This window comes from Niabella hirudinis (assembly GCF_051201075.1).
Taxonomy (GTDB): Bacteria; Bacteroidota; Bacteroidia; order Chitinophagales; family Chitinophagaceae; genus Niabella; species Niabella hirudinis.
On the sequence record NZ_JBPEHJ010000001.1, the window covers coordinates 271,094 to 501,779 of the forward strand.

Genomic DNA, 230,686 nt, shown 5'->3' on the forward strand with positions numbered 1-230,686 from the left:
TTTCAACCCAAACGGAGTTAAAGGAGCAACAGTATGTATGCCCCAAATGCGGGTACCATCATCGTATCAGCAGTCTCCAATACTATAATATCCTGTTTGACGATGCCGAATATACCGAGCTGTTCAATAATATCCGCGGCAGGGACTTTCTTGGCTTTACCGATCTGAAGCCTTATAAAAAACGACTGGAAGATTTTTGGAGCAATACCAATATGGATGACTCTATGCGCGTAGCGGTAGGAAAAGTTGGCGGCGAGGGCATCGTGATTGCCGCCATGGACTTTGCATTCATTGGCGGATCCCTGGGCAGCGTGGCAGGAGAAAAATTTGCAAGAGCCGTAGACCATTGCATCCGGCATCGCCTGGCCTTTATGTGTATTTGCAAAAGCGGGGGCGCCCGTATGATGGAGAGCGCTTTTTCACTGATGCAGCTGGCTAAAACCAGTGGCAAGCTTTCACAGCTCACCGATGCGCAGCTGCCTTATATCTCGTTCTTAACCGATCCCTCTTTTGGAGGCATTACCGCATCCTTTGGTATGCTGGGCGATCTGAACATTGCAGAACCCGGCGCGCTCATTGGTTTTGCCGGCCCGCGGGTTATCAAGGAAACTATAAAAAAAGATCTTCCGGAAGGTTTTCAGCGCAGTGAGTTTTTGCTGGAACATGGCTTCCTCGATTTTATCGTAAACCGTAAAGATTTAAAGCAGAAGCTGGCAACCGTTCTCCGGCATTTTAAAAATTAATTTTTGGCCGGGCTTTAGTGCAAAGGGCAACCCCGTTGCGTCGCACTCTTGTACACCGGTGCACAAGGCAGCCGGAAACCTGAAACCTGAAACCTTAAACTTTAAACCTTAAACCTAAAACATAAAACTCCCGTTGGCCAACCAACTCTCCATCAAGAACCGCTCCGCATACTATGAGTATTTTATAGATGCAACCTACCAGGCCGGTGTTGCCTTACTGGGCACCGAGGTAAAATCCCTGCGGGAAGGCAAGGCCAGTTTTAACGACAGCTACTGCATCATTCACCAGGGGGAGATCTGGCTCAAAAGCCTGCACATTTCGCCCTACTCCCATGGTACCGTCAACAATCACAACCCGGACCGTGACCGGAAGCTGCTGCTGCAGAAACGGGAGATCAAAAAGATAGAAGCCAAACTAAAAGAAAAGGGATATACGCTTATTCCCCTACGTATTTTTCTCAACGAAAACCGGCTGATCAAAATTGAGATCGGCCTGGGCAAAGGAAAAAAACTCTACGACAAACGCGAAAGCATCAAAAAGCGGGACGTAGAGCGGGATCTGAAGAAGTATATAAAGTAGGCAGGGACGAGATTTGAGCCATAAGCTTTGAGCTTTCAGCGGGTCCGGGAACATAAAGTATAACAACGAAACTAACCGGGTATAATGTGGAGATTTGAAAATGGATCCAACGTGAAACGGGCGCATAACATTTTTTGATTTTTATTGCTTTTATCACACAGACGCAAGGTTTTAGCGCAATGAGCGCAGCGTTGTAGAAAAAATGTTATGCACCCCGTGAAACATGAAACCTCAAACCTCCGGTGTTCCTCACATTTTACGAGAAATAGTTGAATGCATAGCCGGGCAATCCTTTCACGCCCGTATCAGCAATAAACAGGCTGCCACTTTGGGGATATTGCTGCAATTGTTCCGCATCCAGGTCTTTACGCGCTGTTGTAATAAAGAGCTGCTGCATATCCTTGCCGCCAAATGCGCAGTTGCTTACATGAGGCGCATTTACCAAAACACGGCCAATCAATTCACCTGTACCCGGGTCATACCGGTGTACGGCAGCCCCTCCCCAAATGGCCACCCATAACATACCTTCAGCGTCTATGCACATTCCATCCGGCAAACACCCGGGCACCGTAATAGTCACCGCAATGCGCCCATTCGTTATGGTTCCCTGCGCCGCGTCAAAATCAAAAGCCTTTATATCGCAATCGGACGAATCCACATAATACATAATCCTATTGTCCGGCGACCAGCAAAGCCCGTTTGAGATCGATCTTTTATCAAGAACCTTAACAAGTATATTGCCATCAAACCGGTAAAGGGCGCCCTCCTCCCGGCAGGCATCCAGGTGCATGGTACCAATCCAGAGGCGGCCGGCCACATCGCATTTTCCGTCATTGCAACGGTTACCCGGTTTGTCCGGCTCCAATACCACCAATTCATGAAGGCTGCCCTTATCCATATCCAGGATCCCCAAAGCACCCTGCAAAGCCAACAACAGCTGGTTATCTGCCGCGGGCACAGCCATACTTACACGCCTGCCCACATTAAAAACAGTTGTAGTACCTGTCTGAGGATCAATGGCGCCTACCAGTCCGCCCTCAATATCTACATAGAGGAATCTTTTCCATCCCGCATGCCATGCGGCTCCCTCACCCAGCTGCAGGTGGGCCTGTTGTAATATAGTAGCTTTTAATTCCGTCATAGTGTATCCATTTTAAATCCCGTTCGTTTGCGTTCCGGTTAGCCCCGAAACTTTGGGGGAGAATTGAGAGCTGAGATCTGAACTTGAACATCAGGCTTGAAAACCTGAAACGTTGAACCTGAAACCTTAAACCTCAAACGCCTCTTAGCTTTCAGATCCTCTAAAACAATACCGGATACGTTTTACCGGCAGTTGTCTGAAGCTTTTTTTCTACGGTACCGTACCGGATAATACAGGGGCCGCCATTTTTTGAAAAGACCTGGGCGCTGACCAGCTTTTTACTTTTCCATTTTATGTTTACCACAAACCCGCCTCTTGCCACCAGGCCCCTTACTTCCCCATCAGACCATTCGTCCGGCAGGGCCGGCAACAGCTCCACATATCCCTGGTGGCTTTGCAGCAACATTTCAGCAATAGCGGCCCCGCCACCAAAATTACCATCGATCTGGAACGGCGGATGAGCCCCAAACAGGTTGCTGTAAACACCGCCACCGCCCATTTTTACAGACGCATCCTTACCCACATAATGCATTAATTTTTTTACAGCATCATAAGCACGTTCTGCATTCTGCAAACGGGCCCACAATGCAATACGCCAGGTGATAGCCCAGCCGGTGCCATCGTTGGTGCGTATGCGGAGCGATTGCCGGACAGCGGCAGCCAGTTCCGGAGTTTGGGAAGTAGTGATCGTGCTTCCGGGGTACGCGCCAAACAAATGCGAAAGATGCCGGTGCCTGGGATCCACATCTTTCCAATCATGATACCATTCCTGCAGGTTGCCCTCCTTACCTACCTGGTAGGGATACAATTTTGAAAGCGCTCCCCTTACCCGGTTTTGCAGGCCGGCATCTGTTTTTAAGAGCTGTGCCGCCAGCAGGTAGCCGTTAAACAATTCCCGGATCATGGCCAGGTCGGCCGTGCTGCCGTATAGAGTTTGTCCCCGGTAACCCTGGTCCGTAATGTAAACGTTCTCGGGGGAAGTGGACGGTGCGGTAACCAGGTATCCTTTTTTATCGGTCGTTAAAAAATCCAGACAAAATTGCACGGAGCCTTTCATGAGCGGATAGGCCTGCTGTTGCAGGAACTCTTTATTTTTTGTAAACGCATAATGCTCCCACAAATGGGTGCTCAGCCAAACACCGCCCATGGGCCAGTTGGCCCAGCAGGGATCTCCCTGGCCATAATCGCCTACGGGGTTGGTAAGTCCCCATATATCCGTATTGTGATGGCATACCCAGCCCCCGGCATTATAAAAATTGCGGGCAGTGGCAGCACCGGTCTTTGCCAGCCGTTTCATAAAATCAAACAAGGGCTGATGCAGTTCACTCAGGTTTCCTGTTTCGGCCCCCCAATAGTTCATTTCCGCATTGATATTGGTGGTATAATTGCTGCTCCAGGGTGGCCGGGTAAGCTCATTCCAGATCCCCTGCAGGTTGGCTGGCTGGCCTCCGGGCCGGGAAGAGCTGATCAGCAAATACCGGCTAAACTGGTAAAACAATGCGATAAGACTGTTGTCTGTTTTACCAGCAGCAAAACGGTTCAGCCGCTCAATAGTTGAAAGTTTTTCATTCTGCGCATCGCCCAGGTACAGCGAAACGCGATCAAAATACTTACGAAAATCGCTGGTATGCGCTGTCAGTAAGGATGCATAATTTTTAGCAGCTGCTTTTGCGATATAAGCTGCGGCCAGTGCTTTTTCATTGCGCCCTTCCGTACCGGGATTTTTATCAAACCCGTTGTAGCTGGTGGCCATCGACAGCAGCAGTACTACTTCCGTGGCATTACGCACCTGCAACACCGTATCGGACAATTGCTGCGCACCATCATTCTTCAGCAGTTTTAAGGCAGCATTAAAACGCATGGCATTGATCGTATCATAAACAATAGCGTTCTTCATAGCGCCCCGGTAATTGGGTTCCGCGTGTATGGGTGCCCAGCCGCTCAGTTGCAGCATTCCGTTTTGGACCGTGCTGCCGGCTTTTATTTTACTATCGAAGCGGCAGGAAAAACTGAGTTTGTTTTTTCCACGGGCGGTCAGCCGCATTACGATCACCTGGTCGGGATAAGAGGCAAAGACCTCGCGGGTATAAACCGTTCCGTTGATGGTATATGTGGTTTTTGCTACGGCCCGCTGAAGGTCCAGCTCCCGGCGGTAGCCGGTAACCGGCCCTTCCTCATTAAATTTAAAATAAAGGTTGCCCAATGGTGCATAGGATTCTGTAAACGGTCCCTGCATCTGCCGTACCAGGGCATCTGCGCTTTTATAATCTTCATTAAACAGGGCATCGCGTACCGGCTGCAGGTATTTGTTTGCCGTAGGATTGATCGTATCTGCCCGCAATGGACGCCCGGCCCAAAGCGTGGCTTCGTTGAGCGAAAGCTTTTCTTCCGCCGCGCCACCATATACCATTGCACCCAGCCGCCCGTTGCCAACAGGTAACGCCTCCTCAAAGGCTTCCGCGGGTTTTGTATACCAAAGTTTCAATGCATTTGAGGTTTGAGCCAGCGCCGGCTGCAAAAACATAAGCGTCAATAGTGTAAAACAAATGCGTTTTGTCCGTATCATATTTGAGCAATTTAAACTATAATATTTATATCATCCCTACTGTACTTTCTATGTTTGCCACAAAGAACTGTTTTAACCGCAAGGGATGCCAGGATTACGCTAAGTTTGCCAAGCTATTTCCTTATTTCTTTTTGCGAGCGTTGCGAATTCTTTGCGCACATTGCGATTAAGCGTGAGGTACTGAAACACTGAATACTTTATTTTGCCACGAAGATCTGTTTTAACCGCAAGGGACGCCAGGGTTACGCTAAGTTCGCTAAGCTATTTCCTTATTTCTTTTTGCGAGCGTTGCGAATTCCTTGCGCACATTGCGGTTAAGCGTGGGGTACTGAAACACTGAATACTTTATTTTGCCACGAAGATCTGTTTTAACCGCAAGGGACGCCAGGGTTACGCCAAGTTCGCTAAGCTATTTCCTTATTTCTTTTGCGAGCGTTGCGAATTCCTTGCGCACATTGCGGTTAAGCGTGGGGTACTGAAACACTGAGGGCCTGGGATGTTCTAAATAAAAACGGGGCCGTTGCTGTAGCATTAAAAAAATCTGTGTTTCTGCGTTTCAGTGGCAGCAACACAGAATGTTCTGTGGCCTCCCGAAGAGCGCGAACCACTACAAAGATCCGGTGGCAATTTTTCCCGCAGATGGCGCAAAATCTTGCCGCAGATCATCGCTGTTTTTTCTGTGTTTCTGCGCCTCTGTGGCATCCCGGTTAAAAGCGGAGTACTGTCTTATACTGTGGAATGACCGTTATCTTTTTGATACCCGCTCCTTTTGTCTTTATCTCTTCCACCGTTTGGGCATTTACTCCCGTAATACGATCATCCCATTTCTGAGCCTCAAACAGCAGAGCACCTTTTCCCAAATAGTTCTTTGTACTAAACAACCAGGGAGTTCCGTTAAACAAATGATCTGTAAGTAAACGCCCCTCCTGATGCGCTGTAGCCCCGCTCCCCAGGTAGTCTATCTTAAGCAGTACATCATTAACCTGGCCGGGCAACAACGCCGGCAGTTGGAGGGTTGCGGCATCGTTCTTTATTTCCTGCACTATCTCCGGCGTATAGGACGGCACCGAAACACTGAAGTCTGCAAATATTCCCAATTTTCCAAAAGAGATATTATCCCGGGCCGTTAGAGAAGCTGCATTGCCCGGATAAATTTTGAAATGAAAGCGGTTATTGCCCATTTGTTGCAACTGCAAATTCTTACCGTCATTCATCAAATCTGCTTCTGTGATCACCAATGCCTCCTTGCCCTTAATAGTGGTACGCCAGCTATTTTCCGCTTCTTTGCGCGTAAGCGTAATAACTACTAACCGCTTACCCGTTTTACCCGTTAGCAGCAACCTCACACCCGGCTCCAGTTTCAGGATCCGGGGCTTTGCCCCTTCTTTTGATTCAAGCGTGGTTTCGTCTATCGCTATTACGGAACTCCCTTCCCCGGGCTTCACAAAAAACAAAGTGGTAATTTTGCCATCGGTTATTTTTGCCAGGGGTTGTGCAGTTGCATACTTTATCAATATCCCGTTAACGTTCAAATTGAATGGCAACAGCAGGTTGGTCTGATCCTTTAAAAAAACAGACGGAAAATGAATGGTTTCATTCTTTAATTTTACGGCAACAGTCACCTCCTTATCCGGCATGGGAATACGCACCTGCGTATTGTTTAGAAACAGGAAGCCGCTATTATCTTTTACACGAACAATATACCGCAGGTTGCCGGTATTATGAACATCCCGCACCGGATTTGCGGGCTCCACCTGCGGCATGGCGGCCAGCATGCTGCCAAAATCATTGATGAAACAATGGAGTATTTTCAGGTATTTGTAGGAGGGCCGAATAATCCCAAACTCGCCGATGGGCGCCTGAAAATCGTAGCTCTCGGGGTATCCCGGTTCCTTCAAACCCGGCGTTTGTGTACCGCCATGAAACATATAATAGCCCACCAGGTTCATACCACGCCCCAGCTGGTTTTGAAGATGCGCTTCCTCCACCTGCGGCGCTACCACGAAGCGGTTGGCATTGGTCATCTGGCTGCCGGCGCCCTGCTCGCAAAGGCCACGCGGAAAACGGGCTGCATCATAATACAATTTCCCTAACGCATCGGTCATGATCCATTGATCATCTCCATATAAAAAATCGGCTGTTGGGCCGCCGCCGCCCCGCTCCCAGCCCCGGTAACAATAAGAGCCCTGTAGGGGGATCACTTCCATTTTATCCTGGTCAAAAACCGTGTTGGCGGTTACCGACCAAAATACCGGATGCATACCGGAGGCCAGTGCCATCTCCTTTAGTTTGGAAATATGTGCTGCCTGGCCACTGGCATATTCATTTTCCAGCTGTATACCAATAACAGGGCCGCCCTCTTTAAAAAACAATCCCTGCACCTGTTGGCCTACCTGGTTAAACAGTTTTGTAGCAGCGGTTATATATGCAGGATCATTGCTTCTTCTCCCGGGCATTTTTGCGATCCACTCCGGGTGGCCTCCATGGAGCTGCTCACCATGAGCCCAGGGGCCAATACGCAGCCATACATACATCTGATGTTTATTGCAGAGCGCCACAAACTTTCGCAGGTTCCGGTTGTCCTGCCAGTCCCAAACACCGGGAGCCGTTTCATGTTCGTTCCAGAAAACATAGGTAGCCACAATAGAAAGGCCAGCACTCTTCATTTTTAAGATCCCGCTTTCCCAATCCTGTGGCGGTACACGATTGTAATGCATCTCGCCCATTAAAGGAAACCAGGGCCGACCATTTTTTAAGAAATACCGGTTGTTGGCAGCAAGCTTATTCCCTTTTGGATCGGTACCCGAGAAGGGGATCGGCTGCGGCTCTTCAGCTATTACCCGCGATGCATCTATTTCATAAGCCTGCCCCTGAACATGCACAACCCCTGCAAGCAGCAAAAGGAAAAACTGTGCAAACAAAAGATATTTTTTCATCCGGATCTTTTTTATTTGTTATTCGAATCATACTTTTTGGCAAACATTTCAGGCCCATTCAACGCCCCCTTGCTTCTCAATAATTTTGTGACCATCTGACCCTTACGGTTTGGGTCGCAACACAACCGCCTCACCCTTTGAAAGCGACAAACGAATGCGCCGGTGCACAACCGGCAGGCGCTTCAGGAACCGGGTTCCCGATGTGTCGATCCGGAACAGATCCGCCTTTTTTACACCCGACCAGCCGGGTGGCAGTGTCCATGTTTCTGCGGCATACCCATCCCGGCTATAGGCGATCACTTCACGCTCCTTACGCCAAACCGCGGGTACAAACAGGTCATTACCCTTGCGGAGTATTATATCACGGTGTGTGATCAGCGAATCTTTCAGGCTTACCGTAAGTCCGTCATTATAATGAACCACCCGCTGCAATCCCGTGCCCTGTAGCCGCTCCCGGTGATACCGGTTCAGGTAAATATAAGGCAACGTACCGGTATAGAACTGGTATTGAAACGCTTCCTGCCAGTGTGCAATGGTACGAAAATCATCTTCCAGGTTGTTAAAACAATCCTCTCCGCGCGTGCTCATACCAAACAGAAAACCCAGCTGCATTTCTTCGGCCGCCTGTTTGGGAATTTGCCGGATGAACAGGAACGGACCACCCCCTGTGGCTATGGAGGCCGGCGTATGCATATAACCCTGCTCCGTTTGATCGAACCAGACAAACCAGGGTGATAATCCTGTAAAATGATCATAACCCTCCCTAAGACGCAGATAACTTTCCTGGGCTACATCAAGCCCAAGGGTTTTAAAGTAGCGGATCACACGACGCTGGTAGCTTTCCTCATCTTCCCGCGTAATGTTCAGATACGGATTACCGCGTGAGAAGTAGGCATCTAATAACACCGTCCCCGCCTCCTTCAGAAACGGCAATAATGTGAGGAGTTCATCGATCCGCTTAGTAGCAAAGCCTTTCTCCCACTCCTGCCGGGCACAGACCTGGTAGGCATCAAACCCATTGTAAGCCCCGATCTTCATGGGCCGGCCGTCCTTCATTCTTGCGATCAGGCCCTCCTTCCAGTAGGTATCCCATAAAGGACTGTTCTGATAGGCATCCGCCATATTTACATGCACACTTATGACCGTATTGTATTTTTTGCATGCATTGAACAGCCAGATCAGGGATTGCCGCCCGGTACTGTCGCCGGGTCTTTTCAATGCATCATTTACCTGGTGCCATGCCGGATACCGATCATCGTGCCCATTGTACTGCCAGCCAACCAGGTAAATGATCTTGGGCAGATGACAGGTGATGGCATCTACCTGCTTAACAAGCGCATATACTTCCTCAAAAGTACGTCGCACATAGGAGCCCCCTTTACCATCGGGTGTGGCCAACATCAGGTGCATAACCAGCGTTTGGCCATAATCATAAGCATAGGGCGTTTCCGGTTTGCCGGTTTTTGTCCAGTCATAATAATCGCCGGAAATATTGCGCCAGCGCTGATCCTGGGCCTGCATAAAACCCGGAAGCATAAAAAGAAATAATAACAATAAAAAAACCGATCTCTTCATTTAAACAATATTTACCGTGCGTTCTATATAATTCATGGCACCATCAAAAAGAGGCGTCCGTTCTATTTTTCCCACTGTTACTTATCAATGATGAACAACCATCCCTTTTGGGGCGCCAGCAGGATATGCTGCTCTCCGTTGAAGCGCTGTTCCGGTTGAAAGTTCCGGATCGCCGGCGCTTTTATAAAACGGTTCTTCGAAGTCCAGCCTATTCGCTGCCAGTTGATATTCAATTTTACGGCAACCGTATCCGCTGCCCAGCTGGCAACCGCTACCAACAACCGGTTATCCCGGATATACGCGGTGGCCAGCACCGCCGGGTTATCCGTGGTTACCACCGGATCCTTTTCCCAATAGCCCACCATTTTTGCACCGGCAATACCAAAATCATCCCATACTTTCCAGATGTCTTTCGGATCACAGCTCACCCCTTCGGTATACCAGGGATAACGCACCGTCATCCCGTACACCATTCCCCGCCATGGATTGCCACCGCCGTGCAACATATCGCCCATCAGTCCAAACGGCAACCCCGACACTTCTACCAGCCAGTTGGCAGCAGACATATTATTGTACTGGAAGCTTTCACCAAACCATAGCTTATTGATATATGGAAAAAACTCCGTGTATTGCGTGGCCGGCCCTTTTGAAAACCCGGTATTGGAATGCAGATCGATGATACAGCCGGGCTTTACCCCGTCCATTACTTTACGCATGCGTTTAAGCAGGTCTCTATCGTAGGATACATCATCCAGGTACAACCCATCAATACCGGTATACCTTACCAGCCAGCGCAGCCCCTCAATATAATAGTTGTACCAGCGGCTATCACCACTGGTAAGCAGGGCCGCATCAGAACGCTCATAGCCACCGATGGTCGTAAACCATTGCGGATTGTAGTGATCAACCAGGTGTTCGCGCAGCCACACATAACCGCCCCCCTTGCCATCCGCCAGCACTTCACTACCCAGGCTTCTTAGTGCCCAAAGTTCCGGCACCTGGTTCGTTAACTCCCGGGTGGTATAATACAATTTCATTTTCATTCCCTTTTTATGCCAGGTATCGGCTACCGCACGGATGGTATCGGTGGTTATGAACGGGTAGTTGATATAGGGGTTGATGGCATTGGCATGATGCACATTGAATATTTTGATCCCCGTTTTGAGATCGGCCTCCTTTGGCAGGGGATCACTGCCGTTATGGTAATACCGGTTTGTAAACTGCGACCAGGTATCCGTTTGCTTCACGGGGGTAGATAACAGTGCAAACTCAAACCGGAGGGTATCCGTGGTATCCAGCATCCGTTCACCGCTGTAAACGGTTGCATACTGCACCGTGCCTTGCCGGTACAACCTGAAGCCGCCCTTATCCTGGTTATACCAGGCAGGTGGCGGGGGCGGATGATACAGATTCAGCAAGGGGCCGCTGTAGCTGGCACCCCGCAGTTCGCAAAAAATACCGGCATGCACATCACCCATCCAGAACGCATCCTGCGGGCCCTTCCATTTCCAGTCGTATACCACAGGAGTTTCGCAACCGGGCAGCCCCATTCCCATAAAGTATTTGCTGCTGCTCTTTCGCAGGGGCAACTGCAGCCGGATGTCTTTTATAGGAACCCGCACCTGGCCGGATACCGCTATATGAAACCGCATATAACCATCGGCCTCCATGGTTCCGGTACAATCCAGGGTAAGGCGCTGATTGGATGCCCGGACTTTCCAGCGGATAAGACCACCCGTCTCATTGATAAATTCCGGTTTTCCGGCGTTCCATTTTTCAACGCCCGTATCCGTTTCTACAATAAAGGCAATGGGAGCCGCCAGCACCGCGGTTCCAAAAGGACGGATCGATTCCGGCAAACCCAGCGTACCAAGGGTAGCGGCGGTTGTGCTTCCGCTGATGGTATTCCCGTTCCGCTTCAATGCCGTATAAGGGGCCACCACTGCATCATCAATTCCCAGGGTGGAGTTTAGCCAGCGCAGCCGGCTATGCCGCCACAGCTCATGATCGCCCCGCTCTGCAATGATCTTATCCCCCACCTGCAGCGCCACCGGCACCTGCTGCTCCGGAATACCCTCCGCCGCAATAAAAACGGTAAAAGTATACCGTCCGGGTTTTGTATTTTCGGGAACATCTACACCTATCCACAGGGGCTGCACTGTTCCCTCTGCCACATCCGGGGCCCTGGTAAAAGCAACACCCCTGGAATCCCTGCCCCCGGTGTTAAAACAGGTAAGCGCAAAAGGAGCGCTGCCAAAGCGGACCTTTAACCCCTTTAGCGGGGTGCCTGCCGCAAATACACCAACCTGGAACGTATAATATTCATTACGCTGCGCTGCGCCGGAAAACGAAGCAGCGGGACCAGACCGGATCCATTTATACGGCAGGTGATCCCGCATCCTTATCGGAAACTTCCGGTCTTCCGGGAACAGGATCATTTTTTGAGGATGCCGCGCCATAAGTGTGCGCAGCTCAGCAGCCGTTGCAGTCACTTCCATCGGGTAAAAACTATCAAACTCCGTACGGGCCTCCAGCCTGTTCACTTTCGACAGTGGCAACTGTGCCGCTGATGCCGGAAGCCCCTGCCGCTGCATCCATGCAGCGTCCGGCGTAGCTTCGGGTTTCAGATAATCCCCCGCAAACCAGCCATTTTCTTTACGTCCCTGCCAGGGCAGGTAATACACATAATAGGTGCCCTTACCGCTTACCGGTTCAAACACAAATTCGGCCCGCTCATTATCTACGGCTATGCGGTAAATATGCCGCACGGTATCACCGCCGGCAGACAGTATCAGCAATCTTTTTTGTTCCGGCAGCCGGTCGTGCCGCCTCCAGAAAAGGATTACATGTGCCAGTTTCCCCTCCTGGCATTCAATGACTGCCCGGTGATTGCCAAGGGTTTCCGGCCAGGGAGTTTCTGCCACACTATAGGCATGTACCTGACTGTACGCCACCAATGCAAACGGCAACAAGACAATAAGAAGCAGGAGTTTTTTTATCATGGCGTTGCCCAATTAAGATCGGTGCGTACTGTTTTAAGGTCGGTATCGGTTACATGAAGGCGAACCGGCCAGGATACATCGGTTGTATTATTTTTTATAAGCAGGTTCTTACAATCGCGCAGTTCAAAGGCCGGCTGTTTCACCAGGCTACCGGCACCATCACCTTTTTTTATCTGGTTGGAAGTAAAGGTCAGCCCCGCAACACTTCTGGCAATAAGCACCGGAGCGCCGATAACATTAAACGTATTACCCGTGATGCTGATATTGCGGTGTACATAATAACCGGGAGCTTTCTGATGGTTTTCCGGCACTATGGCAATCACATAGGAACCCGGGGCCTGGTTATACCCGCAGGATTCAAAGGTATTGTTCCGGATGGTTACATCCCTTACCGGGCCCGATTCAAACCAGCTGGCGGCATCATCGGCTATCAGGATCGCATGCATACCGGTGCGTCTGAAAATATTGTGCTCAATCACTACTTTTCTGCGGGTGGTGATCAGCACCCCCCGGGTATTGGTGCGCTCAAACAGGGAGTTGCGGATCTCCACCGAAGGGGTCCAGGTAAGGTTTTCAACGCAAAGCCCCGGCAGGATGCTCCCGGGCATGGGGCGATCCAGCTCTACCAGCATCTCCTTCCTGTTTACCAGCACTGCGTTCCTGATCCGCGCATACCCCGTTTCCTGTAAGGTTCCGGGATCGATGAATGCGATGCTGTCGCCCTTAAAAAAAGCGGCAAACCCATAGGTCTGGTGATGCATAAACTGCAGCTTTATATGGGTATCATCCGGCTTTCCGGTTATCTTCAGATGTGTGCCATGCACATTTACCGGGTCATCGTGCAAACCGGAAGCTATACAACTATCGATCAGGATGGCGCCTTTACACCCGGAAAAATGAAAGGCATCGGCAAAAGCCGCAACGATCCTCCCTGAGGCCTCGCGGGGTTTTACACTTACCCTCCGGAAGCTGATATTCTCCGAAAACTGCGATACAATACCCAGCCCATGCATATAATGCATTTGAACGCCCTCCAGCCGGATGTTTTTGCTCAGCCAGATAAAACCACCACAGTTATCGCGGTATGGATCGCGAAAGGTGAGCACATCACCCTTAGTGAAATCCCGTTTACTGAAATCACCAGTGAAAGCCAGTTGAAAAGGCGCGGTTTCTTTTACCGCTGCTTTCAAAAATGGCTGGAAAGAACTGTAACGCATAGTGGACGTGGCCGGGCTGAACCGGATCGTATGAAAACGGCTGGTCTTCCATCCCTCCCCATAAAAGGTGAGCTGGCCATCGCGGACCCGGTACCGGCTGTCCGGGTGAACCGCCAGTACCGCAGCACTGTCATTGACCGATTGCACCGTTACTTCACTCATTGTTGGGCGCTCATAATCGAAGGCTATATTACGCAGTGTGATATCCCGGCTGTTGATGAATGCAAAGGAAACCATTTTACCATGCAGCACCACCAGGGTATTATTACCTTCGATGGTAAGCCCATCCAGGCTATCCAGCAGGAAGCCGATATTTTTTACTTTTGAGAGGCTGTCAGACTCCGTATCGTTGGAGATATAAAGCTCCCGTTTAAAAGCCCCATCGGGCCACAGGTCGATGCGGCCACCGGGAAGCTGCAGGATAGCCGCCTGTTTACCGGCACACGCCGCCAGCGCTTTTACAACAGCAGGGGATGCGTTCTCAAAACTGTTGGACCGGGCTCCATAGTCGGCCAGGTGAATAACCGTTTCACCCGGTACCGCAGTGCTCGCATTGCTGCATATATTTATAACCAGGGAACATAGGTATAGTGCAATAACATGGCGCCTGTTTCTTTTAATCATGTTTATAAATTCATTTATTTTTTCTTTATAATGGCATCCCTACAATGAAGGCGTAAGCACCAGCATCTGGTCTTTTTCCAGCGAAAGTACCCCTTTGCCGGACTGCACCGCCACCGGTTCTGCCTTTTGTTTACCCTCCACCGAAATAGTGTATGCCTTTAACTTCCCGGCCTTCCTCAAACCCGGTGGCAGCGCCCATTCCCGTTGCTGATACCCATCCCGGCTATAAGCGATCCAGGTGTTTTCACCAATCCATAACGCCGGTAAAAATACATCGCCGTTCTCTACCAGTACCACACCATTCTTCACCAGCTTAAACTGATCTTTGTCTAATATAGTACGTACTCCTTCAGAAAACATCACCTCCTTTTTTACCCCGTTCCGGATCAGTTTTTGCCGTTGCAGGCGGTTTAAATAATACCATACCAGGGTATGCGTACAAAAATCTTCCTTAAACCCTGCCAGTTGGTCTTTATCTTTTTTAACAATATCTTCTCCATGCATGCTGGTGCCAAATAACCGGCCCCACTCACTCCGGTCTACCCCACCGGTATACAGGGACGATGGCCAGTCGGTATAAAACGACAATCCCCGGCCTACCCACCAGGCCATGGGTTGGTATCCTTCAAAGGAAACAGGGCGCAGAAAGTCGACGCCTTCGCTGGTTACATCGATCCCTTTACCGGCCCAGTAGCGGAGTAGTTTTTTTTGTGTTTCTGCCTCATCCGCAACTGTAAAGGGCAGATAGGGGCTAATAGGTTTCAGGTCCAGGTTGACCCGGGTATTGCCATTAGCATCGGTTTCGGGTATCGGCGGACTTGTATGAAAGGCGTCTATATGAATGGTGCCTGCTTTTTGTAAAGGCAGCATGCGGCAAAGACGATCGATCCGTTTTTGTGCCAGGCCCAGCTTCCACTCCTGTGCATAACTAATGGGACTCCCCCATTCGCCCCGGAGAATCGTTCCATCTTTATGCTTTGCTATGATGTCCTTTGCTACATATTCGTTCCAGAGCGGACTGTCTTCATAAGCATCAAACATATTAATATGAACACTTACAGCGGTGTGATACTTCCGTGCTTCGCGCATCAGCCATTTCAGGCTGGTTAACGCATCGGGATCCTCCGGCCGTTTCAGCCGCGGGTTTACCTCAAACCAGGCGGGGTACTTACTGTCGTGCCCGTTGTATTGCCAGCCCGTAAGATAAATAATCTTGGGAATGCCCAACGTTAGCCGGTCCATGCGCCGGATCACTTCCAGCGCGCCGGCAAAATCCAGGAATACATCGCTTTTCCCATTGTCTCTTCTTTTGTATTTCCCATCGAAAGAAGCCTGCGCCAGCATCAGCTTCATCACCAGTGTCTGATCATACCGGTAATGCCACCGGATCTGCTGCTGCACGGGCTTGTGAACGATCTGCATGGTATCCTGTCCCCGGGCTGCCAGAAAGAAGCCGGCAAAAAACAACAGGGCTGATATTTTACGGGAGCACTTTGCTTTTATCATTTTTTCTTTTCAATTTTTTTATTACAGAAGTTGTTTAAACTTTCCCGCTGATTTTGAGCAGACTCAATACACCGCTGATGCACGCAGATTGATTTCCTGCGGAAATACCATCGTTTCCTAAAATTTAAACAACTTCACAATTTACCGGGCACCAGCAATACCGGTATCCCTGGTTTTAATTCCAACGAGAATTGTTGCCCCGTTACAGCAATGGTCTTCCACTTTTTTAGCCCTGTTTGCTCCACGATAAAAACCGTTGCGGTACGTACCGCCTTCCAGCTAACGGGAACCTGGTAATTGAACCATGTTTCCCGGAGGCTAAATGCCACCAGGCTGTTGTCCTTGCGCCAATCCACCGGAAAACAAACCGTGCTTCCGGTACGCAGGTTCCGGGTGCCTTCATATACAGTGCTATCCCCCAGCGACACTTTTACCCCGTTTGAGAAGTATGCTATCCGATTGCTTCCGGTGCCCTCCACCCTCAACCGCTTTAACCGGTTGAGGTAATCATACTGTACCGTGTATAGGTAAAAATCCCTGCAGAACGCTTCCTGCCAGTTATCTTTGCCCCGATTATTAAGTGCACCGGGAAATAAATTCTCGCCATACATGCTGGTACCGAATAAAAACTCCAGCCCAAAATCACTCTGCTTCAGGTCCGGGTTAAAATGCCCGCCGGTTACCACCTCTGCGGGTACCTTTAAAAAATCCTGCTGCGTGCGGTGGTTAAAATGCCAGTAGTAGGGAACCAACCCCGTCATATAATCCATAGCCCACTCACTGGTGGGGTCGATGCCTTTGCTGATCCAATAAGCGGCTATCTTTTTTTGATAAGCTGCTTCCATCACCAGGCTTTCATAAGCTCCTTTGTTCTCCCGGGCAATCCAGGCATCTATATGAATGGTGCCTGCTTCTTTCAGCTGCGGCAATACCTTTAGCAGGGAGTCGATCCTTTTTTGCGCATATCCTTTCTCCCATTCATTCCGGTAATTGATCTGGTATGCCTTATGATCATTATAGTTCCCCGTTACCATCATACTGCCATCCGCATTCCGGGAAATGAGATCCTCCTTCACATAGGTGTTCCATAAAGGACTGTTGTCGTAGGCCTCCGTCATATTAATATGCAGGCTTACTGTGGTATGGTATTTACGGGCTTCCTGCATCAGCCATACCAGGCTCTGCACCGCACTTGTGTCCTGTGGCCGCTTTAGCTTTCCGTTTATTTCAAAGAAGGCGGGATACCGGTCATCGTGTCCGTTATAAGTGGCGCCAACAAGGTAGATGATCTTGGGCATCTGAAGCGTTAAAGCATCTACCTGTTTCACCAGGGCCAATGCCTGTTCAAAATTCATATTAACCATGCTGCCTCCTTTGCCATCCGGTTTGGCCAGGAACATCTTCATAACCAGTGTATGCGCGTAATCATGCCGGAAATGCGGCGGGTTATCCTGCGCCATCACAGCGGCCGGGCAGGCCGGCCCTGCAACATAAACCAGTAAGACGATCAGTATCTTTCTCATCAGGGGTTCTATTTTGATATATAGCCTGTTTAAATTTTAATAACCAGAAGAGGTATGATGAACTATAAAACCATTAAGAAGTTAAGATTCATTAAGCAATATATCAACTTAGCCATTCTTAATGCCCGGCCAACCATGATTCGGACAGGGTTTAAGAAAAATAAATCTTCAACCAAGCTCTTATAAAGGTGACACCCGCGCCACCCAGCCGCCGCCGGGCGCCAGGATCAATGGCAGGGTATTACCTGCTTCTATGATGGTTTCTGTATACACATAATCTTCCGCTCTCTTATCCGCATTGATGCCGTCTTTGATCATCGTGATCTTATACTTACCCGGCGGCAAAAAATCTGTCTTAAGATCCAGTGTACGCGCCAGCGTGTCTGTTATAGCGCCTATGAACCAGTTGTTGCCGTTACGTCTTGCCAAAACCGTATACTTCCCCAGCTTGCCGGCCAGCAACCTTGTTTCATCCCAGGTAACCGGTATGCCGGAAAGAAAAGCGGTACATTCCTTTTCCCGCTCATAGTCAGAGGGCGAATCCGGCAGCATGGTCATGGGGCTGTTAAGGATCACAAATAGAGCCAGTGAGTGCGCCCGGGTTCCTTCCATCATCGGATAATCACCCATAGCCCGGAAGTTTTCATGCGTAGCATTCCGCAAAGTACCGGGGATATAGTCCATGGGCCCGGTGAACATGCGGATATAGGGCAACAGGTTATGATGCACGGGGTTGTCCTGTCGGGTCCAGCCATTGTATTCAAACTCAATCAATGCCTCACGGGTAAGCACATTAGGATATTTCCTCCGGAGGCCACAGGGTTTATATGCCCCGTGAAAGTTGACCAGCATCTTTTTTTCAGCGGCCTTGCGGGCTACTTTTTCATAGAAGGCAACCATTTGCTGATCATCCCGGTTCATAAAGTCCATTTTGATACCCTGGATCCCCCATTGCGCATAAAGATCAAATGCGGCATCCATTTGTTTTTCCATCGAGCTCCAGATCACCCAAAGCAGGATTCCCACACCCTTTGTTTTGGCATAAGCCGTTACCTCGGTCATATTGAGCTCCGGCACTTCCTTTAGAATGTTCTCTTTAGGGCACCAGCCATCATCAAATAGAAAATAGCGAAACCCATGCGCGGCACAAAAATCAATGAAGTATTTGGCCGTAGCCGTATTGATGCCTGATTTAAAATTGACCCCGTAAATATTATTCTTTGCCCACCAGTCGAACAGTACCACACCCGGCTTCACCCAGGAGAAGTCCGCCGCAGGGGCTTGTGGTGATGCCAGCAGGTACACCATATTGTTTTGGATCAGGTCCTCCTCACGATCGGCCACCGCAACGATCCTCCAGGGAAAGCTCCGGCTGCCGCTCACCCGGGCAATAAAGCCGGCCCTTGTTTTAACCTGCCCGTGATTGTAAATACTGCCGCTGTAATCCAGGATTTGCGGATAGGCCGGGTTGGTAACCTCAAGGCTGTTGGTGCCCGTACCAGTTAACCACAGGCCCGGGTAATCATAAAGGTCGCTCTCCGTTAGCATTAAAAAACGCCCGTTGCTTTTTTGCACCAGGAAAGGGAAATTGCAGAGCCTGCCCGGTACGATACCCGATACTGCTTTTGTTTCATAAGGCGTTTCATAGGCAGAACTGATAGATTCCGATGCCTGAAAACGGGCGGTGTCTCCTTCTGCAAAATGCAGGGAAAGCCGCTCTCCAAGTACTACCATACTGTCTTTGGCTGCAGTCAGAAAACGATAGGCCAGGCCTTCATTGAACAAGCGCAATGCCAGCGTATAACCACCCCTAAAATCAATGATCAGCTCATTGTAATGGTTGGCGTATGCGGCACTCTTCTCCCGGATCAACGGCCGCACCGTTTCATTCACCGACCGGCGGTGTGTGCGCCTCACCTGCCGGTTGCTAAAATCCACCTGGTCGTCCCGGATCTTCATACCCGGGTTATCCAGCAACACCAGTTCCTCTCCGTTCTTTGTAAGCCCGATACGGATCTTGCTTTGATCAATATTCACCGCGACTTTTAGCTGCAATCCGGGCGATTGCAGTTGATACTGCTGCGCACCGGCATGGAATTGCAGGATCAACGCAATGACCCCAGCCAAATATTTTTTCATCAATATTAATTTTAAACAGATCGCAATTAAGGGGACAAAGTTATCAATATATACTTCGCCTTTACTCAGTATGAGGTGGAATCATTTATACGGAGTAAAGACGAAGTATAACGTTGCCGGATTGACCGTTACTTTATAAACCCTGCGATACGGACCACCCACTCCCTGCTGCTGCCATCGGCTGCTGTGATCCGGTATTTCCGGGCCTGGCCAAAGTCCCCGGGTACACCCGGCTTAGGCGCCCCGTCAACCGGCTCCATCGTAGCAGCCGTGGAAATATTGCACATAAAGGAAAGATTGGCCATGGTCACTTTGGCCCTTTCCTCAGTTGTAAAGGTACCGGAAGCAGCAGGCACCGTAACCGTAAAGATTGCTGAATCGGCCGGGGCACCGGAATCTTCTTTCTTTTTAAACTGTTTTCCCGAAAGGCTCATGGATACGGCTTTTACCACCGGGCTGCTGCCGGAGCCGGGCGTTTCATACAGGTATTCCATAAATACATCGGTCATCAGGGCATCTTTAAATTTAGGCAGGTCCTTGTCCAGTCCGGCTTTCAGGCAGGAGGACGCACTCACCAACATGCAGCCCATTCCTATTAAACAAACTAATTTTTTCATTTCAATATTTTAAATCGATAAATCAAATCGGTTACCAGTTGGGGTTTTGTTCCAGGCTTCCATGCCGTATAATCTGCGAATTTTGAATCGGGAGGAGGTACCTTCGTGATTCATCGAATACCCGTACCTGGTTCTGCGTCCAGTTCAGCACTTCAATCCGGTAGCCGTTCCTGTCACGGTTGATCTCCATATATGTGGGCGGCTCTTCCAGCTCAGGAATCGTTCCGCCGGCAGCGATGCCGCTGTTGGCCGCACCACCATATTTACCCCAGCGGAGCAGGCTCCAGTAATAATCCTGCTCTTCAAACAGGTCTACCCGCCGCTCGCGCTTATAGTCTGTCCATGCAGCAGCTGCGGTACTGGCAGTGGAAGGCGGCAGCCCTCCATGGGTAACACGGGTCATATTAAGCGCAGCTACAGCTTCGGCAACCCGGTTCAGGCGCAGCAATGCTTCCGCCTTATTCAGATAGACACGACCCAGTCTGAAAACAACCCAGTGATAGTCTGTAGGGATGCCCACAAACGGACGCGGTGTAACGCTGTAGGTACCTTTACGCACAAAGCAATTGGTTACCGGCATACAGCAGCCCGAGCTCAGGCTTCCGTTGATGAGGCGGTTCAGGTTCCCATTGCGGTTGGTGGTTACCGTTTCTCCATACCATTGTACGGAATCATACACAATCGATGCCGCCAGCCTTTTATCGCGGTTGTTATAGATAATGCTGTTGATACTGCCGGCACCGGTTACTACAGCGCTATCGGCAAATGCGGAACTGCGTCTGGTAATATTAGCCAGGTACTGGGAGCTCTGATCCCATCTTACTGCTTTGGAGGGATCGGCTGCATCAATAGCCAGATATGCATCCATAATGCTCTGTGTGGGCGAATACTGCGCCCAGGCCTCAAACATTTTATCTACCTTAAACTCGGGAGTGGCCCCTCTTAACCGTACATTATCATTATTGGTATTGGGAATGATCTGCTGCATGTCGGTATTATCACAGTTGGTATTACTCCTATCGCGGTAGAAGGCCAGGATGATCTCCGCAGAAGTCCGCTTCTTTTCATTAAACAGTCCTTCATAATCCGTTTCCAGGGCGTATCCACCTTTCAGGATCACCGAGTCTGCAGCATCCAGGCACTTTTGATAATAGCTGGCATCACCGGTATAAGCGGCAGCCTGTAAAGCCACTTCAGACTTAAGTGCATACGCCGTCCATTTGGAGGCAAGCCCGGAGGGTGCCGTAGCTGGCAAACCGGCTATAGCGGCATCAATATCTTTCATGATGAGGCTATAGGTTTCTGCAATACTGGCGGTTTGCGGCAGTTTATAATCCGTTTCATTTTCACTGAGCACTTTGTCTACATAGATCACCCTTCCAAACCGGCGCGCCAGCCAGTAGTAGGTCATGGCCCTTAAAAACCGGCCATGCGCCTGCAGTTCGGCCTTGTCAGCATCGGGGATGGTAGCGGAGGCCGCCGATTTTTCGATGATCATATTGCACCGGCGGATGGATCCGAACTGGTTAAAACCATAGTCGTCATCCCGGGTGATTTCCTCCCTCGTAAAAGCAGTACCGGCTGTGGCTACCAGGTTATTGGTCCATCGTTCTGTACCGATCTGGCTGGTGTAAAGCCCCTGGAGGATCTGGCCGTAGGTGCCGTAAACAAAGGTCATCGCGTTGCTTTTGGATGCCCAAACGGATGGTTCGTCAAACCGGTCGTAGGGCTGTGTATCTCCCAGCTTTTTGCAGGACCACAGGATGCCCGTTAAACCAGCCAGGATGAATATAAAAATGCGTATATTTTTTTTCATTGTTTTCATTTTTCAGTAATTGTTCCCATAAAATGTTTACCGGCTAAAAGCCCAGGTTAATAGACAGGGCATAGGTCCGCTGTACCGGGTAGTCGTAGTTATTATTGCTTCCGGTTTCGGGATCCAGGCCATAATCCAGTAATTTGGAGAACGTAACAATATTGGTGCCGCTGAGCGTAATGCGCAGGTCGGAAACAAAGCGCAGGCGTTTGGCCAGGATGTCTTTGAAATTATATCCCAGCTGAACGGCTTTTAAACGCAGGTACCCGGCATTGATGACCCAAAAATCGGAGCTGCCATCGTTATTGCTTCCGTTTACCCCACCGCTCGACAACAAGCGCGGATATTTTGCATTGGGGTTAGAAGTACTCCAGCGGTCTTCCGTCTGAAATACATAACGGATGCTGCTTGCACTGTTACCCTGGAACACATCTCCCAGGTATATACTTCTTTTGCCACTCCCCTGCCACAGCATATTCAAAAACCAGCCCTCATAACCCAGGTCGGCGTTAAAGCCATAATTCACCCGCGGAAAGCCGTTCTTCCCGATCCTTCTGAAATCATCATTATCAATCTTTCCATCGCCGTTCACATCCTGGTACATAATGTCCCCGGGCGCCAGTGTGGTATTTCTTTTACGGGGATTGTTAATGATGTCTGCCGCGGTTTGGTACAGCCCCAGGGTATGTAAGCCTGTAGTTAAAAAACCGGTTTGATGATAAGAGGTCATATACGGGTTCTTAAGCGTTGCACTGTCTTCGCCGGCGTTCACCTCCCACAGCTGATCAAACCGGGTAAAATTAGCCCCGATAGTGTATTTGAATTTTCCGGTTTGATCCGAATATTTAAGCCCGAAGTCGAAGCCGGCCCTCCGGAACGCGCCATTTGAGATCCGGAACGGAAGCGCCGTACCCAGCGGGTCTGTATACAAAGAAGCGGAGAGCGAAGCCAGGTAACCGGTATTGCGGAGGTAGAAATAATCAAGGGAGCCACTTAACCGGTTGTTCAGCGAAGCAAAATCCACTCCTGTGTTGAACGATTGCTGGGTGTACCAGGTAATATCCGGACTGGGAATTGCAGGCGGGTTCAAACTGGGTTGCAGTGCGCCTCCTACCACATAACCACTGCCGGATCCATAACCGGGTACATAGCTGAAATAGCCGATTACGGGGTCTCCGGAACTGGTGCGTTCTATCTGCCCAACCGAGCCATAGGAAATCCTTGCCTTCAGATAGTTAATAATATTGCGGTTATCCAGCGCTTTCATAAAAGACTCTTTCGAAATCACCCAGCCAAGCGCTCCACCGGGAAAAAATCCCCTCCGTTTTCCTTCGGGGAAAAGATCACTGCCATCATACCGGAACGCGCCTTCAAAAAAATACTTCCCTCTAAAATCATAGTTCAGTCTCCCCAGCCAGGCATTCCGCACATTTTCAGAAGAAGACCCGCTGTTGCGCGAGGTACCCACCGGCCCGGCAAATAGCTGGTCCAGCAGGAACACATAAGAGTTACGGGAAGCATTTACGCTTTCGCCAAATCCATAGGCTTCTTCATAGCCTCCCATTACCGACAGGCTATGATCGCCGAAAGTGCGGGTATAATCTCCAAAGCCCTGCAATACGTAATTATACCCGGTAGTTGCCGTAACGGATAAACTGGGAGCAGACGCCGGCTGGGATGGCACATCGCTTCCGATAGCATACTGGGGCGCTGTAACATTCCATCCCCGTATAAAAGACTGGCTCTGGCGCAGGTTCCCATTCCCTTTAAAGGAAAGCCCCTTTACACCCGGAACGGTCCATTGCACTTCTACCAATCCATTAATATCCCTGCCTTCATTTTTTAAATACCCGCTCCGGGGGTCAATTTCCACAATCGGATGGTCGCCCGTGTTCGCATATTTTGTGTGTGCCAGGTCTGCATACGCCTTGCCGATAGGAGATTGATTCTGAATATGGCCCCACACATTATAGTTCTGGCTGGGAGCATAGGCGCTCAACACATCCCGGTTGATCTCATTTACTCCGTACAGTCCGATGGTCGTTTTTAAACCGATCTTTTCAAAATTACCGGTCACATGAAGGCGGTAGTTATAGCGTTTCAGCCACTTGGTATCAAACTTATACAGCGATCCCTGGTCCAGGTATCCCAGCGATGCATAATACTGCATTTGCTGGTTGCCGCCGTTCATGGATAGATTGTGCTGCGATTGCGGCGCAAAACGTTTCAGTGTAAGCGCCTGCCAGTCGGTATTGGGAAAGTTTAGCGGATCGCTCTGATCTTTATATTTCTGTACATCTGCATCCTGGTATATGGGAGCCGCTCCTTCAGCTGCCGCCACCTGGTTTTGCAAGGTTACATAGTCATAGGCATTCAGCTTTTCCGGCAAATAGGTGTTCTGCGAAACAGAACGGGTAAAATTGTAGTTCACATTCATTTTCCCTTTTGTTCCTCTCTTTGTGGTAACCAGCACCAGCCCGTTACCGGCCGCCACCCCATAGATCGCTGTTGCCGGTCCATCCTTTAAAAAAGAAATGTTTTCAATATCATTAATGTTTAAGGTTTGGAACTGCGCCTCACTGGATATAATGTTGTCGATTACATACACGGGCGTACCACCGCCGCGAATAGATATGGTCGGCTTTTTTCCGGGTCCGCCGCCGCTCGCCGAAACGATAAGGCCGGGCACGCGGCCCGCCAGTCCATCTCCTACGGAAGCCGCACCCAGGTTGGTGATCGCATCCGGCTTCAGGGTGGATACCGAGGTTACATTTTTGCCTCTTGTTGTACGGCCGTAACCAATAGCGATGACCTCCTCCAGGCTTCCCTGGTTTGCCTTTAACACGATGGTGATCAGTTCCCGCTTGTCTACATTCACCTGCTGAGGCTCATACCCCACGGACGACACTTCCAGTATGCCATCGGGTGCAACATCAATCGTAAACTCGCCATTGGTATTGGTGCTGGTACCCCGCGTTTGTCCTTTGATCAGGATGCTGGCTCCGGCAAGAGGCTTGCCCAGCTCATCCAGTACCGTACCGGTAACAACGATGGGTAAACCCAGTAGCAACTTCTTTTGCGGGTCTTCCTTAACAATAATTGTTTTATCAACAATATTATAGGTCAGGGGCTGATCTTTAAATGCAAGATCCAGCGCCTTTCCTACCGGCATGTTACTAACCGCAATATTTACCGGCTGGCTATACCGGAGCAAGGCATCTTTATATAGAAAATTGTAGCCGGTTTGCTTTTTTATTTCAATAAAGATATCCGAAATGCTGGCATTCTTTTTTGAAAAAGAAACCGTTTGGCCCTTAACCGCTGCCGAAGCATACATTGTGGCCACCAGTAAACAAATCATTAAAAGCTTCATGCGCAAGAAAAATGTGGCTGCCGTCCTCCGCCGCCGGCGAAAAACGCAATCGTTCTCTGTAAATTTCATACTTTTGTTTGTCCCGATTTCCTATCGGGATAGGTTTGGTGAGTAGAGATTGGTTTAAAAATTTATTTACTGAACCTTTACGGCGGGAAGTGGCTTCAACACTTTCCGCTTTTTTATTGACTTTGCTTTACGAGAATACGCCGGTCCCTGATCTCAAATTCGAGGCCGCTGCTGAGGTGCAGCATTTCCAGCACCCTGGAGGCGTTGATATTCCTGTCGATACTGCCCGACAAGGTAATATCCGGAACCCTTTCTTCATAAACCACCTCCACATCATACCAGCGCCCGATTTCCTGTAAGATCTCATTCAGGGGCGTTTCCTTAAAATTAAAGAGATGACTCTTCCATGCTACGGCACTTACCGTATCTGTAGCGGCAATGTTAAGCCCCCCGGCAATAATGGCCGACTGCCCCGGAGTGATCAGGCCCGAATCGCGCTGGTTACTGACCTGTACCATTCCCTGCAACAGCGTTACTTTGGTTTTATTATCAAATGTATTGATGTTGAAATGGGTTCCCAATACCTTTACAAGGGCGCTGCCACTTTCTACAATAAAGGGTTTATCATCCTGGTGCGTCACCTCAAAATAGGCTTCACCGCTTACCTGCACCCTTCTTTCCCCGGCAGCAAACTGCAGCGGATATTTTACAGAACTTTCGGCATTCAGCCATAACCGCGTACTGTCTGCCAAAACAACTATTACCGGCCGGCTGCCCCGGGGATTAAAGATTGTATTGTATTCACCAGACTGCCGGGCCATATAGGAGGCATCCAGCGTATCCTTATGCTTCAGCAACTGTTTATCACCATTATCTGAAAAAAGCACCGCATTAGCGGCAGCCGGGGGAGCCACATCGGTAACGGCCGGCAAGGCTGCTTCCTGTTTTTTTTCCGGACCGCGCTGCAGCCACAACCATCCCAGCGCCAATGCCAGCAAAACGGATGCGGCGGCGGCCCATCGTTCTGCCCGCCAACGTTGCCGGCGGGATAACCGCCTGCTGATATTCTGGTATAAAGCCTCGGACTCCTGGTCGGCCAGCAATGTTTCAAAAGACGATTGATCCCAGCAGGTATCAATCAGTTCTTCAACAATACCGGCATACTCCCTGCTCAGGTAAAACCCATACAACTCCTCCGTATCAGCGGGGGTTGCGTTCCCTTCTGCATGCAATTGAAGCAATTGCTCTATCCTGTTTTTGGGCATTAAAGGCAATACTGACTTGTTTAAACACCTTACGGTATACTATAAAGACAGCCGGCAGCGAAAAAGGGGCTATCTGAAGTGAAATTATTTTTTTGAGATGAGTACGATCGTAATAATCAGTTCAATATTCCGTTTGCAAAATGCAATGATGGATGCCGTTGCGGCCTTCAGATGGTTTTTTACGGTATGGATGCTGAGATCCATTATTTGAGCAATCTCTGCTGCTTTAAAGCCCTCCTGTTTACTAAGCAGGTAGGCCTTTTTCTGCTGTGCGGGCAAGCGGTCGATCGCTTTTTGTATTAAATGATTGATCTCTTTTTGCTCCAGCTTGGGGGCCACCAGGGTTTCTGCAAGCGTCGCTTCCTCCCGCTCCTGCTGCACTTTACGGGTAAGCCGTTCCTTTGCTGCTTTTTCAAGTACATTGAGCGTATGGTTCTTTACAATAATTTTAAGCCAGCCTTCAAACTGCCGTACCTCCCGCAGTTCGGTCCGCTTATCCCATATTTTTAAGAACACATCCTGTACGATATCTTCAGCTATCGTTTGGGAACGGGTCAGGTAATAGCCGATGGCATATATTTTCTGATGATAACGGTTATACAGCTGCCGGAAGGCGCGTTCATCGCCTAAAACAATCTTCTCTAACAGAACCCCGGTTGCTACTTCCATAAATAAACCCTGCTGTGGCGGATAAAAGTAGGGATTAAATTCCAAACAAAAAGCCAGGGTAAAAACCCCGGCCGGCTCTAAGTTTTAATCTTGTCCAATTATACGGTGCAAATTATTTAATATTTCAATAAGTGTTCGTCACCATTTTTAGTGACACGTCTGGCACTGCCCCCCGCATCTGTTTTGCGGGCCGGCCTGTAATACCGGGTGTTCTTTCGTTTTGGGACAAAACACCCGCATCAGTCCCCCATTGTATGTTTCCAGCCTGCAAGATTCTTTGGTGTATTCCTCCTTTCAAATATGATCAACCCGTAAAGCTGGTTATTTTATCAACTGAAGCAATCCGTTTAATTTAATTTTCTGCCCCTTCATGGTATTGAAAGAGGCATTCTTATCTTTTGTACGCAGATTTAATTTACCGCCGTATGTGGATAGGATCTCTGCCTGTTTTAGCAGACCGCCTTCCCATACCAGGTCAATAACAAAACCACCACGGGCCCGGATCCCTTTTACCGAGCCGGCGTTTAGGGCTGTTGGTAAAGCGGGCAGTAAATAGGTTTCAAAGGATCCGTCTGCTTTCTGCAGTTGGCTTTGGACCAACATTTCTGCAATGGCGGCTGTAGCCCCAAAATTGCCATCTATCTGGAACGGCGGGTGGTCGTCAAACAGGTTTGGCAGGGTTTTTTGAGCCAGCAATACGGATAAAAGCCGGAAAGCATGATCCCCGTCATGCAAACGGTTCCACATATTGATCTTCCAGGCCAGTCCCCAGCCGGTTCCGCCATCGCCGCGGGCTTCGAGGGTTTTGCGGGCGGCCTCCGCCAATGCAGGCGTTCGCACTACCGTAATCTGGTTTCCCGGATGCAGTCCAAACAAATGTGAGGTATGCCGGTGATGGGGCTCGGCTTCCTTGTAGTCCTCGGCCCATTCCAGGATCCGCCCTGTCTTTTCGCTGATCCGGATGTCCGGAAGATTTTTCAAAGTGGCTTCGCATTCCTTTCTGAAATCGGGGTCTGTTTTTAAAATGTTGCTGGCACTAATACAATTGGTAAGTAAATCGTGGATGATCTCCAGGTCCATGGTAGCCCCATAGGTAAATACAGACCGCTCTCCATTTGGCATTATAAAAGTATTCTCCGGCGAATACGAGGGATTGGTAACCAGTTTGCCTGCGTAAGCAGTTCCCGGAGGTGCTTTTACCAGGAAATCCATAATAAACCGCGCTGCCCCCTTCATAACAGGCCATGCACGCCGGGCCAGGAATTTTTTATCCCCCGTAAAACAGTAATGTTCCCAGGGATGTTGCGCCAGCCAGGCTGCCCCCATGGGCCATATCCCCTGCGGCCCATCTGCAGGAGCCGTAAAGCCCCATGCGTCTGTAAGGTGATGCACTACCCAGCCGCGCGCGCCATAGATCGTTTGTGCGGTTTTCTCCCCGGGTTTTACCAGGGACTCTGTCAGATCAAATAAGGGCAGATGCATTTCCGACAAATTGGTAAGCTCGGCAGGCCAGTAATTCATCTGTAAATTGATGTTGGTATGATAATCCGCATTCCAGGGCGCATTCATTTGCCATGCCCAGAGTCCCTGCAGGTTGGCAGGCATCCCACCCGGGCGGGAAGAGCTGATCAACAGGTAGCGTCCAAACTGGAAATAGGTGCTCACCAAACCAGGGTCGGGTTGCCCGGTTTTGCGGGCCAGCGCCAGCCGTTCGTTAGTAGGGAGCTCCTCAGTGGTATCGGGTACCTTACCAAGATCCAGGTTAACCCGGTCAAAATAGTGCCGGTGGTCTGCGATATGAGCCGCTTTTATTTGCTCATAGGATCGTCCTGTGGCATGGGCTATTGTTGCGGCACATGTCTTTGCAGGGTCTTCAGCAACAGTGGTACCACCCAGCCCCGGATAGTCAGTAGCCCCGGTAATGTACAGGGTGAGCATATCTGCATTTTTTACCTTCAGCAGCGGCTCATGCCCGATGTGCTCTGCAATCTCCACTTCACCTCCGTTGGCAACGGCTTTTACCCGGGCTGCAAAACGAACGCCTTTAGGATTTCCTTCTTTATCTTTGGTTGCTATCCGCCCGCTTAGTAATAACCCGTCCTTCCCTATCCCTTCCGATGTTGCATCCTGTGCCCTTTTTAATGCCAGGGAAAGATTGATCTTTTTTTTCTGGTCTGCTTTTATACGCACCACTATGACATTGTCCGGAGCCGATGCAAAGTACTCGCGGGAAAAATGGACGCCGTTTGCTGTATAGTTCACCGATGAAACAGCCGTTGACAGATCAAGGTTCCTGGTGTAATTGCCTGCAGCAAGTTCCGGCGTATCAAACCATAGTTCACCCAGGGACTGGTAAGATTTTACGCGGCTGGGGCTCCCCATCATGGTTGCTTCTGCTAATTTAACGGCATCGTTATTCTTACCTTCAAATAATAAACGCTGTATCTCAGGCAATGCTTTTTTTCCTTCGGGATTATTCGGATCTACCCGGTAGCCATCCCACAGTGTATGCTCGTTGAGCTGGATGCGTTCATCTGCCACTCCACCAAAAACCATGGCCCCCAAACGGCCGTTCCCCAGGGGCAGCGCCTCTTCCCATACCCGGGCCGACTGGCGGAACCACAACCTGTTTTTTGTTTGGGCCGGTTTGGTCCCCCGGCCTGAAAAAACAGCCCGGTCTGTCCAGCTTGCATCAATACGTCCTTTGCGCTCGCTGGCCCTCACGGCAGAATCCGGTATCCACATAAACCCACCATCCTGCCAGGCCCGGGCGGAGGGGTCTGCTGTAAAAACAGCGCTTACAAACGGGTTGCCCTGAACCCTTGCAAGTGGTGCAAAGAATAATTGCGTTATCAATAACAGGCAAGGGAGCAGCATTTTATCTCTTTTCATTTTTTATCGTTTTATACGTACGGTTGCGCAATGGTTGCTTATTGGTAAAAGAGATCTCTTTTCACAGCATTTTACCCTGTTAAACAACATCACGGCTCCTTCCATAATTCCTTTATTGTTTCTTCCACATTTAAACCATCGGGATTCGTTGCCGACCGGGTGTTGCCCCTGTATTTCCCTCCGCCTTTTCCCTCACATAAACTTACCACCCGGCTTACCGGCATTTGCAGAAACCCGTTCGGATCCTGGCTGCGCACCCAGTGGTATGCATATTGCAGCCATTGTTTGCGATACGCTTCCGGTTGCAGATAAAACCAGGTAATTTCATCATAGCCCCATATAAAATGATTGGTAATGGTTGACCGGCCCGGAGTACTGCTACAACCGAAATTATCAAACTCCACCAGGTAGGGCAATGAGGTGCACCGCCAGCCACTCGGTGTTATCCCTCCCCTGCTACGGCCATAAAGTGCATCCAGGTACCCCTTTTCCAATAGTGCCTGTTGGGGTTTGTCCGGCATCTCTTTAATGCGCAGCGGGAAGCTGTTAAAGTCCAGCAGGCTGGTATCGTTTACGACCATGCCCCCTGCAGGAACATGTGCATCCAGCAATACCCAGCCGCGGCGCGTGGCAGTACGGGCATAGTTTCTTAATTTATCAATGAAAAACTTCCAGTGATGCAGATCCGGGTCGGCCATTCCTATCAAGGCTGTTTGCCCCAGATGCAATGCTTCGCACCCGGTATTGAAATAGGTGCCGGCAAGAAACAGGAACCACAATTTCGTTTCCTGTTGTGTAATGTCCGGTACACTGGAACCCTTCTGCCAGTGATCTACCATTTTTCCACGGGGATTCAGCATTTGTTCATAACGAAAATGACGCGTTTCAGGAGCAAGATCCATTGCTTTAAAAACCCAGCCGGGTATCGGGATCTTATTTACTTCCCGTGTAACAATTTCAAAAATTGCCGCCTGAAAAATAACATCTTTATCAAAGGCATGTACCCGCCCAATCAGTTTTTTTGCCTGCTCCAGGAAGTCGGGGGTCATTAATGCGCCTTCCCTTCCCCAACGATAAATAGCCCGGCCAATAAATTTAGCACCCGTATTTTTTATCAATCTTATATCATCCTCTTTATACGGATAAGGGCCGTCAATTTCATAAGGATCCACTGTCAAAAATTCCGTCATCGTAACCGACCGTCCCAGATAATTGTTCAACACCGGCAATGAAATACCCGACCTGTTAAAATAAAAGGATTTGGATGGCGCTGCCGACTTCCGGGCCACGCTGCAGGACAGCAGCAATAAGCCAATTGTCATCAGGTATGCAGGTAACTTCATTGATATACTTTTTATTCCAGGGCGTTTTTAAATCATTACTCCGTTCCGATATTACCGTTAACAAAAGCATTCCGGATCTTATTGACGATATTTACTTCTCCTTTTACCGTATTTTCACTTACAATGGCCCGTGTCACTTTTTCGCCGATTGCCACCTGCGGTGCGTTGGTTCCAAAATCGCATCCCCTTACCAATACGGTACCGCTGTTAGCCTGTATAGCAGGAAGTCCTTCTTTATTCCGGTCCCACTGTACAAAATTACAATCAGAAAAACCCACCGTTCCCGTTCCATCGATCATCGCGTTCCGGTTGCAGGGCCCCCAGAATGCACAATTTACAAAACGCACATTTCCTTTATTTGCGGCCGTTACCACCACCATGGTAGGATTGGCTCCGCCCATAGCAACAAACTCTCCATTGGTGATCAGCAAACCATAAGGAGCGCTTTGTTCTACCAAAACGGCTGTTTGGCAATCATCCGCGCCAATACCCAGAAAATTTCCGTTACAGGCTCCGGTGCTTCCGCTGCTGGCTCCAAACCGGTATCCCGTTTTATATCCAAAGCAAAAAGTGTTGAGCACATAATGCCAATCGGTACGTTCAAAAATAAAGGCCTCACCGTTCTCCTTCTGCCAGTTAAAGAGCCGGGGTTTCATGCTCCACCAGGGATTCCAATGAACGTTTTCGATACGCCCGATATCGTAAATCCCATCCACGTAGATCCCCCTTCGCAAGGGCTGACCACTGATATTGCGGATCAGCGCCCGTTCATTTTTTGATGCATCGATGGCATTATAAGGGTTCAGCATTTCCACATCCAGCACAGCCGGATTTTTTCCGCGCATTGCAATGCCCCAGGGATAAGGCTCGGGAACATTTTCAGGATCCTGTAACGGCCAGTACAAAACAATGCCCCGCAGCGTACTGTTGGTGTTTAAGGTAATAAAGGGAGCGGCATCTTCCACGCCCCTGTTCCCCGTAACTAAAAAAGTGGTGCCATCATCCCCTGGCTTTGGCAGCCCCTGGTTACGGATCCCATTATGAGAAGGTACCGATTCAAAAGCACCTTTCAGCGTTACGGCCTGCGGAATATTCAAACTCCCCTTAAAAAGATAGGTACCGCGGGGAACATATACGGTACCGCCTCCAGCACCAAACGAGGTCAGCGCTTTTTGAAAGGCCGCCGTTGCATCTGATTTTCCATCGGCCCGGGCGCCAAAATCAAGTACCGATACCATATCTGCAGATTCGGGATGCGGTCTAATGGCCGCAGTTTTATCGCTCTGGCCCCTACTCCAGAGCGTTGCCAATAACAGAAATACAACGAAGAAAATTCTTTTGTTTGTTGCCAGGGTCTTCAGGTACATAAATATGTCAATTATCAACCGTTAAATATTATACTCCGGAGCTCCACCTTTAAAGAGTATTCCGCGCTGTAAAAGTAAATTTAGTGCGGCAGAGATCAAAAAATAAAAAGGGCTCCCAAATGGGAACCCCGTAATCGAAAACTGCACAAAAGATTTAATCATGCATCTGCTGTCTTTTTTTGCCCGGTTGTAGCCATCTTCTATTTAACAATGGAAATAATGCCATTGCTAACAAGACCGGATACAAAATCATCAACCGTTTCCGTATTTAATTTTATATTTTCGAAAAGTAATTTTCGCATGCTGTACCCCTCCATAAAATCAAACATGTCTTTAGATCGTTCGATGTCGTTTTTACGCATCCATTCAATTAATTTTACTTCAGACCGGAATCGCGCTTTAACTCCTCGATTATTAAAAAAGACTTTCATTGCTGAATATTGATTTATGATCGGTTCATTTATTTATTGACGTACGGCCACAGCGATTTTGGAATATGCCTGTACTCCATCTTTGTCTACCTGTACCACCCGAACCATTTGTTTGCCTACCGGATTGGCTTCCCGGTCCTGTGTGTTCTTGCGGCAGGATACGGTCGACATGCTCAGGCCACTTACCAACAGAAAAGTGTACAACAATTTGTTTCTCCGGTTAAACAGCAGCAGGATAAAACCAGCCGCAAAAAGGGCCAGGCCCATAAACGATATGCTGCCCCCCGCTCCCAGTTCTTTTTCAAAACTGTATTCAAGCGAAGTGCTGGAGGTTCCGTTTTCTGCCTTGCTGCTTATCCGGCCAACGGTCTTAAAGCTGGAATCGGAGCCCATTACCTGGATATTGAAAAAATCATTATTGGTTTCCGAAGCGGTGGTCCAGTTTACCACCAGTTTGTTGCCTACAATCTTTGCATCGTAGGACTGGAAGGTTACGGGCATAACGATATCAGTATAACCATATACCGAAACAAAGTCATTATTAGGGTCACTATCCTTATCAATAGATTCGGTAATCTGTACCGTAGCTCCATGGCCATTCTTATTATTAGCATCGGCCTGGGTGCTCGATTGTGTAATAACAACCGGAATTACTACATCCTTGCCCAAAAAATCCGCAGGGATCGTTTTATTCTGGATACCCAGCATGGTCCATTTTGACGTGCCGCTTGAAAGATCCTCGGTGGCTGTCCAGTCAAAATAAGGCGCAAATTCGCCCGTAATGCCGGTTGGATTTCCGGTGCCGTCCAATACCGGCCTGGTCTTGATCAACGTAATGGAGATAATGGCCTCTCCCCCGCTCTTATAAGTAATTTTAGTGCCCGTACTTGCATTCCCCCCTATAAAACTAAGATTCACCTGCTGACCAACCAGTACTCCGGGACCACTTGGAATGGTTACCGAACCCAGGTACGGATCCGGCATCGGTCCTGCCCCCCAGGAAAAAAGCTGGCTCATCAATAATACCGCCAAAAGGCAAAGTTTTGTTTTCATCGTTTTCATTTTAATGATCATTTTTAAATTTGTGCTTATTTGTTTTCTATTTTAAGGTTTAATACCATGCTCCACTTTACCGGAGCCCCCGTTATTATTGGGATAGCTGTCGCCACCATCGCCATCATACAGCCTTACCGTTATGTTCTCAATACCCACCGTGGATTGTCCAAGGAAGTTAATCGTGATACCGAAAGACAGGATCTCTCCGGCATCGAAGATCTTTTTAGCTGCTGTGCCGCCCAACTTAAACAGGTAACGGCCATTTACTTCGCCTACATAGGTCCAGTTGCTGTTATTGAAGGGAGGTAAACCCGGTAAACTTCTTAAAGTTGGGTTAAAGGCTGCTAATGTAAACTTGGGAGACTTCGGTATAAATACACGGATATCGCTGCCGTCAGTGGCTACACCCACTAGTTCTGCTACCCGCACACGGGCGTTTAATCGCGCCTCACCTACCGCATTGGCCGGTAAAATGGTGATCGATGGGGTAAGATCCGGAACAAGGGGCGCGCTCACGGTTATGTACAACGTAGCCATTACACAATTACCATCCTTACAGCTGGTATATTCAAAAGCTGCCGTACCGGTAAACGTAGGCTCTGGCGTAAAGTCATAGTTACCGCTGCCATCGGCATTGAACACGATCTTATTGCCTTTGCCATCGGTTATGGTGCCGCCCACTGCGGTACCCGTAGTACCACCCAGGGGTTTAGCCGTGGTTACCGACTGACCTGCACCATCATTGCTGCTTACCGTACCGCTTACGGGTACATTAATGGTGGTCTTATTATAATCATCCGCTGCATTTATCACAGGGGTATTGGCCGGCAGCACATCTACTTTTACCTGCGCTGTTACGCATTTATCTACACCATTTACGGTCTCGCATACATTATACGTAAACGCATCTACACCTGTATAACCATTATTAGGCGTATAAAGGATCTTGCCGCTTAGGGGATCTACACTTACCGTACCATGCTGCGGCGCAGTGGTGCCGGTTAAGTTGGGCGTGCCTAATACACCACCCGTATTGCCGGGAAGGTCGTTGGCTTTTACATCAATAGTTACCGGTGTGTTTAACGGCGTTTGTGCCGCATCATTCATCGCCACCGGACTATTGGTGGTCGTAGCTGGATCCAGCACGGTAATGGTCAGCAGCTCGCTGCCACATATCGACTGATCGGCCAGGCATACCGGCACATTAAACTTGTACACACCGGGTATAGCGCTTTGGAAAGTATACGTTCCGGATGTGCCGTTCAATACAGGCATCTCCGAACCGGGGTTATTGTAACCGGGTACCGTGGTAATGCCGCCACCGCCATAAATATTGCCCGTGGGCTGGTCGTTGGTCGATACATTGCCAGGGATCGGCTTATTAACAAAACCGGTATTGTTATCGGGATTGGTATCCAATTCCTGCTTCACAAAGATATACACCGTTGCTTCCGAAGTAGCCTTGGGATTACCATCATCGGTAACGGTATACGGGAACCAGGCCGTACCGGCAAACCCGGCTGCAGGCTTATAGGTATAATTTCCGTTTGCGTCTACAATAAAGGTTCCAAAGCTATTGGTGATGTTTTGTGGAACAATGCTCTGTGCATTTCCTTCGGGATCCTTATCATTTATTTTTACATCACCTCCCACTGTAATACCCACTTTGGTTTGATTATAATCATCCGCCGCACTGGTGATATTGGCCTCGCCTGCTGGTTTTACATCAATAATTGCATAAGCCTTGGTACAAAGACCACTGGAGCTTTCACATACCTGGTAAACAACGGTATCTCTGCCCGAGAAGCCTGCCGTGGGGGTGTACTGCAACTGGCCGTTAACGATTCCTGCGGTACCATGCAGCGGGTTGGTTGCTATAGTGGGCGTATTCAAGGTACTGCCGTTGCCGGGATAATCGTTGGCCACCAATGGCACATTAACGGTTGTACCGGGTGTAGTAGACGCCAGATCTGTATTGGCAATAGGAGGATTCTTCGCCGCCGCTTCATCCGTTACCGTAATGGTAAGGTTTTGCGGCTCGCAGGTACCTGTATTCGTGCATACCTGCACGTTGTAGCTATACACACCCGGTACCGCTGCAGTAAAGGTATAGCTGCCATCGGGTTGTATCACGGGCACCGCATCGGATGGATTGGGCTGGCCGTCTGCACCAATTACGGGTGTTGGGTTGGAATAGCTCAAGGTAGTGCCTACGGGTATTTTATCATTGGTAGACACATCTCCGGTTACCGGCTTATTTACCGTTGTGCGGTTGATATCAGGAAAACCAAACCCGGAAAGAACACCTTCTACTGATATATATATGGTAGCTTCTGCAGCAGCTTTCGGGCTGCCATTATCCGTAACGGTATATGGGAACCAGGCCGTACCGGTAAATCCGGGGGCTGGCTTGTAGGTGTACTTACCGTTAGCATCGATGGTAAACTCGCCAAAGCTGTTGGTGATATGCTGCGGGGTAATGCTTTGCGTATTGCCCTCAGCATCTTTGTCATTTGCTTTTGCATCGCCGCTTACTGAAATACCTGGTTTGGTTTGCGCATAATCATCTGCAGCGCTGGTGGTATTCAATGCTCCGTCCGGTATTACATCAATGATGGCATAGGCCCTGGTGCAAAGCCCACCGGGATTTTCACAAACCTGGTATATAACCGTATCCCTGCCAGAAAAGCCTGCTGCGGGCGTATACAGCAATTCTCCACCTACAATGGAGGCTGTACCATGCAGCGGGCTGGCGGCAATGCCGGGAGTAAGCAGGTTACCACCAATGTTGCCCGGATAATCATTCACCAGCAATGGCACGCTCACAGGAGTATTCACCTTTGTAGAGGCGATATCCGTATTGGCCGTTGGCGGGTTCTTAATGGCCTCATCCGTTACCGTAATGGTAAGGTTCTGCAACTCGCAAAGCCCTGTACCCGTACACACTTTTACATTGTAACTATACACCCCGGGTACCGTGGTGGTAAAGGTATAAGAACCATCCGGATTCAGCTGGGGCACCGATCCTGAAGGATTGGGCTGGCCATCTGCACCAATTACCGGCACCGGATCAGAGTAGGTAAAGGTCATACCCGCCGGTGTCTTGTCGTTGGTAGACACATCGCCGGTTACCGGCTTGTTTACCGTTGTATGGTTGATATCCGGATAGCTAAAACCGGGTGCTATATTTACATATATGTACAAGGTAGCGCTGGCAACTGCATTGGGCGTACCGTTATCCGTTGTGGTATAAGGGAACCAGGCCGTACCGGTAAACCCGGCCGCCGGCTTATAGATATAGTTACCATTCGCATCAAGGGTCAGCTCGCCAAAGCTATTGGTTATTGTTTGCGGGGTAATGCTTTGGGTATTGCCCTCTGCATCCTTATCATTGTTTTTTACACTACCGTTTACAGGCACCCCAACCACTGTTTGGTTATAATCATCTGCTGCACTGGTTGTATTTGCCCCGCCAGCAGGTTTTACATCAATGATGGCATAGGCTTTTGTACAAAAACCACTGGGCGTTTCACATACCTGGTATATAACCGTGTCCCTTCCGGAGAAGCCTGCTGCCGGCGTATACCGCAGCTCACCGTTTACAATCGTAGCCGTTCCGTGCAGCGGATTTGTTGCAATACTGGGTGCACCCAAGCTGCCTCCCATATTGCCGGCATAATCATTCAGGAGGATAGGCATATTAACCGGCGTAGCCATGGGTGTGGATGCAAGGTCGGTATTGGCTACCGGTGGATTTTGATTGCTGGCCTCATCCGTTACCGTAATAGTAAGTATCTGCGGCTGGCAGGCACCCTCATCGGAACATACATCTACATTAAAACTGTAGACCCCGGGAACCGCTGTAGTAAACGTGTAGGTTCCATCAGGATTCAACACGGGTACGGCATTAGAAGGATTGGGCAAACCATTGGCACCATTTATGGGTGCAGGATTGGAATAGCTCAGCATAACGCCGGCAGGCGCTTTATCATTAGTAGCTACCGAACCGGTAACCGGTTTATTTACTACGGTACGGTTAATATCGGGATTGGCGATGATATTAAAAACAGTTCCGGTCCATGATTCAATATTAAAACGTCCGCAATTATCATAAACCGTTACGGTAAACACCACCTGCCTGCTGCTTTCTACAGAAAAAGGCACGAAGCTGGTAGTGGTAGCTGTATTGGATACACCGCCATTGGGTGTAAAGACGCCCGCTGGCACGCCATCATCTGTATATACCGCGCTCCAGACCACGTTGGCAAGCGATGCTCCTACCGGTGAGCTATAATTGAGTGACAATTGATACGTCCGTGCTCCCAGGTACATAGCAGGGGTAACGCCGGTATTCAGGTTTGAAATAACCGGTGTTTTATCCAATGCCGCTAAAAAGCTCCAGTTAAAGAAGGCTCTTTCTGCAGCAATATTGTCGGGATCCGTACCACCGATATCATGGCCGGCTTCCATCATTACCCAGCCCCTGCTATTGTCACCAAAACCGCGCCCATAGGCCATCACCACCGCGGGGCCATCGGATTTTGCCGGCACATCCTCCTGTGTGGGATCATAGGTAATCACATGGGTAGAGGACAACCATTGTGCGCCTTTAACGGGCAGGTAAATATTTTCGCTGCCGCCGGTGGTAGCGCGGTCGGGCACATCCATAAACTGGGATACCCAGTCGTCCGGAGCCGCTAAGGTACCCCCGGTAATAGTACCGCTGTTGGTATTGTAGGGCGTTGATCCGCCCTTATGCTGTCCCCATAGGATGAGTGAGTTTTGGGAATAGTTGGTGCTATTGTTTACAGGAAGAATAATCCCTGTTCCCGCCGTGGTTACCTTTGAGGTAAGAAAATTCATCTGCTGGGAGGTATTGGCAGGATTATAGGTATTGTGTAAGGCACTTCCGGCATGGCAGCCCAGCCAGATGGCGCCCTTGTATGCAAGGTTCCAGTTATAGAGGTTGCCATGATCGGCCCAGGTAGGGTCCGCATGGGGCATTACAAACACATCATTACAAGCGCCCAATGCCGATGGCGCCAGCCAGTTATACTGTGTGGACGGTATACCCGCCTGATCCTTGTCTTTAATCCACTTTTCAGCAATACTACCATTTTTATCATCCAGCGTCCACAAAGGCGCGGAAGTTAGGCGCATAAACTTTGCCCCGGTAAAACTATAGGGGGCAGCTATCCGGCGGGCCGTTACAAAACCACGGATATAACCATTGGGTCCGGTCACACTCGTAGCCGCCGTCCATTGAGTAATAGCCGCTTGTACGTTAGGCGTTACAAACTCGCCAGGTATTACAAAGAGCCCGCTCTTATAGTCTCTTCCTTCGATGGTATAATCCACCGCATCTTTTGCTTTTCCCGTTCTTACAATCCAGTAAATAGGTACTTTGTAAAATTTGATCAACTCGTGTACCATTCCATAGGGTTTTACACCCGCTGGATTTTTTACGGCCGTACCCAGATCTACAATGTAGGATCCTGCTGTAGCAGTTACCTGGGCTTTTGAAGATACAGGCGCCAGCAGCAATTGAATGAGCAAGCCCAATACCAGTGCCCTACCGGGCAGAAAGGCCTGAGTGCGTTTCCATTTTCCATCTCTTTTTTTCTTTGCCTTCATTCTTTTAGGTTTTAGTGTTTACAAATCCGCATACACCCGGCAGCATGGTAAACCTGATAGGGCACAATGCACCAGTGTAAGGATTTAGAAGGCGGAATAATGAGGGGATCAGGAATTGATAAACGGAGAGATAATCAGTGTGATCAGCGTACACAAAATGAACAAATCATTTTTGCTACTTCTGAGTTTGCAGTTTTACTTTTTTCTCGGAATGAACCTCTTCAAAAGAGATTTAACCATTTCGTTCCTTTCTGGCACAAAAGTATTCTCCCCCATAGCGGGCGCCAAGCAATACGATACAAGAATTCCCGAATCCTGGCATAAAAAAATTATAGCAACTTAATAATCAACGTATTAATAAAAAACTCCCCCTCTTTTCAGTTATCATTATTCGGAAAAACAGAAGTATTGCTACCTGAAAAATGCTTTGCCCGCCATAGGGATACCGTTATATATATTGAAAATGGACTTCCACATAATAAAACAACAAAGCAGCAGATTGCCCTGCTGCATGTAGACCATTACCGGTGCCGTTTGAATTTTAAATCTAAAAGAACACCCCTGGGTTAAGAATAACGGGGGATGTTCTTATTAGCCCTCTAAACTTACTTAAAATATTTAATGGTATTTACACTTATATAATGATACCCCTTTTCATTTTTATCAATCACGGGCTTGCGGCTATACCCCTTCTCCTGGTCTGCCTCATTATTATTTATATGATCAAGATAACATAGCAGCGTACCCGCGGCCAGAGACACCATAATAAACAAAGCAACCAGCATGCGTTTACAGCTCAATCTGAAAAACGGGTACAGCTCCTGAAATTCCGTACTCCTGTTATTGGAAAAATATTGCATTATACCTTACCTGAAAATGAAGATGCAACAACAGGATTTTGCATTTGGCTGATGGTGTGTAACAGGTTCCTGTTTTCGGTTTTCGAAAAAATCGTAATTACGCTATTCCGTAGCATTTCTTTTTTCATACGCTCGTCTTCACAGGAAGTACAACCATAGAGCTTTATACTGGGGAACCGCTGCGACAGGTGTTTGGCCGTACAAACGCCATTCATAACCGGCATTTCCAGATCCAGTATACAAATATCCGGAATTAAGGCGGCGGCCTCAATCTGGTGCATCAGGTCTTGCCCGTTATAGGCCAGGCATACCAGCTCAAAGGAGCTGTTTTGATGGATGAGCAGCCCCCATAACTTATGCTGAACATCGCAATCATCCGCAATAGCAATAGTAATTTTCCTTGGTGAAGTCCCGGGAGTATCCATTTCCGCTTCTTTAAAGCTGTGTGTATAATCGCCGATGCGTTCATCAAAAACACCGCTCGTATTACCGGCCGGGCATGACAAAACTGGTTCCTCCTTTTGTTTTCTTATATCCATTAAAAAAAACTTTTAGGGTTAATACTTAATAATAACCGCCTGCATGCAATGCCTTGCAGCACGCATATAAAGCCTATGGATTTAGGGGGAGTACAGGAAACTGAATGTGGGGTTTCCTGTTAAGTGGTGAACAATAGTGAATACAGATCACCGGCAGGCACTGTTCAAAAAGATAGACCCGGCATACCGGGATTCTCTTTTACTGCCGGGCCAAAGCTATCAAGCATTCCATTGCCTGCCAAACGGAGCGATACAAGAATTCCGGAAATCTGTTATGTTATTTAACCATTTTAAGGGAACAGGAGAAGGAATTATTCGCGAACCACCGCAATCACTTTGGAAAAAGTTTTTGCACCATCCTTATCTACCTGGGCGATCCGTATATACAACCGGGCGTCATCAGCCACTGTTTGACCAGTTTTTGTACATCCGGGGAAGGAAACTGCCAGCCCCAACCCCATGATCGCCGTAAACAACAGCCGGCTTCTGCGGCGGGCACAAAATCCCAGTCCACCCAACACCAGTACGCCCAGTCCCAGTGCTGTTATGTTTGAAGCAACCTCCCTTTGAAACTGGTATTGCAGTGGTTCTTTTGAGTTTCCGTCATGCGTCCGGGACTGCACTTCACCGATTGTTGTAAAATTTACGCCATCGGCGGACGCTTCAATTTCAAAATGATCGTTATTGGTTTCCGTTTCGGTAGTCCAGTCTACAACAAGGGCCCCATTGCTAATGCTGGCCGTAACCGGACCAAAACTCACCGGCAGGGCGATGGAATAGTTGACCGTATAAGTGGCATCCTTACTGCGGACACTAGTACCATTTACAGCATAATTAAAGGCGGTGGTTTTGATACCACCCGGTGTGGTTGGGCCTGGTGCTATCGATAGCAGATCCGGGTTATAATTGTCAATTACATAGCCGCCCGCGTCTATATCTGGCCCGCTAATGGCATGGCCATCATAGGTAAGGATAAATTCATTGGTAGGCAAACTGGTAACGGTAACAGGCCGTCCCTTCCAGCTGATCTTATTGCCACCGGTTTCGGCGGTGCTGCTGCCCATCAATGGCTGGTCTGCCAGGCTGGTTGCTGCGGGCGGGCCGGTAACCTCTTTTATAAGCGGGTAGGCAATGGGATCGCAGCCGCTAACCGTTTCAATATAGGCAACACCTGGCAACTGACCTGCCACACCTGCTTTGAGGGGTACCCCGTTGGCATCCACAGAACCAGTAAGCCGCAGATTGCCATCCAGGTCGGCCGCGGCAAAACCGCCAGTGCCTTCAATAGCATCGGGACAGCCGTCGCTATCACTATCTGTATCAAATTTATTGAGAATACCATCATTATCGGTATCCCCGCAATCCTGAAAATCGGCACCAAACATAAATGTAGCATAGGTTTCGGCCCTCAGATAATCAAACTTCACGCTGCTGAAGGTGCCCTTAATACGTATTATGGCGTTCCCTTCTGCTCCACTGATTTGTTTATTGACATGGTCCGCTATAACGGCGGCGTTTGCCCACACCACCTCAAAGTCATTATAAAACTGGATCGGAACTCTTAAAGATGAATTTCCTATTGAAGCAAATACCAATACCGGGTTGATCATGGGGCTTGCAAAGCTGAGGGTATTGGAGGTTACATAATCGTTGCGGACCCCTATCGAACCCGAAGGTATGTCATAAGAAGCAGGAAAGTTCTGAGGTCCGTACATCGCGAACACCGAAACCGGAGCGGAGGATTGGTAAGTGTAGTTGATCCCGTTAATTGTTCCACTGGTCGTATAGGGACCTCCGCTGGGATTGCTGGCAGGATCTGGTGTACCCGACCAAAAAAAATGCGACTCGTTGCATTCGTTCACATCCAGGATGCCATCATTATCATCATCCAGGTCATCCTTGTTTAAAATTTTATCACCATCAAAATCATCGTCCGGCCCATATTGGCTATACACAGGCATGGTAACAAACAGTACTAACAATACAATAAAAAAACGGTTCATAAGCTCAAATGTTCTACAGAAATGTTCATTTCTGTTGGGTTACAAATACAATTTTTAAAAGCAATACTTCGTTCTACTCCGTATGCTTTGCTCCGGATAAAATCCGGTGCCTGGTTTGTTTGACATAGAGGCCAGCAAAGATAAGATCGCCTACATTATATAAAATAGCACTTTGGTACGATTTTATTTAAGGCTGAACGCTAAACGCGCAATGCCGTTCGGATGGGTTCAACATTTAAGGTTCAATGTTAAATCCAAAAACATCAAACATCAGAAACCCGCTTTGGTATTTGGTATTCAGATTTCCGGGTATTTAGACTTTAGCGGTCTCCAGAACCTTTAAACCCGGAACTTTGGAGAGATTTGAAACAGCTGAGTTTAAAAACTGCCCCAACCTGAAACTTTTCCTCATTCCCACAACCTGCCCCGCTCCGCGGAATTTCCAAATTCTCACATTTTCAAATCTTCAAATTTTCAAATCACCTATTCCCCACTCACTTTTATCACTTTGGAATAATGTGTAGTTTCATCCTTATCTACCTGGGCAATGCGCAAGAAAAGCGCACGCATTTTATCCTGCGCCAGTGCTTCCTGCTTACGGCTGCAGGAGTTAGAAATGCCCAATAAAGCCAGGATCATCATGCCTAACACAAACCCGCTTAATCGTTTTCTTCGTTTAACACCCCCAAGGGAACCCAATGCCAACAACATCAGACCAGCTGCAGCACCGGTGATGCCCGATTTATCAATTGAAAAATGGTAATCAACGGGCGTGTTGGAGTTGCCACCCACAGCCAGGGTTTTAACGGTGCCTATAGTATAAAACGCCGTTCCGTCCTGCGAAAGCTGTACCAGATAGCGATCGTTATTGGTTTCGGTTTCTGAAGTCCATTTAACATTAAGCTGACCATCTTTGATAAAGGCGTCAATAGCGCCAAAATTAACGGGCAGCACGGCATCGCTGATGGTAACGGCAAAGTCTTCCATTTGTCCGTATTGCAGTTTGGTATTATAACCATAGTTTGGATTGCCTGCCCAATCAGCCCCAACCCGCATACGCAAGGGTTTATTGTATACCGTGCCTGCCTGGCTGAGCTTTGCGGTTGTGAGTGATATTTTATGAAGGTAGTTGCCCGGAGCGCCGGTACTGGTACCAATCAGTTCACCGGCGCTATAGATACCATCATTATTTAAATCGATCCAAACCTTTACAAGTTGCTGGTTAAACTCCGTATTTACCGCAATTTCATAAGCCGTAGCATGGTTGATTGTTGTACCGGCGGTACAGGTTTTGTCCTCATAGGTAATTCTTGAGCTGCTTCTGTATGCCTCGGAGGAATAATAAAGTGTATTTAATCTCACTAGTACGGGTCCCATATAAGCCTCATTCGGGTCCACGGACACCGTCTCAAGTTGGTCATGGGCAACTGCGGTAACCGGTGTTGGGGATGGCGCCGTGCCCCCGAGTGAGGACACCAGCCCATAGCGCTCCGTAAGCATGGTAGCTTGCATGCGGCTGCCCTGGCCAGGCGAAAACCGGTCGCGGCAGTCAAAATAACTCATGATGTTTTTGGGCAATAATCCCCAGGGAACCCCAATAGGTGGGTCAACGCACTTATTCCGGTCTAACGGATCATCTGCGGCGGGGCAGTCATAACGCTTCAAATGCGGGTCCGTATCACAAACCTTATCACCATCTACCGAACAATCGCCGGTATTTGCGGGGCAGTTTACCCCGTCATCGCCCCCTTCAAACGTATGATAGAGCGCCAGGGCATGCCCCATTTCGTGGGGCAGGGTTTGTGCCGTACCATTGGCCACGCCACCCCGCAATACGGTACCGTCCAGGTCACCGGCTCCGGGAAAATAGGCATAACCATTGGTTATTGTTGTTGGATCAGTACTGTAAATTTTATGTACAATCCAGATATTATAATACTCAGCCACCGGCCAGCGGCTCAGGGCCTTTAAAGCGGCTTCCGGCATGCCGGGGCCGCCAGGTTCATCCTGGAGTCCATCGGTCTGATAGCGGTTATCCGTAACCACCACCCTGTTGATGCCGTTGGTAGCCTGACAATCAGGCGTGCGTTTTGCCAGCACAAAACGCAACGGAGTGCTTACGCCCCCAGAACTAATATTTGTACCCGCATAAACCTGATTGAGAAAATCGATCATCTGCTGGATGATAGCATCCGTAGGATTGGCCTCGCTGCCCAAACCATCGGAGCTGCGATGCATGATGTGTACAACCACGGGTATCTGGTACAAGTTGCCGCCACCGGGGCCGGGCATCACATCCCGGGTCTTTCGGTTGAGCCTGGCGGCATCCAGCGAACGCTGAATATTCCCGATCTTGAGATTGGCCGATTGAATTTTTGCCGCTGCCCGGGGATCCTGAAGTTGCCGCTTATAAAAATGGTCAAAACCGCAGACTTCCCTTTGGGCATGGGACTTTTGGACAAACAAGGATACAAGTAGCAGGGCAGTTAAAAGCAGGTTATTCCTAAAAAAAGTGCTCATAAGCAAAAAACAGGTTTATTGGGTTACGAATGCGTCTACGAAGCTATTGGCCCGCAACGCTTTCCGCAAAAAAAGGGCTATCGAAATTCCGGAAAATCATCAATGACCGGACTCATAAAATTACAGCGAAATAATAATTAATATATATTATTTTAAAAATAAACCCTCATTTAAACAGATAAGCCGCAGGCCCTGGAGAATCATATTAAGTAAACCGGTAAAAAATGGATTTAAAACCAGCAAAAAGCAAGGATTATTCATGCTTTTTTTCGAGGTATTTAATAAAAACAGAGGGCGATAATCCAGTAAATGTTTTAAATACCGCTGCAAACTGGCTATGGGAGGAAAAGCCGGCCGTGGTGGCAAGGGCGCTGATCTTATATTGCCGCCAGCCGGGTTGATTCTTTAGCTTCTCAACAATATGGTTCACCCGGAGTTCGTTGATATAGCTGTTAAAATCTGCTTTTTTGTGTGTCTTTATTAGATAAGAAAGATACTTAGTATTGGTGTTCAGCCGGGTAGCCAATGACGACAGGGAAAGCTCGCCATTGAGAAAATGGTCCGAGCGCTCAAAGTTTTCCAGTCCTTTTAGCAGTTTTAGTTCGGTTTCCCCGGTCATTAATCTTTTTTCCCTGGCCCCAGTGTCGTGTTTGAGGTCCTCCCCGGAAACAACAGTTTCGTCCTGGTTGATTTCAATATCCGGTTCTGCCACCGGTAAAATATCTTCTTTTACCAGTTTTTGTTCTTTTTCCTTTGCATGCAGCTGCTCCAGGATGCGTTCGAACTGCGCCAGCTGCCGATGCTTTTTTCTCCGGTATACTACAAAAAAAACAGCACCCAAAACTAATAGCAGTACCACGCACAGGATCACTATCGTTTTTATGTTGCTTGTCAGCTCGGCCCTTATCCCCCGCTGCTCCAGCTGATTATATGTTTTATCTAAAAGTTCGGTTCTTTTATCAAGCAATGCACCGGTTACGGAATCCTTTTTTTCGCGGGCTATAGCCAGGTGTTCCTGATCTCTTGCCCGCTCATAATACTTTTTAGAAACAGCATAAACCCCTTCCTTAAGCTGCAGGTATTGTGATGCACTGGCAATTTTTTCGGCTTTGTCCAGGTATATTTTAGCGGTTTTCAGATCTTCTTCTTCAATAAATATTTCTGCCATTCCCTTACAGATCATCCCAACAACATAATGGTTGGGGGTTGGGGTGCTAAGGGCCAGTGCCTTTTGATAGCAGGCCAGTGCGGTATCATAACTCTTCAGCATCCGGTAATTGTCACCCAGCAGGCGTTCATTGTTCATTACAATAAAATCCCTGTTGTTCTGCAGCTTGCCGAGGCTTTTCCCCGCATCTTCCAGGTACTTTATAGCCAGCCGGTTGTGCTCCCCATCCATGTTACTGAAAGCAAGTTCCTGCAGCATGAGCCCCCGGGTGCTGTTGGCCTGCTCGGGATCACTGATCCGGGGAATAATTTTCAGTGCCTTGTCGGTATAGTTTTGTGCCTTGTCGTAAAGTCCTATTATACGGTATAGCCCTCCTAGGTACCCGTTTCCTCTTGCCTGCCAGGCATAGTCGCCCGTTTCGCCGGCCAGCTTTTCCAGCTTTTGTGCATATTCAATAGCGCTGTCAATATCTTCCTTTTGCTGATAGATCTTTGCAATCAGCATCATACTCCTGATGCGAAACCGGGCTGTATGAGATGTTTTGAGCAACGAATCTGCCGCAAATAACGCGGCAGACAGGTTTTCCTGGGATAGTTTCGTGGAAATTTTATTGTAGATTTTATCAAAAGCAACCGAGTCCTGGGCCTTTGCACCGATGGCCGGCATCAACAATAGCATTATACAAAAAAAAGAAAGAGAAACACCCCGGCACCCCCCATTAAAAAGCCTTTTTATCATATTCTCACGTTGCACATCGATAACCATCAACAGTAGTAATTTTCAAACACAAATAAAATAGCAACCCATCCCACTACAAAAATCAACATCGCTCCCATACGGAAAATTTCTATCAAAATTCCAGAACTTTTGTAAAAACCCTGTTCAGAGGCGCTATATTACCAAACAAACGTACAATAAAAAGCCCTCTGGTTGCACGTTTACCGGACAATTATATGCCAAAATTCCGGAAATATGACAGTCATTTAATGACTGCGCAGCCTGTTGCCTTACTTTCTTGTCCAATTCTCCCTATTTTTACACAAAGTACCCTTGTTTATAAATTTTGTCCTTTATACCCCCGTGTATAAAATGTTTTGAGCAACCAAAAATCAAAAATTGCCCCTCTTTTTAGTAAACAGCATTTAATGTTAAACCGGATGGTCAGAAGGTTGAGAAAGTTCTCAATGCTGGTATTTTTATATACTGTACTCCTTGCGTCTGCGTCTGCACAGGATTCAGCCGCATATAGCAAAATTTTTGATGAAGTTTATTACAAAATCGCTCCTAAAAATACCGACAGGGCATTGGATATTGCAGACTCGCTGTACCGTAACTCGCTCCGTCCACTGTACAAAGCCAAAAGCCTGATGCTGAGCGCTTCCATTTACGAAGTGAAAGAGGATCCTCAGCAAGCCGTGGCCTATGCAGAAAGGGCTTACAAGCTGATCAGATCTACTGATGACAATATTTACCAGGTTACAATTTGCGGATTCCTCGCGGGTCAATACCGGAACCTGAAGCTGTATGACCGGTCCAGACACTATTGCCAGAAAGCCACAGAGCTGGCGCCGGTAATTAAAAATCCCGAACAGCGAAACACCATGCTGGGATTTATACAACAGGAGCTCGCTTATTGCCAAATGGCCCAGGGACATTACCCGGCGGCCCTGCAGTACCTCTATAATGCAAGGAGGTTTTTAAGCCTTAGCGGCAAAAACAGGAGTTTTGTGATGGGCCATAACGAGCAGCAACTGGGGCAATGCTTTTACAATATGAAAATTTACGACAGTGCCATTGCCCATTTTAAGGAGACGCTGGATCTTTTGCCCGGACAGTTCAATTATATAACCAGCCTGGCTTATAATTACCTGGCGGCCTCCTATATCGAAAAAAATGAATTCAAAAAAGCCCGGCCTTTTATCGACAGCGCCACAAAATTTGTCCAATCCCTGCAGGACCTCAATATAAAAAATAAAATATACAAAACGCTGCAAACCTATTATGCCAAAACGGGCGATCCTATCCGTATGGAGCAGGCCCGGCAAATGCAGGATTCCTTATCGGAACTGATGTCTAAAAACAAAGCTGTTTTTTTTGAAAGTTCCTACAATGCTTTAGAAAAGAAACAAAAAGATGCAGAAGCAAAAAACAGCCGGAAAACGATTTATGTCATCACCTGCCTGATAGTATTATTTGCAGGAAGTTTTTCCTTTGTCTTTTACCGGAAAAAGCAGAAAAAGAAGCTCGGCCGGTTAAAAAAGATGCTGGAGCAGGTACGCACCCGGACACATCCGCCTGCCTTGACGGAGCAGCCTGTATTAGACGACACCGCGCCGCAGCGGGCTACTTTTATAAATAATCCGGAGCATACTGATAGCAAAAAGGAAGATAAAAAGGCGGGACCATCCATACACACCGGTACGGAGCAAAAATTATTAGCCAGCCTCCAGGCATTTGAAAATTCCGGTCATTTTAATGATAATAATATGTCCTTATCTTATCTTGCTGCACACCTGGGCACCAATACCAAGTATCTTTCCTTTGTTATAAGGAAATACAAAGAAAAAGATTTTAATGCCTATATTAATGAATTGCGCATCAATCACATCGTTGATAACCTCAAAAACAATAAGGCCTGGCGGCAATATAAGATCAGTACCCTGGCCGCCACAGCCGGCTTTTCTTCCCATAGCCAATTTGCCGCCATATTTAAGTCCATCACCGGGGTATCTCCTTCGGTATTTATCCGGTACCTGGATCATGAAGAGCATTAACCTTTGCCGATCGCGGCCATTAGCACACCCCATACAGCCGCTGCGGCAACACTTACCGGGTAACCTCAGCCTATCGGTTTTTCATTTTTATCATCTTTATACAGCCCGGCCGGGTTCACCGCTTCCGCCGGTAATCAGCAATAAATGATCATTTATAAAAACATTGGAAGTAAGCGCAATGCCCGTATCGTATTTACCAATGCATCGGTCCCTGTCATTTAGAATCCATAAACAGGACATTCCGTAATGAGCCACCCAGGCCATTATGCCGGACTGAATCTGTAAAAAGGGAAAGCGCAGGAAACTCTCTATTCCCTACAGTTTATATACATCAGTTAATGCGATGCGGGAAATATCGGTAACCGACAGGTGGGTTTTGGCTTGCTGGCTACCCGCACAATAAGCCAGCAAAATATCTTTTTTATAAAAGTGAATGGCGATATAACAATACCAGCCATCCGGGTCGGTTTCCAGATTTCTAATATGGATCCAGGACCGGCCCTCATCTTTTGAAATAGCCACCGTCAGTGGCGTCCGTTTTCCTTTTATTGCGATGTTGGATCCATCATTATTGTTCCAAACGGCCAGCAGATCCCCGGTAGACGGAATGCGTTCGATGGTTGCGGGCGACAGCGGCGATTGAAGGTTAAAAGGCAGGGCCGCACTCCAGGTGGCGCCCCGGTTTGCTGAATAGGATACATATTGTGCGCCGCCGCTGGCCCTGATATACATCATAACACGGCCATCTTTTAGCGCTGTAAGACCCGGCTCCTGGGTAATAACACCGGCCGGTGTGGGCACTTCTTTTCCCGCCTTCCAGGTTTTTCCGTTATCATCAGAATAATAGGCAAACAATGCGCCTTTGTTCTGCCATTTGGGATCAGCCAAGCTGGAATGTCGCGCCACCGCCAGCATCAGCCGGCCATCGGGCAATTGAATTACCCGGTCATTATTGAGCACAAAATAGCCCTTCTGATCGGTGATACAATCCACCGGCGCCGTCCAGGTTTTGGCCTCATCATTTGAAAAACGCACCACCGGAATACAGTCAACGGTGGAATTCTTTCTCAAATAGAACAGCGCAATCGTACCATTTTTTAACCGGAGCAAGGATACCGACATTACATTCAGGCCTCCTTCCTGGTCAATAATTTTCGCATCCTGTGCGGTCCAGGTTTTACCCCCATCAGCCGAATACCTGCCCGCCAGGTAGGCCGGGGAATGGTCTCCGGAATTGTTGCCCGTGTACCGGGAGTAGATAAATAAAATGCGGCCATCCTTCAGGGTAACAAAGGAGCCTTCGCTATTGCGCGGGTTATCCGGCCCCGGAGAAAGCTTCAGTACAATATGATGAACAGGCCCCGTGGCAACAGATACCGCCTTTTTACCGGGAGCACATCCTGGCAGACATAGCATTACAATAACCGTTGCAGTAAAAATATACCGGCTGGCCAAATAGGTCTGCCTGTACCTGTTGAAAGAGCAATTACGCATAGCATATCAATTTGAATAAACAATCATTTTAAGATAATACCAATCCGGAAAACAAATAGGAGCGCCTGTTAACTCCTCTAATAGTTCCATCTCCGGCTTACCGGTTTCACCTGTGGGTGGGCAAACCAGGGACTGCTGAATTAACACAGCCTCTTAATCCAAAAGCCTGTTAAAATGATTCTCCAGATGACTGCGCATTCCGTTCCGGAAAGCTTCCGGGGTACCTTTTTCCAGAATCGCGATCAGCTGTTTATGCGAAACAAATTTCCTGGGGCTCAGGTTCTGGTTAACCAGTGAGCTTTTTTGCACATAGTCAAAAACCGGGAGCAGCAGGTTCTGGAACCGTTTTAATGTTTCATTTTGGGAAATATCGTACAGCTTTCCATGAAAGGCTATTTCATAAGAAGCATTAAACATAAAATTCTTCGTAGAGGATGGTTCATTTTTAACGATCTGCTTCAGATCCTTAATATCATCGGCTGTTACCCTCCGGAACAACAAATCGGCCATACCAATCTCCAGTACCAGCCGGATCTCAAAAATCTCCTTTAACGTATCATCGCTCAGAACATGCGGATTCAGGCTCTTGGCAAGGTTACTAAAAATATCGGGGCTGGTGATAACCGCGCCTTTTTTCTTCCGGGTATCAATCAGCCCCATAATCCTTAAACGCATCAGCGCCTCCCGGATCACTGTACGGCTCACACCCAGGTTGGTTGCTAAATCCAATTCCCTGGGAATACGATCCCCTACTTTTAATTTACGGTGATGCAGCAAATCAATAATATTAGCTTCTACCCGGTCTACCAGACTGTAATTTTCAATTGATTTAAAAACGTTATTCACTGATGCTTCTTTGAATGAACAAAATTATAACCTAAACGCTAAAAAGATTTGGCAATTTAAAAATAAGCATTAATTTTATTATGTATTACATAATACGTAATTAAAAATTTCAACCGTCTATGCGTAGCGTTTGCCAAAAAACAATACGGCCGTTTTTTGCCACATCTGCCGTACTGAGCTTTTTTGTACAATCCCGATCCGTAAAAGGTCTGGTTTCAGACAAAACCAATAATGCCCCTCCGGAAAGAGGTATCTGATCCAAACCGCCGGTTACAGCCAAATATTAAATCCTATTTTTACAAACAAATGAATCACGCAAACGAAAAGCTTACAGGGCTGATAGCAGCCCCCTTTACCCCGATGAATGCGGCGGGTAAACTAAACCTGGACCTGATACCCGCATACTACCGGTTCTTAAAAAACAACGGCGTTTCCGGAGCATTTATCAACGGTTCTACCGGCGAGGGCGTTTCCCAAACAACAGAAGAAAAAAAACAGGTAATGCAGGCCTGGGCAGCGGCCACCGGTGGCGATGATGGATTCAAGGTCATTAACCTGGTAGGCGGCACTTCACTTGCAGATTGTGAGGAAATGGCCGCATACACCGGGCAGCTCGGCCTCTATGGGGTTTCATTTACCGCTCCCTTCTATTTTAAACCCGCCGACGCAGATGCCCTGGCAGCCTGCTGCAAACGGGTGGCCGCAGCGGCGCCCCAAACCGCCTTTTATTACTATCATATTCCCGTACTAACAGGTTGCCCTATTCCCATGTATGATTTATTGCTTGCGGTAAAGGGCTCCATCCCCAATTTCGCCGGTATCAAATATACCCACGAGGATTTTATGGATTTTCTTTCCTGCATGTATGTAGACAACGGGCGCTATGATATGCTTTGGGGAAGAGATGAAAACATGCTCTCCGCACTGGTTTTGGGTAGCACCGGGGCCGTGGGTAGCACCTACAACTATGCGGCCCCCCTCTATCACAACCTGATAGCCGCCTTTGAAAACGGGGCACTGGATAAAGCCAGGGATCTGCAGCAGAAGGCCATTGATATGATCCGGTTGCTGGGCAAATACGGGGGCATTGCCACCGGCAAGGCTTATATGAAGCTCGTAGGTCTTGACTGCGGCGCATTTCGATTGCCGGTAAAGAACATGAGCGCCGTTTCATTTGAAGCCTTTCGCAAGGATGTGGCAGCATTAGGCTTTGATGGTTTTTGTTCCAAAATAATATAAGAGCAATGCCTGAAAACATAACGGATACCCACCAAAAACAAACGCCCGGCAAAAAAGACTACTACCCCTGGGTTGTGGTAGGGCTTTTGTGGTTTGTAGCGCTATTAAACTACCTCGATCGCCAGATGCTGTCTACCATGCGCGATGCGATGCAATACGATATAAAAGAATTGCAGCGCGCAGAAAACTTTGGGATACTGATGGCCGTGTTTCTCTGGATTTACGGCTGTATGAGCCCGGTATCCGGCATCATTGCAGACAAGCTCAACAAAAAATGGCTGATTGCCGGCAGCCTGTTTGTATGGTCGGCCGTAACCTACCTGATGGGGCATGCCACAACCTTTGATCAGCTATATATTTTAAGAGCTGCAATGGGTGTAAGCGAAGCACTCTACATTCCAGCCGGCCTGGCCTTAATAACAGAATACCACGAGTCTAAAACAAGATCCCTCGCCATAGGCATTCACATGACAGGCCTGTACGCCGGCCAGGCGCTGGGCGGGTTTGGAGCCACCGTTGCCAGTAATTTTTCCTGGCAGTTAACCTTTCACTGGTTTGGCATTGTTGGAATTATTTATGCCGTAGTGCTATTGCTTTTTTTAAAATCCAAAAAAGGAGCAGCAAAGGAAGCTGCGGCTCCGTTATTAAGTAATGGCAAGCGGCCCTCTGTTTTCAAAGGATTGAGCATCTTACTATCCAATATCGCATTTTGGGTAATCCTGTTTTATTTTGCTATACCCAGTTTGCCGGGGTGGGCCGCTAAAAACTGGTTACCCACCCTGTTTGCTCAAACCCTTAACCTGGATATGGGCCGGGCCGGGCCGCTGGCCACCATCACCATTGCCGTTTCTTCTTTTATTGGTGTCATTATAGGCGGTACACTTTCCGACAGGTGGGTTCAAAAAAATTTAAAAGGCCGGATTTATACCAGCGCCACGGGGCTGAGCCTTACCATTCCGGCGCTCCTGTTACTGGGTTTTGGCCATTCGCTGTTTAGCATTGTTGCTGCCACTTTTCTTTTTGGAGTAGGCTTTGGTATGTTCGATGCTAATAATATGCCCATACTTTGCCAGTTTGTTGCCGCCCGGTACCGGGCTACGGCTTATGGGCTCATGAATATGACCGGGGTATTTGCCGGCGCCCTGGTCACCAACCTGCTTGGAAAAGCAACAGATGCCGGCCACCTGGGCAAGGATTTTGCGCTGATGTCCATTGTGGTGCTCGTTGCAGTTATTTTACAACTGGCCATCTTAAAACCGGCGACAAACAATTTTTCCGATTAGTTTTTACAACAGACGATCATGATAAAAAAAACAAAGGCTCGCTGCATTCTATTTTTCACCCTGCTTTTAGGTCTTCCTTTTTGTGGCATTTCACAGAAGGCTAAAACAAACGCCGGGCTGCTCAGTTATACGATCCCGGTTTTAAAAAGGGCAAAAAACAATCCCATACAACGGATCCGGATCTATACGGAACGCGGACAAACAAGTACCCGGCAGCTGTTTATTACTACAGACCCCGCAAGCGCCGCCGGCATTATGCAAATCGACATTTTCGCCACTGGCGCCGAACCAAAATTTTCAGACGCGAAGCGGGCTGCCACCATTAATACCATACAAACAAAAAATACAATCCCTCTAAACATCGCATTACAGCCCGGTATTAATTACCTGTGGGTTAGCATATTGCTAAACGACAACGCGCCAACCGGCAAAAAAATCAACCTGCAAACCAGGGCCCTGTCGCTTTCGGACGGCAGTACATTGGCATTGCAGCCCATCAAAAATCCACAAAAGGGATGGTATACCGGCACGGCCATTCGCCAGCCGGGCGATGATGGTGTACATACCTACCGTATACCGGGCATTACGGCAACAGATAAAAATACACTAATAGCCGTTTATGATATCCGTTATAAAAACAGCAGCGATCTTCCATCCGATATCGATGTGGGTATGAGCAGGAGTACCGACAATGGCAAAACCTGGGAACCGATGAAGGTGATTATGACGATGGGCAAGCCCGGAGACAACAGCGGCATTGGCGATCCTTCCATCCTTTTTGACCCGGTTACAAAAAAAATATGGGTAGCGGCCCTGTGGAGCAAGGGCAACCACTCTATTGCCGGTTCAGGACCCGGCATTTCTCCTGAGGTTTCGGGGCAATTTGTTTTGGCCAGCAGCGATGATGATGGCAAAACCTGGTCGGCGCCCATCAACATCACTTCCCAGGTAAAAAATCCCATCTGGCATCTTTATTTCCAGGGGCCCGGCAATGGAATAGCTATGAAAAACGGAACACTGGTATTTCCTTCGCAATATTGGGATGAAGGTAAAAAACCCGGCATCCCCCATTCCTCTATCATCTATAGTACCGATCACGGTAATACCTGGAAATCCGGAACCGGGGCAAAATCCAATACCACAGAGGCCCAGGTAGTAGAAACAACCCCGGGAACCCTAATGCTGAACATGCGCGATAACCGGGGCAGTTTCCGCAGCATCGCCACCACCCGCAATTTTGGCGGCAGCTGGCTGGAGCACCCCAGCTCCTACAAGGCCCTGCCGGATCCCGTTTGTATGGCCTCCCTTATAAAGGCCCGGGTCAACATCAGCGGCCGGCCCAAAGAAGTATTATTCTTCAGCAATATGAACAGCAGTGATGCAAGAAATCATTTAACCATTAAAGCAAGCTTAGACTTGGGCGAAACCTGGCTTCCTGCACATCAATTACTTTTAGATGAGCGAAAAGCTTATGGTTATTCTTCACTGGTAAAAGTAGACGACCGCACTATTGGCATTTTATATGAAGGCACTGGAGCGCTCAATTTTGTAGCCGTCCCCGTTAACGACATTATCAGGCCCTAATACCCACGCAGGATGAAAACCAGCTACTCATTATTATTCTTCCTGATGCTATGTTATGGGGCACTGCAGGCACAGCCCAAAAAACTGGCCTGTGTGGGCAACTCGGTCACCTTTGGCTGGGGGCTGCAGGATCGAAACAAAGAGGCTTACTCCGCGCAGCTGCAGCAGTTACTGGGCAATAGCTACCATGTAAAAAATTTTGGACATAGCGGCGCCACCCTGCTAAGAAAAGGACACAATCCCTATTACAAAACTTCCGCATTCCGGCAATTATGCTCCTTTAAGCCGGATATCGCCGTCATTCACCTGGGATTGAATGACACCGATCCCAGAAATTACCCCGGCTACCGCGATGACTTTATACCGGATTACAATTGGCTTATTGATACGCTAAAGCAACAAAACCCTCATATAAAGATTTTCATTTGCCGGCTTACGCCCATTTTTACCGGGCATTCGCGGTTTCTTTCCAGTACCAACAGCTGGCATGCAAGTCTGCAAAAAAAAATAGAACAAATAGCCGCTGTCAACCGGCTGCCCCTCATCGATCTGAATGAACCGCTGCACAACCGGCCGGACCTGTTTCCGGACGCCGCCACCCTGCATCCCAATGCAGCCGGCGCCGGCATCATTGCCAACACCGTTTACCAACATATAAGCGGAAACTTTGGGGGATTGCAAATACCCGGCTGCTTCACCAGCAATATGGTGCTGCAACGGGAGCAGCCGATAAAGTTTTGGGGCAGGGCCAATGCGTTTCAAACCGTAAGCGTCCGCATTGGCAATGCACAGCAAAGCATCAAAGCCGGTTTTAATGGTAAATGGCAAATCAGCTTCCCCGCCCGGAAAGCCAGTACCCGGCCGCAAACCGTCGTCATTAAAAGCGAAGGACAATCCATGGTATTAAACAATGTGCTTATCGGGGATGTATGGCTTTGTTCCGGTCAGTCGAATATGTATTTTTCCTTGCAGGAATCATTGGGCGGCGATAGCCTGGTGCGCTTGGCAAACAGCAGCCAACCCCTGCGTTTATTAAAGCTGAAGCCTTTTGCAGAAACCGGTAACCGCGCCTGGACAGCAGAAGAACTAAACAGGGCCAACCAGCTTGACTTTTTTTTGGGCAGCTGGCAACCAAACGGCGCAGGAGCAGCCGCCGCATTTTCGGCTATCGGATATGTATTTGCACAGAAAATACAGCAGGAGCAAAAGGTTCCCATTGGCATCATTGAGATAGCCGTTGGCGGATCACCGCTCATTTCATGGGTAAGCCGCAATTCCCTTCAGCAGAATCCCCTGTTTGAACCGGCATTGAATAACTGGCGGCAGTCGGACTATATCATGCAATGGTGCCGCGAGCGGGCAGCCGTCAATCTGGGCAATGCCCAAAGCCCGCTGCAACGCCATCCCTACGAGCCGGCCTATAATTTTGAGGCGGCCATTGAAAAGCTGGCGCCCTTTCCGCTAAAAGGAATCCTTTGGTACCAGGGCGAAAGCGATACCGAAAATGCAGCGCTTTACAAAAAGCTTTTTCCACTGTTTGTATCCGATTGGCGGTCATACTGGAACCAGGATCTGCCCTTTTATTATGTACAGCTTTCGGGCATCAGCCGGCCCTCCTGGAATCATTTCCGGAATACCCAGCGAAAATTACTGAACACCATACCCAACAGTGGCATGGCCATTTCCAGCGACCTGGGCGACTCTACTGATGTACATTACAAAAACAAAATACCGGTTGGCCTTCGTTTGGCCAGGCTGGCGCTTACCCAAACCTATCACCATAGTGGATTACCCACGGGTCCGCTCTTTCAATCCATGAAAAGAATTCGCAATAAGGTGCAGATCCGTTTTAAATATGGTACGGGCTTACACGCTTCAAATAATAAAGCCATTACCGGCTTCCGCATATTAACCGATAGAGGCCTTTTTTTACCGGCAGCAGCTATTGCACAGCAGGATCAAATCAGCATCACCCTGCCCGCACACCAGAACGTGGTGGCCATCGCCTACGGGTGGGAACCCTTTACCCGGGCCAACCTGGTCAACAACGATCAATTGCCGGCCAGTACTTTCTTAGAATATTTTAAATAGAGCATGCAATGAACCTCCCCTACTTAACAACATTAGCTTCATTTTACAAAGACCAGCTGTTGAACAATACTCTCCCCTTCTGGTTTCCCCGGTCCATTGATACGGATCATGGCGGTTACCTGCTGATGCGGGATGCCGATGGCACCCTGATAGACGATGATAAAGCCGTTTGGATACAGGGCCGGGCCGCCTGGCTGCTCAGCACCCTGTACAATACGGTAGAAAAAAAAGAGGAATGGCTGCAAGGTGCCAAAGCGGGCATCGATTTCCTGTTGGAGCACTGCTTTGATACAGACGGACAGATGTTTTTTCATGTAACCCGGGATGGGAAGCCCATTCGCAAGCGCCGCTATTTCTTTTCGGAAACCTTTGCCGTTATTGCCTTTGCCGCGTATGCGAAAGCCACGGGCGATGCTGCTATTGCGGCCAGGGCCCGCGAGCTTTTTGGTATTTGTATTCAATACGCATCCGGTGAAATACAACGGGCGGCCAAATTTGAAAAAACCCGGCCCGCCAAAGGCATCGGCATTCCCATGATCCTGATGAACACGGCACAGCAACTGCGGGAAACCATCGGAGATGATCGCTGTGATCCATATATCGATCATTGCATTCACGAAATTGAAACCTGTTTTGTAAAGGATGATCTCCGTTGTGTAATGGAGCAGGTAGCCCCGGACGGATCGGTTATTGACCATATAGATGGCAGGACCCTCAATCCCGGGCATGCTATTGAGGGCGCCTGGTTCATCCTGCATGAAGCCGTACGCCGGAACAACAACCCCGCACTGATACAGCTTGGCTGCCGTATGCTCGATTATATGTGGGAACGGGGCTGGGACAAGGAATATGGCGGCATTTTTTATTTTAGGGATGTATATCATAAACCCGTGCAGGAATACTGGCAGGACATGAAATTTTGGTGGCCCCACAACGAAGCCATCATTGCCACACTGCTGGCTTATACAGTTACCGGCAATGAAAAATACCGGCAATGGCACGAGCAGGTGCACAACTACGCTTATGACCATTTCTTAGACCGCGAGCAGGGTGAGTGGTTTGGCTACCTGCACCGCAACGGAACTATTGCACAAACCGCCAAGGGCAATCTTTTCAAAGGCCCCTTTCACCTTCCAAGGCAGGAGTGGTATTGTTATTTACTGTTGCATCGCTATGCAGGAGTAGCGGTGTGACAGCTCCTAAGATCTGGAGCTTCTTTTTCTTAGTCTGTTCCTTTTCCGCCAAACGGCAAACCCGGTAACGCTCAATAGTCCGGGAGTTAAGCCCAGTATGCTGTATACAATTTTAACAGGAAGCCCTCCATAGTTTCCAAAGTGCAACGGCGTTACGATGCTCCACCATTTCTTCATAGAAGGCTGATTGCGCAAGGGCTCCGTTTTTGTAATGCGGCCGGTTTCCCCGTTATAGAAGATCACGCTGTAAAAAGCCCCGTAATAAAAGGGATCTCCTTTAAAACGTCCCCTGAATTCAACGGCGTCATCACCGCCACGCAGCCGGATCATGCCTGTTGAAAAATCGGGCTGGATCATTTTTATCGATGCCACGGCGCGATCTAAAGAAAACGGGCTTACAGTTTTTTCCGCTGCAGTTCCTCCTTTTGAAGGCGCGGAGATAATCCGGATGCTGATAGAAACGCCCGTAGTTACAATAAGCAGCATAAACAATAATGCATATACACCCGTCAGCCGGTGTAGCGAGGAATAAAATGCATGGCGACTTTTACGGTTCAACCGCACCTTAAAGAGCAAAACTTTAACAAACGCTTTCCGGTAAATATAAATGCCTGTGACAATGCAGATAAAGAAAAGGATACCTATTACCAGGACTACTACCGTACCCGTTTTGCCCGTAAAGAGTGTGTAATGCAGGGTGAGCAACGTTCTTTGCAACTGGTTTTGGACATTATCATCAGTATATAATAGTTTTCCTGATACAGGGTGCATATAAATATGCTTTATAACTCCTTTTTTTCTCAGTTCATAAATAATCGGGCGGGTGGCAGCGGGTTGGTCATAAATGCGTATTTCCCAGCCCGGGTATTGCTGCCATAGCTGTACAAACGAGGTATCATAGCCGGGGGGTATATTTGCAGTACCGGCTATTGCAATCTGCGGCCGGTAGCCCTTTCCTATTTCATCTGCAAATACCAGTATGGAGCCGGTGATGCTCATTTCCAGCAAAATAATTCCGGCTATCAGTCCGCACCAGTGATGCCATGCAAATATGCGTTTCCCTGCTTTCAATTAATTACCATTTATAACTTACACCCAGCTGGTACCGCATGCCATTGGCCTTAATGTAATAGTTGTTCAAACCGTACCACTGCGATGTAGTGGGATAATAATCTTTATTAAGAAGATTTTCCACTCCGGCAAAAAAGTTTACGCCGTTATTCAGCTTGTAAGCAAGGTTCAGATTTACAATTCCATAAGATGACACGGGACCTTCGCCAAACCGGTAACTTCCATTTCCCTGGGGTGCAAAGCGTTTCCTGTTACCACTGTACAGCCATTCCAGGTTGGCTACCCAGTGCGTACCCGGGGCATAACGGATGTGGGAAACAATTTTAAGGGGTATAATCCGCCGTCCGTTAAGGTATATATCTGATGAATCGCGGTAACTCCCGTTTTTATTGATATCGGCTTTCCCTTCCATATAGGAGACCCCTGTTCCAAAACTCAGATTTTTTATTACAGCTATATCCAGTGCGGCTTCAATACCCCATATTTTTTCCGGCGCACGTTGCTGTACAAAATATCCGTTTTCCTCCACAATAGTACTGCCTATTTTAGAAGTGCTGGTATAAAAGGAAGTATTGAACGAAATACCTTTGTAAGTAGACGCAAAACCGGCCTCATAATTGTTTACAACCACTGGCTGCAACTGCATTTTGGCAATATCGTTTTCCCTGGCACTGCGCACATACTGCCCTATATCAATCATCGAAAATCCCTGGGTGAAACTTACAAATGGTTTAAATGCTTCCCATTTCGCATAGCGCAAACCGGTACTGAATGTGGATGCGGAAAAATTGAGCTTGCCTCCATTAATAGTTTGGCCGCCTGCCGCCTGTGTTGTTTTGATTTGTGTAAAGGAAGGAATTGTAAGGTCTACCTGGTCCAGCCGGTACCCCGCTTTAAAAATCCAGTCCTTATGGATAACAGCATGGAGCTGCGCAAACGGAGCGGGGTTCGTCATTTCCATTTTAGGCACCCAGAGCCGGCCATCAGTGAGGCTTTGCCAGGTAATATCCTTTAAATAATCGATCCCATATAAAAATTCTGTTTCCACATTATTGCTGATCTGCCAGGGAGTATTCAGTGTAAGACGGAACCCTTTCTTATCTGAATGAATGGTTGACTGTCCTGCAGGCACAAAGCTGGCCGACCAGCCATATACCGTATAAAATTTTTGGAGATAGGCATTTGCTTCCAGCGAAGTGTTCAGGAACAATTTCTTTGCCTGGTATTTTATATAGGCATTATGGTTATACCGGGTGCCCTCGTCATCGCCCTGTACGGGCCCTTTAACTCCAATAGTAGGGGTTACGCCATGTTTGCCGATCTGTTCAATATATTCGCTGTTCTGCTTCGAGCTGAAATAATTGTACATTACTTCAACACGATGATTGGGGTTGATATTATACCCCAACTTACTAAAGGTATTGATAATCGAGGACTCGCCGTAACCATATACAGGGTCGGTTGGTACTCCTTTTGCATCCTTATACACTCCTGTTTTTTCATAGCTGCCGGATACAACATAGTCGAAGGCTTTGATACCGCCATTCACCTGTTGAACCAGGCGAAATCCTCCTGTTTCGCTGCCATGAACGCCCATGCCTGTTTTGGCCAGGGAGGTAAATGTACTAACCGGTTTGGATACATTGGGCTTTAAGGTAATGTAGTTGATAACACCGCCATCTGCTCCGTTGCCGTAGGTTGCCGTTGCTCCTTTGATCACCTCTACGCGTTCAATAACCGAGGGGTCCATCGTTCGCATATCCCGTGCTCCGTTTCTTAAAGGAGTGGATTGAGGGATGCCATCTACCAGGACCAGCGGGGTTCTCCCTCTCAACGTTTGCCCCGTATTGGAAGTACTGTTGGAACTATATCCCAGAGAAGGCACCGTCAGTCCCAGGATATTTGACAAATTGGGCGAAACAGCGGCATGAAGCCGGATATCGTTTGCGTTGACAATCTGCACCGAAGCGGCTGTCCGGTCTACCACCTCCGGTCGCCGGCTGGCGGTAATGGTTATCTCCTTCAAATCTGAAACCGACCGGTTCAGCTGGATCGAAACGACTGAACGTAGTGCATCTCCGGAAACTGCTACCGACTGTTCTACAGGATCGTATCCAACAGCGCTTATTACCAGGTTATAGTTACCCTGTTTGGGAACGCTGAGCAGGAAGTTGCCCGACTTTCCGGAACTGGTGGCCAAAAAACTGCCTTTAACACTAATTGTTGCTCCTTGCAAACTATTGCCGTTTTGATCGGATACCCGCCCGGTAATCGTTTGCCCACAGACTACAATACTGAAAACTATTGAGAGTGTAAATAATATTGCCCTTATCATTGGTTTTGATTTATGGGCGCGAAAGTAAAAGAATGAACTTACAATGATTTTCGAAAAAGGGAATTTCTGAAATTGGTGGAAGAAGACGGGCTTCTATCTGGCCTTCTACTATGAGCTTAATAAGCTGTTCTCTTAATGTTGTGTCATCTAAGATTCAATTATAGAACGATCAGCAGATCCTTCTTAGATATCACCGCGCCTTCCTTCCAAACATGTTTACCCGGTATTGCATTCAGTACCAGCATATCCGTAAAACGAGAACGGGACAGCTTATCTGCCGTTTTGTATGTAATGAGGCTGGATTGGCCAAGTACAAAACGAAGCCGGTCTATGCCAGCCATATTTGCCTCTGCACGATACGTTCTTCCTGTTCCTGCTTTTACCTGAAATTGCTGTAACCCGATCTGTAACAACCGGGAGGCCTTTTCATAAACCCAATCAGGATTATTTAAAATGCCGAATGAAAGCGTTTCAATAAAATCCGTTGTACAAGCTTTCACTGCCTTAAGGGTTTCCTTTATACTCAGGCGGCCATCAGGCATAGATTCGCATTCAATCATCGCTTCTATATTCTTCCCATGGGCTATCAGCATCTTTATAACAAAAGCACTATCGGATCTCTTGATGTCGATTGATTTTAACGAAACAGTTTGTACAACGTCATTCACTGAAATCTTTCCTATCCCGTTTCTATCATCAGGCGATACAATGTGGTCTTTTGCCACAGGCATCAGTTGCAGCATTATTTTTGCACCCCAGGATACACTGTGAATAGCAGTACCCGTTCTATGAATCATGAACTTACCGTCCTCAAAACAGGTTACCCCTGTCTGTTGCGGCTTTTCCGGAGCAAGCTCGGTCTTAGCAAAATGTAACACCAGCCAGGCCTGTATCAGCCAATACCCCAGGTGGCTTTGGGCCGATGCAAAATAGTTTTCGCCGGGAGCGTAAATTGCGCCGTCTTTATTCCGGGCCTGCATTTTTTCCGCGGTTTCAATAGCTTCCTGTAAATAATATACCGCTTCAGGATCATTGAAACGGGCTACCGCAGTTGCGTGCACCGGCATCCAGTCAGCATTCCTAAACAGCGCCCAGTCCTGCCCATTGGGATAACAATAACCACCGTCTGGCAAGAGAAGCCTTTTTTGAACATTGTAAATACCCGGCAGGTTGTACAAAAAAGCATCAAAGGGTTTTCTATCCGTCATCAAATAATCAAGATCATTTCCCGCATTCAATATCCACGCGCCCATATAATCAGGATGAACGATGTCATGATTTTCTAACGTAAAATCATCATAGATATTGGCGCCCGTGAACTGCTGATACACGGGTACCTGATCTACAACCGTTTTTGAAGTGCTGTCGGCCGGCCGTAAATAGGAAGACATTGCCCATTTTTGTAAAGCCTGCTCCCATCCTGCACCACGGCGATCATTTGGCATAAGTATCAACGCAGCTGACAAAACCTGGCTATTCCAGCCGTTTTCTTCCGATTTACTATCCGACCTGAGCTGGTGGGGAGGCAACATACCTTTAATCCGGTCTGCTTCATGAGCAACTGTTTTTCTAACGCCGCTTCTGACATCGTCGGGCAAACCATCCCAGCTCCACCAGGCAGCATTCCCCAATGCAGCGGTCCAGTGAGCCGACTGCCACGCATCACCCCAAGCTTTGCCGTCATCCGTTTTTAAATCGCCCGTCTTGTGAGTGCGGACCAGGTACCGTAGAAGCGGGATCAATTCATTTCGTAACAGATCTTTACGCGAGACACCGACTATCTTATGATCATAATTTCCAAAGCGGTATAAAAAAGAAAGATCCGCAGCAAAAGTGGCATTGGGACGGATCCCCTTCTCTATGGATTCGCTTTGGGTAATCAGTTTCATCGAGGGATCATTGTGCCAGTTTTGCAATTCTCCCCGGAGATGATGTACCTGTTTTTCAACAAGCATGTAAATCCTGTTTTTCTCATGCAGATACTTTCCATTCTCTTTTAACCGGCAGGGCAGCACCTCCCGTTGGCTTTCTACCGGGGCCACAGGAACACTATCGCTTGCCACCGCCTTACAAAGTAGCACCGTAAGTAGTAAAAGCATCCTTATTTTTCTTGTCGTTTTGAATCCATATACCAAGTTTTTTACGTTCGCGTGCCGGGGCGTAGTTATTTGCAGACATTACAGGTTGGTTTGAACAAAGTTTTTAGCATAGTCTCTTATTATATCTCTTACTCTTGTAAATTCCTTCTCCGTTTCTTCTTCCATTCCCCGGAATTTTGCAGGATCAGGAAAATTATAATGGAATTTTACCGCGTTAGTAGGTAAGGAAGGGCATCTTTCTTTTGCATGATCACATACCGTAATTACATAGTCAAAGTCGATATTGCTGTACTCTGTAACATTATTAGAGGTGTGGCCCGAAATATCGATACCATCGGCTTTCATAGTAGCTATTGCTTTTGGGTTTACACCATGCGTTTCCACACCGGCGCTATAGATCTCCGCCTTATCTCCGGCAAAATGTCTTAAATAACCCTCGGCAATCTGGCTACGGCAACTATTTCCGGTACAAAGCACCAAAACTTTTTTCATGTTTTTTTATTTTGATTCAATGATTTTTTATGAGGTTAACCGACATTGTTGTTTTTAGCAACAGCCTCCTCCTGGAGTGCAGCAGCTTTCAGCATTAACAGATAATTCTTTTAATGATGCTTTTTGCTTTTCGGCAGGCAAGCCACAATTATCTTTTGCCAGGCAATCGGTAACAGTGGGAACCAGCATAAAAGATTCTCCGTCAAAATCCAGGGCATACTTACCAATGGTGTCATCCTGGTATTCAACTTCCACTTCCAGGTTGTCGTTAATCGAAAGCTTTTGTTCGCAGAGGTTAATAATATTTAGCAATTTGCCGGGCTTTAAACGATGCTCATAGTCATTGGCATTCCATAACTGAAAGTTAACTTTGGCTTCGTAGCGGGTTGTTCCGCCACAATCAATGAAGTGTTTATTTACAATCCCTACCTCCGTTACATGAAAATGTTCCGGCACTTTGGCGCCATCTGGTAAAAGAAATGCTACACTATTCAAGCCCGGCAGTATGCTTTTAATTTCAGACAGTTTCATAATTTCTTGTTTTATTGTTTACAATATTGCATTATTACGATAAAGTTACTGGGCCAGGAGAAATTCAGAAATATTTTTGGTGTATTTTAGGTGAAAAATCACCATGCGTTGCAGGTAGCCGGTCACCAATGCAGCGGCTTCCGTTATCCCAATAGATGGGTGGAATTTTGACATCCGTTCCAAATAAAGGTTTCTGATTTTCATTGCAACAGTACTGAACAAAAATGGAACAGGTGCCGTCAGCATGAACCTGGTTTTTGCGACAAATTAGCTTAATTGGGAGTGCCATAGCTTGAACAATTTTAATCGACTCTGGTAGCCTAAATTTTAGTCTACTTTTAGTCTACTTTTTTAAATTGTTAAGCTGTTTTAAAGGTAGTAAGGATTCTCAGAGGATTCTGTTATGAGAATTTGAAAATCAGTCCCTTAAAAGTAAAGTGGGGTAAAAAGCAAAAAGGATCATCATTGCTGATGATCCTTTTATGCGGACCGGACGGGACTCGAACCCGCGACCTCCGCCGTGACAGGGCGGCATTCTAACCAACTGAACTACCGATCCAACTATTTTGTAAAAAGAGCTTTCTTCTAACCAACTGAATCACCGTTTCTTATGTCATTTTCTGTTGGGAGTGCAAATATAGCGGTAGATTTTTTGCTGTCAAAATATTTTGGGCTTTTTTTATACAAATTTCTGAAATATTTTACCTCGTTATTTTAGTTCCCGGATCCGGATATTCCGCAATCTTATTTCAGAATCATGCCCCAGGAAGGCAATATGCCCCTTTTCATACAATAACCTCGGGTCTTTTGCCAATGCAGCAGCCGGAAGGTTTTTAACATCCGTATCCAGGATAATTTCTCCATTCAAAGTGATCCGGATCTTATAACCATCCACTGCAACCTCCTGGTAATTCCATTGTCCCACCGGTTTTAATCCTCTCCGTTTTGCAGGAACATAGCTATACAGGGAGCCGTGGTACTGATAGGGCTTCAGATCTTTATAGATAGGCGCGCTATTGTCCAGGATCTGCAGTTCTACCCCATCGTACCCTTTCGCACCATTTACCAGCTTATGGCGAACCCCCAGGCCGTTATTCGCGCCCGGCGTCAGCAAAAATTCAAACCGGAGCACAAAATTGCGGTATTCCGCTTCCGTATATAGATTCCCGTACCCCTTTGTTTTTTTTACAATGGCGCCATCTGCCACCTCGTATTGATGATTGTTATCGATCCAGCCAGACAAAGAACGGCCATCAAATAAAGTGGTATACCCCGCTTTCCTTTCCTGTTTCGCCAGGACAGCCGAATCATTTGTACGGCCGGAGGGGCTCATTTTGGGTGAACAGCCGGATAAAAAGATCCCGGCCGCTAATGGCAAAAAAAATCGTTTCATAAAATTCATCATTTAAACGCTGCAGTTTACGGCATCCGTTGTTTCATCGCTTCATAAAGAATGATCCCCGTAGCCACCGACACGTTCAGGCTTTCAAAATTGTTCTGCATGGGGATGGAGATCCGTGCGTCACATATTTTCAGTAGTGCGGGATAAATCCCCTTTTCTTCACTTCCCATTATGATCGCCGCCGGAACACTGAGATCGGCCTTGGCAACCGGCTGCGATGCCTCCATGGCGCTGGCAAAAACCGTAATCCCGTTTAAATGGAGCTCATCAACAGCCTTCATTAAACTGCTGACTCTGCAAACAGGAATTTTTTCCAACGCACCCGCAGAAGTAAGAATCGCATCTTCGTTCAGCGCTCCCACTCCCTTATCCGGTATGATTATCGCCTGTACCCCACAGCACCAGGCCGTACGGGCGATGCCGCCAATATTCCGCACATCGGTGATGCCGTCTAATATCAGAAACAAGGGTACTTCACCGTTTTCGATCGTAAAAGAAATCAGGTCCTGAAGATCCTGATAAACGATCCGCGACTTTTGTGCAATAACGCCCTCATGGGTACCCACATTAAAATGCGCCAGTTTTACCGCCGGCACATAGTTAACAGGAACCGCTTTGGCGGCAGCCAGGCGCCGTATTTCACCCACTACAGCATCGTTTAATTGCTGATCAAGATAAATACGGTCGAGCCCCTCACCCTGTTCAAGGGCCTGCAATACTGCGGCGCGCCCATAAACCAGGCTGGACTTTTTGGGTCGTTGTTGTTTTTTTCTAAAATCTTTCACCCTGCAAAGAAAAGAAAATCGGGCATTAGAAGCCGTTTAAAATTTTAATCCCCCTTACTGCCCATCCAACCCGATGATCCACTGCAACAACTTTACCGCCAGGACAATAAGGAGCACCAGGATACCTGCCGCCACCATCAGCACCTTAAAAATAACGCCTTTGGCACTTCCCTCATGTTTGCCTTCTGTATAATGCTCCGTCAGCAATTGAACGTTCCGCGTATTGGCTTTATATACAAAATCGAAGATCCACCCCAAAACAGGGATCGCACCAATCAAGGCATCCAGCGTGGCATTGACAACCATTTTAGCTACCAGCCTGCCCGAAGCTCCATGTTGGGCCATTGTAATGATCAGCCCGATGGACATCAGGTAACCGCTCACATCGCCCAACACTGGTATAAAATTAAGAAGAGGATCCAGTCCAAACCTAAAACCTCCAACGGAAAATTGCTCATCCATCAGCCGGGTAATTGTCCGCACCGTTTTCAGGCGTGGATCATCAATGGGTACGGTGGGCTTTTTCATCTGTATTTTTTTATTGATTTTTGCCGTTCGGAAAAAACAGAGGAAGCCCTCTTTCCAACATTAAGGCCGCTTTCTGAAATGCGGCAACGGAGATCGCATCCGTAATACCTCCGTTTTCGACCATCGCAAATGCTTCCTGTAAGGGTAATCGTTTTATGGCGAGCTGTTCTGTATCCTCCGGCTGTGGCGTCTTTTGTACCAGGTCCGCAGCCAGGTACACAATCGCCAGTTCATCCGAAACAGAATTGGACAAATGCATTCTTAACAGTTCCCTCCACTGAGACGCTTCCAGCCCTGCTTCTTCTAACAGCTCTCTTTTCGCACTTTCCAACGGGTCGCTCCCTGCCGGACAGCCGCCCTCCGGAATTTCCCAGGAGTAAGCATCAATCACAAAACGGTACTGCCCGATGAGGTAGGTGTGCTGCTCCGCATCGATCACCAGCACCCCTATTGCGATATTTTTAAAATGTACTTTTCCATAGATTCCCTTTCCTCCCGAAGGATTGATGACGTTATATTCCGTTACCCCTATCCAGGGATTATCATATACGCTCCGCTGGCTCAATATATGCCATGGGTTTTCCTGTTCTTCTGTCATAAATTAATGGGTATTGCTTTTGTGATCCTACGAAATTACAACAGCACCCGGTTTATAACAATAATTCATTTAGTTTTGCGTATTATACTAATAATGAATCTCTCAACACTTTAAAAAATAATGATTATGAAAAAAATGTTCTTCTCCGCAGGTGTTGCCGCCATGCTGATTCTTGGATCCTGCGGAAACAGTGCTTCAGAAAAAACCGGGGGCGATTCTACCGCAACCGCACCGGCGGACACTTTGCCCACCACAACATCAGGAACAGCTACCCCGGAAGGAACACAGGTCGCCGTAGCCAACCTGCAGTTAACCAGCGACAGTACTCAGAACATTGGTACTGCTAAATTTTATCAATTAACCGATGGCAAGATCCGGCTGGACCTGGAGATCAACATGAAAGAACGGGCCGACAGTAATGTGGCCGTCCATTTCCACGAGCATGGCGATTGCGGTATGAAAGGTGAAAACTCGCACGGTCACTGGAATCCCACCAAGGCCAACCACGGCGAATGGGGATCCGCGTCCTTCCACGCCGGTGATATTGGCAATATTAAATTAGATGCGGCCGGCCATGGCACTAAAAGTGTAACCACCGACCTGTGGAGCGTAGCGCCGGGTGATAAAGAAATTATTGGCCGCGCAGTAATCGTACACGGTGGCACGGATGATTACAAAAGCCAACCCTCCGGCAACAGCGGGCCCCGCGTCGGCTGTGGCGTTATTACCAAGCTATAACGCGCCCTTTCTTACCTGCTTTTGAAAAGGTATTCAAGGATCAGGAATACATCGTTATAAACTGTGACATTTTTTTTGTGACAAAAAAAAATGGTCACAGTTTTTTTTGTCACAGATTTCATTCTTTAACTTGTATCCGGTGAAATGAGCCAGAAAAAATAAACAGATGAAAAAGATCCTCCTCTTTGGCGCCGGAAAATCTGCAACGGTATTGATCCGTTACCTGCTCGACTACGCTGCAACAGAAAACTGGAGGCTGACTATAGCCGACCGGACAGCAGAACCTGCCCGTCAAAAACTGAACAATCATAAAAGCGGTACCGCAATCATTGTAGATTTAAAGGACCTCGCTGCCCGCAAAGAGCTAATCCGCGATACAGACCTGGTCATTTCTATGCTCCCTCCATCGCTTCATATAGAAATTGCAAAGGATTGCCTGGAGTTTAAAAAACACTTCTTAACGGCTTCTTATATCGATGCAGACCTGTTGCTATTAAAAGAAGCGATTGAAAAAAGCAACTGCCTCTTTCTCTGCGAAAACGGGTTAGACCCGGGTATTGATCACATGAGCGCCATGCAGCTCTTTGACAGGCTCCGCCAGGCCGGTGGCCGGATAACGGATTTTAAATCTTATTGCGGGGGGTTGATAGCGCCGGAATCGGACACCAACCCCTGGCATTATAAGATTAGCTGGAACCCGGGAAATATTGCAAGGGCGGGAGCTTCCGGTGCGGCTTTTAAGGAAAACGGAGAACGTAAAGAAATCTCATATACTCAGGTATTTGAGCAGTGCCCTTTAATTGATATACCTCCGCTAGGGCAATGGGCCGGCTACCCCAACCGGAATGCGCTTAGCTATATTCCCACCTATCAGCTGGAGGAAGCCGCAACGGTTATCCGCGGCACGCTGCGCCATCCGGATTTCTGCACAGCCTGGAACTATATTGTAAAGGCCGGGCTGTCTTCCACTGCCGATATGGAACTGATCAACAACTACCGGGGAAACTCTGTTGCCGCATGGTTTACGGCCTGCTTAAACTTTTATACCCGAACCAGCACATTTGAAGATTTTCTAAACCGCTATGTTCCTTTGGGAGAACGGCAGCTTGTAGATCAGTTGTTCCGCTACCTGGGCCTGCTCAGCACGGATTCCATTCCCCGGCAAGCTACCGTTTCGGCAGATGTGCTTCAATACCTGCTCGAAACAAGGCTGGCACTGGAAGCCAATGACCGGGACATGATCATCATGCACCATGAAATAACCTACACCATGCAGGAAAAGGAAAGAAAAATAATCAGTTCACTCATAGTAAAAGGCGATGATGCCTTATATACAGCCATGGCCAAAACAGTGGGGCTTCCACTTGGCATTGCTGCGCGGCTGATCTTAAATGGCAGCATCGTGGCAACGGGCTTACAAATTCCGGTCACCAAAACATTTTATAAACCGATACTGGAGGAGCTGGCACAAAACGGGATCCGGTTTTACGAAACCGAACATATTTTATAAAACCCGCCACTACTTGGCTACAAAGGGGGTGTCCCGATGGGACAGGGATATTTTTTGACGGCCATTCTCCCGGTTTGTCAGCAGCGGCCTGAAAGCTACTTTGTGTTGCTTCTTCAATAACACCTATACCGCACCGCAACTACCTAAAAGGAAGGCTATATCAAAAGTCGCTTACAGCAGGATGTCGTTCTGAAGATGTCATCCCGGGCCTGACCCGGGATCTATTCTTGTTTCAGCATCTATTGACGAACAACCATCTTTAGATGCCGAAACAATCCCCATCGCCATCGCATGTGCGTCAAGTTAATTTTTGCCCCGGGAGCTGCAGCGCAGCGCTGATCCTGTTAGTAAACGACAATACGGGTAATAAAGGTGCAGCGCACCGGTAATCATTGCGGTTCGTACAAGCCGTGCACAGGAAATTACCGCCGCGCTGCGGCTACGGGAGGTTTTGGAGGTTCATCGTTATAAGGGTCAACGGCGCGCTGCGCCTGTTTGCCATTAAAAGATGCGATCTTTTTGGCGCGAAAGGCTTACCCGTACTACATTTCATGGCAACATGATCTGTTCTTAACCTAACGCACATGCGATCGCCATCGGGACGGCATGACAAAATAGCAACTTTTGATACAGCCCCGATGTTTCTTTCACGGCCATTATCTGTAAGCCATCAGCAGTTATTTAAAAAACAAAAAAACCTCCCCTTTTACGGCTTCCTCAATGAGCCTCTACCCCGACAGCTATCCCGCTGGGAGCCCCCCAACAATCGAATGCCGGCGGCACCCCCTTTGTAACCCCGTAATACGCTTACGATACCGGAGCCGCGTAGCGGCTACCCAATAACAGCGTGAGCCGGCGCTGTTACAACCCCGCCATCAGCTGGTCAATATGGGCTTCATGCTGCTTGCTTATGGGTACCACCGGAAGCCGCATACTATTTTTGCAATAGCCCATTTTATGTAAAACATATTTTACACCAGAGGGGCTTCCTTCTTTAAACAAGGCATCTACCACATCCAGATACTTCAGATGCAGGGGAAGCGCCTGTTCAAATTTTCCGGCCAGACACAAACGCACCATATCGGAATATTCCCTGGGATATGCGTTGGCCACTACGGAAATAAGCCCCCTGGCACCACAGGCAATCATCGGCAGGGTGATGGAATCATCGCCGCTGATCACCATAAAATCATCCGGTTTTCCCCTCATAATCTGGTTTACCTGTTCAAAACTTCCGGAAGCCTCTTTTGTGGCAAAAATATTCGCACAATCATGTGCAATACGCAGCGTAGTTTCTACAGAAACACTCATGCCCGTGCGGCCCGGCACATTGTACATAATGATCGGCAATGGAGCCGCATCGTTCAGGGCTTTATAATGCTGGTAAATACCTTCCTGCCGGGGTTTGTTATAGTAAGGCGATACAGAAAGGATGGCGTCATACCCTTCCAGCTTCATATTGCCAAACGCATCAATCACCTCGCGTGTATCATTACCGCCCACACCCGCCACAAGCGGCACCCGTCCTGCAGTGATCTTTTTTACAAAATCAAACACTTCCTGTTCTTCCTCGCGTGTTTGGGTGGCACTTTCACCGGTAGTACCTATAGCAACCAGGTACTCTATCTTATTTTCAATCCAAAAATGGATCAGGTTTTCAAAATTGACCCAGTCGATCGAACGATCTTCATTAAACGGAGTAATAATTGCGATACCTGTTCCTGTAAATTTTTGCTGTAATGACATATTGGATGCTGGATATTAGATGTTTGATATTTGATATTTGAGGTTTGAGGTTCGGTACTCGATACTTGATACTCGATACTTGATACTCGATACTTGAGCCCCGATAGCTACCCGGGTAAGACTTGGGATGCCTGGGCCAGGCTTCATCAGCTATCCCCACCCCATTACCTATTCACTATTGACTATTGACTATTAACCATTCCCTATTTGTATTCCTCCCAAAAGCCCATCTTCGAAAATTTCTCGATGCGTTCATTAATACGCTGCTGTGGATCTTTTGGAGTCAGTTCTTTCAGCGAAGCCACCAATTGCTGTTTCAGATTGCGGGCGGCAACGGCGTAATCCCAGTGGGCGCCGCCATCCGGCTCGGGAACGATGCCATCAATGAGGCCAAACGCCTTCATTTTGGAAGAAGTCAGTTTCAGTTGTTCTGCGGCTTTAACTTTATAATCCCAGCTCCGCCAGAGTATCGTGGAGCAATTTTCGGGAGAGATAACGGTATACCAGGTATTTTCCATCATAAAAACGCGATCGCCCACGCCAATACCAAGGGCCCCGCCACTGGCGCCCTCACCGATGATCACGCAGATCACGGGCACTTTCAGGCGCATCATTTCATAAATATTCCGGGCAATCGCTTCGCCCTGACCGCGTTCTTCGGCTTCCAGTCCCGGAAAAGCGCCCGGCGTATCAATAAGCGTGATTACCGGTTTGTTAAATTTTTCTGCCAGCTTCATCAGGCGCAGGGCCTTGCGGTATCCCTCCGGATTGGCCATCCCGAAATTACGCAACTGACGTTTCTTCGTATTGGACCCTTTTTGCTGTCCGATGATCATAACCGTTTGACCTTCAAGCGTAGCAAATCCGCCTACCATTGCTTTATCGTCCTTAATATTACGGTCGCCATAAAGCTCCACGTAGTTTTCGGTCATCAGTTCAATATACTTATGGGTATAGGGGCGGTCCGGGTGCCGGCTCAACTGAACCCGTTGCCAATCAGTAAGATTACGGGTGATACTTTTACGCGTCTCGGCCACTTTTTGTTCCAGTTGAAGCACCTGGTCGGAGAGATCGATCTTTGTCTTTTCGGTACGGTCTTTTGTTAATTCAATCTCATCCAAAAGGTCTTTTATCGGCTTTTCAAAATCTAAAAATTGTCTAACCTGGTCTTGTGGCATAATTTTTTCTTCTTGATACGCATCGAAATTAAGAATTTCTCAAGGATAACCGGAGATTTTAGCCAAAAACATTCCCGGCGATTTTTGACATCTTGTTAATACGTATGTGTAAAAGGATATAAATAAAACATTTCGTTTCTTAAACTTGCTATGTTATCTTTGCAAACTATCAACGCTCGAAACCTCAAATCATTTATGAAAATACTTGGAGAAGCCCTCTCTAAAACACGGGGAAGCCTGTGTGTAGTCCTCTCGTTATCAGTTGTATTAGCAGCAACATCCTGCCGTACAAGCCGGAATCTTGTGTATTTTAATAATTTACCGCCGGGAGGCGATACGGCTCAGATTGTAAACAAGATGAGTGCAAAAATCGAAAAAGGAGATATCCTTGGCATCAACATTACCACCTTAAGTCCCGAATATAACCAGCTCTTTAGTACAGGAGCCGTTCCCCAACCGCAGGTTGCCATTCAGCCCTCTTCTACCGTTACAGGTACCACCATTAATGCCGCCGGCGCAACCGATCTTACGCGCAACGGCTTCCTGGTTGATGAAAATGGCCTGGTGAACCTGCCGGTTCTTGGGAAAACCGCCGTTGCCGGCCTTACGCGCAGGGAAGCGCAGGATCAGATAACCGCCGCCGTTGCAAAAACAGCTAAGGATCCCATTGTAAACATCCGGTTCCTGAATTACAAGGTCACCGTAATTGGCGAAGTAACCCGTCCCGGCTCCTTTAACGTTCCGGATGAACGGGTGAATGTGCTGGAAGCCCTGGGCATGGCGGGTGATCTTACCCCCTATGCCATCCGGGAAAACATTTTGGTGATCCGTGAAAAAGAAGGTACAAGAACGATGCAGCGCATCAACCTTGCCGATAAAAATGTTTTTAACTCGCCCTATTTTTATTTGCAGCAAAATGATGTCGTATATGTGCAACCGGAAAACGACCTAAAAGCCCGGCAGGCCGATGCCAGCAACTACCGGTGGGTACCCATTGCTACTGCCGGAATTTCGGCCATTGCTGTAATCCTGGCCTCCCTGCTCCGTTAATAGCAGGGCGCGCACCCAGGGGTACCGGCATTTGTTTTTTTATGATTAACCATTTATCCTTCTAAATGAACGAAGAATCTTTAGTATCTGTTGAGCAACCCAAAGAAATTAATTTAAAAGCAGAGATTACCCGGTATACCCGCAACTGGTATTGGTTTGTATTGGGGGTACTGATCTGCCTGCTGGCCGCATTCCTGTACCTGCGTTATACCATCCCCGTTTACAAAACCGGTGCAGAGCTATTAGTAAGAGATGACAAAAAAGGCGGCAGCGGTACGGGAGACGCGATGCGGATGTTCCAGGATTTAGATATTTTCAACAATACCAAAAGTGTAGACAATGAAGTTCGGGTTTTGAGAAGCAAGAGCCTGCTGCAGCGGGCCTTTCGGCAGTTGCCTGGTTTGCAGCCGGCTCAGTTCGTTAAAGGAAATATCCTCACCTCTGAATCCTATGGAGACGAAGCGCCTTTGATCATCAAAGTGGATACTCTTTATGAGGACAGCCTGCTAAAAAATAAAACTGGCAGTTTTAATTTTTCTGTAAATAAGGATCGCAACTCGTTTACATTGGAAGATTCCAAAGATAAGGTCCTGCAGTTCTCCTTTGGCGAGCGGGTTCAGCAAAGTTTTGGCAGCTTCCGGGTCTATCCCAACCCCAGATATAAAAATCTTGCAAACGCCGATCTCATCCTCCGGTTCCGTAACCTGGCGCAATTTGCAGATGAGTACGCCAAAAATATGAGCATTGAGGTAAGCGATAAACAAACCAGTACGATCCTGATTTCCGCAACCGATGCTGTACCAAAACGTGCCGAAGATATTATTAACAAACTTATTGAAGTCTACAACCAGGATGCCGTAAATGATAAAAATGTAACCTCTAAGAATACCATCCAATTTATCGATGACCGCCTGCGCACCCTGGTGGGTGAACTTTCGGGCGTAGAAAAGCGGGTTTCCGACTTCAAGGAAAAAAATGCCATTACCGATGTCACCTCTGATATCAGTCAGTATATGACCCAGACCCAGGGACTCTATCAAAAACTGGAAGAAGCAAAATTGCAATCCAATATGCTGGGTTCTATCCAGTCCTATATTAGCAAGCCTGGTAATGAGCACAGCATGGTCCCCTCCACTCTCGGTATCGAAGATCCTACGCTCAATGGGCTGATCAAGACCTTTAATGAGTTGCAATTAAAGCGCCAGCAAAGCCTGGCCACCGTGGAGCCGGAAAACCTGATCGTAAAGAATCTTGAAAAAAGTATTAATGATGTACGAAAAAGCATTTCCGAAAATATACGCAACCTGCAAAAGGGTGTGTCCCTGACCAAGGGTCAGGTAAGCCAGGACTACGGCCAGTTCCAGTCCCGGATTAAGACGGTGCCGGCCGTGGAACGCCAGTTGCTTGAGATCCAGCGGGAGCAGGGCATTAAGCAAAGCATCTACCAGTACCTGCTTCAGAAACGTGAAGAGTCGCTGATTTCATTGGCGGCCACCGTATCGAATTCCCGGGTCATTGATGATACGGCGTCCGGCAGGATCCCGGTGTCTCCCAAAAAAAGCATCATTTACTTCGGAGCATTATTGTTGGGATTACTGATCCCCTTTGTGACCATGTACCTGGCAGACTTGCTGAATGATAAAGTACTTCTTCAAAAAGATATTCTTTCACGAACCAATATCCCCATCCTGGGCGAAATCATGCATGCTCAGTCTGAAGAGGAGTTGGTCGTAAAAGAGAATACCCGCTCCCCCATCTCCGAAATGTTCCGACTCATCCGCAGCAATCTGAAATTTGCGGTATCCGGAAAGGAGGACAAGGTGATCATAACCACCTCCAGCATGAGCGGCGAGGGAAAAACCTTTTTTTGTACCAACCTGGGTGCCAGCTTGGTACTCAGCGGCAAAAAAGTGGTGCTGCTCGAATTTGACCTACGCAAACCCAAGCTGCTGAGGGGGCTGGGCCTTAGAGCCTCCAAAGGAATCTCCAATTTTGTGATTGACAAATCCCTTTTAATACAGGACATCGTGATCCCGGTTACCGGCCTGAAAGGGCTGGATGTAATCGGTTCGGGCCCCATCCCTCCCAACCCTTCGGAACTACTGCTCAGCGAGCGGATCAGTGAACTGATCGAAGGGTTGAAAAAGAATTATGACCATATAGTGATCGACTGTCCGCCCGTAGGTCAGGTATCCGATGCCTTTACTCTCGGCGCCTTTGCCAATATCAGCGCCTATGTGGTGCGTTACAATTATACCTTTAAGGAGCAGCTTAACATTGTGCAGGATATATACTCTCACAAAAAACTAAATAACCTGATGATCATATTAAACGATGCCAAACCGAAAAACTCATACGGATATGGGTATGGATATGGGTATGGGTACGGATATGAAAGTGACAACAACGGGGAAAACGGATATTTACCAAATAAGAAAAGAAAACTATTTAAGCGTTAATTTTTATAGCATGGAAACAGATGGGCGTGAGATACTGATAACCGGTGGAGCAGGGTTTATTGGCTCCAACCTAGCAGAATATTTTTTGGGCAAGGACTATAAAGTCCGGGTTCTTGATAATTTTTCCACAGGACACCGGCACAATATCGAACCGTTTTTAAAAAACACAGGATTTCAATTGATCGAAGGCGATATCCGGGATCTCAAAACCTGCCAGGAGGCGGTAACCGGGGTTCAATACGTACTCCACCAGGCGGCATTAGGCTCCGTGCCGCGATCAATAAAAGACCCGATTACCACCAACGATGTAAACGTATCGGGCTTTTTGAATATGCTGGTAGCGGCAAGGGATGCAGGTGTTAAACGTTTTGTATATGCAGCAAGCTCTTCAACCTATGGCGACAGCAAGGAGCTTCCGAAGGTTGAGGAAAAAATCGGTAAGCCGTTATCTCCTTACGCCGTCACCAAGTACGTAAACGAATTGTATGCGGACATTTTCAGCAAAACATATGGACTCCACTCAATTGGCCTGCGGTATTTTAATGTATTCGGACGCCGGCAGGATCCAAATGGCGCCTATGCTGCAGTAATCCCATTGTTTGTAAAACAGCTCATCAACCACCAAAGCCCCACAATCAATGGCACAGGAGACTATTCCCGGGACTTTACATATATCGACAATGTAATTCAAATGAATGAAAAAGCCCTGTTTACACAGAACACAGAGGCACTCAACACGATCTATAATACCGCAGTGGGAGATCGTACTACGCTCAATGAGCTCGTTGCCCATTTAAAGGAATTATTGTCCGTCTACGATCCCAAAATTGCCGATATCAAGATTCAGCATGGCCCTGCCCGGAACGGAGACATACCACATTCACTGGCCTCAATTGACAAGGCTAAAAAACTATTAGGCTACCTGCCTTCCCATACGATCCGGCAGGGTCTTCAGTCAGCCATTCAGTGGTATTGGAAAAACTCAAATCAGCATTATCAGAACACAACCTATTTATCTAAATGAATGTCACTTTAAATCACAAAATAGCAGTAATTGGATTGGGATATGTAGGCTTGCCGCTGGCCCGTTTATTTGCCACAAAATATCCTGTAATCGGTTTTGACATCAACCCGCAACGGGTGCAGGAGCTGAATTCAGGCCACGATCATACCCTTGAAGTGGAAGACAGCATATTAAAAGCCGTATTAAAGAATCAGCCGGGAGTGAACGAGCCAGGCCTCTATTGTTCAAACGACTTAGATGCCATCAAAGGTGCCACGATTTATATTGTAACAGTCCCCACCCCGGTGGATAAGAACAACCGGCCGGATCTGACCCCCCTGTATAAAGCCAGCGAAACAGTAGGGAAAGTTTTAAAAAAACAAGATATCGTTATTTATGAATCAACCGTATACCCGGGCGTAACAGAGGAAGAATGCGTACCGGTACTCGAAAAAACGTCCGGCCTGAAATTCAATGAAGATTTTTTTGCTGGCTACTCTCCGGAACGGATCAATCCCGGAGATAAGGAGCATACCGTGGAAAAGATCCTGAAAGTCACTTCCGGTTCCACACCTGAAATTGGCAAAATTGTAGACGCCCTGTATCAATCAGTGATCACCGCCGGCACCCACCTTGCCCCCACAATAAAAGTAGCAGAGGCCGCCAAAGTGATTGAGAATTCTCAACGTGATATTAATATTGCATTTGTAAACGAACTGGCAAAGATCTTTAACCGCATAGGCATCAATACCCGGGACGTGCTGGCCGCCGCAGGTACCAAGTGGAATTTCCTGCCGTTTAAGCCCGGATTAGTTGGCGGTCATTGTATTGGGGTAGACCCTTATTACCTGGCTCAGCGCGCACAGGAGTTTGGCTACCACCCGGAAATCATCCTGGCAGGTCGCCGTTTAAATGATAGCATGGGTGAATATGTTGCTACCCAGCTTGTAACCGCGATGGTTAAAAAGAATATTCCGGTAAATGGGGCAAAAGTCTTAAACCTGGGCTTTACTTTTAAAGAAAATTGCCCAGACGTCAGAAATACAAAAGTTATAGATATAATCCGCAAGTTGGAAGACTTTGGTATCGAAGTAGTCACCTATGACCCCTGGGCCGATCCATCAGAAGTAAACCATGAATACGACGTGGTTTGTCACAGGCAACTAGAAGATATTTTTGAAAAATTCAACAACAATTCAAACATATTTGACGCAATTATTCTTACAGTAGCACACACAGCGTTTACAAAGCTGGAAATTCAGACACTCGCAAAAGAGAATAATGTGATCTATGACGTAAAAGGCGTTATCGACGCTCAGGCAGACTGCGTCCTGTGATCAGCTCTACAAGGATTTACATTCTTTGTTTCGTTTTGAAAAGAAATTCGACATGACCCCAGCCAACAGAACTTTAATAATATATAACTCAATAAATTATTTTGTTCCATATTTTGAAGCTAAGGGGTTTACCGTTTCTAAAGTTTTTAAGGACATCCCCTTTCTTTTGAAATTTTTTCGAAAAGGGATGTTCCTGTTTAAACTTCCCTTTCGAAAAATATGGCTAAGGAAATGGCAAGCACAATTAAAATCCGACAAATTCGACCAGGTTATTTTTTTTTCAACAAACCCGATAGATGGACTCATATACCTGTTACCCTATTTTTCACCCAACAAGATTATTTATTGGTATTGGGATCCGCTTAAAATCGGTATCAAGCCATCCGCTCTGGAAAAGTACAAATGTAAACTCTGGACATTTGATAAACAGGATGCGGATCAGTACAAAATAAACTATAATACGACTTTCTATTTTGATAATATTGTGCTCCCCGAAAACACAGTAGCGTTTGACGTTCTATTTATTGGATTGGAAAAAGGGCGAAGGGGCTTAATTAATCAGGTAGGCAACATCTTAGAACGAAACGGCCTGCGCCCATACTTCTATATTGTTGACAATGATGCCTGGAAGCCCAACTACAAAGGAGCATTTCCGAAAGTGGACTATTCCCAATACCTCGAAAAAGTATCTCAATCAAAAGCGATCTTAGATATCGTACAGGAAAACCAATGGGGGCTTACGCTACGGCCGATGGAATCAATTTTTTTTGAAAAAAAACTGATAACCAACAATCGTCAGATTTCCGAGCACGACTTCTATGATCCGCAAAACATCTTTATCATAGGAAAAGACAACTGGGATGACCTGACAAATTTCGTCAATAGCCCGTACAGGAAAACAGATCCGGCTGTAAAAAAAAAATACGACATAACAGAATGGGCCAACCGGTTTTCATGAATTAAATACACATGCGCGATTTTTTAAAATCTTTTTTTTCATTTGGCGTAGCAACATCAATCGAAAAATTGTTGGGATTTATACTTCTCCCGGTATATACAAGGCTATTTACTGTGGAGCATTTCGGCATTATAGACCTGACTCAGGTACTAATCAGCACTGTTTCCATATTGGGAATCCTGCAGCTCGAGACCTCGCTACAGCGATATTATTATGAAATGGAGGGAGAAGCAAAGAAAAAATTTATTGGGTCTATTTTCCTAAAAGTAACAGCGATATCGTTGCTATTAGGTATAATCCTTTGCATTGCCTCTTATCAAATTTCACAGTCGTTATTTCATTCACCTGCTTACTCCACCCTGATTCAAATAGCCGCTATTCAGGTACCCCTTTCAAATTTCTCTATTTTAAGTTTAATAATTTTAAGATATGAAGGGAAAAACAGACTTTTTCTTTTCTCTATACTTTTGAAGGTCGCAACCACTTTTATAGGAGTATACGTATTCCTGTTTGTATTTAAATTGGGTTTACCGGGAGTATTTTACGCCGGCACATCGGCAATGCTCCTAAGCGCTGCATTTTTATACTATATCATCCGTCATCATTTATCCTTTACAAAAAAATTATCTTTTTACAAAAAATCACTTAAATATGCGTTGCCTCAGGTACCGGCCCGGATTGGAAGCGCCACACTATCCTATGCGAACCGCTTCTTTATTGTAAATTACCTTACAATTGCATCTGTTGGTATTTATTCTCTTTCATTAAAACTGGCAAGCATAATACAATTGATCTACACTGCATTTATAATGGCATGGTCACCATTTATGTTTAAGCAATTTCAAAACCCAAATCATAAGCAGGTATTTGGACGCGCCTTAAATTTCGCCGCAGCCATTCTCTTCCCGGTCATCTGCCTGGTATGCATCTTTTCTTTTGAAATTGTAAAACTTGTTTCATCAAAACCTTTTTATGAGGCGAGGTTTTACTTAGGCGGACTATGCTTGTATTTCGCTTTCCTTATTTTCAAAGAAATCGTGGATATTGGTCCTAAGATTACAGAAAAAACAAAATATTTAACATTGACATTTTTCATATCAATAATCGTCAATTTATCATCTCTTTTTCTCCTAATAAAACCCTTGCAAATCAAAGGCGTGGTATATTCAATGGTTATAACAAACCTGATATTATTTTTTGTCAGTTGGATCGTTTCTAATAAATTGTATTATATAAATTTTAAAATGGGAGCCTTTATTTTAAAGCTCGTACCAACATTGGCTGTTACGATCTTTATGATGTATTACGATCTCCCCCTATTATCTAAACTTATTTTCAGTGTAGTAATAGTAATTTTGTACGGATTAACGGCCCTTCAGGTATACCAATCTTTAAAATTTGATTTAAAGAAAAAATGATCTATTTAACAATTTTAATTTTATTACTTATACTAGGTAGCCGGTTTGACTTTAAAACAAACTTCAATCCAAGAATTCGCAACTTTTGGGTAAAGTTGGTTTTCATAATTTTAGTGTTACTTGCCGGGTTGCGCTATAAGGTGGGAGGAGATACATTCGCCTATATGAAATATTTTGATGAAGATATTCGCCCCCTTAATAAACTCACCGTAGAAACATTTCGTAACGTTGTCTGGAACCCTTTTTGGATAATTTTATCGTCACTATCCAAATTCATTTCCAATGATTTTTTTGTGTTTCAACTGATTCATGCGCTCATTGTAAATTCCGTTATATTCTGGTTCATAAAAAAATACTCCAGACACACTTTTACATCAATAACCATATATTTTTTCTTCTTTTACTTATATTTTAATACTGAAGTTTTAAGGGAATCATTGGCAGTTTGCGTTTTCCTGCTGGGTTACCCGGCCTTAAGTTCCAAATCCTACCTTAAATATTCCGCTTATTGTTTTGTAGCGTTAATGTTTCATTCATCCGCGTTTATATTATTCTTTTTCCCATTCTTTTCCATTATAAAATTCAATAAACCAGGCGTTATTTTTATATTAGTCCTACTGGCTTTTATATTTTATTTTCAGAATGAGATCTCCCTCTTCTTTCTATCAGACTTTGAATTTCAAAAGTTTTCATTGTATTCAGAAATAACCTCTAATATAAACGGGGTGATAGTCAATTCAATGATTTTTGTTATAGGCCCGTATCTATTATTGAGACGATACTTAAAATATACAGGCCCAAACCCTATATTTTCAAATTTATATGTGGCGTATTTCTTCTTTGCAGTCATCATCATTTTCATTCCCGGCTTTAATCGGTTTTTAAATTATTTCGTTCCATTTATGTCCGTATTATTTGCCGAGGTTATATTCGCTATCTGGAAACGGCAAAAGCACAGAAATATGCGCTTGATAGTGCTTGCCCCTCTCATTCTAATTATATGCACCCCAAAATTATATTTTTATATTCAGGACACTTCTGATTATTCTCCGGATACACGCAGATACAATCTTTGGTATCCCTATTATTCCGTATTCACTAAGGAAGAGTATTATCCCAGGGAAACGTTATACCTGGAATCGGTAAATGCCGCCAATTCAAATCACTAATTTTATGTTGTCAAAATTAATCCTCTTGTATAAAAAGTATTTATGGCCCGCCGCTAAATACGCCACGTATTTAGGTGTAAAAACAGGCGACAACTGTTCAATAGCCACCAGGGAGTTCGGCTCCGAGCCCTATCTTATCGAGATAGGAAATCATGTTCAAATCACAGCAGGTGTAAAATTTTTCACACATGGCGGCGCGTGGGTATTTAGAAACAAGTACCCGAATTTTGATTTTTTCGGCAAAACGGTAGTTGGCAATAACGTTTATATTGGAAATAATGCTTTAATACTTCCTGGGGTCACCATTGGAAATAATGTAATTATCGGAGCGGGGGCCGTGGTTACCAAAAGCATCCAGGATGGAATGATTGTGGGAGGGAATCCGGCCAAAGTAATTGGCAATCTTGAGGATTATTACCAAAAAATTGCTGCCTACAATCTGGACACGAAGGGGATGGATTTCGTCAGCAAAAAGAAATTTTTATTGAGTCAACCAAATTCAAAATTCATAAAAAAATAGCTAATGAAACATTACCATAAATTATTTTATATCCTGTTTTTTATTACGGCCTTTAATGGGGCTTGTGCGCAGTCGGGTTTTGTATACAAAGCGGTAAAAAAACACCCGCTACAGGCAAAAAATCAACTGCGTAATACCGTTTTAAGTCAAAATCCGGATATTATCGATATAACTTCGCTGCTCCCAAAGGGATATGTTACGGATGGCACCGTGGATTATACCAGGTTTATTCAAACGGGGATCAACAATTATGAAAAAGTACTAATGCCCAATTTCTCCATTCTGGTCAATGACGGAGGGCTTAGCATACCCAGCAATCGGTTAATAGTCTTTAACACAAATTCCAAGCTAATCTTAAAGTCGAGTCAACTGCAAAGCTACCAGATAATCAGAATATGGGAAGCTTCAAATATCAAACTTTATTTTCCTTGCATTGAGGGAGACCGGGACCGTCATACAGGAACAGGAGGCGAATGGGGAATGGGCCTGGGAATATCAAGTTCAACTAATATTGAAGTATATTATCCCGAAGTATATAATTGCTGGGGAGATGGCCTCTACCTGGGTGTACGCGGAGATAGCGGAACAAACAATTCCATACTAATATACTATGGCTTTTTTGACAATAACAGGAGAAATGGAATTTCTATCATCAGCGGGACGAATATAAAAATCAAAAATCCAATTATAGCCAACACAAACGGTACAAATCCGCAATGTGGAATTGATATTGAGCCCAATACCAATAAAGAGGTTATCAATAACATCAGAATAGAAAATGCCCTTACCTATAATAATTATCAAAAGGGGATCTTAGTATCACTTGTCAATCATTTTGGCCCGGAGGTCAAAAATGTTGGCATCGACATCATCAACCACACCGACTATTCCATGCGGGGCGGATTCAGTGTTGTTGGAGCAGATAGCCGGAAATTCAGTACGGCTACCAAGGCCATGCAGGGCCAGATTAAGATCATTGGTCCAAAATGGTACAACGGGAAAGGGGCAACATACAAAAAAAACGATCTTGACCCGCTGGTAAAGATCCTGCCCTAAATCTTTCTATTGTTACCGGTTAAAGATACTTTTTAAATTAAGCGCCCAATAAACCACATGTGCGGAATATATATCACAAATAAGCAGTTAGAAAAAGAAGACGCAAGAAGGAAAATGGAATTGATGAAATTCAGAGGCCCCGACCATACCGGCATCCATGAATTTGATAATATAATTTTGGGACATCTTCGACTATCCATCATTGATTTAGATGCACGCGCCAACCAACCTATGAAGTTCGGGCACTTATTGATTGTATTTAATGGGGAGATCTATAACTTCCTTTCTATCAAAAAAGAGCTGGAAGATTTGGGGCATATCTTCGCAACTACCAGCGATACAGAAATACTATTACACGGATATAAAGAATGGGGAGAAGATATTGTGCCCCGGCTAAACGGCATGTTTTCCTTTACCATTTATGATTCTGAAAAACAAACACTTTTCAGCTCGAGAGACCGTTTAGGGGTAAAACCTTTTTTTTACTATTGGAAAAACGGAGTATTGGAAATCTGCAGTCAGCTACGACCGATTGCAGATGGAAAGAAAATCAACCCCGCCGCAATATCAATGTATTTAGACTGTACTTACATCCCCAGCCCGTTTACCATTTATGAAGATGTACATAAATTGCCGCCGGGGAATAATCTATATATTGACTTAAAATCCGGCCTTCTGCAGGTTAAAGAATATTGGAATCTATGTGCAGTAAACACCAGCAGCATTCCGTATGAGGAAGCAAAAGAACAAGTTCACAACCTACTGAAGGATGCCGTTAAAATCAGGCTGAACGCAGACGTTCCTTTCGGCTCTTTCCTATCAGGAGGCATCGATTCAGCCTTAATTTCCGCCGTTGCATCTAAAATATCGCCAACAAAGGTAAAGACCTTTTCAATTGGGTTTGAAGACCCTAAGTATGACGAAAGTAAAATAGCGGCCCGGTATGCCAAAATTTTGGAAACAGAACATACAGAAACAATCTGCAAGCCGGAGCATATATTAGAAATGATACCCAAACTCATTGAGGTATATGACGAACCCTTTGGAGACAGTTCCGCGCTTCCCTCCCTATTACTAAATAAGGTTACAAAACAGTATGTCACAATGGCGCTTTCGGGCGATGGTGGAGATGAAAGTTTTATGGGATATCTTTATTTTGATTGGGTCAGGAATTTTAAAAAGTTATTAAAAATTCCATACTGGGTTCGAAAAATTGGTTCATACGCCTTAATTGGCAATATACTGGGGGGGAGAACCCCCTCTTTGAGAAGCATTCTGCAAACACAATCTGAAAATGATTTTATTGCGGGAATTTTTATTGGACACAATTCATTGCTCAACAAAAGGAATTTATCGTGGCTATCACACTACCAAAAGGCATTTAAGCTGACCAAAAATATATTTCAAAAAGCAGCGGATATCAATATCAAACTGTGGCTGGAAAATGACAGTAATGTAAAAGTAGACCGGGCAAGTATGGCATTTTCTGTAGAGGTAAGAAGCCCTTTTTTGGATTATCGCATCATCGAATATGCCCGGAAGTTGCCAATATCCTATCGCTATGGTAATGGAATCAAGAAAAAAATTCTGAAAGATATTTTAAAGGAATATATCCCCGAAGAAGTTTTCAACCAACCCAAAAGAGGTTTTGCTGTACCCATTGGCAGTTGGATTCGCAACGAATTAAAGGAGGAATTTATGGCGAACCTATCAGATGATTTTCTTAATCAGGTTCCAAATTTAAATGTAAAGAAATTTAAAAAAATGTATCGGGCCCATCTTGAGGGCAAACACGATTACACTTCATATATCTGGAGAGTTTATGTACTATCAAAATGGTACCAGGAATTTGGTTTTTATCAAAAAACCGTATAATTTTTATGATAAAAATCCTTTTTATTTTACCATCCCTGAAAGCGGGCGGAGCAGAAAGAGTTATTTCATTTATCGCCCAGCGTTTGGACAAAAAGGTTTTTGATGTAACCTTACTCATTCAGGGACACAGAAAAGATCAGGTGTTTGACGTCAAAAATATAAATGTAACATTCCTTGAAAAACCAAGGCTTATTAATGCCATCCCAGACATATTTCAGTTCATTCGGAACTGGAGGCCCAACATTGTCGTAGGCTCTATCATTCATGTAAATTTACTACTCGGTTTCTTTTCCTTTTTCTTTCCCAAAATTCTATTTATAGGACGGGAAGCCAGTGTTGGAAGTGTAATGGGAAATTTTTCAGACAGGAAGCAATTACCTTCATTTATAAAAAAAATATTATATCGTCAGTTAGATGCGATCATTTGTCAGTCGCAAGACATGAAAAAAGACTTCGATAACAGGTACCGGCCAGGCATCAACAAAAGTCTGGTAATTAGTAACCCGGTTACTATTGAATCATTTTCATCCTCTCGGCGGGAAAGAACCGTCAACGCCATTAAATTTATTACCGTTGGAAGGCTATCCAAAGAAAAAGGACATGAAAGGCTTCTTCATATTATGAAAAATATTAAAATAAGTTTTGAATATCTATTGATTGGAGATGGTCCGGAAATATTGAAAATCGAGGCGCTCATTGATGAATTAAATCTAAAAAAGTGTGTTAAAATCGTACATCATACAACCGCGGTACAGCAATATCTTTCAGAATCAGATTTCTTTTTACAAGGCTCTTATGTAGAAGGCTTCCCCAATGCATTGCTGGAAGCCGTTTCAATGGGGGTTCCTGTTATTGCGTTCAACGCTCCCGGTGGCACCCGGGAAATCATCATAGATGGAACAAATGGGCTCTTAGCAAATGACGCATCAGAATTTGAAACAGCGATTCAAAAGGCTTTGAAAACTGAATGGAACGCTGCTCAAATAAGCGAAGACGCGAGGCTGCGGTTTGGGCCAGCATCTATAGTAAAAAAATATGAAACCTTATTTATAACATTACTACGGAAAAACATTCATGAAAAGTAACAACATTGCGATATTTTCCACAACGGACTCTTTAGGCGGAGCGGAGCAGGTTTTGTATAAAATAGCTAAATTCTATTCAGAGCAGGAGGCAAATGCAATTAAGATTATATTTTTCAAACCGAAAACCACCCAATACTGGCAGGAAAACTTAAATAGGGATGTAGAGATCATTTATATAAACAATAAATTCGGGAAACTTATTTCGTACCTGAAAAAAAATAAATTTGAAATTGTATTTTCTTCTCACCTGATGCTAAATGCATTGCTTGGAATCCTCAGGAACCTTAAAATTTTAAAAACAAAGCGATTAGTTGGAAGGGAATCAACAACCATATTTGGCAGATACTCGGGTGTTAAACTTTTGCAATACAGATTAGCATATTGGCTGGGCTACAGAAAATTAGACTTAGTAATAACCCAAACAGACACCATGAGAGCGCAGCTTCTCAAAGCCCTGCCCTACCTTAAGAAAAGAACAAAAGTTGAAACAATCAAAAACCCATTTACTTACCCGGAAAAAAAGGAGACTCAGGAAACAATTGACATAACCGGTGAATTTATAGTTTCCGCAGGTCGTTTGATTCCAGAAAAAGGATTTACGATATTAATATCCGCTTTTAAGAAATTATCAGACGACTACCCCACTTTAAAATTAGTAATACTGGGAGAGGGAATATTAAGGCAAAAATTAGAAACACAAATAAAAGCATTAAAACTCGAAGAAACTGTTATCCTTAAAGGGCACGCAAATAATGTGTACCCATATTTTCGCCGGGCTAAACTATGTGTGGTTTCTTCAATCAGAGAGGGATTTCCGAATGTTTTGTTACAAATGATGTCCCAGAATCAAAAAGTAGCTTCCACAAAGTGCGCGGGAGATATTGACCAAATAAGTGGACTATATCTGGCTGAAATAAATAATGTGGAAAGTTTATACTCGGCCATTAAAGGTGGATTAACTTCTAATGATAGCCATAAAAAGCAGCTATTTGATACTGAATTAGATTCTCATTCTATTAAAGCCTTTATTAAAAAAATAACTAATTTTATAGAATGAATTTCAGATCTTGGGAAAACTAAACCTTTAACAGCCCTTTAACTCCATCCCAAAAATAAATTTCGACTTGAATGATGCCCAAATTATTACGAATAAGTACTGTTCCGCATTCGCTGGATCTATTATTAAAAGGGCAATTAAAGTATGTCTCCCAGCATGGGTTTGAAGTAATTAGCGCTTCCAACGGCGAAGGAGGGGTTAAAAATATAGAAACAAGAGAAGAAGTAAAACACTATAGGCTTCCATATACAAGAAAGCTTAGCCCATTAAGAGATCTTATCAGTTTAATTTACACCATTTCTTTAATTCTGAAAACCAAACCAACAATTGTGCATACGCACTCCCCAAAAGCCGGAATAATTGGCATGTTATCTGCATACATTTGTCGCGTTCCTTTAAAAATCCACACAGTGGCTGGTCTTCCCCTGATGGAAACAAGTGGTTTAAAAAAAAGAATACTGATACTGGTTGAAAAGATAGCCTATTTCTGCGCAGATTTTGTTTTACCCAATTCGCACAATCAAAAAGGATATATTTTAAAAAACATTTGCAATAAGAACAAAATTCAGGTTATAGGAATGGGCAGCTCAAATGGAATAGATTTGAGTTACTATAATCCCGATTCAGTAAATGACCATTTTATAGCAGATTTTAAACAAAAAAAGAATATACAACCTGATACAACTGTTTTTTGTTTCGTTGGCCGTCTGGTTTATTATAAAGGAGTGAATGAAATCATTCAGATGTTTAAAATACTCGACAAGAAATATACCAACATAAAATTAATTTTAGTAGGGCCGTTTGAAAATCTTTATCCCTTAGAACAGGAAACACTAAAAGAAATAGACAAAAATGAAAACATAATAAATGTCGGGCATCAAGACGATATAAGACCTTACCTAAAAATGGCAGATATTTTTTTATTCCCAAGCTATCGTGAGGGCTTTCCCCAGTCTTTAATGCAGGCAGCTGCCATGAATCTGGCGTGTATTGCAAGTGACATCAATGGATGCAATGAAATATTAGACAATAACATAAGTGGAATATTAATTGAGCCCAAAAATGCAGACGCATTATATCATGCAGCAGAAACGCTTCTCAATGATAAAAAACTACAGTATTCATTAGCAAAAAAAGCCCGGTTAAAGATGGAAGCGTTCTATGAACAAAACAAGTTCTGGGATGAAATTATTTCATTTTACAACAATAACCTGCCCGCCTCAAAAAAAAGTAAGGGTGATGGAATCCCTCGTACAAAAATATAAAGAACATTCATCTACTAATATTATTAACCTCCAATCATTATGTCAGAGAGTCTTCTTTTTACGGGTGCAACTGGCTTTTTAGGCAATAATATAAAAGCGTTGCTTGAAAAAAGCTATACGATTACAACCATGGGGTCTTCTGCTATGAATCACTACCAGGTGGATATTGCAAAGCAAATACCCAACCTTGATAAACCCTATGATATTATTCTTCACGCTGCCGGAAAGGCACATTCGATACCAAAGACGGATGCTGAAAGGAATGCTTTTTTTGATGTGAACTTGCAGGGTACAAAAAACCTTTGCGCAGCATTTGAAAAATCGGGCTATCCACATGCCTTCATATTCATAAGCACAGTTGCCGTTTATGGCTGCGAAAAGGGGGAGAATATTTCAGAGGATCATCCATTAAATGGAGCCGAACCGTATGCTTTAAGTAAGAAAAAAACAGAAGCCTTTTTATTAGATTGGTGCAACAGGCACAACATTGTACTTAGTATACTACGCCCGGCTTTAATAGCGGGTTCAAACGCTCCAGGAAATTTGGGAGCCATGGTGAATGGCATAAAAACCGGAAAATATGTAAGTATCGCAGGAAGTAAGGCGCGCAAAAGTGTTTTAATGGGCCGGGATATTGCAGATCTGGTTCCGTTGTTAACAAAAAAAGGAGGAATATATAATGTTTGCGATAATTCACACCCAACTGTTAAAGAACTTGAAATACTCATTGCCCGCCAATTGAATAGACCCCCTCCTAAAAACGTTCCTTATTGGGTAGCAAAGGCTATAGCGTTAGCAGGAGATATACTAAATAATAAAATCCCGATCAATACCAAAAAGTTAAAAAAAATAACAGAGACTTTAACTTTTAGTAACCAAAAAGCAAAAAAAGAATTGCACTGGCAGCCTTCAGATGTCATGCAGAACTACCGCATCTGACAGCAGTATTTCAAAATTGAATTTAGAAACAACGAAGTATAAAACTATTAACAATGCCCCTAAACTTCAACATCGAAAAATTCACAGGCACCCATATAACGCGCCGCCCTCAAAGCCTGTTCTTACCTGACATGGAGACCCATGCCGAGAAATTGCATACGGAAATAAAAGATAAAAACGTATTGGTCATCGGCGGTGCCGGCACGATCGGTTCCTCATTCATCCGAACACTTGTACGGTATCATCCCGGTAAATTAATAGTAGTCGACATCAATGAAAACGGGCTTACCGAGCTTGTCCGGGACTGCCGGAGCCGGCCTGAACTTCAAATGCCAGATAATTTTAAAACCTACCCCGTCAACTTCAGCGACAAAGCGTTCCGGAAAATTTTTGAGCACGAAGGTCCTTTTGATATTGTTGCCAATTTTGCAGCGCACAAACATGTGCGCTCGGAAAAAGACATCTTTTCCATAGAGGCCATGGTAGAAAATAACGTTACAAGAGCAAAAGACCTGCTGGAGCTGCTGACCCAATATCCCCCCAGGCATTTCTTTTGCGTATCAACCGATAAAGCCGCCAACCCTGTAAACGTAATGGGCGCCAGCAAGAAGCTGATGGAAGAAGTGATCCTCGCCTACTCCGGGAAAATGAAAATTACTACCGCACGGTTTGCCAACGTAGCTTTCTCAAACGGGAGTCTGCTGGCGGGTTTTATAGAACGCTTGCTAAAACAACAGCCGCTCGCGTGCCCTTCCGATGTAAAGCGCTTTTTTGTTTCCCCCGAAGAATCGGGGCAGATCTGCCTCTGCGCCTGCATTCTTGGGCAATCGGGCGAGATCTTTTTCCCAAAACTGGAACCATCCAGCATGGTCAACTTCGCCGATATTGTTCCGCCATTTTTGAATGAAATGGGATTTGAAATGGAGGCCTGCTCATCAGAAGATGCGGCAAAACAGGCGACAGCCGATATTCAAAATGGCCGCTACCCTGTTTACTTTTTCCCCAGTAGCACCAATGGCGAAAAATTGTATGAAGAGTTTTATACGGAAGAAGAAGAACTGGATACCCGCTCTTTTCAATCCTTCGGTACTGTAAAAAATGCCAAACGAAGATCCATTGAAGATCTGGACAAAATCGTACACACTTTAAGACTGGTTTTTGAAGATGCAAGGGCCGAGAAGAAGGATATCGTTTCTGCATTGAATGCGATGATCCCCGGATTTGAGCATATCGAAACAGGTGTAAACCTTGATCAAAAAATGTAATTCTTAATCATGTATCTTTTTCTTAAACGCCTTATTGACCTTACGGTTTCACTGATCCTGTTCCTGGTCATGCTCCCCTTTATGCTCCCGATAGCGGTCATCCTTCTTTTAACGGGTGAGCACTACGTATTTTACCGGCAAAAAAGGATCGGGTATAAAAACAATTACTTTCATATTATTAAGTTTGCTACGATGCTCAAGGACAGCCCCAATATGGGCACCGGGCTGATCACCGTAAGAAAAGATCCCCGGCTGCTTCCGATTGGTGGTTTTCTGCGAATGACAAAGATTAATGAACTGCCACAGATCATTAATGTGATCAGGGGTGATATGAGCCTTGTAGGCCCCCGCCCCCTTGTTGACCAAACATTTAACGCCTATACGGAGGAAGTGCGCAACCAGGTGTACGACTCCCCTCCGGGAGTCACCGGCATCGGGTCGATCATTTTTCGCGATGAAGAACAGCTGCTTACCAACACTAAAATGGATCGTGTAGAATATTATAAAAAAGTAATCGCTCCATATAAGGGTGAACTGGAAATGTGGTACAACCGGCATAAAAATCTCCGGGTCGATTTCTGGATCCTCTTCCTCACGGCATGGTCCATCATCAGCCCGGACACAAAACTTCCGCACAAAGTTTTCAAAAACCTGCCCCAACGTACTTTTGCAGATATTGCCCAAACAAGGCCTGTGTTTAATGCAGCAGATCTCAAAAAAAGGAGTGTACACCCCTAACCCCTATCTTTGCCCGGTCTTGATCAGCCAATATTTAATGAAACAACTCTTCGTTTTTTTGGGAGCGCTGCTCCTGGGCGTTTGGGTACCACAGCATCTTTTTGCGCAGAGTGCCCGTTACAAAGCGCACCTGGATGTGGCGCGCCGGCACGGTGTTCCCCTGTTAAAAAGCAGCGCACAGGTCAAAAGCTATGTGAGCAAAAAGAAGCTAACCAAGGTTAACTCCGGAAAAGGATACCGGGTGCAGAAACTCACTTACAGCACGCCTTATCTTACCCCCAGGGCAAAGGCTGTGCTAAACCAGATCGCGCGTTCTTTTTATGCGCAAACCAAAAGCACATTTACGATTACTTCGCTCACACGGACCCTGAATGGGCAGGACCGGCTTCGCCGGGTAAACGGAAATGCGACCTCGGGCATCAGCTCGCATAACTATGGCAGCTCTTTCGACATTTCCTATATCCGTTTTAATGGACGAAAGCGCCCCAATAAACGGCTCGAACGCGCCTTGCATGCAGTCCTGGCCAACTACCAGGCCCGTGGGAAGATCCTCTTTATAAAGGAATACTATGTTAGCTGCTTTCATATTACGGTTCGTTAAGTTCCGGCATAAAATTCAGCATCCAGCGGATCCCAAACCTGTCTGTTAATGAGGCGTAGTAACTTCCCGATTTGGTGGGGATGACCTGCTGTGTGGCCCTGCCGCCTTCACCAAGCCGCCGATATACCCGCATTAATTCCTTCAGGCTCCTGCATTCCAGCATCAACGCAATATTATTGCCCTGATATAACCCTTCTTCGGGCACCATATCCGTTGCAATGAGTTCTGCATAGGGCGACCGCAAAGAGGCCTGTAAAATATACTGTTCCAGCTTTTTGGGCAATTGTCCCATCTCCAAAGAGGCGCCCAGCGTTTCGAAATGCAATGCTCCTCCCAGGCATTCCCGGTAAAAAAGCATCGCCTCCCGGCAATTGCCGTTAAATGTTAAATATGATTTGATACGGATCACGGGCTATTCTTTCAACCACAAAGTTGGCCCAATTATAACGTAAACCATGGTGGCAGATACGTCATTGAAAGGGGTTGTTAACGACAGCGACATTTTTTATCTTTACAAAAATTTTCTACATGAAACATTCATTATAAAATTTTCATTTTTATCACAAAGGGAATGAAAATTTTATACCTGATAAGTTCCATTCGACAAAATCAAAAAATAAAAAGTATACGAATGAAACGGATCTGCGTCTACGTCCCCATCAACGGGGTTATTGAAGCCATTACGCCGGCAGCAAGAATTTTCCAGACCGCCAATGATTTTTTAACCGCCAATGGCTATCCTGCAGCATTCAGGATAGAGCTGGTGGGGCTGAACAAAACGATTCCTCTTTCTAATGGGTTATACACCGTAACCGCAGACCGGTTGCTTAAGGAGGTAACGGAGGCAGACCTGCTGATTATTCCCGCGCTGATCGATGCAGACATGAGCAAGGCGGTTGCCGCAAACGAGCCGGCATTGCCCCTTATTGCGGCGATACATGCCCGGGGCACCGAGGTGGCATCCCTATGCCTGGGCGCCTTTTTACTGGCAGCTACCGGCATCCTCGATAACAAAAAATGCTCTACCCACTGGGCCTACTATCATGAATTTATGCAATTGTATCCGCAGGTGGCCATCGCAGATGGTACGGTTATTACTGATGAGGCAGGGATCTATTCCAGTGGCGGGGCCAATTCCATCTGGAACCTCCTTTTATACCTTGTGGAAAAATACACCAATCGCGAAACGGCAATCCTCCTTGCCAAATATTTTGCCATCGATATTGACCGGAACAGTCAAAACGCTTTTTCCATATTTAAAGGGCAGAAAGATCATAATGATGACGGCGTTATAAAAGCCCAGGATTTTATAGAAAAGAATATTGGCGAACGCATCAGCATCGACCAGCTGGCAGGCCTTATTGCTGTTAGCCGGAGGAGCTTTGAACGCCGGTTTAAACAAGCCACCAATAATACGGTGCTGGAATACATTCAACGTGTTCGTATTGAAGCGGCCAAGCGTAAATTTGAATCCAAACGCCAGAATATAAACGAGGTCATGTACGACGTAGGATACACAGATACCAAGGCCTTCCGGGATGTATTCAAAAAAGTAACCGGGCTTACACCGATCGAATACCGCAACAAATATTATAAACCAAACCTGGAAATGCCTCCGGCAAATTATGCTTTTTCGTAAACACTGAAACGGCATCGGTTACTGTCGTTCCGAATTCATTTCCGGACCTAACATGAATGGTGTTGTAACAGGCATAGATCCCGGGTCAAGCCCGGGATGACATCTTGCCAACGACTGAATACGTATTAACCATCAATCAGACTTTGGCCCTATCGTCCTGAATTTGTTCATAGTCATCCTGTACTTGTTTCAGGATCTATAGAACCGACAGGCTACAATTATTACAGCCATTCACCAGAAAGATCCTTCATCTCCGGGTTTTGTTCACGGATCAGGTTCAACTTCCATTCCCCACCGCTTCAACTGTTTTTCGCGTGCTATTGCATTCCGTATGTCAGAAAAATAAATTCAGCATGACAGGAAAACAAGCTGCCAATGACAGAAAAAAAAGTTCAGCAGGACAGGGAAACAACGTTAGCAGAACGAGAAAACAAGTCGGGTATAACATGCTACGGCCAACCGGGTAAACAAGATCCAGTACAAATAATCAAAGAGAGATTGCCCTATTACCGTAATGCCTCCCGTACCTTCGGTGCTATTTTTGTTCCATAGATCTCAATGGACTTCATAATATCCTTATGCAGCGGCGCCCCGGTATCCATATGTGTGGCAAAACGTGTAAGCCCGAACATTTTCTGCAGGTATAAGATCTTATCGATGGCCTCACTGGCATCTCCAATCACTAATGCGCCATTTTTTGTTTTACCAAAATCGAACTGGTTTCTCCTGTAAGGAGGCCATCCCCTGCTACGCCCAACACGGTCCATCTGCGCCGCATACAGCGGGTAATACATGTCGCTAAGTGCAGCGCTATCGTCCCCATAAAACCCATGCACATGAATACCTACCTGGTATTGATCCATCGGGTGCCCGTACTGTTGCCAGGTTTCTTTGTACAATTCAAAAAAGGGCTGAAACTGCGCCGGTGAGCCACCGATAATAGCAATCATCAACGGTAATCCTAACCGTCCGGCGCGCTCCACAGACGAAGGGGTACCCCCAACAGCCACCCAAACGGGCAGATGATTATCAGTAGCTCTTGGCAATATCATTTGCTCCTGCAACGGAGCCCGGTGTTTCCCCTTCCAGGTGATCACCGGCTCTTTGTTGATCTTTAATAGCAGGTCCAGTTTTTCCTCAAACAAGGAATCATAATCGCGGAGATCATATCCAAATAATGGAAAAGATTCAATAAAACTGCCCCGCCCCGCCATCAGCTCCGCCCGGCCACCCGACAGCTGGTCTACCATGGCAAAGTTCTGATACAATTTAACCGGATCAGACGAGCTGACAACCGACACGGCACTCCCCAACTTTATATTCTTTGTTACCGTTGAAGCTGCCGCCAGCACAATTTCGGGGGTAGGAACGGCATAATCCGGCCGGTGATGCTCCCCAATGCCAAAATAATCCAACCCTACCTCATCCATTAATTTTATTTCCTCAATAATTTCTTTTAACCGTTCACCAGGAGCCTGCACGCTATTGGTTGCCGCATCAAAATGAAGGTCTCCAAACATACTGATACCAAGTTCCATATTTTTTTATTTGACTACAAATTTAACGGACTCCCACGGAGTTGGGCTTAACCTAGATTAATGCAGGTGCATTCTAAATTGTCGCACTCCCATAAACGCAATGTCACCCATGATGTCATCCCCGGCTTGACCCGGGATCTATTGCTGTTTCAGGGGCTGTGTAAATCAGGTATAGATGCTGAAATAAATTCAGCATGACAGGAAACAAATTCAGCATGACAGTGACCATTTGAAATGTACCCAGTAAAGCTAAGCTTTTAAATCCGCCTCCAAAAGCTTAGCTTTATAAAAAGTACAGGCATGAATGATTCCGTATTCACCGCTTCATCCGGCAACCACGGCAAAGAAAATGCGCATGTCCCCTGCAGACAACTGCGCCCCGCTCTATTTGAGTACATTAAACTGGAACGCCCGGAGCTTAAACGTTCAGACAGTATTGCTTATAACGAGCTCAATGAATACAAACTGCGCTATATTTCCAAATACCTCCTGCGGGATATTCACCAGCTTTCAGAATTGGAAGACAGTGTGATTTCTTCGATGACCAATCAAACGATCATATCGGATATGATTGATGAAGACGATAGCAATAAACTAACGCTTGGGCAGCGCCTGGCCGACCGGGTATCTGGTTTTGGCGGCAGCTGGACCTTTATCATCTCTTTTATTGTTTTCCTGCTGGTCTGGATCCTTTTCAATCTATACTGGTTGCACAACAAAGGATTTGACCCCTACCCTTTTATCCTGCTAAACCTGCTGCTGTCCTGCCTTGCCGCGCTTCAGGCGCCCATCATTATGATGAGCCAGAACCGGCAGGAAGAAAAAGACCGCGCACGCTCAAAAATGGATTATATGGTCAACCTCAAATCCGAGCTCGAGGTCCGTATCCTTCATGAAAAGCTGGACCAGTTATTGTCCAACCAGGAAGAATATATGACGCGCTTAATAGATCTGGAAAAGAAACAGTCCCACAGTTAATTTGAAAATGTGGAAATAAGATTCGGTACGAACCGGGGTCTTCGTATATTAAGGTTTAACGTTCAAGGTTTAAGGTTTCACGTTAGATCCGGTTTTATACTCCATGAGCCGTTCATCGTTTCTTGTTTAATGTTTGAGGTCCAATATTAACAGGGTTCTTCATATATTAGTAGGTTCATCAGAAATCAGAAATCAGAAATTTCAGAGTTTCAGAGTTTCAGTGGCATCACTCCCGTATTCACTCTCCGGTATCGGAAGGTTTTTTAACGTTGCACTTCTGAGGGAGATGGTAGAAGAAGCAGAATACAGACCGATTCCGTTTCCAAAATAAGTATAATCGATCAGCGACAACTTTACAACTCCGTCAATAGCCAGCTCAATATAATTTCCATAACGGATCAGCCGGAAATGAAATTCCTTTTCCTCCTTCAGATGAAAGATATTATCCTGAAGTACATTGTATACAAAATTGGAACGGGTATTGGCCGCATTAAAGCCCCAGCTTTGCAAGTGTACCACGCTGTTGATGACATCAAAGCTATAGTAGTAGCCGGAACCCTCTTCATCAATGTCTGTTACCAGCCCCAGTTTGCCCATGCCCTCCACCGCAAGTATCCCTTCCCAGATAAAGCCGGGCGCCGACTTCTGGATCACAAAAACCTCATACCCGCTGCGGGATCCGCAGGTCCACTTATCCTGCTCCTGTTCAAAGGCAGCCGTGGGATTATTAAAAAGCGGAATGATATCCCCCATCTCATTCTGTGTAAGGGTTTGGATCACCATCTGATCCCAGCGGTAATAGCTTTTCAGCACCAGTCTTCCCCGGTCATCTGTTTCCAATTGTTTGGGCGGCGGAAAAATGCGCAGGGCGTTCACGTTGCCGTTTGCATAAAAAAAATTATACACCAGCAGGTAGTCCCCATCACGCTGGATGCGCGCGGCATAGTTTCCCTGCGGCAGTAGCACATTATTATGAAAACAATGATACTCGCCCATAAAATCCGGGGCAAACCAGTACCGTACTTTTATATCTTCACGTATGGAGCCTAACAGGTAGTGCGTTCCGTTGAGCTCAAAAACACAGGGGCATTCCACATCATCATAGGCCCGTGGAAAATGCAGCGGCGGATGAAAGATCAGCTCTTTATCCATCAGCTGCACCAGGCCCACACAGCCCCTCCGCGAAACCGGCCCTGTAGCGGCTCTTGTACAAACCAGAAAGAACGTCTTTTCCCCGTAATCGTACCGGAAAGGATCCCGGAAGCTCATCCAGAGCCGGGGATTATTCTCATACGTTTCATAGTGCGGCGCCCGGGGGCCAAAGGGGAATATTTCATCATTCACTTTCTGCCAGTCGAACAGGTTATCCGACACCGCCAGACCGATCTTTGATACCACGCCCCGGTCTTTGCGCTGCAGGCCTGTATAATACATTTCGAACCGGTTATTGGATTCATATACCTGCATGGTCCATAACATATCATCATCCCAATCGCCGGGATCGCCCACAAACAGGGCATTTTTAACCCTTCGCCATGTGATCCCATCTTTTGAAACTGCATGGGCGATATAATCATGGTTGGGAATAATAAGATGAAAAAGATGATATATATTCTTATGCAGGATCATAGTTACATCCCCTATTTCCCATTCGCTGAATCCTGAGCCGGAATATAAATTGTCGGTTAAGCGCTCCATTCTTAAAAAATTAGTTATATTTCAACTGTAATGACTTTGATATCGCCCCGTTGTTACCCTTGTTACCGGTTTATCCGGGGCCTGCGTCCTGCGGTTTAAGCCCTTCCCTTAAAAAATGGTATAAATGCCTCAACCTATAAAATAATATACAATGCAAGGATATTATATACAACTCTTTAGTCCGCATGGCCTGATCCGGCATCACAAACCTGAGATCGGGAGAGATAAAGACACGGGCGGACAGGTAAAATATGTACTGGAATTACTGGAGGCCCTGTCGCACCACCCGCAGGTCCGGAAGGTGGATCTGTTCACCAGGCGGATTGCCGACAAGCGGGTTTCGGAAACCTATAATCATGAAATAGAAACCCTGTCATCCAAAGCCCGTATTGTACGGATCACCTGTGGCGGTCACTTATACAAACCTAAAGAAAGTTTATGGGATAACCTTGATGAATTCGTAGACAAGGTTATCCGCTTTATCGAAAAGCAGGACGATTATCCGGATATTGTACATGGCCACTATGCCGATGGCAATTATATAGCCGGTGAGATCAGCAAGATTTTTGAGGTCCCCTTTATTGCTACGGGACACTCGCTTGGGCTGAATAAAAAGGATATCCTTTTAAAAGACGGGCTTTCTGAAGACACGATTAACCAGAAATTCAATATGACCCGGAGAGTGCAGGAAGAAGAAGAATCCCTGCGGCTGGCCAGCCTGATCATTGTAAGCACCCAACACGAAATCGAAACCCAATACCGCTGGTACCAAAATAAAGACAAAGCCCGTTTCCGCATTATTTCACCAGGTATTAACAACGAGGTTTTTTACCCGTTTTACCGGGTAGGAATGCCTTCCTTCAGCATTCCATTGGAACAGGAACAGGCGATGTACCGGGTGAGCTCCGAAATAGAACGTTTTCTTTTTGCCCCGGGCAAACCCCTCATCCTTTCGATAGGCCGGGCAGACAAACGAAAAAATTTTGAAACCATTATCGACTGTTTCGGGCAGGACAAGGAATTGCAGAGTATGGCAAACCTGGCTATTTTTGCAGGCGTACGGAAAGATATCACGCAAATGCCGCCGGACGAGCAGGAGATCCTTACCGGCCTGCTCCTGCTGATGGACAAATATGATCTCTACGGCAAAATGGCGTTGCCCAAAAAGAATGATCCATCGCTGGAGGTTCCTGAAATTTATCGCCTCGCCGCGCAACGAAAAGGCGTTTTTGTAAACGCCACGCCCGGCGAAAATTTCGGGCTCACCATTGTGGAAGCGGCTGCCTGCGGCCTGCCCATAGTAGCTTCGCCCACCGGTGGTCCAAAAGAGATTATTGGCAATGCCCGCAACGGTATGCTGGTAAATGTGCAGGACACCAGGGAAATAGCCGATGCCTTAAAAAAAATCATTGCAGACACGGCGCTTTGGGAAAAATATTCTGCCAACGGTATCCGGGCCGGGCAGGAAGACTATTCCTGGGAAGCGCATGTAAATGCCTACATCAAATCTATAGATGGAATATGCAAGCCGCAGATCCTCCTGAAAGAAACCCAGGAACTTCCCCTGGGAAAAAAACTAATGAAGGCCGATTATTTTTTCATTTCAGATCTTGACGGAACGCTCATTGAGGGCGAAGATGCTACGGGCCTGGACGCCATCAAACAATGGGTTGACGAAAATAAAAATAAAGTAATTTTTGGCATAGCCTCCGGTAGAAACAAAGCGCTTACCAATGCAGCGCTCCGGCAGTTCCAATTTCCTGAACCGGATATCCTGATCTGTTCGGCCGGCACGGAGATCTATTATACACGGAATTTTTTGCCCGACCCCGGCTGGGAGCGTCATATCAACCACCAGTGGAAACGAAAAGAACTGGTGGCCGCCCTGGACCACTACCCCGGCCTGCATCTGCAGGAAGCCGATGCCCAGTGGGAATACAAACTCAGCTACTATGTTACCGACCGCTTTAACGAAGGCGACCTTGCCAATCTTTATAAATTCCTGGACGACCGCCGGCTAAGGGCAAAGATCCTGCTGACGGATAACCGGTTCCTTGACATTTTGCCGGTAAGGGCCGGAAAAGGAAATGCCGTCCGCTACCTGAGTTACAAATGGCAGTTGCCGCTGGATCACTTTATAACAGCTGGTAACGGCGGCAACGATATCGACATGCTGCGCGGCAGTACCCGAGGTATCGTGGTATCCAACCACAGCCCGGAACTGGAACTGCTCAAAAAAAGCCGTCATGTATATTTTGCCCGGCAAAAACAGGCCGCTGGTGTTATGGAGGGCATCCGCTACTATCGGGACCTTCATCCTGCAAAAACTGCAAAGGCCGATCCTTCCGATAAAAATCAGAAATGAGGAATTATATTCTTATTTTTACCGCTCATAATTCAACTGTATGGCATATAATCTTTTAAAAGGAAAAAAGGGAATCATCTTTGGCGCGCTGGACGAAAAATCCATCGCATGGAAAACCGCTCAGCAATGTTATAATGAAGGTGCAGAACTGGTATTGACCAATGCCCCCGTGGCACTGCGCATGGGCGAGATTAACAAACTGGCGGAAGCCTGCGGCAATGCACCGGTAATTGGAGCGGATGTTACCAATATGGATGACCTGAGGGCCCTGGTTGAAAAATCAATGGAACATTTTGGCGGCAAGATCGATTTTATCCTTCACTCCGTGGGTATGGGCCTGAACGTGCGTAAAGGAAAGGAATACACCGACCTTAACTACGACTGGAACCATAAGACCTTTGATATTTCCTCTATGAGCCTGCATCGTATTTTAAAGACGGCATGGGACCTGGATGCGCTCAATGAATACGGGAGTGTAATTGCCCTTACCTATATTGCGGCACAGCGCGTATTTCCCGACTATAGCGAGATGGCCGATGCCAAGGCCTTGCTGGAGAGCATTACCCGCACTTTTGGTTACTACTATGGAGTAAAGAAAAAAGTACGTATTAATACCATCTCCCAGTCGCCCACAAAAACAACGGCAGGCAGTGGCGTAAAAGGATTTGACAACTTTATCAGCTATGCTGAAAAAATGAGCCCCCTTGGCAATGCTCCCGCAGAAGCCTGTGCTGATTACATTTCTGTTTTATTCAGCGATCTTACCCGGTATGTAACCATGCAGAACCTGTTCCACGATGGTGGGTTTAGCTTTACAGGTGTTACGGAAGCGGTGCTGGAATCGATGACGGCAGAAATCTAAAATACCTCATGTAATGTAACGCCTGTCAGTCAGGCATTCAATAAAGAAGGAAGAGATCTCGTTTGCGCATAAAGGTTTCCGAACTGCAGACGAGATCTCTTTCATTACAGCTCCCGATAGCCATCAGGATTCAAACCGGACGTTCCCTGCTTGGTAAAATGATACCGGTTCAACAATCTGTAAACCATTAAGAAATCAAGAATAGTTAAAGCTTAATGCCCCTTCATTTCTTAATGGTTACAGCAAGAGCCAAACTCACTAAGATGCTTCTTAATTCCCTAATGGTTCCAAATAAAAAGGGGCTATGATCCTTTCTGATACGCTACAGCGGTTTGCTTTGACGTACCTAACCCTTCAATGCCCAATTCAATTACATCACCCGGCTTTAAGTACCAGGGTTCCGGCTTCTGACCCAGGCCCACGCCTGCAGGGGTTCCTGTAGAGATCACATCGCCGGGCAGCAAGGTCATAAACTGGCTCAGGTGGCTGATCACCTGTTGTATATTAAAAATAAAATCGGAGGTCGTAGAGTTTTGCATCATTGTGCCGTTCACCTTCAACCAAAGGTTCAGGTTATTGGGATTTTCAATTTCATCGGCGGTTGCCATAAAGGGTCCCAGCGGTGCAAACGTATCACAGCTCTTGCCTTTTACCCACTGGCCACCCCTTTCAATCTGGAATTCCCGTTCGCTGTAATCGTTATGCAATGCATAACCTGCTACATAATCCAGCGCATTTGCTTCATCTACATAAGATGTTTTTTTGCCTATCACCACCGCCAGCTCAACCTCCCAATCTGTCTTTACAGAATTCTTTGGTATCACCACATCATCAAAGGGGCCGCACAAAGCCGTGGTGGATTTAAAAAAAACGACCGGTTCCTTTGGAACAGGAGCATTAGTTTCCTTTGCATGCAATGCATAGTTTAACCCGATGCAGATAATTTTTGAAGGCCGTGCTACACAGCTTGCCCAGCGCTCATCTTCGCTTACCCTGGGCAAGCCTGCCGCATTCTGATCAACAAATTGCCGCAGTCGTTCCAGGCCGTTGTTTTCAAAAAATGCTTCGTTATAGTCTTCACCAAATGCAGATGTATCATAACGCACACCCTCAATAAGCACTCCTGTTTTCTCTTTGCCCGTTTGTCCGAATCGTATTAATTTCATATCTCTGTTATTGTTAATTATTTAATTTAATGAATCCCCCGTCAATCGGGTAATCGCAACCGGTAATAAACCCGGCTTCATCACTGCACAGGTATAAGATCAATGCAGCTATTTCCTCTGGTTTGGCCATACGGCCGATGGGTTGTGTTTTTGATAATTTTTCGAACATCTCTTTTTCCCGGCCCGGATAGTTTTTTGCAAGAAACCCATCAACAAAGGGCGTATGCACGCGTGCGGGAGAAACACAGTTGCACCGGATGCCATCGCCGATATAATCTTTGGCTACCGATAAGGTCATGGCCAGTACCGCCCCCTTGCTCATAGAGTAGGCAAAACGGTCGGGCAACCCAACACTGGAGGCGATGGAAGCCATATTAATAATAACGCCTCCGCCCTGCGCTTTCATCCGGGGAATGACGGCATACAAGGTATTATACACGCCTTTTACATTCACACTGTAAACCCGGTCAAAATCCGCTTCTGCAGTGGTATCGGCCTTCCCGATATGAGAGATACCCGCACTGTTTACCAATACATCGATCACCGGCAATTGCTCAAATGCCCGCACCACCTCTTCCTGGCGGGATACATCCAAAAAAATGGCTTCGGCCTTGCCGCCGGCGGCCTCAATTTCCCCGATCGTTTGCTGACCGGCCTCTTTATTAAAATCGGCCACGATTACCCGTGCTCCTGCTTTTGCAAACAAAAGGGCTACTGCCTTTCCAATGCCGCTTCCACCGCCCGTTACTACGGCGGTTTTATTGATTAGTTGAAACATAATTAAGTATATACGCTTAAAATTAAAATGGTGCGGCTAATTTACCACATAAATGATAAAAAAATAGTGTAAAAGGAGTATTACGTTGAATAAGCTGGTTTCTTTTTAATTTTAATGCGCGGCGTTGCCTGGAAGCTGTTTAAAAATAGATTTTTCTTAATGCAGTCCCCGCAGACCTGCGGGGAAATAATCGCCATAACCATTTGTTGCGGACTCCTTTACAATATAAACAGCTTCTTAAATCCATTAAACCGTCATTATACTAATAATTTTAGTATTTTTATGCTATCTGTCAGATCCATGCATACATTATAAGCAATATAACTAATCACTAAAAATATAAGCACTTAAGGTTATATTTTAATTTATAAGTAAATAAACTTATATTTGAATCATGATCGCTATTATTACAGGAGATATTATCCGTTCAGAAACAGCGGACCCCAAAGAATGGATGCCGTTATTGAAAGGTTTTTTAAGAAAGCAAGGCCGCAGGCCGGCAGACTGGGAGATCTACCGCGGTGATGCCTTTCAGTTAAAGCTGCCCCCAGCTGAAGCCCTCTTTAAAAGTATGCTTCTTAAAAGCAGGATCAAACAGCAGGCCCGCCTGGATGTGCGGCTCAGCATCGGGCTGGGCGATATATCCTATCAAACCGGGAAAATTACAGAAGCCAACGGAACGGCATTTGTAAGATCCGGACGGAAGTTTGACAGCATGAAGGAAGAAAAGACCACGCTTGCCCTGGCTACGGGTGATGAAAAGGCCGATACCGCGCTTAACCTCATGGCCCGTTTTGCGGCGCTCGTTATGGATAGCTGGAGCCCTTCCCTGGCGGAAACCGTACAATGGATCCTGGAAGAGCCCGGCTGGAACCAGCAACAGATCGCCGCAAAATTAAAGATCAACCAATCGGCCGTAAGCCAGAGCCGTAGACGGGCGCAATTGGATCTGCTGATGGATTTTAATCAATTTTATCAAAAAACAATAACCGCTCTTAACACATGATACTACTCATAAAACTGTTGCTGGCACATTTACTCGGTGATTTTGTGTTACAGCCCTCCCGCTGGGTTGCAGAAAAAGAACGGGATACTTATAAAAGTCCCCGGCTATACCTGCATGTGCTCATCCATTTTGTGCTGATCCTGCTCATTACGATGGATGCCCGGTATCTCGTCCCTGCATTAGTGATTGCAGGCAGTCATTTGCTGATTGACCTTGCAAAGCTCCGGCTTCAGACATCCAAAACCCGGAAAACATTTTTTGTACTGGACCAGGTGTTGCATCTGGCGGTAATTGGAGCCGTTGCCTGGTGGACGGAGCCCTTTGCAATACAGCTGAGCGCCCCACAGTTAAATGCCCTGCTGATCATCATAACCGGCCTGGTATTGCTGACCACACCGGTTTCCGTGATCATAAAACTGATCCTGTCCAAATGGACACCGGCAACAGAGATCAAAACAGATATTATTGAAACCCGGTCGCTCCAGCACGCCGGCATGATGATCGGTTATCTTGAGCGCATACTGGTGCTGATCTTTATCCTGAACCAGCAATGGGTGGCCATCGGGTTTCTGGTAACCGCTAAGTCTGTGTTTCGTTTCAGCGACCTAAAAGCAGGGCAAGACCGGAAGCTGACCGAATACATCCTGATTGGCACCCTGCTCAGTTTCGGCATTGCCATCGTTGCGGGTGTTGTTGTAAATAAACTGCTGCAATCAGGGATCAGCGGAATCTAAGCCTTGCTGCTACACCGTATCAAAGCCCGCATCCTTCCAGGCTTTCAGGCCGCCATCCAGATGTGCCACGTGATCATATCCCATTGTCTTCAGCGTTTGAACGGCCAGTGCAGACCTTCCACCGGAGGCACAATGAAGGATGATCCTTTTCGATTTATCAAATTCTGGCTTGTGATAAGGAAGGGTGGCATCCGCATAAAATTCGAGCATTCCCCGGGGCGCATGCACCGATCCGCCGATCCTGCCGTTTTGCTCCAGCTCCCCGCTTTCGCGAATATCAATAAGTACCGCATTACCGGATAAAAGTTCCTCCTGTACCTGTTCCGGGGTCAGGTTCTCGATCTGTTGCTTTGCCTCTTTAACAAGGTCCATGGCAGATTTAGCATCCATCGTATTACAGTTATTGAAATTTAAAAAAATAAAGTTACTTATAAAACACGCGCGTACCTATCCCCGAAAAAGGCGAGCAGGCCCAACTTAAAAAACCTTTACATACTATGCAATCGTTTGTACATCAATTATAATTTTCTCAATATCACTGTGCAATCGTTTTCATAAACCATTTTTTTACGGCAGGGGTTCATTACTTTTACAGGATCAATTTTAACATAATTCAGCAATAATGAACCGGGAGCCAGGAATTGCATCCTTCAGAAAAGGATTACTTACCATATTACTTGCCACAGCAACCATCTTTACCATTGCCGCACAAGCACCATCTTCAAAACCGGCGGCCGATACCCTGCAGATAACCGGTGCCGAAAAAGTTAATTCAACCACCGTAAAGCTCCGGTTCAGCAACCACCGGGAGCTGCTGCTGGACTTTTATGGCGAAAATATCTTCCGCATGTTTACAGATCCCGCGGGGGGAACGCTCCGCGTGCCGGAAGCAACACCGCCCGCATCGATTCTTACCGACCATCCCCGTAAATCGGTTTCCAAACTGAATATAAAAGATAATGGCAGGAAGATCATCATTTCGACCAATGCCATTACCGTGGCCTTCGACAAGCCTACAACACTTCTGGAAATCATCAATAGCAAAAGCAGGCAAACCGTGCTACAAACCCTTGCCCCGGTAGGATTCGACAAAAAAAACACATTCCTCAAACTGAAAGAAAACCCGGCTGAATATTTTTATGGCGGCGGTGTGCAAAATGGCCGTTTTTCTCATAAAGGAAAGATCATAGCCATCGAAAACCAGAACAGCTGGACCGATGGAGGAGTGGCCTCTCCTACCCCTTTCTACTGGTCTACCAATGGGTACGGTTTTATGTGGTACACCTTCAAAAAAGGAAAATATGATTTTGGGGCCAAGGAAAAAAACGTGGTAACCCTCTCGCATGAGACCAATTATCTTGATGTATTCTTTATGATTGACAAAGAGCCGGCGGCGTTGTTAAACGATTTTTACCAGCTTACCGGTCACCCGGTGCTGCTTCCCAAATTTGGCTTTTATGAAGGGCACCTCAACGCCTATAACCGCGACTATTGGAAAGCCGACACCGTAGGCGTTGTTTTTGAAGATGGCCAGCGCTACAAGGAAAGCCAGAAGGATAACGGCGGCATCAAAGAATCACTCAATGGAGAGAAAAACAATTACCAATTTTCTGCAAGAGCTGTGATCGACCGTTACAAGGCGCATGATCTGCCGTTGGGATGGATCCTTCCCAACGATGGATATGGCGCCGGCTATGGCCAAACAAGCACCCTGGACAGCAATATTCAGAACCTGAAAGCATTTGGAGACTATGCCCGTAAAAACGGCGTACAGATAGGGCTTTGGACACAATCGGACCTTCATCCCAAAGACAGTATTCCTGCATTGCTGCAGCGCGATATCGTTAAGGAAGTGGGCATTGCCGGTGTGCGGGTATTAAAAACCGATGTAGCCTGGGTAGGCCCGGGATATTCCTTTGGCCTGAATGGTGTTGCTGATGTAGGGCATATCATGCCGCAATACGGAAACAAGGCAAGACCTTTTATCATTTCATTAGACGGATGGGCCGGTACCCAGCGTTACGCCGGTGTATGGAGCGGTGACCAGACAGGCGGCCTGTGGGAGTATATCCGTTTCCACATTCCTACCTACCTGGGATCGGGACTTTCCGGACAGCCCAATATCACTTCGGATATGGATGGAATTTTTGGCGGCAGGAACCCCAAAGTAAACACCCGCGATTTTCAATGGAAGACCTTCACCCCTATGCAGCTCAACATGGACGGCTGGGGCGCCAATGAAAAATATCCCTATGCACTGGGCGAACCCATAACCTCCATCAACCGCACCTATCTTAAACTAAAATCGGAGTTACTGCCATATACCTATAGCATTGCCCAACAGGCGGTGAGCGGACTGCCCATGATGCGCGCACTGTTCCTCGATGATCCCAATACATTTACCCATGGCAAGGCCACACAATACCAGTACTTATACGGCCCCTGGTTCCTGGTGGCCCCTATTTACCAGGAAACAAAAGCCGATGAAAAAGGAAATGATATCCGTAACAATATTTACCTGCCTGCCGGCACCTGGATCGATTATTTTTCCGGCGATCTGTATAAAGGGAACCAGGTGCTGAACAATTTTGATGCGCCCCTCTGGAAGCTCCCGGTGTTTGTAAAAGCCGGCGCCATCATTCCCCTGACCAACCCGAATAATAATATTACACAGGTTGATAAAACAACCCGGATCTATGAGTTGTACCCTGCCGGCAATACCACATTTACCGAATATGACGATGATGGTTTTACCCAGGCCTACCTGTCGGGCGTTGGCACCACTACCCTCATCCGGTCGGCCGTGCAAAAAAATACGGCCACCATCACCATTCAACCAACAAAGGGCCATTATGACGGCTTTGTAAAAAATAAAACAACGGAATTCAGAATCAATGTAACCCAAAAACCGGCCGGCATTACCGCCGTAATGGGTGCTGCAAAAGTAAAACTGAAAGCAGCTCTTTCACCGGAAGATTTCCGGAAACAGGTCAATGTGTATTATTATGATGCCGCGCCTAACCTCAACCGTTTTGCCACCACCGGAAGCTCCTTTGCACAAACGGCCATAACCAAAAACCCGCAATTGCTGGTAAAACTGGCGGCTGCGGATATTACCACGCAGGCCATTACACTTACCGTAAACGGGTTTGTATTTGCCCCCCGCGAGCATTTACGCCAACAGCATGGCCGGCTCACTGCTCCATCGCAGGCACAGGTCATCGATAGCAACCGGCAGGCCTATACATTAATACCCAGCTGGAGGCGACAGGCCAATGCCGATTTTTATGAGATCCGCTTTAACGGGCAACTCTACACCACAATTAAAGATACCAGTCTGCTGTTTGACGGGCTAACACCCGAAACCAACTACGGTTTCCAATTGAGAGCTGTAAATAAAGACGGGCAATCGCCCTGGACAACGATTGCTGTTAAAACAAAAGTAAACCCGCTGGAGTTTGCTATTAAGGACATTATGGCCACATCATCGGCCCCCGGCCAGGAAGGAAGCGAAATCAGCGGGCTGGTTGACTTTGATGAAGGCAATCTCTGGCATACCAAATGGGGCACCAAAGCCGTACCCTTCGACATTGTGCTGGACCTGAGATCCGTAAACCAGCTGGATAAGATCCAGTACCTGCCGCGGACAAGGGGCAACGGCGTATTACTTAAGGGAACTATTGCTTATGGCACCAGCAAAACCGGCTGGACCAATGCCGGGTCATTTGAGTGGGCAAAGAACGGCGATACCAAGGAATTCCGTTTCAGTAATCACCCCACGGCACGCTATATCAAAATCTCTGTAACCGAGGCGGTGGGCGATTTTGGATCGGGACGTGAGCTCTATGTATTTAAAGTACCCGGATCTGAAAGCTATATTCCCGGTGATATTAACAATGACCACCGGATCGATGGAAATGATCTTACATCCTACATCAACTACACCGGGTTAAGAAGCGGCGATGGCGACTTTGAAGGTTATATCAGTAATGGCGACATTAACAAAAACGGGCTGATTGATGCCTATGATATTTCCAATGTAGCCACCCGTCTTGAAGGAGGCGCCGACCTGGCAACAGCAGACACGCTTAGGGGACGCATCGAAATTTCAACCGCAAAGAAAACATATAGTAAAGACGCGGTCATTGAGATTGTTGTAAAAGGCATCGACCTTAAAGCGGTGAATGCGCTGAGTTTTGCCCTGCCTTATAATACGCAGGACTATGAATTTGCAGGCATTACCCCTCTTCATATAAAACAGCTCGAAAACATGACCAACGACCGGCTGCACAGCAATGGTAAAAAAGCGCTGTATCCCACTTTTGTAAACGTTGGCGACCAGCCGGCGCTGGAGGGCACGCAGGAGCTCTTCATTATAAAACTAAAAGCAAAACGTAACCTGAATTTTGACCTGAAACCTGTTGACGGCATCCTGGTAGATAAGTGGCTGAATACGGCAGGTTTTTAAAGATGGGGGCCTACAGCTTTACTACCTGGCCGGTCTTTACGGACTCATCACAGGCAAAAGCAATCCGCAGGCTATTTACCGCATCGTTCATGTGATCGGTAAGATCCGTGTCATTCAGGATGGTATTATAAAAATAATGCTGCTGCCGGTTGCAGAGTTCCTGGTGATCCGGTTCATCGTGCAAATCAATCCATTCGTCTGCCCTGGTAAACCGGTCGTCCCCATCCACATCTGCATGGTGCAATAAAATAGATTCCGTTTTTGTATGCGCATCTATATTTGATGAGGCGCCGGCATTCCCGGCATTTTTAGCTACAATCGAAACAGCGCCTTTGGGGCCGATTACATCCTTTACAAAAAAAGCGGTCTCGCTGATCATAGGGCCCCACCCCGCCTCATACCACCCTACCGATCCGTCTTCAAAACGGATCTGCAGCTGGCCATAATTATAATTATCCGCCGGCACTTCTTCCGAAAGCCGGGCCCCTATGGCAGTTACCTGCACCGGTTTTGACCGGGTCATCTGGCACATTACATCAATATAATGTACGCCACAATCCACAATGGGGCTCATATTCGACAGGAACTTCTTATGCACCTGCCACGCATGACCACTGCTCTGCTGGTTCAGATTCATCCGCATTACCAGCGGCTTTCCCAGTCCGGAGGCCAGCTCAATAAACCTGATCCATGAGGGATGGTGTCTTAAAATATAGCCGATCACCAGTTTTTTATGATGCTTTTTTGCAGCTTCTACCACCCTTACAGCTCCGGCAACAGAATCGGCCAGCGGCTTTTCAATAAATACATGACAGCCGGCCTCCAATGCAGCAATCGCATAGTCTTCGTGACTGTCCTGGTAGGTGGCAATACACACCGCATCCGGTTGTGTTGCGGCCAGCGCCTCGTAGTAATCGGAAAAAAGCGGGTAGCCGGCGCCCAGCCGCTCGTTTAGTATTGCATTACTGTTACCCCGCGCCACCAATCCGCAGATTTTAAAAGCATCCATTTGGTGATAAGCCGCTGCATGGGAACTACCCATATTTCCGCAGCCCGCAACCAGCACCCTTATCCGTTTTTGATCCATATAACGCTATTTATTTTTTTATACCGGCCAATACTCCAAACTTACAGGAAATCAGCGATTTTTTTAAGATTTGAAAATCCGCACAGGCAGATTGAGCTTCAACACGTGGTTTAAGATTTAACCGCTAAGTAAGCAAGGAACCCGCAAAGGTCGCAAGCAGGGAGCCGGGGTAAAATTCCTTCGCGAACCTCGCGGAGGCCTTGCGCTCCTTGCGGTTTAAGACCTAACCGCTAAGTAAGCAAAGAACCCGCAAAGGTCGCAAGCAGGGGGCCGGGGTAAAATACTTTCACGAACCTCGCGGAGGCCTTGCGCTCCTTGCGGTTTAAACCTACGGTTTATTTTTCGTAAATTCCCGTTTCAAAGTACAGCTATGGATTTTTTAAAAACATTGGGGATTGAAAATGCAAACTGCGGTACCAGCACCGGCAGCACCTGGCTGGGACCAGCTGCCGGCGACCTGCAATCCAGCTCACCTGCAGATGGCACACTGATTGGAGCCTTGTCTTCCACCACACCCGCTCAATACGATCAGGTAGTAGAAAAAGCACAGGCAGCTTTCCTTGAATGGCGCAGCTGGCCTGCTCCGCGGCGGGGAGACCTGGTGCGGCAGATTGGCGAAGCATTACGGCAACATAAGAATGCGCTTGGCCGCCTCGTTTCCTATGAAATGGGAAAAAGCCTGCAGGAAGGCTGGGGCGAGGTACAGGAAATGATCGATATCTGCGATTTTGCAGTGGGGCTTAGCCGGCAGCTATACGGACTCACCATTCATAGCGAGCGGCCCGGTCATCGTATGTATGAGCAATACCACCCGCTGGGTATTGTCGGCATCATCTCGGCCTTTAACTTCCCCGTTGCTGTATGGAGCTGGAATGCCATGCTGGCCTGGGTATGCGGCAATGTCTGCATCTGGAAGCCCTCTGAAAAAACACCGCTTTGCGCCATTGCCTGCCAAAAAATCATATCACCAATATTGGAACAAAACAATGCTCCGGAAGGTATCTGCAATTTAATTTCAGGCAATGCTGCAGCGGGGGAATGGATGACGAAAGACCATCGTATCGCACTTGTTTCTGCCACCGGCTCCACCCGTATGGGCAAGGCTGTGGCCACGGCAGTAGCTGGCCGGCTGGGACGCTCGCTGCTGGAACTGGGCGGCAACAATGCCATCATTATTTCGCAGGATGCAGACCTCGATATTGCCATAATGGGTGCACTCTTTGGGGCTGTAGGAACCGCGGGGCAACGCTGTACCACCACCCGCCGGCTGATCATCCATGAAGCCGTTTATGAAACCGTAAAAGAAAAACTGAAACAGGCCTACCGCCAGCTCCGGATCGGCAACCCCCTGGACCCCGCCAACCACATGGGACCGCTGATCGACAAAGCCGCCGTTCAATCCTACCTGGATGCCATCGAAAAATGCCGGACCGAAGGCGGAACCTTCCTGGTGGAAGGAGGCATCCTGGAAGGCTCCGACTACAAAAGCGGATGCTATGTAACACCCTGTATTGCAGAAGTAAAAAGCAGTTATACTATAGTAAAAGAAGAGACCTTTGCACCCATCCTTTACCTGCTGAAGTACCGGACACTGGATGAAGCCATTAACATCCAGAACGCGGTGCCACAGGGATTATCCTCTTCCATTATGACGCTGAACCTGAGAGAAGCCGAGCAGTTCCTTTCCTGTGCGGGCAGCGATTGCGGCATCGCAAACGTAAACATCGGAACTTCGGGCGCCGAAATCGGGGGCGCTTTCGGGGGCGAAAAAGAAACCGGCGGCGGAAGGGAAAGCGGCAGTGACGCCTGGAAAAATTATATGCGAAGACAAACCAATACCATCAATTACAGCACGGCGCTTCCACTGGCCCAGGGCATCCGCTTTGACCTGTAATGATAAAGTTTACTTAAAGAAAAACGATGGTGCAACGCTTAAAATGCGGGTAACATCGTATAAAACAAGAGCTGTCTTTTAAGATAATCTTAAAAACAGATCCGCTAAATTTGCAGCTTTTGTACCACGAAATCCAAAGTACATGACGAAATTGTTAAGAAGAACCGGAATGGTCCTGCTGGGCAGCACCATGTTGATGACAGGATACGGTCAGTCGGATGTTCCAAAGGGATGGCATCTCAAAGACCTCAAAACAGATGGGTATTACGGCATTAGCCTGAACAAGGCTTATGATTTCCTGAAGTCAAAAAACAGGAAGAGCACCCCGGTTATAGCAGGAATCATTGATTCCGGCATTGATACCACCCATGAAGACCTCCGGCCGGTGCTCTGGATCAACAAGGATGAAATTCCCGGTAACGGCATTGATGATGACAAAAACGGCTATATCGATGATGTACATGGATGGAACTTTATTGGTGCCCGGGACGGGAAAACAAATGTAACAAAAGACTCCTATGAAGCCGCCCGGGTATACTGGAAATGGAAGAACAAATTTGAAGGGAAGGCAGAAAGCGAGATCTCTCAAACCGATCAGGAGTCCTACCAAACCTGGCTGCGCGCCAAGGAGGAAATTTTTAAACCCGATGAGAACGGGTCGGATGATCTGTTCCTTGAGACCGCGTTTAAAATGATGAAGATGGGCGACGAAATCATCCGGATCGATCTGAAAAAAGAAAAATATACCGTTAAAGATCTCGCCGGTTACCGCGCCGCCACCGCCAACGCCAGCCAGTTCAAAGCATTTCTGACCTCTATCAGCCAGGAGAACAACAGTGATGAAATTACCAATAAGGAGCTGCTGTCAGAAGTGGAGGGCGATGTAGAAAAAATGAATAATAAAAAACGGCCGCCACAGGCCTATCGCGATGAAGTGGTAAAAGATAATTATAACGACATCAACGACCGTTATTATGGGAATAATAACCTTACGGTAGATGACGAGTCGGCCATGCATGGCACCCATGTGGCGGGAATTGTGGGAGCCGCCCGGAACAATGACAAAGGAATGGACGGCGTAGCAGATAATGTGCAGATAATGGCAGTGCGGGCCGTACCCAATGGAGATGAGCACGACAAAGATATAGCCATTGCCATCCGCTATGCGGTCGACAATGGCGCGCGCGTCATTAATATGAGTTTTGGTAAGGGTTTTTCACCCGAAAAAAAATGGGTGGATGATGCCGTAAAATATGCAGTGGATAAAGGCGTGCTGCTGGTACATGCCGCCGGAAATGATAAGGAGAACAATGATACCACTTATAATTTTCCTTCTGCCTACTACATCGATAAAAGCCGGCCCGCCAGCTGGATCACTGTTGGCGCCAGCGGACCCGATGCAAAAAGCGGACTTGTAGCCAAGTTTTCCAATTATGGTAAAAAAGAAGTGGATGTTTTTGCACCCGGTGTATTGATTTACTCCTCGCTTCCGGGCGGAAACGTATATGGCAACCAGCAGGGCACCAGCATGGCAGCCCCGGTAGTTACAGGCCTGGCAGCGCTGATTATGAGCTATTACCCTGATCTGAGCGCGGTACAGGTAAAAGAGATCATCGAACGGTCTGTTGTAAAACCGGACGAAATGGTAACCAACCCTCAAACGCTGGCTGAAGTTCGGCTTGCAGATCTTTCTGTATCCGGGGGCATCGTTAATGCTTACGAAGCCGTTAAGTTAGCAGACACCTACAAGAGCACCGGTAATAATGCTTTAAAACCGGCTATAAAAAAGCCAGCCGCAAAAAAACGTAAATAAAGATTTTTTGTTATAGCAAGAGGCTGTTTCCATATATTTGGGCAGCCTCTTTTATTTAAAAAAGGAGCAAATTGTTAATTCTGTAAAGCAAAAGGCAACATTGTGCCCCCTTTACAATAAATTTGTTGATTAAAATAGTTTGAATCGATGCCACTGCACCATTTAATTGTTGTATACCTGATCAGTATCCTGTTAGTATTTCTTCCTTCCTTTGGTTTGGCTCCCCTGTTTAAAAGGGCCGGGTATGCATCGTGGAAAGCCTATGTGCCGTTTTACAACACCTGGGTGATGCAGGAAATTACCGGACGTCCCAAACATTGGGTGTTCTGGCAGTTTATCCCGGTTGTAGGCTGGTTCATCACACCAGGGATCTTCATTGAGTTTGCAAAAGTGTTTTGCCGGTTTTCTTTTGCCGATCATTTTTTTGCATCCTTATTGGCACCCTTTTATTTTCCCTGGCTGGCCCGCAATAAAGACGCCCGTTTTATAAAAGCCGAAGGCGTCAAACATCATCAGAAACCCGCGTGGAGGGAGTGGGTGGATGCTGCTATCTTTGCTGTGGTAGCCGCTACGCTGATCCGAATTTTTGTATTTGAAGCCTATGTAATCCCATCAAGCTCGATGGAAAAAACCCTGCTCATTAATGACTATCTTTTTGTAAGCAAGTTCAGCTACGGCCCCCGCATACCCAACACCCCGCTTTCGGTGCCTTTTGTACACAACTACCTGCCCGGAAGTACAGCCAAATCCTATACCATGCTTATTGAGCTGCCTTATATCCGGTGGTTTGCATCTCCTGTAAAACGGAATGACTGCGTTGTATTCAACTTCCCCGAGGGAGATACGGTTATCAATAAAGACGGTTATCAATCGGCCCAGCCGTATTATATGTATGAACGCATGCTGGGCAGAGACCGCGTATTGAACGACCCTGAATTTCAGCCGCTGGCCGTGCACCCGGTTGATAAAACAGATAACTATATTAAGCGTTGCATCGGAATTGCAGGCGACTCGCTAAAAATTGTGGATGGCATTGTGTATATCAATAACCAGCCGGGCAACATCTCGCCCACTTCCGCTACCTTCTATACCTTCCGCACCAGGAACAATGCACCCATTGATGCCGATTTCCTGCGGGAGTCCGGCATCCGGCTGAACATGGAAAGCAACAGCCCCGATTTTTCTGTTATAAGCGGAGGCAGTTACAGCATTAATCTTACCCTTCCGGAACTGGATATCCTGAAAAAGATTTCGGTAATTGACCCTAACAGCATTGTAAAAGACGTGTTACCAGCAGGATTTACAGAACCTGGTGTTTTCCCTTTTGATACGCTGCACTTTAAATGGAACAAAGATAATTTTGGCACGATCTGGATCCCCAGAAAAGGGGCTACTATTACTTTAAATCCGCAAAACATTGCCTTGTACCGCCGGGCCATCCAGGTATATGAAAAGAATACCCTGACCGAAAATGCAAACGGCACTTATGTCATCAATGGCACCCCCACCAATCAATACACTTTTAAGATGGACTACTACTGGATGATGGGCGATAACCGCCACAAATCCCAGGACAGCCGCTATTGGGGCTTTGTACCCGAAGATCATGTGGTGGGCAAGGCCGCCATGATATGGTTCAGCTATGAAAATGGTCCCCGCTGGAAGCGGTTCTTTAAGATCATAAAATAGATTTTTAACAGTAGCCGCTATTACGGGCATTTAGATGATGTCGCGAAACAACGTATTTTGCAGCATGAGCAGCCTCTGTTTTACCTCTCTTAATTCCGGAAGTAATGGCAATTGTTATTATATCGGCAACGATGAGGAAGCGGTATTGATCGATGCGGGGCTATCCTGCCGGGAAACCGAGAAAAGAATGTCCCGGCTGGGACTGTCTATGAAAAAAGTAAAAGCGGTATTCATATCGCACGAGCATGGCGATCATATCAGGGGGCTCGAAGTACTATCCCGAAAACATCAGCTTCCCGTATACATTTCCTCCGCCACGCTGCGTTACGCGGGCCTTCAGCTGGACCCCGCCCTTGTGCGGCCGTTGGATGCAGCAGTACCCATCGCAGTTGGCGCGCTCATTATTAATGCTTTTTCAAAATATCATGATGCCGCAGATCCGCATAGTTTTACGGTAGAGGACAGCCATACCTGTATCGGCATTTTTACGGATATTGGCAAAGTTTGTGCAAATGTGAGTACGCATTTCCAAAGATGTCATGCGGCCTTCCTGGAGGCCAATTACGATGAAACGCTGCTTGAAAATGGCCGGTATCCTTACCATCTGAAAAAAAGAATCTGCGGCGGCCAGGGACATTTATCCAACACAGAGGCATTGAATCTTTTTCTTTCCCACCGACCTGTGTATATGAGCCACCTGCTCCTCTCCCATCTTTCGGCAGATAACAATAACCCCGACCTGGTTCGTGATCTTTTTCATAAACAGGCAACAACAACCCAAATTATAATCGCCTCGCGATACCGGGAAACTCCGGTTTATACCGTTTCCGGCAGCCCCGGTGTTCCGCTTGCCCCCGAACAGCTGACTTTGTTTTAACAAAGCCTTTTTAGCTTCTGAAAGCGCGGCTCCCAACGCTTCAAAAAAAAAACCCTTCCGATTTTATCGAAAGGGCTTTGTGCCCGGGACTGGATTCGAACCAGCACATCCTTGCGAACGCTGCCACCTGAAGACAGTGCGTCTACCAATTTCGCCACCCGGGCTTTTATTTTAGTTTAAAGTGATCATTAATGATCTGAATCTCAAACTTTAAACAGAACTAACGGGCTGCAAATATAGGTGAAAATCCGAAATACAAAGAAATAAATATCGCTCTTTTTTAAAAAAACAGGCAATCTGTAAAAAACGCAATTCTTAATAACTCCGCATCACTGGCAAACAATAACATTTACATGTTTGCCGACCATGTATACCTCCCTGTTTTTATTTCCTTACACCCGGCTAAAACCTCCTTCAAACGATCAATTATGCTTAAATTTACGGATAGAGAACTTCTTTTTGAACGATTACATAAAGATGAAAACAACGATATCGCTTACCACCTTAGTGCTGATAACAGCAGCAGTTATTTGCTGGGCTTCCGGTTGCAGCAATAAAAAAAGCCCCTCAAAAAACAAGGTCAGTTATAACTATGATGTGCGGCCCATTCTTTCCGACAAATGTTTCGCCTGCCACGGTCCGGATAAAAACAAACAGGAGGCAGGGCTGCGTCTTGATATCGAAGCCAATGCCAAAGCCCCGCTGCGGGAAACAAAGGGCGCTTTTGCCATCGTGCCCGGAAAACCGGGCGCATCCGAGCTGATCAAAAGGATTACATCGACCGACCCCGAGTACCAGATGCCTTCGCCCGAGTCGCACCTGGGTTTACTGAACAAGGACGAGATTGACATCCTCACCCGCTGGATCGAAGAGGGGGCCCGTTATGAAAAACACTGGGCCTTTATACCTCCCCAAAAAACGGCCCTCCCCGAAATCGATCATAAAGAATGGGTAAAAAACGAGATCGATTATTTTACTGTCAAAAAAATGCAGGATCACGGCCTTGCGCCCAACGAAGAAGCCGATAAAAGCACGCTGCTCAAACGCATATCACTGGATCTTACAGGTTTGCTCCCCAGCCTGGAAATGCAGCGGCAATTTGAAGCAGATCAAAGCGCCACCGCCTATGAAAAGGCCGTGGACCGGCTTTTGGCAAGCCCGCAGTTTGGAGAAAAAATGGCCATCCACTGGCTGGATATTTCGCGGTACGCCGACAGTTACGGTTACCAGGATGATGATATCCGCACCCAATGGCCTTATCGCGATTGGGTGATTCACGCCTTTAATAATAACATGCCCTACGACCAGTTCATCACCTGGCAACTGGCCGGCGATCTGCTGCCCGATGCCGGCAAAGAACAGCTGCTGGCCACAGCCTTCCTGCGCAACCATAAAATAACCGAAGAAGGCGGCGTTATACCCGAAGAGTACCGGGTAGAATACGCCATTGATAAAGTAAAAACCTTTTCCAAAGGCATACTGGCTATGACTGCCGAATGCGCCCAGTGCCACGATCATAAATACGACCCCATTTCACAAAAAGACTATTACAAATTATTTGCCTTTTTTAATACCAGCAAAGAGCAGGGCCTGGAAGGCCTGGTAAACTCCGGCCCGGCCAAAACGCCGGTGTTGACTCTAACAACGGACGATACCAAAAACCTGCTCACCTTTATTAATAAAAAAGATACTGCCGGTGTGCGCGTATCGGTAATGGGCGAACTGGATACCCTGCGTACCACTTACGTACTTAACCGGGGTGTTTATGACCAGCATGGCGAAGTAGTTACGGCCGGGGCTCTACAGGCAGTAATGGATTTTGACACCACCATCTATTCGCCCAACCGGTTGGGACTGGCAAAATGGACGGTAAGCAAAAAGAATCCGCTAACGGCCCGTGTATTTGTAAATCAGCTCTGGACGCAGCTCTTTGGCAAGGGCATTGTAAAAACGATTGGCGATTTTGGTATGCAGGGCAACCTGCCCACACACCCGCAGCTGCTCGACTGGCTGGCCGCGGATTTTATGGAACACGGGTGGAACATGAAGTACCTGATCAAAAAAATGCTGCTGTCAGCTACGTACCGGCAATCATCAAAAACCAGCCCCGATAATCTTAAAAAGGACCCGGACAATGTATACTACGCAAGAGCAACGCGCATCCGGCTGCCGGCAGAAGGCATCCGCGATATGGTATTGGGCAGCAGTGGCCTGCTGAATAAAGAAATAGGCGGGCCCAGTGTAAAGCCCTACCAACCCAAAGGATTGTGGGAAGCCGCCACCTCCGGAAGGGGCGCCCTTACGGCCTACGCCCAGGATAACGGGCAGGCGCTTTACCGAAGGGGCATCTATACCTTTATTAAGCTTACGGTACCCCCGCCCTCCATGATCATCTTTGACGCCAGCAACCGGGATCAGTGCGAAGTAAACCGGCTAACCACCAACACGCCCCTGCAGGCCCTCATCATGATGAACGACCCCACAGTATTGGAAGCCTCAAGGGTTTTTGCGGAAAAGCTATCGGAGAAGGAAGGCAATACTGATATGGCCATCAGCACGGCATTTGAAAGCGTCCTTTGCCGCAAACCCGCTGCACGGGAAATGGAGATTCTTAAAAAATATTATGCAGACCAGCTGGTCTTATTCAAAAATAAAAGCGCCGAGGCAGAAAAAACAATGGCCGTAGGCGAATATCCGCACACCGGAAGCCCGGCCAACCGCACAAAAGCGGCAGCGCTGATGCGGGTGATCAACATGATCTATAATATGGAAGAAGCGATAGTGAAGGGATAAAACACATTAAGAAATATTGACAAAAGAAATTACGATATGGAAAAAGAAATACTGGAGCATGGCCTCCACCACAATCGCCGCCGCTTTCTTACAAAGCTGGGAATGGGCATTGGCGGCGCCGCATTGGGCACCCTGCTTATCCCGGATCTTTTTAGCAGCAAGGATGTGGAAGAAGCCATTGTTTCGGGCCTCCCGCATTTTGCGCCCAAAGCCAAACGCATTATCTACCTCTTTCAAAATGGTGCACCCTCGCAGCTGGACCTTTTTGATTATAAACCAAAGTTGAATGAAATGCAGGGGCAGGACTTGCCCGAATCCATACGAAAGGGACAGCGCCTCACCGGCATGACAGCCAACCAGGCCAAATTTCCCTTGGCCGGCTCCGTCTTTAAATTTAACCAGTACGGAGCCCACCGGGCATGGATCAGCGAGCTGCTGCCTTATACTTCCCGCATTACAGACGACCTTTGCATCGTAAAAAGTATTTATACAGAAGCCATCAATCATGATCCGGCCCTCACCTTCTTTCAAACAGGTGCACAGGTGGGCAACCGCCCCAGCATGGGCGCCTGGCTTAGCTATGGCCTGGGCAGCGAAAACAAGAACCTTCCGGCATTCTGCGTATTACTATCTAAAGGAAAAGGCAATGGCCAGGGCGTATATTCAAAACTCTGGAGCAATGGCTTTTTAGACTCCATTCACCAGGGCGTTCAATTCAGTAACAGCGAAGACCCTGTACTGTACCTCAACGACCCGGATGGCATGAGCAAAACGGAACGCAGAAAAATGCTGGATCATCTTTCCGAGCTTAACAATGAAAGTTACGGCGTGGTGGGCGACCCGGAAATAAAGGCCAAAGTACAGCAATATGAAATGGCCTACCGCATGCAGACTGCCGTGCCGGAGGTAACCGACCTCAGCAAAGAACCCGAATCTATTATTAAATTGTATGGCCCCGATTGTCTGGTGCCGGGCACCTATGCGGCCAACTGCCTGCTGGCCCGCAAACTGTCGGAAAACGGGGTGCGTTTTGTACAGTTGTATCACCAGGGATGGGACAGCCACGGCAACCTTCCCAGTGAACTGGCGGGTCAGTGCCGCGATACGGACCAGGCTTCTGCGGCATTGGTGACCGATCTCAAGCAAAGAGGCATGCTGGATGAAACCCTGGTAATATGGGGCGGGGAGTTTGGGCGTACCAATTACTGTCAGGGAGCCCTTTCCAAAGACAACTATGGCCGCGATCATCACCCCCGTTGTTTCACCATGTGGATGGCCGGTGGTGGCGTTAAGCCCGGCGTTTATGGCGAAACCGATGAATTTGGCTACAACATCGCTTCGGACCCGGTACACGTACACGACTTCCATGCTACCGCATTACACCTGATGGGGCTGGATCATGAGCGGCTGGTGTACAAGCACCTGGGGCGCCGCTATCGCCTTACCGATGTGGCCGGCAAAATAGTAACAGGCCTGATGGCATAGGTTCAATTTGAAAATGTGAATCGTCAATGGTGAATAGTGAACAGGAAGCTACCGGCGTTAGAAGCCCGGATCGGGGCAAAGAACAGAGACCTCAAAACTGCCTTAAACAACATTCAACCATCTTCAACAACATTAAACAACATTCAAATTTACCCTCCGGCACAGATGAGTAGAAGCACCCCAATCTTAAACATGAAACGTAAAACAAAACAAATAGCATCACGTATAAAACAAAAACCGGTCAACACTTTCAAATGTCCGGAAACGGATCAGAACTAAAAACATTTCACTTTTCACATCTAACATCTCACTTCCCACATTCAACATCTCACCAACAACATTTCACTTTTCACATTCAACATCTCACATCCCAACAAAAAAAATGAACAGAAAAAAATTCCTTCAAAATACGGCCCTCGGCGTTACCGGCATCCTGTACACCCCGCACTGGCTCATAAAAAACGAAGTGGTCTTAGGACATAACAATAAGAGATACCGTTTAAATACCCAATGGAGCCAGGCTGATGTGGCCCGATACCCGGTAAACGACTGCCACGAAATGGTTCAGGATAGAAAAGGCCGCATCCTGCTGCTCACCAATGAAACAAAAAACAATGTGCTCATTTACGACAAAAGCGGGAAATTTTTAAGCGCCTGGGGCACAGAATATCCGGGTGCCCACGGGCTTACACTCTTTAATGAAAACGGAGCGGATATGTTGTTCATCTGCGACAACAAACGGCACCAGGTTATTAAAACCACTATCGATGGCAGGGTATTGCTGACACTGGATTACCCCCGCGAAACCGGCGCATATACCAAAGCGGAAGAATACATACCCACAGAAACCGCCATAGCCCCCAACGGAGACATTTACGTGGTGGACGGGTATGGAAAGGATTTTGTAATCCAATACGATGCTAAAGGCCGTTATATCCGGCATTTTGGGGGGCGCGGCAATGAGCCCCGGCACCTGCTTAATGCGCATGGCATCTGCATCGACCATCGCCATAAGAAACCCATCCTTATCATCACCTCAAGACAACAGAATGCTTTTAAAAGATACACAATGGAAGGCGTATACATCGATACCGTGGAAATGCCCGGCGCCTGGGTTTGTCGCCCCGTTATACGCGGCCCCTATCTTTATGCAGCAGTACTACAAAGCAGCAGCAAGCTGAATCAAAAATCCGGCTTTGTAACCATACTCAACAAAAACAACGAAGTTGTATCCAATCTTGCGGGATCTGCACCTCAATACACCAACGGGAAGCTGCAGGAGCTGTATCAGACCACACCGGCTTTTCAATACCCGCACGATGTGTGCGTGGATGATGACGAAAACCTTTATGTGGCCCAATGGAATTCCGGAAAAGTGTACCCTTATAAATTAGAGCCCGTTATTTAAAAAGTATGATGAAGCAACTGAAATGGCGGGAGCTGTTCTTTAACGGGTGCATAGCCCTTAACAGCCTGTTGTTATTTTTATTGATTTTTGATCCGTATCTCCGGGTGCCGGCCTATATGCAGGTGCTGGGCAGGGCCCACCCGCTGATGCTCCATTTCCCCATTGTGCTGTTGCTGGCGGCCTTTTTGTTGGAATGGTTGCTGCGCTCCCCGCGGCAACGACCGCTCCTGCCTATAGCCGATACCCTGTTGCTTGCCGCTGCCTTTACAACAGTTGTTACCGCCCTGATGGGCCTCCTTTTATCAAAAGAAGAAGGCTACGACAGCGATGCCCTTTATATGCATAAATGGATGGGGGCAGCCTGTTCCTTTTTAAGTATCGGCTGGTATGCTTTCCGCAGCCGGATCCGCGGACATAGCGGCGCCCTTATAGCCACGGGCTTTTCATGCTGCATGGTACTACTAATTGCGGGCCACAAAGGCGCCGCCATTACCCATGGGAACGATTTCCTGCTGGCCCCTGTTATAAGCAAAACTACCGGACCTGCAGTGCCGTTACAGACTGCCGTCATCTATACGCATCTGATACAACCCATCCTCGAAAACAAATGCATGGGCTGCCACAACCGTAATAAAGCCAAGGGTGAGCTCATTATGGAAACCACCCAGCTCCTGCTCCGGGGAGGAAAGAACGGGAAGCTCTGGGATACCACGGCTGCAGACCTGGGCCTCCTCATGCAGCGCATTCATTTACCACCTGATAGCAAGGAGCATATGCCCCCCAAGGGAAAGCCCCAGCTTACCGAGGAAGAAACCAGTTTACTTTATTTATGGATAAAAGACGGGGCCAGCTTTACAAAAAAAGTGGTAGACCTGCCCGGCGGCGATTCGTTGCGAATGCTCGCTTCCTCCTTCTTTAAAAACGATGACGAAGAGGAGGCCTACGATTTTGCCGCAGCTGATGAACAATTGATCACCGGGCTGAATACGGAATACCGGGTAATAACCCCCCTGGCCCAGGGCTCTCCCGCCCTTGCCGTTGACTTTTACGGAACAGCGGCGTTTAAGGCGGCGCAGTTGAAGGATCTTGAAAAAATTAAAAACAATATAGTATCCCTGCAGCTCAGCAGGATGCCGGTAACCGATGAAGATCTTAAAACGATCGGCGCCTTCCGGAATCTGAGAACGCTCAATCTCTCGTTTACGGCCATAAAGGGCAATGGCCTCCGGTATCTTTCGGGCTTACAGCATCTCCGGCAGTTATCCCTTTCGGGAACCGGCGTTCAGCCCGCACAACTGCATGTTCTTGCACCAATAAAAACGCTTCATACCGTTCAGATCTGGAACACCTCCCTTACCACAAATGATCTGGCTGCGCTGAAAGCCCGCTTTCCGCAAACCGCTTTTAATATCGGTTATAAAGGTGATACGGTAATAGCAAAACTAAGTACCCCCGTTTTTAAAACACAGCAACGGATTTTCAAAAACAACCTTTTGCTGGAAATAAAAAACCCCATTAAAAGTGCGGTTACCCGCTACACGCTTGACGGCAGCGAACCCGATAGTCTTCAATCGCCTGTTTACCGGCAACCCATTCCCATCAGTCAGGCGGCTACCGTCAAGGCAAGATCTTATCTGCCCGGGTGGATCACCAGCGATGTAGCCAAGGAAAGCTTCTACAAAAGCAGTATTCAACCCGACAGTATACAGCTGATTACCGCGCCCGAAAAAGCGTACCAGGCAAGAGCACAGGAGGGAAAAGCGCTTATTGATGCACTATTAGGAAACGAAAATTTTGGCACAAAAGAGTGGATCGGCTATAAAGTACCATTTGAAGCTTACCTGTTTTTTAAACAACCGGCAACGGTGAGTTCCGTCACATTTGGTTCGCTCGTTTCCGTAAACAGTTTTATTATGCCCGCTCATGAATTACAGGTTTGGGGCGGAGCTTCGGCCCAGTCGTTAAAACTACTGGGACGGCTGCAGCCGGTGCAGCCTACTGCCGTGGTGCCAGCCTATACCACAGGTTATGAATGCCACTTTACCGCACAACCGGTACAGGTCATCAAATTAATTGCCAAACCCGTGACCAGCCTTCCTTCATGGCATACCGGCAAGGGCCAAAAAGCCTGGGTATTTTTAGATGAAATCCTGGTGAATTAATCTGTGTTCCGAATGATGCAATGATTAGCCCCAGAGGTTGGTGCTGTACTCCCCTTTTCCGATCAGGTCGTTCAGTTGTTTTTGAACCGCAGGTGCATCCTCCTTATAGGTAACGCCAAACCAGGGTGCGTCCGTTTTAATCACTTTTACCACACCGCCTTCTTTAATAAAATGATCCACAACGGCGGGGATCAGGAACTCGGATTTGGGAACTGTCAGGTTTTCTTTTATAAATACTTTAAACTGATCTGCATACCAGCTATATACCGAAGGATGAAAACACCAGAAATTCATGGACACCGTTGTATCTTCAGCAAGCTCACGGGGTTCCAGGCCATCATCAGAGATCACCACCGCACCCTGTTTAGCTATATTATAACGTTCTACTACACTCTCCAGGTTGCCGTTGGCATCGAGTCCGCAAACACCCCGGTTAACAGTACCATGGTCCGACAGGGTGTTCATCAAATTATATCCTACAACAGCATAGGTCTTTTCATCAGCTGCCGTTGTTAAAAATGCATACGCTTTGCGAAAAGAATCCGCTCCGTAAAAATCATCGGCATTGATCACTGCAAAAGGCTCGTTCACTACAGGTTGGGTGCTCAGCACCGCGTGCCCCGTTCCCCAGGGTTTAGTGCGCTCTTCCGGTATTGTGGCGCCATCCAGGAACATATCCAGCTCCTGGAAGGCAAATTCGTAATGCACCTTGCCATCCAGCTTAGACGCAAACAATTCCCTGAAATTGGCTTCAAACTGCTTCCGGATCAGAAAAACTATTTTACCAAAGCCCGCACTGATAGCATCTGCAATGGAATAGTCCATGATGGTTTCTCCGGAAGGCCCAAATGCTTCTACCTGTTTCATACTTCCGTAACGGGACGCCATGCCGGCGGCTAAGATCACTAATGTAGGTTTCATTCAATTTTTTTTTATGTCTTGTATCGGATTGATATATTTATACGCAACGAGATCTCAAAAATAGGTAAAATGGAAGCAATTCAGGAAGATTTGGCAACTTTGGAGCCGGCACCCTGGCTGGGCAACGGGTATACAAACGTGCAGGTACTCCGGCTGGACCGGGTGCATCCGCTTATCAGCGGCAATAAATGGTATAAGCTGCGCTTTTACCTGGAAACCGCCCGCCGCCAGGGAAAAAATGTAGTAACCTTTGGCGGCGCTTATTCCAACCACATCCTGGCCACTGCAGCCGCCTGCAGCCAGGCAGGCATACCCTGTGCCGGTATCATCCGCGGTGAGGCGCCGCTGCACCATTCACAAACGCTTACAGATGCCGCCGCATTGGGTATGGAGCTTCATTTTATTACGCGTGAAGCCTACAAACAGCAGCAACTGCCTGCCCCGTTCAGAAACGAAAGCTGGCTGATGATCCCCGAGGGTGGATATGGCATCCCCGGCATGCTGGGCGCCGCTACCATCCCCATTCCCCCGGGTGTTTACGACCGGATCTGCTGCGCCACCGGCACCGGCACCATGATGGCCGGGCTCCTGCATGCCGCCAGCCCGGGCACAGCCGTAACCGGGTTCAGTGTTTTAAAAAATCATCGTCAGTTATCAGCGGAGGTCCATGCCCTCCTCCCTGGTCTGGCTGCTGCCCCCGCTATTAACCACGACTTCCATTTTGGGGGCTATGCAAAATATAACGCCACGCTGATTCAGTTTATGAATACATTTTACACGCAAACAGGGATTCCCACCGATTTCGTGTATACGGCCAAGCTTTTTTATGGGGTAAAGTCCATGCTGGAACAGGAATTTAAAAACGACCGCAATATCCTGGTGATCCATAGCGGCGGCCTTCAGGGAAACCGGTCCCTACCAAAAGAAACGCTGATCTTTTAAGAGGCAGAGGCACATCTGACATTTACCGAAACGAGGAAGAAAAAATGTAAAATCGCATAGTCACAAAACAGCCAGTGTCTTTTAAACAGTACTCAATTTCACCCAAATGCAGGCTGAGAAGAGCGCCCAAACCAGAAAAGAAATCACCCAATGGCAAAAAAACAGTATCAATTGACACATCCATCCTTATTGAACTTTTTCGCAAAACAAACAAAGCGAATGCGGTGTTGATTTCGCTGATAAGACCGGTTCATCCTTACATTTTTTAAGGTTTATTTAAAACCAGCTGCCCTATCTTTGTTCAAATCAAAAATTACGGAAGATACAGCGTATTGGATATGAAAAAAATAGCTTTGTTACTCTTGATCGGATCTGTACTCAGTAATCACTCGTTTGGACAGGAAGACCTTCCCAAAGATTTTTCGGTACTAAAGGTTGGTAAACGGGTGGTCGTTTCCTGGACGCATAATTTCCCGTCGGTAAAAATGATCTCTGTTCAACGCTCCTACGACAGCAGCCGTTATTTTCAGTCGATAGGCGCACCACCGGATCCGAACCTTAAAGACAATGGCGTCTCCGATCCTAATCCACCCAATGACAGCATGTATTACAGGGTTTATGTATTACTGGACGGATCCCGTTATGTAATGACCAAAGCCAAGCGCCCCATGATAGATACCTCCCTGCTTACACCTCCGACAGATGTAAACACCAACAATGTCCCGCCCCCTAATACTGCCAGTTTTTTGCCGGCGGGATTTATACAGTCGCGGTATATTTTTATGACCCCCGATCGCTATATACGCGTGGAACTCCCCATGGATTCCAAAAAATATGATATAAAATTCTTTAGCGAAAATTACCAGCCGCTGTTTGAATTGAAAAACGTAAAGGAAAAAAGATTCAAACTCGATCGTTCTTATTTTTATAAGGCAGGGTATATCAACTTTGAGCTCTACGCGGATGGGAAAGTGCTGGAAAAGTATAAACTATTTCTTCCAAAGGATTTTTAGCCCGGGGGGGGAAGCAGCTAGCCAACCGTTAAAACAGGGTACCCTGCTGCCCCGGCCTCCTGAAGGCGGTGCGGCTTAACCCGGTTTCTCCCTCATTCATCTGATACAGTTTTCCATAGCGGGCGTACTGCTGCGCTATTATTTGGGCAATATGCCCTTCGCCCCGCATGCGTAAGCCCCAGCGCGAATCATTCACCTTACCATTATGGCTTTGTTCAATCAGGTGCCAGATCTTATCCGCCCGGTCCGGAAAGTTCTTATATAGCCAGTCGTGAAACAGCAATTTGATCGCGCCGTTCAGCCGGATAAACGTGTAGGCGGTAAAGGTAGCGCCGCGTTCGGAGGCAGCTTTCATAATGCGCTGCATCTCGTGTTCGTTCAGGCCCGGGATCATGGGGCCCATCATTACGCCCATGGTTACGCCGGCGCCGCTCAGTTCTTCAATGACCTTCAGCCGCTGCAAGGCCGTTGTGGTGCGGGGTTCCATTACCCGGCGCAGTTCTTCATTAAAGGAAGTAATGGAAACCATGGCCCGGACAATATTTTTTTTTGCCATTTCCTGCAATACATCTTTATCCCTCAGGATGCCGGCATTTTTTGTGAGGATGCCCACCGGCTGGTTAAACTCATTGCACACTTCCAGCAGCCTCCTTGTTAACCGGTATTTTTTTTCCGCCGGCTGGTAGCAATCTGTATTGCCGCTCAGCATAATGGGAGTGGCCTCCCATTTGGGATGCATCAGCTGTTTACGCAGCAGCTGCGGCGCATTTGTTTTTACGATGATCTTCTGTTCAAAATCGATGCCCGCGCTATACCCCCAGTATTCATGCACATTACGGGCATAGCAGTAAATGCAGCCATGCTCACATCCCGCATAGGCATTCATGCTGTACCCCATGCCTACATCCGGACTTTCCACTTTGTTCACAATTGTTTTTGCCTCCTGTTCCAGATACTGCGTTGGCAAACAGGCTTCCTCCCAGTCATCAATTGCTTCAATATGTTCTTTTACGGTTGCATTTTTAAGAAAACGGTTGGGTGTATTGATCTGGGCTCCCCTCCCCTGCAAATACTGTTGAACCTCCTCCTTTTTTGAAACAGACACTTTAAAATGATCCTGCTTTAATTTTTTTTCCATAGTTGCTTTTTTGTTTGATGTTTGACGTTCCAGGTTTCAGTTTGAGGTACTAACCGGCTCTTTCGTACCTTAGTAGATTCATCAGCCATCAGCCATCAGCCATCAGCCATCAGACATCAGCCATCAGCCATCAGACATCAGCCATCAGACATCAGCCATCAGCCATCAGACATCCTCACATTCCCACATTTTCAAATTCTCACATTTCCAAATTCTCACATTTCCAAATTCTCACATTTCCAAATTTCCAAATTCAAAACATCACCCCCTGCCTTGCCAAAAGCGGCTTGCTTTTAAACTCAAAGCGCTCCACTGTTTTGTATGGCGCTGCCTCATCCGTTCGCTTCAGCAAGGTCATGGCATTGGCCATAAACTTTCCGCTGAAGTTTTTATCCCGGTACTCCAGCCAGCCGGCTTCATATTGCCAGGGACGGAGCCTGCGGGCAATCGTGATATGTGGCTCCAGGATAAAATGGGGCTTATGATCCTTATCCGGCTTCATCAGCGCCTGGCTGTCGGTACGGATACTCTTTACCAGGTTCTGGATTCCGGTCCTGGTAGCTACATTGAGGTAAATGGTATGAGAAGGAAAACTTCCATAACCCGACAGTTCTACGCAAAAGGGCATCCATTCATCAGCCTTATGGCGGAGCCGCTGCCGGATCCGGGTTTCCATACCCTCAAACTGGCTAAACCGCACCAGGGTAAGGTGCGGCTTACCCCGGACAGCCTCCGGCGCCTGGTACTTTTCAAAGAAAGATTGTTTTTCCAAACGGATACGGTTAAACAATTCTTCATGAGGTGTTATCAATAAAAGGTATTCAGCAACGGCCACCGCTTCCACGGATTCAATAGCTTGCATAAAAACAGTTTCACACAAAGCTAATTAATTTAGTTTTATATAACTAATATTTTTAGCAAATTGTTGCAAAAAAAATCTCCCGGATCAATTAAATTTTGAGGGAGCAATCATTTCAAATTCCGGAATCTCCACAGAAAAAAGCTGATGGCTGTTCTGGTTTTCCATTTCGTAACTGCCCTTCATTTTTCCCATTTCAGAGCGAAGATTGCAGCCGCTCATATACTGGTAACTCTCACCCGGTGCCAGTACCGGCTGCACCCCAACCACTCCCTCACCCTCCACCTGCCGGTAACTGCCGTTACTATCGAAAATATACCAGCTGCGCCGCAGGAGCTTCACCGAAAAAGCATTATAATTTTCGAGGGAAATACGATAAGCAAACATAAATTCAGACTGCAATGCATTGCTATATTCAGGCTGGAAGAACACCTCAACATTTACATGAATACCGGCTGAAATCAAACTGCTCATGGGTGGGAGTTTTGGTAAATATAGCATTTTTTAACGGTCTTCCCATTTATTATGGAGCCAGATTCTCCTAACTTTGCAGCGCTATTGAGTTTGTTAAATGGAGCAACCTGTTTAATTTTTTTAGATAATAAATTATTACGACTTGAAATCCAGCGCTATTTAACAACACGCTTAATATCATAATAACAAACACTAAAAAGTAAATCAAATCTTTTCATGAAAATTGCAGTAGCAAAAGGTGATGGGATCGGTCCTGAAATTATGGACGCCGTGATCAAAATTTTTAAAGCCGCGGACCTACCCCTCGAATATGATTACGTGGAAATGGGCAAATGGGTGTTCGACAAAGGCTTTAACAACGGCATGACCGATGAAGCGAAAAAAACCATTGAAACGCTTGGCATCCTGTTTAAAGGCCCCATGGAAACGCCAAAAGGAAAAGGCGTTAAAAGCATTAATGTTACCGCCCGCAAAACCTGGAACACCTATGCCAACAAACGGGTGTTCCAGACATTGCATGGTGTGGATACGGTCTTCAGCAAAGCCGGAATTCCCATTGATATTACGATCGTGCGCGAAAATATAGAAGATACTTATGGCGGCATTGAACACATGCTTACACATGATGTAGCATTGAGCCGCCGTTTTATCACCCGCCCGGGCAGCATGCAGGTAATCCGTTACGCATTTGAAATGGCCCGGCAAAAAAACGCCCGCAGGATTACTTGTGGTCACAAGGCCAATATCATGAAGCTCACCGATGGGCTCTTCCTCGAATGCTTTTATGAAGTGGCAAAAGAATACCCGGAACTGAAGGCCGATGACGTAATCGTAGATGATCTTTGCATGAAGCTGGTAGTGCAGCCCAATAACTTTGATGTAGTGGTGCTTACCAACCTGCAAGGCGATATTGTATCTGATCTTTGTGCCGGGCTGGTGGGCGGACTGGGCTTTGCTCCGTCTGCAAATATTGGCGATCATATCTGCATCTTTGAGGCGGTACATGGAACAGCGCCGGATATTGCCGGCAAAAACATTGCCAATCCCACAGCACTGCTGCTGAGCGGTATTGCCATGCTGCGGCACCTTGGGCTGCTGGAAAAAGCAGCACAGATCGAAAACGCGCTGCTGTATACCCTGGAACGGGGCGTGCATACCGGCGATTTCGGAAACAAAGCCATCCCGGCAGTAAATACCACAGGTTTTGCCGATGCCATTATTGCCAATCTTGGTAAGAAACCCGAGCTCAATGCAAAACCCGAACTGGCGGATATAGCCAGCACCTGTACCGTAATGCATCTTGATAAAAACGTGATGCTCGAATCAAAAGAAAGCAGCGAGGAGAAGATCGTTGGTGTGGATCTGTTTATAGAAAGCTCTGAACTGCCCGAAGTAATCGCAAAAAAATGCCAGCGGCATGCGGGGGTAAAATTCAATATCGTAAATGTAAGCAACCGCGGTACACAGGTATGGCCAACGGGCTCCGTTTACACCGACCTGGTAAACCAATACAATGTGCGTTTTGAAAGCATCGACAATCATCCGCTTACACAGCAGGATGTAATCGGGCTATATGTAAGCCTGAGCGGCGATTTTAAAATCTGTTCGCTCGAACTGCTTAATGAGTGGGAGGGCAAAAAAGCATACAGCCAGGCGCAGGGCCAGTAAAAAATCGTTTTAAAAAATAAAAGCCCCGGCTGCACCTGAATCAGGATGCAGCCGGATTTTTTTTATACCGTACCTTAGAGCAGCATTTCAATGATAAAATAGTAGCTTGCAGCATAACGCAGTCTTTTCATATGGAAAAAGAAAACCTCAGAAGCCGCAACTGGTTTGGCCGTACCGGGAAGGATGGTTTTATCTACCGCGCCTGGATGAAGAACAATGGTATTCCGGATCATGAATTTCGCAAACCGGTAATCGGTATCTGCAATACCTGGAGCGAACTAACCCCTTGCAATGTACATTTCAGAGACCTGGCAGAATATGTAAAGCGGGGAATCCGCGAGGCGGGAGGCTTCCCTGTTGAGTTCCCGGTGATGTCGCTGGGCGAAACATTAATGAAGCCGACCACCATGCTGTTCCGCAACCTGGCCAGTATGGATGTGGAGGAAAGCATTCGCGGGAACCCCCTGGACGGGGTGGTACTGCTCTGCGGCTGCGATAAGACCACGCCCTCCCTCGTGATGGGGGCCTGCAGCGTAAACCTGCCGGCCATTGTAGTATCCGGAGGGCCCATGTTAACGGGCAGGTATAAAGGGGCCAGCATTGGCACCAGTGACGTATGGCGACTTGCTGCCGGGCTGGAAGAAGGCACCGTAAATGAAGAGCAGCTGCACGAAATGGAAGCAGCGCTCTGCCACAGCCAGGGGCACTGTGCGGTAATGGGCACCGCATCTACCATGGCCTGCATGGCAGAGTCGCTGGGGCTTACCCTGCCCGGCAATGCAGCCATCCCTGCCGTAGACGCCCGCCGTAAAGTGCTGGCCCAGCAGTCCGGAAGCCGGATCGTGGAAATGGTACGGGAAGATCTCAAACCATCTGATATTCTTACCCGTGCGGCTTTTGAAAATGCCATCATCACCAATGCCGCAATCGGTGGCTCCACCAACTTCATCCTTCACCTGCTGGCCATTGCCGGGCGTATAGGGGTACCTCTGCAGCTCAGCGATTTTGATACCCTGTCAAAAAATATTCCATTAATCGTAAACCTGCAGCCTTCGGGGCAATTCTTCATGGAAGACCTCTATGATGCCGGCGGGTTACCCGCTGTCCTTAAAGAACTGGATGCCCATCTGCATAGGGAGGCCCTTACAGCTAATGGCAAAACCATCAGCCAAAATTACCAGCATGCCCAATGCTACAACGCATCCATCATCACCAATACCGGCCAACCATTTAACGCGGGCACGGGGCTGGCCGTTTTAACCGGCAATATTTGCGAACAGGGAGCCGTAATCAAACCATCGGCCGCAACCCCGCACCTGATGCAGCATACAGGCGCCGCTGTTGTTTTTGAATCGATCGATGATTATAAGCAGCGCATTCATGACGACGACCTGGAGGTAGATGAAAACAGCATCCTCGTTCTGAAAAACGTAGGCCCCAAAGGGTATCCCGGCATGCCGGAGGTTGGCAATATGACCTTACCCAAAAAACTGCTCAAAAAGGGGATCACGGATATGGTACGCATTTCAGACGGACGTATGAGTGGAACGGGCTTTGGCACCGTTGTCCTGCATGTAGCGCCCGAAGCAGCCACCGGCGGCAATTTCAGCGTATTAAAAACCGGCGATATCATAACACTGGACGTACACAACCGCAGCCTTTACGTACACCTGGGCGATACTGAACTGGCCGCACGCAAAGAGCTGTGGCAGCCGATCCCCGCCCATAGCACCCGGGGTTATGTGCACCTGTATACCACCCATGTGCAGCAGGCCAGCCTTGGAGCTGATCTTGATTTTTTAAGAGGCGGCAGCGGCCCTCATGTTACAAAAGATTCGCATTAACACCTAAAAGCAAGTAATGAATTTTACCAATAGAACAGCCATTGTAACCGGGGCCGGCCAGGGCATTGGGTTTGAAATATGCCGGCAACTGGCTGCAGGCGGGGCCCGCGTAATTTTAAACGATATTGACGAAGCACAGGCCATGAAGGCAACGGAAACCATCAACCGGCAATATCCCGGCAGCACCGATCCCCTGCCTGGTGATTGCAGTGAAATGACAGTAATTGATCAGATGGTACAAGCGGCCGTTCAGACCACCGGGCAACTGGATATCGTCATCGCCAACGCAGGTATCACCTTATTTGGCGCATTTTTAAACTATCCTCCCGAAGACTTTTATAAAGTGATGCAGGTGAACCTGGGCGGCTCTTTCTTTTTGGCACAGGCAGCCGCCCGCCTGATGCGGCAGCAAAGCAGTGGTGGTTCCATTTTATTTATGTCGTCCGTTACCGGACACCTGGCCCATAAGGGATTGGTAGCTTACGGCATGAGCAAGGCTGCACTGGAAATGCTGGCCCGCAACCTGGTTATCGAACTATCGGAATATAATATCAACATCAACTCCATTGCACCCGGTGCCACACTTACGGAACGTACCACCACCGACAAAAGCTATGAGGAAACCTGGAAAAAAATCACACCCGGTGGCCGGCCCGCCACTGTATCCGACATTGCCCATGCCGCGCTGTTCCTGGTACACGAACAATCGCGGCACATCAATGGCCAGCGCCTGGTAATAGACGGAGGCTGGACCAGTGTAGGCATTCAGCCGGAATAAGAGGGTAACAAAAACAACTGCTGATTGATACCGCACAAAATGATATACCGCTTTTTTAGCAGAAGAAGATTTTTCGATTGACAAACACCTGCTGCTCCCGTTCACTTTTCAAACGGATCCAACCTGGAACATTGTACCGATTCCCGGGAAAACATTAAACAACTTTCAGCATCAGGCATGGAACGCACAAGATCTAACCTGGAACCTTAAACCTGAAACTTTAAACGAATCCCTGAAACAGGCGCTAAGCCTTTAGCCTTCGGCGTTTTTTTATATCTTAGCAAGACTGCACCAAATTTCTAATTATGAAACAATTTTTGATCATCGGTATTATTTTGTTGGGGCTGAGCTTTAATGGATGTGGCTTTGAGGAGCGGCGAAAACAGCTGGACAGCAGAGAGCAGGCGCTGAATGCCCGCGAACAGGCGGTTATGTTGAAAGAAAAGAAAATCGTACTGATGGAAGACAGCCTGAAACGCTATGCCGCAAAAATGGATTCGGCCAGCCGGGTACCGGACGAGCCCCGCATTCCACTGCCCGATTCCCTCGCCGGGAGCTGGAATGTAACCATGATTTGCACACAAACCAGCTGTACCGGCTTTGCCGTGGGAGATATCCGCAAAGAAAACTGGCAGGTCATGGGAAACGGCGCCACCGTTACGGTACGCGCCCTCCAGGGCAATAAGCTGATCCGCGTTTATACCGGCAGTTTCACGGGCACCGGATTAAATCTTTCCACGCCGGAAACAGAAAGCGTTTCCCCTTCAGCAACCATGCAGGTGATTTTGAAAACAGATAATATCAACAAATGGAGCGGGCAGCGCAGGATCGTTTTATCCGATGGTTGCGAAACCATTTTTAAAATAGATATGGACCGGATGAAAACTCAATAATCGCCAACCTTAATTCATTACCGATATGCTGTTAAATATTGCAGAAGCAACACTCCCCGTTACAGATCCCATTCTAAAGTACCTGATTGTTATCATTATAGTGCTGCTGGCCCCCATCCTGCTCAACAAGCTGAAGATACCGCATCTCATCGGACTCATTATCGCCGGCGCACTCACGGGGCCTAACGGGTTTGGCATACTTGACCGGGACAGCAGTATCGTGGTATCCGGCACTACGGGGCTGTTGTATATCATGTTCCTGGCCGGGTTGGAAATTGACCTTATCGAATTCAAAAAAAACAAATGGAAGAGCATCACCTTTGGGATGTATACATTCTGCATTCCAATGATCATTGGCACACTGGGCAGCTACTACCTGCTGCACTTCAACTGGATGACCTCCATCCTGCTGGGCAGCCTTATTTCCTCACATACCCTCCTGGCCTACCCGATTGTAAGCAAACTTGGCATTGCAAAAGACAAATCCGTTAACATTGCTGTAGGCGGTACCATGATCACCGATACACTGGCCCTGCTGGTACTGGCGGTAATTGTTGGAATGACCAAAGGCAAGGTAGATGCTGCTTTCTGGCTGCGGCTAACGCTTTCGATACTCGCCTTCGGGCTGATTGTTTTGCTGCTCTTCCCGGTTATTGGCAGGTGGTTTTTTAAAAAAGTTACGGACCGGATTTCACAATTCATTTTCGTGCTGGTAATGGTTTACCTGGGCGCCGTGCTGGCCGAACTCGCCGGTGTGGAAGGCATTATAGGAGCGTTTCTTGCAGGACTGGCACTCAACCGGCTCATTCCCACCACCTCGCCGTTGATGAATCGTGTAGAATTTGTAGGCAATGCCCTGTTTATCCCTTTCTTCCTGATCAGCGTGGGTATGCTTATCGATTTCAAAGCATTTGTAAAAGACGCCGAAACCATCAAAGTTGCGGCCATGCTTACCATTGGCGTAATTGCCGCCAAATACCTGGCGGCCTGGGCTACTACCAAAACCTTCCGGATGAATAAACACCAGCTGCGGGTCATCTTTGGCCTGAGCCTGGCCCAGGCTGCCGCAACCCTTGCAGCCGTAATGGTAGGCTATAACATTATTATATCCGAAACACCAGAGGGCGAACCTATCCGCTTACTGAATGAGGCCGTGCTAAATGGCTCCATCCTGGTAATCCTTATTACCTGTACCATCGCTTCGTTTACCGCGCAAAAAGGAGGACAGGCACTGGCCGAAGAAATAGGAACCGGGTCGGCCGATGGCAGGGATGAGGGTGAAAAAATACTGATCGCCACCAATGCTATTGAAAAAACAGAACACCTTGTACAACTGGCGCTCTCCATAAAAACGTCCGGCAGCACCAGCCCGGTTTATGCCCTAAATATCATCAATAAACATGATGCACCCGATGAATCGGACCGGGCGGGGAAAAAAATACTGGAACTTGCAGTACAAACCGGCGCCGCTGCCGATGTAAAGGTGCAAGACATCATCCGTTTTGACGACAATATTATTAACGGTATCACAGGCGAGGTAAAGGCCAATAAGATCACCGACCTGATCCTTGGCTACAGCACCAAACCCTACAATTCTGTAAAGAGCTTCGCACTGATCAACGGCATTCTTGAAAATGATAAAATCACCACCTATGTTTACAACCCCGTACAGCCTTTATCTACCATCCGGAACAACATTATTGTAATTCCCCAAAATGCGGAACGCGAAACCGGCTTCTTTTACTGGCTGTCAAATTTATGGACGCTGGCAAAACATTGCGGCGGCGGGGTAAAGTTCTTTGCAGCAAAAAATATCGAACCGCTGCTAAACAGCCTGAATGAAAAAAACCCCATCCAATACCGTTTTACCGAGTTTACCAACTGGGAGGATATCCTGATCCTCTCGCGGGAGGCCGATAAAAACGACCTGATCATCTTTGTGCTGAGCCGCCCCCAATACCCCTCCTATAACCAGCACATGGACAGGGTATTTACTTACCTTGACCGGTATTTCCGGTCCAGCAATTTTCTCCTGATTTACCCGATACAAGTGAAGCCCGCGGAAACGGATGATTTTTATAGCAGCGACCAGCATTTTCTGAACCCCACTGTAGACCTGGAAAGTCTGGGAAAAGACATCGGGCGCATATTCAACCGCGATAAAAATGGGTAAAACGGCTTTTTGCCTATCTTCACCCAACAATATCAGTTATGAAATCGATCTACTTCTTTTTATCCCTGCTGGTTACCGGCAGTTCTATAACCGGTTATAGCCAGCATACGATTGTTCAGCTATGGAAGACCCGTGATTCCATCCCCGTTCCCGAATCCGTTTTGCCGGTTCACCGCGAAAATGAACTGTATGTTTCTCTTATTGATGGCAAGGGAAATGAAAAAGATGGCAAGGGAGGCGTTGGCATCCTGAACAAAGACGGAACCGTTAAAAACCTCAGCTGGGTTACAGGGCTAAATGCTCCAAAGGGGTTAGGGTTATATAAAAAGAACTTATACGTTGCAGACCTTACCGATGTAGTGGTGATCGATATAAAAACAGCAAAGGTCATCAAAACAATACCCATTCCCGGCGCCGTTTTTCTGAATGATATCACCGTTGATCGTAAAGGAACGGTTTATGTGTCCGACACCCGCCAGAATAAAATCTATAAGCTAACCAACGACAAGCCCGAAGTATTTATGGAGGGCGTTAACAGTGCCAATGGTCTTAAGGCAATTGGCACCGATCTTTACGTACTTGCAGGAAAAGAATTATGGAAGCTGGACGCCCGCAAAAAGAAAACCATCATTGCATCGGGCTTTGAGCAAGGCGGCGATGGGTTAGAACCGGTAGGCAACGGCGACTTCCTTGTTACCTGCTGGCCGGGGATCATATACTATGTTGCAGCCAACGGTAGTTTTCACAAAATGATGGATGTACAGGGGCAGATGAATACGGCCGACCTGGGATATGATGCAGCTACAAAAACGCTGTATGTGCCCACATTCAATAGCTGCAGCGTTGTTGCTTTTGAATTAAAATAGCCCGTTACTGGTATTGTATATACACCGGTTTGGGGGTAAACCGCAGCAGTTCCTTTGGCTCAAACAGCCCTGTGCTGCCCCGTTTCAGATCGTTTTTATAAAACAGTTTAAAGCCGGTAAACTGTACGGGCTGCCGGTAAGCAAATGCGTTATACGTAACCGTTTTCAGTGATTTGCTGCCCCAGCCGTCCATATCAATCACCACCTGTACTTCCGGAACTTTTTTGATCTTCTTATACCCCGTTACCATATCATTGGTAAACCGATGCACCACCAGTATCTTGGGCGGCAGTTCATTTTTCCGCACGATTCCTGCAAGATAATCGATGGCATAGTTAATATCTGCTGCATCAAAAGTACCGATCTTGCTGCCCGGTGCATCACCGCCCTTCATCGAAAATTCCGGGTCGATCCCCAGGTGAAAATCCGGCAGTTTAAAATATTTTTCAAAACGCGGCAGCTCTTCCTGCAGGGTACTTTGCCCCACCTGCACATCAATAAAGGTTAATGCGCCAATTTCCTTCGACCATTTCAGGATGGTGTCGATCTGGTGAAATGGCATACGCAGGCGATATTTACCATCCCTGCCGGGTGCGCCCTGTGCGGTAACGGCAATATAGTGCAATGCCGGCATTACCGGAGTAGCTGGGTCTGCCTTTTCCCATTTGGCTACCTCTCCCTTTAATTTCCGGAACATTTCTTTCTTAGGCAATTCGCCGAGTATCCCCATGCCCTTTGAAAAAAGGTTACCATAGTATGCAATCACCCGGTTAAACGGAAAAATGGCTCCCGGCAAGGGGTACGGAGCTTTTACCGGCCACCGGCCGGAGGAATCCCGGTTTGCGATCAGCTTCATCCGCCGGTCATACGCTGCAGTATCAAGAACAGCTCTTGCGGAAGGTCCGCTATGGGTGTCGGCCGTATCGGGCTTCACCGCCTGAACGGCAACGGGACCGGGAGCAGCCGGTTTTTCCTGCGAATCGGAGGCCGTGCATGCCATTAAAGAAAAACAGATCAGCAATACGTGAACCGCCTGTAAACGTTTTGTCATAGTACACTCACTTAGAATGATAAAGATAGGCTTCAAAAACGGCAGTGGCCGGAATCCCTTCTGTTAAAATATCACAAACATATCTTAATAAATAGTCAAAGCCCTGCTTCGCCAATTCCGGCAGACAGGATCCGCATCCGGTACGCGTTCATCGCCGTAATGCCCAGCTTTTTTACCAGGCTGTAGTTGGCAATAAACCCAACCGGGGCGCCTATTACCGGCAAGAGCTGTGCCATTTTTGCCAGGTCGATATAATCCCGGTATTCCTGTTGAAAACGGCGCCAGTCAAACGCGGCCACATCGGCGGGCATGGCTTCCATTTTCAGATCCCAGTGTTCCATTTTTTTATATACCGTATTCCGGTGGCCGGCACTTGAAAACGCCAGTTCAAAAATATGCAGCAGGTATACACGTTCCCGGTAATCATCAAGGCTATAGCCATAAACAGAAGCAATCTCGTACAGCAGTTTCAGTTTCAGCGCCAGCAATAATGGAAAATCGGCCAGTCCCATCAAAAAACCGCCCGCACCGGTTACCCCTCCCTCTACCGCAGCCGCGCTCCTGTAGAATTTTATTTTTTCCTTCACCATCTGCTCCCGCAATATCAACGCTGCATTCTCTAAAGGTTTTGCAGTAGTGTATTTAGCTCCGAACAGAACAGCATGTATCATTTGTTTGATCACGGCCGTAATTCCTTTATGAACCTTTTCGGGAATCAGGGCATTGATTTTATCCTGCGTTTTTTTTGAAAGCCGGTTCAGTATACCCGGGGAACGCTGCATATTAAACTGCCAGCGTTGCATTTCCGAAAAAGCGATTTTTTCATAATGATTATAATGATTCATAATCCAAAGTTGCCGGAAATTTTCAATAAACAAAAACCGGTTCCGGATACTGCCGAAACCGGTTTTACGCGGATCAGTTACCTGTTATACTTTAATAAAACAAGGTATATAATGCCGTTAAAATACCGCAAATGATCAATGCTCCAACAAGAAAACCGGAGTTTACCTTAAACATTTTGGTATCGACCTCCAAGCCATTGGGCTGCACTCCTTTTGCAATATCGATCTTCGATATGATAAACATTCCTACAATACATAAAACGAATACAATCCCCATCCTGTCAAGAAAAGGTATTTCGTAAATGCCGGCAGAATTGGGAACCGAAAGGCCAAGGGGCGACAGGAATTGCAGATCCATAACACCGGGCAAAAATTTGAGTCCTACCGAAAAAATAAACCCGCCAATGGTAGCGAACAATGCCGCAGAAGAAGTTGTTTTCTTCCAGAAGAAGCCTAACAGGAACATAGCGAAGATGCCCGGAGACACAAAGCCGGTGTATTCCTGTATAAACTGGAATCCCCCCTTTTTATCAATGCCAAGAAACGGAGAAATGATAATTGCCAGAATCATAGCCACTACAATGGTGATGCGGCCCACATTTACCTGCTGGGTTTCAGAAGCATTTACATTCAGCCGTTTTTTATAAATATCCAGTGTAAAAATGGTAGAGATACTATTGATCTTACCGGCCAGGGAAGCCACAATGGCCGCGGTAAGCGCGGCAAAAGCCAATCCTTTTAAACCAGCCGGCAGGAGGTTCAGCAATACCGGGTAGGCCCTGTCCGGGTTTATTTCGCCATGCTCAATCATCTGCGCCTGGAAATCTACCCCCCCCACAACGCCTTCCTTATGCAGGATATAAGCTGCAATACCGGGAATCACTACTATAATCGGCATTAATAATTTTAAAAACCCTGCAAATAATAAGCCCGAGCGCGCGGTTTTTAAATCGGCTCCAAGCGCCCGCTGGGTAATATACTGGTTGCAACCCCAATAATTGAGGTTCACGATCCACATACCGCCCAAAAGAACCGTTAGACCCGGAAGGTCGAGGTAATTGGGATTGTCTTTTTTGAGGATCATGTGAAAGTGATCATCCGCTTTTGTCTTTAATGTTCCCAGGGCGCTCATCACCCCATCCAGTTTAAAATGATCGGCAACCAGCGACAACGCCAGGTAGGTAGTGGCCAGGCCGCCCAGGATCAGGAAGAACACCTGGATCACATCGGTATACCCGATTACCTTCATACCACCCAGCGCAATGATCAGCGCAAACAATGCCAGCATCGACATGCAGACCCAAAAGTTGATACCGGAGATGGTGCTTACCGCAAGGGCGCCCAGGAATAAAATGGAAGTGAGGTTTACCACTACGTAAAGTAACAGCCAGAAAACCGCCATAATCATGGCCACAGTTCCGTTATACCGCTGGTTCAGAAACTGCGGCATCGTGTATATTTTATTTTTCAGGTACACGGGCATGAAAAACACCGCAACAATGATCAGTGTGGCCGCGGCCATCCATTCATAAGTAGAAATGGCCAGCCCGATCTTAAAGCCGCTTCCACTCATGCCAATAAACTGCTCGGCAGAAATATTGGATGCGATCAGCGAGGCTCCGATCGCCCACCAGGTAAGGGAGCCTTCGGCCAGGAAATAGTCGTGCGATGCAGAAACCGAGGCCTGTTTCTTTTTCCGGTATACCCAATAGCCATAAGAGGCTACAATAATGAAATACACCAAAAAAACGATGTAGTCTGATAACCTTAACTCATTATTCATACGCGTGCAATGTTAATATGTTTTTTAATGTCTGCTAAAGTAATTAATTAACTCGTTTCTTCACCGATTAAATTAATTTTTATTGAGCTGGTAATAAACATCGCTCCAGCGCAACTCATTTTTAAAATGATAGAGGCTGGTGTCTTTATTGATTAAAACAAACTCAATGCCTGCCATACCGGCAAAGTCTTCCAGGTGCTCGGCCGTAAGATTTTGCGAATAGCAGGTATGATGCGCCCCCCCCGCAAGGATCCAGGCGGCGCAGCCGGTGTTCATATCCGGATAAGGTTTCCAAAGCACCCGGGCCACCGGCAGTTTGGGCAGATCGTGCAATGGTGCAACCGCTTCCACCTCGTTTACCAGCAGCCGGAACCGGTTGCCCATATCCATCATTGAAGCATTGAGGGCGGGGCCGCCCTTTACATTAAATACCAGGCGTACGGGGTCGGCCTTGCTCCCGATCCCCAGCGGATGGATCTCACAGGAAGGTTTTCCTTTTGCTATACTGGGGCAGATCTCCAGCATATGAGAGCCTAATACCAGAGGCTCATCAGCATCAAAATGATAGGTATAATCTTCCATAAAGGAATTACCCCCGGGAAGCCCCTGGGCCATTGCTTTCATTGCCCTTACCAGGGCCGCCGTTTTCCAGTCGCCCTCGCCTGCAAACCCGTAGCCCTGCGCCATCAGGCGCTGCACCGCAATGCCGGGCAACTGGATCATTCCGTGCAGGTCTTCAAACGTATCGGAAAATCCTTTAAAATGGCCATGCTCCAGAAACTGTTTTAATCCCAGTTCAATCCGTGCTGCATCCAGCAGCGACTGGTATTGGGCGCCGTCTTTCTTTAATGAAGCGGCAACCTGGTAGCTGTCCATATATTCGTGCGCCAACGCTTCAGTTTCTTTTTCACTCACCTGGCTAATGACCGCCACAAGATCCCCGATGCCATGTGTATTTACGCTATACCCGAACTTTAATTCTGCTTCCACTTTATCACCATCGGTTACTGCCACGTAACGCATATTATCACCAAACCGCACAAACCGCGCGCCCTGCCAGTCGTGCCACCCGATGGCGGCGCGGCTCCAGCTTGCGATACGACCCAGCACCTGGTCATCCTTCCAATGCCCCACCACTACTTTGCGGTGCTTGTTCATCCGGCTCAGCATAAAGCCAAATTCCCGGTCGCCATGCGCCGACTGGTTGGTGTTCATAAAATCCATGTCGATTGTATCCCATGGAATATCCCGGTTAAACTGGGTGTGAAACTGCAGTAAGGGCTTGTGAAAGATCTTTAGCCCATTGATCCACATTTTTGCGGGAGAAAAAGTATGCATCCAGGCGATGACGCCGATACAGGAAGCGCTGTAATTGGCTTCCGCAAAAACCTGGCGGATCTCCTCCGGCGTTTTCACGGTATCTCTCCACACCAGCTTCACCGGTACTTTTGATGTGGCATTTATATGGCCTACGATTTCCCGGGAATGTTCGGCCACCTCCCTTAACGTATCAGCGCCGTAAAGATGCTGGCTGCCGGTAACAAACCACAATTCTAATTGCTCCAGATTGATCATATTTTATATTTTCGATATCATTGATTATTGTCCGTAATAACTGTTGGGCCCGTGCTTGCGCTGGAAATGCTTATCCATGAGGGCCTTTTTGAGCTTGGGCGCCTGCGGGTTGATCTGCTCAGTGAGGTAGGCCATCTTTGCCACCTGCTCCAGTACAGCGCTGTTGTGCACGGCTTTGGCAGCATCCTTTCCCCAGGTAAAGGGTGCATGGTTACCCAGCAGGATCATTTCTACTTCTTTGTAATCGAGGCCATGAACTTTAAAATGATCCAATACCTGGTGACCCGTTTGTATTTCATAATCGCCCTGTATCATTGCATCGTCCATGGGCTGCGCACAGGGTATATTTACAATATTGTAATCGGCATGGGTGGTACCATAAATGGGAATGTCCCGCAGCGATTGCGCCCAGGCGGTAGCATAGGTAGAATGGGTATGTACAATGCCTCCGATCCCCTCCCAGTGCTTGTACAATACGGCATGTGTTTGCGTATCTGAACTGGGGTTCAGCAACCCGTCCACTGTTTTGCCATCAAAATCAACGATCACCATTTTCTCCGGCGAAAGATCGGCGTAAGCCACCCCGCTGGGTTTAATGGCGAAGACGCCTTCCTTCCGGTCGGCTTCACTGGCATTGCCAAAAGTAAAGAGCACCAGCCCCAGCCCGGGAAGCTGCATATTTGCGGCATACGCTTTCTGGCGAATCGCTTCGTATCTCATTGTTACAGGTTGTTATGTTCTAAAAAAGCACCAATCTTTTTGTATTGCTCCATCCGTTTTTTATAGTACGCATGTCTTTCCGGGTCAGGAAAATATTCCTCATCAAACCCCTGTCCCATTGCAGCCATGGCATCTTCTACTTTTGGATAGATGCCCGCGGCAGTTGCGGCAAACATGGCCGCTCCTATAGCACAGGTCTGCTCCGAGCGGTGGATGCGGATCGGCATATTCATTACATCGGCCATCACCTGCATGATATAGGCCGATTTCCGGGCCACGCCTCCTACGCCAATCAGCCCTTTAATAGGAACGCCTTCCTCTTCAAAGCGGTCTACGATGGCTTTGGCTCCAAAGCAGGTGGCTTCTACCAGCGCTTTAAAAATGCGGGGGGCATCGCTGCCCAGGTTCAAACCCGTCAGTGCTCCATGCAGCAGCTGGCTGGCATCCGGCGTTCTGCGGCCATTGAGCCAGTCGATGGCATGGATATCGTTTTCCTCCAGGGGCAGCGCTGCCGCCGCTTTTGCCAGTTCGGGGATAACCTGTGCGGCAGTTTCATCAACCAGCGCTTTTGCCTGCGCCGCGGTTAATACGCCGGATGCTTTAACCAGTTGCAGCGGCCAGCACAATACCTGCTTAAACCAGGCATATACATCGCCAAAAGCACTTTGCCCCGCTTCAAGTCCGGTCATACCTGGGATCACAGAACCGGTAACCTGGCCGCAGATACCTTTAACGGTTTTGTCGCCGTCCAGGTCTTCCTGTGGCACCACCAGCATATCACAGGTAGAGGTGCCCATTACCTTGCTGAGATGATAGGGTTCTATTTGTCCACCCACAGCGCCCATATGCGCATCCATAGCGCCAATGCCCACCACTACTCCGGTTGTTAATCCCAGCTTTTCGGCCCATGCTGCGCAAAGTGTTCCGGCGGCTTCATCCGCCGCATAGGTTTTGGAAGGCAAATGCTTCACAAAGCCATCCAGCAGCGGATCCAGCGTAGCAAAAAAGGTATTGGGCGGAAACCCTCCAAAGGCTTCGGACCACAAGGCTTTATGCCCTGCGGTACAAACCCCTCGCTTTAGCTGCTGCACATCGGTGCCGCCAGTAAGCAAAAATGGCAGCCAGTCCGCGTGTTCGACCCAGCTTGCTGCATGCTCCCGAACAGCCGTATCTGTTCTGAAAATGTGCAGCAATTTTGCCCAGTACCATTCACTGGAATAAATGCCGCCTACGTAGCGGAGGTAATTGGTTTCAAACTGTGCCGCATGTTTATTGATGGCCGCTGCTTCGGCTGTTGCCGTATGGTCCTTCCATAAAACAAACATGGCATTGGGATTGTCTGCAAATGCGGCAGACAGCGCCAGCGGCCGGCCCTGTCGGTCAACGGCTACCGGTGTAGACCCCGTGGTATCAATGGAGATGCCCCGAACCTGCGCAGCAACAGCGGTTCCCGCTTTTTGTATACAATCTTTAATGGTAGCTTCCAACCCCTCTATATAGTCCAAAGGATGTTGCCGGAACTGGTTTTTTGAAGGCACACAATACAGGCCCTGTTTCCACCGGGGGTATTGAAATACAGAGGCGGCCACTTCGGCTCCATTGTGCGCATTTACAATAACGGAACGAACAGAATCCGTACCAAAATCCACCCCGATCACGTATGCTTCTTTCATTGACTAAGATCGTTTAAAGGATAAAAATACAATTTATTTAGAATAATTGTAAAAATTACAATTATTTTTTAACACCGGCGCCATCAGAACAGCACATCCAGCGCGCTATTGGTAAAATCCGGTATATAAAAAAGAATCCGCTGCAGTGCGTTAAATGCTTCGGGCTGATGTCCGGTGGTAATAATCACCGTATCCATGTCCGCGTTCTGAGCGGCTTCGGCCCCCTTGGGCACATCCTCAAAAACGAGGCAGTCGGAAGGCGCTACATTGAGCGCCTCCGCGCAGGCGAGAAAAGTCTCCGGGTTGGGTTTGCTTTTGGATACATCGTTGGCGGTTACAATCGTCTGGAAAAAACGCCGGATATGGAGCCGGTCTACTACAAAATCAACATTAAACGGAATGGCGGCGGTTCCAATGGCCATGGGAATCTGCCCGGTAGCCGCCCGCTCCAGGAAGCGCTCCAGTCCCGGTATCAGCCGCAAATGAGGCAGGTAGGCCTCCTGGTAGATCTGCTCCTTCCGGAGCGACAGTGCCTCTTTTTCGGTTTCGGAAAATCGTCCGCTGCCAAAAATACGATCCAGTACTTCGCCGTTCTTGCCATACATCTGCCGGTCTACCTCCTCCCGGCTCAACCCCGCATTCAGCTCTTCATTCAGGATCCTGAACCAGGCTTCTGAATGAAAGGCCATATCATCGATAATAGTCCCGTTCAAATCGAAAATAAAAGCTTTGTATCTCATTGCGCAAAATAATAGCGGGTAAGATACAGAGAAATAGAAAATTGCTGTTGCTTAATTTAGCCAGGGTCATTTAAGCAGGACGGCAGAAAGCTGCGGCTATTTCAGCGGTTTGGCCGCAACACCAGTATTGGTGAGCACCACCGGTTTTATGGTACCATCTTCATTAAAATAAAGATGCTCGATGCAGGTTTGGCGCGCGTTGCCGTCTTTTTCCGTAACCGGGCGGCGATGATAAATAATATACCACTCATCCCTGCCCGGCACCTGTATTACAGAATGGTGCCCGGCTCCGTTTGCAATTGCCGGATCCTGCTGCAACACTTTGCCGATGCGCTTAAAAGGGCCCAGCGGGGAATCAGCGATGGCATAGGACACACTGTAATCGGGACCCGTCCAGCCGCCTTCGGACCACATAAAATAATATTTTCCTTTACGGATAAACATTACCGGGCCTTCCACGTATTTTTCGGGTGTGATCTCTTTAAAGGTACTTCCGTCTTCAAAGGGTATAAAGCCTGTAAAATCATCCTTAAGCCGGGCAATATTGCAATGCCGCCATCCGCCATATATCAGGTACCAGGCGCCATCCTTATCTTTAAATACAAACTGATCAATGGGCTGTGCCCCGTTGTAAAACCGGCTTACCAGCGGCTGCCCCAGGTAATCCTTAAAAGGCCCCTGAGGTTTTGATGCCACGGCTACCCCAATACCCCCGGTTTGCTGATCATTCTGGATATCGTTCGCTCCGAAAAATAAAAAATACCGGTTTTTCTTTTTCACAATGGCCGGTGCCCAAAGCGCGCGCTTTGCCCATTTTACCGAAGCGGTGTCCAGTATCTTTTCATGCTTTTCCCAATGCACCAGGTCGCGCGAAGAAAAAGCATCCATAAACACCTGCTTATGATAGGGAGCAGAATAAGTGGGATAGATCCAATAGGTTTTATTAAAGATCACCGCCTCCGGATCGGCATACCAGCCGGGGAATAAGGGGTTACCTGATTTTTTTTGCTGTCCGTTCGCCAGCAGTGCCACAAGGATGAGGGCTGGCAGCATCGCATTCTTTTTCATATACTTCCTGTTTTTTAAAGAACCTGCACCGTTGCCGGCGCCGGAATCTTTTAGGGTGATTTCAACAATCGTTCAGCCACAAAGGTAATGGCCGTTTTACCATGGGGTGTAGGTTTGCCCGCCTTATCCACGTTTACAAATACCATCTGGTCGATGGTGAGTATGGGTGCATGCGTCATCTTGTTGCGTACTTCGCACCGAAGCGTTAAAGAGGTATTGCCAAATTTAGTGGCAATGATACCAATCTCGATAATATCGCCCTGCCGGGGGGAGCCTATGAAATTAATTTCGGAAATAAATTTGGTAACCACATGGGTATTTTCCAGCTGGATGATGGCGTACAATGCGGCTTCTTCATCGATCCACTGCAGCAGGCGTCCGCCAAACAGCGACTGGTTGGGGTTCAGATCTTCCGGTTTTACCCACTTGCGGGTATGAAACCGCATTTCATTTTCATCAAATACCTTATTGTCCATAATACATACCTCCCTGCTTGTTAAAAAATCTGTTTTATGTATGAACGGGCAAAGGATTTAGGGATTTCTCTTCCTGTACTCGGCAACTACCCGATCCAGGTGTGCCACAAATTTAGAAACAGAGGGTATATAAGGATATCCTTCCGCAGCCAGGGGCTGCTCATCCTTATCAAGAAAGAAATACAAAGGCTGCACAAGCGATCCATAACGGCTCACCTGCAGATCGCTGTTCTTTTCGCCCAGGGTTTCAACCTGCTTGCCCAAACTTTTAGAATAATATTGCTCTCCTACCGGTATATCAACACCATTGTGTACATCCGTAAATAAAGAGGCGATTACAAAATCATTTTTCAGCCGTTGCATAACCGCCGGATCGCTCCAAACCTGTCCTTCCATTAACCGGCAGTTGATGCAGTTCACTCCTGTAAAATCCAGCATCAACGGCTTCTTAACCTTCCGGGCCACCTCCAGGGCTTCCTGATAATCAAAATAAGTCACAAGACCATTATTTATGACCACATCCGGCTCATGTTTTTTCATCACCGCCACGTACTTCACCGGCGCCGGCAACCCCTCTGTATAATGCGCCGTATCCTTAACAGTTCCGTTCTCCCGGCCCATCCCTTTCAAATCGAACCCCGATGGCAGATCATCTGCATTAAAATCCTGGGTGCCCATGGGGGGCAGAAAGGCAGAAAGTCCTTTTAACGGAGCTCCCCATAAACCCGGAACCAGGTATACGGTTACGCTAAAAGAGGCGATTGCAAAAAACAACCGGGTTACCGACAAATGGGGTAATCCAAAATCATTTTTGGGCAGCTCGTCATCATGTTTGAATTTCAGTTTGCCCAATAAATACAAACCCAGTAAAAAGAAAATGACCACCCAAAGCACAATGAAGATCTCCCGGTCGAGAAGGCGCCAGTTCTGTGTAAGATCTGCATTGGACAAAAATTTGAGCGCCAGGGCCAGTTCGAGGAATCCAAGGGTCACTTTTACTGCATTTAACCAGCCTCCGGCCTTACCCAGCATATTGAGCTTGCTTGGGAAGAAGGCAAACAAGGCAAAGGGCAGCGCCAGGGCCAGCGAAAAACCAAACATTCCCACCAGCGGCCCCATCCGGCTTCCCTTGGAGGCCAGTACCAGTAAATTGCCGATGATCGGGCCGGTGCAGGAAAAAGATACCACTACCAATGTAAGCGCCATAAAGAAGATCCCCAAAAGACTTTGCGTATTGGCCTTACTATCGGCCCTGGTACCCCATGAAGACGGGAGCGCAATTTCAAACGCACCCAAAAATGAAATACCAAAAAGCAGGAATACAAGAAAGAAAATCAGGTTGGCAATCCAATTGGTGGCTAATTTATTTAATGCATCGGGTCCGAAAATGACCGTAATAAAAAAGCCGAGTAATGTAAAAATAATGATGATCGACAATGAATAGAAAAGGGCATTGCGAATGCCTTCTGTTTTTGTTTTGCTACGTTTTGTAAAAAAGCTCACCGTAATGGGGATCATGGAGTACACGCAGGGCGTTAGCAGCGCCAGCAGGCCGCCGGCAAAGGCAGTAAGAAAAATCCAAAGCAGGGATTTATTAGCGCCGGACCCGGATGTTTCGACCGCCACAGCAGTTTCCGTTTCCGCATTTTTTACATAAAACTTAAACGGTTCTTCAAAAGAAGCAAAAGCATCTCCCAGCTTATACATATAAGTGGTGGCCCCTTTTACAACTACGCTATCGCCCTTCCCAAGCGTTACCAGCTGCACCCATTTTACCGAATCCCTAAAAAAAGAAACAGGGGCATTGAGCACCGCATCGGTTTGTTGTACCGGCTTCCCTTTTTCTGTAACACTATCTTTCAGGTATGCTTTGGCGGCAGTATCAAACACAACGGAAGAAAAAACATCCTTATTCTGCGGGGTTTGCAGACCATACAACGCAATACCCGGGTCTGTTACATGAGCCGTAATGATGAGCCGGATCTCCTTTTCATTAACCCGTTCCTGGCCGTAGGTAAATTTTATTTTGGTTGAATCCTGCGATGCAACAACAAATGCAGCCAACAGTAAAGGAAAAATGGTTAAGATCCGCTTCATGAAAAAGTATTTACAATTACCGGCAAAAATAGATTTTTACACCACACTAACAAATGTTTATGTGTGTAAAATATACACACTACAATAGATAACACCATCCCAGCCCGAAGGTTGTCAACAGGGTCTCCATGCTATTGCAGCTGTAGTTTGTCCATACATTTTTTAAGACTTTTTTCCCAAGCCGGGATGATGATGCCATAGGTTTCTTTTATGCCGGTTTTATCAAGAACCGAATAAGCAGGGCGCCTGGCGGGCGTTGGATAGCCGGCAGTTGAAATGGGGCTTATAATGCACGAACTATGAATTAATGCATGGATAGCCCTGGCAAACTCATACCAGCTGGTTTTGCCTTCATTGGTGTAATGATAAATGCCCCGGACCCACTTTCCCGACCGGATGATGCTTATAATAGCCGCAGCCAGGTCTGCTGCATAAGTGGGCGATCCATACTGGTCGGCCACCACATTGATCGCCGGCTTTTCTGCCATAAGCCGGATCATCGTTTTTACAAAATTCTTTCCAAAGGAGGAGTAAACCCAGGCGGTCCGAATAATAAGGACATCCGTGTATTGCGCGGCCAGCAGCTCTCCTTTTAGCTTGGTAACGCCATACACACTTACCGGGTTGGGAAGGTCTGAAGGTTTATAGGGTTGCGAGGCAGTTCCATCAAAAACATAGTCGGTAGAAACATGGATCAGCTTTGCCCCTACTGCGGTACAGGCTTTTGCAAGATAACCGACTGCCAGTGCATTGATACGTTCTGCCTCCGCTTGTGCCGCCCCCTCCTCTGCTTTATCTACTGCCGTATAGGCCGCACAATTGATCACATATTGGGGACGCAGTTGTTCAAAGTATTCCTTTACTTCCGCTTCACTGGTAAGCTGCAATGTTGCACGATCCGTAAAATCAAATACAAGATCCGGGTAAGCGGCCGCCAGTTCCCTGATCTCGGAACCCAGCTGTCCATTGGACCCGGTTACCAGCACTTTTACGGGTGATTGCATATTAAAAATTATTTACCGAATCTTTAAATAAGGGAAGCTGCCGGTCTTTTTCCGAAATGATCTGCTTTCCAGGCGGGATCTGCCAGTCGATGGCCAGGTCCTCATCATTATAAATAATGCCCGCTTCGCTTTCTTTATGATAAAATGCGTCACATTTATAAAGCACGGTTGCTGTTGGGCTCAAAACGGAGAATCCGTGCGCAAACCCATGCGGGATCAGCAGTTGTTTTTTATTAGCCGCCGAAAGCTCTGCAGAAAACACCTTGCCATAGGTGGGTGATTCTGTTCGAACATCCACCGCCACATCAAGAATGCAGCCATCCAGCACCCTTACCAGCTTGCATTGTCCATGAGGCTTTAACTGGTAATGCAATCCCCGGATAACCCCGTACGAAGAATAGGATTGATTGTCCTGGATAAACGAATGCGCAATACCCGCTTCGGAAAAGGCGGCCTGGTTGTATGCTTCAAAGAAATACCCTCTCGGGTCTTCAAACACCCGGGGCTCAAACAATAGCAACCCTTCAATATTTGTACTTGTAAATGGCATTATAAACTAAAATAACTGCGGTTGTTGATTTTATTCCGGTAGGTTCCTTTTATATCGGCAATGATGGCGTTTGTTCTGGTGATGCTGCAAAAATAAGTATCATCCAGGTGGGCATATTGCCGGTGGGGCACGGCCACAATCACCGCATCATAATTATCGGCGAGGGTGCCGGTCAGCGAAAATCCGTACTCATGCATCAGGGCATCTGAATCGGCCAGGGGATCCTCTACATGAACGTTTACCGAATATTCTTTAAGTGCTTCAACTACGTTGGCAATCTTGCTATTGCGGATATCACTTACATTTTCCTTAAAGGTAACGCCTTTTATCAGCACGATGGCATCTGCAATATTGGTTCCGTTTTTCAGGATATGCTTCACCACCTTTTCGGCAACATGCTTGGCCATCCGGTCGTTGATGCTCCTGCCGGCCAGGATCACTTCCGCATTATACCCCAGCTGGTTTGCCTTGTGCGTAAGATAATAAGGATCTACCCCTATACAATGCCCCCCTACCAATCCTGGCTGGAATTTCAAAAAATTCCATTTGGTGCCGGCGGCTTCGAGTACCTCGTAGGTGTTAATATCCATCATATTGAAAATGATCGATAATTCATTCATCAGCGCAATGTTCAGATCGCGCTGCGTATTCTCAATTACTTTGGCAGCTTCCGCTACTTTTATTGAGGAGGCTTTATGTACGCCGGCTTTTACCACAAGACTATACACACTTGCAATAACTTCCAGGGCTTCTGCATCGCAACCTGCCACTATCTTAACAATGGAGCTCAGCGTATGTTCCTTATCGCCCGGGTTGATCCGCTCCGGCGAATAACCCAATTTAAAATCCAGTATATTTTTTAAGCCGGATATTTCTTCAATCACCGGTAAACAGTCTTCCTCGGTACACCCGGGATAGACCGTAGATTCAAAAACGACATAATCCCCTTTCTTGATCACATTTCCAATGGTTGCAGATGCTTTCAGCACCGGCGTCAGATCCGGAATATTGGAGGCATCAACGGGCGTAGGCACGGCCACGATAAAGAACCGGGCCTCACGCAGCACATCAATGGAGTTCGTAAAAATAATGTCGCAGCCTTCAAAAGCTTCCGGTTCCAGCTCATTACTGGGATCAACCCCTTTTTGCATCAACCCGATCCGCTGCTCGTTGATATCGAAACCAATAACGGAAAGCTGTTTTGCGAACTCAAGAGCGATCGGCAATCCCACATACCCCAACCCGATTACAGCTAATTTTTCTTTTTTGTTCAATAACGCTTCGTACATATTATCACCAACCCTTTTGAATATTAAAGATTAGACAGCACCGTGTCGGTTATGAATTTCAGCTGTTCTTCATCCATTTCGGTATGGATGGGCAGAGAAATCACTCTTTCCGTTAACCAGGAGGTTAGCGGCAACTCCAGCAGGCCTACTCCAAATTGTTCAAACATTTTCTGTTTGTGCGCCGGTACCGGGTAGTAGACCATGGAGGGTACTCCTGTTTTATCGAGCCGGGCTTTAAACTGATCCCGGTCGACCCCTTCCAGTACGATGGTGTATTGATGATAGACATGATCCGAAAAAGCCGCTTTATGGGGCGTAAGGATCGCATCCGTTTTTGAAAAAGCCTGGTCATAATAAGCAGCTACTTCCTGCCGCGCAGCGCAATAGCTGTTCAGGTGGTTCAGTTTTACATCCAGAATAGCTGCCTGTATACTATCAAGACGGCTGTTGCAGCCGACCATTTCATGGTAGTACCGTTCTTTTTGCCCATGATTGGCGATCATTTTCAGTTTTTCTGCTAATGCGTCATCATTGGTACACATGGCACCTCCATCTCCAAAAGCGCCCAGGTTCTTGCTGGGGTAAAAGGACGTGCACCCGATATGCCCGATGGTTCCGGTTTTCTTTGATGTTCCATCCGAAAAATGAAAATTACAGCCGATCGCCTGTGCATTGTCCTCCACTACGGAAAGACCATGCTGCTCCGCGATCTTCAAAATGGCCTCCATATTGGCCGATTGACCGTATAAATGCACGGGAACAATCGCTTTTGTTTTAGGAGTGATGGCTTTTTCGATGGCAGCAGGATCAATACAAAATGTTTTTGGGTCTACCTCAACAAAAACAGGGGTCAATCGCAGCAAGGCGATCACTTCTGTTGTAGCGATATAGGTAAATGATGGTGTAATAACCTCATCACCGGGTTGCAGCCCCAATGCCATTAATGCTATCTGCAGTGCGTCCGTTCCATTGGCGCAGGGTATTACATGCTTCGCGCCCAGGTATGCACCCAGGTGGTCTGAAAACTCTTTTACAGCTTTGCCATTGATAAAAGCCGTGCTTTCCATTACATCCAATACAGCTTTATCAACCTGGTCTTTTATTTTGTGATACTGAGAATGGGTATCTACCATATATAAAGGTCTCATATAATTTGCTTTAATCGGGTTGCAAATGTAGTTAAATTTGCTGCAAACCTGAGCAGGATGCGCGTCAATAAGATCAAACATCTCCTTATTAGCGATCAGGATTCTTTGGCTCATTAAATTTGCAAAAAAACAAGTGTCAACTTTTATATACTCCCTTTTTCTGTACTGCTACCGGGCTGGTATTTTCATCGCCTCCCTTTTTAACAAAAAGGCAAGGTTGTGGATCAACGGAAGAAAGAACTGGCAGACCCGTTTGAAACAGGCGCTTGGAGATCATGCCGCACCGGTAATTTGGGTTCATTGCGCCTCCCTGGGCGAATTTGAACAAGGCCGTACCATCCTCGAATCATTAAAAAAAGAATACCCCGGCTATAAAATACTGCTCACTTTTTTTTCACCTTCGGGCTACGAAATCCGGAAAAATTATGCACAGGCCGATTGGGTCTTCTACCTCCCGCTTGACACCCGGCACAATGCCCGGGATTTTGTGAACCTCGTAAAACCCGCTCTCACCATCTTTGTAAAATATGAATACTGGCACCATTTGCTGCATGCACTCAAAGAAAAAGGCAATCCGGTGCTGCTGATATCGGCATTGTTCCGCGAAAACGCTATTTTCTTCAGGTCGTATGGTAGTTTTCACCGAAGCATGCTCCGTTGTTTCACGCATATTTTTGTGCAGGATGCCGAAAGCAGGGAGCGGCTTACCGGCATTGTTCCCTCCGGGCAGGTTACCGTAGCCGGTGATACCCGGTTTGATCGTGTGGCCCAGATTGCCTCCGGCTTTGAGCCCATACCGGCCATTGCAGCATTTGTTCATCAACACCCCTTTGTAATAGTGGCAGGAAGTACCTGGCCTGATGATGAAAAGCACCTAGCTTCTTATGTAAAATTAAATAGTACAAATAGCATATTAATTATTGCACCTCATGAAGTTAACGATAGACATATAAAGGAAATAAAAGTTAAATTTCCCCAGGCATTACTTTTTTCCCGTTTAAAAGAGATACACGCCCCAAAGGCCCGGATATTAATCATCGACAATATTGGAATGCTGTCCCGCCTCTATTACTATGCTGATATTACCTATATCGGCGGAGGATTTAATAAATCCGGAATTCATAATACGCTTGAAGCGGCCGTTTTTGGGAAGCCGGTGTTGTTTGGCCCGAATTATCAAAAATTTTCAGAAGCCAGGGCCCTTATTAAAAAAAGAGGTGCTATTAGCTATACCGATGAAAATCAGCTAATAAAATCGATACATCAATTGGAGACAAACACAGATTTGCGGCAGGAATTAGGTGCCAACGCCGGTCGCTTTGTTGGCGATCATACGGGCGCCACCCATATTATAATGGACTATATCCGCGAAAACCTGCGGTAGATCAACCGGTCAAAATACTCCACGTCACGGCTGTTAGCCCACCCCAGTTTTGTCTTAAGCTCCCGTTTTACCCAATACTCAGCTTCTTCGAGCGTATCAAAATTATTGATCGTTTTAACACTGCGGTTGTACATGACAGCATCACCCCGGAAAAGGTTTTTCACAAAACGTTCTTTATCGGCATCAGAAATGTCCATGGTAAGATCAGTTACCATCTCCATCGGCGACTTTGGCACCGGGGGCAGCATTTCCTTTTTTGGCACCGCTACCGATTGATTCCTATCCTGTACTTGTTGAAACAATGTGGGAACTTCCAGCAATGGATCAAATCCGTTTATTTTTATGTACTTATCAGGCCTATCGGTATTTTTTGATGGCATAGATTCAGGATCCGGCGCATACAAGCCCGCCTCGTGTTGCAATTCCAGCAGCCGCAGCTCCTCTTCATCAGCTTCATCCTCACCAATAGCATCCAGCTGAAAATACTCCCTATCGCCCCCCTGCCTATCCTTAACGATCACTCCTTTGTTCATTGAAGGCATGTTGGGCATCACAACAGCCACACTGCTGCTGCCTAACACAGCGGTCTCTTTCATCTCACCACTAATCTCCCGCTGGATCATTTGGGTAGTGATCAGTAACTGAGATAGATCTGCCTTGTTATTAAATTGGGTTCTTAATTTTTCGATGAGTGCTTCTATTCGCTGCATTATCCTACTTTTGAACAATTATGGACACAATGTAATAGTACAATATACAAATAACACTCCAAAAACGGTTTTCATTACTATAAAAACAAAACATGTTTATTGAACCGAGCCTCACAGGGGATCGCCGCGGGTGGATAGAAGTGATTTGCGGCTCCATGTTCAGCGGCAAAACCGAAGAACTGATCCGGAGGTTAAAGCGGGTAAAATTTGCAAACCTGAAAGTTGAAATCTTTAAGCCTGCGCTGGAGACCCGTTATGACGAGGAGCATATCGTTTCTCACGATACAAATGCCATACTATCCACTCCTGTAGACAATTCGCAAAAGATTCTTTTATTAGCGCAGGGCGCCGACGTAATCGGCATTGATGAAGCCCAGTTTTTTGACCCCGAGCTGCCGGATGTATGCGACCGGCTGGCCTACCAGGGTATCCGCGTAATTGTAGCTGGCCTGGATATGGATTTTACCGGGAAACCCTTCGGGCAGATGCCTTTTATGCTTGCCAAAGCCGATTATATTACCAAGCTGCACGCCATTTGTGTAAGATGCGGAAATATCGCCAATTACTCTTACCGTAAGATCCCGGACAACGAACAAATTATGCTGGGAGCCACCGATGCCTATGAACCCCGTTGCAGAAAATGTTACTTTGATAAGGTTTGAGCAGGTTTGTCCCATACGAAGTATATCTTTGCAGTATGGATGCCGTCAGAAAAATAATTGAGAATTCGTCAAATCCGCTTTCCATTGTTTTACCAACATTTTAGAATTTGCCTCACTCGATTACAACATTAGTTAAAAAGGATTTATTGCTGGAAATCAGACAGCAATACAGTTTTTACGGTATTTTATTGTATATAGCTGCCACTGTTTTTGTGCTCTTCCTGGTCATCGACGAGCCAGAGGGACCTGTCTGGAACGGGCTCTTTTGGGTAATTCAGTTATTTATCTGCATTAACGCCGTGGCCAAAAGTTTTATGCAGGAAAGCCGTGGGCGCATGCTTTATTTCTATACTTTATCCTCCCCGGTGCACTTTGTGCTGGCTAAACTGCTGTTCAACTCGGTATTGATGCTGTTGATGTCTTTTATAAGCCTGCTGCTGTTTTGGGCCTTGCTGGGCAATCCGGTTCAGAAAACAGTCCCCTTCATTGGCCTGGTGTTACTGGGCGGCTGGAGCCTGAGCATGGTATTCACTTTCCTGGCTGCCATTGCGGCCAAGGCCCAGCAAAATGCAGCAATTATGGCGATACTGGGTTTCCCGATTATTGTGCCGCAACTGATGTTGCTGATGAAGATCACCAATGCGGCTTTTAATCCCGCGATTACTTTCTTGTGGAATGATATTGCCCTGCTCGCTTCCCTGGATGTACTGGTAGCCATTCTTGCCGTGATCCTCTTTCCATTTTTGTGGAAGGACTAATTTTCAAATTTGGTCGAATAAAAAACTTTCCGCTTACTTTTGTGTTTTACTCTAAAGTATATACTGAATATGTATAAATGGTGGTGGAAAATCCTTTGTGTATTCCTCTTAATATACGCGCTTGTAGCCGGACTGCTTATTAAAGTTCCCAACTTACCCATCCTGGGCGAAACAAGTCGCAATCTGTTTTACCATGTAGGTATGTGGATGGCTATGATGATCCTCTTTATCTGCTCCGTGGTGCATTCTGTAAAATATCTGCGCACCATGAACCTGAAGCATGACATCGCCGCCAAAAATTATGCAACAGTGGGCCTTTTTTTCGGATTGCTGGGCTATACCACCGGCGCTATTTGGGCCAGCTATACCTGGGCCGATCCTAACAACCCGGCCTTCCAGTCATTCAGCGCGGTAGCGCGGGAGCCCAAATTAATTGGTACTGCCGTGGCATTGCTCATTTATTTTGCCTACCTGATCCTCAGAGACTCAATGAACGACCTGGATAAAAGAGCCCGGGTGAGCGCGGTCTACAACATTTTTGCATTTGCGATGCTCTTTCCCACCATTTTTATTGTGCCGAGGCTGCTGCCCAGCCTGCACCCCGGACAGGAAGGAAATCCTGCTCTGAACTTTAAGGATGTAAGCTCCGAAATGCGGATGGTAGAATACCCTGCATTTATCGGGTGGGCGTTGCTGGGTGTATGGATCGCCACGTTAAAAATCAGGATCAATTTATTGAAAGAAAAATCGCTTTTGAAAAAATGAAAAAATTTATCAACCATTTTCTCGCTTTTATAACCCTGCTGGTCCTTCCCGGACTGGCCATGGCCCAATCCTCCTCCGACTCCCTCATGAGAAGCAATGGAAGAATCTATGTAGTCATTGCCGTATTGTTGGTGATCCTGCTGGGGCTGTTTCTTTATATGTTCCGGGTAGAAAGAAGGCTGAAAAAGCTGGAAAAAGAAGGCAGGGATTAGTTCAGACAAACACCCCTGCTGCTATCGCGTAGAATTGCTAATTTGAAAATATACAACGATGTCTGAAATTCAATACAATTTTTTTGAAGCCGTAGAAAAAAGTTTTCACCGGGCCGCCCAGTTTACCAAATGGGACAAAGGATTACTTGAACAGATCAGTGCCTGTAATTCCGTTTACCGTATGCGTTTTCCGATAAAAAGGGAGAACGGCAGCATTGAGGTCATTGAAGCCTACCGTGTTCAGCACTCTCACCACAAAACACCCTGTAAAGGCGGTATCCGTTTTTCGATGCAGGTAAGCCAGGACGAAGTAATGGCCCTGGCGGCGTTGATGACTTACAAATGCGCCATTGTAAATGTACCCTTTGGCGGCGGTAAGGGCGGTATAAAGATTGACCCCAAAAGCTACACCCCCTATGAACTGGAAAAAATAACCCGGCGTTACACATCGGAACTGATCAAAAAAAACTTTATTGGCCCGGCCACAGACGTGCCGGCACCTGACTATGGTACCGGTGAACGGGAGATGGCCTGGATTGTGGATACTTACAGCGCCATGAATCCGCAGGAAATTGATGCAGCTGGTTGCGTAACCGGCAAACCTGTAAGCCAGGGCGGCGTTCGCGGACGCCGGGAAGCTACCGGCCTGGGTGTGTTTTTTGGCATCCGGGAAGTTTGCAATATGCCGGAAGAAATGAAAAAGCTTGGGCTGACTACCGGTGTTGCAGGAAAAAGAGTTATTGTACAGGGATTGGGAAATGTGGGCTATCATACCGCCAAATTTTTTCAGGAAGCCGGCGCGCTTATCGTAGGCATTGCCGAATTCGAAGGCGGCATCGGTAATGAAAACGGCCTGGAGGTGGAAGATGTGTTCCAGCACCGGCGGCGTACAGGATCCATTCTTGATTTTCCGGGCGCTGCCAACTACAAAAACTCTTTGGAAACCCTGGAGCTCGAATGTGATATTTTGATTCCTGCGGCGCTTGAAAACGTAATTAACAAGGATAATGCCCCCCGTATAAGGGCAAAGATCATCGGTGAAGCGGCCAATGGCCCTTTAACTCCCGAAGCCGATGAAATCTTCCTGCAAAAGCATGTATTGGTGGTACCTGATATGTACCTGAATGCCGGGGGCGTTACCGTTTCCTATTTTGAGTGGCTGAAAAACCTGAGCCATGTGCGATACGGACGCCTGGAAAAGCGGTTTACCGAAAATGTAAATACGACCATCCTGGAAGAACTGGAGCACCTCTCCGGGAAAAAAGTAGCCGAAAAGAACCGGAAAATGATCATGCATGGCGCTGATGAGGTAGACCTTGTGTACAGCGGATTGGAGGAAACCATGATTGGGGCCACCCGGGAAATTATGGAAGAATGGCGCAGCAACCCCGATATTCCGGATATGCGCACAGCAGCTTATGTAGTGGCTATCAACAAAGTAGCTACTACTTATGCAGAGCTGGGGATCTTTCCGTAGCGGAAAGTTAACAGGTTTAAAGGTTTATAAGTTAACCAGGCGTCTTGTCAACCGGCCAACCCTTCAACTTTTAAACGATTCTGATTAGGCCATTTCAAATAAATTGCATACCTTTGCATCCCAAATTAAAGGGAGGAGTTGAGCCATGGCTTACAGAAGAGCGTATGATATTGCTTTTGTGGGTTTAAAACCGGGAGTTCATGAGTTCAATTATGAAATAACAGATCGGTTCTTTGAAGCATTTCAACAGCAGGACTTTACCAATTGTAAAGCCTACATAAAATTATCGCTTGATAAAAAAAGCAGTTTTATGATGCTGAAGTTTGAGGTGGGTGGCAAACTGGATGTGGTTTGTGACCGCTGTAATAATACCATCGCCCTCGATTTATGGGATGAATTTGTCATTACCGTAAAAATGGTGGAGGAGCCGGAGTTAATGAATGAAGAGGAAGAGGACCCGGATGTGTATTATATTGGCCGGGGCGAAAGTCATCTGAACTTGGAGAACTGGATTTACGAGTTCATAAACCTGAGTATACCCATGCATAAGACCTGCGGGTTTGATAATGCAGAAGGTCCCCAATGCAACCCCGAAGCGTTGAAAATGCTGAACAAACTGGATGTGGAAGCCAAATCCAAACAGGATCACAATCCACTCTGGAAGGATCTGGACAAATTCAGGGACCTGGACAATTGAGTTTTTTGTAAAAAAGAAGAAAAAGATAATTTAGAACTATTTAATTTCATTAGTTATGCCAAATCCTAAACGCAGGCACAGCCAGCAAAGAAGCGCAAAACGCAGAACTCACTATAAAGCAACTTCGGCTACTTTAACAACCGATGCTACTACCGGCGAAACGCATGTACGTCACCGCGCGCATGTGAGCGAAGGAAAGCTCGTTTACAAAGGAAAGGTTGTTGCCGAAAAAGCGCCTTCAAAAGCTTAAAAAAAACGTTAAGTCCCGTTTACTTAACTTGTTCATTCCAAATTCATTGACGACCTTTGGTTGGTGATGTATTTGGAATTTTTAATTTTAATCCGTATAAGATGAATATTGGTATTGATACAATGGGGGGCGACTTTGCCCCGCTTGAGGCATTGCGTGGGATTAAAAAATACCTTTCTGAGAATAGTGACCATAGTCATGTACGGCTCACGTTGTTTGGAGATGAGCTCCTGCTCAATGACATAATCGCGGCGGAAGCCATTCCAACAGACTGCATACAGGTGGTGGCCACCACGCAGGTCATCGATATGCACGAACATCCTACAAAGGCTTTAAAGGAAAAACCCCATTCATCCATTGCCATCGGATTTCATCACCTGGCCAAAGACAAAACCGATGCCTTCATCAGCGCCGGCAACACCGGAGCCATGCTGGTAGGTGCACTCTTTAACCTCAAAACCATCGAAGGTATCCTGCGCCCGGTTATTTCATCGATTATACCAAAAAAGAGCGGCGGCACGGGCCTGATCCTTGACGTGGGGCTGAATGCCGACTGCAAGCCGGAGCAGCTAAACCAGTTTGCCACGCTGGGCGCCGTTTATGCCCGGCATATCCTGGAGATCCCCGATCCTAAAGTAGGATTGATAAATGTAGGAGAAGAGGAAGGCAAAGGCAACCTGCTTACCCAGGGCACCTATCCCCTGCTCAAGGCCAACAAAGCCATTCATTTTATAGGCAACATAGAAGGCCGCGATGCCTTTAACGACAAAGCCGACGTAATGGTTTGCGATGGCTTTACCGGAAATATTATTTTAAAGCTGGCAGAATCCATTTATGACATTGCCCGGAACGAACAACTGGAAAACCCTTACCTGAACCGGTTCAACTTTGAGATCTATGGCGGTACCCCGGTGCTCGGAATTGAGAAGCCTGTAATCATCGGACATGGCATTTCAAAAGCCACCGCTTTTTGCAACATGATTCATGTAGCAGAAAAGATGCTGCAAACGGGGGTGCTGCAAAAACTGAAGGAAGCGGTGCAGCAGGGTTAGATAGCTACGAGGATAAACATTTTTGCCCGAAGGGATTTTCCGCAGCCCCCCTTTCCCAACTCAATCTCCCGGGCATGGGTAGACGGGGCAGTTGTAAAATTTGATATTACAAGCCCTGTGCCTGGCAATACAAGATGAGGTTCATCAACGGGATACACAGAAAGGACGCCAACAATCAATCCCCGGTCTCAATACGAATGCATACAAAAGGCGCCGGTGCTTTGGCCGGCTACGCTCCATGGCGCAAAACCGGCGCCGGCTGAAAAGTACAGAATAAGTACAAAAGTAACACCTAAAACCGCCCTAAACAAAAAGCAGACCGCTAAAGTCTGCCCAGTATCCTTATCAAAAAGTTCGGGAATCCCATAATGTAAGAGCGGCTGCCGTAGGTTCCGTTCAACATCGCTTTCATTGTTCGTCCTGCGGACGCAACGAAAGCTTAGTTATTGTGTGCCGTAATTATGAGTGCCTTATTTCACGGATTGTGTCTATGAGCAAATAGTAAACATAATTGGGCGGCACCCTTACTTCTGGATGCACAAAGTCAATTAAATATTTCTGTGGTCTGAACTCATAATAATAAACCCCTTTTAAAGTTTGTTTCCATTTATCGTCTGTGTTAATATTTTGAATTCCATATAGCCACCTTAAAACATTCTCCCATGTGGCTTTTCTTTCGTATGCCCCATTATTTAGAAAATGCTTAAAATCTACAACCTCATTAACAGCATTTGCTTCTTTAAGCAAAAGCATAATTTTTATTTTTGAGTTAGTATAATTCTCAAAATTAATTATTCCGTCAGGGCAAAAAAACTCTCTTTGCTGTTTCCATTTGTCAAATAACTTTAATTCTTTTTCTAAGATTAAATCAATTGTCACAAACTTTCAATTTTCGGTTTCCGATGATTTTCTTTTTTATATGCCTCGTCAACATAGGGATGTTTCACATCTAATATATCAAAGTCAAGAAATTGAATTTGCATACCTGATGAAGTGTCTGTAACAGTGTTTAGAGATATACCTTTTACTTTAGTCTTTACTAAAGAGTTAAGTAATGCACCTAATGCCGCACCTGCTGTTCCGGCAACAACACCACCAGCGATTGCACCTGTTGTAGCCCCCTTTTAATTTGGTATCGCTGTCAATATTAACTTCCATTTGCAAAAGTTGTTTTCTGTCAAAAACTCCTGGACTTGTACCTTGAAGAGCTACACAAAACTTTCTTCTGTCTTTATCTAATGCCAAAGCATATTTGCCGTCTTTAAAAACACTTTGTCTGTAACTGTGAAATCGGTCAAGCCGTCAAGTAGGTTTTGCTTTGATTTTTCCCTATTTCTTGCCCCCGTTGGTGTTGAGTCGGGGTGCTTGATGGGGTGGGCCACCAACGGAAATTTGCCGGTGTTTTGCCCGTCTTCAAATCCCTACACCACTCCGGCCCCAGGACCTTCATATACTCCAGTTAGCCATTCATCCCAAACCGATCCAATCAAAAACTGCCAGAAAGCAGTATGTCTGATATATATTTTCCAACCAAAGCCTTTGACGCGCTTTGCTCCTTCCTACTTGCTATTGGCCATTCCCCACTACCTGTAAGATATCAGCCTGTGACAAATCACCGGACCTTAACGCACCCTCCATTTCCACATTTCCACATTTTCAAATTCTCAAATGACTTATCCCAGCCCGATCTCAAAATGTCGCTCGGGGATCAGCACATCTACAAATCCTTTTTTGATCAGCCTTTGTTTAAACGCCACCTGCACATCCGGCTCACCGTGTACCAGGAACAATTGTTTTACGGCATTGGGATCCTGGCAAGCCAGCCACTGGCTCATATCTTCGTAATCGCCATGCGCGCTCATACTCCGGATCTGGCCAATTTCAGCATTTACCTGGTGTTCCACCCCAAAGATGCCGACTTCCTTTGCACCTGCCAGCAGCCTGCCTCCCAATGAATGCGGCTCGCAATAGCCCGTCATTACAATAGCATTGCGCGAGTTCTCGATATTATTACTGATATGATGTTTTACCCTTCCGGCATCTGCCATACCGCTGGCAGAAATAATGACCATGGGACCATTTTTAAAGTTCAACGACTTTGACTCATCAACAGATTTGACATAGGTCAGTCCCGGGAACATGAATGGATCATCATCGTTCTTGAGCACATTCTGAATCTGGCGGTTAAAGTACTTAGGGAAGCGCTTTACCACATCCGTTGCTTCAATACTTAACGGGCTATCTACATAAAACGGGATCTTTGGAAGCAGGTTTTGCGCTTCAAGCTGGTTCAGCGCGTAAAGGAGCTCCTGTGTACGGCCAACACTGAATGCGGGAAAAATGAGCTTCCCTCTCCGCTCTGCACAAACCTTATTGATCCACTCCAGCAGCATCTGGGGGGTATCCTTAACATCTTCATGCAGGCTGTTACCATAGGTAGACTCCATAATGATATAATCTGCCTGGGGGAATGCTTCCGGCGACCGGAGGATCACATCCCGGTAGCGGCCCAGGTCGCCGCTAAAAGTAATACGCGTATCTTTACCATCTTCTTTAATCTGCAGATGCACACACTGACTTCCTATGATATGACCGGCATCCGTAAACATCGCCTGGACCCCATCAATCACATCAAACCAATTTCCATATTCCCTCGCTTCAAACAATCCCATCGCCCTTTTTGCATCCTCAATCGTGTACAGCGGACGCAATATCTCCGATGGAGCGCCCTGTCTTTTTTTCTCCAAAAAGCGCATATCGCTTTCCTGTATCTCAGCGCTATCCATCAGTAGAATATTGGTAAGATCCTTTGTTGCAGGTGAGCAAAATATCTTCCCCCGGAAGCCCTCCTTCACCAGTTTCGGGATCAGCCCGGAATGGTCAATATGCGCATGGGAAAGAATCATGACATCTACCTCACTGCTGATAAATCCAAAATCCCGGTTCAGAGAATCCGTGCGGTCGCCCATACCCTGGTACATACCGCAATCCAGTAATATTTTTTTTCCATTCTTTAAGGTGATCAGGTGTTTTGAGCCGGTTACGGTTTGTGCGGCACCATGAAAGGCAATCTTCATATTATTTCGCTTTATTGTTGGATAAGATCTGTATTACATAAACAAGATAAAGAAAGAATTTATAATGTTCATTATTTTAATTCTTTTTTAGGCTTTTAGCTCTTAGCCCTGAACGACCAGGTAATGTGAAAACTGGCCACCGGTACGCCCTGCTCATTAACACCCGTAGAAACCGCTGTAAACTGCTGCGGCTGCCCTTCATCAACAGCCCGCTTAACGGTAGCGCGGAGCGCCTCTCCGTCTAAGCAGGTAAATACTGTACTCCCGGTGGCTTTCTTAAAATACTCCGACTCCAGCTTCACCACCAGCAACGCTATTTTAACCGGGTGTTCCAGCGTAGCAGCCATCGCCAGCACACCGGTACTGAGCTCTGCCGCCATCGCCAAAGCTGCAAAATAGGTAGACCGGAAGGGGTTCCGGTTCATCCACCGGTAGGGTACCGACACCCTGCATTCCTTCGGCCCCACTGCACAAACCCGCAAACCGGCAACCAACGCAAGCGGCAGTCTGGATAATAAAAACATCCTGAATTTTACAGGATGTTTTAAGATCTTAAAAAATGTATTCGGTTGCATAAAACGGGTTGGTAACCGGGTCCTATTCTTTATACTTTCCCGGATCCAGCGCCGCGGGTGCCCAGTTCGTTAAAAAATCGGATACTTTTTCTTTACTATACCCCTTGCCATCCTCCAGGTACCCTGAGTTCTGCGTATGCAGCAATTTTCCGTTTTTATCCAGCACCAGGAATACCGGGAAGCCAAACCGTTGGGGAAAGTTATAGGATGCCAGCACGGGCAGGTTTTTATTCTCCTTGCTGTAATTAAGATGATATACGACATAGGATCCTTTCAACAAAGAGTCGGCCACTGGGTCTGTTTTTGTAAACTGATCAAACCGTGCACACCAGATGCACCAGTTCCCTCCTATTTGCACCAGTACGTGTTTGTTCTCCTTTTTTGCCAGGGTCACAGCACTCCGGATTCCCTCCTGCGCATCGGCAGCCGGATCATAGGCCCGAAAAGTTTTGAGGTCCTGGGCAGCCAGGGTCACAGCGGCTATTGCAAAAATGGCTATTAGTAAAACTTGCTTCTTCATTATTTGTAGTTTATTCTCAGATCTCAATATCGAATATTAAATGCGGTTTCAGGTTTAAAGTTCAAAGTTTAAGGTTGGATCCGTTTACACCCAACGTTTGTCAATTATCTAAGATCCATTCTATGATCTATCGTCTATCATCTATTGTCTATTGTCTCTAACCACCTGTTTCCGGCAACAAATATAACTACAGATCTGCTATTTAACCTTCCAGCCAAAAGGCAGGATCAGCCTTGCTGTAAAATTCCGTCCCATGTTAAATACACCGGTACGACCTGTTACCCGGTTCTCCGGCGCATACTTCAGCCGGCTCAGGTGCTGCTGATAGGCCACATCCCCGATGTTATTAACGGCCAGGATCACAACCGCCCGTTTCACACCGCCCAGGTAAACATCGCTGCCCAGCCCGGCATTAAACAGGGTGTACCCGGGTGTTGCCGTTTCCGTATTATATCCTGAAAAAAAATGTTGCTGCGCGGCAACGTGATCCATTTCCGCCTTTGCATAAAAATTCCGGAACGCCTTTAGCCGGCCGGGAAACTCAGCCCTCAATTCAGTTAGCAGACGCAGCGGCGCCATTAAGGGGAGGTTGCCCGAGCCATCTACCGTTTTGGTAAACCGGCCCCTTGTCCAGCTAAATGTATTTTCAAAATGCAGCCAGTCCAGCGGATGCGGGTGAATATCCAGGGTGGCCTCCATCCCCAGCAGGTTCGCAGTTTGCTGCGTAAACCGGTAGGCCGCCACATCCCCGATCAGGGAATCGCCCCCCTGGCCTGTCAGCAACTTTTGATAGTAAATATAATTACGGATATGATTGATATACGGCGACACATTCAATGAAACGTGCCGGGTATCCACATCCAGCCCAAGATCAAATGCATAAGCATCCTCGCTTTTCAGATCCGTATTGCCGATCTCGTAGCGAAACGTGCCTTCATGCACTCCTTTGGCCGCCAGCTCTGCCATATTGGGCGCCCTGAAGCCCTTGCTGGCATTTGCTTTTAACGTTACCTGCTCCGAAAAATCATGCGCCAGCCCGAAGCTGCCGGAGATACTGGAAAGACTTTTGGTAAATGGCTGAAATTTTTCGCTCCCCTCCTCATAAGTACGTTTACTGCTGATGTTGCGGTTGTCGAACCGCAGCCCTCCGCTGAAGGTGGTGTTATGAACGGTTTTGGCCGCATATCCATAAATGCCCGCATCAAACAGCTGGTAATCGGGAATCAGCGCTTCCGCTGCCCTGTTTGTATTTTGCTGGCTCATTCCGTTTACGCCCAGGGAAACTTTCCAGCCACCGGCCTGCGGCAGATGATAGGCTGCACTATAATTAATAGTCTTCAGATCAAAATAGGCGTCCGGAACCGAGGGATCTTCAACATCTCCAAACTCCCTGCGTTGATTTCGCTGAAACCCCGCCAGGGCTGTGATGCGGCCTCCATTACTTAGCAAAAAGCTATTATCAAGCGCGGTCTTAAAATGCTGCACGCGCTGATGGGGCACCAGGGGTGTTTTTCCCGCCAGCCGCTGATCTCCCGGCTCATATCCATCCAGTATAAATTGTCCGGCATCATCCCGTTCGCCTTCAATCATGCCCACATGCTGGTCAAAACTGGAAAAAATCAGGTGCGAATAACCCCAGGAGCGGTTCAGGCCCAGGTAGCCGCCAAAGTTCTTTTCATTAAAACGGCTGTTCAGAACATTTCCGTCATAACGGTTTTTATAATCCCCCGCGCTTTTAAGGCTTCCATAGGCGCTCCAGTTAAACCCGTTTATATTTCCGGCAATATTGGCATACCCTCCCTGCATATTGTTGTTGCTGTTAAGGCTGCCCGAAAGACTGCCCCTGATCGTGTTCTCCGGTACCGGGATATTTGTCAGAATATTCAGTACGCCGCCAATGGCATCGCTCCCATACATCAGGGAGGCAGGTCCCCGCAGCACTTCAATCTTTTGAGCGCTATATTCATCCAGCTCCAGTCCATGCTCATCGCCCCACTGCTGCCCCTCCTGGCGCACACCATCGTTTAGCGTCACTACCCGGTTGTACCCCAGCCCCCGTATAGAGGGTTTGGCGATGGCCGGACCCGTAGTAATGAGGGCCACACCCGGCACCTTAGCTACCGCATCCAGCAGGCCTGTTCCGGAGGATTGCTGAAGCGACCTTTGCGAAAGGACGGATATATGTGTGGGAGCTTGTTTTAACCGGGTAGACGAAGACACCCCGGTAACCACTACCGCCTCGTTCTCAACTACCGATACACTGAGTTTAAAATCCTGCCGGGTAGTGCCCTTTATAACAAGGGTTCCTGCAGAAGACCGGTAACCCACATACGATACCGCAAATACAAATCGCCCGTTGGGCAGCGAACGAACAAAATAAGCGCCATCCCTGCCGGAAGTAACATCTATTTTTAAATCGGGAAACGAAATGGTGGCACCAGGCAACGGCAGTCCCGTTGAAGCATCTGAAACAATACCCCGGAGCGAGCCACCGGGCAGTTCTTCAATTTTCACCGCCGGAGCGGCATACCCCACAACAAAAACCAGCCATTGCAGGACGATCAGTCCTCCTATTTTCTTTTGCATGCATTACATTTAATAAAAAGTTGTAACAACCTTTTCATTTGATAAATCCCCGCAGAGCAGCGGGCGGTTAAGACTTCCTTATTTATTAAATGCCGGCCGGCGGGCCTCTTAAAGCGGTATGTGCAGATGGACGAAAAAAGGGATTGACAGTTCTTTGAACGAAGCATTCCTGCAGGAAAGCCGGTGCTGCCGGCCCTATAAACGGACCGGCTTCCAAAAACGGGGAGGTGCTTTCAATATTTATGAACCCACAGCTGTACTCAAAAGCGCCGATGCTTTTTTGAGCAGTTGTATGCGCATTAAAAAGCTGGTCTTTATGATGCGTAAAAACATCGTGCAAATAAATCCTGGGGGTAATACTGATGGTAAAAACTACCAGCATTACCCAGGCCACTCCATGTTTTATTTTTCCAGGCACATTCAATTTTTGAATCCTCGTTGCAAAAATAGCATTCTATTTTCATATCTGGTTAAGATGCTGTTTAAATTTTAATAAACAGAGGATGCAGATATCAAGAAACATTAAGAAAAAAACCGATACACAATCAGCAACTTAATGAGCCTTCACTTCTTAATGGTTTAAGAGCCTGTTAAGAAAAATAGAAATTGGAACAAGCGCTAAAAATGAGCATTTTTTATTCGACAGTCAATTGAAACACGCTTTCATCCTCCAGGATTCCTTCCAGCACATCGCCCGTCACAATTTCTCCAACGCCTTCGGGTGTGCCGGTAAAAATAACATCGCCGATATTGAGCGTAAAATATTTGGAGACATGGGCGAGGATCGACTCAAAGCTGTGGATCATTTTTGAAGAATTACCGTGCTGCACCAGCTCTTCATTTTTGTAGAGTCCGAAATTGATATTCTTGATACTTTCAAAATCGCTGACGGGCCGCCATTTACCCAAAACAGCGGAATTATCCCACGCTTTCGCTTTTTCCCAGGGCAGGCCTTTCTTTTTTAATTCATTCTGAAGATCACGGGCTGTAAAATCAATTCCCAGCGTAATGGCATCGTAGTATTGGTTGGCATATCGTTTATTAATGTATCGTCCGTTTTTCGACACTCTTATCACCAGTTCGCATTCGTAATGCAGTTCATTGGTGAACTCGGGGTAATAAAAAGGCAGATGAGGCCGCAGTAATGCGCTTTTAGGCTTTAGAAATACAACAGGATCTTCAGGAACTTCATTGCCCAGCTCCCTGGCATGTGCTGCATAGTTGCGCCCGATACAAATAATTTTCATAATACAGTAGGATTTAAAACTCTCTTTTACAACGTAAACTCTTTGTTATTTATTTCGTTCATCGCAGCCTCAATACCCTGAAACAGGAATATTTCAATGGCTTTTACCGCTTCCCCAATCTTCAGCTTAACGAGCGGTTCCTCCTCCTTCCGCCACTTTCCAAGAACGAAATCAGCCTGCATACCTTTGGAAAAATCGTTACCAATCCCAAATCTGAATTTTGGGTAGGCAGTCGTATTTAACAGCGTCTGTATGCTTCTTAGTCCATTATGCCCGCCATCGCTTCCCGCCGGTTTTATCCGCATTTTTGTTAGGGGCAGTGCTAAATCGTCTAAAACAGTTAAGGAACGTTCCAGGGGAATTTTTTCTTTATCCAGCCAGAACTTAAGCGCTTTGCCGCTCAGGTTCATGTAAGTAGTTGGACAAATACAAATACCGGTACGGCCTTTTATTTTTACTTCTGCCACATAAGCCAGTCGGTCGCTTTTAAACTCACCGCCATGTTTGTGAACAAATGCGGCAATCACATCAAAACCAATATTATGCCGGGTATGTGCATATTCATTTCCAATGTTTCCTAAACCCGCTAATAAATATTTCATCCCGTTTACCAAAAATATCGAAAATAAAAAAACCTACATCAATTTGATGCAGGCTTTTTTATACTTTGTAAAAAAAAATTATTTTTTAGCTGCCGCTTCTTCCTGCTTCAACTGTCTTGTCATTACAATGGACGCGATGGGAATACGCGGAGAGTTCATGATCTCCATGTTTTCTGCTTTTACATCTTCCACGCGAATGTTGGCATTCAGTTCCAGGTTATCGATGGGCACTTCAATCACTTCCCTCAGATCCTTGGGGAGGGTTTTTACTTTCAGTGATTTGATTTTAGACACAAAGCGTCCGCCATCTTTAACCCCTTTTGCGCTTCCGGTAAACTTCAGCGGAATAGTGGCTATCACTTTTTTGTCGTCTGTAAGTTCCAAAAGATCCACATGGATCAGCTCATCGGATACCTTATCAAACTGCAGATCTTTTAAAATGCACCTGTAGCTTGCTCCGTCCAGTTTTACTTCAGCCAGCTGAAAATTGGGTGTATACACCAGTCCTTTGAATGCTGTTGCCGGTGCGCTGAAATTCACTTCCTTAGCACCCCCGTAAATTACAGCAGGCACAGCGCCCTGAGAGCGAACCTGGCGGGTGGCTCTTTTGCCAAACTCGGTCCTCAGTTGTCCTTCGATTGTAATTGTCTTCATTTATGATATTGTTTTAATTTACTACGGATTGGATGTCCTTAAATTGGAGTGCACAAAAAGACTTGTGATACTCTTGTTTTCAAATGCGTGCTTAATTGCAACAGCAAATAAGTTGGCCACGGAAATCACCCGGATCTTGGGGCTTGGCTTGTGAAGCGGGATGGTATTACACACTACCAGCTCCTGCAGTGCACTGTTCTCAATATTTTCGTACGCCTTGCCACTCAATATGGGATGTGTGATCATTGCTCTTACGCTCTTTGCTCCTTTTTCCATCAACAACCCGGCACTTTTTGCCAATGTGCCGCCTGTATCACAGATATCATCAATAATCACCACATTCCTGCCTTCCACTTCCCCGATCACCCGCATGCTGGCGATCTCATTAGCCCGTTTCCGGTGCTTGTCGCAAATCACCATTTCTGCGTTAAAATAGGTGGCAATTTCCCGTATCCGGTTGGTTGCTCCTACGTCAGGGGCTGCAAAGGTAAGGTTTTCCAGCTGTAATTGTTCAACATAGGGTATAAAAACCGCGTGGCTGTCCAGATGATCTACCGGGATGTCAAAATATCCCTGGATCTGGGGGGCATGCAGATCCATCGTAACAATACGATCGGCCCCTGCCGCCGTTAACATATTGGCAACCAGTTTACTGCCGATGGCCACCCGGGGCCGGTCCTTCCGGTCCTGGCGTGCATAGCCATAATAAGGCATTACCACAATTACTTTATATGCCGATGCCCGTTTGGCAGCATCAATCATTAAAAGCAGCTCCATCAGGTTATCTGAAGGCGCATAGGTACTTTGTACGAGAAATACATAGTCGCCGCGAACACTTTCTAAAAAGTTCACATAGATCTCACCATCGCTAAAGCGCTGCGTATGGATCTGACCTAATCCGCAACCATATCGCTGGCATATTTCTTCTGCTAACTGACGGGATGCCGTACCGGCAAAAATTTTGGCTGAATGCATATCTGAATGTGGGGACTCCATTTGTTAATAAATGAGCGGCGAAGATATTAATAACAACGGCAAAATCCCAAGCAAAATACGGCCGTTAAAAATTTTTTTTTCATCTGTAAAGAATTTGTAACTTGTTTTGATGAAAAGCACCAACAGTATCCGGTACTGGGCAGAAGACGACCGCCCCCGCGAAAAGCTGATCAACCGCGGAGCCCAAACGCTCAGCAATTCCGAGTTACTGGCCATCCTCATCCGGAACGGCACCCCGGAACAGTCGGCCCTGGAGCTGGCCAAAGAAATTCTGAAACTCAGCAATGACAACCTGAACGAGCTTGGCAAACAGGCCCTAACCACATTTATGCAAATAAAGGGTATTGGTAAGGCCAAGGCCGTAACCATCAGCGCGGCGCTGGAACTGGGCCGCCGGAGGCAGGGAGGCGAATTGCTGCAACGCCCCGTGTTGAATACCAGTAAACAGATCGGGGAATACCTCAGAAGCAGGCTCAGGGATCTGCACTGCGAAGTATTTGCCGTTATCTTTCTCAATCAGGCTAATATAGCCATCCATTTTGAGGTGGTAAGCGAAGGAGGCATTACCGGTACGGTTGCAGACCCACGCGTGATCCTGAAAAAAGCGCTTGAAAAAAACGCCGTGGGGCTCATCCTTGCACACAACCACCCCTCCGGCAATCTTTCGCCCAGTAAAGCAGATGAATGGCTTACCCATAAGATCCGCGAAGCCGCAAAATTCCTGGAAATAAGAGTATTGGACCATATCATCGTAAGTGATGCCGGCTACTTTAGTTTTGCCGATGAGGGAATGTTTGGCTAAAAACTAATAATTGTTCGTTTATTATTACATTCGCTGCTTAATTCACAATTGGTATTCTATGAGGCGAACATTCCTGGTCATTTCAATTATTGCATTAGTCGTTTCTTTTCTTCTTGCCTGGTATATCAGCAAAAACTGGTACGTGATATTCGGGGCGTTGTTCCTGTTTTCCTGCATGGGATATTATGATATGCTGCAGACCAAACATACCATCCGGAGAATTTATCCCATTTTTGGAAGGCTCCGTTATGTAATGGAAGAGCTTCGCCCCAAGATTTACCAGTATTTTATCGAATCCGATATTGATGGCCGCCCCATCAACCGTATCGACCGGTCTACCGTATACCAGCGCGCCAAACTGGATAATGATACCATGCCTTTTGGCACTCAGCTGGACGTATACGCACCCGGCTATGAATGGATCTGCCACTCCATTGCCCCAAAAAGTTTTAAAACGCTTGACCACGACCCCCGTATCGTTTTTGGCAACAAGGATTGCAGCCAGCCTTATAGCGGCAGTATTTTAAATATTTCTGCCATGAGCTACGGTTCCTTAAGCGCCAATGCGGTAGAGGCCATGAACGGTGGTGCCAAAATAGGAAACTTTGCACACAATACCGGTGAAGGAGGATTGAGCGACTATCATTTAAAACAGGGCGGCGATATCATCTGGCAGATCGGTACCGGCTATTTTGGCTGCCGTGATGAACAGGGCAATTTTTCGCCCCTGCTTTTTTCCGAAAAGGCCCGGATCCCCAATGTAAAGATGATCGAAATTAAAATTTCCCAGGGCGCCAAACCGGGCCACGGCGGTATTTTGCCGGCGGCCAAAAACACCCCCGAAATAGCCCGGATCCGACATATACAACCCGGTACCACTGTAGAATCGCCCCCCTATCATACGGCGTTTAACAGTCCTAAGGAGCTGATTGATTTTATTAAACAGCTACGGGAACTTTCGGGAGGCAAACCGGTAGGGTTTAAACTATGCATTGGTCATAAAAGCGAGTTCATTGCTATTTGCAAGGCGATGATAAGCCAGGACACTTACCCCGACTTTATCACCGTAGATGGCGGGGAAGGCGGCACGGGCGCGGCACCCCAGGAATTTTCCAATTATGTGGGAGCGCCCCTGCTGGATGGCCTTGCTTTTGTAGACGATATATTGCGGGGATTGAACATCCGGGAGCATATAAAAATCATCGCCTCCGGTAAGATCATGACGGGTTTTCATATTGCCAGGGCCGCTGCATTGGGGGCCGATGCCTGCAACTGTGCCCGGGCTATGATGCTGGCCGTTGGCTGCATCCAGGCCCTGCAATGCAATACCAACCGCTGTCCCACAGGCGTGGCCACACAGAATCCCAAATTAACGAAAGGGCTTGTTGTAGAGGACAAAAAACTACGGGTAGCCAACTATCATAAATATACGGTGAAGACTTTTGTTGAAATGATGGGTGCTGCCGGGCTTAACCGGATGCAGGACATTACACGCTCCCATGTTTACCGGAGGATCAGCCTTACCTCCATGTTCACTTTTGAGGAAATCTATCCCTCCATTCCTCCCGGGGCATTGGTCAAGGGATCTATCCCCGAAAAACACCGGCACGATTTTGCTTATGCGGATGAAAACCATTGGGGCTGGCCAAGCATTGGCAGCTGGAGCGAAGAAAGCAGCAAGGACAAAGCGGTTAGCTGACAGCAATGAAAATGTGGAAATGTGCTAATTTGAAAATGAGATGATTCGTGTGTTGACGAGTTATCCTGGGTTGATTTGATGTTTGATGTTCGGTACTAACCATATTCTTCGTATTAATTTGAAAATGAGTATCGGTTTCAACATTTACTTGTATTTCGTATATTAGTAGGTTGATCAGCCATCAGCCATCAGCCATCAGCCATCAGCCATCAGCCATCAGCCATCAGACATCAGACATCAGCCATCAGCCATCAGACATCAGCCATCAGCCATCAGACATCAGACATCAGCCATCAGACATCAGCCATCAGACATCAGACATCAATAAAAACTAAGTATATTTTATAATTTCAGATCGGCGATAATCCCTTCAATCTTTGCATCCAGCTGCTTATCTACCGCATCAAACTGATCTGCGCGCTCCAGCTTTTCCTTTACACTGAAGTAAAATTTAATCTTGGGCTCTGTACCACTGGGGCGGGCAGACACCAGGCTGCCATCCTCCAATGCAAACTGCAGTACATTGGATTTGGGAAGCAGTATATCGGCAACATCCCCGGTATGCGGGTCTGTCGATCTACTGCTTTGGTAATCCAGCACGCGCGCTACTTTGATACCGTTGATGGTTTGTGGAAGGTTATTGCGGTAATCCTGCATCATGGCAGCGATCTGCTGCTGGCCATCCATTCCTTTTTTGGTAATAGAGATCAGTCTTTCTTTATAAAAACCAAACCGGATGTACAGTTCAATCAGTTTATCAAACAGGGTCTTGCCATTATTTTTTTCATAAGCAGCCATTTCACAAAGCAGGGCAACAGCGCTCACCGCATCTTTATCGCGCACTTTATCACCAATCATTAAACCAAAACTTTCCTCTCCCCCAATAATATAATGCTCCTTCCCTTCTTTTTCACGGATCATTTCGGCAATCCACTTAAAGCCGGTCAATACCCGGTAGCAATGCACCCCGTAACCCGCCGCCAGTGCATCTACCATGCCCGTGGTTACAATGGTGGTAATGATCATATCATGGGCGGTTGCAATCCCTTTTTCTTTGCGGGCCTCCAGCAGGTAATTAAAGGCCAGCACGGCTGTTTGATTACCGTTCATCAGCACCCAGGCACCGTGATTGTTTTTAACGCCGATACCCACGCGGTCTGCATCCGGGTCGGTTCCCAGCAGGATATCCGCATCCAGCTCCCTGGCTTTCGCCAGCCCGATGCTCATTGTTTCTTTTTCTTCGGGATTGGGATAGGCCACCGTTGGGAAATTTCCGTCCGGCGTTTGCTGCTCCTCCACGATATATACATTTCTAAATCCAAAGCGCTCCAATACCTGTGGCACCAGGGTAATACCGGTACCATGTATGGGCGTATATACGATCTTAAGATCACTTTGTTTTTCGATCACGTCAGGAAATACACTCAGACCTTTTACCATATCGATGTATTGTCCATCGATATCTTTTCCAATCAGCGTGATATTGGCATCACCGCCGGTCCATTTTACATCGTCAACCGAAGCAATTTTTTCAACTTCCTTAATTACGTTTTTATCATGTGGCGGAACAAGCTGTCCTCCATCGTTCCAATAGGCTTTATAGCCGTTATATTCTTTAGGATTATGCGATGCGGTACAAACCACACCACCCTGGCATTTAAGGGTGCGGATGGCAAAAGAGAGTTCGGGTGTGGGCCGCAACGCTTCAAACAGGAATACTTTAATCCCATTGGCCGCAAAAACATGGGCCGTTGTTTCGGCAAAAAAGCGACTGTTATTACGGCTGTCATGGGCAATGGCTACCCGCACTTCTTCACCCGGCCAGGATTGGAGCAGGTAGTTGGCATAGCCCTGGGTGGCCATTCCTACCGTATACTTGTTCATCCGGTTGGTGCCTACACCCATAATACCCCGGAGACCACCGGTCCCAAATTCGAGGTTTTGATAAAACGCATCCTCCAGTTCTTTGGGGTCTTCCTGCTGCAGGGTTTCGATGCTTTTTTTTGTATCCGGATCATAGTTGCCCGTCAACCACTGATTGATCCTTTGCTGAGTCACATTGTCCATAGTCCAATAATTTTACAGGCCTGAAGATAATGATAATTTATTATCAGAAAATTTGGGAACCATCAATTTCTATAAAGAAGGTTACAAAAGAAGGCTTCGTCCTGATCAGGCGCTCCGGCGTTCCATTTCACCAGCTTCCTGCCTCTCCCGCATGTTGAGCCGGGCCTGTTTTTTAACCCGTTCCTTTTTGGCAAGACTGATAAAAAAAACACTTCCGAGAATGATCACCAACCCTCCCAATTGCAATGAGGTCAGGTGATCGCCATTGATCAACACTCCTAAAAGCACCGCTACCAGTGGATTAACATAGGCGTAACTGCTTACCTGCGCCGCTGTTCTTACGCTAAGCAGGAACACATAAGCACTGTAACCAATGATGGATCCAAAAACGATCAGGTAAATGAGTGATCCCCATCCTTCTGCCGGGATAGCCGACCAGTTTACACGGACAATACTGCCATCTCCAAAACCGATAATAAAAAATACCAGCCCTGCGGAAAGGATCTGCCAGGCCGAGTTTACCGAAGGCGATACATCCTTTACCTTGTACTTTGAGTACAACGATCCCAGCACCCACCCGATGTTCCCTATAAAAATAGCCAGCAATGGCAGGAACCCCTGCCGGCTGTTATCTCCGGTTATTTTTTCATAGAATAAGGCAATAACGCCAATGAGGCCAACCGACACCCCGATAAGCGTAAACCGGTTGGTAAAATTATCGACCCAGTTGGGCCTGTCAAAAACCAGGAACCAAATGGGGGCAGACGCCAGGAAAATGGCTACAAAAGAACTGTGCAGGTATTGCTCCGCCCATATTACCGCTCCGTTTCCAACAAAAAGCATCAGGATGCCGCTTACAACGGAATGAAGAATGGCCGACCGGTTCCATACCCGCTCACCCTTCAGGGTTACCCATACCAGCATGATGATGCCCGCCGTTACAAACCGAAGCCCGCCCAGCAGCATCGGGGGAATAAATTTTACGGCACGCTCAATAAAAAAATAGGTGGAGCCCCAAATAATGTATACTGCGGCAAATGCCAGCACCACCAGCAAAACGGAGGGTGCTTTTTTCTGAGTCATAAAATCATTCGATTGAAATGTGAGAAGATTCTTTTACGGTTTCCAATACAATGGTGGTGCGCATGGAGATGATGTTGGCGATCTTACTGAAGCGCGACCGTTTTAGCTCCATAAGCTCCGTTGGGCCAGAAAGCCGTGCCTTTATCAGGTAACAGTCATCCCCGGCAATATGATGCACCTCCATTACCTGCGGGATCGCTGCCAGTGCCCGCGCCGACTTATCGTCCGCAAAACTATCCTTTGTTTTAATAAAGATAAAAACCAGGAGGTCTTTATCAATCGCCAGCGGATTCACGGCGGCGCTATAGCCCCGGATCACGCTCTTTTCTTCCAGTTTGCGCACCCGCTCCAGCGTAGCAGAGGGCGCCATTTTCAGTTTTGCGGCCAGGGCTACATTGGTGATACGGGCATCCTCCTGCAGCATCCGCAAAATAGCCAGATCCGTTTCATCCAGGTTGATCGTTGTTTTTTGCATACCCAAATTTAATAATATTCTGAAAATAAACAAAAATCAGAATATTATTCTGAATATTTAAACATATAAAAAACATTAATTCGAAATTATTTATCAGGAATGATTCAGGTGTAACCTATTGTTAAAGCAGGCTGTCACTTATGCATTCTTCTTTATTTTTGCATCCGCCAATGGCGATAAATGATTTATTATGATAAAAAAGATGCTACATACGGCTTCGCCCCTTGCTCTGATTGCGTTACTTATAGCCTGCAATGGAAATGATACAACACCCGGCCCTGCCTCGGGATCACCGGCAACAAGCACCGTAAAAAACATCAGCCTGTCAGTTATCAATACCTATCCGCATGATACGGGTTCTTTTACACAGGGGCTGGTCATTCATAAAGGACAGTTGTATGAAGGTACCGGCGGCTCCGACTACGCGCCGGAGGGTCGTCCATCGGAACTTATGAAAATGAACCTGCAAACAGGAAAAGCAGAACAACATGTTACCCTTGATAAAAAATACTTCGGGGAGGGCATCACTATTTTAAATGATACGGTTTACCAGCTTACCTGGAAAGAGAAAGTGGTCTTTGTTTATACCCTGCCCGATATGAAGAAAGTAGGGGAATTCCCCATCAATACCGAGGGATGGGGCATTACAACCGATGGCAAGGAACTGATTGTAAGCGATGGCACCAGCAACCTGTATTTTTATGACCCATCCGATTTCAAACTGCTGCGCACCCAGTCGGTAACCCTGGACGGTAATTTTATGGATTCGCTGAATGAGCTGGAGTATATCGATGGTTTTGTTTACGCCAATCGCTGGAATTACCCGGTGATCTTTAAAATAGACCCTGCCAGTGGTATTATTGTGGGGCAGGTAGATGTAAGTGCTGTTTGGGACCGTCTCAAAAAAAGAGACCCCCGAAATGAAGAGAACGTACCCAACGGGATCGCCTACGACCGGGATACCAAAAAAATCTATATCACGGGCAAGAACTGGCCGGAGTTGTATGAAGTGCAGTTTGGGAATTAGGCGCTTCGAGACCGCAGTTTCGCTTTTGTATTTTTGATTTCTGATTTCCACCAGGATACATAACGGCGAGCGGGAACAAAACCTTCATTTGCACATTCACACATTTCCACATTTTCACATTTCCACATTTCCACATTGACTATTTCACATTCCCCAAAGAGGAGATCACATAAATCACCGAACTGCATTCCTTTGTATTACCTACGGCATTGATATTTGAAGATAACCCATGAAGCCCGGCACCGATATAACGGGTGTTACCATACTTGTACCTGCTGCTCAAAAGACTTACATAAAAACTATCGAACCACATCGGCAGCAATTTGATAATTCGCAGCCCGTGCTGCCCGGTTAGCGTCTTCATAGCCTCCGGAGAAAAATGATACAGGTGCCGGGGCACATCGTAAGCGGCCCAGTACTGCTCATAGATCGCTGCATCCCGGCTTGTATAATTGGGCACCGCAATCAGCAATACGCCATCCGGCTTCAGCATCCTTTTCAGTTGCTCCATATAAGCATGCAATTCATGCACATGCTCCAGTACATGCCACAGCGTAATAGCGTCAAACTGTTCCCCGGCTACCTGGTAAATTTCGTGAGACGGGGCCACATCCAGGTTATAGAGTGTCTTTGCCATAGCGCGGGCGTCCGCGTCCGGCTCCAGTCCGGCAACCTCCCAGCCCCGGTTTTTCATGGTGTTCAAAAAAGTGCCTGTTCCGCAACCCAGATCTAAGAGCCTTCCGGCCCGCTTTCCGGTATACCGCGCCACCATTGCCGCCTTTTGCTGCATGGTGCGGGTGCGTACCTTTTGGTACATGCGGCTCACCAATCCCTTGCTGGTGTTGGAATGGGAAATATAATCTTCCGATTTATAATAGGATCCAATGGATTCCTGGTCCGGAACATCTTGGGTAAATCGCAATGAGCAGGAGCCGCATTCCTCAATGGGGAATACTTCGCCGCTAACGGTATAGTCCTTTACCAGAAACACAGACCGGATCTGTGTGCTGCCACAAACCGGGCAGTCTTTATAATGTACCTGTGGCATTACATTCATTTAAACAGCAAAACTGGTTCCGCAGCCACAGGTGCTGGAAGCATTGGGGTTGGAAAATGTGAAACCGCGGTTATTCAACCCATCTGACCAGTCTACCTCCATTCCGGCTAAATATATTTCGTGGGCCTTATTAATAATGCAGGGGATGCCCTCCACTTCAAAAACGTTGTCATTGGGTTCCTTTTTATCGAAGCCCAGCATATAACTCAAGCCGGAGCACCCCCCCCCTTTAACACCAAGCCGGAGGTACTGATCCGTGTCAAAACCAGGCGCGTCCATGAGCCGCTTTACTTCTTTTACAGCACCTTCTGTAAGTAGTACCGGTGCTGCTGCTACACTATTTTCCATTTTACAAAATTAGTCATTTTATATCCATTATGCTCCGGGTCTGCCGGATAGCCACAGAAGCACTGAAGCACAGACTGTTTGCAGGTGAATTTTTACCGCAGGGTCAAAGGACATTCGCTCCTGCCTTGCGATCATTTCGGAATCTCCCGCGGGCTTTGCGGTTAAATCCCACGCAGGCTCAGTAAAGGTATTCGGCAACATTATCGCCCGTTGCTATCGCGTCCAATACTTAGTATTTCAGTGCCTCAGCGGCTACCCAAAAATAATTTTTAACGTTGCTGCAACAATTCCCCAATTGTAATGTTACTGTAAAATATGAGGGGTATTTGATGTACCTTTGCCAAAATTTTAAACTCCCGGTAATGAAAAAAATTCATATTGTTTTGCTAATACTGGTGGCGGCAGCCATTGCCATTCTGGTAAGCTTTTTAAAAACCACTACAACCTATGATACGGTTGCCACAGCTAAGGCAAAACCGGGCAAATTTGTTCATCTGATGGCTAAATGGGACAAGGAGGAGCCGCTTGAATATGATGCGATTAAAAACCCCAACTACCTGGCATTTACCGCTATCGACAGCCTGGGTCAAAAAATAAACGTAGTGTATCATAACCCCAAGCCTGAAAATTTTGAACTGAGCGAGCGCCTCGTTATGAAGGGGAAATATATCGGCAATGTGTTTGAATGCCAGAGTATTCAAACCAAATGCCCCAGTAAATACAAGGACGAGGACCCCTCAAAACACGTACCTCAGGAAGAGCGCAAAACAACATATAACAATACCACGCCATCTGCCGCGGCAGACAAACCATAGAAACGAATGAATTATATCGGAGAGGATCTGCTGCCCGGACAAATAGGACATTTTTTTGTAATTGTTTCCCTCGTTGCTTCGTTGGCGGCCAGTTTTGCTTATTTTAAAGCCACAAAAGTTCTTATTCCGGAAGACCGGAAACCCTGGCTTAAGCTGGCCCGCAGCGCTTTTATTATAGAAGCGGCAGCGGTCTTTTTTATTTTCGCTACACTGCTGCATATCCTTTATCATCATCTGTTTGAATACAAATATGCCTGGCAGCATAGCAGCCGCTCCCTCGAATTAAAATACATACTGAGTGCTTTTTGGGAGGGCCAGGAAGGCAGTACCCTGCTCTGGACCATCTGGCATTGCGTTCTTGGACTTATCGTAATCAGGAAGGACAAAGAGTGGGAAGCCCCGGTGATGATGATCGTGAGTTTTGCCCAGTTTTTCCTTGCCACCATGATCCTGGGAGTCTATTTTTTTGATGTAAAGATCGGTTCAAACCCTTTCATTTTACTAAGAGAATCGGGCGTATTGGACAATGCTCCGGTGATGCACGTTGGGTTTGATGTTGCCAACCCCGTGCGACCGGATTATATGACCATGATCAAAGATGGCAATGACCTGAACCCCCTGTTGCAGAATTACTGGATGACCATCCACCCCCCGGTGCTTTTCCTTGGCTATGCTTCCACCCTTTTCCCCTTTGCCTACGCCATGGCGGGATTGTGGACCGGAAAAACAAAGGAGTGGGTTCATAAAGCCTTACCCTGGGCACTATTTTCCGTTGCTATTTTCGGACTGGGAATCATGATGGGTGCCAAATGGGCCTACGAATCGCTGAATTTTGGTGGCTATTGGGCATGGGATCCGGTAGAGAATGCCTCCCTGGTACCCTGGCTGATGCTGGTAGCCGGTGTTCATACGCTGCTGGTGTTTAAGCACACCGGGTTTTCCCTGAGGGCTACCTTCCTGTTTTTTGGCCTGGAGTTCCTTTTTGTTCTCTACGCTACCTTCCTTACAAAAAGCGGGGTTTTGGGAGAATCATCAGTACATGCATTTGCCGATATTGGCATGAACGGACAGCTCTTTCTTTTCCTGCTGATATTTGTATGGCTGATGCCATTTGTGGCAGCTACTACCAACCGGCAGCGTGCTATTATCGGAACGGTAGCCGCCGTGTTATCGGTAGGAACCTATTTCCTGGCAGAGGTAATTCCCGGCTTTCCCCTTTATGTAATCCTTGCTGGAGTTGTTACGTTTATTGTGCTGATGAACAAACAGGTGCCGGCGGTAAAAAAAGAAGAAAGTGTGAGTTCAAGAGAGTTCTGGATGTTTATCGGCGCCCTGGTGCTATTCCTTTCTTCGCTGATCATTATTTTCCAAACCTCGCTCCCGGTATTTAATAAACTGTACAAACTCAATACCGCCCCGGGCGAAAACAGTGAATTTGCCTATAACCAGATCCAGGTACTGGTGGCCATTATCATTGGTGTGCTCACGGCCGTTGCACAATATTTCCGGTATAAAAGTACGCCGGGCAATATCTTTTTAAAAAGAATTGCAGCACCTACATTTATCAGTGCCATCGTAGCCACTTTTGTGCTTGTAGTTATTAAGATCAATTACGACAAAGAAGGGCTGGGATTCCTGATCAACATCTGGATAGCATTGGTAGCCGGTGTATATGCGGTGGTAGCTAATATCATGTACCTGTTTACCAGTCTCAAAGGCAATATAAAAAACGGCGGCGGCTCTATCGCGCATTTCGGTTTTGGCCTGGTACTGGTAGGCATCCTATTATCTTCGGGTAAAAAAGAAGTACTATCGCACAACACCAGCGGCATTGCTATTGATTTTGGAAAGGAAAGCAAAGAGATTTCCGGGGAAAACCTTACGCTCGTAAAAGGAATCCCCATGACCATGGGGTCCTATAAGGTTACTTATGAGGGCGATTCGGCGCATCCCAAAAAGGCGCTCACCTATTTTAAGATCCGTTTCCGGTCGCCACAGGACAGTTTTACCCTTTACCCCAATGCTTTTATTAACTATAAGGGAAATGAGGGTTTAATGGCCAACCCTTCTGCAAGACATTATTGGGATCATGATGTATTTACCTATGTTTCTGCTTTACCGGATCCCACAAAAAATAAGGACACGGCCCAATTCGCTGTTAGCTCCAAGAAAACAGGTGATACGATCTATTATAGCCGCGGATTTATTGTGCTGGAGAAACTGGTAGGGAAAGATAACCTGCCGCTTAAAAACTTTGACAAGACCGATACCGGCTATACCGCTTCACTAAAAGTGCAATCCATTAATGGCCCCTCCTATCAATCGGACCTGTTGCTGATCAAGGGTAAAGGGCAATTACTCTTCCAATCGCAGGATACGGTAATGGCCCAGAGCCTGGTGCTGCAGCTCAATGATGTTCATAATGGCACTGCGGAGATCGGGGTAAAAGAATCTTCAAGCGTTATGGAGTACGTAACCTTAAAAGCTTACAAATTCCCCTATATCAATTTGCTTTGGGGCGGAATTATTATTACGGTAATTGGCACACTAATCAGCATGTTCCGGAGGCAACAGCTGAACCGGACCCGATAACTTTCTATAGTTCCAGGTTTAAAGTTTCAGGTTAGATCCGTTTTGTACCCGATGTGCGATTCTATTTCCCCCCAATGAACATCGGGGCCATCGGGATTCAAGTTTTCAAATTCCGGCATGGTTGCTCCTCAGATCCGTTTCTAAGTTCATGACCATTGACCATTGACTATTAACCATGCTGCAACACCTCGGGCATATATTGCTTGCTTTGCTCAATGGCATCCATCAGCTGGTTGGTAATTTCCTGGGCAGATGCGTTATAGTCGATCTGCAGGGGAGGTTTAAAAGTCACCGTAAGCAACGTACCTTTCCTTTTTAAAGTAACGCCCGTTTTATTAAACGCCCGGGAAAACCCGTTGATGACCACCGGTATTACAATAGGCTTATGATGTTTAATGATCAGCGCTGTACCCTTCCGGGCAGGGGCATAAGGCGTGGTGGTTCCCTGCGGAAAGGTGATTACCCAGTTGCGGTCGAGCGCCCGTTGGATCTTTCTTGTATCTGAAGGATCAAGCCCGGTACGTTTTTCATTACTGTTCTCGTTCCAGGTACGCTTTACGGTAAGGCCTCCCGCCAACAGGAATAAGCGGCTTAACCAGCTGCTTTTCATCGTTTGCTCGGCTGCCACATAGTTGACCCTCGTATACGGGTTGAGAAAATAATACGGAATGCCCAGCCGGTCTTTCTTACCCCATTTACGTGCCGACAGAATATGAAAAAAAGTAATTACATCCACAAAATAGGTCTGGTGATTGCTTACGAACAGTACATTATGAGCCGGTAATCCTTTCAAGTGCTCCATTCCATGGATCCGGAGCTTGTTCATAATAGCGATGCCCGGATATGTAAACAGGCCTACTGTAAAATGAACAAACTTTCTTACAATATTTATATTCCTTAAGCGGCTGGTTCGTTTGCCCATATCTATACGAAGATTTTTGGGGTCAATATAATCAATTATAAGAGGTTAAATACTGCATCCAGATCTTTTTCCCCGAACAATGACCAAAGAATATCTTTTTCCTACAGCTGCTCTGTCAAGCACCGGTTTGTAAAAGCTATATAACATACACTCCCGTTATCCTTTAACAGCCCTGGCAGATATTTTTTGATAAATATAAAAAAGAGGCACCCAACTTTTTCCTTTCTGTTCTGGTCGATACTAATAAAATACCTGAGTACGTGATGTGCAAAACACTTTATAGGCTACTGCGGTTACAGCCTCCCTCTATTCAGGCAGCACATCCCGGATCTCTTTTATTTTTTCAAATACGGATTTTGCAAAAGGGCATAAGGGCAGTACTTTTATGTTGCCAGCCCGCGCAAAAGCAACCAGCTGCATCAGCAATTGTTTTCCTACGCCCCCGCCGGAGAATAGCGGGTTTACCTCTGTATGATCGATGATCAATTTAGCACCACCAGCCCATACGTAGGTCATTTCTCCTGCAACGGCGCCTTCGCTCATTGCTTTAAAACTACCTTTTTGCCCATCGTCCTGTTGTATAATTTCCATGCAGCTTTTATCTACTTTAAAAAAATCAGGTTGTGGCAGCCGGCTTCCACGATAAAGCCCCGGAGGGGCAATGCGCAATCTGTAGCTTTAATTCGTCGGTACCCGCATTCCCCGGCGTTACCCAGGGCGATTCCTTTGGCTTATATACCTGTGGCAGCATCTTTACACAGATACCAGAATGAATACATAGATCCGGTTTCCAGACAACCGTGATTTCCCCATTGGAATATTCTTTAATCATACAAGGTTTTACTATAAATATACCAAAAATCAGCATTTTAGAAAAGTGCCGTATAAAAATCAGTACCAGAAACCGCAGGATATTCAAAAATACAGGTACTCCATTTTTGATTTCAATTATTTACTATAACTTTATGGGGAAGCCTCCCGATGAGCATCTTTCGCTAAGCTATTTTGAAAATCATGAACAGCACCCAACACCTCAGCATTCTCGCCGACTATCGTGAAAAAAGCAGCGGCATTCCCCAATTGCTGGCTCAGCAAATAGAGAATGTTTGCATCGTTCCGCTCAAAACGGGCGACTACCTTATTAATAATCACCTGCTGATTGAACGAAAATCGGCATCCGACTTTATAGAATCGCTGATTTCAGATCGCCTCTTCAATCAATGTGCCCGTCTTTCAAAATCGGCCTTCCGTGTATTGCTCCTGTTGGAGGGCGACCCTTGTAAAACTGCCCATCAAATAGCCGACAATGCCGTAAAAGGGGCTTTATTATCAGTAATAAACTCCTGGCAAATTCCAGTCGTTTACACTACAGATATGCAGGACAGTGCCGCTCAAATGATCATGCTGAGCCATCAAATGCTTTCGCAAGCCAGGTTAGTCAGGTTTAACGGATATAAACCCAAAAGGATACAAGCCCATCGTTTGCGCTTCCTTCAGGGGCTTCCTCAAACAGGCGCTGTAAGGGCCAGGCAGCTGTACGACTATTTTGGCAGCATTGAAGCTGTCATCAACGCCGGTGAAAGCGAGTTACTTCAGGTAGCCGGAATTGGTAAGAATACCGCTAAAAAAATCAGAATATTTTTATCCGGTGCTGCGGCGCAGTCGTAAAGTGTAAGCCTAAAGGCCGGGATTCTACAGCCCGCAAAAAAACCCCGGCAGACTTGCCGGGGTTCTGATTATTTATTCATCAATAGTCTACTCTCTATTGACCATTGACTATTCACTACCTGCCTTCGTTACGCCGTTACCTTACCCTTCACTTTTGCTATCACTTCTTCAGCAATATTTGTTGGGGCCGGAGTGTAGTGCGAGAACTCCATAGTGCTGGAGGCGCGGCCCGAGCTCAATGAACGCAGTTGTGTTACGTATCCAAACATCTCGCTCAGCGGCACCTGGGCTTTAATTACCTGTGCGCCTGCGCGGGTATCCATACCTTCCATCATACCACGGCGACGGTTGAGGTCACCGGTAACATCTCCCATATATTGTTCAGGAGTAGTTACTTCTACCTTCATGATGGGCTCCAGCAGCACGGGTTTTGCCTTACGAGCTGCTTCGCGGAAACCTTGCTTGGCGCAAAGCTCAAACGACATAGAGTCTGAATCCACAGCGTGGAAGCTTCCGTCAAATACACGGATCTTCATATTGTCTACCGGGTAGTTGGCCAGTACACCATTGGTCATCGAGGTTTCAAAACCTTTCTGAATGGCAGGTACAAATTCACGGGGAATAGAGCCACCGAAGATATCATTTACAAACTGGTAGTTTTTGTCTGGGTTCTCTTTCTTCCACTCTTCATCTACCGGGCCCAGGCTAAACTGAATATCGGCAAATTTACCACGACCTCCGGTTTGTTTTTTCAGCGTTTCGCGGTGCTCAATCGTTGCATTAAACGCTTCTTTATAAGCCACCTGGGGCGCACCCTGGTTTACCTCTACTTTAAACTCGCGCTTCATCCGATCAATAATGATCTCCAGGTGCAGCTCACCCATACCACTTAAGATGGTTTGGCCGGTATCTTCATCAGTTTTTACACGCAATGTAGGATCTTCTTCTACCAGCTTTGCAATGGCCATACCCATTTTGTCCACATCGGCCTGTGTTTTAGGCTCAACGGCAATAGAGATTACCGGCTCGGGAATAAACATATTTTCCAGAACGATCGGATGGTTTTCATCACAGAGGGTATCACCGGTCTTAATTTCTTTAAAACCTACGGCTGCACCAATATCACCGGCTTCAATAAAATCAACCGGGTTTTGTTTGTTGGCAAACATTTTCATGATACGGCTGATCCGCTCTTTCTTGCCGCTTCTTACATTCAGCACATAAGAACCTGCGTCAAGGTGACCGCTGTAACAACGGAAGAAGGCCAGGCGTCCAACAAACGGATCGGTCATGATCTTAAAGGCCAGGGCTGCAAAGGGCTCTTTTGCATCGGGTTTCCGAACCAGTACTTTTTCCGGATCATCCGGATCATGCCCCTCGATGGCTTCTACGTCTACAGGAGAAGGCAGGTAGCGGCAAACGGCATCCAATGCAGTTTGTACACCCTTGTTTTTGAAAGAAGAACCACACATCATCGGGATAATGCTCAGGTCGATGGCGGCTTTGCGGATCGCTTCATGGATCTCGTCTTCAGAGATCGTATTCGGATCATCAAAAAATTTCTCCATCAGCTGATCATCGTATTCCGCAACCGCTTCAATCAGGTGCGCTCTCCACTCTTCCACTTCGGCTTTCATATCTTCGGGAACCGGAACTTCGGTATAGGTCATGCCTTCAGTAGCATCATCCCAGATAATACCGATATTTTTGATCAGGTCTACCACACCTTTAAAATTATCTTCAGCACCAATAGGCAGCTGCAGCGGCACCGCTTTTGCACCCAGCATTTCCTTTACCTGTTTTACCACGTTCAGAAAATCGGCACCGGAACGGTCCATTTTATTTACGAAACCGATACGGGGTACCCGGTAACGGTTTGCCTGGCGCCATACGGTTTCGGACTGAGGTTCTACCCCGTCTACCGCAGAAAACAGGGCGATCAGGCCATCCAGCACACGCATAGAGCGCTCTACCTCTACGGTAAAGTCCACGTGACCCGGAGTATCAATGATGTTAAACGAATATTTTTTTGTGTCGGGCGTTACTTTTCCGTTAGCCGTAGGAAAATTCCACTGGCAGCTAACTGCGGCAGAAGTAATGGTAATGCCCCGTTCTTTTTCCTGCTCCATCCAGTCGGTAGTAGCGCCACCTTCATGCACCTCACCAGTCCTGTGAATCATACCGGTGTAACGTAAAATACGTTCAGTTGTAGTGGTTTTACCGGCGTCAATGTGAGCGGCAATACCAAAGTTCCTTTGAAATTTTAAATCTGCCATAAGTGTTTAATTATTATTTTTTTGTTAACCAGCTTCAAAACCCTGATTCAGCTGCTGTTGCGTCGCACTCTTCAGCGTTCCCGCCCTGGTCAGGCATACCAAAATTTACCCAAAAAAGCAAATTTCAGGGCGCAAAGGTAGGATAAAATGCGAATTTCTAATTACAAATTTAGAATTTTTCATTTTGCAGTACGCCTCCGTTAAAAACAGGCACCCAAATTAACTGACCACCAACGCGCGAAAAATCATTGATCATCAGAAAAAACATATAGTCCCTTATTTAACAAACAGTTAGCTTATTAACGTATTTTTAAGTTGTATAACTGAAAAATACGTTATATATTTGGGTCATGGAAGAATTAACAAAAACAGAAGAGCGCATTATGCAGATCTTATGGAAGCTAAAAAAGGCTTTTGTAAAAGACATCATCCATGAACTGGATGAGGAGCCCAAACCTCCCTATAATACTATATCATCCATTGTCCGGCTGCTGGAAAAAAAAGGCTATGTCAATTACAAATCCTATGGAAAAACCTACGAGTATTTCCCGGCCATCAGCAAGGAAACCTATGCGAAGACTACGTTCAGCAAATTATTCTCCGGCTACTTTGACAACTCGCCGGCCAGTCTTTTATCCTTTATGGTGAAGGAGGAAAAACTGGGCGAAAAAGACATCGAGGAACTCAAAGCTCTTATCAAAAAAAACGCATAACAATGGAGTGGTTTGCCTACCTGCTAAAAGTAAGCGCCTGTACGGCCCTTTTCTTTGGTTTTTACCTGCTATTTCTCAGGAAACTGACCTTCTTCCGGTTTAACCGGGTGTATCTGCTGGCCTCCCTGCTGTTAAGCTGCATCATCCCGGCCATCCATATCCCCATAAAAAAGGAGCTCCCTTTAGCTCCCGCGGCAACAGTACCGTATCTACCTCAAAGCAACCCGGTGGCCCTAAAAAAGCTGGTGCATCCCGTTGCACGGGTTGTACCGGAAAGGTCATTTAACTGGCAGGCAGCCGCTCAATACATATATGTGACCATTGCGCTCGCATTGCTTTTATTACCGCTTTGGCAATTGACCCGGATATTAAAACATATCAAACATCCCAGGCGCAGGACCCATGGTTTGTGGCTGATATCCAAAAAGGCCGGCTTTACCAACTGCTCCTTCTTTAATTATGTTTTTGTGGATGAAAGCTCTCTAAGCAATACAGAACTGGAGCTGTTTTTAAACCACGAAGAAGTGCATGTAAAACAATTGCATTCTGTTGACAAAGTCCTGATGATCCTGGCTAAAGCCGTAATGTGGATAAACCCGGTCATTTATCTGTACCATAAGGCGCTGACGCAGGTTCACGAATTTGAAGCAGATGCCATCACTTCCCGGCGTTTTGGTAAAGAGCCCTATGCACAGCTGATTTTAAGCCGGGCCACGGCAGCGCCAAAAATATCCCTGGCGCATCAGTTTACCGAGAGCCCCATAAAAGAACGCATCAAAATGTTATTTACACCAAAATCAAATAAAATGAAACAACTATCTTATGCTTTCATCCTGCCCATTGGCATGGGCCTCATCGGCCTGTTTGGAATCCAGTTTGTTATGGCGCAGCAAACCCCGCCTCCGGCAAAAGAAATAAAAAAAGTAACGGCCGTTACCATAACAGAAGAAAAAATCCCCCCCGGCCAACGGGAAAAAGAATCCACCGGCACTAAGAACAGACCAAAGACTTACCGCATCATTACAGACTCTGCAATTGCGGATCATGTAGAACATGTTACTTTGGAGCACGTAAATTTGGGAAATGCCGTAGTAGAGGGCACCGTTAACCTTTATAATAACCGGGATTCTGCAGACAAAACCCAATGGCATTTAGCTGAAGCGCGCAATGCCCTTGCAAAAACAGGCACAACGATGCGCTCACCGAAAGTTGTGAACGAGGGCACCGTTCGATTGGATGCGATCACAACCGTTCTTCGATTGGATGAAAACACCGGCTGCAGGATTTCCGGGATCGAAAACGATGCCAAATATACCGTTGTCAGCTTTGAATATACCGCGGCGCGGGCCAGCGACTGGGCCTTGCTCAACAAAGAGATCTACCTGCAGGCTAACAATGATATGAAACATTTTGCCTACGTAAAATCCGAAGGGATTCCCCTGGCGCCGCACCGGTATAATTTTACCAAACCAGGAGAAAAGATTGCTTTTAAAGTGTATTTTGAAAAAGTGCCGCTGACAGCAAAATCGATTGACGTGATCGAACGGGCGGGCCGGTCCGATTTTTTCAACTTTTACAGTGTTCCGCTTCCTGCCTCCTACTATGCGCAGAAATAAAGCATATCAATCCCAATCGGCGGCCACACCCTCCGCCACCACCTTTCCTGAAGCATCTTTAAACTTTATAAAATGGCCCCTGATCTCGTAGGAGCGAATCTGTGGCAATACCGCCAGGTAACGCTCTTCCACCTTCATAAATTCCGCACAGAATTTTTTGGTAGTGGCGATTGAAGAAAAGCTGATTTCCGCCTCCGCCCCGGCGCTGGCAGTAAAAACAGCCCGGTTGCAGCCGGCCGTGCCGCTGGTATGCGCAGGATCTGTAAGATTGATTGAGGCCCGGGATTTGATTACCAGGACGCCGTCTGCACCATCCAGTTTCTTCAACATCCACTCCCTGCGCAGGGGGTTCCATTTCTGAAGCAGCCCCTCTGCCTGCCCCATATCAACCTTGGGTGGCGTATGGCGGTTGCAGGCGAAAACCACAACCAAAAACAATAACCCGGATAGAATAAAAACGCTTTTCATAATTAAAGTTAACAAAGCCCGGGGCAATTTTGTCATCATTTGAAGTATTCCCGAATAATAGTGCTAATTTGCATTATGAAAAACACACATATAGGCACTCCACAGCCAATAGGTCGTTTTATCGATCCACTAACAGACTTCGGGTTTAAGCGAATTTTTGGATCAGAACTCAATAAAGATCTGCTAATTGCTTTCTTGAACGAACTATTCAAGGGCAGAAAGGTAATTTGCGACCTGGTATACAACCCACAGGAAAACAATGGTCCCGGAAAACATTACCGCAAAACAATTTTTGATCTTACCTGTACCGGTGAAGACGGCGAAACCTTTATTATTGAAGTCCAAAGAGCAGAACAAGATTTTTTTGTTGACAGAGCTATTTATTATACTTCGGGAAAGTTGTACGAACAAGGGCCAAAAGGTGACAAGACTTGGAGCTATGAGCTGAAAGAAGTTTACTTTATTGGTCTGATGGATTTTAAACTTGACAACGCCCCTTCTGACAAGTACTTACATTGGGTGCGCCTGGCTGAAGAAGAAAGGAATGAAACATTTTATAAAAAACTGGGTTTTATATTTTTAGAACTACCAAATTTCAACTTGAAAAGAAATGAGATAAAAACCAGCCTTGAGTGCTGGTTGTATGCCTTGCGGAATATGGGGGATTTCAAGAAAATTCCGGTAATTTTGCATGGAAAGATATTTCAAAAATTATTTCAGGTATCCGAAGTTGCCAACTTAACAAAGCAGGAGTATATGCTATACGAAAGAAAAATGAAGGAAAAATGGGACCGCTACGCTGTACTTAAAACTGCGAAAAGAAAGGCTATGGAAAGTGGGATGCAAAAAGGCATTGAAAAAGGCATCGAGAAAGGCATTAAGAAGGGTATCGAACAGGGTATCGAGCAGGGTATTAAGAAGGGTATCGAAACGGGAAAGGAACAATTTGTTAGGAACCTACTTTCTAACACCCAGTTTAAAATACCAGCAATCGCTACGCTTGCCGGAGTAACTGAATCCTTTGTAAAAAAGATACAAAAACAAGCAACACATTCAAAGGCTCCGATAAAGCAGTAAGAAGTATCCCCGATATTGATGTCTCAATAGTACTATTTACCTCAAATATCCCAGTATTTTTAACATGCTTTGTGAAGACTGTTCCTTGGCATACACCCATTCGATCAGTTTTCCATTTTTATCATATTCGAGAATGATGTGTTTGGGCGATGGAATAAGACAGTGTTTAATACCACCGTATCCGCTGATCTGATCCTGATAAGCTCCGGTATGAAAGAAGCCTACATATAGTGGCTCGGCATCGCTTTCCGCATTTTTGGGGGTAGCTTCAATTGCTGGTACACCCAGCCCGCCAACGCCGTTATCATTTTTTATTTTGGGAAGAAACACTTCATTGATATGCTCTTCTGAATCATAATAATCATGCCCATCGCAGGTAATGCCGCCCAGTACTACCCGCTGGTATTCGTTGTTCCACTTATTAATCGGCAGCATCAGAAAACGCTCCCCAATTCCCCAAGTATCCGGCAGGGTGGTAATAAATGATGAGTCGATCATATACCAGGTTTCCCGGTCGTTCTGCACTTTTTCGCCGATCACGCTATATATATGCGCCATGCTTTCCCCCACGGTAAAGCTGCCGAATTCGGTATAAATATTGGGAACCTGCACTTTCGCCTTTTTACAGGCCGACTTGATATTACTGATGATCTCATTGATCATAAACTGATAATCGTATTCAAAAGCCAGGCTGTGTTTGATAGGGAAGCCGCCGCCGATATTGATGGAGTCCAGCTCGGGGCAAATCTTTTTGAGCTGGCAATAGAGGTTAATGCTTTTACGCAACTCGCTCCAGTAATAGATATCATCTTTGATGCCCTTATTTAAAAAGATATGCAGCATCTTGAGCTGAAATTTCTCTTCATTTCCTTCTATTTCATCCACATAAAACTCCAGCACATCCTTGGCTCTGATGCCCAGGCGGGAGGTATAAAAAGGAAAGGTAGGTTCTTCCTCTGCAGCAATGCGGATGCCCAGTTTGAAGGGTTCCTTGCTTTTCACACTCCGCTTGTATAGCTGCAGTTCTTCTTTATTATCCAGCACCGGGATCACGTTCTTAAATCCGCTGTTGATCAGCTTGGCAATACGCGAGGTATAGGCCTTTTGTTTAAAGCCGTTGCAAACGATGTTAATATCCTTGGTAATTTTTCTTCTTTTATACAGCTGGTTGATGATGTCGATATCGTAGGCAAAGGAAGTTTCCAGGTGAATATTGTGCTTCAACGCTTCTTCCACTACAAACGAAAAATGTGAACTCTTGGTACAGTAGCAGTAAAAATACTCCCCCTCATATTTGTGCCGCTTCATGGCCGTGGCAAAGTATTGCTTGGCCTTGTTGATGTTGATGCCGATCTTGGGCAGATAGCTGACCTTAAGAGGTGTACCGTGCTTTTTGATCAGGGCTTTCAGATCGATACCATTAAATTTCAAATACCCATCCTCCACTTCTATGCCTTCCTGGGGAAAGTTAAAGGTCTGGTCTACTAAGCCTAAGTATGAATTATTCATTACCCAACAAATCCGGTGACTGCCGGCAGCTTTTAAGTTTTTTTAAAATTGCCCGCTAAATTACTGAATTATATAATTGCCGATTTGAAAATCTGAAAATGTTTTTAAGCGGGAGAAACAGCGAAATTCTCCGTTTCTAATATCGCCCCGCAGCCTGGCATTTCTATGTTGCCACTGAAGTTCTGGAGGCTGGTATCAAAGAGCATTTAGTGGCGTGCTTCCCGCAAAAACGCTAAGGAGCAAGGACGCAGCAGCAGGTCCTTTGTTTTACGACTCCTCCGTTTGTCACAAGAGTATTAAAATCTGTGCATCAGTGGCACAAGGCAAACAAATGCTCCACAAAAAAGGCCGTCCCCCGTTAGAGACAGCCTTCTACTATTTTTAAAACCCGCTTACTTTACAGAAGCAACCAGCGCCTTAAACGACTCGGGGTTGTTCATAGCAAGATCTGCCAGCACTTTGCGGTCGAGGTCAATTTGTTTTTCCTTCAGCTTGTTGATAAAAACAGAATAGGTCATCCCCTCTTCACGAACGGCAGCGTTGATACGTGCGATCCATAAAGCGCGGTAATCTCTTTTCTTTAGTTTGCGACCCACATACATATAGGTCATCCCCTTTTCTACAACGTTTTTGGCAACGGTAAATACATTTTTACGTTTGCCATAAAAGCCTTTGGCTTGTTTTAATATTTTTTTCCGGCGGGCTTTAGAAGCTGCTGAGTTTACTGAACGTGGCATATCTGAATAATTTTAATTGTAAATGATAAAATAAAAATCAAGCAATCGCTTACTTTAAACGCAATAAGCGCTGTACAAAATTCATGTTGGATTTTGCAACAACACCATCGATACGCATACCGCGTTTACGTTTGGTTGATTTTTTGGTCAGAATGTGACGTTTGAAACTCTTTTGGTGGGTGATTTTACCAGTAGCCGTTACTTTAAAACGTTTTTTTGCGCTGGAATTTGTCTTTACTTTAGGCATTGTACCTTTATTTTCTTGTGACACCTTTGAGGTGTTGACGCCCGGGCGCCACCCTTTTTGTACCTCTTCAGTAATATTCCCATTTTTTTGAAACGGGATGCAAAGGTAAGCAAATAATTGAAAAACGGTGCTTTCCACGATAAAAATATCAGCATTATCCTGTTCTTCATTAAAATTATCATAAAATTGGGGGCAGGAAGTGCCTGCATTTACGACACAAATGTTAATTTTCGCTTTTACTATGATGATAAGATTAAAGCATTCAGCCTGTTATAAAAGACTTTTCCTGCTCCTGTTTACCATTTCGGGTGCATTGGCATCTGCAAAAGCACAGGATGTTATGGGAAAAATTGAGCGTTTTGCCAGCTATTTTACGCCGGAGCGCAGCTATATCCATTATGATAAAAGCAGTTATTCGCCGGGGGAAACCATCTGGTTTAAGGCCTACCTGCTGGCAGAAATTGCCCCCGCAGAAGCCAGCAAAACTTTTTATATAGACTGGATCGATGACAAAGGCAGAATCCTGCAGCATACCGCCAGCCCCCTGGTAAACGGAATGACCAACGGTCAGTTTGAACTGCCCGATAACTATGAAGGAAAATCCCTGACGGTGAAAGCATATACCAGCTGGATGCTGAATTTTGATTCCTCATTCCTTTATTCAAAAAAAATACCGGTTGTCAGCAGTACGCCGCCGGCCGCGGGTAAGGCCGGCATGGACCTGAAGCCCACGCTTACTTTTTTCCCTGAGGGCGGGGATGCCGTTGCAGGGCTCCAGAATAAGATCGCTTACAAAGCGGTTAATGCCTTTGGCGACCCGGTCAAAATCTCGGGCATCATAACAGATGAAGCGGGGAAATTTGTAGATAGTATCCGGAATATGCATGATGGCATGGGCTATATCCTGCTTACTCCCAAACCCAACGTAAAATATACAGCCAAATGGAAGGATGACAAAAAAACAGACTATACCACGCCGCTTCCCTCAATCAAACCCGAGGGTGTTATTTTGAAAGTTGCGGTTGCACCCGGCAAACGCAATTTTGAAGTACAGGCCACAGCCGGCGCGGCGGCAGGCACAGATAGCCTGCACATCATTGGCACCATGTACCAGCACGTAATTTTCAACATCAGCAGGTCGCAAAAAGCCGGGGCCGTAACCGGAAGCATCCCGCTCGAAAGTCTCCCCTATGGCATTTTAACCATCACGGTATTCGATAAGAGCTGGAAACCACTGGCAGAGCGGATCACGTATGTTGATAACAACAGTGCTTATGCACGCCCCGTTACCATGGAAGTGGAGCATTGGGGGCTCAGTCACCGGGGACGGAATGAATTGGTTGTAACCTTGCCCGATGCGGTGCCGGCCTCACTGTCCGTTGCCGTTACCGACCTGGCCATTGGAGCAGACAGTACTGAAAATATTCTTTCGGGCCTGATGCTTACCGGCGAGCTGAAAGGGAAGGTTTTTAATCCCGCTTACTATTTCAAAGACAGCACGCTTAAAGTACAGCAGCAACTGGACCTGGTGATGCTTACCAATGGCTGGCGCCGCTTTAACTGGAACAAGCTGATTGCCGGTGAACTGCCGGCCATCCGGTATCCCAGGGATTCCGCTTACATTTCCGTTTCCGGTAAGCTTACCGGTATTATGCCCTCTTCCGTTTCGCAGGCATCTTCTATTATTGTTATGATGAAACAAAAAGATGCGGAAGGAAAAATGCTGATGATGCCCATTACAAAAGACGGCCGTTTCAACGACCCCTCCTCCATATTTTTTGACACGGCAAGAGTTGCCTATAAAATACAGGACAAAACGCTCGATGGATCTGCCGTTCAGTTTATGCCAGACAAGCTCCGGGTACCCGATCCGGGCTCGGCCTGGATGAGGCCGTTCAAAGGGGATACCGTGGGAAGCGCCTATCATCTGAAAATGGCAGCTGCTGCCAACGCCATCGCCGAAAAAAACCGGTACAAGGAACTGGAAGCCGTAACTGTTGCTGCTAAAACCAAAACACCGGTGCAGTTGCTGGACGACAAGTATTCTTCCGGCTTGTTTAAAGGGGATATGAATTCCGTACAGCTGGATGTGCTCAACGACCCTTTTGCCAAAAGCGCCATGGACATCTTTACCTACCTGCAGGGGAAGGTGGCGGGCCTTCAGATCTCAGGATCCGGATCCAATGCATCCCTGAACTGGAGAGGCGGGGCGCCCCAGATCTATATTGATGAAATGCCTGCGGATGTTAGTTTTGCATCCTCTATTAATGTAAATGACATTGCCTATATTAAAGCATTCCGTCCTCCGTTTGTGGGCGGCACTAATGGCGCAAACGGGGCCATTGCCATTTATACCCGGCGGGGCGATGATGTAAAGCCGGAGCCGGGCAAGGGCATGTCTGCGAGCCGCATTGAAGGCTATACCACCATTAAGGAATTTTATGTGCCCAAGTATTACAGCCAGTTTGTAGCCCCCGATGCCGATAAGGATGTACGTACCACCATTTACTGGAATCCCAATGTAGTGGTAGACCCCAAGAAAAAGCAGGTTGTCATCTCTTTCTACAACAACGATGTTACCGATGCATTCCGGGTAGTGATCCAGGGAATGACGCTGGACGGCAAGCTGCTCCATCATGAGGAAAACATGGAGTAAGGAAATGTAAAATATGAAATATCCAAATTAAAATGCAGAAACAGCCATGGCTAAAACCGACACAGGTTTCATTTCATAAAATACTTCTTTACCTGTTTCATTCGTTATTTTATAATAAACCGGAGTCAATTTTACTAAAATGTGTAATCGAAAGTGGTTTGTGAGGACACAAACCATGGCTGGCCTCGGTCAGTGTCCTCACTGACCGAAAATAGAAATAATTCTGATGTCGGTTCGTTATTACAATTAATACGGCGCAGGGGTTAAAAAATCAGCCCCGGGAACGGGGCTGACCTCATACACTTTAAATTATAAAAAACTAAATGTTGCCTTCTTTTATTTACCGTCTTCTTCCTTCGGCACTACCCCGGCTGCTGCTTTCACCTCCGCGGCCCCGGGAATACCCGCCCCCGTCACTTCTTGCCGGGGCACTTCTCTGAATCTGAACCTGCTGGCTGCGCGCTGCTTCCTGGCGCTGACTTTCACGTTGTTGCATTTGTTGTGCCCGCTGAGTGCTTTCCTGGCTCCGGCGTGCCTCTATCTGCTGATCACGCTGTTGCCGCATTTGCTCGGTACGTTGGGCATTTTCCTGGCTCCGGCGTGTCTCTGTCTGTTGATCGCGCTGTTGCCGCATTTGCTCGGCACGTTGGGCATTTTCCTGGCTCCGGCGTGCCTCTGTCTGCTGATCACGCTGTTGCCGCATCTGCCCGGCACGTTGGGCGCTTTCCTGGCTCCGGCGCATCTCTATTTGCTGATCACGCTGCCGTACCACGCCGTCACTGTTGCGGGCATTTTCCATATTGCCCCTGCGCTGCCTTAACTGCTCATTATCGCTGCTTGCCCGCGCATCGCCAACGGTACGGTCAGCGCCACGCCCTTCAGACACTTCCTGGCCGCCGCGGCTCCTGCGGTCGCCGTATACATTCCTATCGGCTCTCACGTCAGCTCCCGACCCGTTGCCTCCATAGCGGCTCCGTGCGGCTTCTCCTCTTCTTCCGGCCTCAACGCTGCCACGGCCGGCACTGCTGCGGTCTGCCTCCCGGCTATACTGCTGTACTGATCTTGGCGCATAGCGGGTATTATCATTACCGCGCTGAACGGCAGGACGATAAACGGATACCTCGTTACGGCCTATTGATGTGCGGCCCGGCCGGCTGGCATCCCGCACCCGAACCGGCTGAATGCGCCCGGAATACCGCTCCACATCACTGCGGCGGGGTCCGTTTGAATAATATCGTCTGCCTCCATAATTGCGGCCACCATAATTATTAATGATCGTGGTATTGTTGATAATGGTTACGTTATTTCTGTAGGGATAATAATACCTGTCCATATAACGGGACCCCATGTAACGGCAGGGTGTAAAGGTCCAGTAATCGTAGGGAGGATTGTAATTGCCAAACCCTATATTAATACTGATACCGGGACGCAGGGGCGCCCATCCGTAATAATCACCGCCTCCCCTCCAGGCAACCCATCCCGGAGACCACTCATAACCCGGCACCCACAGCCAGCCATAATAAGGGTCGTAAAACCAGCGGCCGTAATGGAAAGGAGCCCAGCCCCAGTCATAATCGGAGGCCCACATCCAATCATCGTCATCGGCATAAACCCAGCGTCCCCTGCTCGAATAGGGCCTGAAATCATTGCCCACCCTGGGGCGCCAGGTGTACCCGTAATCCGGGTAATCGATCCATTCCCCGTAAGGGCTCAATTCGTCATAAAAAGTCTGGAAACTGATATTTACCCCAACCCTTGGTTGAGCTGTTGCCCGCTCAGAAACGGACAAAGCCAGCGCCAGGAAAAGACCAAAGCTCCATGTGGTAATAAGTCGTTTCATCTTTAAAAAATTATTTTTTGAGTTAAAATTGTTATTCGAGACGGCAGGCATTCCGGTGCTGTTGCTTTCTCTTAATTTATAGACGACAATTTACTTTTGAAGTTGCCAAACTAACAATTGTTGTGAAAATTTTAAGCAAAATTTATTAACAATTTCGGGGGCAAGGCCCGGCAGTCTGCAATCAGATTCCGGCCATCAGGTATTGAGAACCGGGATTCCGGCCCACAGATCATTAAATTTGCGTAAAACGATCTTTTTAATTGAAGGACTATTATCAAATACTGGGAGTGGCTCCCACTGCCACTTCAGCTGAAATAAAAACGGCCTACCGGAAACTGGCCCATATCTACCATCCGGATAAGAACCCTTCGAATACCTACGCTGCAGCTCATTTTAACCTTATTAAAGAGGCCTATCATACGCTTACCCGCCCGGATCTTAAAGCACAGTACCTACAGGACCGGTGGCTGAGCCAGTCGATGGGGGCACCGCCGGAAAAAACGGCAGTAACGCCCCCACAGTTATTGAAAGCTGTATTAGCGATGCATCAGCAACTCATTCATTACGATGAATACCGGGTTGATAGAAAGGGGGTCTATGAAAAATTATCGGCCCTCATCGACCCTTCGGGGATCGGGATTCTGAATCACTTTAATCAGCGGGATATTAACCGCGAGCTGGTAAAGTGGATGACCGACAGTCTCTTTTTATTGTATCCGGAAGACCAGCTGCAATTATTGCAACAGCTCAAAAAGATTGCGGCGCCACCGGAAAGCAGCGTTCTTATAGCGCGTAAGGAGGCGGAGCTTCGCCGGATGATCCGCTTTAACCGGTACCGGCCCTTTTTGATTTTAGGGTTAATTATCCTACTTTGCATCATCATTGCATATTCCCTATAATAAATATATTGGTTCATTTTAAATTTTATCCGCTATGATGCCAATCGGCGACGACAATACCGGGCGCACCACTACCCCTTACATAAATTATTTATTAATTGCCGCCAATATTTTTGTCTTTATTTATTATCAGCGGCTGGGAGCCAATGTGGATTTCCTCATGCGTTATGCTGCCGTTCCGGGAGAGATCCTTACGGGCAGGGATATTGTTGGCGCCAATGATCTTGGGCCTTCCCCGGTTCCGGTCTATACTACTATTTTCACTTCCATGTTCATGCATGGGAACATTGCACATATTCTTGGAAATATGCTTTACCTGTCTATTTTCGGAGACAACATCGAAAATGCAATGGGGCATCTCCGTTACCTGGCATTTTACCTGCTATGCGGTATTCTGGCATCTCTCTCCCACGTTTTTATGGCCCTGATCCTGGGAGATGGCTTGCTGGTTCCAAGTATTGGAGCATCCGGCGCAATCTCCGGTGTTCTGGGCGGATACCTGGTATTATTCCCGAAAAACCGGGTACGCATCTGGGCGTTGTTATTTACGTTTCGCGTTCCGGCAGTTATTACATTGGGCATCTGGATCATCATGCAGATCGTGAGCCAGGTAAATAGCATCGGCAGCAGCGAGCAATCGGGCGTAGCTTATGCTGCGCATATCGGGGGCTTTGTTGCGGGCATGCTGCTGGTACGCTTTTTTGTAAACCGGAGACAAGTTGTAAATGTGAGAATGTGAGAATTTGGAAATGGGATAACGGATATCAAACCCTCCCTTCGCTGATAGCTATCAGCTTTTAGGTTCAGCCGTTAGCTTTCAGCCCAGAAACTTCGGGGAAGATCGGGAATCGAGTTTTGAGATCTGAGATATTACATTAAGCATAGAAACAGATCTAACGTCAAACAATAGACATCAAACTTCAAACCCTCCTTACGCCCCCGCTTCACGCCCTTCCAGCCAGCTTTTGAAAAACGCTACCCGCTCGCGGCTTACCACCGTATCGGTATCTGCTTCCGGGTTTAACTGAAGAATCAGGCGGCTGTTGTAATAACTGTTGATCTTTACAATAGCATCGATACAGATAATCATCTTCCGGTTGATGCGAAAGAACATCGTTTTGTTCAACATCTTATCCATCTGGTCCAGTGAGTAATCCAGTGGCACTTTTTTTCCGGCATGTGTAACCGCCCGGGTTGCCCCATCGGCATAACAGACGCAGGCAATATCTTTCGATTTTACGTAAGCAATCTGGTTATTGGCTCTGCCTACAAACCTCGTATTTTCCTGGCGGTAAAAAGCCTCGGCTATCCGGGATAGATCAAGAGCCGGACCCGGATCTGCTTTGGGTTTAAAATAGCTGAATTTTTGCAGGGCCTGCTCCAACTCCGCAGGGTCAACCGGTTTTAACAGGTAATCGATACTGTGCACTTTAAACGCCTGCAAGGCAAACTTATCATAGGCCGTTGTAAAAATGACCGGCGTCCGCAGCCCGGTTTGTTGAAACAACTCAAAACAATTACCATCAGAAAGCTGGATATCCATAAAGGCCAGGTCAATATTGCTGTCATGTGCTGCCAGCCACCGCTTTCCTTCATCGATAGACTCGATCACCCGGAGTACATTCAACTCCGGCACCAACCCCTCCAGTAACTGGATCAGGCGGTCCGCATTCAATTTTTCGTCCTCAAATATGACTACATTCATCTGTACTTATTGATTTCAGAACTGATCTTTTAATGTTTCCGGAAGCAAAGGAAGCTGCACCGTAAAGCGATCGCAGGTCTCTTTAATATCCACCGTTGTGCCGGTGATCAGCTCGTACCTTTTGCGGATATTGGAAAGACCAACGCCCGTGGAAAAACGGATCCCATTGCGTTTTCTCAGATCGTTGGAAACAATAACATGCTGATCGGTAAACCGTATATGAACATTCAAGGGTACATTTACAGCAAAGCGATTGTGTTTAACCGCATTTTCTACCAACATCTGCAGGGCCGAAGGCGGAAGCAGGGCGCATTGCTGGTTCCCGGAAGGCTTGTCGATATGAAACTGTATACTGTTCTGATGCCGGATGCGGATCAGGAATAAATACGACTCCAGAAAAGACAATTCGGTTTGAACAGATACCAGGTTCTCTTCTTTCTGATCCAGGATATAACGGTAGCACTTTGAAAGCTGCGTGATGTATTCTGCCGAAACGTCGGCACTCTTATAAACAAGACCCGTTAGCACGCTCAGCGAATTAAAAAAGAAGTGCGGATCGATCTGGCTTTTTAGCACATCATACCTGGCCTGCATATTCTCCCGCCGCAGCCGCTCTGCATTCAAACGCGCTTCCTGCCAGTTTTTATAATAAAAAAGAAGCCCATTAAAGCACAATATCAGCAGATAAAAAATAAAGGCTCCGAATATAAGATCATAGCTCAGGCGGCTGAAGCTTTTCCAGGCCTCGTAATTATTAAAAAAATAAATGTCATAAAACGAATAGGTGAGCCCGAAAAGGAAGGCTGCAAAAACACCAAACAAGACAAGGCCGAGGCAGGGCACAACAATGGTATAAGGAAACCGGTTCTTTGCCATACGCTTTTGCAAAACCCGGGAAACCCGCTCTCCTCCCATCCAGATCAGCAATCCGAGCCCAACAAACATCAGGCTAAACGATTGTTTCCGGAAAAAGGAAGAGCCGCCTGCACTGGTAAACGACATGTCAAAAGAACGAAACACTACGCTAAAACCATACAGGATCACGATGCGCGCTACATAGGTAACCATCCGATGCTGCAACAGCGCTTCAAGCTGCTGTTTATTCATCCTTCTTAATATTAAAAAAATTGCACTTAATAGCATCGTTCTTTATTATTTTTATCAAACCAGGCAAGCGCCTCCTCAATGGCCACAGCAACCGGAGTATAACGGATGCCCAATGTTCGGGCGGCTTTTTGTCCGCAATAATAATTTTGCAGACACAGTAAATAAGCGGCGGCATAGTTCAGCATCTGTCTTTTACCGGTAATCCTGCCGATAGCAGTTCCTAACAGGCCGCCTATTTTTAGTACCAGTCCCGGAATCTCCAGCATAACAGGGCGCTGCCGGGCCTGCCGGTGTACCATCCTGAAAAACTCGCGGTAACTGAGGTTTTCACCGGCGATCAGAAAACAGTCGCCGTTTTCACCATTGTTACAGGCAAAAACAATGGCCCGGCTCACATCTCTTACATGTACAAAATTTTTCCCGCCCGGCGGGTAAAACAACAGCATTTTATCCAGCGCATATTTTAGTAACTGACCGGAGCTGGGTTTCAGATCATGCGCTCCGATCATAAACGTGGGGTTTAAGATTACCGCGGGCAGCCCCCTTTCAACAACGGCTTCCAGTACTTTTTGCTGGGCAATATATTTTGTATTGATATAGGGTGAATTGATCTTAAAAAGTGAGAAAGGATTTAGCTCCGTACCCGGATGTTTCCGGGTGCCTGGCGCCATGGTATTGGCCGTGCTGATATAGATCAACCGTTTTACGCCCCCGTGCAGACAGGCCCGGATGATATTTTCAGTCCCCTGTACATTCACCTGTTCATACTGCTTTAATGCTATGCCCCACTGTCCTGTAAGGGATGCGGTATGCACTACATAATCGCAGCCCTTAACCGCATCTTCCACTTCAGCAGCGTTCTCAACAGCTCCGTAATACCATTCGCAAAAAAGCCCGTTCAGCAATTCCGTGTTCGTCGTCCGGCGGATCAGTACCCGCACTTCAAAACCCATCCGGCAAAACTCAAGGGCCGTATTATAACCCAGCAAACCGCTGGCACCTGTGATCAATACTTTTGGCATCTTTTAATGTGTTAATTGCAATTCCCTTTTGATGGCCCCTGAAATCAGGCGTACCTTGATCGTGGATGGGATGATCCCCATCAGTTTCTGATTCATCCGGTTCCACCAGCCGGGAACGATCACCGCCCTGCCTGCCAGGGTTTGGCGAACGATCCGGTTAGCCAGCTCCATCGTGGAGAAAAGCCCCAGCCTCCCCTTGAACCCCTGCAGCAGGATACGCTGTGAGGTATTGGAATTGGTCATGATCGGACCGGGATAGGCAACGCTCACCGAGAGGCCCTGTTCCTGCATCTCCTCACGAAGACCCAGGGAAAAAGAAGACACAAAGGCTTTCGATGCAGGATAAACCGTTTTATAGGCAATGGGCGAAAAGGCAGCCATACTGGCAATGTTCAGCACATAACTTTTTGGATGTTGTAACAGTTGCGGCAGCAACTCCCGGGTGAGCAAAGCGGTGCAGGAAATGTTTAGCTGGATAATCTTATCGATCATCTGCGGTGTGCTGGACAGCATTGGCGATGTGCCCCCCATGCCAGCGTTGTTGATCAAAAAATCAACGGCGAAGGTTGCTTTTATATTTTCGATATGCTTCTCAAATGCCACTTTGCTGGTAAGATCGAATTCAAAAATCCGGACGTCCACTCCATAAAGGCGGCGCAGTTCTTCGCCCGTTCTTTTGATGGCGCTTCCAGGAAGTGCGATCAGGATCAGGTTCATCTTTAGCCGGGCGCAGCAAAGTGCAAAGGCACTGCCCAATCCGCTGCTGGCCCCGGTGATCAATGTATACGTTTTATTCATAGCTCAGGAATGTTGCAGTAATGATTTAAACCGGGCCATCGTGGTAAGGATATTATCATAGACGATGGGATCAGAGACCCAACGCGGAACCGAAACGCTTTTATTGGTAAGGATCTGGTAGGTGATGCGGCTCTGATTGCGCTCCAGCTGATCCACCACCCACTTGCCGGCGGTACCTTCCAGGCGGGTCACATTCTTAAATTGTGGATAAACCTGGTGCCGGGTGCTTTCAAAATAAATAGTACCGGAACGGCTGAATGTATTGCCTTTGGTATAAGAATATCTTAAGCTGCAGTCCTGATCGTCCATCGGCCAGGGCAACGAGTAGCGGATATAGTTCAACCACACATTTTCATCCCGGGTCGGGGTAATCTTATACTGGCTCGATTTAACATTCCAGCGGCTTCCTTTGCCGGCGTCTTTCAACAATGCCACTACATCTGCAGCACTTGCACCCGCTACTTCAAACGACAGTTTTAATTCCCTTACTTCATTTCCGTTATGCATTACCCAGCGTTCATACAGGGTAATGCCATTGGAAGCTTTCACGAGTTTAAACTCACCGGAAGGAGATGCTTTCAACAAACCAGTCGCCAGGAATAACAGCAACAAGAGGTATATCTTTTTCATAAAACTATTTTTTACAAACATAATAGTACCGGTATCTCTTTAAAAACAATAACGCTCGAGCCGTACGATTTTTGGTGTGGAATGTTGGTTTTTATTGTGAACCGGTACCGGTATTTTATCATTAACATTTATTAAGAATCCGTTCAGAAACGCTTAACATGTATAAGAAGAACGAGAAATACTGTGATGTATCGCAAATACCTGAAAGGCGTTCTGCATTCCGCAAAAAAATCACAGGCCTTTCACTGTACCCGAGCCGGTAATGGAAGCCGAAACAACCGGAGTGCCGGCATAGCGCACATCGCCACTTCCCGTAATGGTTACGTTCAACCGATCCTTTGCCCACACCCGGACATCCCCGGAGCCGGTAAGTTTTATCTTTGTTTCATTGCTCAGCATCCGGTGTGCATCATAGTTCCCGCTTCCCGTAGCCGTTACATCCTGGCTTTCATTTTGCCCGGCATTGATATTTATGTCTCCATTGCCGCTAAGCTGTGCTTTGAGTGAAACAGCCGATAGCTTTGCCAGCGTTATATTACCGGAGCCTGTAAGTTTAAGGTCCATTGAACCGGATGTTATTGCATCAATAGCAGTAAAATTCCCGTTGCCGGTAAGCGTTACCGCCGTAAGTGCAGGAGTTGTCACATATACCGTCACACTGCCTTTTTTGATCGTTACATTATCAGGCGTCCTGACCACCAGTTTTCCGTTCACCACTTTTATGATCACATACCGTTGTAAATTGTCGGCTGCAAGCACTTCCACTTTTGTATCTGCACCCGTTGTATACTCCACATGACCGCTAAGCGCCGTTTCAATTTTATCAAAGGCCGTTACACTCCGCGTTTCTCTTACTGCGGGCCCGTCCGGGTATACCTTTTTGCAACCCTGAACAGCAGCTAACAACAAAGCCATAGAAAACAAAAACAAGACCTGTTTCATTTCGTTTTGATTTTATAAATGATGGATTAAATAATTAAAGACGGATATTGATACCGGCAACAATGCCCGGCGCTATCAGCAGCACGGATTCCCGCTTTTTGATCTTCCAGATAGAATGCCCTGAGAACAATTCAGAATCCGACTGGTCTGTTAGATACAGGGCGGGTCCAATGGTTAGCTCAATAGCCGGCGTAATCTTTATCCCTGCCAGCGTTCTTAATGATTCAATATGCCTGATAAAATTATGTACATCAGTTCGTGCAAGGATCACAGCTTCCGTATTTACCCGTAAGCCACGGGCCAGTGGTATGCGGTATCCCAGGCCGGTTTCCATCTGAAGCAATGTACTGTTCCCGCCCTTGTCCCTGGCCAGGCCTGCACCTACGATACCGTAGGTCTTATAGCTCCCTGTACGCAACACCATACTGGCCGATACATCATCGTAAACCTGGACCCCTATTTGCTTTTCGCCACTTTTAATAAAATTTAAAATTCCAATGGGACAACGGGAACTGTCGGCGATATTGATGAGCCCCGATAGCTGCACTCCTTTTACGGTTTGAGCTTTATTGACCAAACCAGCGATCTGGTAGCCGGCGTGCCGTGATGTGTTGATCAGGCCCGCCAGCTGCAAGAGGCTGTAGTGACTGTAATTGCTTAGTCCGGCCACCTGTATAAACCCGTTGCCGGCATCCTGGTTGTGTAACCCCGCCAATTGCACCCCTCTTCCATTCCGGGATGTATTTACCAGTCCGGCAATGGCCACACCCTTGTTGGAACCCTTTACCTGGTTCACCAATCCGCTGATCATAAACCCGCGATTGCTTCCGTAAACTGTGGTATGCAAACCGGCAATGGATACGCCCTTGTTATCACGGTTCACGCCCTGTAATACATGTAATGCAAAGGCAGGACTTATATCCCGCGCATAACGCCCCTGGGTACTGATGGGGGTTACCAGCCCCAGATGAACTGTTTTACCGGCGCTTTCCTGTGCAATAAGTTTTAAACCTGCAATAAAAAACAGAAGCAGTAAAATAGAATGTTTTAATTTCATGTCTTTAGTAATGTATACTGCTAATACATCCTAAAGCGATACTCCCCCTACTCCTTTATCAAAAAATATTCATTCCAATTGTCCAGCCCAAACTAAGCGGGTTCCGGCTGTTTCCATTCAGCAGGATCATATTGCGGCGAAAACCGGCATAGGCATTTTGTGTATCCTGGCGGCCTGTAAGCTGGTATTGCAACCGGGGGCCTGTAAATAATTGCAGTTTGGGATGCGCCTGGTAAACCAGCAATGGCTGAAAGCAGATATTATCATAATTGGCATCGTATTGTTCGGCCTTTGTATAAAACAGGCTCACCAGTTCAGCAGCCATTTTTATTTTCCGTTTTAATGTCCATTCACTACCCAGCCCGTAACCAAACAGGTAGTATCCTCCGGGATTACCGGCATGCACCCAACCCACTTGAAGAATATTATATAATGCCCGGTTCCCCGACTTGTAACTAAGGTTAACCTGGCCGTTTTCCTGTCCAGATACCGATAGTGCGTGCTTGCCGTTGCGGTGATAGTTAACGGGTCCGATAGCCACACCCCTGAGCGTGTCCGCCAGGTTCACAACGCCCAACTGAAACCCATTCATCTTTTTTGCACGATTTACCAAACCAGATACCTGGGTACCCTGCGTCATGGTTGTTGTTATATTAACCAATCCCGAAAGCTGCAGACCCTTCTGAAAAACGGAAGTGCGGTTTACCAGTCCTGCCAGCTGCATGCCCTTCTGTACGTTCCGCGCATTATTGGCAATACCGGCTATCTGCAGGCCCGTGAACGCCTGGGTTTCGTTGTACCAGCCCGCGATCTGTAACCCGCTTACGGCACTCTTATCGGCATTGGCGAGCCCCCCTATCTGAAGCCCGCTTACGGTATCACCCGCATAATTATAAAGTCCGCCCACCTGCACCCCTTTCACACTGCCGCCTACAATATTGGCCAGTCCGCCCACCTGCACCGACCGTACGTGTTTTTGTACAATATTGAACAACCCACCTATTTCCAGTGCGTCTACCTGCGCTGCATAGCCACCGAATACATTAAAGGAAAGATTATTTTCCTGTTGCCCTTTCAATACATTTTTTGTAGCAATACCGGGGAGGAGTCCCAGCTGAAATTTTTGCCGGTAAAAATAGTTTTTCAGATTGATGCTGCTCAGCTTCTGCCGGGTGCCAATCAGCCTGCGGGCCAGCCAGTGCTTTTGCACATATACCATCCGGACTTCATTTTCTTCCATTACATGTGGCATCAGCGGTACATTCAGTAGCTTGTTATTCTTACTGTCAATAGGCAGAATGGTGTCGTAGTAAGAAATCCGGTTTACGGTTAACTGCATATTGGCCGATTGGGGCATCCGCAGTGAGAAATACCCCTGTTCATCCGACATGGTTCCGATCTGCAGTTCCGGAACATAAACACTGGCATAAGCCACGGGCGCCTGATCTGTAGCATCAAATAAACGCCCCTCCACTACAATATAAGGAGGTTCCTTTTTCCGGATAACCACTTTATTATTTTGCACCAGGTACTGGTATTCGTTATCAAAGATCATATCCAGTATTGCCCGCACCGGCTTATCGGATACGGCAAAGGAGATTTTTTTCTGGTTTTTGATAAACTGATTGTCATAGGAAAAATAAAAGCCGGCCCGGGCTTCAATCTGCATCAGCGCTTCATACATGGTAATATTTCTGAAATCAACCGAGATCACTTTCTCCAACAGCGCCTGCTGCGCCATCGTAAACAATGCAGAAAAAAATAGCAACAGGGTAAAAATATACTTTTTCAAAAGGCTTATTTAGTAATAATGTAATGACTCCCTTTTTTCTGCCAGGTAGCGTTCATCGTTAGCGCAATATTCTCTATGGCCTGCTCCGGAGGCTCGTAGGAGAAATAGGTGCTGGTTATTTTTCTGCCCGCAAGAGCCGGATCAAGCACGATCTCTATATTGTACAACTCCCCCAGTATGCTTACCAATTCATCGATGCGCATATCCTTGCACCGGATCGTTTGCGTTTGCAACACCTCATCGATCACCGTTTTTATATCGCGCAGCTGTAATTGGCCCGTATGGTTATCCTTTACGATCTTCTGATGGGCAACGGCCGTTACCGTTTGGGCCCCAACAGTAGCTTTGACCCTACCGGAGTGCACAAACACCGTGTTAAAATCGGCGCGCTGCTGTATGGTAAATGAAGTGCCCAGCACCTGTACATCCATATCCTTATTATGGATAATAAAAGGCCGGCCGGGATCGCGGGCGATGTCGAATCGCGCATCCCCCTTCAGGGTAACAACCCGGTCTTTTTTATTAAAGTCCTTATCTATTTCCAGCTGCGTGTTCGGGTAAAGTACAATGCTGCTCTTATCCTTTAACCGGATATCCCGGATTGCTGCCTGCGCTGTATATTCGCGGGGGTCCTGCCTGTTTATGATAAAAAACAAAAGCACCAGCCCGGCAACGGATGCTGCAACAGCGCCTGCCTGCCACCATTTCATTCCAATGATCCGGGCCGGGCGCCGGGGGCTTGCGGGCACCGTATTCTCAATCTGCGCCTGTATCTGATCCCAGGCCCGTTCTTTATTATACAGCGTATAGGGCCCGTTCATCCGGGAAGCCTCCCAGGTGCGGATCGTCTTTTCGTAAATCGCTTCATGGGCCGGATCGTCCAGCAGCCATTGCTCTACTTCTTTTTGTTCCGAAGCATCCAACAGCTGCTCATGATAGGCTACCAGTTTATGCTCCATATCTCATAAATTGAAAAGTTGATGAATGAATAAAAGCAACAGGCTCACCAGGTATGCCGCCAGTCCGCCCCGAAGGAACTTTAAAGCCTTCGTCATATGGTTCTCTACCGTTTTTACCGACAGGTCCAACTCTTCTGCCACCTGGCGATAGCTCAGTCCCAGCTGACGGCACATATAAAACACCGTGGCACATTTTTCCGGCAGCCGGTTCAGCAGTCTCTGTATCTGTTCCCCCAGCTCTTTTTGCTCCACAGTATTCCCCCTGTCGGCCTCGTCACCCGTAACCCTTGCGGTATGCGCATAAACAGCCTGCACGCCTTTATGTTTCAGGTGGTTGAGGCATGCGTTCCGTACGGCCGTGTACAGGTAGGCTTTCACAGAAACCTCATTGATGGTGGCCCGGGTTTCCCAGAGCCTTATAAAAACGTTCTGCAGTATGTCTTCCACATATACTTCCGACCTCAGTATGGAACAGGCATAACCGTATAATGCCTCATAATGAAGATCAAAAACCTGCCTGTATTGAACATTGTCCAAAGCCATTTCCTGTTGCAAATATACTAGCGCGCTTATTGAATACAACCTAAATGACAGTTACCCCTATCCCTGCTAAAACATTTTCTACTATTTCCCGGTTTCCAGCTCATGGTTTCCGTAAACAACGTTAAAACGGAGTGGCAAAACCATCCGCCTGCCATTTTTTGGCTACCTTTAAAAAAATGTGTTCATGAAGAAGATTTTCACGCTTATTTTCACGGTGGTTGTTGCCGTTGGTGCTGCGCAGGAAGGCTACTGGCAACAAAACCTGAAATATGATATGGAGGTGACGCTGAATGATAAAACCCAATCGCTTACAGGAAAACAAACCATTCAATACAAAAATAATTCACCGGAGACACTCGATTTCATCTGGTTTCATCTTTGGCCTAATGCCTATAAGAACGACTCCACCACCCTGTTGAAACAGATCCGGAGCGATTTATCCAGGACCGAAAAGCTGGGCACTATTACCTATGGATCCATTGACGGGCTTAATTTTAAAGTAAACGGCAAAACGGCAAAAACGGAGCCGCATTCCAACCCGGAATATATTGATATTATTAAAGTGCTGCTTCCTGCTCCCCTCAAACCCGGGGCTACAGCCACTATAACGACCGACTTCCGGGTAAAGCTGCCGTCTTATTTTTCAAGATCGGGCTTTGCCGATGGCGAATACATGATTTGCCAGTGGTATCCCAAGCCGGCTGTTTTTGACAAGAACGGGTGGCACGAGTTTCCCTACCTGGATATGGGAGAGTTTTACAGCGAATATGCCGATTATAATGTAAAGATCACCTTGCCCTCCGACTATGTAGTAGGTGCCACGGGTGTTTTGCAGGATAAAGAAGAGCTGGAGCGCTATAAATCTGTTGGCCGCATGAATGCCTTTGCAAGGCTTGCGCCGCCCAAACTTTATAAACCGGCAAAAGCAGGATTAAAAACATTAACCTATAAGGCAGAAGATGTACCGGATTTTGCATGGTTCGCAGAAAAAGGGCTGGTAATCCAATACGACACCATACAGTTAAAGGATAAAACGGTAGATGCCTTTACCTTTTATCATAACCAGCCGGTCACTTTATGGAACAACAGTATCGACTATGTAAAAGATGCTGTTCGTCATTACAGCCGGTGGATTGGCCCCTATCAATACCCCACGGTACAGGCCATTGAGGGTCCTAAAAATAATTCAAGCGGGGGAATGGAATACCCGATGATCACGCTGATCACCTGCCCGGATGCTAGCAGTGAATACCTGGATGGTGTCATCGCCCATGAAGTGGGGCATAACTGGTTTATGAGCATGCTGGGATCCAATGAGCGGGCGCATACCTGGCAGGATGAGGGACTGAATACCTATTACCAGTTCCGCTATGAGGCCGAAAAATACCACTACAACTCCGTTGCCCGGGAGTCGATACCAGAGGAGCTCAAAAAATTACCGGTACCGGAGTTCCAGGAACGGATTTATCTCGCGCTTGCGCAAATTCCCATGCAAAGCATTATTGAACAACCGGCGGCCGATTTTAAAACCTCCGAGGACTATGGTCTGGTTTCCTACATTAAAACAGCCATCTGGATGTACTTATTGGAACATCAGTATGGACAGGACAAGATCGACAAAGCCTTCCAGGACTATTTTAACACCTGGAAAAATAAACATCCTCAGCCGGAAGACATGAAAGCTTCCTTTGAAAAAAGCCTGGGGACAAATCTTGACCGGTTCTTTGATCTTCTTAAAAAGCCGGGCTCACTTCTTCAATAATTATTTATGCAGATCTCATTAAAAAATAAAAAAGCGCTGGTGGGCGCCAGCAGCAGCGGGCTGGGAAAAGCCATTGCCTGGCAGTTGGCAGCCAGCGGCGCCACAGTTACGCTGCTGGCACGTAATGAAGCGACATTACAGCAACTGGCGGCAGACTTGCCTGCATCTGAAAACCAGCAGCATCAGTATATTGCCGCGGATTTTTCGGATATTGATGCCTTTAAGAAACATATAGACCATTACTTTTCCAGCAATACCGTGGATATCCTGGTCAATAATACCAGCGGCCCCAGTCCGGGCACGGCGCTGGAAAAAAAAGATGCGGACTATGTAACAGCTTTTAACCTCTTGTTCCGCACAGTTCAATATACCACGGAAAAAGCGCTGCCGCATATGATCGCCAACCGTTTTGGGCGGATCATCAACCTTACTTCAAGATCGGTAAAAGAGCCTATTGAGGCCCTGGCCTTATCCAATACGATCCGCGCTGCCGTGGTTACCTGGGGAAAGACCCTGGCCACACAGGTAGCAAAAGACCATATAACGGTCAACAATATCCTGACCGGGAACTTCGAAACGGATCGCATAATGGAATTATATGAACGGGAAGCCATTGCCCGGAACATGCCACTGGAGGAATACAAAAAACAAGCACTGGAAACCATTCCCATGAAGCGGCTGGGACAACCGGAGGAAATGGGAAACCTGGTAACATTCCTGGCTTCGGAACAGGCAGCCTATATTACCGGAACCAGTATTGCTATTGACGGGGGATTGATCCGGAGTGTTTGAGGGAGCGGGTGAGATGTTTATAGTGAGAAGTTTTTAGTGAGATGTCAGACGTATGGAGCGTGAAGTTTTTGGGTAAAATTCAACCTGTTTATGGTAAAAAGTTCAACTTCTCACTAAACATTTCACTCCAAACATCTCACTAACCAACATTTCACTCCAAACATTTCACTCCTCACTCCTCTCCTCCACAAACCCCGAACTTCCCTACCTTTGCCGGATGCATTACGTTTCAGCAGAAGGACTGGCTAAAAGTTATGGGATCCAACCCCTGTTTTCGGATATTTCATTTCATATTGAAGAAGGTGATAAAATAGCTATTGTGGCCCGGAACGGTACGGGCAAATCTACTTTATTAAAAATACTGGCAGGCAAAGAAACCTCTGATTCGGGAAAACTATGGGTCCATAAAGACGTGGAAGTGATCCTGTTTGAGCAAGACCCCGATCTTGAGGAAGAACTCACCGTTTCTGATAATATCTTTTTTCATAACCACCCCACAGTTCAGGCCATCCGGGAATATGAAATGGCCAGCGAAAGCGGTGATGCCGATCGTATAGGTAAGGCCCTGGTACGGATGGACGAGCTCAATGCCTGGGACTTCGATTCCCGGGTGAAACAGATCTTCGGGAAACTGAATATCCACCACCTGGATCAGAAAATAAAAACGCTGAGCGGCGGACAAAAAAAGCGGGTAGCCCTGGCCCGCACGCTGATCGACATCGGTTTTGAGCACAAGCATGTATTGCTGATCATGGACGAGCCAACCAACCACCTGGATGTAGCCATGGTAGAGTGGCTGGAACATTTCCTGGGCAAAGAGAATGTAACGCTCCTGCTGGTAACGCACGACCGGTACTTCCTGGATGCGGTTTGCAATGAGATCTGGGAAATTGAAGACAGTGAACTATATGTACACCGGGGCGACTATGAATATTATCTTGACAAAAAGGCGCAGCGTGTTGAAAACCTGAATGCCACTATCGATAAAGCAAAAAACCTCTACCGGCGGGAGCTGGAATGGATGCGCAAACAACCCAAGGCGCGTACTACCAAATCAAAAAGCCGGGAAGACAATTTTTACAATATTGAAAAAACGGCCAAACAACAGGTTACCGATGACCAGGTACAGCTGCAAATGAAGATGAACCGCCTGGGTGGAAAGATCGTTGAGATGAAGAAGGTCTACAAATCTTTTGGTGATAAAAAAATACTCGAAGGATTTGATTATACCTTTAAAAAGGGGGAACGCCTGGGCATCATCGGGAAGAACGGTGCCGGAAAATCGACCTTTATCAATATCCTGCAGGGTGTGGACTTGCCCGATAGCGGCAAAATCAACATCGGCGATACCATCGTCTTTGGCAATTACTCGCAACAGGGACTGGTGCTGAAAGAAGATATGCGGGTGATTGAATTTGTAAAAAACATTGCGGAGAACTTTCCGCTTGCCGATGGCAGCACGCTGAGCGCTGCCCAGTTCTTACAATTGTTCCTCTTTGACCCGGACAAACAATACACTTATGTAAGCAAGCTGAGCGGAGGAGAAAAAAGAAGGCTTCATTTATTATCGATACTGTTTCGCAATCCTAATTTCCTGATTCTCGATGAGCCCACTAATGATCTGGACCTTCCGACCCTTTCGGTACTGGAAAATTTCCTGAGCGAATACCCCGGATGCCTGCTGATCGTTTCGCACGACCGGTATTTTATGGACCGGCTGGTGGACCACCTTTTTGTATTTGAAGGAGACGGCGTTATCAGGGACTTCCCCGGTAACTACACCCAATATCGCCTGCAGGAAAAAAGTCAGCCGGCTGCCAGCGCCCCGGCTGCTGTAAAAGCCGTTCCAGTCCAGAAGCCTGTTGCAAAAAAAATATCTTTCAAGGAAAAACGGGAATACGAATTACTGGAAAAAGAGATTGCGGATCTTAACACAGAAAAAGATACCATCACCGCGCAACTTTCTGGCGGCACTACTGATTTTGAACAATTGGAAAAATTGTCCGGCCGCATTGGTGAAATTACGGCGCTGCTGGATGAAAAAGAGCTGCGCTGGCTGGAGCTGAGCGAGCTGATCGAAGGATAAGGATTAAAGGTTCAGGTTCCAGGTTTGGCAGAGGGCCAAAATCTTGTGTACTTTCGCTCCTTAGAAAACAGGTTTATGGAAGATTATCTGATCGGCATCGGAAAACGGATCAAAGAGATCCGGAAGAACAAGAGACTTACCATCAATAATGTGGCGGGCAAAGCAGACCTGAGCAACGGCCTGATCTCCCGCATTGAAAACGGGAGAACCATTCCCTCACTTCCGGTACTGCTGAACATCATACAGGTACTGGACATCGCTGTGGCCGATTTCTTTAAAGAGGTGCCACTAGCCACCGGAAAAAACTTTATCGTATCCCGAAGAGAGGAACACGCCATCATCGAGAAAGAAGATGAAGCAGAAGGTTTTGAATACCGTACGCTGCTGGGCAGGCAACTCAATACCGTAGGGTTTGAAGCCGTTCTGCTGGAAGTACAGCCGGGCTCCCAAAGAGCCACCGTAGAAACGGATGCCTTCGAGTTCAAATATATGCTGTCCGGCGAATGCTTTTATATCATTGGCGAAGAAGAAGTGCTGATCCGGGAAGGAGATGCCCTCTTTTTTGACGGGCGTGTGCCCCATGTTCCTGTAAACAGAGGTATCATACCTGCCAAGATGATCGTAATGTATTTCTTTCTTTCGGGGAAAGAATGACCGGCTCATGTTTGCTGCCACGGAAACCTGATGGCCCTTGAGGACGAATTCGCCCGACAAAAAGCCTTTGCAAAGGGGTGTATCAAAAATCCGTGTCTCAGAAGCTGTTTAAATTTTCATTATTAAAATCCCATATAACAGACATTAACGCCCTCAAAAACCATTAATATTCATTAGGAACTGCGGCTACTAAACTATTCTTAATGCCTTAATGGTTTTTAATCATTCTATTTTTAAACAGCTTCTCAGAGTCGTTGTGGCGTACCCGCTAATTAAAAAGCACCCTGTCCAGCTCTGTAAGAACATTTAAAATATAATCCGGCTGCGCGCCGGAAAGCTGCGCGCGGGTTTGGGCGCCACTTAATACCCCTACCGTAATGCCACAACCGGCATTTTTCCCTTCTTCAATATCAATGACCGAGTCTCCCGCTTTTAATACACTGCCGGCATCGCTGACATCCAGCTGTTTCATTGCATACCGGATCATATCGGGAAACGGCCGGCCTTTTTCAACATCATCGGCAGTAACCAGGGTGTCAAAATTCCGCCCTGTCTGCCAGTCCAGTTTGCCAATCAGTTTCAACGCTGTTCTTTTGTCATAGCCGGTATTTAATGCAATAAGGATACGATGATCCCGCAACCTATCAAAAAATGCATCCATGCCGCTAAAGCTGCTGATCGTTTCCTCGTCATACGCTTTTTCAAGTTCCTGCTTAAAATTTGCAAATGCCCGGTCGGCTACGGACTTTACATCCGGCACATCCGTACAGGCGGTTAGCACATCAGTAATGGCCCGGTACTTTTCCTTCCCTGCACCATGCACCAATACTTCTTCCAGCGTCAGGTTAAATCCCTGGTCATTGATCACCTTTAAAACCGTTTTGTACACCAGGTTGTTTTCATTTACAGTAGTACCTGCCATATCAAAAACAACCATCTTAATCTTCTTCATACTCCTATTTTAAATCAAATATTCTTTTAATATGCTCCCTGGAAAATCCCGCGCATCCGGTCATCCCTTTGCCTCCGATCCCGGTAACAATATGAATAGCTTCATCGATCGTATGCTGAAACAGATCCTGCGTTTTACATTGGGAATAGATCCCGAACCAGCGGTTCTGAATTTCATAACTCGGCAATGCTATGATCTTCTGCGCCTCGGTGATCATAAAATCATCCACATCGGTCCGCAAGTCAAAACCCAGGTCCTCCGCATCGGCCGCATGGGCATATTCATGAGAATCACCAATAATAACAGAACCATCTACCGCTTGTTTAAACAGAATATGTATCCCCCATTTCTTTTCGAACGAATCCGGGGCCTCTCTTGCCTTTATTGCTGCAAATGAGGGACATTCATAAAACGCTTCATATCTCCGGATAGATAAGCCGGTCAATATAGAACCTTTCAGCTCATAACCGGTCAGGGGAACCGTTTGGAGCATCTGGAGCTTGGTAACTTCCAGGTCGCTGCCGGCAAACAACTGCGGGTACAGGGTTTTAAATTCCGATCCGCAGCAGATGATCACCTTGCCTGCTGCAAGTTCGGTTTCCTTTGAGGTATGCACGCTGACCCCACCTGTTACCGGCACACAATTGAGCACATGGGTACTGTCATAGTAGTCCAGCCCTTTTTCTTTAATAAGATACTGCAACAGCCGCCCGATCATTACCCTGGGCTCAACCGTTACTTCATCGGGAAAGAACAGGCCTGCTTTAACATAGTCCGGTTTCAATCCCGGATACTTTTCCAGGCACTCCTGCCGGGTCAGTAACTGCGACACATAGCCGTTTTTTTTGTTAATGTTGCTCAGCTCTTCGATCAGTTGTACCTCTTCCTCATTGGAAGCCAGGTAAACCGATCCATTGTGCCGCACAGAAATATCAAATTGTTTCTGGATCTGCTTGTAAATATTCAGACTCTCCCTTCCATACTCCTGCCACCTGGTACTCATCCCTGAAGGTACTACCTGTCCAAAATTACGTACCGTAGCACTCCGGGGCCGTTTATCCTTTTCTATAACAGCCACCTTCAACCCCAGTTCTAATGCATGGTAGGCATGAAAAGTACCCAGCACCCCTCCTCCTACAACAATTAAATCATATTTATTGCGCATACGCATTCTATTACAATTTATACGGTCCGGCCGGTACCATACCCCCGCTTTTCCGGGTGATCTGCCGGTTAAAATACCAGAGTGCCAATACCACCAGTATAAGAATAGAAACCGCGCACTGGACATTTAACGCTACAAAAAAATGGGTCCAGCTTTGTTTAAACCCGGTCACTTCTTTAAGGAATAATATAACCACGCTTCCCAGGTATCCTAATGCATCAGCCAGATAAAATAAAAACCCTACATTCCCTTTAAAATCCAATAACGCCACCAGCCGCTCAAAAATAAGACAGTGAAACAGGATGTAGGGCAGGTAGCTCCCGATACCGGACAATATCATCCACGTCACCGGCGATAACACCCCGTTGTAGAACAAATAACTGGAAAGGATTGTAAGGATGGCGCCTCCTGCAATGAATACCATGCCCATACCAAATGCCCTTTGATTGTTACGTACCAATATCCCCGCAGCCGCTACAATCAATACCACAACCGCAACCGGTATCTCCGTTAAGGTAACCAGCTGTGGCACGCCTGATACGCCCTGCTCTGCCCAAAATTCAACAATAAAATTATCCCTGAAATCCCGCATAACTGTAAGGAGTATGTAGATTACTACCAGTCCGAAATATCCTAACCCATTCTGCAATAAAAAACGCCGCCGGTCGCGCCCGTACATCGGTACCCGCTGTGTACGTTCTTTAATATCTCTTTTATCCGGCCCCTTTGTTTTGCGCAGTATCAGTGCAGACAGGATAAAAACGGGAAAGAACAGCAGCCCGGTCAAAAAAGGCATATCGTATTCTCCCACGTTAAAATCCCTCATTAAAACCAGCCCAACCGATTTCACCAGCCCTGTTGAAAAGATAAAAGTGGCACTCAGCGCTGCCGCCAGTAACTCCGTATTTTTACGCCCTTCTATATAAGAGAACACAATCCCAAACACCATTCCCAATGGTGTCCCATTCAAAAAAAGCGCCAGCACCTTCAGCCTCGGAGGCAATACAGCAAACAAGCCCAGCATGGCCAATCCAAAGGTAATAAAACCGATAAGCCACAGTGTCCGTTTTTCCTTGCGCATTTCCGAGATCACTTTAATCCCGATAAACTTCGAAACCATATAACCCAGTACCTGGCTGATCACCAGTATTGTTTTGGCATCCCAGCCATGCCCCAGGTCCAGATTCTTGTACTGCCCTGCCAGAAAGGATTTCCGTATCGCATACATAGCTGTATAGCACAGAAATACCGAAATAACGATAAAGATCGTTGATTTTTTACTATTTGTAAAGTTATTTCCGGCTCCGGACATGACTATTGCATTTGACAGACCAAAATTAGAGCCTTTTAGCACGTCTCCAATTAAGCTATTATGATCTTAGGATTAAGCAATTGTTACCGGAGAAATGGGCGCCGTTTCCAATAAACGAGTACAGAAATATCCACAATATGTTTACAATGAACATATTAATACAATAAAGATAATTTTTTAGACTGGTTACCCGGATGTAGTAAAAGAATACGAAACTGCCGCACGTTTAGCCAGGCATGCATCAGGTTCGTTAGAAAATGCCGGAAATGAAAGCACCCAATTATTACAAATAGTAAAATTTTTTATAAAAATATGCTTGCAGCTAAACAGTGGGAAACTGTTACAAAGCAGGCAGGCGTTGATGACCGGAGGTTATCTCAAATACCCTTTTTAGATAAAACAATCCCGGCAGCATGCATAGGAAACTATTCTTCCGGATAAACACTCCGGCCCCCGCTATATGCAAAAAGCCGGCCCGATAGTTCAGGGCCGGCTTTTTATGCCAGTAACTAAAATCAGGATTATCCTCCCATTACTTTTTTTAATAAAGCCAGTGTAGCTTTGATACCATCGTATTCACCTAACTCATCCCCTTCATACTCAATGCCCACGATCCCTTTAAATCCGGAAGCGTTAATAATATCAAAGATCCGCTTATAATCCGTTTCAATACAATCGCCCTGCGCATTAAAGTTATAAGCTTTAGCACTGACGCCTTTGGCAAAAGGTATTAATTCCTTTACGCCCTGGTAGCGATCATACTCTTCTATACATTTCCAGTTCTCGCCCCGCTTCAGGCAAAAATTTCCAAAATCGGGAAGTGTACCCACGTTCTTTTTACCTATCGCCTTCATAACACCTCCCAGCCATTTTCCATCGGAGGAATAGCCGCCATGGTTTTCCACGATCACGTTAATTTTTTCCTTTGCCGCATATTCGCCAAGCCGGCCCAGTCCGTCCACGGCGGCTTTTGCTACTTCCTCTGCCGTACCGTTTCCTGCAGCATTTACGCGAATGGTTTTGCAGCCCAGGAACTTTGCCGCATGCACCCATTTATAATGGTTCTCTACAGCTTTCTTCCGCTCTGCGTCATTGGTATGCCCCAATTCGCCTTCTCCATCACACATGATCAGGTGATTGGATACACCATTGTCCTTACAAACGGTGAGCAACTGATTCAGGTAGACGGTATCCTCCGCTTTGTCTTTAAAGAACTGGTTCACATATTCAACAATCGAAATACCAAACTCCTTTTTAGCAATTCGGGGAAAATCGAGGTTCGAGATCTGTTTCTTTTGCAAGGCGCGGTGCAGCGACCATTCTGCCAGCGATATGGGGTACTTTTTGGCCCTGCCCGCGCTGGCCAGCAACGGCCGACCTACCAGGGCTCCCGAGGCCAAAACTGAAGTCGTTCTTAAAAATGTTTTTCTGCTGATACCCATTCTCTGAAAGTTTAAAGGTTATAGATTATAAAAAAAGTGCTCCACCGCCCGGAAAAGTTTATCGCCATCCCGGCCCGATGCAGCACTGTTTTACCCGGCGGCGCTTACAACGCCCAGGCTTTATCGCCTTTTTTATAGGGATACGCGCCATCAAATTTCCCGGGGGTTTCTATATAGCGCAGCGCCTGGGTAGCGCCGGGCTTAGATGTAAAATACCCCCAAAGCGTCAGCTGTTTCATCATGCTGAAGTAATGCGGCGGGTAGCTTTGTTTTACCTTTACCGCGCCAAAATTCTTTTTGGCCTCCTCGGCTTTCACCCATTCATCCTGTTGCTTGTTGAAGGCATCCCTTTCCTTTTTATAGGAATCTGTTTTTGTAAACTCCTTGGCTTCTTTGTCGAGTACAATCAGGAATTCAGTCCGCTCCGCCGGAGACAATTCTGTAAACCCTTTGCTGTACTTTGCTTTACATGCCTCATTAAATTTATCGATACCTTCATTAAAGGTTTTTTGTTCGTTCTCGCGATAACAATCGGAGACAATCGTCTTCATAAAATTGCCTATCTGGGCAGCTTTTGCACCCGGCGAATCCGGTGTGGTGGGGATAATGGTTTCGCCAATTTCATCCAGCAATGCTATTACCTCCGGGGAAAATGCCCCCGCCTTTGTAGCAGTAGATTTACAACCCGATAAAAAAACTTCAGCGCCAATAATAGAGCCTCCTAACAAAATACCAACACGTGATAAAGCTTCTTTCCTGTTCATTGTTTGTATTTTAATTGTACAATTGGGTTAAAGATTTTGTTTTTTTAATTCCTCTATTGCATGATCTACGGCCCGGGCGGTAAACGCCATATACGTTAATGAAGGATTCACACAATTTGCTGAGGCCATAAAAGAACCATCTGTAACAAAAACATTGGGCGCGTCCCAAACCTGGTTCCATTTATTGAGTACGGATGTTTTAGGATCGGCCCCCATACGTGCCGTACCCATTTCATGGATCCCGCGGCCAATGGTACCATCTCCCTCACGTCCCTTTACATCTTTTACGCCGGCCTTTTCGAGCATTTCGATGGCGTCATTTTTCATATCAATGCGCATCTTCCGCTCGTTGTCCTTCCATTCTGCATCGATCGACAATACATTCAGTCCCCACTTGTCTTTCTTGTTCTGATCCAATGTTACCACATTTTCATGGTAGGGAAGGATTTCTCCAAAACCTCCAATATTCATGCTCCACGATCCGGGCTCGGTTAATGATTCCTTTAATCCAACACCGATGGTTTGTTCCTCTGCCGATGCATTGCCCCGGCCGCGGCCGCCACCACCCTGGTATCCAAAACCACGGATATAATCGCGCTTTTCACCATTCATATTCCGGAACCGCGGGATATAGATCCCATTGGCCCTGCGTCCGTATGTATATTTATCCTCATATCCTTCCACCCTTCCGCTGGCTCCCACACCAAGATGGTGATCCATCAGGTTATGGCCCAACTCTCCACTGGAGCTGCCCAGGCCACCCGGCCATATATCCGTAGCCGAGTTGAGCAGGATCCAGGTACTGTTTAACGTAGAAGCATTCAGGAAAACAATCTTGGCATTGTATACATAAGTCTTATTGGTTTCTGCATCCAGTACCTCAACGCCGGTAGCACGTTTTTTATCTTTGTCGTATAAGATCTTTGTTACAATACTCCAGGGCCGGAGTGTGAGGTTTCCCGTTTTCATGGCTGCCGGCAAAGTGGACGACTGCGTGCTGAAATAGCCGCCAAACGGACATCCCAGCCAGCACTTGTTCCGGTACTGGCAATTGGTACGCCCGGGTAAGGGCTCGGTAATATTGGCCACGCGACCGATGATCACCTGTCGTTGTCCCTTATAAATATCCTTGATACGCGCGGCAACATCTTTTTCAACAACCGTCATATCCATGGGAGGCAAAAATTGCCCATCGGGCAGGTGGCTGATGCCATCCCGGTTTCCGCTGATGCCAGCAAATTTTTCCACATAATCGTACCAGGACGCAATATCTTTATAACGTACCGGCCAGTCGGTACCAATTCCATCCTTTGCATTGGCTTCAAAATCCAGATCAGCCCAACGGTAGCTTTGACGGCCCCACATCAGCGACCGCCCACCTACATGATAGCCCCTGAACCAATCGAAACGTTTTACTTCGGTATAAGGCGATTCTTTTTCATCAACCCACCAGTCGAGGTTTGTTTCATTCAGCGGGTAATCGCGGTTCAGCACCGGGTGATCTTTGATCATCTCCTGTGTTTTTGAGCCCCTGTGCGGAAATTCCCACGGCGCCTTACCGGCATTAACATAGTCTTTTACATGCTCGATGTTTTTTCCACGTTCCAGCATGATTACTTTCAGTCCTTTTTCGGTAAGTTCCTTGGCGGCCCACCCTCCGGAGACACCGCTGCCAATAACAATAGCATCGTAAGTGTTATTTTCTGCCATTAAACTGTTTTTAAAAAAATCTAAAAATCGTTAGTAAAAAAAAGTAAACAACCCATTAATAGCTATAAAAGTATCGTTTTAAATCGAAATCCTTTGTTATTTTTTTTATAATTACATAAGCGGTATTGTGTGCTTTATACACGCTTTCAAAAAACGAACCGCACAGGACGTTTATCCGGAATAATTTATCTTTGCAGGATGAGTTTTTCAGGAACCAACCCATTTACAAAAACAGAAGCGGAAACGGATGTACTAACAGCGGAGGCTGCTTCCTGGCAACTGATCGTCTGGAACGATGACGTAAACAGTTTTGAATGGGTAATTGAAACCCTGATGGAGGTTTGCGGGCATACCTTTGAACAGGCCGAACAATGCTCTTACATTATTCATTTTAAAGGTAAATACGCCGTTAAAGAAGGTATGTACGAAGATCTTGAGCCTATGTGCAATGCCATCCTCGACCGCGGTATTTCCGCCACTATTGAAGCGTTGGTTGCATAACTATCCCATGCCCATTTTTGCCCTATCCGATAAACTGTATTTTCCGCCGGTATATATGGCTGAAAAGGATGGATTGCTGGCAATTGGCGGCGACCTGAATCCACAACGGCTTTTGCTGGCCTACGCTTCCGGTATTTTTCCCTGGTATGAAGTCCCCCCGGTGCTTTGGTGGTGCCCGAATCCGCGCTTTGTATTATTCCCGGATGAGTTCAGGAAAAGCAAAACGGTGCGCTCATTGCTTAACAAGAATGCCTTTGAGTTTACCATTAACCGCGCTTTTGAAAAAGTGATCCGTCATTGCCAGGAAGTAAAACGCAGCAACCAGGATGGCACCTGGATTACCGAAGAAGTAGTGCGGGCCTATCGGCAACTGCACCACGAGGGTTATGCGCACAGCGCTGAAGTATGGAAGGACGGGGCATTGGTGGGTGGCCTTTATGGGGTTCGCCTGGGGCGGGTATTTTTTGGAGAAAGTATGTTCAGCCTGGTCAGCAATGCCTCCCGTTATGCATTTGCCTGCTACACCGAACAGTTAAAAAAAGAACAGGTACAACTGATCGACTGCCAGGTGCATTCAGACTACCTGGAGAGCATGGGCGCCCGCATGATCGATGGAAAGGCCTTTGATGCGCTGCTGAAACGATATATTTCCGGACAATAATTTGAAAATCTGAAACTCCAACCTGAAACTTGAAACCTGGAACCTACCCTGCGGGAATGTAAAATATTGAATAAAAAATATAAAATGTAGAAGTGAATTTGAAACATTAAACGCATCGTTGGCATTCAACCATTCCCTTATAGCCATCAAAATCGAAAATCCCGGAATACGCATTAAAACCGGCTACCTATATAATGAGGAAGCATCTCGCGCCAGGTAGGCCAGTCGTGCTTATAGTTTTCGCCCCAGTTGTCAAATTCATAATAGATGCCTTTATTATACAGGATCCTGGCAAATTCCCCGCCAGCCTTTGGGTCTTCATAGGCGCCGGCGCCGGTCAGGATATGAATATGCGGACTTTTCCGGATCTGTTCCAGTATGCCATGATCGGCGAGGTTGGGCATATAATGCCAGGGGCTGTTAAAATAAACCGTATCGTTTATGAACCCGTCCGAATAATAAGTAAGGTCATACACGCCGCTCATCGCAATAACACCGGCTAAAAGATCGGGGCGTTTTAAAAACAAGTTCATGCTATGCAGTGCGCCAAAAGAAGCCCCGCTAACAAATACAGGGGTATCGCCGCCCGATGCGTTTTTGATAAAGGGAAGCACTTCATAATATACATAAGCATTCCACTGCTCATGTCGCTGCGCTTTGTCCCAGCTGTTCATTTCTTTATTAAGCCAGCTTTCGTTATTGACGCTGTCAATAGAATATACTTTTAATTTGCCGCCATTGATAAACGGCGCCAGGCTATCAATCAACTGAAAGCGTTCATATTCCAGGTAATCGGCGCCGGCAGTAGGCACCAGGAGCAGCACAGTGCCAATGGAACCATAACTAACAATGGGCATTGTTTTTTGCAGGGATGGGCTCAACCAGGACGTTATCTGCTTATTCATAAACCGGATTTTAATCTGTCTACAAAATAAGCTTTTTTTACGTTAAACAAAGCAAACTACTTCACCCCTTTTGTAATACCGTCCCACTGGTCGGTACGAAAGGGTGAGGCTGGTAAACCGGCACCGTTAACCAGGTTCGCGTCCGGATTATCGGCCCAGGCATAACGCACAGCTACTGGTTGTGTTACCTCAGGCGCACTTACGGTGATTGTATTACCGGCAATTTCAGCATTGGCCCAATAAAATTTTTTATCCGCGCCCGCAATGGCGAAGCCGGTCAGCTTTCCATCAGAAGCCTTCATACCCGCCGCATGGTCAAAAGTAAGTGCGATACGATTGCCCTTAATCTTTTGTGCCTGGTAACGCGGACCGGAGTATTCAATCTTCTTTTTATAATCTTTATTCAATGAAATCAGCGCCAGCCTTCTGCCAACCTCCTGTTTGTTTTTGGGATGAATATCCTTTTCCTCACCAATATCAATGATGGTCGCCATACCGGTATTGACAAGCTTTGTGGTCATCTGCTGTGCCTCCCTGAGCTCCGCCCAGGCCGAGGGGCCCGGCTGACCGGCACGCTTCATATAATTGGCCAGCTGTACAAAATAGAACGGGAAGTTGCCGGATGAAAATTTCTTACGCCAGTCTTTGATCATCGCCGGAAACAGCTCCCGGTATTGATAGGCCCGCCCGGCATTGGACTCACCCTGGTACCAGATAGCGCCTTTAATTCCATAGTCAATAACCGGTGCAATCATTGCATTATAAAGAACCGTAGGCCGGTTGGGATTATCGGGGTTCTTGGGGGCTGCAGGAAGATCCTTTAATGAGCTGGATACTTTATACAACCAGTTTCCGGGAAGGTCTATTTTTTGCCCGGAGCTGTTTTTTATAAACAACTGCGCCGGCTTTCCATAAATTCCCCCTCCATTACTATTGTCAGAAACACGAACCGTAAGATCATTATTCCCTTTTTTGATTAACCGGGCGGGGATGGTATACACCCGATCTATATTCCATGCGCTGGTAGCGCCAATCTGTTCGCCGTTAAACCAGGTAATATCATCATCATCAATCGGACCTAAGTTCAATATAAGATCCTCGGACTTCCAGCTTTCGGGGATGGCAACCTTCCGCTTAAACCATACAATTCCATCAAACCCGGGCAGTCCGTTTTCTTCAATGAGCCCCGGAACGGGCATTGTTTTCCAATCGGCGGTGTTTAACCCCGGAGCCGCCCACCGGCCGGCCATTCCTTTATCTGCTGCCTGCCGGCTTTTTTCCCAGTTGGCCAACTGACGCGCGAACTCTATTTTACTGGTTTCGCCGGCAGCCCTTATTTTTTCTGCGGCAGCTGCAAAATCAGGAAGCTGCTGTAAGGTTTCGTAACTGGTCCATGCTTCCGCAATGGTGCCGCCCCAGGAGCTGTGAATAAGCCCGATGGGGATCTTTGTTTTTTCATAAATCCCGCGGGCAAAGAAATAGGCCACAGCAGAAAAGTCGGCCACCGTTTTCGGCGTGCAGATATCCCATCCATTATTGCGTACCTCCAGGTTATTGATGGGCTGGTTGGCGGTAACATGTATAGCCTGTAACAACCGGATCTGCGGAAAATTGGCATTTGCGATCTCCTGCTCATAGTTGAGGATCTTTCCCCAGCCGGCCAGGGGCATTTCCATATTGGACTGGCCGGAACAAAGCCATACATCGCCAATGAGGACATTATTGAGCGTTACTGTATTTTCTTCAGATATACGGATGGTATAAGGCCCTCCAAAAGAAGGTGTGTTTACATGCAACTTCCAGTTGCCCAAAGCATCGGCCTTTGCCTGGTAAGTTCTTTTATTCCATGAGGTTTGTACGGTTATTATTTTTCCGGGCCCCGCCTTGCCCCAAAGAGCCGGAGCAGCTTTTTGCTGCAATACCATATTATCGCTGATCACGGCCGGCAGCGTTACCTCCGCATGCAGGCGGTTCAGGAAAAAGACACCAAGGGCAAACAATACCAATGTTTGTAAACGGCAAAAATTCATCTGTTTATTTTTTAATGGCCAGGTACAATGCGCCAAAACAATCACCGCTGCGGACAGCAGAATGCTTGTGGCTCTTTTCAAACAATCGCTTTTGAGGGTACTAAAATAAGCATATTTCGTTGAC

At 46.9% G+C, this 230,686-nt stretch carries 184 protein-coding genes and 2 tRNA genes (1 of these 186 only partly in view); 77 read left to right on the plus strand and 109 right to left on the minus strand.

Annotated elements, in window-relative coordinates; translation table 11 throughout:
• A protein-coding gene (accD, locus tag GGU45_RS00940) for an acetyl-CoA carboxylase, carboxyltransferase subunit beta (protein WP_435221179.1) crosses the window boundary here: on the plus strand, positions 1-743 show its 3' portion. The gene continues 166 nt to the left of window position 1, outside the view; 743 of the gene's 909 nt are visible here — the last part of the coding sequence; its start codon lies beyond the left edge, outside the window; the stop codon is at positions 741-743.
• A gap of 133 nt (positions 744-876) precedes the next feature.
• Positions 877-1,323, plus strand: a complete 447-nt coding sequence (smpB, locus tag GGU45_RS00945) for an SsrA-binding protein SmpB (protein ID WP_435221181.1) — start codon at positions 877-879, stop codon at positions 1,321-1,323.
• Positions 1,324-1,579: 256 nt separating this feature from the next.
• Here the strand turns inward: smpB and GGU45_RS00950 are convergent, their stop codons facing one another.
• From GGU45_RS00950 to GGU45_RS01070, 25 genes are all read right to left on the minus strand, one after another.
• Positions 1,580-2,464: an SMP-30/gluconolactonase/LRE family protein gene (locus tag GGU45_RS00950; protein ID WP_435221183.1), complete on the minus strand. Its 885-nt coding sequence runs from the start codon at positions 2,462-2,464 to the stop codon at positions 1,580-1,582.
• Positions 2,465-2,624: 160 nt separating this feature from the next.
• Positions 2,625-5,030 carry a glycoside hydrolase family 95 protein gene (locus GGU45_RS00955; protein WP_435221184.1) on the minus strand — a complete coding sequence of 802 codons (2,406 nt, stop codon included), beginning with the start codon at positions 5,028-5,030 and terminating at the stop codon, positions 2,625-2,627.
• Positions 5,031-5,737: 707 nt separating this feature from the next.
• Positions 5,738-7,966, minus strand: a complete 2,229-nt coding sequence (locus GGU45_RS00960) for a beta-galactosidase (RefSeq protein ID WP_435221186.1) — start codon at positions 7,964-7,966, stop codon at positions 5,738-5,740.
• 102 nt (positions 7,967-8,068) lie between these two features.
• Positions 8,069-9,541 carry an endo-alpha-N-acetylgalactosaminidase family protein gene (locus GGU45_RS00965; RefSeq protein WP_435221188.1) on the minus strand — a complete coding sequence of 491 codons (1,473 nt, stop codon included), beginning with the start codon at positions 9,539-9,541 and terminating at the stop codon, positions 8,069-8,071.
• 77 nt (positions 9,542-9,618) lie between these two features.
• Positions 9,619-12,543 carry a glycoside hydrolase domain-containing protein gene (locus GGU45_RS00970; protein ID WP_435221190.1) on the minus strand — a complete coding sequence of 975 codons (2,925 nt, stop codon included), beginning with the start codon at positions 12,541-12,543 and terminating at the stop codon, positions 9,619-9,621.
• Positions 12,540-14,384 carry a right-handed parallel beta-helix repeat-containing protein gene (locus tag GGU45_RS00975; protein WP_435221191.1) on the minus strand — a complete coding sequence of 615 codons (1,845 nt, stop codon included), beginning with the start codon at positions 14,382-14,384 and terminating at the stop codon, positions 12,540-12,542. The genes GGU45_RS00970 and GGU45_RS00975 overlap by 4 nt, the downstream gene beginning before the upstream one ends.
• A 39-nt stretch (positions 14,385-14,423) precedes the next feature.
• Positions 14,424-15,890, minus strand: a complete 1,467-nt coding sequence (locus tag GGU45_RS00980; protein ID WP_435221193.1) for an endo-alpha-N-acetylgalactosaminidase family protein — start codon at positions 15,888-15,890, stop codon at positions 14,424-14,426.
• 134 nt (positions 15,891-16,024) lie between these two features.
• Positions 16,025-17,413, minus strand: coding sequence for an endo-alpha-N-acetylgalactosaminidase family protein (locus tag GGU45_RS00985; protein WP_435221195.1), 1,389 nt, complete (start codon positions 17,411-17,413; stop codon positions 16,025-16,027).
• A gap of 180 nt (positions 17,414-17,593) precedes the next feature.
• Positions 17,594-19,552 (minus strand): glycoside hydrolase family 97 protein, encoded by a 1,959-nt coding sequence (locus GGU45_RS00990; protein ID WP_435221197.1) that lies wholly within the window; start codon positions 19,550-19,552, stop codon positions 17,594-17,596.
• 128 nt (positions 19,553-19,680) lie between these two features.
• Positions 19,681-20,169 (minus strand): DUF5018-related domain-containing protein, encoded by a 489-nt coding sequence (locus tag GGU45_RS00995; RefSeq protein ID WP_435221198.1) that lies wholly within the window; start codon positions 20,167-20,169, stop codon positions 19,681-19,683.
• 31 nt (positions 20,170-20,200) lie between these two features.
• Complete coding sequence (locus GGU45_RS01000) at positions 20,201-21,985, minus strand: RagB/SusD family nutrient uptake outer membrane protein (protein ID WP_435221200.1); 1,785 nt, start codon at positions 21,983-21,985, stop codon at positions 20,201-20,203.
• A 43-nt stretch (positions 21,986-22,028) separates the two neighbouring features.
• Complete coding sequence (locus tag GGU45_RS01005) at positions 22,029-25,358, minus strand: TonB-dependent receptor (RefSeq protein WP_435221202.1); 3,330 nt, start codon at positions 25,356-25,358, stop codon at positions 22,029-22,031.
• 182 nt (positions 25,359-25,540) lie between these two features.
• Entirely contained in the window at positions 25,541-26,632 is a 1,092-nt protein-coding gene (locus tag GGU45_RS01010; RefSeq protein WP_435222017.1) for a FecR family protein, read from the minus strand.
• 84 nt (positions 26,633-26,716) lie between these two features.
• On the minus strand, positions 26,717-27,301 hold the full coding sequence (locus tag GGU45_RS01015) for an RNA polymerase sigma factor (protein WP_435221204.1): 585 nt from the start codon (positions 27,299-27,301) through the stop codon (positions 26,717-26,719).
• 321 nt (positions 27,302-27,622) lie between these two features.
• Positions 27,623-30,193: a glycoside hydrolase family 95 protein gene (locus tag GGU45_RS01020; RefSeq protein WP_435221206.1), complete on the minus strand. Its 2,571-nt coding sequence runs from the start codon at positions 30,191-30,193 to the stop codon at positions 27,623-27,625.
• Between the two features lie 89 nt (positions 30,194-30,282).
• Entirely contained in the window at positions 30,283-31,536 is a 1,254-nt protein-coding gene (locus GGU45_RS01025) for a hypothetical protein (protein WP_435221208.1), read from the minus strand.
• A 35-nt stretch (positions 31,537-31,571) separates the two neighbouring features.
• Positions 31,572-32,921, minus strand: coding sequence for a glycosyl hydrolase family 28-related protein (locus tag GGU45_RS01030; RefSeq protein WP_435221210.1), 1,350 nt, complete (start codon positions 32,919-32,921; stop codon positions 31,572-31,574).
• A 182-nt stretch (positions 32,922-33,103) separates the two neighbouring features.
• Positions 33,104-33,265 carry a hypothetical protein gene (locus tag GGU45_RS01035; protein ID WP_435221212.1) on the minus strand — a complete coding sequence of 54 codons (162 nt, stop codon included), beginning with the start codon at positions 33,263-33,265 and terminating at the stop codon, positions 33,104-33,106.
• 102 nt (positions 33,266-33,367) lie between these two features.
• Entirely contained in the window at positions 33,368-34,387 is a 1,020-nt protein-coding gene (locus GGU45_RS01040; RefSeq protein WP_435221214.1) for a hypothetical protein, read from the minus strand.
• A 51-nt stretch (positions 34,388-34,438) separates the two neighbouring features.
• Entirely contained in the window at positions 34,439-40,024 is a 5,586-nt protein-coding gene (locus GGU45_RS01045; RefSeq protein ID WP_435221216.1) for an Ig-like domain-containing protein, read from the minus strand.
• Between the two features lie 605 nt (positions 40,025-40,629).
• On the minus strand, positions 40,630-40,884 hold the full coding sequence (locus tag GGU45_RS01050) for a hypothetical protein (RefSeq protein ID WP_435221218.1): 255 nt from the start codon (positions 40,882-40,884) through the stop codon (positions 40,630-40,632).
• Positions 40,884-41,423: a response regulator transcription factor gene (locus GGU45_RS01055; RefSeq protein WP_435221219.1), complete on the minus strand. Its 540-nt coding sequence runs from the start codon at positions 41,421-41,423 to the stop codon at positions 40,884-40,886. Before GGU45_RS01055 ends, GGU45_RS01050 begins: the two co-directional genes overlap by 1 nt.
• A 311-nt stretch (positions 41,424-41,734) precedes the next feature.
• The gene (locus tag GGU45_RS01060; RefSeq protein ID WP_435221223.1) at positions 41,735-43,426 is read right to left on the minus strand and encodes a hypothetical protein; all 1,692 of its coding nucleotides are present in this window, start codon (positions 43,424-43,426) and stop codon (positions 41,735-41,737) included.
• A gap of 483 nt (positions 43,427-43,909) precedes the next feature.
• On the minus strand, positions 43,910-45,946 hold the full coding sequence (locus tag GGU45_RS01065) for a M43 family zinc metalloprotease (protein WP_435221225.1): 2,037 nt from the start codon (positions 45,944-45,946) through the stop codon (positions 43,910-43,912).
• Positions 45,947-46,199: 253 nt separating this feature from the next.
• Complete coding sequence (locus GGU45_RS01070; protein WP_435221227.1) at positions 46,200-47,792, minus strand: helix-turn-helix domain-containing protein; 1,593 nt, start codon at positions 47,790-47,792, stop codon at positions 46,200-46,202.
• Between the two features lie 491 nt (positions 47,793-48,283).
• Here GGU45_RS01070 and GGU45_RS01075 point away from each other — a divergent pair, with 491 nt between their 5' ends.
• Positions 48,284-49,888 (plus strand): helix-turn-helix domain-containing protein, encoded by a 1,605-nt coding sequence (locus GGU45_RS01075; RefSeq protein WP_435221229.1) that lies wholly within the window; start codon positions 48,284-48,286, stop codon positions 49,886-49,888.
• A gap of 315 nt (positions 49,889-50,203) precedes the next feature.
• Here GGU45_RS01075 and GGU45_RS01080 read toward each other — a convergent pair whose 3' ends face one another.
• Positions 50,204-51,382 carry a sialidase family protein gene (locus GGU45_RS01080; protein ID WP_435221231.1) on the minus strand — a complete coding sequence of 393 codons (1,179 nt, stop codon included), beginning with the start codon at positions 51,380-51,382 and terminating at the stop codon, positions 50,204-50,206.
• Between the two features lie 153 nt (positions 51,383-51,535).
• Positions 51,536-52,228 (minus strand): FadR/GntR family transcriptional regulator, encoded by a 693-nt coding sequence (locus tag GGU45_RS01085; protein ID WP_435221233.1) that lies wholly within the window; start codon positions 52,226-52,228, stop codon positions 51,536-51,538.
• Positions 52,229-52,534: 306 nt separating this feature from the next.
• Between GGU45_RS01085 and GGU45_RS01090 the strand changes: the two genes are divergently transcribed.
• From GGU45_RS01090 to GGU45_RS01110, 5 genes are read left to right on the plus strand one after another with little or no spacing between them, the layout of a single operon-like run.
• Complete coding sequence (locus GGU45_RS01090; RefSeq protein WP_435221235.1) at positions 52,535-53,467, plus strand: dihydrodipicolinate synthase family protein; 933 nt, start codon at positions 52,535-52,537, stop codon at positions 53,465-53,467.
• 5 nt (positions 53,468-53,472) lie between these two features.
• Entirely contained in the window at positions 53,473-54,750 is a 1,278-nt protein-coding gene (locus GGU45_RS01095; protein ID WP_435221237.1) for an MFS transporter, read from the plus strand.
• A gap of 18 nt (positions 54,751-54,768) precedes the next feature.
• Positions 54,769-56,334 (plus strand): exo-alpha-sialidase, encoded by a 1,566-nt coding sequence (locus GGU45_RS01100; RefSeq protein WP_435221239.1) that lies wholly within the window; start codon positions 54,769-54,771, stop codon positions 56,332-56,334.
• Positions 56,335-56,346: 12 nt separating this feature from the next.
• Entirely contained in the window at positions 56,347-58,425 is a 2,079-nt protein-coding gene (locus GGU45_RS01105) for a GDSL-type esterase/lipase family protein (RefSeq protein ID WP_435221241.1), read from the plus strand.
• Between the two features lie 8 nt (positions 58,426-58,433).
• Entirely contained in the window at positions 58,434-59,618 is a 1,185-nt protein-coding gene (locus tag GGU45_RS01110; RefSeq protein ID WP_435221243.1) for an AGE family epimerase/isomerase, read from the plus strand.
• A 6-nt stretch (positions 59,619-59,624) separates the two neighbouring features.
• Here the strand turns inward: GGU45_RS01110 and GGU45_RS01115 are convergent, their stop codons facing one another.
• From GGU45_RS01115 to GGU45_RS01165, 11 genes are all read right to left on the minus strand, one after another.
• Positions 59,625-60,689, minus strand: coding sequence for a PepSY-associated TM helix domain-containing protein (locus GGU45_RS01115; RefSeq protein ID WP_435221245.1), 1,065 nt, complete (start codon positions 60,687-60,689; stop codon positions 59,625-59,627).
• Between the two features lie 4 nt (positions 60,690-60,693).
• Positions 60,694-63,024, minus strand: coding sequence for a TonB-dependent receptor (locus GGU45_RS01120; protein ID WP_435221247.1), 2,331 nt, complete (start codon positions 63,022-63,024; stop codon positions 60,694-60,696).
• Between the two features lie 158 nt (positions 63,025-63,182).
• The gene (locus tag GGU45_RS01125; protein WP_435221249.1) at positions 63,183-65,123 is read right to left on the minus strand and encodes a hypothetical protein; all 1,941 of its coding nucleotides are present in this window, start codon (positions 65,121-65,123) and stop codon (positions 63,183-63,185) included.
• A 78-nt stretch (positions 65,124-65,201) separates the two neighbouring features.
• Entirely contained in the window at positions 65,202-65,615 is a 414-nt protein-coding gene (locus GGU45_RS01130) for an arsenate reductase ArsC (protein ID WP_435221251.1), read from the minus strand.
• A gap of 54 nt (positions 65,616-65,669) precedes the next feature.
• Positions 65,670-66,146 (minus strand): DUF6428 family protein, encoded by a 477-nt coding sequence (locus GGU45_RS01135; RefSeq protein WP_435221253.1) that lies wholly within the window; start codon positions 66,144-66,146, stop codon positions 65,670-65,672.
• A gap of 45 nt (positions 66,147-66,191) precedes the next feature.
• Positions 66,192-66,392 (minus strand): hypothetical protein, encoded by a 201-nt coding sequence (locus tag GGU45_RS01140; protein ID WP_492226441.1) that lies wholly within the window; start codon positions 66,390-66,392, stop codon positions 66,192-66,194.
• Positions 66,393-66,631: 239 nt separating this feature from the next.
• Positions 66,632-66,705 (minus strand) — tRNA-Asp (locus tag GGU45_RS01145).
• Positions 66,706-66,855: 150 nt separating this feature from the next.
• Positions 66,856-67,539 carry a 3-keto-disaccharide hydrolase gene (locus tag GGU45_RS01150; protein WP_435221257.1) on the minus strand — a complete coding sequence of 228 codons (684 nt, stop codon included), beginning with the start codon at positions 67,537-67,539 and terminating at the stop codon, positions 66,856-66,858.
• Positions 67,540-67,565: 26 nt separating this feature from the next.
• Entirely contained in the window at positions 67,566-68,333 is a 768-nt protein-coding gene (gene rlmB / locus GGU45_RS01155) for a 23S rRNA (guanosine(2251)-2'-O)-methyltransferase RlmB (RefSeq protein ID WP_435221259.1), read from the minus strand.
• Between the two features lie 54 nt (positions 68,334-68,387).
• Positions 68,388-68,861, minus strand: a complete 474-nt coding sequence (locus tag GGU45_RS01160) for a DUF4112 domain-containing protein (protein WP_435221261.1) — start codon at positions 68,859-68,861, stop codon at positions 68,388-68,390.
• Positions 68,862-68,871: 10 nt separating this feature from the next.
• Positions 68,872-69,459 carry an NUDIX domain-containing protein gene (locus tag GGU45_RS01165; protein ID WP_435221263.1) on the minus strand — a complete coding sequence of 196 codons (588 nt, stop codon included), beginning with the start codon at positions 69,457-69,459 and terminating at the stop codon, positions 68,872-68,874.
• Positions 69,460-69,585: 126 nt separating this feature from the next.
• On the opposite strand from GGU45_RS01165, the gene GGU45_RS01170 reads away from it, so the two are divergent.
• Positions 69,586-70,197 carry a superoxide dismutase family protein gene (locus GGU45_RS01170; protein ID WP_435221265.1) on the plus strand — a complete coding sequence of 204 codons (612 nt, stop codon included), beginning with the start codon at positions 69,586-69,588 and terminating at the stop codon, positions 70,195-70,197.
• 166 nt (positions 70,198-70,363) lie between these two features.
• Positions 70,364-71,707 carry a saccharopine dehydrogenase family protein gene (locus GGU45_RS01175; protein WP_435221267.1) on the plus strand — a complete coding sequence of 448 codons (1,344 nt, stop codon included), beginning with the start codon at positions 70,364-70,366 and terminating at the stop codon, positions 71,705-71,707.
• Between the two features lie 861 nt (positions 71,708-72,568).
• Here GGU45_RS01175 and dapA read toward each other — a convergent pair.
• Together dapA and GGU45_RS01185 are read right to left on the minus strand one after the other, a co-directional pair.
• Positions 72,569-73,453: a 4-hydroxy-tetrahydrodipicolinate synthase gene (gene dapA / locus GGU45_RS01180; RefSeq protein WP_435221269.1), complete on the minus strand. Its 885-nt coding sequence runs from the start codon at positions 73,451-73,453 to the stop codon at positions 72,569-72,571.
• Between the two features lie 203 nt (positions 73,454-73,656).
• Positions 73,657-74,631, minus strand: a complete 975-nt coding sequence (locus GGU45_RS01185) for an acetyl-CoA carboxylase carboxyltransferase subunit alpha (RefSeq protein WP_435221271.1) — start codon at positions 74,629-74,631, stop codon at positions 73,657-73,659.
• Between the two features lie 195 nt (positions 74,632-74,826).
• Here GGU45_RS01185 and GGU45_RS01190 point away from each other — a divergent pair, with 195 nt between their 5' ends.
• From GGU45_RS01190 to GGU45_RS01270, 17 genes are all read left to right on the plus strand, one after another.
• Positions 74,827-75,681, plus strand: coding sequence for a polysaccharide biosynthesis/export family protein (locus GGU45_RS01190; RefSeq protein ID WP_435221273.1), 855 nt, complete (start codon positions 74,827-74,829; stop codon positions 75,679-75,681).
• Between the two features lie 65 nt (positions 75,682-75,746).
• Entirely contained in the window at positions 75,747-78,140 is a 2,394-nt protein-coding gene (locus tag GGU45_RS01195; RefSeq protein WP_435221275.1) for a GumC family protein, read from the plus strand.
• Between the two features lie 10 nt (positions 78,141-78,150).
• Entirely contained in the window at positions 78,151-79,164 is a 1,014-nt protein-coding gene (locus tag GGU45_RS01200) for an SDR family oxidoreductase (RefSeq protein ID WP_435221277.1), read from the plus strand.
• Positions 79,161-80,480, plus strand: a complete 1,320-nt coding sequence (locus GGU45_RS01205) for a nucleotide sugar dehydrogenase (protein ID WP_435221278.1) — start codon at positions 79,161-79,163, stop codon at positions 80,478-80,480. Before GGU45_RS01200 ends, GGU45_RS01205 begins: the two co-directional genes overlap by 4 nt.
• A 52-nt stretch (positions 80,481-80,532) precedes the next feature.
• Positions 80,533-81,438: a WaaS/CpsH family glycosyltransferase gene (locus tag GGU45_RS01210; protein WP_492226442.1), complete on the plus strand. Its 906-nt coding sequence runs from the start codon at positions 80,533-80,535 to the stop codon at positions 81,436-81,438.
• 11 nt (positions 81,439-81,449) lie between these two features.
• Positions 81,450-82,856: a lipopolysaccharide biosynthesis protein gene (locus tag GGU45_RS01215; protein ID WP_435221282.1), complete on the plus strand. Its 1,407-nt coding sequence runs from the start codon at positions 81,450-81,452 to the stop codon at positions 82,854-82,856.
• The gene (locus GGU45_RS01220; RefSeq protein ID WP_435221284.1) at positions 82,853-84,025 is read left to right on the plus strand and encodes an EpsG family protein; all 1,173 of its coding nucleotides are present in this window, start codon (positions 82,853-82,855) and stop codon (positions 84,023-84,025) included. The genes GGU45_RS01215 and GGU45_RS01220 overlap by 4 nt, the downstream gene beginning before the upstream one ends.
• Positions 84,026-84,050: 25 nt before the next feature.
• The gene (locus GGU45_RS01225) at positions 84,051-84,545 is read left to right on the plus strand and encodes an acyltransferase (RefSeq protein WP_435221286.1); all 495 of its coding nucleotides are present in this window, start codon (positions 84,051-84,053) and stop codon (positions 84,543-84,545) included.
• A gap of 3 nt (positions 84,546-84,548) precedes the next feature.
• A complete protein-coding gene (locus GGU45_RS01230) occupies positions 84,549-85,601 on the plus strand; it encodes a right-handed parallel beta-helix repeat-containing protein (protein WP_435221288.1) in 1,053 nt (350 codons plus the stop codon).
• 57 nt (positions 85,602-85,658) lie between these two features.
• Entirely contained in the window at positions 85,659-87,476 is a 1,818-nt protein-coding gene (gene asnB / locus GGU45_RS01235; RefSeq protein WP_435221290.1) for an asparagine synthase (glutamine-hydrolyzing), read from the plus strand.
• 5 nt (positions 87,477-87,481) lie between these two features.
• A complete protein-coding gene (locus GGU45_RS01240; protein WP_435221292.1) occupies positions 87,482-88,561 on the plus strand; it encodes a glycosyltransferase in 1,080 nt (359 codons plus the stop codon).
• Positions 88,551-89,618 carry a glycosyltransferase gene (locus tag GGU45_RS01245; RefSeq protein ID WP_435221294.1) on the plus strand — a complete coding sequence of 356 codons (1,068 nt, stop codon included), beginning with the start codon at positions 88,551-88,553 and terminating at the stop codon, positions 89,616-89,618. Before GGU45_RS01240 ends, GGU45_RS01245 begins: the two co-directional genes overlap by 11 nt.
• Positions 89,619-89,689: 71 nt before the next feature.
• Positions 89,690-90,883, plus strand: coding sequence for a glycosyltransferase family 4 protein (locus GGU45_RS01250; RefSeq protein WP_435221296.1), 1,194 nt, complete (start codon positions 89,690-89,692; stop codon positions 90,881-90,883).
• A 39-nt stretch (positions 90,884-90,922) separates the two neighbouring features.
• Positions 90,923-91,822, plus strand: a complete 900-nt coding sequence (locus GGU45_RS01255) for an NAD-dependent epimerase/dehydratase family protein (RefSeq protein ID WP_435221298.1) — start codon at positions 90,923-90,925, stop codon at positions 91,820-91,822.
• Positions 91,823-91,875: 53 nt separating this feature from the next.
• Positions 91,876-93,087 carry a polysaccharide biosynthesis protein gene (locus tag GGU45_RS01260; RefSeq protein WP_435221299.1) on the plus strand — a complete coding sequence of 404 codons (1,212 nt, stop codon included), beginning with the start codon at positions 91,876-91,878 and terminating at the stop codon, positions 93,085-93,087.
• A 9-nt stretch (positions 93,088-93,096) separates the two neighbouring features.
• Positions 93,097-93,825, plus strand: coding sequence for a sugar transferase (locus GGU45_RS01265; protein WP_435221300.1), 729 nt, complete (start codon positions 93,097-93,099; stop codon positions 93,823-93,825).
• Between the two features lie 37 nt (positions 93,826-93,862).
• A complete protein-coding gene (locus GGU45_RS01270) occupies positions 93,863-94,426 on the plus strand; it encodes a DUF5715 family protein (RefSeq protein ID WP_435221302.1) in 564 nt (187 codons plus the stop codon).
• Here the strand turns inward: GGU45_RS01270 and GGU45_RS01275 are convergent.
• The gene (locus GGU45_RS01275) at positions 94,413-94,835 is read right to left on the minus strand and encodes a VOC family protein (protein ID WP_435221303.1); all 423 of its coding nucleotides are present in this window, start codon (positions 94,833-94,835) and stop codon (positions 94,413-94,415) included. The genes GGU45_RS01270 and GGU45_RS01275 overlap by 14 nt on opposite strands.
• Positions 94,836-95,057: 222 nt before the next feature.
• On the opposite strand from GGU45_RS01275, the gene GGU45_RS01280 reads away from it, so the two are divergent.
• Complete coding sequence (locus GGU45_RS01280; RefSeq protein ID WP_435221305.1) at positions 95,058-96,065, plus strand: GlxA family transcriptional regulator; 1,008 nt, start codon at positions 95,058-95,060, stop codon at positions 96,063-96,065.
• Between the two features lie 506 nt (positions 96,066-96,571).
• Here the strand turns inward: GGU45_RS01280 and GGU45_RS01285 are convergent.
• Complete coding sequence (locus GGU45_RS01285; RefSeq protein WP_435221306.1) at positions 96,572-97,603, minus strand: Atu2307/SP_0267 family LLM class monooxygenase; 1,032 nt, start codon at positions 97,601-97,603, stop codon at positions 96,572-96,574.
• Positions 97,604-97,903: 300 nt separating this feature from the next.
• Here GGU45_RS01285 and GGU45_RS01290 point away from each other — a divergent pair, with 300 nt between their 5' ends.
• Positions 97,904-98,581, plus strand: a complete 678-nt coding sequence (locus GGU45_RS01290; protein ID WP_435221308.1) for a DUF1003 domain-containing protein — start codon at positions 97,904-97,906, stop codon at positions 98,579-98,581.
• 201 nt (positions 98,582-98,782) lie between these two features.
• On the opposite strand, the gene GGU45_RS01295 is transcribed toward GGU45_RS01290, so the two are convergent.
• Entirely contained in the window at positions 98,783-100,279 is a 1,497-nt protein-coding gene (locus GGU45_RS01295) for a glycoside hydrolase family protein (RefSeq protein WP_435221309.1), read from the minus strand.
• A gap of 151 nt (positions 100,280-100,430) precedes the next feature.
• On the opposite strand from GGU45_RS01295, the gene GGU45_RS01300 reads away from it, so the two are divergent.
• Together GGU45_RS01300 and GGU45_RS01305 are read left to right on the plus strand one after the other, a co-directional pair.
• A complete protein-coding gene (locus GGU45_RS01300) occupies positions 100,431-102,644 on the plus strand; it encodes an HAD-IIB family hydrolase (protein ID WP_435221311.1) in 2,214 nt (737 codons plus the stop codon).
• A gap of 40 nt (positions 102,645-102,684) precedes the next feature.
• Positions 102,685-103,506, plus strand: coding sequence for an enoyl-ACP reductase FabI (locus GGU45_RS01305; RefSeq protein WP_435221313.1), 822 nt, complete (start codon positions 102,685-102,687; stop codon positions 103,504-103,506).
• A 302-nt stretch (positions 103,507-103,808) separates the two neighbouring features.
• On the opposite strand, the gene GGU45_RS01310 is transcribed toward GGU45_RS01305, so the two are convergent.
• Positions 103,809-104,672, minus strand: coding sequence for a fumarylacetoacetate hydrolase family protein (locus tag GGU45_RS01310; RefSeq protein WP_435221314.1), 864 nt, complete (start codon positions 104,670-104,672; stop codon positions 103,809-103,811).
• 13 nt (positions 104,673-104,685) lie between these two features.
• On the minus strand, positions 104,686-105,450 hold the full coding sequence (locus GGU45_RS01315) for an SDR family NAD(P)-dependent oxidoreductase (protein WP_435221316.1): 765 nt from the start codon (positions 105,448-105,450) through the stop codon (positions 104,686-104,688).
• 394 nt (positions 105,451-105,844) lie between these two features.
• On the opposite strand from GGU45_RS01315, the gene GGU45_RS01320 reads away from it, so the two are divergent.
• Together GGU45_RS01320 and GGU45_RS01325 are read left to right on the plus strand one after the other, a co-directional pair.
• The gene (locus GGU45_RS01320) at positions 105,845-106,456 is read left to right on the plus strand and encodes a helix-turn-helix domain-containing protein (protein WP_435221318.1); all 612 of its coding nucleotides are present in this window, start codon (positions 105,845-105,847) and stop codon (positions 106,454-106,456) included.
• Positions 106,453-107,190 (plus strand): DUF3307 domain-containing protein, encoded by a 738-nt coding sequence (locus GGU45_RS01325; RefSeq protein ID WP_435221320.1) that lies wholly within the window; start codon positions 106,453-106,455, stop codon positions 107,188-107,190. The genes GGU45_RS01320 and GGU45_RS01325 overlap by 4 nt, the downstream gene beginning before the upstream one ends.
• Positions 107,191-107,199: 9 nt before the next feature.
• On the opposite strand, the gene GGU45_RS01330 is transcribed toward GGU45_RS01325, so the two are convergent.
• A complete protein-coding gene (locus tag GGU45_RS01330) occupies positions 107,200-107,580 on the minus strand; it encodes a rhodanese-like domain-containing protein (protein WP_435221322.1) in 381 nt (126 codons plus the stop codon).
• A gap of 232 nt (positions 107,581-107,812) precedes the next feature.
• Between GGU45_RS01330 and GGU45_RS01335 the strand changes: the two genes are divergently transcribed.
• Entirely contained in the window at positions 107,813-111,658 is a 3,846-nt protein-coding gene (locus GGU45_RS01335; RefSeq protein ID WP_435221323.1) for a TIM-barrel domain-containing protein, read from the plus strand.
• A gap of 10 nt (positions 111,659-111,668) precedes the next feature.
• On the opposite strand, the gene GGU45_RS01340 is transcribed toward GGU45_RS01335, so the two are convergent.
• Positions 111,669-112,745, minus strand: coding sequence for a Gfo/Idh/MocA family oxidoreductase (locus GGU45_RS01340; protein ID WP_435221324.1), 1,077 nt, complete (start codon positions 112,743-112,745; stop codon positions 111,669-111,671).
• A gap of 370 nt (positions 112,746-113,115) precedes the next feature.
• Between GGU45_RS01340 and amaB the strand changes: the two genes are divergently transcribed.
• From amaB to GGU45_RS01360, 4 genes are all read left to right on the plus strand, one after another.
• Positions 113,116-114,639 carry an L-piperidine-6-carboxylate dehydrogenase gene (gene amaB / locus GGU45_RS01345; RefSeq protein WP_435221326.1) on the plus strand — a complete coding sequence of 508 codons (1,524 nt, stop codon included), beginning with the start codon at positions 113,116-113,118 and terminating at the stop codon, positions 114,637-114,639.
• A gap of 142 nt (positions 114,640-114,781) precedes the next feature.
• Positions 114,782-116,452 carry a S8 family peptidase gene (locus GGU45_RS01350; RefSeq protein ID WP_435221328.1) on the plus strand — a complete coding sequence of 557 codons (1,671 nt, stop codon included), beginning with the start codon at positions 114,782-114,784 and terminating at the stop codon, positions 116,450-116,452.
• Between the two features lie 147 nt (positions 116,453-116,599).
• On the plus strand, positions 116,600-118,141 hold the full coding sequence (gene lepB / locus GGU45_RS01355; RefSeq protein ID WP_435221329.1) for a signal peptidase I: 1,542 nt from the start codon (positions 116,600-116,602) through the stop codon (positions 118,139-118,141).
• Between the two features lie 64 nt (positions 118,142-118,205).
• Positions 118,206-119,018 carry an MBL fold metallo-hydrolase gene (locus tag GGU45_RS01360; RefSeq protein ID WP_435221330.1) on the plus strand — a complete coding sequence of 271 codons (813 nt, stop codon included), beginning with the start codon at positions 118,206-118,208 and terminating at the stop codon, positions 119,016-119,018.
• An 80-nt stretch (positions 119,019-119,098) separates the two neighbouring features.
• Here GGU45_RS01360 and GGU45_RS01365 read toward each other — a convergent pair.
• Positions 119,099-119,182, minus strand: a tRNA-Leu gene (locus tag GGU45_RS01365).
• A 313-nt stretch (positions 119,183-119,495) separates the two neighbouring features.
• Between GGU45_RS01365 and GGU45_RS01370 the strand changes: the two genes are divergently transcribed.
• From GGU45_RS01370 to GGU45_RS01385, 4 genes are all read left to right on the plus strand, one after another.
• The gene (locus GGU45_RS01370) at positions 119,496-121,811 is read left to right on the plus strand and encodes a PSD1 and planctomycete cytochrome C domain-containing protein (RefSeq protein ID WP_435221332.1); all 2,316 of its coding nucleotides are present in this window, start codon (positions 119,496-119,498) and stop codon (positions 121,809-121,811) included.
• A gap of 36 nt (positions 121,812-121,847) precedes the next feature.
• On the plus strand, positions 121,848-123,296 hold the full coding sequence (locus GGU45_RS01375) for a DUF1501 domain-containing protein (protein WP_435221333.1): 1,449 nt from the start codon (positions 121,848-121,850) through the stop codon (positions 123,294-123,296).
• A gap of 382 nt (positions 123,297-123,678) precedes the next feature.
• A complete protein-coding gene (locus tag GGU45_RS01380; RefSeq protein WP_435221335.1) occupies positions 123,679-124,704 on the plus strand; it encodes a 6-bladed beta-propeller in 1,026 nt (341 codons plus the stop codon).
• Between the two features lie 5 nt (positions 124,705-124,709).
• On the plus strand, positions 124,710-126,866 hold the full coding sequence (locus tag GGU45_RS01385; protein ID WP_435221337.1) for an FN3 associated domain-containing protein: 2,157 nt from the start codon (positions 124,710-124,712) through the stop codon (positions 126,864-126,866).
• A 24-nt stretch (positions 126,867-126,890) separates the two neighbouring features.
• Here the strand turns inward: GGU45_RS01385 and GGU45_RS01390 are convergent, their stop codons facing one another.
• Entirely contained in the window at positions 126,891-127,787 is an 897-nt protein-coding gene (locus tag GGU45_RS01390; protein WP_435221339.1) for a sugar phosphate nucleotidyltransferase, read from the minus strand.
• A 69-nt stretch (positions 127,788-127,856) separates the two neighbouring features.
• Here GGU45_RS01390 and GGU45_RS01395 point away from each other — a divergent pair, with 69 nt between their 5' ends.
• Complete coding sequence (locus tag GGU45_RS01395) at positions 127,857-128,729, plus strand: 1-aminocyclopropane-1-carboxylate deaminase/D-cysteine desulfhydrase (RefSeq protein ID WP_435221341.1); 873 nt, start codon at positions 127,857-127,859, stop codon at positions 128,727-128,729.
• Positions 128,730-129,082: 353 nt separating this feature from the next.
• Complete coding sequence (locus GGU45_RS01400; protein ID WP_435221343.1) at positions 129,083-129,742, plus strand: hypothetical protein; 660 nt, start codon at positions 129,083-129,085, stop codon at positions 129,740-129,742.
• A gap of 28 nt (positions 129,743-129,770) precedes the next feature.
• On the opposite strand, the gene GGU45_RS01405 is transcribed toward GGU45_RS01400, so the two are convergent.
• From GGU45_RS01405 to apaG, 3 genes are all read right to left on the minus strand, one after another.
• Complete coding sequence (locus GGU45_RS01405) at positions 129,771-130,880, minus strand: PA0069 family radical SAM protein (protein ID WP_435221345.1); 1,110 nt, start codon at positions 130,878-130,880, stop codon at positions 129,771-129,773.
• Positions 130,881-131,133: 253 nt separating this feature from the next.
• Entirely contained in the window at positions 131,134-131,742 is a 609-nt protein-coding gene (locus tag GGU45_RS01410) for a 2'-5' RNA ligase family protein (protein WP_435221347.1), read from the minus strand.
• 84 nt (positions 131,743-131,826) lie between these two features.
• Complete coding sequence (gene apaG, locus GGU45_RS01415) at positions 131,827-132,213, minus strand: Co2+/Mg2+ efflux protein ApaG (RefSeq protein ID WP_435221349.1); 387 nt, start codon at positions 132,211-132,213, stop codon at positions 131,827-131,829.
• A 216-nt stretch (positions 132,214-132,429) separates the two neighbouring features.
• On the opposite strand from apaG, the gene GGU45_RS01420 reads away from it, so the two are divergent.
• From GGU45_RS01420 to GGU45_RS01445, 6 genes are all read left to right on the plus strand, one after another.
• Positions 132,430-133,881: an NADP-dependent isocitrate dehydrogenase gene (locus GGU45_RS01420; RefSeq protein ID WP_435221351.1), complete on the plus strand. Its 1,452-nt coding sequence runs from the start codon at positions 132,430-132,432 to the stop codon at positions 133,879-133,881.
• 131 nt (positions 133,882-134,012) lie between these two features.
• Positions 134,013-135,725 (plus strand): IlvD/Edd family dehydratase, encoded by a 1,713-nt coding sequence (locus GGU45_RS01425; RefSeq protein ID WP_435221352.1) that lies wholly within the window; start codon positions 134,013-134,015, stop codon positions 135,723-135,725.
• A gap of 16 nt (positions 135,726-135,741) precedes the next feature.
• Positions 135,742-136,503 carry an SDR family NAD(P)-dependent oxidoreductase gene (locus GGU45_RS01430; protein WP_435221354.1) on the plus strand — a complete coding sequence of 254 codons (762 nt, stop codon included), beginning with the start codon at positions 135,742-135,744 and terminating at the stop codon, positions 136,501-136,503.
• A gap of 305 nt (positions 136,504-136,808) precedes the next feature.
• On the plus strand, positions 136,809-137,396 hold the full coding sequence (locus GGU45_RS01435) for a hypothetical protein (protein WP_435221356.1): 588 nt from the start codon (positions 136,809-136,811) through the stop codon (positions 137,394-137,396).
• 25 nt (positions 137,397-137,421) lie between these two features.
• The gene (locus tag GGU45_RS01440; protein ID WP_435221358.1) at positions 137,422-139,569 is read left to right on the plus strand and encodes a cation:proton antiporter domain-containing protein; all 2,148 of its coding nucleotides are present in this window, start codon (positions 137,422-137,424) and stop codon (positions 139,567-139,569) included.
• A 38-nt stretch (positions 139,570-139,607) separates the two neighbouring features.
• Positions 139,608-140,435, plus strand: coding sequence for an ATP-binding protein (locus GGU45_RS01445; RefSeq protein ID WP_435221360.1), 828 nt, complete (start codon positions 139,608-139,610; stop codon positions 140,433-140,435).
• Positions 140,436-140,439: 4 nt separating this feature from the next.
• Here the strand turns inward: GGU45_RS01445 and GGU45_RS01450 are convergent, their stop codons facing one another.
• The 14 genes from GGU45_RS01450 to GGU45_RS01515 form a co-directional block, all read right to left on the minus strand.
• On the minus strand, positions 140,440-141,486 hold the full coding sequence (locus GGU45_RS01450; protein ID WP_435221361.1) for a hypothetical protein: 1,047 nt from the start codon (positions 141,484-141,486) through the stop codon (positions 140,440-140,442).
• A 95-nt stretch (positions 141,487-141,581) separates the two neighbouring features.
• Positions 141,582-142,331, minus strand: coding sequence for an EcsC family protein (locus tag GGU45_RS01455; protein ID WP_435221363.1), 750 nt, complete (start codon positions 142,329-142,331; stop codon positions 141,582-141,584).
• Between the two features lie 91 nt (positions 142,332-142,422).
• Positions 142,423-144,114, minus strand: coding sequence for a sodium/sugar symporter (locus GGU45_RS01460; RefSeq protein WP_435221364.1), 1,692 nt, complete (start codon positions 144,112-144,114; stop codon positions 142,423-142,425).
• A gap of 72 nt (positions 144,115-144,186) precedes the next feature.
• Positions 144,187-145,689, minus strand: coding sequence for an L-arabinose isomerase (araA, locus tag GGU45_RS01465; protein ID WP_435221366.1), 1,503 nt, complete (start codon positions 145,687-145,689; stop codon positions 144,187-144,189).
• 24 nt (positions 145,690-145,713) lie between these two features.
• Complete coding sequence (gene araD, locus GGU45_RS01470; RefSeq protein ID WP_435221367.1) at positions 145,714-146,409, minus strand: L-ribulose-5-phosphate 4-epimerase AraD; 696 nt, start codon at positions 146,407-146,409, stop codon at positions 145,714-145,716.
• A gap of 2 nt (positions 146,410-146,411) precedes the next feature.
• Entirely contained in the window at positions 146,412-148,082 is a 1,671-nt protein-coding gene (locus tag GGU45_RS01475) for a ribulokinase (protein ID WP_435221369.1), read from the minus strand.
• An 83-nt stretch (positions 148,083-148,165) separates the two neighbouring features.
• Positions 148,166-148,822 carry an HAD family hydrolase gene (locus tag GGU45_RS01480; RefSeq protein WP_435221370.1) on the minus strand — a complete coding sequence of 219 codons (657 nt, stop codon included), beginning with the start codon at positions 148,820-148,822 and terminating at the stop codon, positions 148,166-148,168.
• Between the two features lie 96 nt (positions 148,823-148,918).
• Positions 148,919-149,890, minus strand: coding sequence for a glycoside hydrolase family 43 protein (locus GGU45_RS01485; protein WP_435221372.1), 972 nt, complete (start codon positions 149,888-149,890; stop codon positions 148,919-148,921).
• Positions 149,891-149,940: 50 nt separating this feature from the next.
• Positions 149,941-150,366, minus strand: a complete 426-nt coding sequence (locus GGU45_RS01490) for an acyl-CoA thioesterase (protein WP_435221373.1) — start codon at positions 150,364-150,366, stop codon at positions 149,941-149,943.
• Between the two features lie 57 nt (positions 150,367-150,423).
• Positions 150,424-152,463 carry a protein-disulfide reductase DsbD family protein gene (locus tag GGU45_RS01495; RefSeq protein ID WP_435221375.1) on the minus strand — a complete coding sequence of 680 codons (2,040 nt, stop codon included), beginning with the start codon at positions 152,461-152,463 and terminating at the stop codon, positions 150,424-150,426.
• A gap of 131 nt (positions 152,464-152,594) precedes the next feature.
• Positions 152,595-153,467, minus strand: a complete 873-nt coding sequence (rfbD, locus tag GGU45_RS01500; protein ID WP_435221377.1) for a dTDP-4-dehydrorhamnose reductase — start codon at positions 153,465-153,467, stop codon at positions 152,595-152,597.
• Position 153,468: 1 nt separating this feature from the next.
• A complete protein-coding gene (rfbC, locus tag GGU45_RS01505; RefSeq protein WP_435221379.1) occupies positions 153,469-154,017 on the minus strand; it encodes a dTDP-4-dehydrorhamnose 3,5-epimerase in 549 nt (182 codons plus the stop codon).
• Positions 154,017-155,306, minus strand: coding sequence for a nucleotide sugar dehydrogenase (locus GGU45_RS01510; RefSeq protein ID WP_435221380.1), 1,290 nt, complete (start codon positions 155,304-155,306; stop codon positions 154,017-154,019). The genes rfbC and GGU45_RS01510 overlap by 1 nt, the downstream gene beginning before the upstream one ends.
• A 23-nt stretch (positions 155,307-155,329) precedes the next feature.
• Positions 155,330-156,454 carry a DegT/DnrJ/EryC1/StrS family aminotransferase gene (locus tag GGU45_RS01515; RefSeq protein WP_435221382.1) on the minus strand — a complete coding sequence of 375 codons (1,125 nt, stop codon included), beginning with the start codon at positions 156,452-156,454 and terminating at the stop codon, positions 155,330-155,332.
• 133 nt (positions 156,455-156,587) lie between these two features.
• On the opposite strand from GGU45_RS01515, the gene GGU45_RS01520 reads away from it, so the two are divergent.
• Positions 156,588-157,838, plus strand: a complete 1,251-nt coding sequence (locus tag GGU45_RS01520; RefSeq protein WP_435221383.1) for a 3-deoxy-D-manno-octulosonic acid transferase — start codon at positions 156,588-156,590, stop codon at positions 157,836-157,838.
• Here GGU45_RS01520 and GGU45_RS01525 read toward each other — a convergent pair.
• Positions 157,814-158,548, minus strand: a complete 735-nt coding sequence (locus GGU45_RS01525; protein ID WP_435221384.1) for a DUF8457 domain-containing protein — start codon at positions 158,546-158,548, stop codon at positions 157,814-157,816. The two genes, GGU45_RS01520 and GGU45_RS01525, sit on opposite strands and share 25 nt — an antisense overlap.
• Positions 158,549-158,640: 92 nt before the next feature.
• Between GGU45_RS01525 and GGU45_RS01530 the strand changes: the two genes are divergently transcribed.
• From GGU45_RS01530 to plsX, 8 genes are all read left to right on the plus strand, one after another.
• The gene (locus tag GGU45_RS01530) at positions 158,641-159,210 is read left to right on the plus strand and encodes a thymidine kinase (RefSeq protein ID WP_435221385.1); all 570 of its coding nucleotides are present in this window, start codon (positions 158,641-158,643) and stop codon (positions 159,208-159,210) included.
• 107 nt (positions 159,211-159,317) lie between these two features.
• Positions 159,318-159,968 (plus strand): heme exporter protein CcmB, encoded by a 651-nt coding sequence (locus tag GGU45_RS01535; RefSeq protein ID WP_435221386.1) that lies wholly within the window; start codon positions 159,318-159,320, stop codon positions 159,966-159,968.
• 69 nt (positions 159,969-160,037) lie between these two features.
• Positions 160,038-160,733 carry a cytochrome c biogenesis protein CcsA gene (locus GGU45_RS01540; protein WP_435221388.1) on the plus strand — a complete coding sequence of 232 codons (696 nt, stop codon included), beginning with the start codon at positions 160,038-160,040 and terminating at the stop codon, positions 160,731-160,733.
• A complete protein-coding gene (locus GGU45_RS01545; protein ID WP_435221389.1) occupies positions 160,730-160,945 on the plus strand; it encodes a CcmD family protein in 216 nt (71 codons plus the stop codon). The genes GGU45_RS01540 and GGU45_RS01545 overlap by 4 nt, the downstream gene beginning before the upstream one ends.
• 58 nt (positions 160,946-161,003) lie before the next feature.
• Entirely contained in the window at positions 161,004-162,422 is a 1,419-nt protein-coding gene (locus GGU45_RS01550; RefSeq protein WP_435221390.1) for a Glu/Leu/Phe/Val family dehydrogenase, read from the plus strand.
• Between the two features lie 145 nt (positions 162,423-162,567).
• Positions 162,568-163,119: a YceD family protein gene (locus tag GGU45_RS01555; protein ID WP_435221391.1), complete on the plus strand. Its 552-nt coding sequence runs from the start codon at positions 162,568-162,570 to the stop codon at positions 163,117-163,119.
• A 55-nt stretch (positions 163,120-163,174) separates the two neighbouring features.
• Positions 163,175-163,369, plus strand: a complete 195-nt coding sequence (gene rpmF / locus GGU45_RS01560; protein WP_435221393.1) for a 50S ribosomal protein L32 — start codon at positions 163,175-163,177, stop codon at positions 163,367-163,369.
• Between the two features lie 101 nt (positions 163,370-163,470).
• A complete protein-coding gene (gene plsX, locus GGU45_RS01565; protein ID WP_435221395.1) occupies positions 163,471-164,421 on the plus strand; it encodes a phosphate acyltransferase PlsX in 951 nt (316 codons plus the stop codon).
• A 459-nt stretch (positions 164,422-164,880) separates the two neighbouring features.
• Here plsX and GGU45_RS01570 read toward each other — a convergent pair whose 3' ends face one another.
• The 10 genes from GGU45_RS01570 to GGU45_RS01615 all read right to left on the minus strand — a co-directional run bounded on the left by GGU45_RS01570 (position 164,881) and on the right by GGU45_RS01615 (position 174,657).
• Entirely contained in the window at positions 164,881-165,300 is a 420-nt protein-coding gene (locus GGU45_RS01570; protein ID WP_435221397.1) for a hypothetical protein, read from the minus strand.
• Between the two features lie 794 nt (positions 165,301-166,094).
• Positions 166,095-167,498, minus strand: a complete 1,404-nt coding sequence (locus GGU45_RS01575) for an MBL fold metallo-hydrolase RNA specificity domain-containing protein (protein ID WP_435221398.1) — start codon at positions 167,496-167,498, stop codon at positions 166,095-166,097.
• 95 nt (positions 167,499-167,593) lie between these two features.
• Complete coding sequence (locus GGU45_RS01580; protein ID WP_435221400.1) at positions 167,594-168,022, minus strand: DUF4442 domain-containing protein; 429 nt, start codon at positions 168,020-168,022, stop codon at positions 167,594-167,596.
• A gap of 73 nt (positions 168,023-168,095) precedes the next feature.
• A complete protein-coding gene (locus GGU45_RS01585) occupies positions 168,096-168,593 on the minus strand; it encodes a thioredoxin family protein (RefSeq protein WP_435221402.1) in 498 nt (165 codons plus the stop codon).
• Between the two features lie 198 nt (positions 168,594-168,791).
• Positions 168,792-171,179, minus strand: a complete 2,388-nt coding sequence (locus tag GGU45_RS01590; RefSeq protein ID WP_435221404.1) for a TonB-dependent receptor — start codon at positions 171,177-171,179, stop codon at positions 168,792-168,794.
• Between the two features lie 85 nt (positions 171,180-171,264).
• Positions 171,265-171,597: a hypothetical protein gene (locus GGU45_RS01595; protein WP_435221405.1), complete on the minus strand. Its 333-nt coding sequence runs from the start codon at positions 171,595-171,597 to the stop codon at positions 171,265-171,267.
• Positions 171,598-171,814: 217 nt separating this feature from the next.
• Entirely contained in the window at positions 171,815-172,426 is a 612-nt protein-coding gene (locus GGU45_RS01600) for a fumarylacetoacetate hydrolase family protein (RefSeq protein ID WP_435221406.1), read from the minus strand.
• A 26-nt stretch (positions 172,427-172,452) separates the two neighbouring features.
• Positions 172,453-173,028: an aminoacyl-tRNA hydrolase gene (pth, locus tag GGU45_RS01605; protein WP_435221408.1), complete on the minus strand. Its 576-nt coding sequence runs from the start codon at positions 173,026-173,028 to the stop codon at positions 172,453-172,455.
• A 78-nt stretch (positions 173,029-173,106) separates the two neighbouring features.
• Complete coding sequence (locus GGU45_RS01610) at positions 173,107-173,682, minus strand: 50S ribosomal protein L25 (RefSeq protein WP_435221409.1); 576 nt, start codon at positions 173,680-173,682, stop codon at positions 173,107-173,109.
• Positions 173,683-173,703: 21 nt separating this feature from the next.
• Positions 173,704-174,657 carry a ribose-phosphate diphosphokinase gene (locus GGU45_RS01615; protein ID WP_435221411.1) on the minus strand — a complete coding sequence of 318 codons (954 nt, stop codon included), beginning with the start codon at positions 174,655-174,657 and terminating at the stop codon, positions 173,704-173,706.
• A gap of 130 nt (positions 174,658-174,787) precedes the next feature.
• On the opposite strand from GGU45_RS01615, the gene radC reads away from it, so the two are divergent.
• Positions 174,788-175,480, plus strand: coding sequence for a RadC family protein (gene radC / locus GGU45_RS01620; RefSeq protein ID WP_435221413.1), 693 nt, complete (start codon positions 174,788-174,790; stop codon positions 175,478-175,480).
• A 58-nt stretch (positions 175,481-175,538) separates the two neighbouring features.
• Complete coding sequence (locus GGU45_RS01625; RefSeq protein ID WP_435221415.1) at positions 175,539-177,179, plus strand: FMN-binding glutamate synthase family protein; 1,641 nt, start codon at positions 175,539-175,541, stop codon at positions 177,177-177,179.
• 342 nt (positions 177,180-177,521) lie between these two features.
• On the opposite strand, the gene GGU45_RS01630 is transcribed toward GGU45_RS01625, so the two are convergent.
• The 3 genes from GGU45_RS01630 to GGU45_RS01640 form a co-directional block, all read right to left on the minus strand.
• Complete coding sequence (locus tag GGU45_RS01630; RefSeq protein WP_435221417.1) at positions 177,522-179,246, minus strand: phospho-sugar mutase; 1,725 nt, start codon at positions 179,244-179,246, stop codon at positions 177,522-177,524.
• A gap of 105 nt (positions 179,247-179,351) precedes the next feature.
• Positions 179,352-180,329, minus strand: a complete 978-nt coding sequence (locus GGU45_RS01635; protein ID WP_435221418.1) for an EamA family transporter — start codon at positions 180,327-180,329, stop codon at positions 179,352-179,354.
• Between the two features lie 4 nt (positions 180,330-180,333).
• Complete coding sequence (locus GGU45_RS01640; RefSeq protein WP_435221420.1) at positions 180,334-180,804, minus strand: Lrp/AsnC family transcriptional regulator; 471 nt, start codon at positions 180,802-180,804, stop codon at positions 180,334-180,336.
• Between the two features lie 190 nt (positions 180,805-180,994).
• On the opposite strand from GGU45_RS01640, the gene GGU45_RS01645 reads away from it, so the two are divergent.
• Positions 180,995-181,831 (plus strand): glutaminyl-peptide cyclotransferase, encoded by an 837-nt coding sequence (locus GGU45_RS01645; protein WP_435221422.1) that lies wholly within the window; start codon positions 180,995-180,997, stop codon positions 181,829-181,831.
• Between the two features lie 139 nt (positions 181,832-181,970).
• Here GGU45_RS01645 and GGU45_RS01650 read toward each other — a convergent pair whose 3' ends face one another.
• Both GGU45_RS01650 and GGU45_RS01655 read right to left on the minus strand, forming a co-directional pair.
• Positions 181,971-182,879: a class I SAM-dependent methyltransferase gene (locus GGU45_RS01650; protein WP_435221424.1), complete on the minus strand. Its 909-nt coding sequence runs from the start codon at positions 182,877-182,879 to the stop codon at positions 181,971-181,973.
• A 9-nt stretch (positions 182,880-182,888) separates the two neighbouring features.
• On the minus strand, positions 182,889-183,236 hold the full coding sequence (locus GGU45_RS01655; protein WP_435221426.1) for a HesB/IscA family protein: 348 nt from the start codon (positions 183,234-183,236) through the stop codon (positions 182,889-182,891).
• Positions 183,237-183,598: 362 nt separating this feature from the next.
• Between GGU45_RS01655 and GGU45_RS01660 the strand changes: the two genes are divergently transcribed.
• Both GGU45_RS01660 and ccsA read left to right on the plus strand, forming a co-directional pair.
• Positions 183,599-184,051, plus strand: coding sequence for a cytochrome c maturation protein CcmE domain-containing protein (locus GGU45_RS01660; protein ID WP_435221428.1), 453 nt, complete (start codon positions 183,599-183,601; stop codon positions 184,049-184,051).
• A gap of 6 nt (positions 184,052-184,057) precedes the next feature.
• Positions 184,058-186,643: a cytochrome c biogenesis protein CcsA gene (gene ccsA, locus GGU45_RS01665; RefSeq protein ID WP_435221430.1), complete on the plus strand. Its 2,586-nt coding sequence runs from the start codon at positions 184,058-184,060 to the stop codon at positions 186,641-186,643.
• Between the two features lie 169 nt (positions 186,644-186,812).
• Here the strand turns inward: ccsA and GGU45_RS01670 are convergent, their stop codons facing one another.
• The 3 genes from GGU45_RS01670 to GGU45_RS01680 all read right to left on the minus strand — a co-directional run bounded on the left by GGU45_RS01670 (position 186,813) and on the right by GGU45_RS01680 (position 188,397).
• Positions 186,813-187,565, minus strand: coding sequence for a lysophospholipid acyltransferase family protein (locus tag GGU45_RS01670; RefSeq protein WP_435221432.1), 753 nt, complete (start codon positions 187,563-187,565; stop codon positions 186,813-186,815).
• 306 nt (positions 187,566-187,871) lie between these two features.
• Positions 187,872-188,156 carry a GNAT family N-acetyltransferase gene (locus tag GGU45_RS01675; RefSeq protein ID WP_435221433.1) on the minus strand — a complete coding sequence of 95 codons (285 nt, stop codon included), beginning with the start codon at positions 188,154-188,156 and terminating at the stop codon, positions 187,872-187,874.
• 25 nt (positions 188,157-188,181) lie between these two features.
• Entirely contained in the window at positions 188,182-188,397 is a 216-nt protein-coding gene (locus tag GGU45_RS01680; RefSeq protein ID WP_435221434.1) for a (4Fe-4S)-binding protein, read from the minus strand.
• Between the two features lie 182 nt (positions 188,398-188,579).
• Here GGU45_RS01680 and GGU45_RS01685 point away from each other — a divergent pair, with 182 nt between their 5' ends.
• Positions 188,580-189,233 carry an ERCC4 domain-containing protein gene (locus GGU45_RS01685; RefSeq protein WP_435221436.1) on the plus strand — a complete coding sequence of 218 codons (654 nt, stop codon included), beginning with the start codon at positions 188,580-188,582 and terminating at the stop codon, positions 189,231-189,233.
• Between the two features lie 128 nt (positions 189,234-189,361).
• Here GGU45_RS01685 and fusA read toward each other — a convergent pair whose 3' ends face one another.
• Positions 189,362-191,509: an elongation factor G gene (fusA, locus tag GGU45_RS01690; protein WP_435221438.1), complete on the minus strand. Its 2,148-nt coding sequence runs from the start codon at positions 191,507-191,509 to the stop codon at positions 189,362-189,364.
• Positions 191,510-191,859: 350 nt separating this feature from the next.
• On the opposite strand from fusA, the gene GGU45_RS01695 reads away from it, so the two are divergent.
• A complete protein-coding gene (locus GGU45_RS01695; RefSeq protein WP_435221440.1) occupies positions 191,860-192,222 on the plus strand; it encodes a BlaI/MecI/CopY family transcriptional regulator in 363 nt (120 codons plus the stop codon).
• 2 nt (positions 192,223-192,224) lie between these two features.
• On the plus strand, positions 192,225-193,838 hold the full coding sequence (locus GGU45_RS01700; protein WP_435221441.1) for a M56 family metallopeptidase: 1,614 nt from the start codon (positions 192,225-192,227) through the stop codon (positions 193,836-193,838).
• Positions 193,839-193,844: 6 nt separating this feature from the next.
• Here the strand turns inward: GGU45_RS01700 and GGU45_RS01705 are convergent, their stop codons facing one another.
• Complete coding sequence (locus GGU45_RS01705; protein ID WP_435221443.1) at positions 193,845-194,306, minus strand: META domain-containing protein; 462 nt, start codon at positions 194,304-194,306, stop codon at positions 193,845-193,847.
• A 75-nt stretch (positions 194,307-194,381) separates the two neighbouring features.
• Here GGU45_RS01705 and GGU45_RS01710 point away from each other — a divergent pair, with 75 nt between their 5' ends.
• Complete coding sequence (locus GGU45_RS01710) at positions 194,382-195,383, plus strand: Rpn family recombination-promoting nuclease/putative transposase (protein ID WP_435221445.1); 1,002 nt, start codon at positions 194,382-194,384, stop codon at positions 195,381-195,383.
• Between the two features lie 36 nt (positions 195,384-195,419).
• Here the strand turns inward: GGU45_RS01710 and GGU45_RS01715 are convergent, their stop codons facing one another.
• From GGU45_RS01715 to rpmI, 3 genes are all read right to left on the minus strand, one after another.
• On the minus strand, positions 195,420-196,892 hold the full coding sequence (locus GGU45_RS01715; protein WP_435221447.1) for a type III PLP-dependent enzyme domain-containing protein: 1,473 nt from the start codon (positions 196,890-196,892) through the stop codon (positions 195,420-195,422).
• A 392-nt stretch (positions 196,893-197,284) separates the two neighbouring features.
• Complete coding sequence (rplT, locus tag GGU45_RS01720; RefSeq protein WP_435221448.1) at positions 197,285-197,629, minus strand: 50S ribosomal protein L20; 345 nt, start codon at positions 197,627-197,629, stop codon at positions 197,285-197,287.
• A gap of 49 nt (positions 197,630-197,678) precedes the next feature.
• On the minus strand, positions 197,679-198,014 hold the full coding sequence (rpmI, locus tag GGU45_RS01725) for a 50S ribosomal protein L35 (protein WP_435221450.1): 336 nt from the start codon (positions 198,012-198,014) through the stop codon (positions 197,679-197,681).
• Positions 198,015-198,117: 103 nt separating this feature from the next.
• Here rpmI and GGU45_RS01730 point away from each other — a divergent pair, with 103 nt between their 5' ends.
• Positions 198,118-200,532, plus strand: coding sequence for a hypothetical protein (locus GGU45_RS01730; protein WP_435221451.1), 2,415 nt, complete (start codon positions 198,118-198,120; stop codon positions 200,530-200,532).
• A 340-nt stretch (positions 200,533-200,872) separates the two neighbouring features.
• Here the strand turns inward: GGU45_RS01730 and GGU45_RS01735 are convergent, their stop codons facing one another.
• Positions 200,873-202,372 carry a DUF6600 domain-containing protein gene (locus GGU45_RS01735; RefSeq protein ID WP_435221453.1) on the minus strand — a complete coding sequence of 500 codons (1,500 nt, stop codon included), beginning with the start codon at positions 202,370-202,372 and terminating at the stop codon, positions 200,873-200,875.
• Between the two features lie 260 nt (positions 202,373-202,632).
• On the opposite strand from GGU45_RS01735, the gene GGU45_RS01740 reads away from it, so the two are divergent.
• Both GGU45_RS01740 and GGU45_RS01745 read left to right on the plus strand, forming a co-directional pair.
• Positions 202,633-203,271: a J domain-containing protein gene (locus tag GGU45_RS01740; protein ID WP_435221454.1), complete on the plus strand. Its 639-nt coding sequence runs from the start codon at positions 202,633-202,635 to the stop codon at positions 203,269-203,271.
• Positions 203,272-203,305: 34 nt separating this feature from the next.
• A complete protein-coding gene (locus tag GGU45_RS01745; protein WP_435221456.1) occupies positions 203,306-204,010 on the plus strand; it encodes a rhomboid family intramembrane serine protease in 705 nt (234 codons plus the stop codon).
• Positions 204,011-204,202: 192 nt separating this feature from the next.
• Here GGU45_RS01745 and GGU45_RS01750 read toward each other — a convergent pair whose 3' ends face one another.
• The 10 genes from GGU45_RS01750 to GGU45_RS01795 all read right to left on the minus strand — a co-directional run bounded on the left by GGU45_RS01750 (position 204,203) and on the right by GGU45_RS01795 (position 213,826).
• Entirely contained in the window at positions 204,203-204,976 is a 774-nt protein-coding gene (locus tag GGU45_RS01750; RefSeq protein WP_435221458.1) for a LytR/AlgR family response regulator transcription factor, read from the minus strand.
• Positions 204,977-204,991: 15 nt separating this feature from the next.
• A complete protein-coding gene (locus GGU45_RS01755; RefSeq protein ID WP_435221460.1) occupies positions 204,992-206,083 on the minus strand; it encodes a sensor histidine kinase in 1,092 nt (363 codons plus the stop codon).
• Positions 206,084-206,109: 26 nt separating this feature from the next.
• On the minus strand, positions 206,110-207,105 hold the full coding sequence (locus GGU45_RS01760) for an NAD-dependent epimerase/dehydratase family protein (RefSeq protein WP_435221462.1): 996 nt from the start codon (positions 207,103-207,105) through the stop codon (positions 206,110-206,112).
• Positions 207,106-207,108: 3 nt separating this feature from the next.
• Positions 207,109-207,903 (minus strand): SDR family NAD(P)-dependent oxidoreductase, encoded by a 795-nt coding sequence (locus GGU45_RS01765; protein WP_435221464.1) that lies wholly within the window; start codon positions 207,901-207,903, stop codon positions 207,109-207,111.
• Positions 207,904-207,906: 3 nt separating this feature from the next.
• Positions 207,907-208,533 (minus strand): SRPBCC family protein, encoded by a 627-nt coding sequence (locus GGU45_RS01770; protein ID WP_435221466.1) that lies wholly within the window; start codon positions 208,531-208,533, stop codon positions 207,907-207,909.
• Between the two features lie 231 nt (positions 208,534-208,764).
• Positions 208,765-209,475, minus strand: coding sequence for a head GIN domain-containing protein (locus tag GGU45_RS01775; RefSeq protein ID WP_435221467.1), 711 nt, complete (start codon positions 209,473-209,475; stop codon positions 208,765-208,767).
• Between the two features lie 34 nt (positions 209,476-209,509).
• Positions 209,510-210,532 (minus strand): hypothetical protein, encoded by a 1,023-nt coding sequence (locus tag GGU45_RS01780; protein WP_435221468.1) that lies wholly within the window; start codon positions 210,530-210,532, stop codon positions 209,510-209,512.
• Positions 210,533-210,590: 58 nt separating this feature from the next.
• Positions 210,591-212,324 (minus strand): carboxypeptidase-like regulatory domain-containing protein, encoded by a 1,734-nt coding sequence (locus GGU45_RS01785; protein WP_435221469.1) that lies wholly within the window; start codon positions 212,322-212,324, stop codon positions 210,591-210,593.
• A 5-nt stretch (positions 212,325-212,329) separates the two neighbouring features.
• Entirely contained in the window at positions 212,330-213,283 is a 954-nt protein-coding gene (locus tag GGU45_RS01790) for a FecR domain-containing protein (protein WP_435221470.1), read from the minus strand.
• A 3-nt stretch (positions 213,284-213,286) separates the two neighbouring features.
• The gene (locus tag GGU45_RS01795) at positions 213,287-213,826 is read right to left on the minus strand and encodes an RNA polymerase sigma-70 factor (protein ID WP_435221472.1); all 540 of its coding nucleotides are present in this window, start codon (positions 213,824-213,826) and stop codon (positions 213,287-213,289) included.
• A gap of 184 nt (positions 213,827-214,010) precedes the next feature.
• On the opposite strand from GGU45_RS01795, the gene GGU45_RS01800 reads away from it, so the two are divergent.
• The 4 genes from GGU45_RS01800 (at position 214,011) to GGU45_RS01815 (ending at position 219,120) form a co-directional block, all read left to right on the plus strand.
• Positions 214,011-215,588 carry a M1 family metallopeptidase gene (locus GGU45_RS01800; RefSeq protein ID WP_435221474.1) on the plus strand — a complete coding sequence of 526 codons (1,578 nt, stop codon included), beginning with the start codon at positions 214,011-214,013 and terminating at the stop codon, positions 215,586-215,588.
• Positions 215,589-215,594: 6 nt separating this feature from the next.
• Positions 215,595-216,380: an SDR family oxidoreductase gene (locus tag GGU45_RS01805; RefSeq protein ID WP_435221476.1), complete on the plus strand. Its 786-nt coding sequence runs from the start codon at positions 215,595-215,597 to the stop codon at positions 216,378-216,380.
• A 217-nt stretch (positions 216,381-216,597) separates the two neighbouring features.
• Complete coding sequence (locus GGU45_RS01810; RefSeq protein WP_435221477.1) at positions 216,598-218,466, plus strand: ABC-F family ATP-binding cassette domain-containing protein; 1,869 nt, start codon at positions 216,598-216,600, stop codon at positions 218,464-218,466.
• A 75-nt stretch (positions 218,467-218,541) separates the two neighbouring features.
• Positions 218,542-219,120, plus strand: coding sequence for a helix-turn-helix domain-containing protein (locus tag GGU45_RS01815; protein ID WP_435221479.1), 579 nt, complete (start codon positions 218,542-218,544; stop codon positions 219,118-219,120).
• Positions 219,121-219,388: 268 nt separating this feature from the next.
• Here GGU45_RS01815 and GGU45_RS01820 read toward each other — a convergent pair whose 3' ends face one another.
• The 6 genes from GGU45_RS01820 to GGU45_RS01845 form a co-directional block, all read right to left on the minus strand.
• Positions 219,389-220,072, minus strand: a complete 684-nt coding sequence (locus GGU45_RS01820) for an HAD-IA family hydrolase (protein WP_435221480.1) — start codon at positions 220,070-220,072, stop codon at positions 219,389-219,391.
• Positions 220,073-220,076: 4 nt separating this feature from the next.
• Positions 220,077-221,237, minus strand: coding sequence for a TIGR03364 family FAD-dependent oxidoreductase (locus GGU45_RS01825; protein WP_435221482.1), 1,161 nt, complete (start codon positions 221,235-221,237; stop codon positions 220,077-220,079).
• 10 nt (positions 221,238-221,247) lie between these two features.
• Positions 221,248-222,549: a DUF5690 family protein gene (locus GGU45_RS01830; protein WP_435221484.1), complete on the minus strand. Its 1,302-nt coding sequence runs from the start codon at positions 222,547-222,549 to the stop codon at positions 221,248-221,250.
• Between the two features lie 521 nt (positions 222,550-223,070).
• Positions 223,071-223,991, minus strand: coding sequence for a sugar phosphate isomerase/epimerase family protein (locus GGU45_RS01835; RefSeq protein ID WP_435221485.1), 921 nt, complete (start codon positions 223,989-223,991; stop codon positions 223,071-223,073).
• Between the two features lie 104 nt (positions 223,992-224,095).
• Complete coding sequence (locus GGU45_RS01840) at positions 224,096-224,755, minus strand: gluconate 2-dehydrogenase subunit 3 family protein (RefSeq protein WP_435221486.1); 660 nt, start codon at positions 224,753-224,755, stop codon at positions 224,096-224,098.
• 27 nt (positions 224,756-224,782) lie between these two features.
• Positions 224,783-226,465 carry a GMC oxidoreductase gene (locus tag GGU45_RS01845; protein WP_435221488.1) on the minus strand — a complete coding sequence of 561 codons (1,683 nt, stop codon included), beginning with the start codon at positions 226,463-226,465 and terminating at the stop codon, positions 224,783-224,785.
• 198 nt (positions 226,466-226,663) lie between these two features.
• On the opposite strand from GGU45_RS01845, the gene GGU45_RS01850 reads away from it, so the two are divergent.
• Positions 226,664-226,966, plus strand: coding sequence for an ATP-dependent Clp protease adaptor ClpS (locus tag GGU45_RS01850; RefSeq protein WP_435221490.1), 303 nt, complete (start codon positions 226,664-226,666; stop codon positions 226,964-226,966).
• 55 nt (positions 226,967-227,021) lie between these two features.
• On the plus strand, positions 227,022-227,627 hold the full coding sequence (gene aat, locus GGU45_RS01855; RefSeq protein WP_435221492.1) for a leucyl/phenylalanyl-tRNA--protein transferase: 606 nt from the start codon (positions 227,022-227,024) through the stop codon (positions 227,625-227,627).
• Between the two features lie 173 nt (positions 227,628-227,800).
• Here aat and GGU45_RS01860 read toward each other — a convergent pair whose 3' ends face one another.
• Complete coding sequence (locus GGU45_RS01860) at positions 227,801-228,532, minus strand: esterase family protein (protein WP_435221494.1); 732 nt, start codon at positions 228,530-228,532, stop codon at positions 227,801-227,803.
• A gap of 56 nt (positions 228,533-228,588) precedes the next feature.
• The gene (locus GGU45_RS01865; RefSeq protein WP_435221496.1) at positions 228,589-230,562 is read right to left on the minus strand and encodes a sialate O-acetylesterase; all 1,974 of its coding nucleotides are present in this window, start codon (positions 230,560-230,562) and stop codon (positions 228,589-228,591) included.
• Positions 230,563-230,686: the final 124 nt, after the last annotated feature.

Coding starts and splice junctions, on each gene's coding strand:
- GGU45_RS01270 (WP_435221302.1), top strand. CDS start 93,863: ATGAAACAACTCTTCGTTTTTTTGGGAGCGCTGCTCCTGGGCGTTTGG.
- GGU45_RS01405 (WP_435221345.1), bottom strand. CDS start 130,880: ATGGAAAAAAAATTAAAGCAGGATCATTTTAAAGTGTCTGTTTCAAAA.
- araA (WP_435221366.1), bottom strand. CDS start 145,689: ATGATCAATCTGGAGCAATTAGAATTGTGGTTTGTTACCGGCAGCCAG.
- GGU45_RS01780 (WP_435221468.1), bottom strand. CDS start 210,532: ATGAAATTAAAACATTCTATTTTACTGCTTCTGTTTTTTATTGCAGGT.
- GGU45_RS01770 (WP_435221466.1), bottom strand. CDS start 208,533: ATGAAAAAGATATACCTCTTGTTGCTGTTATTCCTGGCGACTGGTTTG.
- GGU45_RS01550 (WP_435221390.1), top strand. CDS start 161,004: ATGTCTGAAATTCAATACAATTTTTTTGAAGCCGTAGAAAAAAGTTTT.
- GGU45_RS01650 (WP_435221424.1), bottom strand. CDS start 182,879: ATGCCACAGGTACATTATAAAGACTGCCCGGTTTGTGGCAGCACACAG.
- GGU45_RS01220 (WP_435221284.1), top strand. CDS start 82,853: ATGATCTATTTAACAATTTTAATTTTATTACTTATACTAGGTAGCCGG.
- GGU45_RS01655 (WP_435221426.1), bottom strand. CDS start 183,236: ATGGAAAATAGTGTAGCAGCAGCACCGGTACTACTTACAGAAGGTGCT.
- GGU45_RS01250 (WP_435221296.1), top strand. CDS start 89,690: ATGATGCCCAAATTATTACGAATAAGTACTGTTCCGCATTCGCTGGAT.
- GGU45_RS01375 (WP_435221333.1), top strand. CDS start 121,848: ATGGAAAAAGAAATACTGGAGCATGGCCTCCACCACAATCGCCGCCGC.
- GGU45_RS01080 (WP_435221231.1), bottom strand. CDS start 51,382: ATGCGTAATTGCTCTTTCAACAGGTACAGGCAGACCTATTTGGCCAGC.
- GGU45_RS01290 (WP_435221308.1), top strand. CDS start 97,904: ATGAATGATTCCGTATTCACCGCTTCATCCGGCAACCACGGCAAAGAA.
- GGU45_RS01660 (WP_435221428.1), top strand. CDS start 183,599: ATGAAAAAAATTCATATTGTTTTGCTAATACTGGTGGCGGCAGCCATT.
- GGU45_RS01320 (WP_435221318.1), top strand. CDS start 105,845: ATGATCGCTATTATTACAGGAGATATTATCCGTTCAGAAACAGCGGAC.
- GGU45_RS01730 (WP_435221451.1), top strand. CDS start 198,118: ATGATGATAAGATTAAAGCATTCAGCCTGTTATAAAAGACTTTTCCTG.
- GGU45_RS01110 (WP_435221243.1), top strand. CDS start 58,434: ATGAACCTCCCCTACTTAACAACATTAGCTTCATTTTACAAAGACCAG.
- GGU45_RS01260 (WP_435221299.1), top strand. CDS start 91,876: ATGCCCCTAAACTTCAACATCGAAAAATTCACAGGCACCCATATAACG.
- araD (WP_435221367.1), bottom strand. CDS start 146,409: ATGAGATACGAAGCGATTCGCCAGAAAGCGTATGCCGCAAATATGCAG.
- GGU45_RS01130 (WP_435221251.1), bottom strand. CDS start 65,615: ATGAAAAAAGTTTTGGTGCTTTGTACCGGAAATAGTTGCCGTAGCCAG.
- GGU45_RS01150 (WP_435221257.1), bottom strand. CDS start 67,539: ATGAAACGATTTTTTTTGCCATTAGCGGCCGGGATCTTTTTATCCGGC.
- GGU45_RS01205 (WP_435221278.1), top strand. CDS start 79,161: ATGAATGTCACTTTAAATCACAAAATAGCAGTAATTGGATTGGGATAT.
- dapA (WP_435221269.1), bottom strand. CDS start 73,453: ATGTCATTACAGCAAAAATTTACAGGAACAGGTATCGCAATTATTACT.
- GGU45_RS01170 (WP_435221265.1), top strand. CDS start 69,586: ATGAAAAAAATGTTCTTCTCCGCAGGTGTTGCCGCCATGCTGATTCTT.
- GGU45_RS00975 (WP_435221191.1), bottom strand. CDS start 14,384: ATGATTAAAAGAAACAGGCGCCATGTTATTGCACTATACCTATGTTCC.
- GGU45_RS01625 (WP_435221415.1), top strand. CDS start 175,539: ATGAGGCGAACATTCCTGGTCATTTCAATTATTGCATTAGTCGTTTCT.
- rpmF (WP_435221393.1), top strand. CDS start 163,175: ATGCCAAATCCTAAACGCAGGCACAGCCAGCAAAGAAGCGCAAAACGC.
- GGU45_RS01025 (WP_435221208.1), bottom strand. CDS start 31,536: ATGAAGTTACCTGCATACCTGATGACAATTGGCTTATTGCTGCTGTCC.
- GGU45_RS00980 (WP_435221193.1), bottom strand. CDS start 15,890: ATGATAAAAGCAAAGTGCTCCCGTAAAATATCAGCCCTGTTGTTTTTT.
- GGU45_RS01350 (WP_435221328.1), top strand. CDS start 114,782: ATGACGAAATTGTTAAGAAGAACCGGAATGGTCCTGCTGGGCAGCACC.
- GGU45_RS01445 (WP_435221360.1), top strand. CDS start 139,608: ATGAAATCGATCTACTTCTTTTTATCCCTGCTGGTTACCGGCAGTTCT.
- GGU45_RS01455 (WP_435221363.1), bottom strand. CDS start 142,331: ATGAATCATTATAATCATTATGAAAAAATCGCTTTTTCGGAAATGCAA.
- GGU45_RS01280 (WP_435221305.1), top strand. CDS start 95,058: ATGAAACGGATCTGCGTCTACGTCCCCATCAACGGGGTTATTGAAGCC.
- GGU45_RS01050 (WP_435221218.1), bottom strand. CDS start 40,884: ATGCAATATTTTTCCAATAACAGGAGTACGGAATTTCAGGAGCTGTAC.
- GGU45_RS01610 (WP_435221409.1), bottom strand. CDS start 173,682: ATGAAGACAATTACAATCGAAGGACAACTGAGGACCGAGTTTGGCAAA.
- rfbD (WP_435221377.1), bottom strand. CDS start 153,467: ATGCAATCACCCGTAAAAGTGCTGGTAACCGGGTCCAATGGACAGCTG.
- GGU45_RS01575 (WP_435221398.1), bottom strand. CDS start 167,498: ATGAAGATTGCCTTTCATGGTGCCGCACAAACCGTAACCGGCTCAAAA.
- GGU45_RS01810 (WP_435221477.1), top strand. CDS start 216,598: ATGCATTACGTTTCAGCAGAAGGACTGGCTAAAAGTTATGGGATCCAA.
- ccsA (WP_435221430.1), top strand. CDS start 184,058: ATGAATTATATCGGAGAGGATCTGCTGCCCGGACAAATAGGACATTTT.
- GGU45_RS01195 (WP_435221275.1), top strand. CDS start 75,747: ATGAACGAAGAATCTTTAGTATCTGTTGAGCAACCCAAAGAAATTAAT.
- GGU45_RS01820 (WP_435221480.1), bottom strand. CDS start 220,072: ATGAAGAAGATTAAGATGGTTGTTTTTGATATGGCAGGTACTACTGTA.
- GGU45_RS01675 (WP_435221433.1), bottom strand. CDS start 188,156: ATGGAAATTATACAACAGGACGATGGGCAAAAAGGTAGTTTTAAAGCA.
- GGU45_RS01835 (WP_435221485.1), bottom strand. CDS start 223,991: ATGGGTATCAGCAGAAAAACATTTTTAAGAACGACTTCAGTTTTGGCC.
- GGU45_RS00970 (WP_435221190.1), bottom strand. CDS start 12,543: ATGATAAAAAAACTCCTGCTTCTTATTGTCTTGTTGCCGTTTGCATTG.
- GGU45_RS01860 (WP_435221494.1), bottom strand. CDS start 228,532: ATGAATAAGCAGATAACGTCCTGGTTGAGCCCATCCCTGCAAAAAACA.
- GGU45_RS01765 (WP_435221464.1), bottom strand. CDS start 207,903: ATGAATAAAACGTATACATTGATCACCGGGGCCAGCAGCGGATTGGGC.
- plsX (WP_435221395.1), top strand. CDS start 163,471: ATGAATATTGGTATTGATACAATGGGGGGCGACTTTGCCCCGCTTGAG.
- radC (WP_435221413.1), top strand. CDS start 174,788: ATGAAAAGCACCAACAGTATCCGGTACTGGGCAGAAGACGACCGCCCC.
- GGU45_RS01830 (WP_435221484.1), bottom strand. CDS start 222,549: ATGTCCGGAGCCGGAAATAACTTTACAAATAGTAAAAAATCAACGATC.
- GGU45_RS01435 (WP_435221356.1), top strand. CDS start 136,809: ATGAAACAATTTTTGATCATCGGTATTATTTTGTTGGGGCTGAGCTTT.
- GGU45_RS01230 (WP_435221288.1), top strand. CDS start 84,549: ATGAAACATTACCATAAATTATTTTATATCCTGTTTTTTATTACGGCC.
- GGU45_RS01440 (WP_435221358.1), top strand. CDS start 137,422: ATGCTGTTAAATATTGCAGAAGCAACACTCCCCGTTACAGATCCCATT.
- GGU45_RS01645 (WP_435221422.1), top strand. CDS start 180,995: ATGATAAAAAAGATGCTACATACGGCTTCGCCCCTTGCTCTGATTGCG.
- fusA (WP_435221438.1), bottom strand. CDS start 191,509: ATGGCAGATTTAAAATTTCAAAGGAACTTTGGTATTGCCGCTCACATT.
- GGU45_RS01175 (WP_435221267.1), top strand. CDS start 70,364: ATGAAAAAGATCCTCCTCTTTGGCGCCGGAAAATCTGCAACGGTATTG.
- GGU45_RS01510 (WP_435221380.1), bottom strand. CDS start 155,306: ATGTACGAAGCGTTATTGAACAAAAAAGAAAAATTAGCTGTAATCGGG.
- GGU45_RS01805 (WP_435221476.1), top strand. CDS start 215,595: ATGCAGATCTCATTAAAAAATAAAAAAGCGCTGGTGGGCGCCAGCAGC.
- GGU45_RS01005 (WP_435221202.1), bottom strand. CDS start 25,358: ATGAAGCTTTTAATGATTTGTTTACTGGTGGCCACAATGTATGCTTCG.
- GGU45_RS01210 (WP_492226442.1), top strand. CDS start 80,533: ATGACCCCAGCCAACAGAACTTTAATAATATATAACTCAATAAATTAT.
- GGU45_RS01100 (WP_435221239.1), top strand. CDS start 54,769: ATGATAAAAAAAACAAAGGCTCGCTGCATTCTATTTTTCACCCTGCTT.
- GGU45_RS01390 (WP_435221339.1), bottom strand. CDS start 127,787: ATGAAACCTACATTAGTGATCTTAGCCGCCGGCATGGCGTCCCGTTAC.
- GGU45_RS01285 (WP_435221306.1), bottom strand. CDS start 97,603: ATGGAACTTGGTATCAGTATGTTTGGAGACCTTCATTTTGATGCGGCA.
- lepB (WP_435221329.1), top strand. CDS start 116,600: ATGCCACTGCACCATTTAATTGTTGTATACCTGATCAGTATCCTGTTA.
- pth (WP_435221408.1), bottom strand. CDS start 173,028: ATGAAATATTTATTAGCGGGTTTAGGAAACATTGGAAATGAATATGCA.
- GGU45_RS01330 (WP_435221322.1), bottom strand. CDS start 107,580: ATGGATGCTAAATCTGCCATGGACCTTGTTAAAGAGGCAAAGCAACAG.
- GGU45_RS01760 (WP_435221462.1), bottom strand. CDS start 207,105: ATGCCAAAAGTATTGATCACAGGTGCCAGCGGTTTGCTGGGTTATAAT.
- GGU45_RS01190 (WP_435221273.1), top strand. CDS start 74,827: ATGAAAATACTTGGAGAAGCCCTCTCTAAAACACGGGGAAGCCTGTGT.
- GGU45_RS01460 (WP_435221364.1), bottom strand. CDS start 144,114: ATGAATAATGAGTTAAGGTTATCAGACTACATCGTTTTTTTGGTGTAT.
- GGU45_RS01815 (WP_435221479.1), top strand. CDS start 218,542: ATGGAAGATTATCTGATCGGCATCGGAAAACGGATCAAAGAGATCCGG.
- GGU45_RS01315 (WP_435221316.1), bottom strand. CDS start 105,450: ATGTTTCAACTAATCAATAAAACCGCCGTAGTAACGGGCGGTGGAAGC.
- GGU45_RS01485 (WP_435221372.1), bottom strand. CDS start 149,890: ATGAAAAAGAATGCGATGCTGCCAGCCCTCATCCTTGTGGCACTGCTG.
- GGU45_RS01480 (WP_435221370.1), bottom strand. CDS start 148,822: ATGAGATACAAAGCTTTTATTTTCGATTTGAACGGGACTATTATCGAT.
- GGU45_RS00995 (WP_435221198.1), bottom strand. CDS start 20,169: ATGAAAAAATTAGTTTGTTTAATAGGAATGGGCTGCATGTTGGTGAGT.
- rfbC (WP_435221379.1), bottom strand. CDS start 154,017: ATGCCATTTACAAGTACAAATATTGAAGGGTTGCTATTGTTTGAGCCC.
- GGU45_RS01325 (WP_435221320.1), top strand. CDS start 106,453: ATGATACTACTCATAAAACTGTTGCTGGCACATTTACTCGGTGATTTT.
- GGU45_RS01265 (WP_435221300.1), top strand. CDS start 93,097: ATGTATCTTTTTCTTAAACGCCTTATTGACCTTACGGTTTCACTGATC.
- GGU45_RS01070 (WP_435221227.1), bottom strand. CDS start 47,792: ATGCTATTGTTGATGCCGGCCATCGGTGCAAAGGCCCAGGACTCGGTT.
- GGU45_RS01335 (WP_435221323.1), top strand. CDS start 107,813: ATGAACCGGGAGCCAGGAATTGCATCCTTCAGAAAAGGATTACTTACC.
- GGU45_RS01165 (WP_435221263.1), bottom strand. CDS start 69,459: ATGACAGAAGAACAGGAAAACCCATGGCATATATTGAGCCAGCGGAGC.
- GGU45_RS01015 (WP_435221204.1), bottom strand. CDS start 27,301: ATGGAAGTAGCAACCGGGGTTCTGTTAGAGAAGATTGTTTTAGGCGAT.
- GGU45_RS00955 (WP_435221184.1), bottom strand. CDS start 5,030: ATGATACGGACAAAACGCATTTGTTTTACACTATTGACGCTTATGTTT.
- GGU45_RS01185 (WP_435221271.1), bottom strand. CDS start 74,631: ATGCCACAAGACCAGGTTAGACAATTTTTAGATTTTGAAAAGCCGATA.
- GGU45_RS01670 (WP_435221432.1), bottom strand. CDS start 187,565: ATGGGCAAACGAACCAGCCGCTTAAGGAATATAAATATTGTAAGAAAG.
- GGU45_RS01795 (WP_435221472.1), bottom strand. CDS start 213,826: ATGGCTTTGGACAATGTTCAATACAGGCAGGTTTTTGATCTTCATTAT.
- GGU45_RS00960 (WP_435221186.1), bottom strand. CDS start 7,966: ATGAAAAAATATCTTTTGTTTGCACAGTTTTTCCTTTTGCTGCTTGCA.
- GGU45_RS01600 (WP_435221406.1), bottom strand. CDS start 172,426: ATGAAAATTATTTGTATCGGGCGCAACTATGCAGCACATGCCAGGGAG.
- GGU45_RS01295 (WP_435221309.1), bottom strand. CDS start 100,279: ATGGAGCGCTTAACCGACAATTTATATTCCGGCTCAGGATTCAGCGAA.
- GGU45_RS01380 (WP_435221335.1), top strand. CDS start 123,679: ATGAACAGAAAAAAATTCCTTCAAAATACGGCCCTCGGCGTTACCGGC.
- GGU45_RS01010 (WP_435222017.1), bottom strand. CDS start 26,632: ATGCCCAAAAACAGGATAGAGCAATTGCTTCAATTGCATGCAGAAGGG.
- GGU45_RS01475 (WP_435221369.1), bottom strand. CDS start 148,082: ATGAAAGAAGCATACGTGATCGGGGTGGATTTTGGTACGGATTCTGTT.
- GGU45_RS01420 (WP_435221351.1), top strand. CDS start 132,430: ATGAAAATTGCAGTAGCAAAAGGTGATGGGATCGGTCCTGAAATTATG.
- GGU45_RS00965 (WP_435221188.1), bottom strand. CDS start 9,541: ATGAAGAGATCGGTTTTTTTATTGTTATTATTTCTTTTTATGCTTCCG.
- GGU45_RS01120 (WP_435221247.1), bottom strand. CDS start 63,024: ATGATAAGGGCAATATTATTTACACTCTCAATAGTTTTCAGTATTGTA.
- GGU45_RS01525 (WP_435221384.1), bottom strand. CDS start 158,548: ATGCAGCGAATAGAAGCACTCATCGAAAAATTAAGAACCCAATTTAAT.
- amaB (WP_435221326.1), top strand. CDS start 113,116: ATGGATTTTTTAAAAACATTGGGGATTGAAAATGCAAACTGCGGTACC.
- GGU45_RS01705 (WP_435221443.1), bottom strand. CDS start 194,306: ATGAAAAGCGTTTTTATTCTATCCGGGTTATTGTTTTTGGTTGTGGTT.
- GGU45_RS01430 (WP_435221354.1), top strand. CDS start 135,742: ATGAATTTTACCAATAGAACAGCCATTGTAACCGGGGCCGGCCAGGGC.
- GGU45_RS01700 (WP_435221441.1), top strand. CDS start 192,225: ATGGAGTGGTTTGCCTACCTGCTAAAAGTAAGCGCCTGTACGGCCCTT.
- GGU45_RS00985 (WP_435221195.1), bottom strand. CDS start 17,413: ATGAGAAAGATACTGATCGTCTTACTGGTTTATGTTGCAGGGCCGGCC.
- GGU45_RS01090 (WP_435221235.1), top strand. CDS start 52,535: ATGAATCACGCAAACGAAAAGCTTACAGGGCTGATAGCAGCCCCCTTT.
- GGU45_RS01125 (WP_435221249.1), bottom strand. CDS start 65,123: ATGCTTTTACTACTTACGGTGCTACTTTGTAAGGCGGTGGCAAGCGAT.
- GGU45_RS01140 (WP_492226441.1), bottom strand. CDS start 66,392: ATGCTGACGGCACCTGTTCCATTTTTGTTCAGTACTGTTGCAATGAAA.
- GGU45_RS01735 (WP_435221453.1), bottom strand. CDS start 202,372: ATGAAACGACTTATTACCACATGGAGCTTTGGTCTTTTCCTGGCGCTG.
- GGU45_RS01840 (WP_435221486.1), bottom strand. CDS start 224,755: ATGAACAGGAAAGAAGCTTTATCACGTGTTGGTATTTTGTTAGGAGGC.
- GGU45_RS01745 (WP_435221456.1), top strand. CDS start 203,306: ATGATGCCAATCGGCGACGACAATACCGGGCGCACCACTACCCCTTAC.
- apaG (WP_435221349.1), bottom strand. CDS start 132,213: ATGAGCAGTTTGATTTCAGCCGGTATTCATGTAAATGTTGAGGTGTTC.
- GGU45_RS01825 (WP_435221482.1), bottom strand. CDS start 221,237: ATGCGCAATAAATATGATTTAATTGTTGTAGGAGGAGGGGTGCTGGGT.
- GGU45_RS01790 (WP_435221470.1), bottom strand. CDS start 213,283: ATGGAGCATAAACTGGTAGCCTATCATGAGCAGCTGTTGGATGCTTCG.
- asnB (WP_435221290.1), top strand. CDS start 85,659: ATGTGCGGAATATATATCACAAATAAGCAGTTAGAAAAAGAAGACGCA.
- GGU45_RS01540 (WP_435221388.1), top strand. CDS start 160,038: ATGTATAAATGGTGGTGGAAAATCCTTTGTGTATTCCTCTTAATATAC.
- GGU45_RS01555 (WP_435221391.1), top strand. CDS start 162,568: ATGGCTTACAGAAGAGCGTATGATATTGCTTTTGTGGGTTTAAAACCG.
- GGU45_RS01035 (WP_435221212.1), bottom strand. CDS start 33,265: ATGCGTAAAAACGACATCGAACGATCTAAAGACATGTTTGATTTTATG.
- GGU45_RS01370 (WP_435221332.1), top strand. CDS start 119,496: ATGAAAACAACGATATCGCTTACCACCTTAGTGCTGATAACAGCAGCA.
- GGU45_RS01105 (WP_435221241.1), top strand. CDS start 56,347: ATGAAAACCAGCTACTCATTATTATTCTTCCTGATGCTATGTTATGGG.
- GGU45_RS01530 (WP_435221385.1), top strand. CDS start 158,641: ATGTTTATTGAACCGAGCCTCACAGGGGATCGCCGCGGGTGGATAGAA.
- GGU45_RS01300 (WP_435221311.1), top strand. CDS start 100,431: ATGCAAGGATATTATATACAACTCTTTAGTCCGCATGGCCTGATCCGG.
- GGU45_RS01305 (WP_435221313.1), top strand. CDS start 102,685: ATGGCATATAATCTTTTAAAAGGAAAAAAGGGAATCATCTTTGGCGCG.
- GGU45_RS01590 (WP_435221404.1), bottom strand. CDS start 171,179: ATGCAAAAGAAAATAGGAGGACTGATCGTCCTGCAATGGCTGGTTTTT.
- GGU45_RS01450 (WP_435221361.1), bottom strand. CDS start 141,486: ATGACAAAACGTTTACAGGCGGTTCACGTATTGCTGATCTGTTTTTCT.
- GGU45_RS01845 (WP_435221488.1), bottom strand. CDS start 226,465: ATGGCAGAAAATAACACTTACGATGCTATTGTTATTGGCAGCGGTGTC.
- GGU45_RS01490 (WP_435221373.1), bottom strand. CDS start 150,366: ATGGACAATAAGGTATTTGATGAAAATGAAATGCGGTTTCATACCCGC.
- aat (WP_435221492.1), top strand. CDS start 227,022: ATGGCTGAAAAGGATGGATTGCTGGCAATTGGCGGCGACCTGAATCCA.
- GGU45_RS01040 (WP_435221214.1), bottom strand. CDS start 34,387: ATGAAAACAAAACTTTGCCTTTTGGCGGTATTATTGATGAGCCAGCTT.
- GGU45_RS01585 (WP_435221402.1), bottom strand. CDS start 168,593: ATGAAGAAGCAAGTTTTACTAATAGCCATTTTTGCAATAGCCGCTGTG.
- GGU45_RS01800 (WP_435221474.1), top strand. CDS start 214,011: ATGAAGAAGATTTTCACGCTTATTTTCACGGTGGTTGTTGCCGTTGGT.
- GGU45_RS01000 (WP_435221200.1), bottom strand. CDS start 21,985: ATGAAAAAAAATATACGCATTTTTATATTCATCCTGGCTGGTTTAACG.
- GGU45_RS00990 (WP_435221197.1), bottom strand. CDS start 19,552: ATGAAAAAATATTTGGCTGGGGTCATTGCGTTGATCCTGCAATTCCAT.
- GGU45_RS01755 (WP_435221460.1), bottom strand. CDS start 206,083: ATGAATAAACAGCAGCTTGAAGCGCTGTTGCAGCATCGGATGGTTACC.
- GGU45_RS01710 (WP_435221445.1), top strand. CDS start 194,382: ATGAAAAACACACATATAGGCACTCCACAGCCAATAGGTCGTTTTATC.
- GGU45_RS01580 (WP_435221400.1), bottom strand. CDS start 168,022: ATGTTTTTATTATCCAGACTGCCGCTTGCGTTGGTTGCCGGTTTGCGG.
- GGU45_RS01135 (WP_435221253.1), bottom strand. CDS start 66,146: ATGAAACTGTCTGAAATTAAAAGCATACTGCCGGGCTTGAATAGTGTA.
- rplT (WP_435221448.1), bottom strand. CDS start 197,629: ATGCCACGTTCAGTAAACTCAGCAGCTTCTAAAGCCCGCCGGAAAAAA.
- GGU45_RS01410 (WP_435221347.1), bottom strand. CDS start 131,742: ATGCAAGCTATTGAATCCGTGGAAGCGGTGGCCGTTGCTGAATACCTT.
- GGU45_RS01045 (WP_435221216.1), bottom strand. CDS start 40,024: ATGAAGGCAAAGAAAAAAAGAGATGGAAAATGGAAACGCACTCAGGCC.
- GGU45_RS01545 (WP_435221389.1), top strand. CDS start 160,730: ATGAAAAAATTTATCAACCATTTTCTCGCTTTTATAACCCTGCTGGTC.
- GGU45_RS01055 (WP_435221219.1), bottom strand. CDS start 41,423: ATGGATATAAGAAAACAAAAGGAGGAACCAGTTTTGTCATGCCCGGCC.
- GGU45_RS00950 (WP_435221183.1), bottom strand. CDS start 2,464: ATGACGGAATTAAAAGCTACTATATTACAACAGGCCCACCTGCAGCTG.
- GGU45_RS01215 (WP_435221282.1), top strand. CDS start 81,450: ATGCGCGATTTTTTAAAATCTTTTTTTTCATTTGGCGTAGCAACATCA.
- GGU45_RS01495 (WP_435221375.1), bottom strand. CDS start 152,463: ATGAAGCGGATCTTAACCATTTTTCCTTTACTGTTGGCTGCATTTGTT.
- GGU45_RS01685 (WP_435221436.1), top strand. CDS start 188,580: ATGAACAGCACCCAACACCTCAGCATTCTCGCCGACTATCGTGAAAAA.
- GGU45_RS01515 (WP_435221382.1), bottom strand. CDS start 156,454: ATGAGACCTTTATATATGGTAGATACCCATTCTCAGTATCACAAAATA.
- GGU45_RS01360 (WP_435221330.1), top strand. CDS start 118,206: ATGAGCAGCCTCTGTTTTACCTCTCTTAATTCCGGAAGTAATGGCAAT.
- GGU45_RS01020 (WP_435221206.1), bottom strand. CDS start 30,193: ATGAAAAGAGATAAAATGCTGCTCCCTTGCCTGTTATTGATAACGCAA.
- GGU45_RS01200 (WP_435221277.1), top strand. CDS start 78,151: ATGGAAACAGATGGGCGTGAGATACTGATAACCGGTGGAGCAGGGTTT.
- GGU45_RS01695 (WP_435221440.1), top strand. CDS start 191,860: ATGGAAGAATTAACAAAAACAGAAGAGCGCATTATGCAGATCTTATGG.
- GGU45_RS01065 (WP_435221225.1), bottom strand. CDS start 45,946: ATGAGCACTTTTTTTAGGAATAACCTGCTTTTAACTGCCCTGCTACTT.
- GGU45_RS01850 (WP_435221490.1), top strand. CDS start 226,664: ATGAGTTTTTCAGGAACCAACCCATTTACAAAAACAGAAGCGGAAACG.
- GGU45_RS01715 (WP_435221447.1), bottom strand. CDS start 196,892: ATGAATAATTCATACTTAGGCTTAGTAGACCAGACCTTTAACTTTCCC.
- GGU45_RS01750 (WP_435221458.1), bottom strand. CDS start 204,976: ATGAATGTAGTCATATTTGAGGACGAAAAATTGAATGCGGACCGCCTG.
- GGU45_RS01775 (WP_435221467.1), bottom strand. CDS start 209,475: ATGAAACAGGTCTTGTTTTTGTTTTCTATGGCTTTGTTGTTAGCTGCT.
- GGU45_RS01245 (WP_435221294.1), top strand. CDS start 88,551: ATGAAAAGTAACAACATTGCGATATTTTCCACAACGGACTCTTTAGGC.
- GGU45_RS01395 (WP_435221341.1), top strand. CDS start 127,857: ATGGAAGCAATTCAGGAAGATTTGGCAACTTTGGAGCCGGCACCCTGG.
- GGU45_RS01865 (WP_435221496.1), bottom strand. CDS start 230,562: ATGAATTTTTGCCGTTTACAAACATTGGTATTGTTTGCCCTTGGTGTC.
- GGU45_RS01385 (WP_435221337.1), top strand. CDS start 124,710: ATGATGAAGCAACTGAAATGGCGGGAGCTGTTCTTTAACGGGTGCATA.
- GGU45_RS01310 (WP_435221314.1), bottom strand. CDS start 104,672: ATGAAATTAATACGATTCGGACAAACGGGCAAAGAGAAAACAGGAGTG.
- GGU45_RS01425 (WP_435221352.1), top strand. CDS start 134,013: ATGGAAAAAGAAAACCTCAGAAGCCGCAACTGGTTTGGCCGTACCGGG.
- GGU45_RS01640 (WP_435221420.1), bottom strand. CDS start 180,804: ATGCAAAAAACAACGATCAACCTGGATGAAACGGATCTGGCTATTTTG.
- GGU45_RS01255 (WP_435221298.1), top strand. CDS start 90,923: ATGTCAGAGAGTCTTCTTTTTACGGGTGCAACTGGCTTTTTAGGCAAT.
- GGU45_RS01095 (WP_435221237.1), top strand. CDS start 53,473: ATGCCTGAAAACATAACGGATACCCACCAAAAACAAACGCCCGGCAAA.
- GGU45_RS01635 (WP_435221418.1), bottom strand. CDS start 180,329: ATGACTCAGAAAAAAGCACCCTCCGTTTTGCTGGTGGTGCTGGCATTT.
- GGU45_RS01340 (WP_435221324.1), bottom strand. CDS start 112,745: ATGGATCAAAAACGGATAAGGGTGCTGGTTGCGGGCTGCGGAAATATG.
- GGU45_RS01630 (WP_435221417.1), bottom strand. CDS start 179,246: ATGGACAATGTGACTCAGCAAAGGATCAATCAGTGGTTGACGGGCAAC.
- GGU45_RS01060 (WP_435221223.1), bottom strand. CDS start 43,426: ATGAACCGTTTTTTTATTGTATTGTTAGTACTGTTTGTTACCATGCCT.
- GGU45_RS01615 (WP_435221411.1), bottom strand. CDS start 174,657: ATGCATTCAGCCAAAATTTTTGCCGGTACGGCATCCCGTCAGTTAGCA.
- GGU45_RS01240 (WP_435221292.1), top strand. CDS start 87,482: ATGATAAAAATCCTTTTTATTTTACCATCCCTGAAAGCGGGCGGAGCA.
- GGU45_RS01160 (WP_435221261.1), bottom strand. CDS start 68,861: ATGAAAAAGCCCACCGTACCCATTGATGATCCACGCCTGAAAACGGTG.
- GGU45_RS01680 (WP_435221434.1), bottom strand. CDS start 188,397: ATGATTAAAGAATATTCCAATGGGGAAATCACGGTTGTCTGGAAACCG.